230 protein-coding genes, 2 tRNA genes, 2 pseudogenes and 1 riboswitch (2 of these 235 cut by a window edge) are annotated in these 221,474 nt (G+C 70.8%); of the genes and pseudogenes, 156 read left to right on the forward strand and 78 right to left on the reverse strand.

Going from position 1 to position 221,474, the window contains the following annotated elements; translation table 11 throughout:
- The 3 genes in view from mftC to mftA are tightly spaced (at most 13 nt apart) and all read right to left on the reverse strand, a layout consistent with a single transcriptional unit that may run on beyond the window.
- On the reverse strand, positions 1-322 hold the start of the coding sequence (mftC, locus tag IEX47_RS02820; RefSeq protein WP_188782447.1) for a mycofactocin radical SAM maturase. 860 nt of this gene lie to the left of the window's left edge; the window shows 322 of its 1,182 coding nt (coding positions 1-322); the start codon lies at positions 320-322; its stop codon lies beyond the left edge, outside the window.
- Entirely contained in the window at positions 319-606 is a 288-nt protein-coding gene (mftB, locus tag IEX47_RS02825) for a mycofactocin biosynthesis chaperone MftB (RefSeq protein ID WP_188782448.1), read from the reverse strand. Before mftB ends, mftC begins: the two co-directional genes overlap by 4 nt.
- A 13-nt stretch (positions 607-619) precedes the next feature.
- Positions 620-718, reverse strand: coding sequence for a mycofactocin precursor MftA (gene mftA / locus IEX47_RS02830; RefSeq protein ID WP_188782449.1), 99 nt, complete (start codon positions 716-718; stop codon positions 620-622).
- 285 nt (positions 719-1,003) lie between these two features.
- Here mftA and mdo point away from each other — a divergent pair, with 285 nt between their 5' ends.
- The 4 genes from mdo to mftM all read left to right on the forward strand — a co-directional run bounded on the left by mdo (position 1,004) and on the right by mftM (position 6,041).
- The gene (gene mdo, locus IEX47_RS02835; RefSeq protein WP_188782450.1) at positions 1,004-2,296 is read left to right on the forward strand and encodes an NDMA-dependent methanol dehydrogenase; all 1,293 of its coding nucleotides are present in this window, start codon (positions 1,004-1,006) and stop codon (positions 2,294-2,296) included.
- Between the two features lie 83 nt (positions 2,297-2,379).
- The gene (locus tag IEX47_RS02840; RefSeq protein WP_229662564.1) at positions 2,380-3,573 is read left to right on the forward strand and encodes an AAA family ATPase; all 1,194 of its coding nucleotides are present in this window, start codon (positions 2,380-2,382) and stop codon (positions 3,571-3,573) included.
- A gap of 18 nt (positions 3,574-3,591) precedes the next feature.
- The gene (locus IEX47_RS02845) at positions 3,592-5,124 is read left to right on the forward strand and encodes a VWA domain-containing protein (RefSeq protein WP_188782451.1); all 1,533 of its coding nucleotides are present in this window, start codon (positions 3,592-3,594) and stop codon (positions 5,122-5,124) included.
- The gene (mftM, locus tag IEX47_RS02850; RefSeq protein WP_188782452.1) at positions 5,121-6,041 is read left to right on the forward strand and encodes a mycofactocin oligosaccharide methyltransferase MftM; all 921 of its coding nucleotides are present in this window, start codon (positions 5,121-5,123) and stop codon (positions 6,039-6,041) included. Before IEX47_RS02845 ends, mftM begins: the two co-directional genes overlap by 4 nt.
- Before the next feature lie 25 nt (positions 6,042-6,066).
- Here mftM and IEX47_RS02855 read toward each other — a convergent pair whose 3' ends face one another.
- From IEX47_RS02855 to IEX47_RS02865, 3 genes are read right to left on the reverse strand one after another with little or no spacing between them, the layout of a single operon-like run.
- Positions 6,067-6,753: a MadR family response regulator transcription factor gene (locus tag IEX47_RS02855; protein WP_308423239.1), complete on the reverse strand. Its 687-nt coding sequence runs from the start codon at positions 6,751-6,753 to the stop codon at positions 6,067-6,069.
- Positions 6,750-8,135, reverse strand: coding sequence for a sensor histidine kinase (locus IEX47_RS02860; protein WP_229662565.1), 1,386 nt, complete (start codon positions 8,133-8,135; stop codon positions 6,750-6,752). Before IEX47_RS02860 ends, IEX47_RS02855 begins: the two co-directional genes overlap by 4 nt.
- Positions 8,136-8,137: 2 nt before the next feature.
- A complete protein-coding gene (locus IEX47_RS02865; RefSeq protein ID WP_188782453.1) occupies positions 8,138-9,328 on the reverse strand; it encodes an iron-containing alcohol dehydrogenase in 1,191 nt (396 codons plus the stop codon).
- A 231-nt stretch (positions 9,329-9,559) separates the two neighbouring features.
- Between IEX47_RS02865 and exaC the strand changes: the two genes are divergently transcribed.
- The 14 genes from exaC to IEX47_RS02935 all read left to right on the forward strand — a co-directional run bounded on the left by exaC (position 9,560) and on the right by IEX47_RS02935 (position 23,005).
- Positions 9,560-11,083 carry an acetaldehyde dehydrogenase ExaC gene (gene exaC, locus IEX47_RS02870; RefSeq protein ID WP_188782454.1) on the forward strand — a complete coding sequence of 508 codons (1,524 nt, stop codon included), beginning with the start codon at positions 9,560-9,562 and terminating at the stop codon, positions 11,081-11,083.
- A 14-nt stretch (positions 11,084-11,097) separates the two neighbouring features.
- Positions 11,098-11,511, forward strand: coding sequence for a DUF779 domain-containing protein (locus IEX47_RS02875; RefSeq protein WP_229662566.1), 414 nt, complete (start codon positions 11,098-11,100; stop codon positions 11,509-11,511).
- 37 nt (positions 11,512-11,548) lie between these two features.
- Entirely contained in the window at positions 11,549-11,830 is a 282-nt protein-coding gene (locus tag IEX47_RS02880) for a hypothetical protein (protein ID WP_188782455.1), read from the forward strand.
- A 202-nt stretch (positions 11,831-12,032) separates the two neighbouring features.
- A complete protein-coding gene (locus IEX47_RS02885; protein WP_188782456.1) occupies positions 12,033-12,383 on the forward strand; it encodes a type II secretion system protein in 351 nt (116 codons plus the stop codon).
- A gap of 86 nt (positions 12,384-12,469) precedes the next feature.
- Positions 12,470-13,567: a type IV pilus twitching motility protein PilT gene (locus tag IEX47_RS02890; protein WP_188782457.1), complete on the forward strand. Its 1,098-nt coding sequence runs from the start codon at positions 12,470-12,472 to the stop codon at positions 13,565-13,567.
- A gap of 3 nt (positions 13,568-13,570) precedes the next feature.
- A complete protein-coding gene (locus IEX47_RS02895; RefSeq protein ID WP_188782458.1) occupies positions 13,571-15,301 on the forward strand; it encodes a GspE/PulE family protein in 1,731 nt (576 codons plus the stop codon).
- Between the two features lies 1 nt (position 15,302).
- Complete coding sequence (locus IEX47_RS02900; RefSeq protein ID WP_188782459.1) at positions 15,303-16,508, forward strand: type II secretion system F family protein; 1,206 nt, start codon at positions 15,303-15,305, stop codon at positions 16,506-16,508.
- Positions 16,508-17,002, forward strand: a complete 495-nt coding sequence (locus IEX47_RS02905; RefSeq protein ID WP_188782460.1) for a type II secretion system protein — start codon at positions 16,508-16,510, stop codon at positions 17,000-17,002. Before IEX47_RS02900 ends, IEX47_RS02905 begins: the two co-directional genes overlap by 1 nt.
- Positions 16,996-17,673, forward strand: coding sequence for a PulJ/GspJ family protein (locus tag IEX47_RS02910; protein ID WP_188782461.1), 678 nt, complete (start codon positions 16,996-16,998; stop codon positions 17,671-17,673). The genes IEX47_RS02905 and IEX47_RS02910 overlap by 7 nt, the downstream gene beginning before the upstream one ends.
- A 26-nt stretch (positions 17,674-17,699) precedes the next feature.
- Positions 17,700-19,961: a hypothetical protein gene (locus IEX47_RS02915; RefSeq protein WP_188782462.1), complete on the forward strand. Its 2,262-nt coding sequence runs from the start codon at positions 17,700-17,702 to the stop codon at positions 19,959-19,961.
- Between the two features lie 5 nt (positions 19,962-19,966).
- A complete protein-coding gene (locus IEX47_RS02920) occupies positions 19,967-20,740 on the forward strand; it encodes a prepilin peptidase (protein WP_229662567.1) in 774 nt (257 codons plus the stop codon).
- A gap of 278 nt (positions 20,741-21,018) precedes the next feature.
- Positions 21,019-21,468 carry a hypothetical protein gene (locus IEX47_RS02925; RefSeq protein WP_188782464.1) on the forward strand — a complete coding sequence of 150 codons (450 nt, stop codon included), beginning with the start codon at positions 21,019-21,021 and terminating at the stop codon, positions 21,466-21,468.
- Between the two features lie 16 nt (positions 21,469-21,484).
- Positions 21,485-22,297: a DUF3152 domain-containing protein gene (locus tag IEX47_RS02930; RefSeq protein ID WP_188782465.1), complete on the forward strand. Its 813-nt coding sequence runs from the start codon at positions 21,485-21,487 to the stop codon at positions 22,295-22,297.
- Positions 22,298-22,357: 60 nt separating this feature from the next.
- Positions 22,358-23,005: a GTP cyclohydrolase II gene (locus tag IEX47_RS02935; RefSeq protein ID WP_188782466.1), complete on the forward strand. Its 648-nt coding sequence runs from the start codon at positions 22,358-22,360 to the stop codon at positions 23,003-23,005.
- 12 nt (positions 23,006-23,017) lie between these two features.
- Here IEX47_RS02935 and IEX47_RS02940 read toward each other — a convergent pair whose 3' ends face one another.
- The 4 genes from IEX47_RS02940 to IEX47_RS02955 all read right to left on the reverse strand — a co-directional run bounded on the left by IEX47_RS02940 (position 23,018) and on the right by IEX47_RS02955 (position 28,716).
- Positions 23,018-23,947: an alpha/beta fold hydrolase gene (locus IEX47_RS02940; protein WP_188782467.1), complete on the reverse strand. Its 930-nt coding sequence runs from the start codon at positions 23,945-23,947 to the stop codon at positions 23,018-23,020.
- A 76-nt stretch (positions 23,948-24,023) separates the two neighbouring features.
- On the reverse strand, positions 24,024-24,599 hold the full coding sequence (locus tag IEX47_RS02945) for a DinB family protein (protein WP_229662568.1): 576 nt from the start codon (positions 24,597-24,599) through the stop codon (positions 24,024-24,026).
- Between the two features lie 66 nt (positions 24,600-24,665).
- Positions 24,666-27,188 carry a glycoside hydrolase family 16 protein gene (locus tag IEX47_RS02950; RefSeq protein WP_188782469.1) on the reverse strand — a complete coding sequence of 841 codons (2,523 nt, stop codon included), beginning with the start codon at positions 27,186-27,188 and terminating at the stop codon, positions 24,666-24,668.
- Between the two features lie 190 nt (positions 27,189-27,378).
- Positions 27,379-28,716, reverse strand: a complete 1,338-nt coding sequence (locus IEX47_RS02955; protein WP_188782470.1) for an FAD-dependent oxidoreductase — start codon at positions 28,714-28,716, stop codon at positions 27,379-27,381.
- Between the two features lie 76 nt (positions 28,717-28,792).
- On the opposite strand from IEX47_RS02955, the gene IEX47_RS02960 reads away from it, so the two are divergent.
- The 10 genes from IEX47_RS02960 to IEX47_RS03005 all read left to right on the forward strand — a co-directional run bounded on the left by IEX47_RS02960 (position 28,793) and on the right by IEX47_RS03005 (position 37,611).
- A complete protein-coding gene (locus IEX47_RS02960) occupies positions 28,793-29,722 on the forward strand; it encodes a LysR family transcriptional regulator (protein ID WP_188782471.1) in 930 nt (309 codons plus the stop codon).
- 85 nt (positions 29,723-29,807) lie between these two features.
- Positions 29,808-30,410, forward strand: coding sequence for an SRPBCC family protein (locus tag IEX47_RS02965; RefSeq protein ID WP_229662569.1), 603 nt, complete (start codon positions 29,808-29,810; stop codon positions 30,408-30,410).
- 28 nt (positions 30,411-30,438) lie between these two features.
- Complete coding sequence (locus IEX47_RS02970) at positions 30,439-30,891, forward strand: DUF5709 domain-containing protein (RefSeq protein ID WP_188782473.1); 453 nt, start codon at positions 30,439-30,441, stop codon at positions 30,889-30,891.
- A gap of 4 nt (positions 30,892-30,895) precedes the next feature.
- Positions 30,896-31,504 (forward strand): nucleotidyltransferase family protein, encoded by a 609-nt coding sequence (locus tag IEX47_RS02975; protein WP_188782474.1) that lies wholly within the window; start codon positions 30,896-30,898, stop codon positions 31,502-31,504.
- Entirely contained in the window at positions 31,488-32,231 is a 744-nt protein-coding gene (locus IEX47_RS02980) for a metallophosphoesterase family protein (protein WP_188782475.1), read from the forward strand. Before IEX47_RS02975 ends, IEX47_RS02980 begins: the two co-directional genes overlap by 17 nt.
- Entirely contained in the window at positions 32,228-32,491 is a 264-nt protein-coding gene (locus tag IEX47_RS02985; protein ID WP_188782476.1) for a BON domain-containing protein, read from the forward strand. Before IEX47_RS02980 ends, IEX47_RS02985 begins: the two co-directional genes overlap by 4 nt.
- A 218-nt stretch (positions 32,492-32,709) precedes the next feature.
- Entirely contained in the window at positions 32,710-34,239 is a 1,530-nt protein-coding gene (locus IEX47_RS02990) for a Re/Si-specific NAD(P)(+) transhydrogenase subunit alpha (RefSeq protein WP_188782477.1), read from the forward strand.
- A gap of 2 nt (positions 34,240-34,241) precedes the next feature.
- A complete protein-coding gene (pntB, locus tag IEX47_RS02995) occupies positions 34,242-35,657 on the forward strand; it encodes a Re/Si-specific NAD(P)(+) transhydrogenase subunit beta (protein ID WP_188782478.1) in 1,416 nt (471 codons plus the stop codon).
- Between the two features lie 188 nt (positions 35,658-35,845).
- Complete coding sequence (locus IEX47_RS03000) at positions 35,846-37,117, forward strand: choice-of-anchor P family protein (protein ID WP_188782479.1); 1,272 nt, start codon at positions 35,846-35,848, stop codon at positions 37,115-37,117.
- Between the two features lie 110 nt (positions 37,118-37,227).
- Positions 37,228-37,611 (forward strand): hypothetical protein, encoded by a 384-nt coding sequence (locus tag IEX47_RS03005; protein ID WP_188782480.1) that lies wholly within the window; start codon positions 37,228-37,230, stop codon positions 37,609-37,611.
- A gap of 3 nt (positions 37,612-37,614) precedes the next feature.
- On the opposite strand, the gene IEX47_RS03010 is transcribed toward IEX47_RS03005, so the two are convergent.
- The gene (locus IEX47_RS03010; protein ID WP_188782481.1) at positions 37,615-39,204 is read right to left on the reverse strand and encodes an MXAN_6640 family putative metalloprotease; all 1,590 of its coding nucleotides are present in this window, start codon (positions 39,202-39,204) and stop codon (positions 37,615-37,617) included.
- A gap of 47 nt (positions 39,205-39,251) precedes the next feature.
- Positions 39,252-39,650 (reverse strand): FAD synthase family protein, encoded by a 399-nt coding sequence (locus IEX47_RS03015; protein WP_188782482.1) that lies wholly within the window; start codon positions 39,648-39,650, stop codon positions 39,252-39,254.
- Positions 39,651-39,720: 70 nt separating this feature from the next.
- Here IEX47_RS03015 and IEX47_RS03020 point away from each other — a divergent pair, with 70 nt between their 5' ends.
- The 7 genes from IEX47_RS03020 to IEX47_RS03050 are packed head-to-tail and all read left to right on the forward strand — an operon-like array spanning position 39,721 to position 45,961.
- A complete protein-coding gene (locus tag IEX47_RS03020; protein WP_188782483.1) occupies positions 39,721-40,758 on the forward strand; it encodes an extracellular solute-binding protein in 1,038 nt (345 codons plus the stop codon).
- Positions 40,759-40,763: 5 nt separating this feature from the next.
- Entirely contained in the window at positions 40,764-42,446 is a 1,683-nt protein-coding gene (locus tag IEX47_RS03025) for an ABC transporter permease (RefSeq protein WP_188782484.1), read from the forward strand.
- Entirely contained in the window at positions 42,443-43,537 is a 1,095-nt protein-coding gene (locus IEX47_RS03030) for an ABC transporter ATP-binding protein (RefSeq protein ID WP_188782485.1), read from the forward strand. Before IEX47_RS03025 ends, IEX47_RS03030 begins: the two co-directional genes overlap by 4 nt.
- A gap of 13 nt (positions 43,538-43,550) precedes the next feature.
- On the forward strand, positions 43,551-44,846 hold the full coding sequence (locus IEX47_RS03035; RefSeq protein WP_229662570.1) for a DUF445 domain-containing protein: 1,296 nt from the start codon (positions 43,551-43,553) through the stop codon (positions 44,844-44,846).
- 30 nt (positions 44,847-44,876) lie between these two features.
- Complete coding sequence (locus IEX47_RS03040; protein ID WP_188782486.1) at positions 44,877-45,251, forward strand: hypothetical protein; 375 nt, start codon at positions 44,877-44,879, stop codon at positions 45,249-45,251.
- Positions 45,248-45,553 (forward strand): RNA-binding S4 domain-containing protein, encoded by a 306-nt coding sequence (locus IEX47_RS03045; RefSeq protein WP_188782487.1) that lies wholly within the window; start codon positions 45,248-45,250, stop codon positions 45,551-45,553. The genes IEX47_RS03040 and IEX47_RS03045 overlap by 4 nt, the downstream gene beginning before the upstream one ends.
- Positions 45,554-45,589: 36 nt before the next feature.
- Entirely contained in the window at positions 45,590-45,961 is a 372-nt protein-coding gene (locus tag IEX47_RS03050; RefSeq protein ID WP_188782488.1) for an FKBP-type peptidyl-prolyl cis-trans isomerase, read from the forward strand.
- Between the two features lie 65 nt (positions 45,962-46,026).
- On the opposite strand, the gene IEX47_RS03055 is transcribed toward IEX47_RS03050, so the two are convergent.
- From IEX47_RS03055 to hisN, 4 genes are all read right to left on the reverse strand, one after another.
- Positions 46,027-48,531: a DUF4153 domain-containing protein gene (locus tag IEX47_RS03055; protein ID WP_188782489.1), complete on the reverse strand. Its 2,505-nt coding sequence runs from the start codon at positions 48,529-48,531 to the stop codon at positions 46,027-46,029.
- Complete coding sequence (locus IEX47_RS03060; protein WP_188782490.1) at positions 48,528-49,214, reverse strand: response regulator transcription factor; 687 nt, start codon at positions 49,212-49,214, stop codon at positions 48,528-48,530. The genes IEX47_RS03055 and IEX47_RS03060 overlap by 4 nt, the downstream gene beginning before the upstream one ends.
- A 70-nt stretch (positions 49,215-49,284) precedes the next feature.
- Positions 49,285-49,716 (reverse strand): CBS domain-containing protein, encoded by a 432-nt coding sequence (locus IEX47_RS03065; RefSeq protein ID WP_188782491.1) that lies wholly within the window; start codon positions 49,714-49,716, stop codon positions 49,285-49,287.
- A gap of 38 nt (positions 49,717-49,754) precedes the next feature.
- Positions 49,755-50,615, reverse strand: coding sequence for a histidinol-phosphatase (gene hisN, locus IEX47_RS03070; RefSeq protein WP_188782492.1), 861 nt, complete (start codon positions 50,613-50,615; stop codon positions 49,755-49,757).
- 89 nt (positions 50,616-50,704) lie between these two features.
- Here hisN and IEX47_RS03075 point away from each other — a divergent pair, with 89 nt between their 5' ends.
- Positions 50,705-51,169, forward strand: coding sequence for a DUF2231 domain-containing protein (locus IEX47_RS03075; protein WP_188782493.1), 465 nt, complete (start codon positions 50,705-50,707; stop codon positions 51,167-51,169).
- Here IEX47_RS03075 and rsgA read toward each other — a convergent pair.
- The 3 genes from rsgA to IEX47_RS03090 are packed head-to-tail and all read right to left on the reverse strand — an operon-like array spanning position 51,166 to position 55,395.
- Positions 51,166-52,161, reverse strand: a complete 996-nt coding sequence (rsgA, locus tag IEX47_RS03080; RefSeq protein ID WP_188782494.1) for a ribosome small subunit-dependent GTPase A — start codon at positions 52,159-52,161, stop codon at positions 51,166-51,168. The two genes, IEX47_RS03075 and rsgA, sit on opposite strands and share 4 nt — an antisense overlap.
- Before the next feature lie 7 nt (positions 52,162-52,168).
- Positions 52,169-53,443, reverse strand: coding sequence for a 3-phosphoshikimate 1-carboxyvinyltransferase (aroA, locus tag IEX47_RS03085; protein WP_229662571.1), 1,275 nt, complete (start codon positions 53,441-53,443; stop codon positions 52,169-52,171).
- Positions 53,444-53,466: 23 nt separating this feature from the next.
- The gene (locus IEX47_RS03090; RefSeq protein WP_188782495.1) at positions 53,467-55,395 is read right to left on the reverse strand and encodes a sigma-70 family RNA polymerase sigma factor; all 1,929 of its coding nucleotides are present in this window, start codon (positions 55,393-55,395) and stop codon (positions 53,467-53,469) included.
- Between the two features lie 207 nt (positions 55,396-55,602).
- Here IEX47_RS03090 and IEX47_RS03095 point away from each other — a divergent pair, with 207 nt between their 5' ends.
- From IEX47_RS03095 to IEX47_RS18180, 6 genes are all read left to right on the forward strand, one after another.
- Positions 55,603-56,334 (forward strand): hypothetical protein, encoded by a 732-nt coding sequence (locus IEX47_RS03095; RefSeq protein WP_188782496.1) that lies wholly within the window; start codon positions 55,603-55,605, stop codon positions 56,332-56,334.
- A gap of 106 nt (positions 56,335-56,440) precedes the next feature.
- On the forward strand, positions 56,441-57,163 hold the full coding sequence (locus tag IEX47_RS03100; RefSeq protein WP_188782497.1) for an SOS response-associated peptidase: 723 nt from the start codon (positions 56,441-56,443) through the stop codon (positions 57,161-57,163).
- Positions 57,164-57,182: 19 nt separating this feature from the next.
- Positions 57,183-57,818 carry an alpha/beta hydrolase family protein gene (locus IEX47_RS03105; RefSeq protein WP_188782498.1) on the forward strand — a complete coding sequence of 212 codons (636 nt, stop codon included), beginning with the start codon at positions 57,183-57,185 and terminating at the stop codon, positions 57,816-57,818.
- A 107-nt stretch (positions 57,819-57,925) separates the two neighbouring features.
- Complete coding sequence (locus IEX47_RS03110; protein WP_107699102.1) at positions 57,926-58,537, forward strand: sigma-70 family RNA polymerase sigma factor; 612 nt, start codon at positions 57,926-57,928, stop codon at positions 58,535-58,537.
- Entirely contained in the window at positions 58,534-58,824 is a 291-nt protein-coding gene (gene rsrA / locus IEX47_RS03115; protein ID WP_188782499.1) for a mycothiol system anti-sigma-R factor, read from the forward strand. Before IEX47_RS03110 ends, rsrA begins: the two co-directional genes overlap by 4 nt.
- 65 nt (positions 58,825-58,889) lie before the next feature.
- Entirely contained in the window at positions 58,890-58,964 is a 75-nt protein-coding gene (locus tag IEX47_RS18180; protein ID WP_369759046.1) for a 50S ribosomal protein bL37, read from the forward strand.
- Positions 58,965-59,047: 83 nt separating this feature from the next.
- On the opposite strand, the gene IEX47_RS03120 is transcribed toward IEX47_RS18180, so the two are convergent.
- The gene (locus tag IEX47_RS03120; RefSeq protein WP_229662572.1) at positions 59,048-59,860 is read right to left on the reverse strand and encodes a DUF2785 domain-containing protein; all 813 of its coding nucleotides are present in this window, start codon (positions 59,858-59,860) and stop codon (positions 59,048-59,050) included.
- Between the two features lie 62 nt (positions 59,861-59,922).
- Here IEX47_RS03120 and IEX47_RS03125 point away from each other — a divergent pair, with 62 nt between their 5' ends.
- Complete coding sequence (locus IEX47_RS03125) at positions 59,923-61,419, forward strand: sensor histidine kinase (RefSeq protein ID WP_188782501.1); 1,497 nt, start codon at positions 59,923-59,925, stop codon at positions 61,417-61,419.
- A gap of 15 nt (positions 61,420-61,434) precedes the next feature.
- On the opposite strand, the gene IEX47_RS03130 is transcribed toward IEX47_RS03125, so the two are convergent.
- A complete protein-coding gene (locus tag IEX47_RS03130) occupies positions 61,435-61,686 on the reverse strand; it encodes a WhiB family transcriptional regulator (protein ID WP_188782502.1) in 252 nt (83 codons plus the stop codon).
- A 184-nt stretch (positions 61,687-61,870) separates the two neighbouring features.
- Between IEX47_RS03130 and IEX47_RS03135 the strand changes: the two genes are divergently transcribed.
- Positions 61,871-62,272, forward strand: coding sequence for a hypothetical protein (locus IEX47_RS03135; RefSeq protein ID WP_188782503.1), 402 nt, complete (start codon positions 61,871-61,873; stop codon positions 62,270-62,272).
- Here IEX47_RS03135 and IEX47_RS03140 read toward each other — a convergent pair whose 3' ends face one another.
- Positions 62,273-62,839, reverse strand: a complete 567-nt coding sequence (locus IEX47_RS03140) for a sigma-70 family RNA polymerase sigma factor (RefSeq protein ID WP_188782504.1) — start codon at positions 62,837-62,839, stop codon at positions 62,273-62,275.
- Between the two features lie 133 nt (positions 62,840-62,972).
- On the reverse strand, positions 62,973-63,365 hold the full coding sequence (gene sodN, locus IEX47_RS03145) for a superoxide dismutase, Ni (RefSeq protein WP_188782505.1): 393 nt from the start codon (positions 63,363-63,365) through the stop codon (positions 62,973-62,975).
- Between the two features lie 51 nt (positions 63,366-63,416).
- Here sodN and IEX47_RS03150 point away from each other — a divergent pair.
- The 4 genes and pseudogenes from IEX47_RS03150 to IEX47_RS03165 form a co-directional block, all read left to right on the forward strand.
- Positions 63,417-63,776: pseudogene (locus IEX47_RS03150) on the forward strand (S24/S26 family peptidase); the annotation flags it as partial.
- A 107-nt stretch (positions 63,777-63,883) separates the two neighbouring features.
- A complete protein-coding gene (locus tag IEX47_RS03155; RefSeq protein ID WP_188782507.1) occupies positions 63,884-65,083 on the forward strand; it encodes an NAD(P)-dependent malic enzyme in 1,200 nt (399 codons plus the stop codon).
- Positions 65,084-65,106: 23 nt separating this feature from the next.
- Positions 65,107-66,075, forward strand: coding sequence for a zinc-binding dehydrogenase (locus IEX47_RS03160; protein ID WP_188782508.1), 969 nt, complete (start codon positions 65,107-65,109; stop codon positions 66,073-66,075).
- Positions 66,072-66,767, forward strand: coding sequence for an SDR family oxidoreductase (locus IEX47_RS03165; RefSeq protein ID WP_188782509.1), 696 nt, complete (start codon positions 66,072-66,074; stop codon positions 66,765-66,767). The genes IEX47_RS03160 and IEX47_RS03165 overlap by 4 nt, the downstream gene beginning before the upstream one ends.
- Before the next feature lie 15 nt (positions 66,768-66,782).
- Here IEX47_RS03165 and IEX47_RS03170 read toward each other — a convergent pair whose 3' ends face one another.
- Both IEX47_RS03170 and IEX47_RS03175 read right to left on the reverse strand, forming a co-directional pair.
- Positions 66,783-67,310 carry a flavin reductase family protein gene (locus IEX47_RS03170; RefSeq protein ID WP_188782510.1) on the reverse strand — a complete coding sequence of 176 codons (528 nt, stop codon included), beginning with the start codon at positions 67,308-67,310 and terminating at the stop codon, positions 66,783-66,785.
- On the reverse strand, positions 67,300-68,061 hold the full coding sequence (locus IEX47_RS03175; RefSeq protein WP_188782511.1) for a dihydrofolate reductase family protein: 762 nt from the start codon (positions 68,059-68,061) through the stop codon (positions 67,300-67,302). The genes IEX47_RS03170 and IEX47_RS03175 overlap by 11 nt, the downstream gene beginning before the upstream one ends.
- A gap of 177 nt (positions 68,062-68,238) precedes the next feature.
- Here IEX47_RS03175 and IEX47_RS03180 point away from each other — a divergent pair, with 177 nt between their 5' ends.
- Positions 68,239-69,714, forward strand: coding sequence for a DHA2 family efflux MFS transporter permease subunit (locus IEX47_RS03180; RefSeq protein ID WP_188782512.1), 1,476 nt, complete (start codon positions 68,239-68,241; stop codon positions 69,712-69,714).
- A 72-nt stretch (positions 69,715-69,786) separates the two neighbouring features.
- Here the strand turns inward: IEX47_RS03180 and IEX47_RS03185 are convergent, their stop codons facing one another.
- Complete coding sequence (locus IEX47_RS03185; protein WP_229662573.1) at positions 69,787-70,869, reverse strand: polyhydroxyalkanoate synthase family protein; 1,083 nt, start codon at positions 70,867-70,869, stop codon at positions 69,787-69,789.
- Complete coding sequence (locus tag IEX47_RS03190) at positions 70,866-71,516, reverse strand: TetR/AcrR family transcriptional regulator (RefSeq protein WP_188782513.1); 651 nt, start codon at positions 71,514-71,516, stop codon at positions 70,866-70,868. Before IEX47_RS03190 ends, IEX47_RS03185 begins: the two co-directional genes overlap by 4 nt.
- A gap of 155 nt (positions 71,517-71,671) precedes the next feature.
- Here IEX47_RS03190 and IEX47_RS03195 point away from each other — a divergent pair, with 155 nt between their 5' ends.
- From IEX47_RS03195 to IEX47_RS03205, 3 genes are read left to right on the forward strand one after another with little or no spacing between them, the layout of a single operon-like run.
- Complete coding sequence (locus IEX47_RS03195; protein ID WP_229662574.1) at positions 71,672-72,784, forward strand: ferredoxin reductase; 1,113 nt, start codon at positions 71,672-71,674, stop codon at positions 72,782-72,784.
- Positions 72,785-72,815: 31 nt separating this feature from the next.
- Positions 72,816-74,009, forward strand: coding sequence for a fatty acid desaturase family protein (locus IEX47_RS03200; protein ID WP_188782514.1), 1,194 nt, complete (start codon positions 72,816-72,818; stop codon positions 74,007-74,009).
- A gap of 10 nt (positions 74,010-74,019) precedes the next feature.
- Positions 74,020-74,229: a hypothetical protein gene (locus IEX47_RS03205; protein WP_188782515.1), complete on the forward strand. Its 210-nt coding sequence runs from the start codon at positions 74,020-74,022 to the stop codon at positions 74,227-74,229.
- A gap of 69 nt (positions 74,230-74,298) precedes the next feature.
- On the opposite strand, the gene IEX47_RS03210 is transcribed toward IEX47_RS03205, so the two are convergent.
- From IEX47_RS03210 to IEX47_RS03220, 3 genes are all read right to left on the reverse strand, one after another.
- The gene (locus tag IEX47_RS03210; protein ID WP_188782516.1) at positions 74,299-74,475 is read right to left on the reverse strand and encodes a DUF6104 family protein; all 177 of its coding nucleotides are present in this window, start codon (positions 74,473-74,475) and stop codon (positions 74,299-74,301) included.
- Positions 74,476-74,564: 89 nt separating this feature from the next.
- On the reverse strand, positions 74,565-78,269 hold the full coding sequence (locus tag IEX47_RS03215) for a multifunctional oxoglutarate decarboxylase/oxoglutarate dehydrogenase thiamine pyrophosphate-binding subunit/dihydrolipoyllysine-residue succinyltransferase subunit (protein WP_188782517.1): 3,705 nt from the start codon (positions 78,267-78,269) through the stop codon (positions 74,565-74,567).
- A 207-nt stretch (positions 78,270-78,476) separates the two neighbouring features.
- A tRNA-Arg gene (locus IEX47_RS03220) sits at positions 78,477-78,552 on the reverse strand.
- Positions 78,553-78,635: 83 nt separating this feature from the next.
- Here IEX47_RS03220 and argS point away from each other — a divergent pair.
- The 6 genes from argS (at position 78,636) to rho (ending at position 86,995) form a co-directional block, all read left to right on the forward strand.
- Positions 78,636-80,324 (forward strand): arginine--tRNA ligase, encoded by a 1,689-nt coding sequence (gene argS / locus IEX47_RS03225; RefSeq protein WP_188782518.1) that lies wholly within the window; start codon positions 78,636-78,638, stop codon positions 80,322-80,324.
- Complete coding sequence (gene lysA, locus IEX47_RS03230; protein ID WP_188782519.1) at positions 80,324-81,712, forward strand: diaminopimelate decarboxylase; 1,389 nt, start codon at positions 80,324-80,326, stop codon at positions 81,710-81,712. The genes argS and lysA overlap by 1 nt, the downstream gene beginning before the upstream one ends.
- A gap of 73 nt (positions 81,713-81,785) precedes the next feature.
- Positions 81,786-83,069: a homoserine dehydrogenase gene (locus IEX47_RS03235; protein ID WP_188782520.1), complete on the forward strand. Its 1,284-nt coding sequence runs from the start codon at positions 81,786-81,788 to the stop codon at positions 83,067-83,069.
- Positions 83,069-84,130: a threonine synthase gene (thrC, locus tag IEX47_RS03240; RefSeq protein ID WP_188782521.1), complete on the forward strand. Its 1,062-nt coding sequence runs from the start codon at positions 83,069-83,071 to the stop codon at positions 84,128-84,130. The genes IEX47_RS03235 and thrC overlap by 1 nt, the downstream gene beginning before the upstream one ends.
- Before the next feature lie 4 nt (positions 84,131-84,134).
- Positions 84,135-85,055 carry a homoserine kinase gene (thrB, locus tag IEX47_RS03245; RefSeq protein WP_188782522.1) on the forward strand — a complete coding sequence of 307 codons (921 nt, stop codon included), beginning with the start codon at positions 84,135-84,137 and terminating at the stop codon, positions 85,053-85,055.
- Positions 85,056-85,291: 236 nt separating this feature from the next.
- Complete coding sequence (gene rho / locus IEX47_RS03250) at positions 85,292-86,995, forward strand: transcription termination factor Rho (RefSeq protein ID WP_229662575.1); 1,704 nt, start codon at positions 85,292-85,294, stop codon at positions 86,993-86,995.
- Positions 86,996-87,023: 28 nt separating this feature from the next.
- Here rho and IEX47_RS03255 read toward each other — a convergent pair whose 3' ends face one another.
- Positions 87,024-87,734 (reverse strand): FadR/GntR family transcriptional regulator, encoded by a 711-nt coding sequence (locus tag IEX47_RS03255; protein ID WP_188782523.1) that lies wholly within the window; start codon positions 87,732-87,734, stop codon positions 87,024-87,026.
- Positions 87,735-87,852: 118 nt separating this feature from the next.
- Between IEX47_RS03255 and IEX47_RS03260 the strand changes: the two genes are divergently transcribed.
- The 18 genes from IEX47_RS03260 to IEX47_RS03345 all read left to right on the forward strand — a co-directional run bounded on the left by IEX47_RS03260 (position 87,853) and on the right by IEX47_RS03345 (position 102,172).
- On the forward strand, positions 87,853-88,383 hold the full coding sequence (locus IEX47_RS03260) for a gluconokinase (RefSeq protein ID WP_229662576.1): 531 nt from the start codon (positions 87,853-87,855) through the stop codon (positions 88,381-88,383).
- On the forward strand, positions 88,380-89,771 hold the full coding sequence (locus tag IEX47_RS03265; protein WP_188782524.1) for a GntP family permease: 1,392 nt from the start codon (positions 88,380-88,382) through the stop codon (positions 89,769-89,771). Before IEX47_RS03260 ends, IEX47_RS03265 begins: the two co-directional genes overlap by 4 nt.
- Before the next feature lie 121 nt (positions 89,772-89,892).
- On the forward strand, positions 89,893-90,099 hold the full coding sequence (gene rpmE / locus IEX47_RS03270) for a 50S ribosomal protein L31 (RefSeq protein WP_107699132.1): 207 nt from the start codon (positions 89,893-89,895) through the stop codon (positions 90,097-90,099).
- Positions 90,100-90,185: 86 nt separating this feature from the next.
- Positions 90,186-91,268: a peptide chain release factor 1 gene (gene prfA / locus IEX47_RS03275; protein WP_188782525.1), complete on the forward strand. Its 1,083-nt coding sequence runs from the start codon at positions 90,186-90,188 to the stop codon at positions 91,266-91,268.
- Positions 91,265-92,122: a peptide chain release factor N(5)-glutamine methyltransferase gene (prmC, locus tag IEX47_RS03280; RefSeq protein ID WP_188782526.1), complete on the forward strand. Its 858-nt coding sequence runs from the start codon at positions 91,265-91,267 to the stop codon at positions 92,120-92,122. The genes prfA and prmC overlap by 4 nt, the downstream gene beginning before the upstream one ends.
- A 5-nt stretch (positions 92,123-92,127) precedes the next feature.
- The gene (locus IEX47_RS03285) at positions 92,128-92,802 is read left to right on the forward strand and encodes an L-threonylcarbamoyladenylate synthase (RefSeq protein ID WP_229662577.1); all 675 of its coding nucleotides are present in this window, start codon (positions 92,128-92,130) and stop codon (positions 92,800-92,802) included.
- Positions 92,802-93,956: a glycosyltransferase family 4 protein gene (locus IEX47_RS03290; protein WP_188782528.1), complete on the forward strand. Its 1,155-nt coding sequence runs from the start codon at positions 92,802-92,804 to the stop codon at positions 93,954-93,956. Before IEX47_RS03285 ends, IEX47_RS03290 begins: the two co-directional genes overlap by 1 nt.
- Complete coding sequence (locus tag IEX47_RS03295) at positions 93,953-94,420, forward strand: hypothetical protein (RefSeq protein WP_188782529.1); 468 nt, start codon at positions 93,953-93,955, stop codon at positions 94,418-94,420. The genes IEX47_RS03290 and IEX47_RS03295 overlap by 4 nt, the downstream gene beginning before the upstream one ends.
- Positions 94,421-94,503: 83 nt before the next feature.
- Positions 94,504-94,686 (forward strand): hypothetical protein, encoded by a 183-nt coding sequence (locus tag IEX47_RS03300; protein ID WP_229662578.1) that lies wholly within the window; start codon positions 94,504-94,506, stop codon positions 94,684-94,686.
- Positions 94,683-95,483: a F0F1 ATP synthase subunit A gene (gene atpB / locus IEX47_RS03305; protein WP_229662579.1), complete on the forward strand. Its 801-nt coding sequence runs from the start codon at positions 94,683-94,685 to the stop codon at positions 95,481-95,483. The genes IEX47_RS03300 and atpB overlap by 4 nt, the downstream gene beginning before the upstream one ends.
- Before the next feature lie 92 nt (positions 95,484-95,575).
- Positions 95,576-95,782 (forward strand): ATP synthase F0 subunit C, encoded by a 207-nt coding sequence (locus tag IEX47_RS03310; RefSeq protein WP_188782531.1) that lies wholly within the window; start codon positions 95,576-95,578, stop codon positions 95,780-95,782.
- Positions 95,783-95,824: 42 nt separating this feature from the next.
- Complete coding sequence (locus IEX47_RS03315; protein ID WP_188782532.1) at positions 95,825-96,376, forward strand: F0F1 ATP synthase subunit B; 552 nt, start codon at positions 95,825-95,827, stop codon at positions 96,374-96,376.
- On the forward strand, positions 96,373-97,182 hold the full coding sequence (locus IEX47_RS03320; RefSeq protein WP_188782533.1) for a F0F1 ATP synthase subunit delta: 810 nt from the start codon (positions 96,373-96,375) through the stop codon (positions 97,180-97,182). Before IEX47_RS03315 ends, IEX47_RS03320 begins: the two co-directional genes overlap by 4 nt.
- Before the next feature lie 57 nt (positions 97,183-97,239).
- On the forward strand, positions 97,240-98,880 hold the full coding sequence (atpA, locus tag IEX47_RS03325) for a F0F1 ATP synthase subunit alpha (protein ID WP_188782534.1): 1,641 nt from the start codon (positions 97,240-97,242) through the stop codon (positions 98,878-98,880).
- Positions 98,881-98,883: 3 nt separating this feature from the next.
- On the forward strand, positions 98,884-99,789 hold the full coding sequence (locus IEX47_RS03330) for a F0F1 ATP synthase subunit gamma (RefSeq protein ID WP_188782535.1): 906 nt from the start codon (positions 98,884-98,886) through the stop codon (positions 99,787-99,789).
- Between the two features lie 5 nt (positions 99,790-99,794).
- Positions 99,795-101,252, forward strand: a complete 1,458-nt coding sequence (atpD, locus tag IEX47_RS03335; RefSeq protein ID WP_188782536.1) for a F0F1 ATP synthase subunit beta — start codon at positions 99,795-99,797, stop codon at positions 101,250-101,252.
- A complete protein-coding gene (locus IEX47_RS03340) occupies positions 101,252-101,653 on the forward strand; it encodes a F0F1 ATP synthase subunit epsilon (RefSeq protein WP_188782537.1) in 402 nt (133 codons plus the stop codon). The genes atpD and IEX47_RS03340 overlap by 1 nt, the downstream gene beginning before the upstream one ends.
- 81 nt (positions 101,654-101,734) lie before the next feature.
- The gene (locus IEX47_RS03345) at positions 101,735-102,172 is read left to right on the forward strand and encodes a DUF2550 domain-containing protein (protein ID WP_188782538.1); all 438 of its coding nucleotides are present in this window, start codon (positions 101,735-101,737) and stop codon (positions 102,170-102,172) included.
- A 12-nt stretch (positions 102,173-102,184) separates the two neighbouring features.
- Here the strand turns inward: IEX47_RS03345 and IEX47_RS03350 are convergent, their stop codons facing one another.
- On the reverse strand, positions 102,185-102,775 hold the full coding sequence (locus tag IEX47_RS03350; RefSeq protein ID WP_188782539.1) for a cob(I)yrinic acid a,c-diamide adenosyltransferase: 591 nt from the start codon (positions 102,773-102,775) through the stop codon (positions 102,185-102,187).
- 108 nt (positions 102,776-102,883) lie between these two features.
- Here IEX47_RS03350 and IEX47_RS03355 point away from each other — a divergent pair, with 108 nt between their 5' ends.
- Both IEX47_RS03355 and IEX47_RS03360 read left to right on the forward strand, forming a co-directional pair.
- Entirely contained in the window at positions 102,884-103,246 is a 363-nt protein-coding gene (locus IEX47_RS03355; protein ID WP_188782540.1) for an STAS domain-containing protein, read from the forward strand.
- Between the two features lie 34 nt (positions 103,247-103,280).
- Entirely contained in the window at positions 103,281-105,275 is a 1,995-nt protein-coding gene (locus tag IEX47_RS03360; protein WP_188782541.1) for an ethylmalonyl-CoA mutase, read from the forward strand.
- Between the two features lie 60 nt (positions 105,276-105,335).
- On the opposite strand, the gene IEX47_RS03365 is transcribed toward IEX47_RS03360, so the two are convergent.
- The 3 genes from IEX47_RS03365 to IEX47_RS03375 form a co-directional block, all read right to left on the reverse strand.
- Positions 105,336-106,376 (reverse strand): ABC transporter substrate-binding protein, encoded by a 1,041-nt coding sequence (locus tag IEX47_RS03365; protein WP_188782542.1) that lies wholly within the window; start codon positions 106,374-106,376, stop codon positions 105,336-105,338.
- Positions 106,377-106,459: 83 nt separating this feature from the next.
- Positions 106,460-107,347 (reverse strand): ABC transporter permease, encoded by an 888-nt coding sequence (locus IEX47_RS03370; protein ID WP_229662580.1) that lies wholly within the window; start codon positions 107,345-107,347, stop codon positions 106,460-106,462.
- Positions 107,337-108,152, reverse strand: coding sequence for an ABC transporter ATP-binding protein (locus tag IEX47_RS03375; protein ID WP_188782543.1), 816 nt, complete (start codon positions 108,150-108,152; stop codon positions 107,337-107,339). The genes IEX47_RS03370 and IEX47_RS03375 overlap by 11 nt, the downstream gene beginning before the upstream one ends.
- A 98-nt stretch (positions 108,153-108,250) precedes the next feature.
- Here IEX47_RS03375 and IEX47_RS03380 point away from each other — a divergent pair, with 98 nt between their 5' ends.
- From IEX47_RS03380 to IEX47_RS03395, 4 genes are all read left to right on the forward strand, one after another.
- Positions 108,251-109,873: a sensor histidine kinase gene (locus IEX47_RS03380; protein WP_188782544.1), complete on the forward strand. Its 1,623-nt coding sequence runs from the start codon at positions 108,251-108,253 to the stop codon at positions 109,871-109,873.
- On the forward strand, positions 109,870-110,529 hold the full coding sequence (locus IEX47_RS03385; RefSeq protein ID WP_188782545.1) for a response regulator: 660 nt from the start codon (positions 109,870-109,872) through the stop codon (positions 110,527-110,529). Before IEX47_RS03380 ends, IEX47_RS03385 begins: the two co-directional genes overlap by 4 nt.
- A 62-nt stretch (positions 110,530-110,591) precedes the next feature.
- Complete coding sequence (locus IEX47_RS03390; protein WP_188782899.1) at positions 110,592-110,951, forward strand: hypothetical protein; 360 nt, start codon at positions 110,592-110,594, stop codon at positions 110,949-110,951.
- A gap of 45 nt (positions 110,952-110,996) precedes the next feature.
- Positions 110,997-111,518: a ferritin gene (locus IEX47_RS03395; protein WP_188782546.1), complete on the forward strand. Its 522-nt coding sequence runs from the start codon at positions 110,997-110,999 to the stop codon at positions 111,516-111,518.
- Between the two features lie 25 nt (positions 111,519-111,543).
- On the opposite strand, the gene IEX47_RS03400 is transcribed toward IEX47_RS03395, so the two are convergent.
- Both IEX47_RS03400 and nucS read right to left on the reverse strand, forming a co-directional pair.
- A complete protein-coding gene (locus IEX47_RS03400; RefSeq protein ID WP_188782547.1) occupies positions 111,544-112,086 on the reverse strand; it encodes a DUF952 domain-containing protein in 543 nt (180 codons plus the stop codon).
- The gene (gene nucS / locus IEX47_RS03405; RefSeq protein ID WP_188782548.1) at positions 112,086-112,784 is read right to left on the reverse strand and encodes an endonuclease NucS; all 699 of its coding nucleotides are present in this window, start codon (positions 112,782-112,784) and stop codon (positions 112,086-112,088) included. The genes IEX47_RS03400 and nucS overlap by 1 nt, the downstream gene beginning before the upstream one ends.
- 98 nt (positions 112,785-112,882) lie before the next feature.
- Here nucS and IEX47_RS03410 point away from each other — a divergent pair, with 98 nt between their 5' ends.
- Together IEX47_RS03410 and IEX47_RS03415 are read left to right on the forward strand one after the other, a co-directional pair.
- On the forward strand, positions 112,883-113,566 hold the full coding sequence (locus IEX47_RS03410; RefSeq protein WP_229662581.1) for a hypothetical protein: 684 nt from the start codon (positions 112,883-112,885) through the stop codon (positions 113,564-113,566).
- A gap of 58 nt (positions 113,567-113,624) precedes the next feature.
- Positions 113,625-114,707, forward strand: coding sequence for a 3-hydroxyacyl-CoA dehydrogenase family protein (locus IEX47_RS03415; RefSeq protein ID WP_188782549.1), 1,083 nt, complete (start codon positions 113,625-113,627; stop codon positions 114,705-114,707).
- A gap of 60 nt (positions 114,708-114,767) precedes the next feature.
- On the opposite strand, the gene IEX47_RS03420 is transcribed toward IEX47_RS03415, so the two are convergent.
- On the reverse strand, positions 114,768-115,502 hold the full coding sequence (locus tag IEX47_RS03420; protein WP_188782550.1) for an MBL fold metallo-hydrolase: 735 nt from the start codon (positions 115,500-115,502) through the stop codon (positions 114,768-114,770).
- A gap of 39 nt (positions 115,503-115,541) precedes the next feature.
- Between IEX47_RS03420 and IEX47_RS03425 the strand changes: the two genes are divergently transcribed.
- Entirely contained in the window at positions 115,542-116,315 is a 774-nt protein-coding gene (locus tag IEX47_RS03425; RefSeq protein ID WP_229662582.1) for an alpha/beta fold hydrolase, read from the forward strand.
- A 15-nt stretch (positions 116,316-116,330) separates the two neighbouring features.
- Here the strand turns inward: IEX47_RS03425 and IEX47_RS03430 are convergent, their stop codons facing one another.
- Entirely contained in the window at positions 116,331-116,873 is a 543-nt protein-coding gene (locus IEX47_RS03430; RefSeq protein WP_188782551.1) for a CGNR zinc finger domain-containing protein, read from the reverse strand.
- Between the two features lie 38 nt (positions 116,874-116,911).
- Here IEX47_RS03430 and IEX47_RS03435 point away from each other — a divergent pair, with 38 nt between their 5' ends.
- Complete coding sequence (locus IEX47_RS03435) at positions 116,912-117,874, forward strand: EamA family transporter (RefSeq protein WP_188782552.1); 963 nt, start codon at positions 116,912-116,914, stop codon at positions 117,872-117,874.
- A 22-nt stretch (positions 117,875-117,896) separates the two neighbouring features.
- On the opposite strand, the gene IEX47_RS03440 is transcribed toward IEX47_RS03435, so the two are convergent.
- On the reverse strand, positions 117,897-118,964 hold the full coding sequence (locus tag IEX47_RS03440) for an AI-2E family transporter (protein ID WP_229662583.1): 1,068 nt from the start codon (positions 118,962-118,964) through the stop codon (positions 117,897-117,899).
- Between the two features lie 4 nt (positions 118,965-118,968).
- Positions 118,969-120,141, reverse strand: a complete 1,173-nt coding sequence (locus IEX47_RS03445; RefSeq protein WP_188782554.1) for a DivIVA domain-containing protein — start codon at positions 120,139-120,141, stop codon at positions 118,969-118,971.
- A gap of 251 nt (positions 120,142-120,392) precedes the next feature.
- Between IEX47_RS03445 and IEX47_RS03450 the strand changes: the two genes are divergently transcribed.
- The 4 genes from IEX47_RS03450 to IEX47_RS03465 are packed head-to-tail and all read left to right on the forward strand — an operon-like array spanning position 120,393 to position 123,002.
- Positions 120,393-120,770 (forward strand): ArsR/SmtB family transcription factor, encoded by a 378-nt coding sequence (locus IEX47_RS03450; protein ID WP_229662584.1) that lies wholly within the window; start codon positions 120,393-120,395, stop codon positions 120,768-120,770.
- Between the two features lie 5 nt (positions 120,771-120,775).
- Positions 120,776-122,479: a SulP family inorganic anion transporter gene (locus tag IEX47_RS03455; protein ID WP_188782555.1), complete on the forward strand. Its 1,704-nt coding sequence runs from the start codon at positions 120,776-120,778 to the stop codon at positions 122,477-122,479.
- Between the two features lie 48 nt (positions 122,480-122,527).
- On the forward strand, positions 122,528-122,785 hold the full coding sequence (locus IEX47_RS03460; RefSeq protein ID WP_188782556.1) for a hypothetical protein: 258 nt from the start codon (positions 122,528-122,530) through the stop codon (positions 122,783-122,785).
- On the forward strand, positions 122,775-123,002 hold the full coding sequence (locus IEX47_RS03465; RefSeq protein WP_188782557.1) for a hypothetical protein: 228 nt from the start codon (positions 122,775-122,777) through the stop codon (positions 123,000-123,002). The genes IEX47_RS03460 and IEX47_RS03465 overlap by 11 nt, the downstream gene beginning before the upstream one ends.
- 88 nt (positions 123,003-123,090) lie before the next feature.
- Here IEX47_RS03465 and ccrA read toward each other — a convergent pair whose 3' ends face one another.
- Positions 123,091-124,428, reverse strand: a complete 1,338-nt coding sequence (gene ccrA / locus IEX47_RS03470) for a crotonyl-CoA carboxylase/reductase (RefSeq protein ID WP_229662585.1) — start codon at positions 124,426-124,428, stop codon at positions 123,091-123,093.
- A gap of 160 nt (positions 124,429-124,588) precedes the next feature.
- Positions 124,589-125,044, reverse strand: coding sequence for a methylmalonyl-CoA epimerase (gene mce / locus IEX47_RS03475; RefSeq protein WP_373289203.1), 456 nt, complete (start codon positions 125,042-125,044; stop codon positions 124,589-124,591).
- A gap of 143 nt (positions 125,045-125,187) precedes the next feature.
- On the opposite strand from mce, the gene IEX47_RS03480 reads away from it, so the two are divergent.
- The 8 genes from IEX47_RS03480 (at position 125,188) to IEX47_RS03515 (ending at position 132,221) form a co-directional block, all read left to right on the forward strand.
- Positions 125,188-126,378: an acetyl-CoA C-acetyltransferase gene (locus tag IEX47_RS03480; RefSeq protein ID WP_188782559.1), complete on the forward strand. Its 1,191-nt coding sequence runs from the start codon at positions 125,188-125,190 to the stop codon at positions 126,376-126,378.
- Positions 126,378-127,373: a methylmalonyl Co-A mutase-associated GTPase MeaB gene (gene meaB / locus IEX47_RS03485; RefSeq protein ID WP_188782560.1), complete on the forward strand. Its 996-nt coding sequence runs from the start codon at positions 126,378-126,380 to the stop codon at positions 127,371-127,373. The genes IEX47_RS03480 and meaB overlap by 1 nt, the downstream gene beginning before the upstream one ends.
- Positions 127,374-127,429: 56 nt before the next feature.
- Complete coding sequence (locus tag IEX47_RS03490) at positions 127,430-128,425, forward strand: FecCD family ABC transporter permease (RefSeq protein WP_188782561.1); 996 nt, start codon at positions 127,430-127,432, stop codon at positions 128,423-128,425.
- Positions 128,422-129,462 (forward strand): FecCD family ABC transporter permease, encoded by a 1,041-nt coding sequence (locus IEX47_RS03495; protein WP_229662586.1) that lies wholly within the window; start codon positions 128,422-128,424, stop codon positions 129,460-129,462. The genes IEX47_RS03490 and IEX47_RS03495 overlap by 4 nt, the downstream gene beginning before the upstream one ends.
- Positions 129,459-130,268 carry an ABC transporter ATP-binding protein gene (locus tag IEX47_RS03500; protein ID WP_188782562.1) on the forward strand — a complete coding sequence of 270 codons (810 nt, stop codon included), beginning with the start codon at positions 129,459-129,461 and terminating at the stop codon, positions 130,266-130,268. Before IEX47_RS03495 ends, IEX47_RS03500 begins: the two co-directional genes overlap by 4 nt.
- An 87-nt stretch (positions 130,269-130,355) precedes the next feature.
- Complete coding sequence (locus tag IEX47_RS03505) at positions 130,356-131,381, forward strand: ABC transporter substrate-binding protein (RefSeq protein ID WP_188782563.1); 1,026 nt, start codon at positions 130,356-130,358, stop codon at positions 131,379-131,381.
- 131 nt (positions 131,382-131,512) lie between these two features.
- A complete protein-coding gene (locus IEX47_RS03510) occupies positions 131,513-131,695 on the forward strand; it encodes a hypothetical protein (protein ID WP_188782564.1) in 183 nt (60 codons plus the stop codon).
- Between the two features lie 7 nt (positions 131,696-131,702).
- Positions 131,703-132,221, forward strand: a complete 519-nt coding sequence (locus IEX47_RS03515; protein WP_188782565.1) for a PH domain-containing protein — start codon at positions 131,703-131,705, stop codon at positions 132,219-132,221.
- 6 nt (positions 132,222-132,227) lie between these two features.
- Here IEX47_RS03515 and IEX47_RS03520 read toward each other — a convergent pair whose 3' ends face one another.
- The gene (locus IEX47_RS03520) at positions 132,228-133,280 is read right to left on the reverse strand and encodes an ABC transporter permease (RefSeq protein WP_188782566.1); all 1,053 of its coding nucleotides are present in this window, start codon (positions 133,278-133,280) and stop codon (positions 132,228-132,230) included.
- Positions 133,281-133,349: 69 nt separating this feature from the next.
- Here IEX47_RS03520 and IEX47_RS03525 point away from each other — a divergent pair, with 69 nt between their 5' ends.
- Positions 133,350-134,282: a co-chaperone YbbN gene (locus tag IEX47_RS03525; RefSeq protein ID WP_188782567.1), complete on the forward strand. Its 933-nt coding sequence runs from the start codon at positions 133,350-133,352 to the stop codon at positions 134,280-134,282.
- Here the strand turns inward: IEX47_RS03525 and IEX47_RS03530 are convergent.
- Entirely contained in the window at positions 134,268-135,176 is a 909-nt protein-coding gene (locus IEX47_RS03530) for a LysR family transcriptional regulator (RefSeq protein WP_188782568.1), read from the reverse strand. The genes IEX47_RS03525 and IEX47_RS03530 overlap by 15 nt on opposite strands.
- Before the next feature lie 73 nt (positions 135,177-135,249).
- Here IEX47_RS03530 and IEX47_RS03535 point away from each other — a divergent pair, with 73 nt between their 5' ends.
- Positions 135,250-136,140: an EamA family transporter gene (locus IEX47_RS03535; RefSeq protein WP_229662587.1), complete on the forward strand. Its 891-nt coding sequence runs from the start codon at positions 135,250-135,252 to the stop codon at positions 136,138-136,140.
- A 3-nt stretch (positions 136,141-136,143) separates the two neighbouring features.
- On the opposite strand, the gene IEX47_RS03540 is transcribed toward IEX47_RS03535, so the two are convergent.
- From IEX47_RS03540 to treS, 4 genes are read right to left on the reverse strand one after another with little or no spacing between them, the layout of a single operon-like run.
- The gene (locus tag IEX47_RS03540; RefSeq protein ID WP_188782570.1) at positions 136,144-136,911 is read right to left on the reverse strand and encodes an NUDIX domain-containing protein; all 768 of its coding nucleotides are present in this window, start codon (positions 136,909-136,911) and stop codon (positions 136,144-136,146) included.
- Positions 136,908-137,498, reverse strand: a complete 591-nt coding sequence (locus tag IEX47_RS03545; protein ID WP_188782571.1) for a hypothetical protein — start codon at positions 137,496-137,498, stop codon at positions 136,908-136,910. Before IEX47_RS03545 ends, IEX47_RS03540 begins: the two co-directional genes overlap by 4 nt.
- A 5-nt stretch (positions 137,499-137,503) precedes the next feature.
- Complete coding sequence (locus IEX47_RS03550; RefSeq protein ID WP_188782572.1) at positions 137,504-138,919, reverse strand: maltokinase N-terminal cap-like domain-containing protein; 1,416 nt, start codon at positions 138,917-138,919, stop codon at positions 137,504-137,506.
- Complete coding sequence (gene treS / locus IEX47_RS03555; protein WP_229662588.1) at positions 138,916-140,607, reverse strand: maltose alpha-D-glucosyltransferase; 1,692 nt, start codon at positions 140,605-140,607, stop codon at positions 138,916-138,918. The genes IEX47_RS03550 and treS overlap by 4 nt, the downstream gene beginning before the upstream one ends.
- A gap of 156 nt (positions 140,608-140,763) precedes the next feature.
- Between treS and IEX47_RS03560 the strand changes: the two genes are divergently transcribed.
- On the forward strand, positions 140,764-140,955 hold the full coding sequence (locus IEX47_RS03560; protein WP_188782574.1) for a hypothetical protein: 192 nt from the start codon (positions 140,764-140,766) through the stop codon (positions 140,953-140,955).
- Between the two features lie 82 nt (positions 140,956-141,037).
- Here the strand turns inward: IEX47_RS03560 and IEX47_RS03565 are convergent, their stop codons facing one another.
- Complete coding sequence (locus IEX47_RS03565; protein ID WP_188782877.1) at positions 141,038-141,709, reverse strand: potassium channel family protein; 672 nt, start codon at positions 141,707-141,709, stop codon at positions 141,038-141,040.
- Positions 141,710-141,810: 101 nt separating this feature from the next.
- Here IEX47_RS03565 and IEX47_RS03570 point away from each other — a divergent pair, with 101 nt between their 5' ends.
- From IEX47_RS03570 to IEX47_RS03585, 4 genes are all read left to right on the forward strand, one after another.
- Positions 141,811-142,599, forward strand: a complete 789-nt coding sequence (locus tag IEX47_RS03570) for an enoyl-CoA hydratase/isomerase family protein (RefSeq protein ID WP_188782575.1) — start codon at positions 141,811-141,813, stop codon at positions 142,597-142,599.
- 80 nt (positions 142,600-142,679) lie between these two features.
- Complete coding sequence (locus IEX47_RS03575; protein ID WP_229662589.1) at positions 142,680-142,997, forward strand: hypothetical protein; 318 nt, start codon at positions 142,680-142,682, stop codon at positions 142,995-142,997.
- 133 nt (positions 142,998-143,130) lie between these two features.
- Positions 143,131-143,898 carry an electron transfer flavoprotein subunit beta/FixA family protein gene (locus IEX47_RS03580; RefSeq protein ID WP_229662590.1) on the forward strand — a complete coding sequence of 256 codons (768 nt, stop codon included), beginning with the start codon at positions 143,131-143,133 and terminating at the stop codon, positions 143,896-143,898.
- A gap of 11 nt (positions 143,899-143,909) precedes the next feature.
- The gene (locus IEX47_RS03585; protein WP_188782577.1) at positions 143,910-144,854 is read left to right on the forward strand and encodes an electron transfer flavoprotein subunit alpha/FixB family protein; all 945 of its coding nucleotides are present in this window, start codon (positions 143,910-143,912) and stop codon (positions 144,852-144,854) included.
- Between the two features lie 94 nt (positions 144,855-144,948).
- On the opposite strand, the gene IEX47_RS03590 is transcribed toward IEX47_RS03585, so the two are convergent.
- The 4 genes from IEX47_RS03590 to IEX47_RS03605 form a co-directional block, all read right to left on the reverse strand.
- Positions 144,949-146,322 carry a toxic anion resistance protein gene (locus IEX47_RS03590; RefSeq protein ID WP_188782578.1) on the reverse strand — a complete coding sequence of 458 codons (1,374 nt, stop codon included), beginning with the start codon at positions 146,320-146,322 and terminating at the stop codon, positions 144,949-144,951.
- Entirely contained in the window at positions 146,319-147,389 is a 1,071-nt protein-coding gene (locus IEX47_RS03595; protein WP_188782579.1) for a hypothetical protein, read from the reverse strand. The genes IEX47_RS03590 and IEX47_RS03595 overlap by 4 nt, the downstream gene beginning before the upstream one ends.
- 1 nt (position 147,390) lies before the next feature.
- A complete protein-coding gene (locus IEX47_RS03600) occupies positions 147,391-149,199 on the reverse strand; it encodes a substrate-binding and vWA domain-containing protein (protein WP_229662591.1) in 1,809 nt (602 codons plus the stop codon).
- Positions 149,200-149,260: 61 nt separating this feature from the next.
- Positions 149,261-149,767 carry an SGNH/GDSL hydrolase family protein gene (locus IEX47_RS03605; RefSeq protein ID WP_188782580.1) on the reverse strand — a complete coding sequence of 169 codons (507 nt, stop codon included), beginning with the start codon at positions 149,765-149,767 and terminating at the stop codon, positions 149,261-149,263.
- Positions 149,768-149,825: 58 nt separating this feature from the next.
- Between IEX47_RS03605 and IEX47_RS03610 the strand changes: the two genes are divergently transcribed.
- The 8 genes from IEX47_RS03610 (at position 149,826) to IEX47_RS03645 (ending at position 154,889) form a co-directional block, all read left to right on the forward strand.
- On the forward strand, positions 149,826-151,076 hold the full coding sequence (locus IEX47_RS03610) for a glutamate-5-semialdehyde dehydrogenase (RefSeq protein ID WP_229662592.1): 1,251 nt from the start codon (positions 149,826-149,828) through the stop codon (positions 151,074-151,076).
- A 34-nt stretch (positions 151,077-151,110) separates the two neighbouring features.
- Positions 151,111-151,587 carry a hypothetical protein gene (locus tag IEX47_RS03615; RefSeq protein ID WP_188782582.1) on the forward strand — a complete coding sequence of 159 codons (477 nt, stop codon included), beginning with the start codon at positions 151,111-151,113 and terminating at the stop codon, positions 151,585-151,587.
- Between the two features lie 53 nt (positions 151,588-151,640).
- Complete coding sequence (locus tag IEX47_RS03620; protein ID WP_188782583.1) at positions 151,641-151,799, forward strand: hypothetical protein; 159 nt, start codon at positions 151,641-151,643, stop codon at positions 151,797-151,799.
- Between the two features lie 4 nt (positions 151,800-151,803).
- The gene (gene nadD / locus IEX47_RS03625; RefSeq protein ID WP_268238934.1) at positions 151,804-152,433 is read left to right on the forward strand and encodes a nicotinate-nucleotide adenylyltransferase; all 630 of its coding nucleotides are present in this window, start codon (positions 151,804-151,806) and stop codon (positions 152,431-152,433) included.
- A complete protein-coding gene (rsfS, locus tag IEX47_RS03630) occupies positions 152,430-152,813 on the forward strand; it encodes a ribosome silencing factor (protein WP_188782585.1) in 384 nt (127 codons plus the stop codon). Before nadD ends, rsfS begins: the two co-directional genes overlap by 4 nt.
- A gap of 17 nt (positions 152,814-152,830) precedes the next feature.
- On the forward strand, positions 152,831-153,517 hold the full coding sequence (locus tag IEX47_RS03635) for a histidine phosphatase family protein (RefSeq protein ID WP_188782586.1): 687 nt from the start codon (positions 152,831-152,833) through the stop codon (positions 153,515-153,517).
- A gap of 41 nt (positions 153,518-153,558) precedes the next feature.
- Positions 153,559-153,631: transfer RNA gene (locus tag IEX47_RS03640), tRNA-Ala, on the forward strand.
- Positions 153,632-153,848: 217 nt separating this feature from the next.
- Positions 153,849-154,889: a tyrosine-type recombinase/integrase gene (locus tag IEX47_RS03645; protein WP_188782587.1), complete on the forward strand. Its 1,041-nt coding sequence runs from the start codon at positions 153,849-153,851 to the stop codon at positions 154,887-154,889.
- 87 nt (positions 154,890-154,976) lie between these two features.
- Here the strand turns inward: IEX47_RS03645 and IEX47_RS03650 are convergent.
- A pseudogene (locus tag IEX47_RS03650) lies at positions 154,977-155,189 on the reverse strand (IS3 family transposase); the annotation flags it as partial.
- Positions 155,190-155,508: 319 nt separating this feature from the next.
- Here IEX47_RS03650 and IEX47_RS03655 point away from each other — a divergent pair.
- The gene (locus IEX47_RS03655; RefSeq protein WP_188782588.1) at positions 155,509-156,327 is read left to right on the forward strand and encodes a COG4705 family protein; all 819 of its coding nucleotides are present in this window, start codon (positions 155,509-155,511) and stop codon (positions 156,325-156,327) included.
- Here IEX47_RS03655 and IEX47_RS03660 read toward each other — a convergent pair.
- Together IEX47_RS03660 and IEX47_RS03665 are read right to left on the reverse strand one after the other, a co-directional pair.
- A complete protein-coding gene (locus tag IEX47_RS03660; protein ID WP_188782589.1) occupies positions 156,265-156,972 on the reverse strand; it encodes a sensor histidine kinase in 708 nt (235 codons plus the stop codon). The genes IEX47_RS03655 and IEX47_RS03660 overlap by 63 nt on opposite strands.
- A 5-nt stretch (positions 156,973-156,977) precedes the next feature.
- Complete coding sequence (locus IEX47_RS03665; RefSeq protein ID WP_188782590.1) at positions 156,978-157,643, reverse strand: response regulator transcription factor; 666 nt, start codon at positions 157,641-157,643, stop codon at positions 156,978-156,980.
- 325 nt (positions 157,644-157,968) lie between these two features.
- Between IEX47_RS03665 and IEX47_RS18065 the strand changes: the two genes are divergently transcribed.
- The 4 genes from IEX47_RS18065 (at position 157,969) to IEX47_RS03680 (ending at position 162,758) form a co-directional block, all read left to right on the forward strand.
- A complete protein-coding gene (locus tag IEX47_RS18065) occupies positions 157,969-158,103 on the forward strand; it encodes a hypothetical protein (RefSeq protein WP_268238935.1) in 135 nt (44 codons plus the stop codon).
- A gap of 163 nt (positions 158,104-158,266) precedes the next feature.
- The gene (locus tag IEX47_RS03670) at positions 158,267-159,565 is read left to right on the forward strand and encodes a COG4705 family protein (RefSeq protein ID WP_229662594.1); all 1,299 of its coding nucleotides are present in this window, start codon (positions 158,267-158,269) and stop codon (positions 159,563-159,565) included.
- Positions 159,562-161,814: a polyprenol monophosphomannose synthase gene (locus IEX47_RS03675; protein WP_188782591.1), complete on the forward strand. Its 2,253-nt coding sequence runs from the start codon at positions 159,562-159,564 to the stop codon at positions 161,812-161,814. The genes IEX47_RS03670 and IEX47_RS03675 overlap by 4 nt, the downstream gene beginning before the upstream one ends.
- 545 nt (positions 161,815-162,359) lie before the next feature.
- Entirely contained in the window at positions 162,360-162,758 is a 399-nt protein-coding gene (locus IEX47_RS03680; protein WP_188782592.1) for a hypothetical protein, read from the forward strand.
- A 39-nt stretch (positions 162,759-162,797) separates the two neighbouring features.
- On the opposite strand, the gene IEX47_RS03685 is transcribed toward IEX47_RS03680, so the two are convergent.
- Complete coding sequence (locus tag IEX47_RS03685) at positions 162,798-162,959, reverse strand: hypothetical protein (protein WP_188782593.1); 162 nt, start codon at positions 162,957-162,959, stop codon at positions 162,798-162,800.
- Positions 162,960-163,284: 325 nt separating this feature from the next.
- Between IEX47_RS03685 and IEX47_RS03690 the strand changes: the two genes are divergently transcribed.
- On the forward strand, positions 163,285-163,521 hold the full coding sequence (locus IEX47_RS03690) for a hypothetical protein (RefSeq protein WP_188782594.1): 237 nt from the start codon (positions 163,285-163,287) through the stop codon (positions 163,519-163,521).
- Positions 163,522-163,534: 13 nt separating this feature from the next.
- On the opposite strand, the gene rpsN is transcribed toward IEX47_RS03690, so the two are convergent.
- Genes rpsN through IEX47_RS03725 form a run of 7 tightly spaced genes read right to left on the reverse strand, consistent with a single transcriptional unit; the run spans position 163,535 to position 165,985 of the window.
- Positions 163,535-163,837, reverse strand: coding sequence for a 30S ribosomal protein S14 (gene rpsN / locus IEX47_RS03695; protein WP_188782595.1), 303 nt, complete (start codon positions 163,835-163,837; stop codon positions 163,535-163,537).
- The gene (gene rpmG, locus IEX47_RS03700; protein ID WP_188782596.1) at positions 163,837-164,007 is read right to left on the reverse strand and encodes a 50S ribosomal protein L33; all 171 of its coding nucleotides are present in this window, start codon (positions 164,005-164,007) and stop codon (positions 163,837-163,839) included. Before rpmG ends, rpsN begins: the two co-directional genes overlap by 1 nt.
- A complete protein-coding gene (gene rpmB / locus IEX47_RS03705; protein WP_188782597.1) occupies positions 164,007-164,243 on the reverse strand; it encodes a 50S ribosomal protein L28 in 237 nt (78 codons plus the stop codon). The genes rpmG and rpmB overlap by 1 nt, the downstream gene beginning before the upstream one ends.
- A gap of 29 nt (positions 164,244-164,272) precedes the next feature.
- Entirely contained in the window at positions 164,273-164,395 is a 123-nt protein-coding gene (gene ykgO / locus IEX47_RS03710) for a type B 50S ribosomal protein L36 (RefSeq protein WP_188782598.1), read from the reverse strand.
- Between the two features lie 35 nt (positions 164,396-164,430).
- A complete protein-coding gene (gene rpmF, locus IEX47_RS03715; RefSeq protein WP_188782599.1) occupies positions 164,431-164,610 on the reverse strand; it encodes a 50S ribosomal protein L32 in 180 nt (59 codons plus the stop codon).
- A 47-nt stretch (positions 164,611-164,657) separates the two neighbouring features.
- Positions 164,658-165,734, reverse strand: a complete 1,077-nt coding sequence (locus tag IEX47_RS03720) for a GTP-binding protein (protein ID WP_188782600.1) — start codon at positions 165,732-165,734, stop codon at positions 164,658-164,660.
- Positions 165,731-165,985, reverse strand: a complete 255-nt coding sequence (locus IEX47_RS03725; RefSeq protein WP_188782601.1) for a type B 50S ribosomal protein L31 — start codon at positions 165,983-165,985, stop codon at positions 165,731-165,733. Before IEX47_RS03725 ends, IEX47_RS03720 begins: the two co-directional genes overlap by 4 nt.
- Before the next feature lie 40 nt (positions 165,986-166,025).
- On the opposite strand from IEX47_RS03725, the gene IEX47_RS03730 reads away from it, so the two are divergent.
- Positions 166,026-166,358, forward strand: a complete 333-nt coding sequence (locus IEX47_RS03730; protein WP_268238936.1) for an HU family DNA-binding protein — start codon at positions 166,026-166,028, stop codon at positions 166,356-166,358.
- 54 nt (positions 166,359-166,412) lie between these two features.
- Here the strand turns inward: IEX47_RS03730 and IEX47_RS03735 are convergent, their stop codons facing one another.
- Positions 166,413-166,841, reverse strand: a complete 429-nt coding sequence (locus tag IEX47_RS03735) for a Fur family transcriptional regulator (RefSeq protein ID WP_229662595.1) — start codon at positions 166,839-166,841, stop codon at positions 166,413-166,415.
- A gap of 142 nt (positions 166,842-166,983) precedes the next feature.
- Positions 166,984-167,171: riboswitch (cobalamin riboswitch) on the forward strand.
- Between the two features lie 85 nt (positions 167,172-167,256).
- Between IEX47_RS03735 and IEX47_RS03740 the strand changes: the two genes are divergently transcribed.
- The 8 genes from IEX47_RS03740 (at position 167,257) to IEX47_RS03775 (ending at position 177,350) form a co-directional block, all read left to right on the forward strand.
- Positions 167,257-168,279 (forward strand): FecCD family ABC transporter permease, encoded by a 1,023-nt coding sequence (locus IEX47_RS03740; protein WP_188782604.1) that lies wholly within the window; start codon positions 167,257-167,259, stop codon positions 168,277-168,279.
- Positions 168,276-169,103, forward strand: coding sequence for an ABC transporter ATP-binding protein (locus IEX47_RS03745; RefSeq protein ID WP_188782605.1), 828 nt, complete (start codon positions 168,276-168,278; stop codon positions 169,101-169,103). Before IEX47_RS03740 ends, IEX47_RS03745 begins: the two co-directional genes overlap by 4 nt.
- Positions 169,100-170,104: an ABC transporter substrate-binding protein gene (locus IEX47_RS03750; RefSeq protein ID WP_188782606.1), complete on the forward strand. Its 1,005-nt coding sequence runs from the start codon at positions 169,100-169,102 to the stop codon at positions 170,102-170,104. The genes IEX47_RS03745 and IEX47_RS03750 overlap by 4 nt, the downstream gene beginning before the upstream one ends.
- 93 nt (positions 170,105-170,197) lie before the next feature.
- The gene (locus IEX47_RS03755; protein WP_188782607.1) at positions 170,198-170,776 is read left to right on the forward strand and encodes a hypothetical protein; all 579 of its coding nucleotides are present in this window, start codon (positions 170,198-170,200) and stop codon (positions 170,774-170,776) included.
- 468 nt (positions 170,777-171,244) lie between these two features.
- Positions 171,245-173,608, forward strand: a complete 2,364-nt coding sequence (locus IEX47_RS03760; protein ID WP_229662596.1) for an FdhF/YdeP family oxidoreductase — start codon at positions 171,245-171,247, stop codon at positions 173,606-173,608.
- Positions 173,609-173,695: 87 nt separating this feature from the next.
- On the forward strand, positions 173,696-174,907 hold the full coding sequence (locus tag IEX47_RS03765; RefSeq protein ID WP_188782608.1) for a PucR family transcriptional regulator: 1,212 nt from the start codon (positions 173,696-173,698) through the stop codon (positions 174,905-174,907).
- Positions 174,907-175,968, forward strand: coding sequence for an FUSC family protein (locus IEX47_RS03770; RefSeq protein ID WP_188782609.1), 1,062 nt, complete (start codon positions 174,907-174,909; stop codon positions 175,966-175,968). The genes IEX47_RS03765 and IEX47_RS03770 overlap by 1 nt, the downstream gene beginning before the upstream one ends.
- Positions 175,965-177,350 carry an NAD-binding protein gene (locus IEX47_RS03775; protein ID WP_188782610.1) on the forward strand — a complete coding sequence of 462 codons (1,386 nt, stop codon included), beginning with the start codon at positions 175,965-175,967 and terminating at the stop codon, positions 177,348-177,350. Before IEX47_RS03770 ends, IEX47_RS03775 begins: the two co-directional genes overlap by 4 nt.
- A 10-nt stretch (positions 177,351-177,360) precedes the next feature.
- On the opposite strand, the gene IEX47_RS18070 is transcribed toward IEX47_RS03775, so the two are convergent.
- Positions 177,361-177,483 carry an MFS transporter small subunit gene (locus IEX47_RS18070; RefSeq protein ID WP_188782611.1) on the reverse strand — a complete coding sequence of 41 codons (123 nt, stop codon included), beginning with the start codon at positions 177,481-177,483 and terminating at the stop codon, positions 177,361-177,363.
- Between the two features lie 34 nt (positions 177,484-177,517).
- Positions 177,518-179,038: an OFA family MFS transporter gene (locus tag IEX47_RS03785; RefSeq protein ID WP_229662597.1), complete on the reverse strand. Its 1,521-nt coding sequence runs from the start codon at positions 179,036-179,038 to the stop codon at positions 177,518-177,520.
- Positions 179,039-179,268: 230 nt separating this feature from the next.
- On the opposite strand from IEX47_RS03785, the gene IEX47_RS18185 reads away from it, so the two are divergent.
- From IEX47_RS18185 to IEX47_RS03800, 3 genes are read left to right on the forward strand one after another with little or no spacing between them, the layout of a single operon-like run.
- Positions 179,269-180,684: a fatty acid desaturase gene (locus IEX47_RS18185; protein ID WP_188782613.1), complete on the forward strand. Its 1,416-nt coding sequence runs from the start codon at positions 179,269-179,271 to the stop codon at positions 180,682-180,684.
- A gap of 4 nt (positions 180,685-180,688) precedes the next feature.
- Entirely contained in the window at positions 180,689-180,880 is a 192-nt protein-coding gene (locus IEX47_RS03795; protein WP_188782614.1) for a ferredoxin, read from the forward strand.
- Positions 180,881-180,885: 5 nt separating this feature from the next.
- The gene (locus tag IEX47_RS03800) at positions 180,886-182,106 is read left to right on the forward strand and encodes an NAD(P)/FAD-dependent oxidoreductase (protein ID WP_188782615.1); all 1,221 of its coding nucleotides are present in this window, start codon (positions 180,886-180,888) and stop codon (positions 182,104-182,106) included.
- 9 nt (positions 182,107-182,115) lie between these two features.
- Here the strand turns inward: IEX47_RS03800 and IEX47_RS03805 are convergent, their stop codons facing one another.
- Positions 182,116-183,354 (reverse strand): PucR family transcriptional regulator, encoded by a 1,239-nt coding sequence (locus IEX47_RS03805; protein ID WP_188782616.1) that lies wholly within the window; start codon positions 183,352-183,354, stop codon positions 182,116-182,118.
- A gap of 147 nt (positions 183,355-183,501) precedes the next feature.
- Here IEX47_RS03805 and IEX47_RS03810 point away from each other — a divergent pair, with 147 nt between their 5' ends.
- The 11 genes from IEX47_RS03810 to IEX47_RS03860 are packed head-to-tail and all read left to right on the forward strand — an operon-like array spanning position 183,502 to position 194,812.
- Positions 183,502-185,262 carry a GMC family oxidoreductase N-terminal domain-containing protein gene (locus IEX47_RS03810; protein ID WP_188782617.1) on the forward strand — a complete coding sequence of 587 codons (1,761 nt, stop codon included), beginning with the start codon at positions 183,502-183,504 and terminating at the stop codon, positions 185,260-185,262.
- Positions 185,259-186,107 (forward strand): MlaE family ABC transporter permease, encoded by an 849-nt coding sequence (locus tag IEX47_RS03815; RefSeq protein WP_229662598.1) that lies wholly within the window; start codon positions 185,259-185,261, stop codon positions 186,105-186,107. Before IEX47_RS03810 ends, IEX47_RS03815 begins: the two co-directional genes overlap by 4 nt.
- Before the next feature lies 1 nt (position 186,108).
- Positions 186,109-186,915: an MlaE family ABC transporter permease gene (locus IEX47_RS03820; protein WP_188782618.1), complete on the forward strand. Its 807-nt coding sequence runs from the start codon at positions 186,109-186,111 to the stop codon at positions 186,913-186,915.
- A 5-nt stretch (positions 186,916-186,920) separates the two neighbouring features.
- A complete protein-coding gene (locus IEX47_RS03825) occupies positions 186,921-188,090 on the forward strand; it encodes an MCE family protein (RefSeq protein WP_229662632.1) in 1,170 nt (389 codons plus the stop codon).
- A 2-nt stretch (positions 188,091-188,092) separates the two neighbouring features.
- A complete protein-coding gene (locus tag IEX47_RS03830) occupies positions 188,093-189,118 on the forward strand; it encodes an MCE family protein (RefSeq protein ID WP_229662599.1) in 1,026 nt (341 codons plus the stop codon).
- A complete protein-coding gene (locus IEX47_RS03835) occupies positions 189,115-190,086 on the forward strand; it encodes an MCE family protein (RefSeq protein ID WP_188782621.1) in 972 nt (323 codons plus the stop codon). The genes IEX47_RS03830 and IEX47_RS03835 overlap by 4 nt, the downstream gene beginning before the upstream one ends.
- An 8-nt stretch (positions 190,087-190,094) precedes the next feature.
- A complete protein-coding gene (locus tag IEX47_RS03840) occupies positions 190,095-191,267 on the forward strand; it encodes an MCE family protein (protein ID WP_188782622.1) in 1,173 nt (390 codons plus the stop codon).
- A complete protein-coding gene (locus IEX47_RS03845) occupies positions 191,264-192,469 on the forward strand; it encodes an MCE family protein (RefSeq protein ID WP_188782623.1) in 1,206 nt (401 codons plus the stop codon). Before IEX47_RS03840 ends, IEX47_RS03845 begins: the two co-directional genes overlap by 4 nt.
- A complete protein-coding gene (locus IEX47_RS03850) occupies positions 192,469-193,803 on the forward strand; it encodes an MCE family protein (RefSeq protein WP_188782624.1) in 1,335 nt (444 codons plus the stop codon). Before IEX47_RS03845 ends, IEX47_RS03850 begins: the two co-directional genes overlap by 1 nt.
- Complete coding sequence (locus IEX47_RS03855) at positions 193,800-194,276, forward strand: Rv1363c family protein (protein WP_188782625.1); 477 nt, start codon at positions 193,800-193,802, stop codon at positions 194,274-194,276. Before IEX47_RS03850 ends, IEX47_RS03855 begins: the two co-directional genes overlap by 4 nt.
- Positions 194,273-194,812, forward strand: a complete 540-nt coding sequence (locus IEX47_RS03860) for an Rv1363c family protein (protein WP_188782626.1) — start codon at positions 194,273-194,275, stop codon at positions 194,810-194,812. The genes IEX47_RS03855 and IEX47_RS03860 overlap by 4 nt, the downstream gene beginning before the upstream one ends.
- Before the next feature lie 31 nt (positions 194,813-194,843).
- Here IEX47_RS03860 and IEX47_RS03865 read toward each other — a convergent pair whose 3' ends face one another.
- Positions 194,844-194,984 carry a hypothetical protein gene (locus IEX47_RS03865; RefSeq protein WP_188782627.1) on the reverse strand — a complete coding sequence of 47 codons (141 nt, stop codon included), beginning with the start codon at positions 194,982-194,984 and terminating at the stop codon, positions 194,844-194,846.
- Positions 194,985-195,094: 110 nt separating this feature from the next.
- A complete protein-coding gene (locus IEX47_RS03870) occupies positions 195,095-195,286 on the reverse strand; it encodes a hypothetical protein (protein ID WP_188782628.1) in 192 nt (63 codons plus the stop codon).
- 299 nt (positions 195,287-195,585) lie between these two features.
- On the opposite strand from IEX47_RS03870, the gene IEX47_RS03875 reads away from it, so the two are divergent.
- Positions 195,586-196,704 carry an FUSC family protein gene (locus tag IEX47_RS03875; RefSeq protein ID WP_188782629.1) on the forward strand — a complete coding sequence of 373 codons (1,119 nt, stop codon included), beginning with the start codon at positions 195,586-195,588 and terminating at the stop codon, positions 196,702-196,704.
- Here IEX47_RS03875 and IEX47_RS03880 read toward each other — a convergent pair.
- From IEX47_RS03880 to IEX47_RS03895, 4 genes are all read right to left on the reverse strand, one after another.
- Positions 196,698-197,813: a Zn-dependent alcohol dehydrogenase gene (locus tag IEX47_RS03880; RefSeq protein WP_188782630.1), complete on the reverse strand. Its 1,116-nt coding sequence runs from the start codon at positions 197,811-197,813 to the stop codon at positions 196,698-196,700. The two genes, IEX47_RS03875 and IEX47_RS03880, sit on opposite strands and share 7 nt — an antisense overlap.
- 13 nt (positions 197,814-197,826) lie before the next feature.
- Entirely contained in the window at positions 197,827-199,176 is a 1,350-nt protein-coding gene (locus IEX47_RS03885) for an NAD-dependent succinate-semialdehyde dehydrogenase (protein ID WP_308423243.1), read from the reverse strand.
- A gap of 64 nt (positions 199,177-199,240) precedes the next feature.
- Positions 199,241-200,599, reverse strand: coding sequence for an NAD(P)/FAD-dependent oxidoreductase (locus IEX47_RS03890; RefSeq protein WP_188782631.1), 1,359 nt, complete (start codon positions 200,597-200,599; stop codon positions 199,241-199,243).
- Positions 200,596-201,285, reverse strand: coding sequence for a transporter (locus IEX47_RS03895; RefSeq protein ID WP_188782632.1), 690 nt, complete (start codon positions 201,283-201,285; stop codon positions 200,596-200,598). The genes IEX47_RS03890 and IEX47_RS03895 overlap by 4 nt, the downstream gene beginning before the upstream one ends.
- 229 nt (positions 201,286-201,514) lie before the next feature.
- On the opposite strand from IEX47_RS03895, the gene IEX47_RS03900 reads away from it, so the two are divergent.
- From IEX47_RS03900 to IEX47_RS03915, 4 genes are all read left to right on the forward strand, one after another.
- Positions 201,515-203,050, forward strand: a complete 1,536-nt coding sequence (locus IEX47_RS03900; protein ID WP_188782633.1) for a flavin-containing monooxygenase — start codon at positions 201,515-201,517, stop codon at positions 203,048-203,050.
- The gene (locus IEX47_RS03905; RefSeq protein WP_188782634.1) at positions 203,043-203,981 is read left to right on the forward strand and encodes an alpha/beta fold hydrolase; all 939 of its coding nucleotides are present in this window, start codon (positions 203,043-203,045) and stop codon (positions 203,979-203,981) included. The genes IEX47_RS03900 and IEX47_RS03905 overlap by 8 nt, the downstream gene beginning before the upstream one ends.
- Positions 203,965-205,353, forward strand: coding sequence for a flavin monoamine oxidase family protein (locus IEX47_RS03910; RefSeq protein WP_188782635.1), 1,389 nt, complete (start codon positions 203,965-203,967; stop codon positions 205,351-205,353). Before IEX47_RS03905 ends, IEX47_RS03910 begins: the two co-directional genes overlap by 17 nt.
- Positions 205,354-205,433: 80 nt before the next feature.
- A complete protein-coding gene (locus tag IEX47_RS03915) occupies positions 205,434-206,618 on the forward strand; it encodes a PucR family transcriptional regulator (protein WP_229662600.1) in 1,185 nt (394 codons plus the stop codon).
- Here the strand turns inward: IEX47_RS03915 and IEX47_RS03920 are convergent.
- Positions 206,615-208,006: an MFS transporter gene (locus tag IEX47_RS03920; RefSeq protein WP_229662601.1), complete on the reverse strand. Its 1,392-nt coding sequence runs from the start codon at positions 208,004-208,006 to the stop codon at positions 206,615-206,617. The genes IEX47_RS03915 and IEX47_RS03920 overlap by 4 nt on opposite strands.
- A gap of 164 nt (positions 208,007-208,170) precedes the next feature.
- Positions 208,171-209,646, reverse strand: coding sequence for an amino acid permease (locus tag IEX47_RS03925; RefSeq protein ID WP_229662602.1), 1,476 nt, complete (start codon positions 209,644-209,646; stop codon positions 208,171-208,173).
- Positions 209,647-209,733: 87 nt separating this feature from the next.
- On the opposite strand from IEX47_RS03925, the gene IEX47_RS03930 reads away from it, so the two are divergent.
- The 3 genes from IEX47_RS03930 (at position 209,734) to IEX47_RS03940 (ending at position 212,677) form a co-directional block, all read left to right on the forward strand.
- Positions 209,734-210,984, forward strand: coding sequence for an aspartate aminotransferase family protein (locus IEX47_RS03930; protein ID WP_188782638.1), 1,251 nt, complete (start codon positions 209,734-209,736; stop codon positions 210,982-210,984).
- On the forward strand, positions 210,981-212,009 hold the full coding sequence (locus tag IEX47_RS03935) for a dihydrodipicolinate reductase (RefSeq protein ID WP_188782639.1): 1,029 nt from the start codon (positions 210,981-210,983) through the stop codon (positions 212,007-212,009). The genes IEX47_RS03930 and IEX47_RS03935 overlap by 4 nt, the downstream gene beginning before the upstream one ends.
- Positions 212,010-212,098: 89 nt before the next feature.
- A complete protein-coding gene (locus IEX47_RS03940) occupies positions 212,099-212,677 on the forward strand; it encodes a TetR/AcrR family transcriptional regulator (protein ID WP_188782640.1) in 579 nt (192 codons plus the stop codon).
- A gap of 27 nt (positions 212,678-212,704) precedes the next feature.
- Here the strand turns inward: IEX47_RS03940 and IEX47_RS03945 are convergent, their stop codons facing one another.
- The gene (locus tag IEX47_RS03945) at positions 212,705-214,342 is read right to left on the reverse strand and encodes a long-chain fatty acid--CoA ligase (protein WP_188782641.1); all 1,638 of its coding nucleotides are present in this window, start codon (positions 214,340-214,342) and stop codon (positions 212,705-212,707) included.
- Between the two features lie 104 nt (positions 214,343-214,446).
- Between IEX47_RS03945 and IEX47_RS03950 the strand changes: the two genes are divergently transcribed.
- The 6 genes from IEX47_RS03950 to IEX47_RS03975 all read left to right on the forward strand — a co-directional run.
- On the forward strand, positions 214,447-215,586 hold the full coding sequence (locus IEX47_RS03950; protein ID WP_188782642.1) for an acyl-CoA dehydrogenase family protein: 1,140 nt from the start codon (positions 214,447-214,449) through the stop codon (positions 215,584-215,586).
- 125 nt (positions 215,587-215,711) lie between these two features.
- Entirely contained in the window at positions 215,712-216,431 is a 720-nt protein-coding gene (locus tag IEX47_RS03955) for an ABC transporter ATP-binding protein (protein ID WP_229662603.1), read from the forward strand.
- Entirely contained in the window at positions 216,431-219,001 is a 2,571-nt protein-coding gene (locus IEX47_RS03960; protein WP_188782644.1) for an FtsX-like permease family protein, read from the forward strand. The genes IEX47_RS03955 and IEX47_RS03960 overlap by 1 nt, the downstream gene beginning before the upstream one ends.
- 12 nt (positions 219,002-219,013) lie before the next feature.
- On the forward strand, positions 219,014-220,063 hold the full coding sequence (locus IEX47_RS03965) for a hypothetical protein (protein WP_188782645.1): 1,050 nt from the start codon (positions 219,014-219,016) through the stop codon (positions 220,061-220,063).
- Between the two features lie 21 nt (positions 220,064-220,084).
- Positions 220,085-221,167, forward strand: coding sequence for a hypothetical protein (locus tag IEX47_RS03970; RefSeq protein WP_188782646.1), 1,083 nt, complete (start codon positions 220,085-220,087; stop codon positions 221,165-221,167).
- A gap of 48 nt (positions 221,168-221,215) precedes the next feature.
- Positions 221,216-221,474 carry the start of an acyl-CoA dehydrogenase family protein gene (locus IEX47_RS03975; protein WP_188782647.1) on the forward strand. 971 nt of this gene lie beyond the right edge of the window, so 259 of the gene's 1,230 nt are visible here — the first part of the coding sequence; the start codon lies at positions 221,216-221,218; its stop codon lies beyond the right edge, outside the window.

A 221,474-nucleotide genomic window follows, 5' to 3' on the forward strand; every position in this document is an offset into this window, starting at 1 on the left:
CGCCGTTGGTGGAGAACTTCACGCCGACCTGGTGGTCGACGGCGTACTCGACGAGCTCCCAGAAGTCCGGCCGGACGGTGGGCTCGCCGCCGCCGATGTTCACGTAGAAGACCTGCATGCGCTGCAGCTCGTCGATGACTGCCTTGGCCTGCTCGGTGCTCAGCTCGCGCGGGTCGCGGCGGCCCGAGGAGGACAGGCAGTGGACGCAGGCCAGGTTGCAGGCGTAGGTCAGCTCCCAGGTCAGGCAGATCGGGGCGTCGAGACCGAGCTCGAACTGGTCGACGAGGCGGGGGACGGCGGGGCGTGCGGGGGTGAGTGTCATGACGCGATGGCCTCCTGACGCGGAGTGATGGTGCCGGCGCTGGCGAGGGTGCGCAGTGCCGCCAGGTAGCGGGGGTGGTCGGCCTCGGCGATGCCCGCCACCTGCAGGGCGGCGAGGGCCGAGGCCGACCGGTTGAGCGCCTCCACGACCCGGACGAGCGCCAGGTCCTTGAGGAAGGAGAGCCGGCGTGAGCCGAAGTCGTAGACCAGGGCCCCGAAGGGCTCGGGACGCAGGACGACGGACGGGGTACGCCGCCAGGCGGCGTGCGGGTCGAAGGAGGTCATGGCGTCCGCCTGCTCAGTAGACGCCGCACATGCCGTCGATGGAGACCTCCTCGACGAGGAGCTCCTCCTCGACGAGCTCGGCCTCGGCGGCGCGGGTGATGTGGTTCGACATTGCTGTCTCCCTTCGATCGGGTGGATGGGCAAAAACGACGCTAGGGAGCGGCGTCGCCGCTCCGCGCCGTCCGTCAGAGCACATCGACCTGCCCGGTCGGAGAGGTTCGACGGGCCTCGCCAGGGCCCTCGTCCCGGGCCCTCTCCGGACGGGCAGGTGAGGTCCGGACCGTCCGGCCAGCAGCGCCTCCTCGCGCCGGATGGTTTGCGTTTCCCGTCCTCACACCCGGGGTGTGAGCCGCCTTACGTTCGCCGGTGTCACCCCGTCCCAACAGGAGGTTTTCCCATGCAGGTTGACGAACTGCTCAAGCCCTTCCCGATCAAGGAGTTCCACCCGTTCCCGCGGGCACTCATGGGTCCGGGCGCTCACGAGCTCATCGGACCCGAGGCCATCAAGCTGGGCTTCCAGCGCCCGCTGGTCATGACGTCGGGCCTGCGTGGCACGAACGTCGTCCAGAAGATCGTGGACTCGCTGAAGTACCACGGCCTCGAGGCCGTCGTGTACGACAAGGTCGAGTCGAACCCCAAGGACTACAACGTCATGGACGCGGTGGCCCTCTACCAGGAGAACAAGTGCGACTCGTTCATCTCCATCGGCGGCGGCTCCTCGCACGACGCCTGCAAGGGTGCCCGCATCTCTGTCGCCCACGACGGCCGCAACGTCAATGACTTCGAGGGCTTCAACAAGTCCGAGAACCCGAAGAACCCGCCGCACATCGCCGTCTCCACCACGGCCGGCACGGGCTCGGAGACGTCGTGGGCCTACGTCATCACCGACACCACGACGGACCCCGACAACCCGCACAAGTACGTCGCCTTCGACGACGCCTCGGTGGCCACCCTCGCCATCGACGACCCGGTGCTCTACTTCGACTGCCCCGTCGACTACACCGCGCAGTGCGGCTTCGACGTCCTCGCGCACGCGTCCGAGCCGTACGTCTCGCGACTCAACTTCGAGCCGTCGCTCGGCAACGCGATCCGCGCCATCAAGCTGACCGCGGAGAACCTGCGCGAGGCGGTCTGGAACGGCCAGGACCTCAAGGGCCGCGAGGGCATGATGTACGCGCAGTACATCGCCGCCCAGGCGTTCAACTCCGGTGGCCTCGGGATCATCCACTCGATCTCCCACGCGGTGTCGGCGTTCTACGACACCCACCACGGCCTCAACAACGCCATCGCGCTCCCGCGCGTGTGGGCGTTCAACATGCCGGCCCAGTACGGCCGCTTCGCCGACATCGCCGAGGCGATGGGCGTCGACACCCGCGGCATGACCAAGGTCCAGGCGGCCGACGCCGCGCTGGCCGCGGCGATCCGGCTGCTGCGCGACGTCGGCATCCCGGAGAACTTCGTCTCCGTCACCCAGGACTCCTACTCCAAGAACCGCCTGGGCACGGGCCCCACGAAGTACTACGAGAACGCCAAGGTCATCGCCGGCGACGCCGCCGACGTCGACCGCATCACCCACCACGTCCTCGGCGACGCCTGCACCCCGGGCAACGCCAAGGAGTGCACGTTCGAGACGGTCCGCCCCGTCGTCGAGCACTGCATGACCGGCGACCTGGACGACCTCCTGTCCTGACGCCCTCCCCGACTCGGTCCGGCCCGGAGGCCAGCGATGCCCCGGGCCGGGCCGACTCCACCCCTCTTCTGAAGGAGCCAACCGTGACTGCCGAGCCCACCACCCCCACGGGCCACACCGGGTTCGCCGGCGTGGCCGACGTCATCGACCAGTTCGGCGTCCACGGCTACCTCGCGGACGAACGGCTGGCCACCACCGTCTTCCTGCAGGCCGCCCTCGAGAAGCCGGTCCTCCTCGAGGGTCCCGCCGGCGTCGGCAAGACCCAGCTGGCCAAGACCCTGGCCGAGGTCACCGGTCGCCGGCTGCTCCGGCTGCAGTGCTACGAGGGCCAGGACGAGACCACCGCCCTCTACGAGTGGGACTACGGCCGCCAGCTCCTCTACACCCAGCTCATGCGCGAGAAGGTCGGCGCACTCGTCGCGGAGGCCCCGGACCTCGCCAGCGCGGTCGACCTGCTCGCCGACCAGGAGAGCGCCTTCTTCTCCGAGCGCTTCCTCGCGGCGCGCCCGCTCCTGGAGGCGATCCGGTCGCCCGAGCCGGTCGTGCTCCTCATCGACGAGATCGACCGGGCCGACGAGGCACTCGAGGCGGTGCTGCTCGAGCTGCTCGCGGAGTACCAGGTCTCCGTGCCCGAGCTGGGGACGTTCGTCGCCGTGCACACGCCGTACGTGATCCTGACGTCGAACAACACCCGCGACCTGTCGGCGGCGCTCAAGCGACGCTGCCTGCACCTGTCGCTCGACTACCCGGACGCCGAGCGGGAGCTGGCGATCATCCGGTCCAAGCAGACCGGTCTCGCCGACGAGCTCGCCCGGCACCTGGTCGAGGTCGTGCGTGGCCTGCGCCAGCTCGACCTCCGCAAGGCACCGAGCATCTCCGAGACGGTGGACTGGGCCCGCACGCTCGCCGTGCTCGGGACCAAGGAGCTCACCGCGGAGGCGCTGGCCGCCACTGCCCACGTCGTGGTGAAGTACGACCGCGACCTGCGCCGAACCCTCGAGGCGCTGCCGCGCCTGGTCGACCCGAACGCCGAGGTGCCCGACCACCTGCACGGCCACGGGCATGGTCACGGGCACGGCCACGACCATGGGGCCCACGACCACGGTCCCGGCACGCACACCCACGACGCCGGTCCCGACGGGGCCGCGGAGCGGCTGGCCAAGGACAAGCCGGGGCGCCACGACGAGGCCTACTACGGCACCGGCAACCTGGCGCCGGCCCGCGCCGTTCCCTCCGGGCAGGGCGCGCGGTCGTTCGCCGCGCGGCGCCCCTTCTGAGACCGGGCAGGCACCGCCATGGATGACGCGCTGCACCGGTTCGTGCGGCTGCTGCGCCTGCACGGGATCCGCATCGGGATCTCCGAGGTCGTGGATGCCTCGCGGGCCGCGGCCGCGCCCGGTGTGCTCCAGCGGCGCGAGGTGCTGCGGAGCGCGCTCCGGGTCTGCCTGGTCAAGGACCGCCGCGACGAGGCGACGTTCGACCGGGTCTTCGACCGCTTCTTCGGCCTCCGCGCCGTGGTGCCGGCCGACGACGGGCACGGTCACGCGCACGCGCACGACGACCTCGAGGACGGGGGAGAGCTCGAGCGGTTCGTGCTCGGCGAGGAGCCTGCGGACACGCCGAGCCAGGGCCACAGCCACGGCAAGCCGCAGGACATCCGCGACTTCTTCGACGCCGAGGACCTGGCCCAGCAGTACAACCTCCACCAGGAGGCCAACAAGCTCGACATGGCCTCGATGACCGACGAGGTGGTGCTCTCGACGGATGCTCCGGGGGACAGGGAGCAGGCTGCACGCGTCCAGCTGGACGTGTCGCGGCTGCACAACCCGGGGACCCCCGGCCGCCTCATGGACCGCACGAGCACCCGTCTCGACGTGGAGCTCGGCGTCGCCGAGGAGATGGCGCTCCTGGCCTGGCTGGACGACCTGGAGGGGAGCGAGGCAGCCACGCTGACCCGCGACGACGTCCTGGCCCTCCGCTCCGCACTCGCCGGGCTGCTCGACGACCTGCCCGCCGCCTTGCGCTCGCACCTCGAGGCGCTGATGGCCACCGACGCCAACATCGAGTCGCGCGAGGTCGAGGCCCGCGCCCTCGACCAGATCGCGGAGGCCGAGCGGGCCGACCTCGAGGACGCCCTGCGCCGGCTGGTCCGCAGCATGCACGGTGCGCCGCGGGCCCGGCGCAAGGTCGCCGCCCGCGGCAGCGTGGACGGGTCGCGCACGATGCGCCGCAACCTTCGCAACGACGGCGTGCCGTTCCGGCCGGTCACCGTCGCGAAGGTCGCCGACCGCCCTCGCCTCCTCGTCCTCGCCGACGTGTCGCTCTCCGTCCGCGCTGCCGCGCGCTTCACGCTCCAGCTCGTGCACGGCCTGCAGGGGATGGTCGGGCAGGTGAGGACCTTCGCCTTTGTGGCGGAGCTCGCCGAGGTCACCGACCTCTTCAACGAGCACCCGATGGAGGAGGCCCTCTCCCTCACGGTGTCGGGGCTCCCGGCCGGCGGCGTGCTCGACGTGGACGCGGACTCCGACTACGGCGCGGCCTTCGCCGACTTCCTGGAGGAGTACGGCGGCGGCATCAACCGGCGTACGACGGTCGTGGTGCTGGGTGACGGCCGGAGCAACGGCAACGACCCGGGCCTGGCGGCGTTCGAGGAGATCACCCGGCGGGCGCGCGAGACGATCTGGATCACCCCGGAGCCGCAGTGGTCGTGGGGGCTCGGACGCTGCGACCTGCCCGCGTACGCCGCGCACTGCGACCGCGTGCACGTCGTCCGCGACCTGGCCGGGCTCGACCGCGTGACCGAGCACCTGTCGGCGGGGGAGCGATGAGCGCCGTCCTGTCGCCGATCGATCCCTTCGCCGCCGTCCGCCCGGGCCGGTACCGGGACGCGCTCGTGGACGTCGTGCAGGGTCCCGCGGCGCCGACGGGTGCCCTGCGGACGCCGTCGTTCGCCGTCTGGACCGACCGCGAGCACGTCCACCTCTCCCACCGGCTCGCGGCCGGTGAGATCGACAACGACCTCGCCGGCCGGGTGGCGGCGGAGCTCTTCGCGCCGGGCTGGCTGTCGGGCAGCGAGCTCTTCGAGCGCCTCGTCACCGGCATCGTGGTCAGCTCCGCGGACGAGCCGCTGGCGGCGTGGGAGAACTTCTACCGCAACACCCTGACGCGGCTCGAGGAGCTCGCCTGGCCGGGGAACGGGCCGTCGGCAGCGCCCGAGGCCGGTCCTGACGCCGGCCATGTCGAGGGCTCCCTCGCGGAGTACGCACCGGTCTACGCCCACGCGCGCTCGCTGGTCTCGACGCACAGCGTGCTCGAGCTGGGCAGCTGCTTCGGCTTCTTCAGCCTCCTGCTCGCCGGGGGGCACGCGGTGACCGCCTCGGACGTCACGGCCAACACGGTCCGGCTGCTCGCCCGGGTCGCGCCCGGCCTGGGGCTGGCCCTCGACGCGCTGATCTGCGACGCCGCGCGGGTACCGCGGCCCGACCGCACCTACGGGACGGTCGTCGCCCTGCACCTGCTGGAGCACCTCGCCGAGGAGCACGGCCGCGCGGTGGTCGCCGAGGCGCAGCGCCTCGCCGAGCACCGGGTCGTCGTGGCGGTGCCGTTCGAGGACGAGCCGACCGCGGCGTACGGGCACGTCCGGACGTTCGACCTGGACCGGCTGGCCGAGCTGGGCCGGGCCAGCGGCTGGGAGTGGTCCGTGCACGAGCACCACGGTGGCTGGCTGGTGCTCGACCGGCCCTGACCTGCCGGCCGCGCCGGGGCGGGCCTCAGATGAAGCCTTCCTTGCTCGCCACGTAGACGGCCTCGGTCCGGCGGGAGACCTGGAGCTTGCGCATGATGTTGCAGACGTGGAACTTCGCCGTCGTCTCGGAGATGAAGAGCTGCGCGCCGATCGCCCGGTTGGACATGCCGCGGGCCAGCAGCCGCAGGACGTCGTGCTCGCGCTCGGTGAGCTTGCGGTTCTCGGCCGAGGACTCGGCGTTGATGCCCCGCACCATGGCGGCCGCACTACGGGGGTCGAAGGCGCTCTCGCCACGACTGACCGAGCGGATGGCGCGGACCAGCTCCGAGGTGTCGACCTCCTTGACGACGTAGCCGCTGGCGCCCTGGTGGATCGCCTCCAGGACCAGCTGGTCGTCGATGACGGTGGTGAGGACCAGGACCGCCACCTCCGGGTGGTGCTGGTGGAGGCGGGCGCAGACGTCGATGCCCTCGTTCTCCACCGAGGGCGAGAGCCGGAGGTCGAGCAGCACGACCTGCGGACGGGTGGCGGCGACGACGGCGAGGGCCTGGGCGGCGCTGCCCGCCTCGCCGACGACCTGGAGGTCTGCCTCGCGTTCGAGGACGGAGCGCAGGCCCTGCCGCACGATGGCGTGGTCGTCGACCAGCACGATCCCGATCGGCGCGGTGAGGTCGGTGGGGAAAGCGATGTCGCTCGAGGAGGTGATGGTCACGGGAGGCCGCCTGACGGGGAGTGGTGGTCGGGGAGGGAGGAGACGAGCGGGATCCGGGACTCGATGCAGACGCCGCCCGCACGGGCGCGCCGGATCGTGAAGGTGCCGCCGAGGGCTTCGGCGCGCAGCGCCATGCTGACCAGCCCGCGGTGCCGGCCGTCGGCCGTGCCACGGCGGGCGAGCCGGACCGTACGCCGCATCGCAGTGGGGTCCCCGTCGCCGTCGTCGCTGACCCGCAGCACGACGACGTCGGACGTGTAGCGGAGCAGCACCTGGGCACGCGTGGCGCCCGAGTGCATCGCGACGTTGAAGAGCGCCTCGCCCGCCGTGCGCGCGAGTGCGTGCTCGGTCGCCGTCCCGAGGGGGACAGGTGTGCCCTCCACCCGGAGCCGTACGGCGAGGTGGGGCCGGTGCTGCGCGGCGACCTCGCTGACCAGCTCGGGGAGGCTGGCCACGTCGTCGGCGGTGCGCGCGTGGTGGAGCGCGTAGATCACCGACCGGAGCTGCTCGGTGGCCTTCACCATGAGCCCGCGCACGTTGTCGAGCTCGGTGGAGAGGTGGTCCTGCCGCTCGCGGTCGACCTGGTCCCGGAGCACCTCGAGGACCAGCCCGGCGCTCAGCACCGTCTGGGCCACGCTGTCGTGCAGCTCGAGCGCGATGCGGCGGCGTTCGTTCTCCACGAGCTCGCGCTGGTCGGCCACGCGGAGCCGCTGCTCGGCGGTGCGCAGCTCCTCGGTCCGGACCGCGAGCGTGCGCGTCTGCGCCGACACCTCGTCGTACAGGCGCTGCGCGCGGGTCTGCTCCGCGAGGCCGTTGCGGTACAGGTCCGCGGTGTGGAGGGCGACCGCCGCGAGGTTGGCCAGGATGTGCAGCACCGACAGGTCGGCCGGCTCGGTGTCCAGGTCGGGGTCGGGGCACGCCGCGACGAGGCCGACGGGCTCGCCCTCGAGCTCCATCTGGACCCACACCAGGCCGTCGGCGCCGAGGCGTGGCGGACGGAGCCGGTCGTGGGCCGCCTCCAGCCAGGCCGCGCCCGCGCCCTCCGGGAGGTCGGCCACGGAGTCGAGGATCCGGCCCGTCGCGTCGATGGCGAGGAACCGCGGCCGGGTGCCGGGGAGGGCCGAGCCGGCCAGCGCGAGGAGGACCCAGGTCGCCTGCAGGTGGTGCTGCGCGACGCTGATGATCTTCTCGAGGAGCAGGCGCGGACCTTCGACGGGATGGACGAGCGCGCCGGAGATCGAGTCCATCGCTGCGACCGCTCGGGCCAGGCGCTCGTTGGACCGCTGGAACTCCGAGTAGTAGGTGCGCTTGCCCGACCGCACGCCGGTGAGCGCAGCGAGGTCCGGCGCGAGCGCCGGCGGGGGTTCCTGCAGCTGCTCCACGGTCAGAGCGATTCGTGGAAGATCGACGCGATGTCGTCGATGTCGGCCGGGCGCGGATTGGTGGCGAGGCAGGCGTCCTCGATCGCGGTCGCCGACATGCGTACGACGTCCGCCGAGGTCACCCCGAGGCTGCCGAGCCGGCGCGGGGCGCCCACGGAGGCGGCGAGGTCCTGGACGAAGTCGGCCAGCATCTCGGCCGCCACGCCGTCGGGGACGCCGTCGACCGGGAGGCCCATGGCGTGGGCGAGGGCGGCGAACCGCTCCGGGACCACGGTCGCGTTGAACCGGATGACGTGGGGGAGGAGCACGCCGTTGATCACGCCGTGCGGCAGGTCGAGCAGGCCGCCGACCTGGTGGCTCATCGCGTGGGTCGCGCCGAGGATGGAGTTGGAGAACGCGAGCCCCGCCTCGAGGCTGGCCTGCGCCATCCAGAGGCGCGCCTTCTCGTCGCCCGGCGACTCGACGTTGCGACGCAGCGCATTGGCGACGAGTCGCGCGGCGGAGAGCGCGTGGCCGTCCGCGAGCGGGTTGTGGCCGAGGGAGACGAAGGCCTCGACGGCATGCGTGAGGGCGTCGAGCCCGGTCGCTGCTGCGAGGTCGTGGGGCATCGTGGTGAGCAGCCGCGGGTCGGTCAGCGAGATGTCGGGCACGATCGAGCGGCCCATGATCGTCATCTTCACCGACTTGGCGGTGTCGGTGACGATGCAGAACTGCGACACGTCCGATCCCGTGCCCGCGGTCGACGGGATCATCAGCAGCGGCGGGATCGGCTTCTGCACCCGGTCGACGCCGGCGTAGTCGTGGATCGAGCCGCCGTTGCCGCTCAGGATCGCGATGCCCTTGGCGGCGTCGAGGACGGACCCGCCACCGATGCCGATGATGACGTCGGCGCCACTCTCGACGTACCGCTCGTGGCCCGCCGCGATCTCGTGGTCCTTGGTGTTCGGTGTGACGCCGGTCCAGACCTGGGGCGACAGGCCGACCTCGCGCAGGTGGTGCAGCAGCTCGGCGACCCAGCCGGCCTCGATCAGGCCGGCGTCGGTGACCACGAAGGGACGGCGCGCACCGAGCCGTCCGGCGCAGAACCCGGCCTCGGCGAGCGAGTCCAGGCCGAAGACCATCTCGGGGATCTGGAACTTCAGCAACCGATCCGTGGAGCGCGGGGGCGGCAGGGCCGCCGTCAACATCGACATCGACTTCTCCTGCGGAGCGTGTCCGGGTGGGGGTCGGGATCCGGCGAACGTAGGCCCGTCGACGTTGCAACGCGGTTGCAACCCCGGGGGCCGCGGACGGGGTCTTCCTGTCCGTCCGGAGAGGTCGCCAGGACCGTCCTCCGGCGGCAACGTGGCTGCAACGTGGCGGTTCCTAGCGTGTGTGAAGGGCGTCACAGCCGACGTCCCCTTTCACCTTCGCAGGAGCCAGAAATGACCGTCTACGCAGCCCCCGGCACGCCGGACTCGCTCGTCTCCGTCCAGCCCCGCTACGGCCACTTCATCGGTGGCGAGTGGGTCGACCCGATCAAGGGTCAGTACTTCGAGAACATCTCGCCGGTCAACGGCAAGCCCTTCACCGAGGTCGCGCGTGGCACGGCCGAGGACGTCGAGGCGGCGCTCGACGCCGCCCACGCGGCGAAGGCTGCCTGGGGCCGGACCACCGGAGCCGAGCGCGCCGTACTGCTCAACAAGATCGCGGACCGGATCGAGGAGCACCTCACCGAGCTCGCCGTCGCCGAGACCTGGGACAACGGCAAGCCGGTGCGCGAGACGCTCGCCGCCGACCTGCCGCTGGCCGTCGACCACTTCCGCTACTTCGCCGCCACGATCCGCGCGCAGGAGGGCTCCAGCAGCGAGCTCGACGGCACCACCGTGGCCTACCACTTCCACGAGCCCCTCGGCGTGGTCGGGCAGATCATCCCGTGGAACTTCCCGATCCTCATGGCGGTCTGGAAGCTCGCCCCGGCGCTCGCCGCCGGCAACTGCGTCGTGCTCAAGCCGGCCGAGCAGACGCCGTGGTCGATCCTCAAGCTCGTCGAGGTCATCGCCGACCTGCTGCCGGCCGGCGTGCTCAACGTCGTCAACGGCTTCGGCGTCGAGGCGGGTGCTCCGCTCGCCTCCAGCAGCCGGATCGCCAAGGTCGCCTTCACCGGCGAGACCACCACCGGCCGCCTGATCATGCAGTACGCCAGCCAGAACCTGATCCCGGTCACGCTCGAGCTCGGCGGCAAGAGCCCCAACATCTTCTTCGACTCGGTCGCTGCCGAGAAGGACGCCTTCTACGACAAGGCGCAGGAGGGCTTCGCGCTCTTCGCCCTCAACCAGGGCGAGGTCTGCACCTGCCCGTCGCGCGCGCTGATCCAGGACTCCATCTACGACGAGTTCCTCGCCGACGCGGTGGTCCGGGTCGAGAAGATCATCCAGGGCAACCCGCTCGACGACGCCACGATGATCGGCGCCCAGGCGTCGCAGGACCAGCTCGAGAAGATCCTGTCCTACATCGAGATCGGCAAGGCCGAGGGCGCCAAGGTGCTCACCGGCGGCGAGCGCAACATCCTCGAGGGCGACCTCGCCGGCGGCTACTACGTGAAGCCGACGATCTTCGAGGGCCACAACAAGATGCGGATCTTCCAGGAGGAGATCTTCGGTCCCGTCGTCTCGGTCGCCCGCTTCGCCGACGAGACGGAGGCGCTCGAGACCGCCAACGACACTCTCTACGGCCTCGGTGCCGGTGTCTGGTCCCGCGAGGGTGCCCAGGCCTACCGCGCCGGCCGCGAGATCCAGGCCGGTCGCGTCTGGACCAACTGCTACCACCTCTACCCGGCGGGTGCGGCGTTCGGTGGCTACAAGCAGTCCGGCATCGGTCGCGAGAACCACAAGATGATGCTCGACCACTACCAGCAGACGAAGAACCTGCTCGTGTCCTACTCGCCCGACGCGCTCGGCTTCTTCTGACAGGCGGCGACCCGGTGACCACTCACCCTGACGTACGCCGGGTCGACGTGACCGGTGAGGCGGCGGAGCTCCTCCGCCGCCTCACCGTGGACCACGGCCCGCTCATGCTCCACCAGTCCGGCGGCTGCTGCGACGGCTCCGCCCCGATGTGCTACCCGCAGGGCCAGTTCCTCACGGGAGCCTCCGACATCCACCTGGGCGACCTCGACATCGGCCTCGACCGACCGGTCCCCGTGTGGATGGGCAAGGCCCAGTTCGCCTACTGGGAGCACACCCACCTGACCATCGACGTCGTCCCCGGCCGCGGCGCGGGCTTCTCGCTCGAGTCGCCGCACGGCGTCCGGTTCCTGACCCGTTCGCGGGTCTTCACCGACGAGGAGCACGCCGCTCTCGCGGCCGTCACCGACGGCGCGGGCAACCTCGTCTGACCGCGTCCTGCCGTCCTCCCACGACAAGGAGACCCTGATGGGCACCGCGTCCGCCCACCCGAGCAGCCCCCGCCTCACCGGTTGGTTCGTGACCGCCCGGCACCGCCAGACCGGCCCGCACGGCGAGCCGCGACCCTGGGGCGCCGTACACGTCAAGCGGATCGGCGAGCCGATGACCGCCTGCGGCGTCGTGACCCTGGGGTGGCAGGTCTTCTGGAGGGTGCCGGCCGCCAGCGTGCTCGCCGAGCTCTGTGTGGACTGCCGGGAGGGTGCGCTCGCGGACGCGCAGGAGGGCCTCAGCCGCTGCGACGCGTGCTGAGGCACTGTGCCCTCACTGCGGCGGGCCCGGACGGGGTCGGGGGACCTCTGGGGTGGTCGGGCACGGGCCACTGGGGTGGGACCCCAGTTCAAAAGTGACTAGTACCAATAAGGCCCCTTGGCCTCGCGTGCTGCATTGGACTGGGTGTTGTCTCAAGGACATCTCGGGGTCCACGTCCCTCCCCTCCAAAGGACCCACCGTCATGGCACTCTCCCTCGACTCCCGTCGGCGCACCAGCAACGACGACGGCTTCACCCTCATCGAGCTCCTCATCGTCATCGTGATCCTCGGCATCCTCGCCGCGATCGTCGTCTTCTCCGTCAAGGGCATCACCGACAAGGGTGAGAAGGCCGCGTGCAAGTCCGACGTCGAGACGCTCAGCGTTGCCGAGGAGGCTTACTACGCTGGCAACGGAACGTCGATTCCCGGTGGCTCGTACACCGACGCTGCCGGCCTCAAGGCCGCCGGCCTGATCCGCAGCATCCCGTCGTCGTCGAAGTACACGATCACCGTCGACTCGACGACCGGCGCCGTCACCGGCTCGATCTGCTGATCCCTCGCGATCACGAGGAGGGCCGTCGTCGTACGGCGGCCCTCCCGCACCGCTCCTCTCCTCCCACTCCCACCGCGAGGGCACGCATGCACAGCCACCTGACTTCCGTCGGCGCCACCGTCGACCACCTGCTCGACGAGCTCTGGCAGGCCAAGGGCACGGACCTGCACCTGACCGTCGGCCTGCCACCGATGCTCCGCGTCGACGGGCGACTGGCGCCGATCCCGGGTGCCCGCGTGCTCACCGCGGCGGACACCGACGCCCTCCTCGACGAGGTGCTCTCGACTGAGCAGCGCAACGCGTGGGAGGAGAAGCACGAGTACGACTTCTCGTTCTCGTGGCGGGACCAGGCCCGGATCCGCGGCAACGCCTTCACCCAGCGCGGCCTGACCGCGGTGGCGCTGCGCATGATCCCGCGGGAGATCCCGTCGCCGGACGACCTGGGGATCCCGGAGATCGTTCGCGACCTCGCGCTGCGCCACCAGGGCCTGATCCTCGTCACCGGGCCGACGGGCTCGGGCAAGTCGACCACGCTCGCGTCGCTGATCGACCTGATCAACTCGCAGCGCGGCGCGCACATCATCACCATCGAGGACCCGATCGAGTACGTCCACGACCACAAGCTGTCGGCCGTCAACCAGCGCGAGGTCGGCACGGACACCGACGACTTCCACGACGCACTCCGCAGCGTGCTGCGCGAGGACCCCGACGTCCTGCTGGTCGGCGAGATGCGCGACCTCGAGTCGATCCAGTTCGCCCTCACCGCTGCCGAGACCGGCCACCTGGTCTTCGCGACGCTGCACACCAACGACACCGCCCAGTCGCTCGGGCGCATGATCGACGTCTTCCCTGCCGAGCAGCAGGCCCAGATCCGGGTCCAGCTCGCCGCCGCCCTCAGCTGCGTCGTCTACCAGCGGCTCATCCCGCGGGTCAGCGGCGGCATGGTCGCGGCGTACGAGGTGCTGACCGCGACATCGGCCGTGCGCAACCTGATCAAGGAGGGCAAGACGCACCAGCTGCGCAACTCCCTCCTCACGGGCACCCGCGACGGCATGAGCACGCTCGAGCAGTCGCTCTCGCTCCTCGTCCAGGAGGGCGTGGTCTCCGAGGAGGAGGCCCGCGCCCGCAGCATCCACCCGCACGACGTCATCTCGCGACCGCGCGTGTCCGCAGTCGGGTCGTGAGCCATGAGGTTCAAGGGCCGCCCCCAGCCTGTCGCACCTCCGGCACCCTCCACTGACGCGTACGACGAGCGGATCGCGCGCCTGCTCGTCTCCGCGGGCCGGATCGAGCCGTACCAGCTCGACGCGCTGCGTGCCGGAGCGCCCGAGAGCGGGCTCGCTGCGGAGCTGATGCGTGAGGGAGTCGTGACCGACGACGTGCTCACCCGTCTGGTCGCGGAGAACTTCGGCTGCGAGGTCGTGGACTTCCGTGACGACCCGCAGCCGGAGGCGGTCGCCCTGCTGACGCGCGAGCGGGCGCAGGAGCTCGCGGCGGTCCCGATCGCGCTCACCGACGACGAGGTGACGGTCGCGCTGCTCGACCCGTCGCCGGAGCACGTGGCGCTGGTCGCCGAGGCGGTCGGGCGGCCCGTGCGGCCCGTCGTCGCGACGTACCGGTCGTTCTTCCGGGCGCTCGAGACGGAGTACAAGGCGACGCGTGAGGTCGGCACGCACGTGCGCGCCTTCGAGGCCCGCGACAACCTGCGTCGCGAGGCGAGCGTCTTCGAGTCCGCGCAGGCCAATGAGGACGCCCCCGTCGTCCAGGTCGTGCAGAAGGTGATCACGCAGGGCCTGCGCGACCGCGCGTCCGACATCCACATCGAGCCGTCAGGGGAGCGGGTCCGCGTCCGCTTCCGCATCGACGGCGCACTGAACGACATCCTCGACCTGCCCGGCTCCATCGGCCCCGCGCTGGTGAGCCGGATCAAGATCCTCGGTGGCATGAACATCGTCGAGCGCCGCCGTCCCCAGGACGGCCAGATCTCGATGAGCGTCGAGGGCCGCGAGGTCGACATCCGGGTGTCGACGACGTCGGTCATCGGCGGCGAGAAGGTCGTCATGCGACTGCTCGACAAGAGCCGGCCGCTCTTCCAGCTCGCCCAGCTCGGCATGCCGCTCGACACCGCTGACCGCTTCCGCAGCCTCGTGCACCAGCCGTACGGGATGATCGTCTGCGCCGGACCCACCGGCGGCGGCAAGACCACCACGCTCTACGCGTCGCTGGGGGAGCTGGACACCCCCGAGCGCAACATCATGACGATCGAGGACCCCGTCGAGTACACCTTCGACTCGATCAACCAGATCCAGATCAACGAGCAGGCCGGCATCACCTTCTCGGGCGGCCTCAAGTCGATCCTGCGCCAGGACCCGGACGTCATCCTCGTCGGGGAGATCCGTGACGTCGACACCGCGCGCATCGCCGTACAGTCCGCGCTCACGGGCCACATGGTGCTGTCGTCGGTCCACGCCACCGAGGCGGTCTCGGCGCTGTACCGGCTGCTCGACATGGGCATCGAGGCCTTCCTGGTCGCCTCGTCCGTCAGTGCCGTCATGGCACAGCGCCTCGTACGCCGCAGCTGCACGTCGTGCCTCGAGCCCTACGACCCGACCATCGAGGAGCTTGGCTTCCTGCACAGCTTCGGGGGAGAGGAGCCGGTGGGTGGCTTCACCCATGGTGTGGGGTGCCACTTCTGTGCCCACACCGGCTACCTCGAGCGGATCGGCGTCTACGAGCTGCTCACCGTCACCGACGAGGTCCGTGAGCTGATCGTCGACCGGGTGCCGCAGGACGACATGAGAAAGCTCGCCCGGAGCCAGGGGATGCGGACGCTGCAGGAGCAGGGCGCCCGCCTCGTCGCCGAGGGCATCACCACCCCCGCAGAGGTCATGCGGTCCATCTACGTCGCAGGAGTCTGAGATGCCCAAGTTCGCCTATGTGGGGGTCGACCTCGAGGGAGCGCGCGTCAAGGGGACGCAGAAGGCGCCCAGCCGCGGTGACGCGGAGATCGCCCTCTACGAGCGGGAGCTGCGCGACCTGCGGGTGACCGAGAAGCGGAGCTTCCTCCAGTACGAGATCTCCGGCCCGCGCATCAAGCGCGAGGAGGTCATGCACCTCTCGCGCCAGATTGCGGCGTTCCTGCGCGCGGGCCTGCCGATCCTCGAGGCCGTGCACACGATCGGCGCCGAGAGCGAGAACTCCTCGGTCCGCCGGATGATGAACGACATCGAGGACGGCCTGCGCAGCGGCGAGCGCTTCTCCGACTGCCTCGACCACTTCCCGAAGGTCTTCCCGCCGTTCTTCCGCGGCATCGTGCGGTCGGCCGAGCTGACCGGTGAGCTCGACTCGGTGCTCGCGCGACTCTCGCGCTACATCGAGCGCGACCTCGCCGCGCGCCGCAAGATCAAGTCGGCGCTGACCTACCCGCTCGTCGTGGCGGGCATGTCGGTGGTGACCGTGGTCGTCCTGGCCGTCTACGTGCTGCCGAAGTTCAAGGAGTTCTTCTCTGACCTCGACGCGGAGCTGCCGCTGCCGACGCGGATGCTCATGGGCCTCACCGACTTCATGGGCAACTGGTGGTGGGCGGTGCTCGGGGGCATCGCCGCGGTGGTGCTGCTCGTCTTCGTCGTGACGCGCTTCCAGCGCGGCAAGTACCTCCGTGACAGCCTGCTCCTGAAGGTCCCGGTCCTGGGCGAGGCGATCCAGTACGCCTTGGTCGAGCGGTTCTGCCGCGTGCTGGCGTCGATGGTCTCCGCCGGCGTCAACCTCACCGAGGCCCTCGAGGTCACCACCGAGGCGCTGCGCAACCGGGTCTTCATCCGGCGGCTCAACGAGGTCACCGAGCAGATGCTCGAGGGTCAGGGTGTCGCGGGACCACTGGCGCGCACGCGCCTCTTCCCCGGTACGGCGACGTCGATGCTGCGCGTCGGTGAGGACACCGGCTCCCTTGACACCCAGCTCGAGGTGACGGCGGAGTACTACGAGGCTGAGCTCGACTACAAGATCGCGAAGCTGACCGCTCTCTTCGAGCCCGCCGTCATCATCTTCATGGGCCTCATCGTGGGCTTCGTCGCCGTCGCGCTCGTCTCGGCGATGTACGGCATCTTCGGCCAGGTCGACGTCTGATGCGGTCGTCCCCGCCGCGCCGCCGGCGTCCTGGCTGCGATCAGGGAGACACCCTGATCGAGCTGCTCTGCGCCGTCGTCATCCTCGGCATCGCCGGCGTCGCGATCATGGCCGGCTTCTCATTCCTGGTGAAGTCGTCCGACCTCGGGCGCAAGCAGGCGACTGGACAGGCCTACGTCAGGAGCCTGGCGGAGGCGATCCAGCGGTCGATCGACACCACCGGTGGATACAAGCCCTGTGCGGCGGCGGGAGCGTACGTCACGGCCGCGACCAAGGGCGCTGCCGGGATCCCGAGCAAGTACACGATCGTCACGCAGTCAGCCGCCCAGTCATGGAACGGTGCTGCGTGGGGCGCGTGCAGCACGGACCGAGGGGCCCAACGGGTCGAGCTGACCGTCGGGATCGGGGGAGTGGCCGGCCACGCCGCCTCGGAGAAGATGACCGTGATCCTGCGCCAGCCCTGCAGCGGTACGCCGGGGGCGACGGCATGCTGACGTGGATCCGGCGGGTGCGCCGCGTTCGCTCCGATGACGGCTTCACGCTCGTCGAGCTCCTGGTGACCATCTCGATGCTCACCATCGTGATGATCACCCTCACCGCGATGGTCTTCGAGTTCATGCGGCAGACCAACGAGACGACCACCCGGATGAACGAGTCCTCGGACCAGCAGTTCGTGTCGGCGTACTGGCAGCAGGACGTGAGCAGCCTCGGCATCCACGGCTTCGTCTCGGGGGACCTGAACCCCCTCCCTGCAGAGCAGTCCGTCTGGACGAACAGCGGCGCCGGCGGCTGCACGGCGGCCAACCCGGTCGTGACGATCGGCTGGAACGACTACCAGACGGGAAGCCCCACCGACGTGCTCGCTGCTTGGAGCGGGGCCTCGCGCAAGTACGCCGTCTACTACGCGACGACCGCGGGTGGCCAGACGATCCTGCACCGCAAGCGCTGCGGCGGCAGCAGCACGGACATCGTCGTCGCCCGCTTCCTCACCGAGATTCCGACGGTCGCCTGCGCTGACAGTGCCGGCGCGTCGGTGAGCTGCGCGTCGACGAGCCCGCTTCCCGCATCCGTGTCGATCACGCTGAAGGTCCAGGACAAGGGACAGCAGGTCCACAACTCCACCGGCTACACCACCGTCTTGACCGCTGAGAGGAGGCAGGGATGATCCGTCGCCTTCGACTCCTGCGTGCAATGAGGAAATCCGACGACGGGGCGATGCTGATCTTCGCCCTGATCGTGGTCACCACGGTCGCGCTCGTCACCGGCGCGCTGCTGACCACCAGCGGCGCGAAGTTCGCCGCGACTGTGCAGTTGCGGAAGGTCGCCGGCGCCGGGTACGCCGCGGATGCAGCCGCCAAGGTCGCGATCAGCGACTTGCAGTACGGCAGTGGGCTGGGGACCAAGCCTGCCGGCCCCGACGTCTCCCTCCCGACGGACTTCATCAGCGCCTCCCGCCCGTCCTGGGTCTTCGACAACAACGTCGACCAGACCGGGTGCTTCGGCGCGACCGGCACGGCCGACCACCCGATTCCCCGGACCACCGTCACCCTCCCTGGCTTCTACAAGGACAACCAGAGCGGCCTGACGCAGACGGCCACCGTCACCTGCGCACCCGTTGTCGGCACGGGCGTCTTCGACTCCGGCCCGGCGAACCCGATCGCGGGCGGTGCCCCGAACGGCGGTTCGGGTGGCGGCGGCGCGGGACGAGCGGTCACCATCCTCGGCAGCACCACGCCTGCCCTCGACCTGAAGGTGCTCGGCAGCGGCAACAGCAACCAGTTCGCGATCCACGGCGACATCGCCGTGCAGGGCCAGCTCGCCATCAACAACGGAAACCTCTACACCAACGGCGCCGTCGTCGCCGGCTCGTGCAACAGCGTCGCTTCGGTCATCGCGGACAGCGGCAAGAACTGCTCCTCGGCTGCCGCCGTCGGCGACCCCCACGCGAGCCGCACGCCGAACGCGATCCCGACGGACAGCAACGGCAACTGGCGGCTCGGCACCTGGTCCGGGTGCACGTTCCAGCCGGGGTACTACGACGATGCGGTGGCCCTGACGGCGGCGACCGCGGGCTGCGCGCCCGCCGTCTTCACCCCGGGCACCTACTACTTCGACTTCCACAACAACGTGCAGGACCCGACCAGGGGTCAGAGCACGATGTCGACCACTGGTGGCGACGTGTGGAAGGTGAACGGGTCCCTGGTCGGAGGTGTGTCGACCGGAGGTCCGGTCCCGGGATCGTGCGTGAACCCGATTGACTCACCGAGCGCGAACGGTGTCCAGTTCATCTTCGGTGGCGACAGCCAGATGGTGCCGAACGGTGGGTCGATCGAAATCTGCGCCTCGTCGAACGCCACGCAGGCACCGATCGCCGTCTTCGGCCTCGACGGCAGTACGGCGGAGCGGGGCAAGGTCTCCTCGGGGTACGCCACGCCCGCCTCGACCCCGACGATGGTGCCCGGCACGGCGACGACCACGAAGCGGAGCAACGGCGGAAGCCAGGTCGACGACTGGACCGCGACGCCGAGCGGGAGCCTGGTCGCTGCTCTCGGTGCAAGTGGCGGTGCGCAGGCGACGTACAGCGACGGCAATGCGAACTCGGCGAACTCGCCCAACCCGCCGACCCTGACGATGGGCGGATTCACGCTGCCGGCGGGGACGATCCCTCCGGGCTCGAACATCCAGTCCGCGACTCTGAAGGTGAAGCACGACGAGAGGGTGACCGGCAACGGCAGCTCGATCGCTCCGAGTCTCAAGGTCACGCTCGGCTCGAGCAACCAGAGCTTCACGACCACGTCTGGCATCACGGCAGGCACGGCGTCGCACGCTGACTCGCTCGACCTCACGGCGCTGCTGGCCGACGCCGTCCACAGCGGGAGCACGTTCTCGAACCTGTCGGTGGCGTTCAGCGAAGCCGCCAAGGGCAATGCGACCGCGAACGTCGACGCCGTCTCCCTGGTGATCACCTACTTCACCCCGAAGCTGCGCGGCGAGACCTCCCTCGCCATCCCGGGCAACTGCGTCGAGAGCCTGACCTGCAACGTCATCGACGACGGCAACGGCTCGAACTTCAAGGGCGAGTTCGTGGTCCAGGGCGTGACCTACCTTCCGGGTGCGGGCCTCAACCTGGCCCTCGGAAACCAGACCGGGACGGTGTCGCTGCGCTGGGGGCTGGTCGCGATGTACGCCCACATGGACAGCAGGAACTCGTTCCCGTTCGCCTACCCGGTCGTGTCGATCCCCAACCAGGGCCCGGCCTTCGGACGCGCCAACACGGCAGTCGACCTCAAGGTCTTCCTCTGCTCCGGATCAGGGCCCTGCTCGACCACGGGCACACCTGCGCTGACGTCGCGCGTCATGCTGACTGATCCGGTGGACAGCGTGACGGGCTTGCTCGCGCCGAAACCGGGGGAGCGCAAGGTGCAGGTCCTGAGCTGGTCGGAGCAGAAGTGAGCGCAGTGCCTCCAGTCGCATCGGCCACCATCGCCGGAGTCCTCGGGCTCCTCATCGGGTCCTTCCTCAACGTGGTCGTCCACCGCGTGCCGCGGGGTGAGTCGGTGGTCCGTCCGCCGAGCGCCTGCCCGTCGTGCGGCCACGAGATCCGGGCGCGCGACAACGTGCCGGTCCTCGGCTGGCTGCTGCTGCGGGGCCGGTGCCGTGACTGCTCGGCGCCGATCAGCGCGCGCTACCCGCTCGTCGAGCTCGGCACGGGGCTGCTCTTCGCGGTCGTGGCACTGCGGCTGGCCGACCGCCCGGCCCTGCTGCCGGCGTACCTCGCCTTCGCCGCGGGCGGCGTCGCGCTCTCGCTCATCGACCTCGACGTACGCCGCCTGCCGGACGTCATCGTCCTCCCGCTGTACGTCGTGCTGCCGGTGCTGCTGGCGGCCGACGGGGATCCCGCCTCGCTGGTGCGCGCGGTGACCGGGGGAGCGGTGCTGGGCGCGGTCTACCTGGCGATCGCCTTCGCGGCGCCCGGCGCGATGGGCTGGGGTGACGTGAAGCTCGCCGCCCCGGTGGGCGCGATGATGGCGTACCTGTCCTGGGGGACCCTGCTGACCGGAGCGTTCGGTGCCTTCCTGCTCGGGGCCGTGGTCGGCGTGCTGCTCATCGTGGGGCGTGGCGCAGGACGCCGGACCGCGGTGCCGTTCGGGCCGTTCATGCTGCTCGGTGCGGTCTGCGCGATCCTCGGCGCCGGCGGCCTCGGCGACGCCTACCTGAGTGCCCTCTCCTGAGCGCTGCCGCCGCGGCACTACGCTCCGGGCATGCGTTACTTCGGAGCCGGTTTCGGGCTCGTCCTCCTGGTGCTCGGTGCGGTCATCACCGCGATCGGCCTCGGTGCCTTCGGCGACCCGGCGACGGGGCGAGCTGGTACGCCATGGTCGGTCCGGCCACCGCGGGGCTCGGTGTCGCGCTGGCGTGGGTCACGCTGGTCCCGAAGCGTCGCTGACGGCATGGAACGGGGCCTCACGGGCACCGGGGTGCGAACACCCCGTGCTCGAAAGGAGCCCTCATGTCCCTCGGTGACAGCCTCTTCTCCCTCGTCTCGTCGGCCACCCGCCGGGCCGCGCGTGCCGTCGATGCCGTCGCGGTCCCCGGAGTGGTGAAGGGCGCGGTCCGCGGCGTTGCTCGGGCCGTGACCGGAGACGACGACCACGACGCCCGCGACGCCCAGGAGGCCCGCGCCGGCGCCTGGTCCGCCCCCGCCACCGACCCCGTGCCCAGGCCCGAGCCGGCTCCGCTCCGCGAGAGCGTCGCTCACGAGCCGACCGCCTCGTCGCGTGCCGAGGCCCACGGTGGCCCCGCCGGTCGCCATGCCGACGACTGGACCGACGAGCTGGTCGACGACGAGCCCGCGCCGGAGCCCGAGCCGTCCGACGAGCCCCTGATCACGCCCGGTGCCGCGCGGGCGCTGCGCAAGGAGGCAGAGGTCATGCAACGCGGTGCCAAGCCGCGGTCCTGAGTCCTAGACTCGCCGAATGCGACGGCGCGGAGCACACGGCGGACACCGCCGTGCTCCCGTCGTCCGCCGACGGCGCGCGTCGCGACCGGTCCTGCTCGCCGGGCTGGTGGTCGTCCACCTGGGCCTGATCGGGGGGCTGCCCCTCGCCCTGCAGTCCGGCCCGTCGTCGGCGTCGCCCGACCCGCTCGTCGAGTCGGCGGCGGCCGCTGACGTCCGTGGCGGCGAGCTCCCGGCGCCCGGCGTACGCCCGGTCATCGCCGCTGCCGCCCCGGTCGTGCCGCTCCGCGCCTCCGGCACGTACGCCGTCGCAGCGGCGCCCACCGCGGACGTCCCGGCCGGCGCCGTGACCTACCGCGTCGAGGTCGAGCGGGGGCTGCCCTTCGGCGCGGTTGACTTCGCCCGCGCCGTCGACCGCACGCTCGCCGACCCGCGCAGCTGGCCCGCGCGCACGGGGCGGCCGATGGTCCGGGTGGAGGGCGACGCGGACCTCCGCGTGGTGCTCGCCTCCCCGCGCACGACCGACCGGCTCTGCGCGCCGCTGAGCACCAGGGGCAAGGTCTCGTGCCGCAACGGCGACGACGTGGTCATCAACGCCTGGCGCTGGGCCAACGGCGCGGCGAGCTACGACGGTGACCTCGCGGCGTACCGGCTGTACGTGGTCAACCACGAGGTCGGCCACGGCCTGGGTCACGGTCACCTGCCTTGCACGGGCAAGGGCGATCCCGCCCCCGTGATGCTGCAGCAGACGCTCGGGCTGCACGGCTGCGTCGCCAACCCGTGGCCCACCGGTGCCGACCTCCGGGCAGGTCACGGGGCCCACACGGAATAGAAGCGCGCGCCCGACGGGTTGGGGAGTCGTTGTCACATCACTCATCCGACGGGAGCCGTCATGACCGCCGAAGCACCGATCCTCCCCGACTGCCCGTCGCTGGCGGTCCGCACCCGCGTCCGGGTGCCGCTGCGGTTCCCCGACGGCTACGAGACCGTGGCCGACGTCTTCACCTTCACCGGCCTCGCCGACGGCAAGGAGCACCTCGCCCTGGGCCTCGGCGACTGGGAGCACGCCGACGTGCCGCTCGTGCGGCCGCACTCGGAGTGCCTCACCGGTGACGTCTTCGGGTCCCAGCGCTGCGACTGCGGCCCGCAGCTGCGCGAGGCGGTCGAGCGGATCACCGGGGCCGGCGGCTTCCTGCTCTACCTGCGCCAGGAGGGCCGTGGCATCGGCCTCTACGCCAAGCTCGACGCCTACGCGCTCCAGGACCAGGGCCTCGACACCTATGAAGCCAACCGGGCCCTCGGCCGTGGCGAGGACGAGCGCGACTACACCGCGGCCGCGCAGATGCTGCGGGCGCTCGGCCACCGCCGGATCCGGCTGCTGAGCAACAACCCCGACAAGGCGGTCCAGCTCGACGCCTACGGCATCACCGTCGAGGCGCAGGTGCCCACCGGCGTGCACCTGTCGGGGGCCAACGAGCGCTACCTGGTCGCCAAGCGCGACCACACCGCGCACACGCTGGACCTCGGCCTCCTCGGCTGACCCGCGGCGGCGTCAGACGACGGCGCTCCCGGCTGCCGGCTGCGCGAGCGCGGTGATCTCTGCGGCGACCTCGAGCGTCCGCTCGTACGGCAGCATGTGGCCCGCGCCCTTGTAGACCGTGAGGGTCGCGTGGGGGAGCGCGGTCGCGAGCGCGTGCGAGTGGGCGACCGGCGTCAGCAGGTCGTGGGTGCCGCCGAGGATGGCGACGCGCGTGTCGGCGAGCGACGGCAGCGCGTGGCTCAGGTCGCGTCCCGTGAGTGCCAGGGCCAGCGCGGCGACGGTCGGCGGGTGGCTGCGCGCGACCTGTGCCGCCGTACGCCGGCGGTTGCTCGACGTCGCGGCACCGGGGCCGAAGAGCCCGACGTGCAGCGCCGGAGCGAGCACCGCGGGGACGCGGGTCACGCGCCGCAGCGGGACCAGCCCGGCGGGGCCGAGCACCGACGGCAGTGCGCGCATCACGAGGCGGGTGACGGCCAGGGGCAGGCCGAGGATGTCGCTGCCGATGTCGTTGCCGGACGTGGCGACCAGTGCGATGCCGTCGACGCGCTGCATCAGGTCGGGGTGGCGGTGCGCGAACTCGAGCAGGACCGGCCCGCCGAGCGAGTGGCCCGCGAGGACGAGACGTCCCGTGGGGGCGGTCGCCGCGATCACCTCGGCCAGGTCGTCAGCCAGCTGGTCGAGGCTGGCCGAGCCGCGGGGCCCGGAGTCGGAGCGACCGTGGCCGCGCGCGTCGTACCGGACCACCCGGAGGGTGCGTGCGAGCAACGGGGTGACGTCGTCCCACGTGGTGTGGTCCTGCGTCCAGCCGTGGTGGAGGACGACGGTGGCGGGCGCGTCAGCGGGGCCGATGGTCCGTACGGCGACGACGGTGCCGTCCGCGAGGGCGACGGCGGACATGCCGGGGGCGCGGCCGTTGCGTCCGGCCAGGGCGGTCTGGGTCATGCGCGCATGATGACATGGACAGGCTGTCCAAGGATCAGAGTGTGGCGAGCGTGACTCTCCGGCGAGTCCTCCGCCGTCAGGAGCCGTCGGCGAGCGCCTCCAGCTTCGCGACGTACGCCGCCCAGTCGGTGTCCGGGATGTTCGTCGCCTCCGTGCGCAGGCCGACCGCGCCGTCGGCCTGCTCGCGCAGGATGTCGGCGTGCCCGCAGTGGCGGGTGAGGTCGGACAGCACGTGCACGATCACCTGGCCCAGCGTCACGTCGGCACGCTCGGGCGGCCACCAGGGCACGCGCCCGGGAGCATCGAGCGGCAGCTCCTCGATGGTCGCGTCGGCGGCGCTCCAGACGCGGCGGTAGAGGTCGATGACGCCGGCCGGGTCCTCCTCCGCGGTGGCGTAGAAGTCGGCCTGGGGATCGTCGTCGAACGCCGCGTCAGGCACCAGCTCCTCCGGCGCCGGGCAGGCGCGGCCGAACGTGGCGCAGAAGTAGCCGGCCTCGACGTTCGCCATGTGCTTGACGAGGCCGAGGAGGTTGGTGCCGGTCGGGGTCCGGGGGAGTCGCAGGTCGCGTTCGTCGAGCCCCTCGAGCTTCCAGAGGAGTGCCTCGCGGCTCGCCTGAAGGTACCGGTGCAGGACGGCCTTGAGGTCGCTCATGCTGTCCACTGTGCACGCGAGGTGGTGAGCCGGGCCGAAGGGGACCCGGCTCACCACCGACACGCATCAGGACCAGGCGTGCACGTAGTCGACCGTCATGGTCGCGGGGATCGGGGTGTCGTCGACGAGGGTGTTGCCCTCCTGCGATCCCAGTCCCTGGGTCAGCGCCATGATGTACCGCTTCTTGAACGCGTCGTTGCCGGAGGTGTTGACGACGCACGACTTGCCGTTGACGAAGACCTCGACCCGGTCGGGCGTCCACTCCAGGGTGTAGGTGTTGAACTCCCCGCGGTGGCCGGTGCAGCTCCAGCTGGTGTTGGTGTTCGCGCCGGTGAGGATGCCGTTGACCGTGTCCAGGGCGGTGTGCAGGTAGGGCACGACCAGGTCCGCGAACTTCGAGTACGTCTCCGCGATGTCGATCTCGCCGTTCGCGGGCCAGGTGCCCTGGCCCTCCGGGTAGCGGTCGTCGGGCCAGAGCCAGAAGGCCTCGTGCAGGCCGGGGAGCGTCGTGGCCGTCGTCTTGACGCGTGCCTCGAAGCGGCCGTACTGCTGCGACCACGTGTGGGAGGTCGTCACCATTCCCGCGGTGTACGCCATCACGGCACCGCCCTGGCCGGCGCACGGCTGCGGGTCGCCCTTGAGGACGGTCAGGTGCAGGGCGCCGTCGCCGACGTTGATGTTCTGCGGTGAGTCGACGTAGCACGCCTGGTGGGTGTCGTCCCCGGTGGCGAAGTTGGTCTGCACGCTCCACTTCGCGCGGTCGAGGGTGCTGCCGTCGAAGTCGTCGGCGAAGGTGCAGGTCCAGGCTGACCCGTCGGCCTTGGCGACCGTCGCGCCGCACGCCCCACCGTCGGGCTTCGGGGCGGTGTCGACCGACCAGACCGCCGTGGCCGTGCTCGCGAGCTGGGTGGCGCTCGGGCGGTAGCGCACCTTGACCGGGAGGTCGCCCCCGGCGCGGCTGCCCAGGGCGACGGTGACGCGGCCGTCCTTGAGCGTGTAGGTGCTCTGCGGGCGCCCCTCGACCCAGAGGTCGACCGGGTTTCCTGCGGTCTGGCCGTCCTTCACGGAGACGGCGATGGTCGCCGTGCCGTCGGGGCGGACGTCGAGGGTGGTCGTCGTCGGGACCTGGTCGGCGGTGACGACCGACCACGGCAGGCTCGCCTGGCTCGCGCCGCTGGTGGTGCTCGGGCGGTAGCGCACCGTGACCCGGTGGTCTCCGCCCGGCTGGGGACCGAGGTCGAACGTCGCCGTGCCGTTGGTGAGGGTGTAGGCGCGCTGCCAGGTCGAGTCGATCCACAGGTCGACGGGGTTCGCCAGGTTGACCGCGGTCGTGCCGGTCGCCGTCACCTTGATGGTGCCGGTCCCGTCAGCGTTCAGGTTGAGCGTGGTCGTGGTGGGGACCTGGACGGTGCCAGGTGCCGTCCACACCACCGAGGCCTGGCTCGCGGCGGTGAGGGTGCTGGCGCGGTAGCGGACGGTGATCCGGTGGTCGCCGAGCGCCTGGGTGCCGAGGTTCACCGCGGCCTGGCCGTTGGTGAGCGTGTAGGCGCGCTGCCAGGTGCTGTCGATCCACAGGTCGACGGGGTTGACCGGAGTGGCGCCGCTGGCCGTGACCGTGACGGTGCCCGTGCCGTCGGCGTTCAGCTTGAGCGCGGTGGTCGTCGGGACCTGCACGGTGCCGGGCGCCGTCCACACCAGCGAGACCTGGCTGGCCGCAGTGAGGGTGCTGGCGCGGTACCGGGCCGTGATGCGGTGGTCGCCGACGCTCTGGGTGCCGACGTTCACGGCGGCCTGCCCGTTGGTGAGGGTGTAGGCGCGCTGCCAGGTCGAGTCGATCCAGAAGTCGACCGGGTTCGTGGGCGCGGCGCCGAGGGACGTGACGGTGATGGTGCCCGTGCCGTCGGCGTTGAGCTTGAGCGCGGTGGTGGTCGGTGCCTGGACCGTGCCCGGCGCCGTCCAGGTCACGACGGCCTGACTGGCGCCGCTCGTGCTGCTGGCGCGGTAGCGGGCGACGACCTGGTGGTCGCCGAGCGGCTGGGTGCCGAGGGTCACCGCGGCCTGCCCGTTGGTGAGGGTGTAGGCGCGCTGCCAGGTCCCGTCGATCCAGAAGTCGACCGGATTGGTCGGCGTGGCGCCGTCGGCGGAGACGGTGATGGTGCCCGTGCCGTCGGCGTTGAGCTTGAGCGCGGTGGTGGTCGGGACCTGGACGGTGCCGGGCGCCGTCCACATCAGTGAGGCCTGGCTCGCGGCGTACGCCGTGGTGTTGCGGTAGCGCACGGTGATCCGGTGGTCGCCCAGCGGCTGGGTCCCGATGTCGATCTTCGCCGAGCCCCCGGGGACGGTGAAGGTCTGCTGCCAGGTCGAGTCGACCCAGAGGTCCACCGGGTTGACCGGCGACGATCCGTCGGCGACGGTCACGCGGACGGTGCCCGTGCCGTCGGCGTTCATCGTCAGCGTGGTGGTCGTCGCCACCGGGGCGACCGCGTCCGCGGCTGCTGCCCCTCCCGGCGCGAGCGCGGTGAACAGCAGCAGCCCTCCTGCCACCACTGCACCACTGATCGTCCGCATGCGGGCGCGCACATACCCCATCGTCTACTCCCTCCCAGAAGTTCCCCCTGGTCGAGCGTAGGTCGAAGTGGCGTGAATCACATCGTCACTTCCGGTGGCACGGCCTGGTCCAAATGGACTAGACCGATCGCCGTATCCCTGTCGTCGTGTGCCTGACAATGCCGAACGGCGGCCCGGGTGACCCGGACCGCCGTACGACGAAGGAGAAGTGTCAGCCCTGACCGGCGTCGAGCATGCCCTCGCGCGTCGGGACCTTCACGCGGAGGCGCTCCTGGGCCTCGCCCAGCGCGATCTCGTGCTCGTTGAGCTTGAGCCAGTGCTCGTGGGTGAAGACGTTGGCGCCACGCTCGGCGAAGAACGCGTCGACGGCCTCGTCGGAGCGCTGGGGCGCGCTCGCCGTGGTGTTCTCCAGGAGGTGGCCGACCGTCTCGGCGGCGTCGGACTTGGTGTGGCCGATGAGGCCGACCGGGCCGCGCTTGATCCAGCCGGTCGTGTAGAGACCGGGGATGTGGTTGCCGTCCATGTCGAGGACCTTGCCGCCGTCGTTGGGGATGACCGCCTTGCGCTCGTCCCACGGGAGGCCGGGGAGCGGGTCGGACTTGTAGCCGATCGCGCGGTAGACCTGCTGCACCTCCCACTCGGTGATCTCGCCCGTGCCCTCGACGTTGCCGTCGGCGTTGGGGGAGTGCGTGCGCTCGGTCCTGAACGCCGTGACCTTGCCGTTCTCGTCGGCGACGATCTCGGCGGGCGACTCGCAGAAGTGCAGGTGGATCCGGTGCGGCTTGCCGACCGGGTCGCGGCCCACCCAGTTGGCGAGGGTGTCGAGCACCATCTTCTGCGACTTGTGCTTGCCGATGTGCTCCATGCCGTGCTCGTCGACGTCGAAGCCCTCGGGGTGGACGATCACCTCGACGTTGGGCGAGTGGTTGAGCTCGCGCAGCTCGAGCGGCGAGAACTTCGCGTACGCCGGACCGCGGCGGGCGAAGACGTGCACGTCGGTGACCTGCTTGGCCTTGAGGCCCTCGTAGACCTGGGCCGGGATGTCGGTCACGAGCATCTCGTCGGCGGTCTTGGCCAGCACGCGGGCGACGTCGAGCGCCACGTTGCCGACGCCGAGGACGGCGACGGAGGTGGCGCCCTCGAAGTCCCAGGTGGGGGCGTCGTCCGGGTGCGCGTCGTACCAGGAGACGAAGTCGGCGGCGCCGATCGAGTGCTCCTCGCCGGGGATGCCGAGGTCGCGGTCGGACTTCGCACCGGTCGAGAAGATGACCGCGTCGTAGAACTCCTGCAGCTCCTCGAGCTTCACGTCGACACCGAAGGTCACGTTGCCGAGGAAGCGGATCTCGGGCTTGTCGAGGACCCGGTCGAGCGCCTTGATGATCTCCTTGATGCGCGGGTGGTCCGGCGCGACGCCGTAGCGCACGAGGCCGAACGGCGCGGGGAGGCGCTCGATGATGTCGACGGCGACGTCGACGTCGGACTTGGTGAGGATGTCAGCGGCGTAGATGCCGGCCGGGCCGCCACCGACGACTGCAACACGAAGAGTCATGTCCCCAATTGTGGAGGAGAAGCAAGATCCACAGAACGAGGTTGTGGTTGTGTGGTCACAAGGATAGGTTGTGGGAGTGCTGAGCCCCCATGTGCCCGACCTGCGTGCCCTCGAGCTCCTCGTGGTTGTCGCACGCGCCGGTTCGCTGTCGTCCGCCGCCTCTGAACTGGGCATTTCCCAGCAGGCGGCTTCCTCGCGGCTGCGCACGATGGAGGCGATGGTGGGGGCGCCGCTGCTCGCCCGGACGCGACGAGGATCACACCTGACCCAGACCGGTGAGCTCGTCGTGCAGTGGTCGAGCCGGATCCTCGACGCCGCCGAGCAGCTCGACGCAGGCATCGCCGCGCTGCGCTCGGACCGTCGCGGCCACCTCGAGGTGGCCGCCAGCCTCACCATCGCCGAGTACCTCCTGCCCGGCTGGCTGGTCGCCGTCCGCACCCAGCAGGCGCGTGCCGGCATCCCGCCGACGCAGTTCACGATGACCGCCGCCAACAGCGAGCGGGTCGCGACCCTCGTGCGCTCCGGCGAGGTCGCGCTCGGCTTCGTGGAGGGTCCGGAGGCGCCCGAGGGGCTGCAGCGCCGCCTGGTCGCGGTCGATGAGCTGGTCGTGGTGGTCGCCGCGCGCCACCCGTGGGCGCAGCGTCCCGACCGCACGATCAGTGCCGCCATGCTCGCCGGCACCCGACTCGTCTCCCGTGAGGCGGGGTCGGGCACACGCGTCGTGCTCGAGCGCGCTCTCGGCGACCTGCGCACCGTGCCCCCGGCGTTCGAGATGGCCAGCACGGCGGCGGTGCGCTCCGCCGTCGCCGCCGGCGCCGGTCCCGCCGCCCTCAGCCGGTACGCCGTGCGCGACGACCTCGCGTCCGGCCGCCTGGTCGCCATCAAGGTCACTGACGTCGACCTGACCCGCCCGATGCACGCGGTCTGGGTGGGCGACCACGAGCCGCCGCCCGGCCCGGCCCGCGACCTCGTCAACTGGGCGGCTGCCCGGGGCGGCGCCGGCTGAGCCGCGCCCGGTCCGACTGATCTCCGGGTGAGTGGGTACGTCGCAGGTTCACGCCCACAGAGAGGAGAACATCACCATGACGACCATGGAGAAGAGTGTGACGGTCGACGTTCCCGTCCACGAGGTCTATGACCAGTGGACGCAGTTCGAGTCCTTCCCCAAGTTCATGGAGGGAGTCGAGGAGGTCCGTCAGCTCGATGACACCCACCTGCACTGGAAGGCGCAGATCGCCGGCGTCGAGCGCGAGTGGGACGCCGAGATCGTCGACCAGACGCCTGACGAGCGGATCACCTGGCGCGCCACGGGCGGTGCGAAGAACGACGGCACTGTGTCGTTCGCGCCGGTCGAGGGCGGGAAGTGCACGCGGGTGACCCTGCGCATGGACTTCGAGCCCGAGGGCTTCGCGGAGAAGGCCGGCGACATGCTCCACATCGTCCAGAGCCGCGTCGGTGGTGACCTCGACCGCTTCAAGGACTTCATCGAGCACGCCGGCAGCGCGACCGGTGGCTGGCGCGGCGAGGTGAAGCCCGGTGACGTCGACCGCGGTGGCCTCGGCAGCATGGGCACGACCGGCACGACCGGCACCACCGGCATGACCGGCACCACCGGTCCCGGCTCGCCCGGCAACGCCGGCTTCGAGGACATGAGCGGCCGCGGTCTCGACGACGGCACGATGCCGCCCGTGTGACCACCGGCTGGTCGGGTACCGGCCGTCCATGAGTGATTCAGGACAGCTGCAGCCCGACGAGACCCTCGTCGACCGGGGCGTCGACGACGTCCTCGACGAGGGGATCTCACCGCCCGAGAAGCCGCGAGGCGTGGAGGAGTTCGGCACCACGCCGTACGAGGAGGAGACGGGGGAGACCCTCGACCAGCGCGTTGCGCGCGAGGAGGACGACCCCGCCTCCCACGTGGCCTACGGCCTGGCGGAGGACGAGGTCGACGACGAACCCGAAGTCGATCCCGCCCCCGCCGGGTCGGTCGGCGACGAGCGGTCCGGCCGCCTCGTCGCTCCTGACGAGGGCCTCGGCGACGACACCGAGAAGGACGAGGTCGCGCGCGACGTCGGCATCGACGGTGGCGCCGCGAGCGCCGAGGAGGCCGCGATGCACGTCGTCAGCGACACCACGACGGAGGAGGGAAGCCCGGCGTCCGAGCCGCCGGACTGAGCAGATGAGGGACTTCCAGTCGCAGCGCGAGCTGCTCAAGTCGGTGGCGACCACGCTGAAGCGCGCGGGCATCCCCTTCGCCCTCGCCGGTGGGTACGCCGTGTGGTCGCGCGGTGGCCCGGAGAGCACGCACGACGTGGACTTCGTGATCCCGCCGTCGCGGATCGACGACGCCGTCCAGGCGCTCCACGCCGCCGGCCACGACCCGCACCCCAACTCCGAGGACTGGCTGATGAAGGTCTCCCTCGACGACATCGTCGTCGACCTGATCCACCGGCTCCCGATCGGCGACGTCGACGCGGCGCTGCTCGACCGCTGCCACGAGCGGAGCGTCGACTCCGTGCGGATGCCGGTCATGTGCGCGACCGACCTGCTGATGTGCCGGATGCTCGCCTTCACCGAGCACTCCTGCGACTTCGGGCCGGTGCTCGGCTTCGCCCGCGCCCTGCGTGAGCAGGTCGACTGGGAGGTCGTGCGGGAGCGCACGCAGCACAACCCGTTCGCCGCGGCGTTCCTGCAGCTGCTGGAGTCACTCGACGTGACGGACCGCCGCTCGCCGCGGGCCGGGGTCACCGGCAGCATCGACGGAGGAACCCATGAGCGCATCGCCTGACCCGGTCCGGATCGCGGCGGTCGGCGACGTCCACATGGGCCCCGACATCCGCGGCCGCTACCGCCCCGCCCTGGCCGCCCTGCCCGAGGAGGCGGACCTGCTGCTCGTCGCGGGCGACCTGACCCAGCACGGGCTCGTGGAGGAGGCCGAGGTCTTCGCCGAGGAGTTCTCCGACCTCGGTGTCCCCGTGATCACCGTCCTGGGCAACCACGACTACCACGCCGACCTGGAGCTCAAGATCCGCAAGGTCCTCAGCGACGCGGGCATCACGGTGCTCGAGGGGGAGGGCGTCGTCGTGCCCACCCCGGCCGGTGACGTGGGTGTCGCCGGCGCGAAGGGCTTCTGCCTCGGCTTCAGCGGCCGCCGGGCGTCGTACTTCGGCGAGCCGGAGATGAAGGCGTTCACCGGCCACGGCCAGCACAGCGCCGAGCTGCTCCGCAAGGCGTTCCAGGGGCTCGACGCGCCCGTGCGGGTCGGGCTGACCCACTTCTCCCCGGTGGTCGACACCCTCAGTGGCGAGCCGCCCGAGATCTGGGCCTTCCTGGGCAATTATCTGCTCGGCGACGCGATCGACGAGGCCGGCGCCGACCTGGCGATCCACGGACACGCGCACGCTGGCGTCGAGAAGGGTATCACCCCCGGCGGGGTGCCCGTCCGCAACGTCGCCCAGCCCGTCATCCGCACGGCGTACCGGGTGTACGACGTGGTCCCCGGAGGCACGCCATGAACGACGTCCAGCTCGCGCGCCGTCTGGAGCGCGCGCTCATCGACGACGAGCGGACCCATGAGATGGGTGTCCGGATCGTCGTGGCCGGCGGCCGCATCGTCGCCTCCGGGGAGGTCGCCAGCGAGGAACGCCGCCAGGCGGTGCTCGCCGTCATCTGCGAGGCCGACCCCGGCCTGCCCGTCTCCGACCAGCTGACGCTGGCCTCGCCGGACGCGCCGCCGCCGTCCGGTCACGAGCGGATCATCCCGCCCGAGCACTGAGCGGTGGGGTCCCGCGGTGTCACGCCGCTTCCGTGCGCGGCACCGCTCTGACCTGCAGAAGAGCGTCTTTCGACGTGCAAAACCTGTGACAGGCCCCACGCGATCCCAGCACTCGGCAACCCTGCCGGTGAGGCTGTGCGGTCGTTAGGATCAGGCCCGCTACGGGCCCGGAGCAGTGTTGCTCCTCGGGCCCGCATCCACAGCGAAACGGAGATCGCATGATCATCGGAGTTCTCAAGGAGGCCCAGGCGGGTGAGACGCGCGTTGCCGCGACTCCCGCCACCGTGGCACAGCTCCTGAAGCTCGGCTACGACGTCGTGGTCGAGTCCGGCGCGGGGGAGCTGTCGAGCTTCGCCGACGAGGCGTACGTCGAGGCGGGGGCGTCGATCGGCGACCCGCTGACCGGCGACATCGTCTTCGGCGTCAACGCCCCGACCCAGGAGCAGCGTGACGGCCTGAAGGCCGGCGCGACGCTGGTCGCCATTCTCAACGCCCGGCTCGACGCGGACCTCGTGGCGGACCTCGCCGCGCGGCCGATCACGGCGCTGGCGATGGAGACGGTGCCGCGCATCTCGCGTGCCCAGTCCCTCGACGTGCTCTCCTCGATGGCCAACATCGCCGGCTACCGCGCCGTCGTGGAGGCCTCCCACGCCTTCGGCCGCTTCTTCACCGGCCAGGTCACCGCCGCGGGCAAGGTCCCGCCGGCGAAGGTCCTCGTGGTGGGCGCCGGCGTCGCCGGCCTTGCCGCGATCGGTGCTGCCGGCTCGCTCGGCGCGATCGTGCGCGCGACGGACCCGCGCCCCGAGGTCGCCGACCAGGTGAAGTCCCTCGGTGGTGAGTACCTCTCCGTCTCCGACGACACCGAGGTCTCCACCACGGGCTACGCCAAGGAGATGGGTGACGACTACAAGGCCAAGGAGGCTGCCCTCTACGCGCAGCAGGCCGAGGACGTCGACATCATCATCACGACCGCGCTGATCCCGGGCCGCCCCGCGCCCCGCATCATCACCGCCGAGATGGTCGCCTCGATGAAGCCCGGCTCGGTCATCGTCGACATGGCCGCCCAGAACGGCGGCAACGTCGAGGGCACGGTCAAGGGCGAGAAGATCCTCACCGACAACGGCGTGACGATCATCGGCTACACCGACCTCGCGGGCCGCCTGCCCGCCCAGGCCTCGCAGCTCTACGGCCAGAACCTGGTCAACCTGATGAAGCTGATGACGCCGGGCAAGGACGGCCAGCTCGTCCTCGACTTCGAGGACGTCGTCCAGCGCGGCATCACCGTCGTCCGCGAGGGCGAGCTCACCTGGCCGCCGCCGGAGGTCGCCGTCTCGGCTGCCCCCGCCGCGGCTCCGGCTGCTGCCCCGGCCGAGAAGAAGGAGGCGAAGGCCCCGATGGCCGCCGGCCGCAAGGTCGGCCTGGTGCTGGGTGCCATCGCGCTCTTCTGGCTGCTCAACGCGCTCGCCCCGACCGACGAGCTGCGCCGGCACTTCACGGTGCTGATGCTCTCGATCGTCATCGGCTACTACGTCATCGGCAAGGTCGCCCACGCGCTCCACACGCCGCTGATGTCGGTCACCAACGCCATCTCCGGCGTCGTCGTCGTCGGCGCGCTGCTGACGGTGGCCTCGGGCGACACGACCGTGACCGTCCTGTCGGCCATCGCGATCCTGCTCGCGTCGATCAACGTCTTCGGCGGCTTCGCGGTCACGCGTCGCATGCTCCTGATGTTCAGCAAGGGGAACTGACGATGGATATCACCACGATCACCGAGGCGGCGTACGTCGTCGCCGCGCTGCTCTTCATCCTCTCGCTCGCGGGCCTGTCGAAGCACGAGTCCGCCAAGAACGGCCTCACCTACGGCATGGTCGGCATGGCGGTCGCGCTCGTCGCGACCATCGTCGCCGTGATCGACGCGAGCGACTACGTCGACGGCCGCGGACTCTCCATCGGGCTCATGCTCGGTGGCGTGGTCATCGGCGCCCTGATCGGCCTGTGGCGCGCCCGGATCGTCGAGATGACCGGCATGCCCGAGCTCATCGCGCTGCTGCACTCGTTCGTCGGCCTCGCTGCCGTCGCGATCGGCTGGAACGGCCACGTCCTCGGCTCGCACGAGTCGCTCAACAGCCTGGTCAACATCCACGAGGCCGAGGTCGCGATCGGCATCTTCATCGGTGCGGTCACCTTCACCGGCTCGATCGTCGCCAACCTCAAGCTGTCGGCGCGGATGAAGTCCGCCCCGCTGATGCTGCCGGGCAAGAACTTCATCAACCTCGGCTCGCTGGTGCTCTTCGCCGTGCTCACCGCGGTCTACGTCACCGTCGAGGACCACGACACGCAGACGATCATCCTGGGCGCCCTGACCGTCCTCGCGCTGCTGCTCGGCTGGCACCTCGTCGCCTCCATCGGCGGCGGCGACATGCCGGTCGTGGTCTCGATGCTCAACTCGTACTCCGGCTGGGCCGCGGCGGCGTCGGGCTTCCTGCTCAACAACGACCTGCTCATCGTCACCGGTGCCCTCGTCGGCTCCTCCGGTGCGTACCTGTCGTACATCATGTGCAAGGCGATGAACCGCTCGTTCATCTCCGTCATCGCCGGCGGCTTCGGCATCGAGGCCGGGCCGTCCGCCGACGTCGACTACGGCGACCACCGCGAGATCGACGCCGAGGGCGTCGCCGAGCTGCTCAAGAACGCCTCGTCCGTGGTGATCACGCCGGGCTACGGCATGGCCGTCGCCCAGGCGCAGTACCCCGTCGCCTCGCTCACCTCGCAGCTGCGCGAGCGGGGGATCAACGTCCGGTTCGGCATCCACCCGGTCGCCGGCCGTCTCCCGGGCCACATGAACGTGCTCCTGGCCGAGGCCAAGGTGCCGTACGACGTGGTGCTCGAGATGGACGAGATCAACGAGGACTTCCCGGAGACCGACGTCGTGCTCGTCATCGGTGCCAACGACACGGTCAACCCGGCCGCGTCCGAGGACCCCTCGTCCCCGATCGCGGGGATGCCCGTCCTCGAGGTCTGGAACGCCAAGGACGTCATCGTCTTCAAGCGCTCCATGGCCTCGGGCTACGCCGGTGTGCAGAACCCGCTCTTCTTCCGCGACAACTCGGCGATGCTCTTCGGTGACGCCAAGGACCGGGTCGAGGACATCCTCCGCCACCTGTGAGCGAGGCCGCTGCACTGCGCGGCGGCACTTCGGCAGCAACGCCCCGGGCCTTGGCCCGGGGCGTTTGCCATGTGCGTCACAGGGGTGGTGTTCAGGGGTTTGGCAGCCGCTTGCGGGGGTACGATGGGACGACCTTTGCATGTGGCAATAGGTGCTTTCCGTTTTTCTTTCACGCTGGGATGGGGCCCATGGCCAGAACGCTTCGAATTCTCCTGCTGCCGCTCGTGCTGCTGCTCGCCCTGGCCGGGGTCACCGCCCCCGCCTTCGCGACCACCACGACGTGGCTCTACAGCGCCGCCTCCGGCGGCACCTACGTCAAGCTCGCCAGTGGCCTCGTCACGAGCGACATGACGTCCAAGTCGGGCATCACCGGCACCGCCGTGCCGGCGTCGAACAAGAACTCCGTCGCGACCGTCAACGTCAGCGGTGTCGTGAGCACGGGTGCCGTCTCGACCTCCAACGCCGCCAGTGCCGTCACCGGTGGCACGCGCGTCCTGACGACGGCCCAGACCGCGGGCGTCAACGTCCTCAACGGCCTGATCCGCGCCGACGCGATCACCTCGACGATCGACACGCTGCTCAAGCCGGACGGCACCTCGACCGCCACGGGCTCGACGAACTTCGTCAACCTGCGGATCGCTGGCGTCACCCTGCCGCTCAACCTGCCGAAGAACTACGTGGTCTCGGTGCCCGGTGTCGCGCGCGTCTCGCTCAACTACTTCGCCACCGGCGAGTCGAAGGGCCAGCGCACGAACATCGGCTGGGCGATCGCGGTCGAGCTGCTCACCGCGCAGGGCAACCTGCCGGCGGGTGCGACGATCAGCATCAACCCGGAGTTCCAGACCTTCGCCCCGGCTCCGCCGTCCGACGGCGCGCTGCTGACCGGCGAGATGTACGGCACCCGGATCAAGGCGCAGGTCTCCGACACCGCCGAGGTCGAGTCGCCGGCGACGGCGCGCCTCACCACGCCGCTCGACGGCAGTGACGGCGCGACGCTCACCAACACGACCGCGGGCGTCGACCTGCCGGCCGTGCTCACCGTGGGCGCCGTCAAGTCCACGTCGACGTCGACGCGCTTCGGCACGTACAACCAGAACGGCGACATCGTCAACACCAACGAGGTCGCGGGGGTCAACCTCCTCAACGGCCTGGTCAAGCTCGACGCGCTGAAGGTGGCCACCCACAGCCGCCGTGTCGACGGCGTCTGCTCCTCGAGCGTGTCGTTCAGCGTCGTCAACCTGTCCGTCGGCGGCAAGGTCATCCCGGTGACGGTCTCGCCCAACACGGTGATCGACGTTGCGGGCATCGCCACGGTGACCATCAACGGGCAGTACAAGAACGGCTGCCAGGCGGCCGTCCGCGGCATCAAGGTCGTCCTCACGACCGCTCAGGCCGGTCTTCCGGTCGGTGCGGTGGCCGAGGTCGGCTTCGCCACCAGTCACATCCGCAGCATCAGCTGATCCAGCTGCGCAGCTGGTCGACGGCCCCCGGGAGCTCCTCCCGGGGGCCGTCGCCATTTCCGGCGCCCCATTTCCTCCCGGTGGCGTCCGGATCGGTCTAGCCTCGGGCCATGGCTGACCACCCGCTCGACCCGTTCGCGCTCCTCTCGAAGTCGCAGAAGCTGGCGCTCGACGCCACCACCGGGGCGTTCGACGCGCTCGTGACCGTGGGCCGCACGGCCGCGCAGCCCGACGAGGCGGTCCGTCAGGTCGCCGCCCTGGTCAACGCCGTCGGCGACCTCGCCTCGGCGAGCGTCCAGCCGCTGCAGGACTTCGTGACCCGTCAGCGCGAGATCGCCGACACCATGGCGAGCCTCGCCACGGTGCAGGCCGACCTGGCCGTGCTCGTCGAGTCGCTGGCGCACCGCCACGCGGCGGTGGTCCAGTCGCTGGAGAACCTCACGGCGCCGCTCTTCGGCCTCGTCGCCCGCGAGACGCCGGGCGCCGACACGTAGCCGTCAGCGCCAGATGGTCGCGCGGAACGCCGTCGTACGGCCGTCGGTGGCCGAGGCGTTGCCCAGCGCCAGCGCCACGCGCGAGACCTTCGACGCGGAGAACGGCACGCTGTAGGTGCGGTTGCCCGAGCCGTCGAGGCCGAGCGGCAGCTTGCGCGCGCTGCCGTCGCGGAAGAAGACCAGGATGTACGCCGTGCCGCCGCTCGAGGGGCCGTCGATGTGGATCCGGAGCTTCCAGTCGGCGGTGAGGGTCGACTTCGGCTGCATCACCACGTCGACGCTGGCGAGGTGGTCGAGCGTCGTCGCGTGGAGGCCGGTGGAGCGGGATGCCCGGCTGAGCGTCCACGTCCGGGAGATCACCGCGCGCGGCCACGCACCGCCTTCGTGCCAGAAGCGCGCGGGCGCGATCGAGCCACCGGAGAACCTGCGGAACTCCGCGAGCAGCGACGAGCCCTCGCTGCGGAGGGCGGAGCTGAGCGCCGAGCGGGCGTTGTTGCCGGGCACCGCGGCCGCCCTGCCCCACACCCGGCGGATCACGGCGTTGCCGAGGTGCTCGCTCAGCAGCTCGTGGAAGACCCACGTGCCGTACTGCGGGACGTCGCCCGCGACGAACGTGTCGACGGGCTGGCCCGGCCAGTGCAGGGAGCTGGAGGCGATGTACTGGCGGTTGTCGTTGACCGCGGAGTAGGCACGCTCCTCCATCCAGGTCGCGGTCGACTCCATCAGCCAGCTGCTCTCGCCGGTGTCGTAGGCGAACTGGACGAGGTGGAAGAACTCGTGGGCCGCGGTCACGTCGCGCGCAGCATCCGGTGTGGTCGCGGTGCCGAACTGCGCGGAGGAGAAGTCGTTGTCGAGCACGAGGTAGCCGGGCGAGGTCTGGCCCGTGAAGGCCTCCGGCACCGCGTAGCCGTAGACGGCGCCGCCGCGGGACGCCCCACTGTCGGCGAGGTAGACGTCGAGCTTGTCGGCGGTCGGCACCTGCTCGCTGCCGGTGGCGCCGTCGCCGCGGGGCGCTCGGTAGCCCAGCGTGCCGATCTCGGTGGACCACACGTGCGACATCGCGCGGACGGTCTCCGCCACGGCATCGTCCGTCGCGACCTGGCGGCTCGGGCTGGGGAGCAGGCCGCCGGTGGTCGTGCCCTCCGGGACCCAGTGCACGCAGAACGGGTGCACGCCGTACGTCGTCGGGTCGTCGCACGTGGACTTCGCCGCCGCTGTGTCGGTCGTCGTCCAGCGGGTCGAGCTGAGGTCGTAGCGGGTGCCGTTGGTGCCGTCCGGGCGGGCGAAGAGCGCCCGCGCCCGGGTCCGGTCGCGCCGGTCGAGCTGCGGGAGCGCGTGCCGCAGCGCGAGGAGGGCGAGCGTGGCGTCGTGGGCCTCCGTGCGGGCGCCACCGGAGCCGCGCAGGGAGCTGGGGAGCGCCTGCTGCAGCGTGGCCTCGGCCTGGGCGAGCACCCGCAGGGCCCGCGGCGAGGAGTCAGCCGGGGGAGCGGAGGGGTCGCCGGCCGCACGGGCAGGCAGGACGAGCCCGGGTGCGAGGGCGAGCGGCAGGACCGCGCCGACGAGGGCGGGGACGAAGCGGCGGTTCAGCAGCATGGAGGACCCGAGACGTGAAGGCGGCAACGGCGGGTCCAGCCTACGCGTCAGGAGCCGCCGGAGATCTTCTCGATCAGCGCGGTGGTCGAGATCGCCGGCGTGCGCGGGAGGTAGACGACCTCGCAGATGTCCTTGAACTCGTCGAAGCGACCCTCCCAGTCGTCGCCCATGACGAGCACGTCGGCGCCGAACTTCAGGATGTACTCGCGCTTGAGCTCGAGGCTCTCCTCGACGAAGACCTCGTCGACGGGCTTCAGGGCGCCTACGATGGCCAGGCGCTCGCCCTCGGAGAAGACCGGGAGGCGGTCCTTCTTGCGCATGTTGAGCGCGTCGGCCGAGACACCGACCACGAGGCGGTCACCCAGAGCGGCCGCCCGCTCGATGACGCGGAGGTGGCCGACGTGGAAGACGTCGAAGGTGCCGAAGGTGATCACGGTGCGGGCCATGGCGGGATTCTCGCATGTCCGTGACGTAGTCCACGTCGAATATAGGTGAGGCTCACCTTAGGATGGCGCCATGCGTCGTACACACCGCTCCGTCGCCCTGGTCGCGACCGGCCTCGTGCTGGCCTCCGTCACGTCGGGCTGCTCCTTCCTCGGCCTCGGCAAGAAGCCGGCGGACCTGCAGGTCTACTCGGCCCGTCACTACGGCAGCGAGGCGGTCTTCAAGCAGTTCACGAAGGAGACCGGCATCACCGTCTCCTTCCTGGGCGGCGAGAACTCCGAGCTGCTGCAGCGGATCAAGGCGGAGGGCAAGAGCTCCCCGGCCGACCTCTTCGTGACGGTCGACGCGGGCAACCTCTACGAGGCCGCGCGCGAGGGCCTGCTCGCGCCCGTCGACAACGCGAAGCTCGACGCCGAGATCCCCGCGGAGTACCGCGACAAGGAGAACCGTTGGTTCGGCCTCGTCTCCCGCGCCCGCACGGTCCTCTACGACCCCGACAAGGTGAAGCCGTCGGAGTTCGACGCCAAGGACACCTACGCCGGGCTCGCCGACCCGAAGTGGAAGGGCAAGCTCTGCATGCGCGACGAGAGCGAGGCCTACCAGGTCGCGCTCGTCGCCCACCTGATCAACCTGTACGGCGAGGCGAAGGCCACGCAGATCGTCAAGGGCTGGGTCGCCAACAAGCCGCAGATCATGGCCAACGACAAGCTGCTGATCGACGCTGTCGACGCGGGCACCTGTGACGTCGCGCTGGTCAACCACTACTACGTCGCCGGCGAGCTCGAGGACAGCCCGCACCTCGACGTGAAGCTCTACTGGGCCTCGCAGAAGGGCGCCGGCACGATGGTCAACATCTCGGGCGCCGGTGTCGTGAAGACGAGCGACAACAAGGCCGACGCCGAGAAGCTGCTCGAGTGGCTCGCGGCCCGCAGCGGCCAGGCCGCGATGGCCTCGGGCAACCACGAGTTCCCGGTCAACCCGGCCGTCAAGCCCGATGCCGAGGCCGCGCAGTGGGGCACGTTCAAGCCCGCGCCGCTGCAGGCCGACGAGCTGGGCCAGCAGGAGCAGAAGGCCGTCGAGATCCTCGACGCCGTCGGCTACGGTCGCTGACCCCGATGGCGCAGACCCTCGTCCCGACCCCCGTCCTCCGGGTCCGCCGCGTCAACGCACGCGGCCGGCTGCGGTGGTCGGCGCTCGTGGTGATGGTCGCGCTCCTCGTCGCGGCGCCGGTCGTCGCGATCCTCCTCGAGGTAGGCACCCAGCGACCCGACGGACTGCCGGCGCACCTGCCGCAGATGGTGACCACCACCCTCGTGCTCATGACGTCGGTCGGCCTCGGCTCCCTCGTCCTCGGGGTGGGACTGGCGTGGCTGGTGACGGCGTACACCTTCCCGCTGCGCAACGTGCTGGTCTGGCTGCTCGTGCTGCCGCTCGCCATGCCGGCGTACATCCTGGGCTTCGTCTTCCTCTCGACCTTCGACGCGGCGGGGCCGGTGCAGCAGTGGCTGCGCGGCGTCGGCCTCGACGTGCAGTTCTCGATCGCCTCGCTGGCAGGCTGCGCCGTCGTCATGTCGCTGACGCTCTACCCGTACGTCTACCTGATGGCGCGCGCCGCCTTCGCCGAGCAGGGCCGCGCGACGTACGACGCGGCGCGCACGCTCGGCGCGAGCCGCCGCCGGGCCTTCTTCGCGGTGCTGCTGCCGCTGGCGCGACCGTCGCTCGCCGCGGGCCTGGCGCTGGTGATGATGGAGGTGCTGACCGACTTCGCGACGGTGCAGTACTTCAACGTCCAGACCGTCTCCTACGGCGCGTACGTCGTGTGGAAGGGCAAGTGGAACTTCGCCTCGGCCACGCAGCTCGCCTCGATGGTGATGCTCTTCGCCGCTGCGGTGATGGTGGGGGAGCGGCTGCTGCGCGGCCGGGCCCACTTCACCCAGAAGGGTGGCCGCGGCACGGGCCTGCAGCCGGTGCCGCTGGGCCGGGTGACCGGCCTGCTCGCCACCCTGGTCTGCGTCGCGGCCCTCGCCGTCGCGGTCTTCGTGCCGGTCGGGCGCCTGGTCGGCTGGGCGGTCCAGCCGACGCACAAGACCTCCGAGGGCGTTCTCAGCGCCGACTTCGGTGAGGCTCTCACCAACTCCCTCGTCGTGGCCGTGCTCGCGGCGGTCACCTGCGTGGTGCTCGCCCTGCTGATCGGCCACGCGCTGCGCCTGGGCGGCGGCCGGGTCGTGCGGGCCGCGGCCCAGCTGACGACGTTCGGCTACGCCGTGCCGGGGGCGGTGGTGGGCATCGGCACACTGCTGGTCCTGCGCGCGCTCAACGACGGGGTCGAGGGGCTCGGCGTGCCGGGTGGCCTCGGGCTGCTGGCGACGGGCTCGGTGCCCGCGATCCTCTTCGCCTACGCCGTCCGCTTCCTCGGGCCGGCGTACCAGGCCGTCGACGCGTCGTACGCCAAGCTCTCGACGTCCATCACCCAGGGGGCGCTCTCGCTCGGTGCGCGCCCGCTCCGCGTGCTGCGCACCGTGCACGCGCCGCTCGTCCGGCCCGGCATCGCGGTCGCGACGGTGCTGGTCACGATCGACGCGATCAAGGAGCTGCCGCTCGTGCTGATGCTGCGGCCGGTCGACTTCACCACCGTCTCGGTGTGGGTCTACTCTCTCGCGACGGAGAACCTCTGGAACCTCGCGGCCCTGCCGGCGCTGATCATCGTCGCGCTGGCGGTGATCCCGGTGTTCCTGCTGTTCCGCCAGGTGTGGTCGGCCGATCGCGCTGCCCGACGACGTCTCGAGGAGGAGCGATGAGCAGCCCTGCACTCGTCTTCGAGGGAGTCGGCAAGAGCTACGGCTCGATCCCGGCTGCTGTCGACGTCGACCTCGAGGTGCAGCGTGGCGAGCTGGTGACGCTGATCGGCCCGTCGGGTTGCGGCAAGTCGACCGCGCTGCGCCTGATGGCCGGGCTGGAGCGGCCCGACCGCGGCCGGATCCTGGTCGCCGGCGAGGTCGTCGCCGGCCCGGGCACCTTCGTGCAGCCCGAGAAGCGCCGCGTCGGCATGGTCTTCCAGGACCACGCGCTCTTCCCGCACCTCAGCGTCGAGCGCAACGTCGCCTTCGGCCTCATCGACCTGCCCCGCGCCGAGCGCAAGGCGCGCGTCGCCGAGGTCCTCGGCCTGGTCCGCCTGGCCGACAAGGCCAAGCGCTACCCCCACGAGCTCTCCGGCGGTGAGCAGCAGCGCGTGGCACTGGCGCGCGCGCTCGCTCCCAAGCCTGCCGTCGTCCTGCTCGACGAGCCGTTCTCCTCCCTCGACGAGAACCTCCGGGCGCAGGTGCGCGCCGAGCTCGTCGGCGTGCTGCGCGCGACGGGCACCACCGCCGTCTTCGTCACCCACGACCAGACCGAGGCGCTCTCGATCGGCGACCGGGTGGTCGTCATGCAGGCCGGTCACATCGAGCAGGCCGACACGCCGCAGCGGGTCTTCGAGTCGCCCGCGTCGCGCTTCGTCGCCTCCTTCATGGGAGATGCCGACTTCCTGCCGGCCCACGTCCACAGTGCCCTGCTCACCTGCGAGATCGGCGTCGTCTCCACGGTCCCCGGCTGGGGCCGCGCCGACGTCGACGTCGAGGTCGTCCTGCGCCCGCACGAGGTCGCGCTGTCGCCGGCCGTCGGTCGCAAGGGCGAAGGTCCCGAGGTCGTCGCGGTCGAGTACCACGGCGCCTTCGTGCTCCACACGGTCCGCCTCGCGTCGGGGCGCACGCTCCGCTCGTGGCAGCAGCACGCGGTGCGCTACCCGGTCGGCACCCCCGTCGAGGCCTCCGTCGTCGCCGGCGTCACGCCCACGCTCCTGGTCGGCGACCGCGCCGTCGTGGCGCCTCCCGCAGCGCCCCCGCTCTCCTGACACAATCGCCGGCGTGGACACGCTGACGCAGCCCCCGGCCCCGTCGACCGCCCCGTCGACCCTGCCGCCGTCCGACTCCGTGGCCGACGCCGCCCGGCGTACGGCGCTGCGGCGGATGCGGGCGGTCGCCCTCGGCCTGCTCGTCTTCGCCGCCGTCGTGTACGCCGCGACGCTGGGCCGCGAGGGCTTCCTCGGCTTCGTCAACGCCGGTGCCGAGGCGAGCATGGTGGGCGCGATGGCCGACTGGTTCGCGGTGACGGCGCTCTTCCGGCACCCGCTCGGCCTGCCGATCCCGCACACGGCGCTGATCCCGAAGCGCAAGGACGAGCTGGGCCGGGGCCTCGAGGAGTTCGTGGGGGAGAACTTCCTCCAGGAGGCGATCATCCGCGACCGGGTCACCGCGGCCGAGCTGAGCCGCCGGATCGGCTCGTGGGCGGTCGACCGCGCCAACGCGCGCAAGGTGGTCGCGGAGGGCATGGAGGTCGCGTCGATCGCGCTGGCGAAGGTGAAGGACGAGCACATCACCGACCTCGTCGAGATGGCGCTCGTGCCGCGGTTCCGTGAGGAGCCGATCGCCCCGATCCTCGGCACGTTCGTCACCGAGGCGGTCCGCGACGACCTGCACCACGGCCTCGTCGACCTCGCGCTCGAGGAGCTCCACGGCTGGCTGGTCAACAACCCGGAGACCTTCGCCGACGTGCTCCTGGAGCGCGCTCCGTGGTGGGCGCCGGAGCGGCTCAACGAGATGGTCACCGAGCGGCTCCACGTCGAGGCGATCCGCTGGCTCGGCGACATCCGCCAGGATCCGCGCCACCGGGCGCGCAAGGCGCTCGACTCGATGCTGGCCCGGCTCGGCGACGACCTGCTGACGAATGCCGCGACCCAGGAGCGCGCCGAGAGCTTCAAGCTCCGCATGCTCGACCACCCGCAGTTCACCACCACCGCGATCTCGCTGTGGACGGCACTGAAGAACGCGCTCGCCGGCGCGCTCCAGGACCCCGACGGCCCGCTGGCGCAGCGGCTCGAGGAGGAGGTCGTCTCCTTCGCCCGGCGACTCCTCGCGGAGCCGGAGCTGCGGACGCGCCTCGACGGCATGGCCGCCGACGCAGCCGTCTTCGTCGTCACGCGCTACGGCTCCGAGCTCACCGCCGTCATCACCCACACCATTGAGCGGTGGGACGGCAAGGAGGCCTCCGACCGGATCGAGCTCCACGTCGGCCGCGACCTGCAGTTCATCCGGATCAACGGCACCATCGTCGGTGGCCTCGTCGGCGTGATCATCCACGCACTCACCGTCGTCCTGCACTGAGGACCCTCCGGCTGGGGGAGAATGGCCGCCATGAGCAGCAACCTCCCCGAGCGCCCTCCGTCTGGGTCGGCACAGCCGCGCCGCGCCCGGCACCTGATGGACCCCAACGCCCTGCCCCAGCGCCCCGCGACGTACGACGACGCGTCGGTGCGCCGTGTGCAGCGCTGGGTGATGTCCGCGCTCGTCGTCGTCGTGGCCATGCTGCTGGCCGTGGGATGGGTGGCGATCGCCGGCACGATGGTCCACAAGACCCCCGGCAAGTGGGTGCTGCTCGCCAACTCGGCGGCGTTCGGCGTCGCGGGCCTGGTGGGTGCGCGGGTGATCCACCTCAAGGGCTGGCTGTCGCCGTGGCTGCTCCTCGGCCTCGTGCCGGCCGTCGCCGGCGGGTTCTGGGTCCTGCGATGAGGTTCGGGCTGCGACGGGCTGGCAAGGGCGGCGACGGGGCCTCCGAGGGGCCGGCGATCACCGACGTGCCCGTGCGCGAGGAGGTGATCCGGCTCGGCCAGTTCCTCAAGCTGGCGAACCTGATCGACACCGGCGCCGAGGCCAAGGAGGTCTGCCCCGCGGGTCTGGTCACGGTCAACGGTGAGGTTGACACCCGGCGCGGGCGCCAGCTCGTCGACGGCGACGTCGTGGAGCTGCGCGGCCAGGCGGCCCGGGTGCGCACCGGCGTCTCCGACGACGTGCCCGACGACCTGCCCTGGTGACGACGCGCCCTCGGCGGTCGTGACAGACTTCGACGCATGAGCCAGAAGCCTGAAGTCGAGTTCGTCGACCCCACGCAGACCTACACCGATCTCGTCATCACCGACCTCGTCGAGGGTGACGGCGCCGAGGCCGTCGCCGGCAAGAACGTCGCGGTCCACTACGTCGGTGTCGCGCTGTCGACCGGCGAGGAGTTCGACGCGTCGTACAACCGCGGTGCGGCGTTCCAGTTCCCGCTCGGTGGCGGCCGCGTCATCGCCGGCTGGGACCAGGGTGTGCAGGGCATGAAGGTCGGCGGCCGCCGCCAGCTCGTCATCCCGCCGCACCTCGGCTACGGCAACCGCGACCTGGGCGTCATCAAGCCCAACGAGACCCTGATCTTCGTGGTCGACCTGCTCGACGTGAAGTGAGCTGACCCGACGCACAGAGCGCCCGCCCCGGTGATCCGGGGCGGGCGCTCTGCGTTGTCAGGGGGTCACCCCGCGTGCTGGAGGGCTGAGCGTGCGTGCACCCGGCCCCAGTTCCACGCGATCCAGCTGTCGCGGCCGATGACCGGCTCGGAGCCGTCGGGGGACCTCCCGACGAGCACCGGCACGGCGTCGGCCGACAGGCCCTGCAGGTAGGTCCAGTCGACCTTGCCGGTCGTCTCGTAGCGGTCGAGGTTGTGCCGCGCGATCCACGCGTCCGGGTTGAGCAGCGCGAGCGCGAGGACGACGCCGGCGCCGGTGAGCAGCGCCGTACGGGGAAGCCACGCGGCCTTGAGGCTCACGCCCGCAGCGAGCACGGCCAGCACGAGGAAGCCGAGCCAGCCCTCGAACACGTCGACGAGGAGCCGTAGCCGGGTGAAGCCGTAGGCCTCCTGGTAGAGGTGCATCCGGTAGAGCGCCGAGGCGACGACGACGAGCGTGGCCACGCAGAGCAGGCCGAGCGACGCCCGCACCCAGGCCCGGTCGCTGGGGGTGACGCGCGGGGCCTTGCGGGCCGCTGCCCAGACGACGAGGAGGGTCAGCACCGTCGCGACGGTGAGCTGGCCGAAGCCCTGGTGGACGTACTCGGCGTAGGTCAGGCCGGTGGTCCGCTGGAGGTAGTCATGGCCACCGAAGACGACGGTTGCCTGCGCTGCGAGGAAGGCGACGAAGACAGCGTCGACCAGGAGCACCGGCGCGAGCCACTCGAAGCGGTGCGCGACCGGGCGGGTCGCCGTGGTCGCGGCGTCGACGCGGGGCGGGTTGAGGCCGAGGTACGTCGCGGCAAGGACCACGCCGCCGACGAAGAACGCCACGAAGATCCGCGGGATCACCGTGTCGAGCCCGAGGTCGGGTACGAGGGCATCGGTCCACTCGGCGAAGACCGCATCGGCGCTCGCGAAGAGCAGCCCGAAGACGCCGAGCCCGAGCAGCGACCACAGCACGGTGCGCACGATCGCGGCCCCGTTGCCGAAGCTTCCCAGCGCCGCGAGCGTGCGGCCGAGCAGAGGCAGCCCGCGGAGGCCCGCGAGTGGCCAGGCGATCCCCGCCAGCACGAACGCCGGCAGCGTGCGGCCGTGGGTCAGTCCGGCGACGCACACGGCACCGCCCGCGAGCAGGCACGGCACGACGATCCAGTCGGCGTCGCGGACGGTCGGCACCAGTGCGAGGGCCACGCAGAGCGCCGCGCAGCCCCGCGTGAACGGCGTACGCCGGTGGCGGGCGAAGGCGAGCACGGAGCCGCCCGCGGCGAGCAGGAGCAGCGTCGTGCCGAGCCCGAGGTCGTTGTCGGGGATCACGAGCGCGGCGAGGACGCCGACCGCGAGCGCGGCAGCGAGGGCCTTCAGCTGGGGGCCGAGGGTGCGCTCGGGCCAGAAGGAGCCGAAGAGGTCGTCGATGCCGGGCGGGGTGGGGGCTGCTGTCGGCACCTCGGCGGGTGCGGGAGCTTCGGTCACGGTGACCTCCGGATGAGGGGCAACGGGGGGACGGGCGGGGGTGACCGGCAGGTCGACGCGCACGAGTGCGCCGGTGCTGCCGTCAGGAGGGTCGACGAAGGCGATCGAGCCGCCGTGCAGGTCGGTGACCCAGCGGGCGATCGCGAGGCCGAGGCCAGTGCCGCCACCTCCCGTGGCAGCGGGGTCGCCGAGCGTGCCGAACCGCTCGAAGACGCGCTCGCGGTCGGCGGGGGAGATGCCGGGGCCGGCGTCCTGCACCTCGAGGCGCCAACCGCCGGGGGCCGGCGCGGCGCGCAGGTGCACCACAGCGCCTGCGGGGCTGTGGTGGGTCGCGTTGTCGAGCAGGTTGGCGACGAGCTGGCGCAGCCGCGCCGCATCGGCGTCGACGGCAAGCTCCTCCGGCGCGGACACGTCCACGGAGACCCGGCGGCCGGTCTGCTCGGCATCGCCGGTCGCCTCCGCAGCTGCCTGGGCCAGCAGGTCGGCCACGTCGACCGACGCCAGGGCCAGCGGCGCCTTGCCGGCGTCGACACGGGCCAGGTCGAGCAGGTCTCCGACGAGGGCGGAGAGACGCTCCGCCTGGGCGAGCGCGCCCTCGAGCGTCGCCGGGGAGGCGGGCGAGACGCCGTCGGCGAGGTTCTCCAACAGCGCCGTGAGCGCGGTCAGCGGTGTGCGCAGCTCGTGGCTGACGTTGGCGACGAGGTCGCGGCGCTGGCGGTCGACCGCGGCCAGGTCGGCCGCCATCAGGTTGAAGGCCCGGGCCAGCTGGCCGACCTCGTCGCTCGAGGTCGCGGTGACCCGGGTCGAGTAGTCACCGGTCGCCATCCGTCGCGCGGCCTCGGTCATCTCGCGCAGCGGCGACGTCATGCCGACGGCCAGGAGCTGGGTGATGCCGAGCGCCAGCGCGAGCGTCACCGGCACCGAGATCCAGGGCGCGACGCCGGCGTCACGGCCCAGCGAGCCGACGAGGATCGCGACCAGGACGCTGGCCAGGATGAGCAGGCCCAGCTTGACCTTGACCGAGCGGACCGGGTCGAGCAGGCGGGGACCGCTGCTCACGAGGAGACCGCCTCGAGGGCGTAGCCCACGCCGTGCACCGTCCGCACCCGATCGGCGCCGATCTTCGCGCGCAGCGCCTTCACGTGGCTGTCGACCGTGCGCGTGCCGGACGCGCCGGGCCAGCCCCACACCTCGGCGTACAGGCGCTCCTGGGTGAGGACGGCTCCGGGGGCCGCGGCGAGGCAGGCGAGCAGGTCGAACTCGGTCGGCGTCAGGTGCTGCTCCTCGCCGCCGGCCCAGACCCGCCGGGCCGCGCCGTCGATCCGCAGGTCGCCGACCTCCGTGGTGGCCGCGGGGGTGCTGGCGAGCGCCTCGGCCCGCTCCACCCGTCGCAGCAGTACGCCGATGCGCGCGACGAGCTCGCGCATCCGGAACGGCTTGGTCAGGTAGTCGTCCGCGCCCACCCCGAGGCCGACGAGCACGTCCTCCTCGGCGTCGCGGGCGGTGAGCATGAGCACCGGCACGGGGCGCTGCGCCTGGATCCGGCGGCAGACCTCGTGGCCGTCGAAGCCCGGGAGCATCACGTCGAGGACGACGAGGTCGGGGGCGTGCTCCTCGAAGGCGGCGACGGCACCGGGGCCGTCGTACGCCCGAACGACCGTGTAGCCCTCGGCGACGAGGCGGTCCGCGACGGCCTGGTTGATGACCGGCTCGTCCTCGACGACCAGCACGCTTCGCTTCATGTCCCGAGCGTAGGAGCGCGCGGGGTCAGGAGGTGCGGACGACTCGTGGAGGAGTTGTGAAGACCCGCGCTCAGGTCTGGTGCACGTAGTGGTCGAGCTGGTCGCGCTCGAACTGCAGCTGGTCGATCTTGTGCTTGACCAGGTCGCCGATGCTGACGATGCCGACGCAGGCCGGCCCGTCGCAGACGGGGATGTGGCGGAAGCGGCCCTCGGTCATGATGCCGAGGATCGCGTCGAGGTCGTCGTCGGGGGAGCAGGTGCGGACCGTGCTGGTCATGATCGCGGAGACGACGTTGTTGATGACGGTGCCGTCCTTGTGGAGCCGGCGGACGACGTCGCGCTCGGACACGATGCCCGCGATCGCGGAGCCGTCGGAGCTCACCACCACAGCGCCGATGTTGTGGCCGGCGAGCAGCGCGAGCAGGTCACGCACCCCGGCGTCGGGGGCGATGGTGACCACCGCCTGGTCGGCCTTGCTGCGGAGAACGTCGCTGATCTGCATCCGGTGGCTCCTCGCTGAGATGGTCCCCGGATCTCAAGTTAGCCCTGCGGGCGGCGGCTGAACAGGGCCACGCTGCCGGGGCTGCGCTCCCCGTCGGGATCGGTGTCGTCGTCGACCGAGCCGAGGAACGCGAGCGCAGCGTCGTGCAGGTGGCCGTTGGTCGCGACCGCGTTGCCACCCCACGGACCGTCCTGGCCGTCGAGGGACGTGAAGCGGCCGCCGGCCTCGCGCACGATCACGTCGAGCGCCGCCATGTCGTAGAGCTCGAGCTCGGGCTCGGCGGCGATGTCGACCGCACCCTCCGCGACCATCATGTAGCTCCAGAAGTCGCCGTAGGCGCGCGTGCGCCAGACCCGGCGCGAGAGCGACATGAAGTCGTCGAGCTGGCCGCGCTCCTCCCAGCCCGAGAGCGAGCTGTAGGAGAACGACGCGTCCTCGAGCCGGCGTACGTCGGAGGTGTGGATCTGCGTGGCCTTCATCAGGTTGCGGCCGGTGTAGGCGCCCTGGCCCTTCGCCGCCCACCAGCGACGCTGGAGCAGGGGAGCGGAGACGACGCTGAGCACGACCTCGCCGTCGACCTCGAGCGCGATGAGGGTCGCCCAGACGGGGACACCGCGGACGAAGTTCTTGGTGCCGTCGATCGGGTCGATGATCCAGCGGCGCTGGCTGTGGCCGGTCGACCCGCTCTCCTCGCCGAGCACGGCGTCGCGGCTGCGCGCCCGGCCGAGGGTGCGACGGATCGACTCCTCGACCGCCTGGTCGGCGTCGCTGACCGGGGTCAGGTCGGGCTTGCTCATCACGTGCAGGTCGAGCGCCTTGAAGCGGTCCTGCGTGATCGAGTCGGCGTCATCGGCGAGCACGTGCGCGAGGCGCAGGTCGTCGGTGTAGTCAGCAGCCATGGGGACAGGTTATGGGGTCGCCTCTCCGGGGCGACGAGGCGTGCCCGCCAGTCAGGCTTTCGTCAGGAATCGGTGGATACGGTGCATGCGTGACGATCTCCGGAATCCCCCTCCACCCGCTCGTCGTGCACGCCGCCGTCGTGCTCGCGCCGGTCGCCGCCCTCGCCGCGATCGCGTACGCGGTGCTGCCCCGCGGCCGCGCCTGGCTGCGGCACGCTGCTGCTGTCGTCGCGGTGGGTGCAGCGGCGTCCGTGCAGCTCGCCGCCATGACCGGTGACTCGCTCGCGTCGACGCTGGGTGGGGCGAACCCGCTCGTCCAGGACCACGAGGCGTGGGCCGGCCGGCTGCAGGCCGCGACCTGGGTCCTCGCCGGCGTCGCGCTCCTCGCGTGGTGGGCGCTGCCGGTCCGCGGGGTGCGTGGCGGCCAGGGCGGCCAGGCGGTTGCCACGGTGCTCGGGGTGGTGCTGGCCCTCGTTGCGGCCACGGTGCTCGTGCTCGTCGTCCTGACCGGGCACTCGGGCGCCGAAGCGGTCTGGAAGGGCGTCGGCGGCTAGTAGTCCGTCGACTCGCGCGCGGCCAGCAGCCGCCGGAACGACTCGACGCGCTCGACGTCGGCCTCGCCGGCGGCGATCGCGTCGTCGAGCCCGCACTCCGGCTCGCCTGCGCCGTGGGTGCAGCCGCGCGGGCACTCCTCGGTCATCTCGTCGAGGTCCGGGAACGCCTCGATCAGCATCTCCGGCTCGACGTGCGCGAGGCCGAACGACCGGATGCCGGGGGTGTCGATGATCCAGCCGGCCTCGTCGGGCAGCTCGAGCAGGTAGGCGCTCGTCGAGGTGTGGCGCCCGCGGCCGGTCACCGCGTTGACGTGCCCGACCTCGCGGCCGGCCGTCGGCACCAGGGCGTTGACCAGCGTCGACTTGCCGACGCCGGAGTGGCCGACGAGCACGCTCGTGTGGCCCTCGAGCACCTCGCGCACCTCGGCGAGGTCCCCGCCGCGCTGCGTCACGACGTACGGCACGCCGAGGGAGCGGTACGTCGACAGGAGGGTCTCGGGGTCGCGCAGGTCCGCCTTGGTCAGGCAGAGCACCGGCTTCATGCCGCTCGCGTAGGCGGCGACGAGCGCGCGGTCGATCAGGCGCGGGCGCGGCTCGGGGTCGGCCAGGGCGGTGACGACGACGAGCTGGTCCGCGTTGGCCACGATGATCCGCTCGACGGGGTCGTCGTCGTCCGCGGTGCGGCGCAGGGTGGTCTCGCGCGGCTGCACCTCGACGATGCGCGCCATGGTGCCGTCGTCGCCGGAGACATCTCCGACGACGCGGACCCGGTCACCGACGACGACGCCCTTGCGGCCGAGTGGCCGGGCCTTCATCGCGTAGACCAGCCGGCCGTCGTGCAGGAGCGTGAAGCGGCCGCGGTCGACGGTGACGACCAGCGCCTCCACCGCGTCGTCGTACGTCGGGCGGTCCTTCGTGCGGGGGCGGGTACGCCGGCGGGGGCGCTCGTAGTGCTCCTGGTCGTGCTCGGAGTACCGCTGCCGTCCGCTCATGCCCGCCTCAGAGCTCGCCCGGAAGGAGGCCGGACCAGAACGAGGCGAAGTCGGGGAACGTCTTGGACGTGGTGCCGACGTTCTCGACCCGGATGCCGTCGACTGCAGCGCCGATGATGACGCCGGCATGGGCCATGCGGTGGTCGGCGTAGGTGTGGAAGACCCCGCCGTGCAGCGGAGCGGGGGTGATCTCGAGGCCGTCCTGCAGCTCGGTGACCTGGGCACCGAGGGCGGTGAGCTCGGTCGCCAGGGCGGCGAGGCGGTCGGTCTCGTGGCCACGGATGTGCTCGATGCCGACCAGACGCGACGGCGTGGTCGCGAGCGCGCAGAGCGCGGCGATGGCCGGTGCCAGCTCGCCGACGTCGTGGAGGTCGAGCTCGACGCCGTTGAGGGACTCGGGGCCCTCGACGGTCAGGCCGTCGTGGCTCAGTGACACCGTGCAGCCCATGTCGGCGAGGATCTGGCGGAGCGCGTCGCCCGCCTGGGTGGTGTGGCGCGGCCAGTCGCGGACCGTCACTGACCCGCCGGAGACGGCGGCCAGGGCGAGGAACGGAGCCGCGTTGGAGAGGTCGGGCTCGATCGCCAGGTCGACGGGCGCCACCCGGCCCGGGGCGACGGTCCAGCGGTCGGCCTCCGAGGTGTCGACCGCGACGCCCTGCGCGCGGAGCATCTCGACGGTCATCTCGATGTGGGGGAGCGACGGCACTGGCGCGCCGACGTGGCGCACGTCGACGCCCTTCTCGTAGCGTGCGCCCGCCAGCAGGAGCGCGCTGATGAACTGCGACGACTTCGACGCGTCGACCGTCACCTCGCCGCCGGGCACCGAGCCCGTGCCATGGACCGTGAAGGGGAGGCGGTCACCCGCGGAGATCTCGATGCCGAGCGCGCGGAGCGCGGCCAGCACCTCGCCGACCGGGCGGTTGCGCATGTGCTCATCGCCGTCGAACGCGATCGCGCCCGTCGACAGGGCGGCGACCGGCGGCACGAAGCGCATGACGGTGCCGGCCAGCCCGCAGTCGACCGCAGCGTCACGGTCGAACGCACCCGGCGTCACCGTCCAGTCGTCACCGGAGGTGTCGACGGTCGCGCCGATCGCGGTCAGTGCCCCCGCCATCAGCAGGGTGTCGCGCGACCGCAGGGCACGGCGTACGACGGAGGGGCCGTCGGCGATCGCGGCCAGGAGCAGCGCGCGGTTGGTGAGCGACTTCGATCCCGGCAGGGAGACCGTCACGTCGACGGGCGCGAGGACGCGAGGTGCAGGCCAGGGGTCGAGGATCGTCACGGGGAGAAGGGTATCGAGCCCGCTCACAGGAGGATCAGTCCGCCGCCGACCTCGAGCAGCGGGTGCCAGCCTGCGGTGTTGTTGGTGCCGCCGGCCTCGTTGAAGTCGAACCCGCCGAGCGTCAGGTCGAGGCCCGGTACGAGGGCGAGGAGACGGTCGACCCGGACCCGGACGACGAGGTCGGCCGTGCCGTCACCCGTGTCGATCACCGCGCACGTCGTGTCGGTGCAGGTCACCTCGCTGCCCGTCGTCGACACGACGTCGAGGTCCTGCGCGGCGAGAGAGATCGTCGCGCTGCCGAGGGGCTTGAGACCCGTGATGTGGAAGGCGACGTCGTAGTCGCCGAAGCGGCCGTTGTTGTCGTTGGCGGGCGTCACGTCGCCACGCGTGATCGCGGCGTCGAAGCTCGGCGCGGGCTCCAGGTGGATCGTCGTGGAGTTGTCGCTCAGGTCCGGGTCGTGGATACCGGCGGACGGGACCAGGCTGATCGTCAGGTCGTGGGGCCGGTCGTCGGTCACGGTCGCCGTCAGGGTCAGGGTCGGCCGCGCCTTGGTGAGGGTGCAGTTGCCGTCCGAGCAGGAGACCTCGAGGCCCGGGGTGGCGGTCGTGGTGGTCGCGGCGAGGTACCGACGAGCGGCGACCCGCGGACTCGCCGTCGTCGGCTCGCTCCAGGTGACCGCGACGCTCTGGCCGGCGGGGATGCCCGAGACGGAGATGTCGACCGTCGAGGTGCCGCTCGCGTCGGGAGCGGTCACGGCGCCGGCCGTGATCGTCACGTCGGAGGTCGGTGGCGGAGGCGGAGCCTGGGTCGGCGTCTTCGTCGGGGTCGGCGTGGCCGTGGGCGCGGTGGTCGCCGTAGGGGTGGTGGTCGCCGTCGGCACGCTCGACGTGGGGGCGGAGGTCGTCGGGCTCGACGTCGGCGGCGCACTGGTCGGGGTGGTCGTCGGCGCGTCGCTGGTCGCGGGAGGCGTGGCCGAGGCCGTGGCGGGCGGCGGCCCGTCAGCCCGAGGGGGAGTGGTGTGGTCGCCACCGGCCTGCAGCGCGAAGACGGCGCTGGCGGCGATCACGCCGGCGGCGACGACGCCGGTGGCCGCCGCGGCGGGCCCGTTGGAGCCGATGCCGTCCTTGATCCGGTCGACGAGCAGCAGCAGGCCGCCCTTCGTGGCGACACCTGCGCTGGCGAGGTAGCCGAGACCCGCGCTGCCGAGGAGCAGCGGCGCCAGGATCGCGGCGAGGTTGTTGTTGACCTCGGTCAGCTCGAGGTAGATCGCCATGCACTTGCGGCATTCGTCGATGTGCTTCTCGACCTTGCCCGCGTCACGCTTGCTGATGCCGTTGCGGATGTAGCCACCGAGGTGCTGGTGGGTCCAGGCGCAGGCGTCGTCGTCGACGTCCATCGCGTGGGAGTTGAGGAACGCCTGCCGCAGGCCCTCGCGGGCGCGGTAGGCGAGCGCGGAGACGGAGTTGGGGGTCATGCCGAGCAGGGCGGCCACCTCGGCGGGCTTCTGGCCCTCCACCTCGGTGTGCCACAGGACGGCCTGCCAGCGCTCGGGCAGCGACGCGAAGGCCTTGGCGGCCGCCGCGCTCTCGAAGCCCTCGACCGCGGTGTCGCGGAACGGCACGCCGGGGTCGAACGCCTCCATGTCGTCGGTCGAGTGGAGCCGCGACGTGGCGCGGATCTTGTCGACGTGGAGGCGGCGGATCGAGGTCAGGAGGTAGGCGCGGAAGGCGACGTCAGGGCCACCGCCCCCCTGGAGCACGCGGAGCACCTTGGCGAACGCGTCGGAGACGAGGTCGTCGGCGTCGGCGGCGCCGACCAGCTGGCGGGCGAGCCTGCGGGCCGCCTCGACGTGGCGCTCGAAGAGCGGACCGTATGCGGAGACGTCACCACCGCGGACGGCCGAGATCAGCTCGGCGTCGCCCGTCTCCTGCAACGTCAGGGTGTCGGTCACGTCTTCTCAACGATCGATTCGCGGATGTATGACGCCAATCGTACGCAGCAGAGACCTTTTCCCGGGTTCCTCGGGAATTTCTTCGCAGAACCGCGTCATGACCCCGCGCGCGCACCGTTCCATCGGCGTACGAGGCCCGCATGACGGGGGCGGGTCTCGTAAGGACTTCAGTGGAGCAAGACACAGAGGGGAGCAACCGTGGGGCTTTTGACGACACGTCGCCGTGGCGCCACGGACGGTTCCGAGGCAGGTCGGGAGCTGTCCGAGCAGGTGCGCGCCGTTCTGCCGCGCCGGTTCGAGGCTGTCGGGGAGGCCCTCGCCTCGGGATCACGCTCCCTCGACGTCTATGACGTCGTCGGCCGCCGCCTCGCCGAGGACGGCGCCTCCCTCGACGAGGTGCTCGACGCGCTGCGCCAGACCACCCAGGCGGTGCTCGCCGCCGACCCGGCGTACGACGCGGTGCGGGCGATCAGCATCGCCTGGAGCGAGGGCACGCTCGCCTACCTCCACCAGCTCTCCTGCGAGGACCCGCTCACGGGCCTCGCCAGCCTCGCGCACGTCCGTAGCCGGATCGCCGAGCTCTACCGCGCCGCTGCCCGCTCGGGCGCCGACGTGACGCAGTCGCACGCGCTGGTCGTCTTCGACATCCCGGAGACGATCGAGTCGCTCGCCGCCCCGGACGCCGGCTTCTCTCGCACGCTCCGGCTCGCCCGCGTGGGCCAGTCGGCCGGCACGGTCTTCAACGGTGCCGGCACGATCGGCCGCCTCGGCGCCCGCCGCGTCGTGGCTGTCGTCGAGCGCGACCCCAACCTCGGTCGCCGTGTCGCCCTGGTCCGCACCCTGCTCGCGTCGGCGGACTTCCCGACGCGCGCGTGGATCGAGGGCCTGCCCGGCTCCGACGAGGTCGCCGCGCTTCTGCTCGACGAGCTCGCCCGCTAGACCCAGACCTTCTCGGGACGATCCGGGCTGGCCGCGCCTGACGGGGGGATGCGGCCAGCCCGAGTCGTCCTCAGGGCTCAAGCTCCGGGGCCGTATCGTCGGTGCCATGTGCGGCCGCTACGCCTCCTCCCGGCGCCCCGACGAGCTGATCGACGAGTTCGACGCGACGGCGCACCTCGACCACGAGGTCGCCGCCAGCTGGAACGTCGCGCCGACCGACGAGGTCTACGCCGTCATGGAGCACCCCAAGGACGAGGAGCGCCAGCTCCGCGTCGTCCGCTGGGGCCTCGTGCCGTCGTGGGCCAAGGAGCGTTCGATCGGCACGCGGATGATCAACGCGCGGCTCGAGACGCTCGCGGAGAAGCCGGCCTTCCGGAAGGCCCTCGCCGTACGCCGCTGCCTGGTGCCGGCCGACGGCTACTACGAGTGGTACCCGACGGAGCAGCTCGACGCGAAGGGCAAGCCCAGGAAGCAGCCCTTCTTCATCCGGCCCACCGACGGGGGAGTGCTGCCGATGGCGGGGCTCTATGAGCTCTGGCGCGATCCGGCGAAGGCCGACGACGCCCCCGACCGCTGGCTGTGGACGTGCACCGTGATCACCACCGAGGCGACCGACGAGCTCGGCATGATCCACGACCGGATGCCGCTGATGGTCGAGCGGGACCGCTGGGACGAGTGGCTCGACCCGGCGCGCGAGGGGGCAGGCCTCCTCGACCTGCTCGAGCCCGCCGCGCCGGGCCGGCTCACGGCGTACCCGGTCTCGACGGCGGTGGGCAACGTGCGCAACAACGGCCCGGAGCTGGTCGCCCCGCTGCCCCTCGAAGCCTGACTGCGGGCATGATGGGCGGGTGACGGAGAGCCGGACGTTCGAGACGCCCCAGGGCCCGGCCCGGCTGGTCGCCCACCGGTCCAAGCGGCCGATCGCGAGCCTGCTGCTGAGCCACGGGGCCGGGGGCGGCATCGACGCCCCGGACCTCGACGCGCTGGCGCACCGGCTCCCGGGGCAGGGCATCAGCGTCCTTCTCCTCGAGCAGCCCTGGCGCGTGGCCGGGCGCAGGATCGCCGGCTCCCCGGCCTCGCTCGACGTTGCGCTCCGCTCCGTCGCCGACCAGATCCGTCCGCGCACCCCGCTGGTCGTCGGTGGCCGGTCCGCCGGCGCCCGATCGGCGGCACGCTGCGCCCGCGACCTGGGCGCGGCGGGCTGCCTGGCGCTCTCGTTCCCGCTCCACCCGCCCGGCAAGCCGGAGAAGTCGCGGGTCGACGAGCTGCTCGGCTCCCGTGTGCCCACGCTGGTGATCCAGGGCGAGCGTGATCCGTTCGGCCGGCCCGAGGAGTTCCCCGACGGCACGGAGATGGCCGTCGTCCCGGCCGCCGACCACTCCTTCAAGGTGCCGAAGTCGGCGCCGCTGTCGCAGGAGGACGCGCTGTCCGTGGTCGTCGAGGCCACGCTCGAGTGGATCGTGAGGGAGATCGCGCGCACCTGACCGCAGCCCGCGGAAGAAATCGGACGAGGTCACGGTTGAGCATCGACGTGAACGCCGTACTCGACCGCTCGATCCAGCCTGCGAGCGCTGACCTATTCTGGGAGGCGATGACTGACGTGGTGCCTGAGAACGAGACCGACGCCGAGCGCTCGCTGCGCTTCGAGCGCGATGCCCTGCCCTTCCTCGACCAGCTCTACTCGGCGGCGCTGCGCATGACGCGCAACCCCGCTGACGCCGAGGACCTGGTCCAGGAGACCTTCGCGAAGGCGTTCGCCGCCTTCCACCAGTTCAAGCCGGGCACCAACCTCAAGGCGTGGCTGTACCGCATCCTCACCAACACGTTCATCAACAGCTACCGCAAGAAGCAGCGCGAGCCGAAGCAGTCGATGTCCGAGGACGTCGAGGACTGGCAGCTCGCGCGCGCCGAGTCGCACACCTCCTCCGGCCTGAAGTCGGCGGAGCACGAGGCGCTCGAGCACCTTCCCGACTCGCAGGTGAAGGACGCCCTGCAGCGACTGCCCGAGGAGTTCCGCCTCGCGGTCTACCTCGCCGACGTCGAGGGCTTCCCGTACAAGGAGATCGCCGAGATCATGGACACCCCCATCGGCACCGTGATGTCGCGCCTCCACCGTGGTCGCCGCCAGCTGCGCACGCTGCTGGAGGACTACGTCCGCGAGAACGACATGTTCGGCATGACCCGTGAGGAGGTCGTCTCGTGAGCGCACCTGACCCGCAGGAGGGCCACGAGCACAAGCGTGGGGAGGACTGTGCCGACTACCTCGAGCGCATCGTGTTCTTCCTCGACAACGAGCTCGACGAGGCCGACTGCAGCGCGGTCCGCCACCACCTCGACGAGTGTGGTCCCTGTCTGAAGAAGTACGACCTGGAGCGCACGGTGAAGCAGGTCGTCGCCCGCTCGTGCCACGAGTCGGCGCCGGAGGCCCTGCGGGCGAAGGTCCTCGTGCAGCTGCGCGAGGTCCAGGTCCGGATCACCTCGACCGACTGACCCCCGATTCGACCCGGGCGCACTCGTCTGGGAAGATGAGCCGTTCCGCGATCGAGGAGGATCCCATGGGCAAGACTGGCCGCAAGCGCCGCGCTCGCAAGAAGAAGGGCGCAAACCACGGCAAGCGCCCCAACGCCTGAGTCACCGACTCAGCGCCAAGCGCACCGAACCCCCGAGCCATTGGCCCCGGGGGTTCGTCGCTTTTTCGGGTCAGCGCAGGGGGTCAGCGCACGGCGCGGAGGTGCGGACGCAGCTCCGGCGTCGTCTCGCGCAGCGCCTCGACGATGACCAGCAGCAGGTCCGACCGTACGCCGGGGCGCGCCGGCCCGTGGGCGACCTGCAGGTAGAGCGCCCGCAGGAACGCCTGGGTGTTGAAGGCCCGGCACGCGACTGCGCCCTCGGGGTCGACGGCGACGGCACCGTTGGCCAGGCGCGCGATCCACGGCTCGAGGATGCTCAGCGGCACCAGGTCGCGGGCGAGGATCGCGACCGTGGCCTGCGCCAGGCGGTCGGGCTCGCCGGACACCAGGCGGCAGCCGGTCGGGAGCAGCAGGCGGTCGGCGAGGACGTCGAGCAGCACCGTCAGCTCGGCGACGCCGAAGTGGGGGGAGCGGCCGAGCTCGGCCACCGCGTCGGCACCGTGGGCGAGCGCGAGCGCGGGCCCCTTGCCGGGCACGTTGCCCCGGAGGTCGCGCTCGCGGACGAACCACGTGGCGATCCGGTCGCCCCAGACCAGGAGCTGGCGCGGGGAGAGGACGTGGACCTGGTTGTCGCGCGCGATGCAGTCCGCGAGGACCTTCACCGACCAGCTCCGGCGGAAGACCGTGTCGGTGTCGGACTGGCCCAGGCCCACCTCGACACCGGTCACCATGCCGTCGCCGAGACCCACCAGGACGTCGTCGTACGCCCCCTCGCGGATCCATCCGGAGAGGCGCCGGTAGGCCTCCTGCGTGCGCTGGCGCGGGTCGGTGCTGCCCAGCAGCCGCGTCAGGTCGGCGGTCAGGTCGTCCAGCGGGCGATCTGTCGGCAGCGGCATGGGGCACATGGTGCCAGCCCGTACCGACACCATGCGAATTGGCTTCCCGTACTCTCGGGCGCATGCCGACCCTGGACGAGATCGCCCGTGCACACACGGATCTCGACACCGAAGAGCTGGCCTGGCTGCACCTCCTCCTCGCCGACTGGCAGATCGTCGCGGACCTCTCGTTCGCCGACCTCGTGCTCTGGCTCCCGGACCGTGAGGGCCGCGGATTCTGGGCCGGCGCGCAGCAGCGCCCGACCACCGGACCGACGGCGCTTCTCGACGACGTCGCCGGCACGTTCCTGCCGAAGGGGCGGCGCAACCTGCTCGACACGGCGTACGAGACCGGGCGGCTGGCGCGCGAGGGTGACCCGGCGTGGGTCTACGACGTACCCGTGCGCCAGGAGGCGATCCCCGTACGCCGGGGCGGCCGGGTCTTCGCCGTCGTCGCCCGCACGACCAACCTGCTCGGCGTGCGGACGCCGAGCCAGCTGGAGCTCACCTACACGCAGACCGCGAGCGACCTGACCCGGATGATCGCGCGCGGGGCGTTCCCGGTGCCCGGGCCGCGCAGCGACCACGCCGACACCCCGCGCGTGGGCGACGGCTTCATGCGCCTCGACGCCGGTGGACGGGTCAGCTACGCCTCGCCCAACGCGCTGTCGGTCTACCGGCACCTCGGCCACGCCGGTGACCTCGTCGGCCAGGAGCTCGCGGAGCTGACGCGCAGCCTCGTGCCGCCCCGCGACCGGCCTGACGAGGAGACCCTGAGCGCCGTGCTGGGCGGTCGGGTCGCACGCGACACCGAGGTCGCCTCCGACGGCGTCGCGCTGATCCTGCGCTCCCTGCCCCTCGCGCCTGAGGGCGAGCCGGTCGGGGGAGTGATCCTGGTCCGCGACGTCTCCGACCTGCGCCGCCGCGACCGTGAGCTGGTCACCAAGGACGCCACGATCCGCGAGATCCACCACCGGGTGAAGAACAACCTCCAGACCGTGGCTGCCCTGCTGCGCCTCCAGGCCCGGCGGATGAACAACGAGGACGCCCGGCTCGCCCTCGAGGAGGCCGTACGCCGCGTCGGCTCCATCGCGCTCGTCCACGAGACGCTGAGCAACACCGACGAGGAGCACGTCGCGTTCGACGAGATCGCCGACCGGCTCGGCCGGATGGTGGCCGACGTCGGGGGCATCGGCCACGCCGTCGCCGTACGCCGGGAGGGGACGTTCGGCGTGCTCAACTCCGACACCGCCACGCCGATGGCCATGGTGCTGACCGAGGTCCTGCAGAACGCCGTCGAGCACGGCTACCGCCAGCTCGACGTCAGCGACTCCGACCGCGTGGGCCGGATCCTGATCGAGGCGCGCCGGGCCGTCGGCCGGCTGCACGTGGTGATCGAGGACGACGGCGTCGGCCTGCCCGAGGACTTCGACCCGGACCAGTCGACGAGCCTCGGGCTCTCGATCGTCCGCACCCTGGTGGAGTCCGAGCTCGACGGTCAGCTCACGCTGGGCGCCGCGCACATGACAACGACCGGCACTCGCGTCGAGATCGACGTGCCGGTCGTGCAGCGGGGCTGAGCCCCGGGGGAGCGATCAGGCGGTGCGGACCCGGGCCCGCGCGTTGCGGCGCTTGAGTGCGCGACGCTCGTCCTCGCTGAGGCCGCCCCAGACACCGTGGTCCTGGCCGGCCTCGAGGGCCCAGGCGAGGCACTGCTCGCGGACTTCGCAGCGACGGCACACCTGCTTGGCCTCCTCGATCTGGAGGATCGCCGGGCCCGTGTTGCCGATCGGGAAGAACAGCTCCGGGTCCTCGTCGAGGCAGGCTGATTCGTGACGCCAATCCACGGCTGGGTGTACTCCCTTTGGTTGCTGGGGTGAAGCGCGTCGGCCTCGGTGGAGGCGCGGGACGCGGGGAAAGATGAGGTGGCCTCGCGAATCTTTTCACGAACGCACACGCAAGGTTGTCAATCCTACGCAAGAACGACAACCCCTGTGGGCCGTCACTTTGGTCACAAGTAGATTGAGGCACGTGCTGAACCCCACTGAGACCACTGCTCCGCGCCCTCTCGTCGTCGCGTCGGTGGCCACCCTCGTCGAGGCGCTCTGCTTCGGCGTGCTCGCCGTCGTGCAGGCGATCGCCTTCTCCAGCGAGCGCTCCGCGATGAACTGGACCACCATCGCCTTCTTCGTCCTCTGGGGGCTGATGCTCGCCTGGTGCGGCCTGTCGCTGCTCCGCAGCCGGTCGTGGGCGCGCAGCCCGATCGTGATGGCGCAGCTCGTGCAGCTCGGTGTCGCGTGGAGCTTCGTCAAGGGCGACCCGGCGCAGTGGGAGGCGGCCACCGCCTGGACCATCGCGGCCATCGCGGTCGTCGTCCTCATCGGCGTGTTCCACCCGAGGTCGATCGAGCACCTCGCCGCCTCCGACAGCTGATCAGGCGGCTGAGCGCGCGCTCGGTCCCACCTCGGCACGCGGTGGCTCGTCCGGCGATCTGCCCAGCCGTCGGCGAAGCCGGGCGAGTGCGCGCGCCTGCAGCCGCGAGATGTGCGCCTGGCTCACGCCGAGGCGGTCGGCGACCGCATCCTGCGTGAGTCCGTCGAGGAAGCGCAGGAGCAGCACCGTGCGCTCCTGGTCGGGAAGCAGCGCGAGAGCAGGGAGCAGGACCAGCCGAAGCTCGACCTGCTCGTACGCCGCGGGCGGCGCCGGGTCGACCGTCCAGCCCTCCTCGAGCTGCTCGACGGCCGGCCGCGGAGCACCCCGGGGCCGGCGGAGCACGCCGCTGCGGTCGCGCAGGTGGTGGCGGATCTCGCCCAGCACCATCGGCACCGCGTACGCCGCGAAGGGCACGCCGCGCGCCGCGTCGTACCTCCGGGCGGCGTGGAGCAGCCCGAGCCGCCCCGCCTGGACGAGGTCGTCGTGCGGCTCGCCCCAGCCGCGGAACCGGCGGGCGCAGCGGTCGACGAGGTCGAGGTGGGCGAGGACGAGCGAGTCGGTGTCCATGGCTCCATCAGACCCTCGCGGCCCGACGGGTGCCACCAGTCATCCACAGGCCCCGCGGGTGGCGGGATGAGCCGGCGACGAAATGCAACAGGGTCCGGACCGCCGAAGCGGACCGGACCCTGTCGGTGAGGCGTCAGGCCTTCTTGGTCTCCCAGAAGATGCCCGCGATCTCGTCGATCTTGGCGAGCAGCTCGTCGGCCACGCCCGCGTCGAGCGTGCCCTTCGTGCCGCCGGCACCCGCGAGCTTGGTGGCCTCGTTGAAGAGGGTGTGCAGCTGCGGGTACTTCTCGAAGTGCGGGGCCTTGAAGTAGTCGGTCCACAGCACCCACAGGTGGTGCTTGACCAGCTCGGAGCGCTGCTCCTTGATCAGGACGGCGCGGGTGCGGAAGTCGGGGTCGTCGGAGTCGTTGACCTTGGCGATCAGCGCCTTGATCGACTCGGCCTCGATGCGGGCCTGGGCGGGGTCGTAGACACCGCAGGGGAGGTCGCAGTGGGCCTGGGCCTCAACGGTGGGGGCGAACAGCATGCTCGACAGCTCCTTCGTGGGTGACGTCTCTGTGCGACTGCGACACTACTCCCCATGCGAGGACGTCGGTGGGGCTGGGCCGTCGTGCGCGGACGGTCCATGGAGCCGGGCCTGCACGAAGGGGACCGGCTGCTGGTCCGCTGGGGCCGCGAGCCACGCCCGGGCGACGTCGTCCTGGCCCGGTTCGTCGACGGCACCCTCGCGGTGAAGCGCGCGACCGAGCGGCGTACGACGAGGACGGGCGCGCCGGGCTGGTGGCTGCTCAGCGACAACGCGGCCGAGGGCGTCGACTCGCGCCACCGCGGAGTGGTCCCCGCGGAGGACGTCCTGGCCGTCGCCCGACTGGTGAGGCGTGGATGCCGGTTGCATCACATTCCCGCTCCGCCCGTGTCGGAGCGCGCGCCCTTGTGAAAGGATGGCGGGCGAGGGTGAACCCCCTTTCCGGCTGCTCCGCGACACACCATTCGCGTCGAGCGGCGCTCCCGAATCTGCCGAACGCCCCGAAAGTCATGCCGAAGATGTCTGAGCTCGAGCCCGCAGTCCAGTCGGGTGGCCACCCGTTTGCCGGCGACCCGGTGTTCGACCTCCACGTAGGCGGCAAGATGGCGATCGAGTCGTCGGTCGAGCTGGCCGGCGCCGACGAGCTCTCGCTGGCCTACACCCCGGGTGTCGCCCGCGTCTGCACCGCGATCGCCGAGAACCCCGAGCTCACCCAGCACTACACGTGGGTGCCCAACACCGTCGCGGTCGTCACCGACGGCACCGCGGTGCTCGGCCTCGGTGACATCGGCCCCGCCGCCGCGATGCCGGTGATGGAGGGCAAGGCGATCCTCTTCAAGCAGTTCGGCGGCGTCGACGCCATCCCGATCTGCCTGGACACCACCGACACCGAGGAGATCATCGAGACGGTCGTGCGCCTCGCTCCGAGCTTCGGTGGGATCAACCTCGAGGACATCTCGGCGCCGCGCTGCTTCGAGATCGAGGACCGCCTCAAGGAGCGCCTCGACATCCCGATCTTCCACGACGACCAGCACGGCACCGCCGTCGTCGCCCTGGCTGCGCTCAAGAACGCCCTCAAGCTGACCGGCCGCGAGCCCGGCGAGACCCGCGTGGTCATCTCCGGCGCGGGCGCCGCCGGTGTCGCGATCGCCAAGATCCTGATCGGCGCCGGCATCACCGACATCGCGGTCATCGACCGCCGCGGCATCGTCAGCTCCGACCGCTCCGACCTGACCCCGGTCAAGCGCCAGCTCGCCGAGATCACCGCCGACCGCAACAGCCGCACCGGCTCGCTCGCCGACGCGATGAAGGGCGCCGACGTCTACCTCGGCGTCTCCGGCGGCACCGTCCCGGAGGAGGTCGTCGCGACGATGGCCCCCGACGCGATCATCTTCGCGATGGCCAACCCGACCCCCGAGGTCCACCCCGACGTGGCGCACAAGTACGCCCGCGTCGTCGCCACCGGCCGTTCGGACTTCCCCAACCAGATCAACAACGTGCTGGCGTTCCCCGGCATCTTCCGGGGCGCGTTCGACGTCCGTGCCACGGCGATCACCGAGGGCATGAAGCTCGCGGCCGCCGACGCCCTGGCCGAGCTCGTCGGTGACGCGCTCGCCGAGGACATGGTCATCCCGGGGCCGTTCGACCCGCGCGTCGGCCCCGCCGTCTCCGCTGCCGTGGCCGAGGCCGCGCGTCGGGACGGCGTCGCCCGCGCCTGACCTGACTCGGTAGGTTTGGCGGCATGTTCGCCGTCTACGCCGAGTCGTTCAACGCCGAGTCCCCGCTTGACGGGCTGGTGGTGGGGGAGCGCCCCGACCCGATCGCCCCGGATGGGTGGACGACGGTCACCGTCAAGGCCGCGTCCCTCAACCACCACGACCTGTGGTCGCTCAAGGGCGTCGGGCTCAAGGCCGACCGGCTGCCGATGATCCTGGGCTGTGACGCCGCCGGCCTCGACGAGGACGGCAACGAGGTCGTCGTCCACGCGGTGATCAGCTCGCCCGACTGGGTCGGGGACGAGACGCTCGACCCGAAGCGGTCGCTGCTGTCCGAGCTGCACCAGGGCACGTTCGCCGACAAGGTCGTGGTGCCCCGCCGCAACGTCGTCCCGAAGCCGCGCAGCATGAGCTTCGAGGAGGCCGCGTGCCTGCCGACGGCGTGGCTCACGGCGTACCGGATGCTCTTCACGCAGGGCGGCCTGAAGGCCGGCGACTCGGTCCTCGTGCAGGGCGCCGGCGGCGGCGTCGCGACCGCCTGCATCGTGCTTGCGCGGGCCGGTGGCCTGCGCGTCTACGCGACGTCGCGCGACGAGGTGAAGCGGAAGAAGGCGCTCGAGATCGGCGCCCACGAGGTCTTCGACTCCAACGAGCGGCTGCCGGTCAAGGTCGACGCGGTCATGGAGACGATCGGCCGGGCGACCTGGGAGCACTCGATCCGCTCGCTGCGTCCCGGCGGCAAGCTCGTGACCTCGGGCAACACCTCGGGTCCGAACCTCGACAACGCGATGCTGCCGCACATCTTCTTCCTGCAGCTGCAGGTGATCGGCTCGACGATGGGCACGCGTGCGGAGCTCGCCTCGCTCGTGCAGATGCTCGACGCGACCGGTCACAAGCCGCTCATCGACCACACCGTGCCGATGGAGCAGGCGCGCGACGCGTTCGCCGCGCTCCACGCCGGCGACGTCTTCGGCAAGATCATCCTCACCCGATGACGCGCGTCCACCTGGTCACCGGCGCGGGCTCCGGCATCGGCGCGTGCGTCGCCGACGCGCTGCACGCCCGCGGCGACGAGCTCGTGCTCCTCGCCCGCTCCGTCGAGCGTGCGCACGAGCTCCAGCAGCGGTACGACGGGGCCCGCGTCGTCGTCGCCGACCTCGCCGACCCGGCGCACCTCGAGCACGCGCTGGCCGGCGCGAACCTGCCGCCGCACCTCGACTCGGTGCTGCACGTCGCGGGCGTCGTCGACCTCGCAGCGGCGCACGACCTGACCTTCGACGAGGTCCGGTCGCAGGTCGACGTCAACCTCGTCGCGCCGATGGTGCTCACCAGCCTCTGCCTCCCCGCGCTGCGCGCCGCCCGCGGGACGGTCGTCTTCGTCAACAGCGGCGCCGGCCTCAACGCGCACCCCACGTGGGGTGCCTACGCGGCGTCCAAGTTCGGGCTGCGCGGCTTCGCCGACGCGCTGCGCGGCGAGGAGGCGCCCCACGGCGTCCGCGTGACCAGCGTCTTCCCGGGCCGCACGGCGACGCCGATGCAGGAGAAGGTCCACGAGCAGGAGGACGCGGCGTACGACGCGGAGCGGTGGATCCAGCCGGAGACCGTGGCCGCGACGATCCTCCACGTGCTCGACCTGCCGCGCGACGCGGCGATGCCCGAGGTCAGCGTCCGTCCCGGTCCGCGCTGACGCTGCCCGGCACGATCAGTCCGCCGCACGCTCCGTCGGTGGGCTGTGCCGCTCCTCGTTGCCGTGGCCGGGGTCGAGGTCACGGCACGCCGAGAGGCGCAGCGGGGCCGCCGGCGGCCGGCCGTCGACGCGCACCGGCTCGGTGGTGAGGCACACGTGGTCGCCGCCTTCGTCGAGCAGCGCCACCCGGCGTACGACGAGGCGGGCGGGCACGTCGGCGAGCAGCGGTACGCCGTGTGGTCCGGCCTCCGTCGCCAGCCCGGCCAGCTTGTCGGTGTCGTCGCCGCTGAGGGTGCCGAAGCGCTCGGCGAGGTCGTGCTGCTCCGCGCCGAGGAAGTGCACCGCGAGGTGGGTGGAGTGGAGCGCGAGCCGATAGGTGTGGTTGGCCTTGGAGAGCCACACCGAGTAGCGGGGCGGGTCGATGCTCGACTGGCTGTGGAAGCCGACCAGACAGCCTCCGCGCTCGTCGCCGTCGGCGGTCGTGAGGACGATCATCGCCGGGTCGGTCGCGGCGGCGAGGGCGTCGAAGGCGTCACTGCTCATGCGGGGGCACCTCGCCGCGTTCGTAGCGGAGGAAGAGCGTGTTGCCCTCCTGCTGCACGTGGCGGAGCGTGAAGCCGGTCAGCGGGGCGCCCGGGGGAGCGACCGCGACGGGCAGCGGGTCGCCTCCCATGAGGGGCGAGAGGGTCAGCAGCAGCTCGTCGAGGTGGCCGCCGGCGACCAGCTCGCCGAGCAGCGTCGGACCGCCCTCGGTGAGCACCACCGAGGCGCCGCGTGCGGCGAGCTCGTGCAGGGCAAGGCCCGGGTCCACGCGCTCGTCACCGGCGACGATCACCTCCGCGGCGTCGCGGGCCCGCGCGAGGCGCTCCGGGTCGGCCGCCTCACAGGTCACGAGGAAGGGCGGCTGCTCCAGGGCAGGATCGGTGAAGGCGCGCCCCTCCCAGTCGAGGTCGAGGGACCGGCTCACGACCGCCAGCCGAGGGAACGGCGGCTTGCCCTGGTCGCGGCGGGTCTGGGCCCGCGCCTTCGGCAGCAGCAGCGGTCCGTAGCCCTCACGCCGGATCGTCTCCGCCCCGACCAGCACCACGTCGGCCACCGTGCGCATCGCCAGGAAGAGCGCCGCGTCCGGCTCGGTCGAGAGTGCCGCCACGCGGCCGCCGATCGCCGCAGAGCCGTCGAGGCCGCCGACCATGTTGGCCAGCACCCAGCAGGGCCCGCGCGGGTCCGAGCGGTCGACGGCGACGTACGGCGCCAGGGGGTCGTCGAGGTGGGTGGTCGCTCCGAGGACGTCCATGGGCTCCATGCTGGCACCGGCCCCAAGGGAATTGATTGGCGCCTGCAGTGGTTGCTGCCCCAGAATTGACCGACGCGTCACTTGCCGGACGCTGTCGGATCTCCGGGGCCCCGTTCGTGGACAGAGTGAACGGGCGGCTTCAGGCCACCCCGCGCCCTCCCTGAAAGGCCCCCCACCATGTCTGCTTCCCTCGAGGCTGATCCGATCCAGACGACGGTCGCCGCGACACCCGACTCGCCCGACGCACCCTTCAAGACCCCGCTGGTGGTCAAGCTCCTCGTCGCAGCCACCTTCGTCGTGATCCTCAACGAGACCACGATGATCAACGCGCTGCCGAGCCTCATGCGCGACTTCGGCATCGACCAGCGCACCAGCCAGTGGGTCAACACCGTCTTCATGCTCACCATGGCGTCGGTCATCCCGCTGACCGGCTGGTTCCTGCAGCGGGTCACGACGCGCACGGCGTTCACCGTCGCCATGGCGACGTTCTGCACCGGCACGTTCCTCGGCATGGTCGCGCCGACGTACGCCGCCCTGCTCGTGGCCCGGGCGGTCCAGGGCGCCGGCACCGCGGTGATGATGCCGCTGCTGATGACCACGGTCATGACGGTCATCCCGATGGCCCACCGTGGCCGCGTGATGGGCAACATGATGATGGCGATCTCGGTCGCCCCCGCGCTCGGCCCGACCACGTCCGGGCTGCTCCTCGAGCTCGGCTCGTGGCGCCTGATCTTCGCGGTGATCCTCCCGCTCGCGGTCGTCATGGGCCTCGTCGGCCGCCGGCTGGTCGAGAACATCGGCGAGCCGAAGGCCGGTCCGGTCAGCTGGCTCAGCGTGCTGCTCGCGGGCTCGGGCTTCGCGAACCTGGTCTACGGCCTCAGCAACTTCGGTGTGGGCTCCCTCGCCAAGCCGGTCGGCTTCACGGTCCTCGGCGTGCTGCTCGTCGGCGCCTTCGTCGCGTACCAGATCGTCCTCCAGGGTCGCGGCGGTCCGCTGCTCGACCTGCGCACCCTCCGGATCCGCACCTACGCCACCGCGGTCCTGCTGATGTGCGCGGCGTTCATGGCGTTCTTCGGCGCCATGGTCCTGCTGCCGTCGTACCTGCAGGAGTACCGCCACCTCAGCACCCTGAAGACCGGCCTGCTCGTCATGCCGGGTGGCCTCGCGATGGGCCTGCTGGGCCCCCGCGTCGGCAAGGTCTTCGACCGGCTCGGCACCCGACCGCTGGTCATCCCGGGCGCGGCCGGTCTCGTCGCGGCCCTGGTCGCGCTGGCCGAGGTGATCGACCTGGACACGCCGTACTGGCTGATCGTGGTCCTGCACGTCGCCCTGATGAGCTGCCTGGCCTGCGTCTTCACCCCGGTCTTCACGCTCGGCCTGGGCGCCCTTCCGCAGGAGCTCTACTCGCACGGCAGCTCGCTGCTCGCCACGCTCCAGCAGGTAGCGGGCGCGGCCGGCATGGCGCTGCTCATCGCGATCCTGCAGAGCCGTGCGAAGCACCTCGCCGTGTCCGGGCTGGACGCGCCGAACGCCTTCGTCGGCGGTCTCGACTGGGCCCTGATGACCGGCGCGGGGTTCGGCCTGGTCGTCCTGCTGATGGCGCTGCTGCTGCCGGCGCGGGCCGCGAGCACGGCCGGCGGCGCCGCGCACTGATCCAGCTCCACCCGGAGGGGTGGGCTCCCCGTCACTGATGGCGAGGGGCCCACCCCTTTCGTGCGGGGTGGGTCAGGCCTCGTCGAGGAACGCGTCGAGGATCGGCCACGAGACCTCGGCCGCCTTCGGGCCCGCGATCAGGCCGAGGTGGGAGAGGCCGTCGGCGGCGGCGTACCGCGCGCCGGGGACCGACCGCGTGCCGGCCTGGACCGCGGGGCCGGGGCCGATCGCGTCGGTGCGGCTGCCGACGAGGAGCACCCGGGTGCGGATCGCGGCGAGCCGGACGGTGCGGTTGTGCGAGAGGTTCACGACGCCCTTGGCCAGCTCGTCGCGGCACATCAGGCGGGTGTGGATCTGGTGGTAGAGCCGCGCGGGGTAGCCGGGCATCGCCCCGATGAAGTTGTCGATCGCGGTGGTGCGCGCGAGCGTCTCGGTGTCGAGGATGTTCTGCGCGAGGAAGAGCGGCTTCTTCAGCTCGCGCGTCGGGGCCATCGCCCGGAACATGGCGCGCGTGAGGTGCCGCGGGACGCCACCCATCAGGCCGGTCGGGAGCGTCATCACGTCGGAGCCCACCACGCGGTCGAGGTAGCGCAGCGGCTGCACGGCCGGGATCAGCCGGTAGTCGATCGGCGTGCCGAACGCCGTGATCGAGGCGATCGGGAGCGTCGGGTGCGCGGCGGCGGTCAGCAGGCTGCAGGTGCCGCCGAGCGACCACGCCACGATGTCGACGGGAGCGCCGTCGTGCTCCTCCGAGACGCGGCGCACGGCGCCGGGGATGATGTCGTCGATGAAGTCCTCGAACCCCATGCGGCGGTCGGCGAAAGTCATCTCGCCGTAGTCCACGACGTACGTCGCGTGGCCGCGCCCGACGAGGTGTGCGGCGAGGCTCTGGCCCGGGCGCAGGTCGTAGCAGTTGGTGCCGACGGCCTGGGGCGGGACGAGCAGCACCGGGCGCGGCTTGCTGTGCGGCTTCGGGCCCAGGTAGCGACGCAGCTGCCGGTGCGGCTCGTCGGAGAGCACGTGTTGCGGCAGGCCGGCGTACTGCTCGATGCCCTCGCCGAACGGCGAGATCGCCCACGCGTTGCGCGCGGCGCGCGCGATCGTCGCGACGAGCGGGGAGGGGGCCTGGCTCACGGGCACGAGGTCGGTGGTCACTTGCTGGAGTCCCATCGGAGAGTGCCGACCAGCACCATGTGCAGCTGGCGGCGGGCGGTGTCGGCGATGCGGCGTGTCTCGGCGGCGCTGCCGGACCTGCTTAGCTCCTCGGCGCGGATCAGCATCGCGTTGACGAGCAGGTTGGCGAGGATCGCCAGGTCCGCGGAGGACCACGCACGGGTGAGCTCGACGTGGGCGAGGTCGGTGGCCAGCTCGCGCTCGACGAGCTGGAGCTGGTGGCGCACGGCCTCGCGTACGGCGGGCGGCCCGGCGAGCAGCTCCCGCGCGATGAAGCGCAGGTGCCGGTCGCTCTGGCCGGCGTGCGTGACAAGTGCGTCGATGGACTTGTCCGCGATCGAGACGGCGAGGTCCCACTCGGTGGCGGTCGCGTCGTCCGGGATGGTGCGCGCGTCGCGCAGCAGGGCCCGGAGGGCGTCGAAGGACTCCGTCACCAGCGTGAGCCCGAGCTCGTCGATGCTGGCGAAGTGGCGGTAGAAGGCGGTCGGCACGATGCCGATCTCCTTCGCGACCTGGCGCAGGGAGAGGGCCGCGAGCCCGCCCTCCTCCGCGAGGCCGAGGGCCGCGTCGAGGATCGCACGGCGCGTGCGCTCCTTCTGCTCGCTGCGCGAGACCCCTGGCGTCGTCATGGACTCATTCTACCGCCAGTGAACGTCCGTGCACTGAAAGTGGGCGGCATCACCTCGGGCCGGGTTGACCCGGACAGCGTCGGTTGGTCATAGTTTCGGTGAACAGCCGTTCACCGAAGAAACGAGTGTTCACCCAAACTTCGAAAGGAGCCCCCATGTCCCGCATGAAGGTCCTGACCTCGTCCCGGATGGGCCGCCGCTTCCTGGACTCCTCCTTTGCCGCCGCCCTCGCGACTCCGCACGGTGTCGACCGCTACGTCGAGATGCTCGACCCGCTCTGGTCCCGCACGGAGACGCGCGCCGAGGTCACCGACGTCGAGCGCAAGACGGCCGACAGCGTCACGCTCACGCTGCGCCCCAACGCCAGCTGGGCCGGCTTCAAGGCCGGCCAGTTCGTCAAGCTCTCCGTCGAGATCGACGGCATCCGGCGCACGCGCTGCTACTCGCCGGCCAACTCGCAGTTCCGCCGCGACGGCCGGATCGAGCTGACCATCAAGGTCGACCCGAAGGGCCTCGTCTCGCCGTGGCTGCTCGCCAACGCGACCCCGGGCATGCTCGTCCAGATCTCGCCCGCCCAGGGTGACTTCCACATCCCGCTGCCCCACCCGCGCAGCATCCTGCTGATCAGCGGTGGCTCCGGCATCACGCCCGTGATGTCGATGCTGCGCACGCTGACCGACCGCGCCTACATCGGCAAGGTCACGTTCCTGCACTACGCGTTCACCGAGGACGACGTCATCTACCGCGACGAGCTCGCGGAGATCGAGGCGAAGTACGAAGGCGTCCGGATCATCCGCGCCTACACGAACGCCGACAACGGCGACCTGCAGGGCTTCTTCAGCAAGGAGCACCTGGTCGCCGCGGACAAGCACTACGCCGAGGCCGAGACGTTCCTCTGTGGCCCGATGCCGCTGATGGACAGCGTCCGCGCCGTCTTCGAGGCCGAGGGCATCTCCGACCGGCTCCACCTGGAGCAGTTCGCCGCCCCGACCCGCACGGTCCCGACCGACGAGGCCACCGGCGAGCTGGTCTTCGCCGCCTCGGGCGCCAAGGCCGACAACAACGGCCAGACGATCCTCGAGCAGGCCGAGGCTGCGGGCCTCAACCCGGACTACGGCTGCCGCATCGGCATCTGCAACGCCTGTGTGAGCACGAAGCTGACGGGCATCACGCGCAACGTCCTGACCGGCGACATCAACACCGACAACGACGTCAACATCAAGCCGTGCATCTCGGCTCCGTGTGGCGACGTCTCCATCGACCTCTGATCACTCAGACCCGACTTTCTCAGGAGTTCCCATGACTGTCACCGCCACTCCCACCAAGAAGAAGCTGAGCCCCGAGCAGATCGAGGCGTTCGGCCAGGAGCTCGACGCGCTGCGTGCGCGCATCGTCGCCGACCTCGGCGAGAAGGACGCGGCGTACATCCGCGACATCGTCAACAAGCAGAAGAAGCTCGAGGTCGCCGGCCGCGCCCTCCTGTGGGCCGGCTGGTTCCCGCCGGCGATGCTCGCCGGCGTCACCGCCCTCTCCCTGTCGAAGATCATCGACAACATGGAGATCGGCCACAACGTGATGCACGGCCAGTACGACTTCATGAACGACCCGCAGTTCACCGCCAAGAACTTCGACTGGGACAACACGATCCACGCCGACAGCTGGCTCTACACGCACAACTACGTGCACCACACCTTCACGAACATCGTCGGCAAGGACCACGACGCCACCGGCTACGGCGTCATGCGGATGACCGAGGAGCAGCCCTGGCACCCGATCTGGCTGCTCAACCCGGTCTTCTGCGGCCTGCTGCAGACCTTCTTCCAGTGGGGCACCGCCCTGCAGGAGTTCGAGTCGGAGAAGTGGTTCCGTGGCGAGCAGACCTGGGCCGACATGGCGCCGGCGCGCAAGCGGTTCATGGAGAAGGCCGGCAAGCAGGCGCTGAAGGACTACGTCCTCTTCCCGCTGCTCTCGGGCCCGGGTGCGCCGTTCACGTTCGTGGGCAACGCCGCGGCCAACCTGGTCCGCAACCTCTGGGCCTCCTCGGTCATCTGGTGCGGTCACTTCCCCGAGGGTGCGGAGACGTTCTCCATCGAGGAGACCGAGGACGAGAGCCACGCCGAGTGGTACTACCGCCAGATCCTGGGCTCGGCGAACTTCACCGGCAGCCACCTGGTCGACGTCCTCTCGGGCAACCTGAGCTACCAGATCGAGCACCACCTCTTCCCGGACATCCCGGCGTACCGCTACAAGGAGATCGCGGTCGAGGTGAAGGAGATCTGCGAGCGCTACGGCATCCGCTACAACGAGGCGCCGATGTACAAGCAGCTCTGGAGCGTGTGGCAGCAGGTCTTCAAGCTCTCCCTCCCGGACAGCACCTACACCAAGGGACCGCTGGCCGGCCTGCGCGAGGCCCTCTCCTTCCCGTTCCGCAAGAAGCAGGCGGAGCAGGGCCGTGAGCAGGGGCACGTTGTGGAAGCGACCTTCGCCGCCTGAGACTGGGGTCATGACCAACCTCAGCAAGGCCGAGATCCGCAAGGACCAGGTCCAGGACTCGATCGAGGCCGCGACGCACGCGGCCGGCCAGGTCTCCCACATCGTGATCTCCGCGGTGGGTGACGTGGTCAAGGCACTCGGTGGCTTCGCGACGGACCTCTTCGAGATCCGTGAGGCGGCCCGCCGGGCCCGCGTGGAGCACGACCTCGACGAGGACTGACCAGCAAGCACCAGGACGGCCCCGCTTCCCGGGAGGGAGGCGGGGCCTTCTGCTTTGCCCCGAAGGGGGTCAGTCCTCGGGGTCGTCCAGGCGCGCGAGCCAGGTCGCGAAGCGCTCGATGGGGGTCTCGAACTCGGGGAACGTGTCGACGAACGCCTGGAGCTGGTCGCCCAGCCACTCGAGGGTGACCTCCTCGTCACCCCGACGCTTCTGGAGCTCCTCGATGCCACGGTCGGTGAAGTACATGGCGGCCATTCTTCCAGCCCCGTCGCACGAACGACGAAGCCCCCGACCAGATGGTCGGGGGCTTCGTCGTCAGGCTGGTGATCCGGGGATCAGGCGAAGGCCTTGTCGAAGAGGACCTTGGCCTCCTCCTGGTGGCGCTTCACGGTGCCGACCGCGGTCGTGGACGACGCGGGACGCGTCACGGCCTCGATCGGGCGACCCAGCTCGGGGACGATGTTCAGCGCGAACGTCGGCCACGGGCCCTGGTTGAACGGCTCGTCCTGGACCCACTTGACCTTGGCGTTGGGGTACTTCGCGAGCTCGGCCTGGATCTCGGCGGTCGGCCACGGGTAGAGCTGCTCGACGCGCACGATCGCGACGTCGTCGCGCTCGCGCTTCTGGCGCTCGACCACGAGGTCCCAGGTGAGGCGGCCGGAGACGAGCAGGACCGTCTTGACCTTGGCCGGGTCGGCCGCCGTGTCGGCGATGACCGGCTGGAACGCGCCCGAGGTGAACTCGGCCGGCTGCGAGGCGGCCTCCTTGCGCTTCAGCATCGACTTCGGCGTGAAGACGATGAGCGGCTTGTGCTCGCCACCGAGCGAGTGACGGCGCAGGAGGTGGAAGTACGACGCCGGGCTGGACGGCTGGGCGACGACCATCGCCTCGTCGGCACAGAGCGTCAGGAAGCGCTCGATGCGGGCGGAGGAGTGGTCCGCACCCTGGCCCTCGTAGCCGTGGGGGAGCAGCAGCACGACGCCGCTGTCCTGGCCCCACTTGGTCTTGCCGGCGGAGATGTACTCGTCGATGACCGACTGGGCGCCGTTGACGAAGTCACCGAACTGGGCCTCCCAGAGGACCAGCGCGTCGGGCCGGGCCACGGAGTAGCCGTACTCGAAGCCGAGGGCGGCGTACTCCGACAGCAGCGAGTCGTAGACGAAGAACTTCGCCTGGTCCTCGGTGAGGTTCGCCAGCGGCGTCCACTCGTCGGCGTTCGTGCGGTCGATGATCGTCGCGAAGCGCTGCACGAAGGTGCCACGACGCGAGTCCTGGCCGGCCAGGCGGACCGGGCGGCCCTCCATGAGGAGCGAGCCGAACGCGAGGATCTCGCCGGTGCCCCAGTCGATCGGGCCCTCGTTGATCGCGGCGGCGCGACGCTGCAGCTGCGGCATCACCTTCGGGTGGACGGTGAAGCCCTCCGGCGGGGTGACGTACGCGTCGGAGATCCGCTTGAGGACCTCCTGGGAGACGGCCGTCGAGCCACCCTCGAGCTTCTTCTCCGGGTAGTCCGGGACGGTGGTCCACTGGTCCGGCTTGGCGTCGGCCTCGCGGACCTCGGTGAAGACCCGCTCGAGAAGCGCCTGGTAGTTGCGCAGGACCTCCTCGGCCTCCTCGATCGTGATGTCGCCACGGCCGATGAGGGACTCGGTGTAGAGCTTGCGCACCGAGCGCTTCTGCTCGATGAGGTCGTACATCAGCGGCTGGGTGTACGACGGGTCGTCACCCTCGTTGTGACCGCGGCGGCGGTAGCAGACGAGGTCGATGACGACGTCCTTGTTGAACGCCTGGCGGTACTCGAACGCGAGCCGGGCGACGCGGATGCACGCCTCCGGGTCGTCGCCGTTGACGTGGAAGACCGGCGCCTGGACCATGCGGGCCACGTCGGTGCAGTAGAGCGTCGAGCGCGAGGAGCCGGGCGAGGTGGTGAAGCCGACCTGGTTGTTGATGACCAGGTGGACCGAGCCACCGGTGCGGTAGCCGCGCAGCTGCGAGAGGTTGAGCGTCTCCGCGACGACACCCTGGCCCGCGAACGCCGCGTCGCCGTGGACGAGCAGCGGGAGGACGGGGTACTCGTTGCCGCGGTTGAGGACGTCCTGCTTCGCGCGGGCGATGCCGGTGACGACCGGGTCGACGGTCTCGAGGTGCGACGGGTTGGCCGCGACGGAGACCTTGATCTTGTCGCCGGAGCCGGCGACGAACTCGCCCTCGGCGCCGAGGTGGTACTTCACGTCGCCCGAGCCCTGGACCGTGCGCGGGTCGATGTTGCCCTCGAACTCGCGGAAGATCTGGTTGTAGGACTTGCCGACGATGTTGGCCAGCACGTTGAGGCGGCCACGGTGCGCCATGCCGATGCAGACCTCGTCGAGCTTCGCCTGCGCGGCGGCCTCGGCGATCTCGTCGATGACCGCGACGGCGGTCTCGCCACCCTCGAGGGAGAAGCGCTTCTGGCCGACGAACTTCGTCTGCAGGAAGGTCTCGAACGCCTCAGCCTGGTTGAGCTTCTCCAGGATCCGGAGCTGCTCCTCGCGGGACTCCTTGTCGTACGGCTTCTCGACGCGCTCCTGGATCCAGCGGCGCTGCTCGGGATCCATGATGTGCATGTACTCGATGCCGGTGGTGCGGCAGTAGGAGTCGCGCAGGATGCCGAGGATCTGGCGCAGCTTCATGAAGCGGCGACCCTCGCCACCGAACGAGCCGGTCGCGAACTCGCGGTCGAGGTCCCACAGGGTGAGGCCGTGCGACTCGATCTCGAGGTCGGGGTGGCTGCGCTGCTTGTACTCCAGCGGGTCCGTGTCGGCCATCATGTGGCCGCGCACGCGGTACGCGTGGATCAGCTCGAGGATCCGGGCCTGCTTGCTGATTTCGTCGTCGTGCGTGTGCGAGACGTCGTTGGCCCAGCGGATCGGCTGGTAGGGAATCCGCAGCGAGCGGAAGATCTCGTCGTAGAAGCCGTCCTCGCCGAGGAGCAGCTGGTGCACCTTGCGGAGGAACTCGCCCGACTGCGCGCCCTGGATCACGCGGTGGTCGTACGTCGAGGTCATCGTCATGATGCGCGAGACCGCGTTGCGGGTGAGCGTCTCCTCGGAGGCGCCCTGGAACTCCGGCGGGTAGTCCATCGAGCCGACGCCGACGATCGCGGCCTGGCCCTGCATGAGGCGCGGGACGGAGTTGTTGGTGCCGAGGCCGCCGACGTTGGTCAGGGACACCGTGGTGCCCTGGTAGTCGTCCATGCCCAGCTTGTTGTTCTTGGCCTTCTTGACGATCTCCTCGTACGCCGTCCAGAACTGCGCGAAGTCCATCGCCTCGCAGCCCTTGATCGACGGGGCGACCAGCTGGCGCGTGCCGTCGGGCTTCTGCTGGTCGATCGCCAGGCCCAGGTTGATGTGGGCGGGGGAGACCATCGTCGGCTTGCCGTCGATGACCGCGTAGGTGTTGTTGTACTCCGGGTAGGCCTTGATCGCCTTGACGATCGCGTAGCCGATCAGGTGCGTGAAGGAGACCTTGCCGCCGCGGGCGCGCTTGAGGTGGTTGTTGATGACCGTGCGGTTGTCCCACAGCAGCTTGACCGGGATGTTGCGGACCGACGTCGCGGTCGGGACCGCGAGCGAGATGTCCATGTTCTTCGCGGTCGCCAGCGGGATGCCCTTGAGCTGCTGGTACGACGGCTCGTCGTTGGCCTCGGTGGGGGCGGCGGGCTTCGGGTCACGCGGGGCCGGGTTGGACGTGCCCTTCGCGGGCTCGACGGCCTTGGTGTTGTCGGGGCGCGGCTTGGCCACCGGGATCGGTGCCGTGGCCTGCGCGGCGGGGGCCGGGGCAGCCGGGGCGGGAGCCGCCGGGGCCTGTGCGGCCGGGGCGGCAGGAGCCGCAGCCGGGGCAGCAGCGGCGGGGGCCGGCGTACCGGATCCGTTGCGCGCAGCGAAGTAACTGGTCCACTCGGGTCCGACGCTCGACGGGTCCTTCTTGTACTGCTCGAACATCTCGTCGACGAGCCATTCATTGGCTCCGAAGTCGGAGAGTGGGTTGTTCTGTTCGGCCACGGCTAGTTTCGCCTCTTCCGGTGCGGCTCGTTCGGGTTACGACAACGGGAGCAAGGCTAGACCTACGCCGGATGAAATGGGGCAGGTGGGACGCCGTTTCGGACTCCGGATGACGCACCCCACACACCTCACGTCCTCACGTGGTGACAAAGCCCTTGCCGCACAACGGAAAAGGCCCGCATCGCGTCGCGATGCGGGCCGTGCTCGTGGCGCCCTCGGCAGGATTCGAACCTGCGACACCTGGTACCGGAAACCAGTGCTCTATCCCCTGAGCTACGAGGGCGTGCGCTGTGACCAGCGCGATAGCGGACACTACCGGCTGATATCGGTGCGGAGGAAACCGGGGGCCGCCGATAGGCTTCCCCGGTGACTCCTGAGCAGCTCTCCGCCACGATCGTCGACGTCCTGCAGGCCCTCGTGGCCGACGGCACCCTCACGCTGCCCGACGGCGTGCCCGCGACCGTCAACGTCGAGCGGCCGCGCCAGAAGGAGCACGGCGACTACGCCACCAACGTCGCGCTGCAGCTGGGCAAGAAGGCCGGCATGAACCCGCGCGCCTTCGCCGAGCTCGTTGCCGCGAAGCTGGGGGAGTCCGAGGGTGTGAAGCAGGTCGACATCGCCGGCCCCGGCTTCCTCAACATCTTCGTCGAGGCCGGTGCCCAGGGCGAGGTCGCCGCTGCGATCGTCGCAGCGGGTCCGGCGTACGGCCGGCTGGAGACGCTCGCGGGGCAGCGGATCAACGTGGAGTTCATCTCCGCCAACCCGACCGGCCCGCTCCACCTGGGCCACACGCGCTGGGCCGTGCTCGGCGACGCCATCGGCCGCGTGCTCAGTGCCGCCGGCGCCGAGGTGACGCGCGAGTTCTACATCAACGACCGCGGCGTGCAGATGAACAACTTCGCGAAGTCGATCATCGCCAGCGCCCTCGGTGAGGAGACCCCCGAGGACGGCTACGCAGGCGGCTACATCGACGACCTGGCCAAGCTCGTCGAGGAGGCGCAGCCGGGGATCTTCCAGCTCAAGGGTGACGAGCGGGTCGCCGCGGTCCGCGAGGTCGGCTACGCGATCCAGCTCAAGGAGCAGCAGGAGACCCTCGAGCGGTTCAACACCCACTTCGACGTCTGGTTCAGCGAGCTGAGCCTCCACGAGGAGGGCCAGGAGACCGGCGGCGTCCCCCACACCCTCGCCCGCCTGAAGGACCTCGGCCACGTCTACGAGGAGGGCGGCGCGCTCTGGATGCGCACCACCGACTTCGGCGACGACAAGGACCGCGTGCTCATCAAGAGCGACGGCGAGCTGACCTACTTCGCCTCCGACACGGCGTACTACCTCAACAAGCGGGCGCGTGGCTTCGACCACTGCATCTACCTGCTCGGCGCCGACCACCACGGCTACGTCAACCGGCTCAAGGCGATGGCCTCCTGCGTCGGCGACGACCCGGCGCAGACGCTCGACGTCATGATCGGCCAGCTCGTGAAGATCCTGCGCGACGGCCAGGAGCTCAAGCTCTCCAAGCGCGCGGGCACGATCGTCACCCTCAACGAGCTCGCCGAGGAGATCGGCGTCGACGCGCTGCGCTACTCCCTGGCGCGCTACCCGGCCGACAGCCCGCTCGTCCTCGACGTCGCCGAGATCACCAAGGCCTCCAACGACAACCCCGTCTACTACGTGCAGTACGCCCACGCGCGCACGTGCCGGATGATCGCGAACGCCGGCGACCTGGGCATGTCGCTCGGCGCGGCCGTCGACGCCTTCGACCCGAGCCTGCTCGCGCACGAGCGCGACGGCGAGCTGCTGCGCGCCCTCGCCGCCTACCCGGGTGTCGTCGCGTCGGCCGCCGAGCTGCGCGAGCCGCACCGCATCGCGCGCTACCTCGAGGACACCGCCTCCACGTTCAACAAGTGGTACGACACCAAGGAGTGCCGCATGCTCCCGCAGGGTGACGAACCGGCCGGTCCGGCGAACTTCTCGCGCCTCGTGCTGGTCAACGCCATGCAGACGGTGCTGCGCAACGGCCTCGACCTGCTCGGCGTCTCGGCCCCGGAGCGCATGTGATGGCCCGCCAGGTCCCGCCGGGTGACTTCGCCGGCTCGTCGCCCGTGTGGCTGCGCCAGCCCGACGACGCCAACGCGCTGATCCCCGTGCTGTGGTCGAAGACCGCACGCAAGGACGACGACGGCGTCCTCCACGTCGGGGGCGTCGCGGTGCCCGACCTCGTCGCGGATGTCAACACCCCGGCGTACGTGCTGGACGAGGAGGACTTCCGCTCCCGGGCCCGTGCGTTCCGTGAGGGGTTCGCCGGCTACGACGTCTACTACGCCGGCAAGGCGTTCCTCTCGGTCGCCGTGGCGAAGTGGGTGGCGGAGGAGGGGCTCTGCCTCGACGTGTGCTCCGACGGTGAGCTGTCGGTCGCGCTCCGCGCTGGCGTGGACCCGGCCCGCATCGGCTACCACGGCAACAACAAGGCCCCGATGGAGCTGCGGCGCGCCATCGCCGCCGGCGTCGGCCGGATCATCGTCGACTCGTTCCAGGAGATCGACCGCATCGCCGACGTGGCCGCCCAGCTCGGCGTCGTGCAGCCGGTGATGATCCGCGTGACCGCGGGCGTCGAGGCGCACACCCACGAGTTCATCGCGACCGCCCACGAGGACCAGAAGTTCGGCTTCTCGATCTCGGCCGGCGACGCGTTCGAGGCCGCCGCCCGCATCGTGCGCCAGCCCTCGCTCGACCTGCGGGGCCTGCACAGCCACATCGGCTCCCAGATCTTCGACACCTCCGGCTGGGAGGTCGCGGCCCGCCGGGTGCTCGCGCTGCACGCGCGCATCGCGGCGGAGCTGGAGCACGCGATGCCCGAGCTCGACCTCGGCGGCGGCTTCGGCATCGCCTACACGACGCAGGACGACCCGGCCGCGCCCGGCGACCTCGCCGACCGGATCACCAAGATCGTCGACGACGAGTGCACCATCCTCGACCTGCCCCGGCCCCACCTCTCGATCGAGCCCGGGCGCGCCATCGTCGGCCCGGCGATGTGCACGGTCTACACCGTCGGCACGGTGAAGCAGGTCTCCCTCGACGGAGGCGCCTCGCGCACCTACGTGTCGGTCGACGGCGGCATGAGCGACAACATCCGCCCCGCCCTGTACGACGCGGACTACTCCTGCTCGCTCGTCTCGCGCCGCTCGGACGCCGCCCCGGTGCTGGCGCGCGTGGTCGGCAAGCACTGCGAGTCGGGCGACATCGTGGTCAAGCACGAGTTCCTCCCCGGCGACATCGCCCCGGGTGACCTGATCGCGGTGCCCGGCACGGGTGCCTACGGCCGCTCGATGGCCTCCAACTACAACCACGCCCTGCGGCCGCCGGTCGTCGCGGTCCGCGACGGCCAGGCACGCGTGATCGTGCGTCGCGAGACCGAGGACGACCTGCTCGCCACCGACCTCGGCTGAGCCGCCCCCGGACGCACTCCGGGGACTGGGATGTGGGCGGGGGACCCGGCGTACGGCCGATAGGCTGGGGGCCATGCGTCCGCTCAAGGTTGCCGTCCTCGGCTGTGGCTCCGTCGGCTCGCAGGTGGTCCGCCTGCTCCAGGAGCAGTCCGACGACCTCGCGGCGCGCATCGGCGCGCCCGTCGAGCTCGCCGGTGTGGCCGTCCGCCGCCTCGACGCCCCCCGGGAGGTCGAGGTCCCCGAGGAGCTGCTGACCACCGACGCGATCGGCCTGGTCACCCGCGAGGACATCGACCTCGTCGTCGAGGTCATCGGTGGCATCGAGCCGGCGCGCACGCTGATCCTCGCCGCGCTCGACAACGGCGCCTCCGTCGTCACCGCCAACAAGGCTCTGCTCGCCGAGGACGGTCCGACGCTCTTCGAGGCCGCCGAGAAGGCCGGGCGCGACCTCTACTTCGAGGCCGCCGTCGCCGGCGCGATCCCGATCCTCCGGCCGCTGCGCGAGTCGCTCGCCGGTGACAAGGTCACCCGCGTGCTCGGCATCGTCAACGGCACCACCAACTTCATCCTCGACAAGATGGACACGTCGGGTGCGGGCTTCGCCGACGCGCTCTCCGAGGCCCAGGCGCTGGGCTACGCGGAGGCGGACCCGACCGCCGACGTCGAGGGCTTCGACGCGGCCGCCAAGGCCGCGATCCTGGCCTCGCTCGCGTTCCACACGCGCGTGACGGCCGCCGACGTCCACCGCGAGGGCATCTCCGACGTCACCGCCGCCGACGTCGCCTCCGCCCGCGACATGGGCTCGGTGGTCAAGCTCCTCGCGATCTGCGAGCTGCGCGACGGGGCGGTCTCCGCCCGCGTCCACCCGGCGATGATCCCCGCGTCGCACCCGCTGGCCTCGGTCCGCGGTGCGTACAACGCGGTCTTCGTCGAGTCCGAGGCCGCCGGCCAGCTGATGTTCTACGGCCCCGGCGCAGGTGGCTCGCCGACCGCGTCCGCCGTGCTCGGTGACCTCGTCACCGTCGCCCGCAACAGGCTCGCGGGCACCCGCGGCGCCGGTGAGTCGGCGTACGCCGCGCGGGAGCTGCTGCCGATGGGCGAGACCGTCACGAGCTACCACGTGCAGCTCGACGTCGACGACCGTGCGGGCGTGCTCGCCGCCGTCGCCAACGCCTTCGCCGACCAGGGCGTGTCGATCCAGACCGTCCGCCAGGAGGGACGCGGGGCCGACGCCCAGCTCGTCGTCGTCTCCCACCCCGCTCGTGACGCACAGCTGGCCGCGACGGTCGAGCACCTGCGCAACATGGACATCGTGCGCGACGTCACCTCGGTGATGCGCGTGGAAGGAGCCGAGTGATGGCCCACCAGTGGAAGGGCGTGATCGAGGAGTACCGCGAGCTCCTCGACATCCCGCAGGACACCCCCGCCGTCACGCTCCGCGAGGGTGGCACGCCGCTGGTCCACTCGGAGTGGCTCTCCGGCCTCACCGGCGGTGAGGTCTGGCTCAAGGTCGAGGGCAACAACCCGACCGGCTCGTTCAAGGACCGCGGCATGACCGTGGCCCTCTCCGTCGCCGTGCACCAGGGCGCCCAGGCCGTCGTCTGCGCCTCCACCGGCAACACCTCCGCCGCCATGGCCGCGTACGCCGCCAAGGCCGGCGTGACCCCCGTCGTGCTCGTGCCGGAGGGCAAGATCGCCGCGGGCAAGATGGCCCAGGCCGTCCTCCACGGCTCTGTCGTGATCCAGGTGCGCGGCAACTTCGACGACTGCCTGCGCATGGCGCGCGAGATGGCCGAGAAGTACCCCGTCGCGCTGGTCAACTCGGTCAACCCGCACCGCCTCGAGGGGCAGAAGACCGCGGCGTTCGAGATCGTGGACTTCCTCGGCGACGCGCCTGACTACCACCTGCTCCCCGTCGGCAACGCCGGCAACATCTCGGCGTACTGGCTCGGCTACACGCAGTACGAAGCCGCCGGCAAGGCCACGAAGCGCCCGGTCATGCGGGGCTTCCAGGCCGCCGGTGCCGCGCCGCTCGTGCTCGGCCACCCGGTCGACGACCCCGAGACCCTCGCCACCGCCATCCGCATCGGCAACCCGGCCTCGTGGGACCTCGCGACCAACGCGGTCAAGGAGTCCGAGGGCCGCTTCGACTCCCGCACCGACGAGCAGATCCTCGCCGCCCAGCGCGCGCTCGCGGCCCACGACGGCGTCTTCGTCGAGCCGGCGTCCGCCGCCGGTGTCGCGGGCCTGCTCGGCGAGCTCGAGGCGGGGGAGTCCTACGCCGGCAAGACCGTCGTCATCACCGTGACCGGTCACGGCCTCAAGGACACCGTCACCGCGCTCGCCGGCTTCGGCAGCGTCGTCGACACCGTGGTCGACGCGGACGTCGACGCGGCTGCGGCTGCGGCTGGTCTCTGAGCACATGGCGCTCGTCGACTCGGTCGTCCGCGTCAGCGTCCCCGCCACCTCGGCGAACCTCGGTCCCGGCTTCGACGCCCTCGGCCTCGCGCTCTCCATGCGCGACCGGCTGACGGCGTGCGTGCTGCCCGCGGGGCTCGTCGTGGAGGTCTCGGGCGTCGGCGCCGACACCGTCCCGCGCGACTCCTCGCACCTCGTCGTCCGCTGCATCAACCGCGCCCTCGAGGAGCTCGGCGAGGACCCGGTCGGGCTGCCCCAGTCGGAGCGCGGCCTCAAGCTGACCTGCGACAACGTCATTCCGCACGCCCGCGGCCTCGGCTCCTCGTCGGCCGCGATCGTGGCCGGTCTGGCGCTGGGCCGCGGCCTGGTCGTCGGTGGCGACCTGCTGATGTCCGACGACCGGCTCTTCGAGCTCGCCGCCGAGATCGAGGGCCACCCCGACAACGTCGCCCCTGCGGCGTACGGCGGGTTCGTGATCGCCGGCCACGAGGGCGACGCGTTCTACGCGGTCTCCTCGCCGGTCGACCCGTCGATCTCCGCGGTCGTCTTCGTGCCCTCGACCCCGGTCGAGACGAAGGTCGCCCGCGGCCTGCTGCCAGCCACCGTGCCGCACGCGGACGCGGCTGCCAACGCAGGCCGCGCCGCCCTGCTCGTGGCAGCGCTCGCCGGGCAGCCGTCGCACCTGCTCAACGGCACGCGTGACTGGCTCCACCAGGAGTACCGGGAGCCGGCCATGCCGGAGTCGTTGGCGCTGGTCCGGACGCTGCGCGCCGACGGCTACGCCGCGATCGTGTCCGGCGCCGGCCCGACCGTGCTCGCCTTCGCCACCTCCCGTACGGAGCGCCAGGCCCTCGTCTCCCGTACGCCGGAGGGCTGGGTCTCCTACCCGCTCGAGGTCGACCACGACGGCGTCGTCGTCTCCTGACCTCTGGCGCAGCGGCGGCCGGGTGACTGCCCGGCGTACGGATGCCTGCTCGGCACGATAGCGCCGGTGTTACTGTGTCGACGCGTCCCGAATCCGTGGGCGCCCCGCCCGCCGGCCGTTGAGGTCGAGGGCATCGTCTCCTTCGCTCGCCGACACCGACCGGTGCCTGCCTGCGGGGGAATCACCTCACGACGCCGCCTCTGTGCGCGGCGCCCGACGTGTGGGAAGGACCTCACGTGACTGAAGCACCCGAAGCCCAGCCGGCCAAGAAGGCCCAGAAGAAGCCCGCTGGCCTCAACGGCATGCTGCTCGCCGACCTCAAGGCGATGGCCGGCGCCCTCGGCATCCCCGGCTCGAACTCGATGAAGAAGGCCGACCTCGTCGCCGCCATCCAGGGAGCCGGTACGCCGAAGGGCGAGGCGCCGCAGGGCGACAGCCCCCGCCAGCGCACGCCGAAGAAGGACACCCCCGAGAATGACGCCCCGCAGGGTGACGCGAAGGCCGCGGCCGAGCCGCAGTCCGACGCTCCCCAGGGTGAGCAGGCAGAGCAGGGAGAGCCGGGCCAGCCCCGTGCCCGCCGCAACCGGAACCGCAACCGCAACGCCGACGACGCGGGTGCCGAGCAGCCGTCCGGCGACCAGCGCGAGCCGCAGGCGGAGAAGCAGGACGACGCCGAGCAGCAGGGCGGCCAGCAGGGCGCCCAGCAGGGTGGACGGCAGCAGAACACCCGTCAGGGTGGTCAGGGGCAGCAGGGCAACCAGCAGCGCCAGCCGAACCAGGGCGGCCAGCAGGGCAACCAGGGAAACCAGCAGGGTGGCCAGCAAGGCCAGCAGAACCAGGGTGGCCAGCAGGCCGGACAGCCCGCTGACGACGGCGAGGGCGGCAACCGTCGCCGCCGCGGGCGCGACCGTGACCGCAGCGCGCGCGGCCGCAATGAGCCCGACACCACGATCCTCGAGGACGACATCCTGGTGCCGGCCGCCGGCATCCTCGACGTGCTCGACAACTACGCGTTCGTGCGCACGAGCGGCTACCTGCCGGGTGCCGAGGACGTCTACGTGAGCCTCAGCCTGGTCCGCAAGCTCGGCCTGCGCCGCGGCGACGCGATCGTCGGCCAGGTGCGCCAGCCCCGCGAGGGCGAGCGCAAGGAGAAGTTCAACCCGATGGTCCGCATCGACTCCGTCAACGGGGTCGACCCGGAGACCGCGAAGGACCGCGTCGTCTTCGAGAAGCTCACCCCGCTGCACCCCACGGACCAGCTGCGTCTCGCCACCGACCGTGACAACGCGCTCGGCAGGGCGATCGACTCCGCCGCGCCGATCGGCAAGGGCCAGCGCGGCCTCATCGTCAGCCCGCCCAAGGGCGGCAAGACGACCGTGCTGCAGACGCTCGCCGCGTCGATCAGCGCCAACAACCCGGAGTGCCACCTCATGGTCGTGCTCGTCGACGAGCGCCCCGAGGAGGTCACCGACTTCCAGCGCAGCGTGAAGGGCGAGGTCATCCCGAGCACGTTCGACCGCCCGGCGGTCGACCACACCATCGTCGCGGAGCTCGCGATCGAGCGGGCCAAGCGCCTGGTCGAGCTGGGCCACGACGTCGTCGTGCTCGTCGACGGCATCACCCGCCTGAGCCGGGCCTACAACCTGGCTCTCCCGCCGTCGGGCCGCCTGCTCGCCGGTGGTGTCGACGCCGCAGCGCTCTACCCGCCGAAGAAGTTCTTCGGCGCCGCGCGCAACATCGAGAACGGCGGCTCGCTGACGATCCTCGCCACGGCGCTCGTCGACTCGGGCTCCAAGACCGACGAGGTCATCTTCGAGGAGTTCGCCGGCACGGCGAACATGGAGCTCCGGCTCCGCCGCGCGGACGAGGGCGAGGAGTTCCCGGCCGTCGACGCGGCGGCCTCGGGCACCCGCCACCGCGAGCTGCTGCAGACGAGCTGACGCTGACCCGGGGTGGCCCCGGGACTGCTCAGTCCCGGGCCTCCTCGGCCATCGCCTGCACCGACTCGTCGATGATGGCGCGCATCGCGCGCTCGGCGCCGTCGGGATCCCGGGTCCGTACGGCGCGGGCCACCGCGTCGTGGAGCGCGATCGCCTCGGGGTTCGGCTTCGCCGGCATCAGGTGATGGTGCGTACGCCCCTCGAGCACGCCGCCGACCATCTCGCCGAGCGAGGCGAGCATCTCGTTGCCACTGGCCTCGAGCAGGGTCCGGTGGAAGAGCTGGTCGCTGTGGAGGAACTCCGCGAGCGCCCCTTGCCCACTGTAAATCTCCATGTCGCGCACCGCCTCGGCCAGCCGACGGCTCTGCTCGGGCGTCGCCCGCGTCGCGGCCAGGCGCGCGGCCACCGGCTCGACGCCGAGGCGCAGCTCGGACAGTGACAGCAGCTGGGCGACGCGGTCCTCGCCGGCCAGGCGCCAGCGGATCACCTGGGGGTCGAAGACGTTCCAGTGCGCCCTGTCGCGAACCGTGAGTCCGACCCGGCGGCGTGAGGCGATCAGCCCCATCGACTCCAGCACGCGCACGGCCTCGCGCGCGACGCTGCGGGACACGGCGTACTCCTGGCAGATGCCGTCGAGGGTCAGCACGTTCCCCGGCAGCAGCCGGCCCGCGGTGACCGCGGTGCCGAGCGCGTCCAGCACCGAGCCGTGCAGCGCCCGGGCGACGGGGGAGGAGGTCATGGGCACAGCGTGGCATGTCAGGCACCCGAGCGAAAAGGCAGACGAATAATCCTCAAGGTCTTGCAAAAGGCATACCTTTTGCGATCTCATGTGACCACCACCACACGAGGAAGAGATCATGACTGCTCTGCACCACGCTCGGCCGCTGCTCGTGGTCATGGGCGTCTCCGGCTCCGGCAAGACCACCGTCGGCGCGGCCATCGGCCAGCGCCTGCGCGTCCCCTTCGCCGATGCCGACGACTTCCACCCCGCCGCGAACGTCGCCAAGATGGCCGCCGGTGAGGCGCTCGACGACCACGATCGCTGGCCCTGGCTCGAGACGATCGGCGGCTGGCTCGCTGCCCACGACGCCACCGGCGGGGTGATGAGCTGCTCGGCCCTCAAGAGGCGCTACCGCGACCAGTTGCGCCACCACGCGCAGCGCGTCGACTTCCTCCACCTGCACGGGACCCGCGACCTCATCGCGGCCCGCCAGGCGGCGCGCACCGGCCACTTCATGCCGGCCTCCCTGCTCACGTCGCAGTTCGCGACGCTCGAGCCCCTCGCTCCGGACGAGCACGGCCTCGTCCTGGACGTCGACCTCGCGGTCGACGACATCGTCCAGCAGTACGTCGACGCACGCTGCGTCGCAGAGAAGGAGATCCGATGACTGCGCTCGTCCTGCCGATGGCAGGCCCCGCCCCCGTGATCGAGCCGGTGGCGCCCGGCTGGCAGCTGATCACCGCCGCCCTCTGCGCCATCGCGCTGATCGTCGTCCTGATCATGGCCCTCAAGGTGCACCCGTTCCTGGCCCTGATCGCGGGCGGCCTCACTGTCGGTGTGGTCTCCGGCGTGCCGCTCGAGGATGTGCTGACCAGCTTCACCGCCGGCTTCGGCTCGACGGCGGCGGGGGTGGGCATCCTGATCGCGCTCGGTGCCATGTTCGCCAAGCTCCTCGCGGACTCCGGTGGCGCCGACCAGATCGTCGACACGATCGTCGGCCACGCCTCACCGCGCGCGTTGCCCTGGGCGATGGCGCTCGTCGGCGCGATCATCGGCCTGCCGATGTTCTTCGAGATCGGCCTGGTCCTGCTGATGCCGGTCATCTACCTCGTCGCGAGGCGGTCGCAGCTGTCGATCGTGACCATCGGCATCCCCGCCCTTGCCGGCCTGTCGGCGATGCACGGCCTCGTGCCGCCCCACCCTGGCCCGCTCGTCGCGATCGACGCACTCGGCGCCGACCTCGGCACCACGCTGGCGCTCGGCGTCCTCGTCGCCCTGCCGACCGTCATCGTCGCGGGCCCGCTCTTCGGCCGGCTGGCGGGCACCTGGGTCGTCGTCCCGGCCCCGACCCGCTTCGACGCCGACGCCGGCGAGACCACGACGCGTCGCCCGGCGTTCGGCATCACCATGGCGTCGGTGCTGCTGCCGGTCGTGCTGATGATGGGCAAGGCGCTCGCGGACATCTTCATCGACGAGCCGACCGACCTGACCCGCCGCGTGCTCGACATCCTGGGCACCCCGCTGGTCGCGCTGCTGATCGCCGTCATCGTCGGCATGTTCACGCTCGGCCGTGGAGCCGGCTTCGGGCGCGCGGAGGTCGGCAAGATCATCGAGCGCTCGCTGCCCGCGATCGCCGGCATCCTGCTGATCGTCTGCGCCGGCGGCGGTTTCAAGCAGGTCCTGGTCGACACCGGCATCGGCACGATGCTCGCCGACTGGGCCAGGGGCGCCAACGTCTCGGTCCTGCTGCTCGCCTGGGTGCTCGCGGTGCTGATCCGCCTGGCCACCGGCTCGGCAACGGTCGCGACGATCACCGCCAGCTCGCTGATGGTTGGCCTCGTCGACGGCCTGTCGTCGGGGGAGACGTCGCTCGTCGTCCTCGCGATCGGTGCCGGCTCGGTCTTCTTCTCCCACGTCAACGACGCCGGGTTCTGGCTGGTCAAGGAGTACTTCGGGCTCTCGGTCGGCCAGACGCTGCGCTCGTGGTCGGCCATGGAGACCGTCCTCTCGGTCACCGGCCTGCTCATGGTGCTGCTGCTCGGCATCGTCGTCTGAATCGTCGACCAGGCCCCGGTTTGGAGCGGCCGCCGTCAGGTGGCAGAATTGCCCGCTGGTCCCGGTTCACGCACGTCCATCCGGACGGGCGACCCGGAGCCCTCGAATCCCAGGAGAAGTTGTGAAGAAGGACATTCACCCCGAGTACGTCGTCACCGAGGTCACCTGCACCTGCGGCGCGTCGTTCCAGACCCGCAGCACGCTGAGCTCCGGCAAGATCCACTCCGACGTCTGCTCGCAGTGCCACCCGTTCTACACCGGCAAGCAGAAGATCCTCGACACCGGCGGTCGCGTCGCGAAGTTCGAGGCTCGCTACGGCAAGAAGTAGCAGCTTCTGGGCGCCGGCCCCCGCATGCGTGCGGGCGGCCGGCGCTCGTCATTTCGCTTGATGCCGGGAGTGCAAGGGACGTGGAGATGTTTGACGCCGTAGAGGGCCTCGCCGCAGAGCACGCCGATCTCGAGCAGCGGCTCGCCGACCCTGCCACCCACGCCGATCAGGGCCTGGCCAAGCGCCTCAACCAGCGGTACGCCGAGTTGTCGGCCATCGTCCGGACGTGGCGCGAGTGGCAGCAGCTGGGCGAGGACATCGAGGCTGCGCGGGAGCTCGCCTCGGAGGACCCCGAGTTCGCCGCCGAGGCGGAGACCGCGTCCGTCCGCCGCGAGCAGGTGGCCGAGAAGCTCCGTCAGCTGCTGGTGCCCCGCGACCCCAATGACGGCAAGGACGCGATCCTCGAGGTGAAGTCGGGGGAGGGCGGTGAGGAGTCCGCGCTCTTCGCGGGCGACCTCCTGCGGATGTACACCCGCTACGCCGAGCGCCGCGGGTGGACCGTGCAGGTCCTCGACGCCAACGAGTCCGACCTCGGCGGCTACAAGTCCGTCACGGCCGCGGTGAAGGCCAAGGGGACCCCCGAGCCCGGCGAGGCGCCCTACGCGCTGCTCAAGTTCGAGGGCGGGGTGCACCGCGTCCAGCGGGTGCCCGCGACGGAGTCGGCCGGCCGGATCCACACCAGCGCCGCCGGCGTACTCGTGATGCCGGAGGCCGAGCAGGTCGACGTCGAGGTCAACGAGGGCGACCTCCGCATCGACGTCTACCGCTCGAGCGGGCCCGGTGGGCAGAGCGTCAACACCACCGACTCGGCCGTGCGCATCACACACCTGCCGACCGGCATCGTGGTCAGCTGCCAGAACGAGAAGTCGCAGCTGCAGAACAAGGAGTCCGCGATGCGCGTCCTGCGGGCCCGCCTGCTCGCGGCCGCCGAGGAGGCCGCCGCCTCGGAGGCGAGCGCAGCGCGCAAGAGCCAGGTTCGCACCGTCGACCGCTCGGAGCGGATCCGCACCTACAACTTCCCGGAGAACCGCATCTCCGACCACCGCACGGGCTTCAAGGCCTACAACCTCGACACGGTGCTCGACGGTGAGCTCGGCCCGGTCCTGGACAGCTGTGTCCAGGCCGATCTGGCCGAGCGGCTGGGGCGCCTCGAGGGCGGCGAGTCGTGAGCCGGATCCGCGCCACCGTGGCCGAGGCGGCTCGCCGCCTCGCCGAGGCCGGCGTCGAGTCCCCGGACTCCGACGCCCGTCTGTTGATCGCGCACGTGCTCCAGGTCGATCCGGGCGAGCTGGCGCTTCTCGACATCCGGGGTCGCGAGATCTCGGCAGGCGAGTGGGACGCGCTGGAGGACCTCCTGGGACGCCGGCAGAGCAGGGAGCCACTGCAGCACCTCACCGGCGTCGCCCACTTCCGGCACGTCACGCTCCAGGTCGGCCCGGGCGTCTTCACGCCGCGACCGGAGACCGAGCTGCTGGCGGGCTGGGCGATCGAGCAGGCGCGTGCCGCCGGCGAGGCTCCCGTCGTGGTCGACCTCTGCACCGGGTCGGGGGCGATCGCGAAGGCGATCGCCGACGAGGTCCCGGCAGCGCAGGTCCACGCCGTCGAGCTCGACGAGAGCGCTCACGCCTGGGCAGCCCGCAACCTCGCCGGCACCGGCGTCGACCTGCACCACGGCGACGCCTTCACGGCCTTCCCGGACCTCCAGGGCGCCGTCGACGTCGTGGTCTGCAACCCGCCGTACATCCCGCTCGAGGCATGGGAGTCGGTCGCCGTCGAGGCGCGCGACCACGACCCGCACCTGGCGCTCTTCTCCGGCCAGGACGGCCTCGACGCGATGCGGCTGCTCGAGGCCCATGCCGCGTCGTTGCTGAAGCCCGGGGGAGTCGTGGGCGCCGAGCACGCTGACGTCCAGGGCGAGTCCGCCCCGGCTGTCTTCGCGGCCACCGGACGCTGGCGCGAGGTCCGTGACCACCGGGACCTGGCAGGTCGTGCACGCTTCCTGACGGCCCGGCTGGCACGATGAGCCCCGTGAAGCGCTTCCCGGTCACCGATCCCGCCGCACGCGAGGAGGCCCTCGAGGCCGCGACCCTTGCCGTACGCCGGGGCGAGCTCGTCGTCCTGCCCACCGACACCGTCTACGGCATCGGCGCCGATGCCTTCGACCCCGCCGCCGTACGCCGCCTGCTCGCGGCCAAGGGCCGCGGACGGGAGATGCCGCCGCCGGTGCTGATCGGTGCCGCCTCGACGATCGACGCGCTGGCCATCCGGATCCCGGAGTGGGTGCGTGCGCTGACCGCTGAGTTCTGGCCCGGCGCGCTGACCGTCGTCCTGCACCAGCAGCAGTCGCTGCAGTGGGACCTCGGCGACACCCGCGGAACGGTCGCCGTGCGGATGCCCGACGACGAGGTCGCGCTCGCGCTGCTGGAGCGCACCGGCCCGCTGGCGGTCAGCTCCGCCAACCTCACCGGCCACCCCGCCGCCACCGACGCCGACGCCGCCGAGGAGATGCTCGGCAGCGAGATCACCGTGCTGCTCGACGGCGGCCCGTCTGCCGGCTCCGAGCCGTCGACGATCGTCGCGGCGACCGATCCCGACGCGCCGCGCGTGCTCCGGCTCGGGGCGCTCAGCCTGGAGCAGCTCAACGCCGTCACCGTCCCGCTCGGGGTCACGCTCGTGGCCGACGACGCCGGCGACGAGGGCTGATGCGCGAGTACCTCGTCGTCTTCCTGGTCGCCGGCTCGGTGACCTACCTGCTGACCGTCATCGCCCGCGAGATCGCCCTGCGCACCGGGGCGGTCGCGCAGGTCCGTGACCGCGACATGCACGTCATCCCGATCCCGTACTTCGGCGGCATCGCGATGCTCGGCGGGATGGTCGCGGCGTACCTGGTGGCCCGCCACCTGCCGTTCCTGAGCGCGAAGAACCCCGGCAACGTCTTCCGTGACGCGGGGGTGGTGCTGGTCGCCGGCGCGCTGATCTGCGCGATCGGCGTCCTCGACGACCTGCTGGAGCTCGATGCGCTCACCAAGCTCGGCGGGCAGGTCGTGGCGGCAGGCCTGTTGATCCTCTTCGGGGTGACCTACCTGCACTTCCCGCTGCCCGGCATCGGCCAGTTCTCGCTGCCCCCCGACCTCGCCTCGCTGCTGACGGTCGTCACCGTGGTCGCGACGGTCAACGCGGTGAACTTCGTCGACGGACTGGACGGCCTCGCTGCGGGCGTCGTGGGCATCGGCGCCAGCGCGTTCCTGCTCTACTGCTACCAGCTGGCCAACCTCAACGGCCAGGTGCTGGCGATGACAGCCGCGCTGCTGTGTGCCGCGCTCGCCGGCGCGTGTGCCGGCTTCCTGCCGCACAACTTCCACCCCGCGCGGCTCTTCATGGGTGACAGCGGCTCGATGCTGCTCGGCCTCGTGCTGGCCGCCAGCGCCCTGACGCTCACCGGCCAGTTCCCGGCGTCCGCCGTGACGCGGGGCGGTGACGGCGCGGAGGCCAGCCTGCTGCCCACGCTGCTGCCGATCCTGCTGCCCCTGTCGATCCTGATCGTGCCGATGGCCGACCTGGTCCTCGCCGTCATCCGCCGGACGCGACGGGGCCAGATGTTCTACCACCCCGACAAGCAGCACCTGCACCACCGGATGCTCGAGATCGGCCACTCGCACCGCCGTGCCGTGCTGGTCATCTGGCTGTGGGCAGCCCTCGTCGGCTACGGCACCGTCGTGGCGAGCCTCTACTCCGGCCCGGTGGTCTTCGCCGCGCTCGCGGTGTGGTTCGCGGTGACGGTCTTCCTCACGGTCGCGGTGCCGCGCGTCCACCTGCCCCACCGCCCCGAGCACGAACGAGAGGCTTCCCCCACGTGACGAGCAATCCGGAGAGCACGCGCAGCGCCGTCCGCGACGCGCTGGTGCCGATGGTCCTCGGCGCGGCGTTCACGGTCGTCGCCGTGGGCGTCCTGGCCGTCCTCGCCGCTGTCGTGGCGGGTGACCGTGGGCTCGCCGGTGCGCTGACCGGCGGCCTCGCCGTGCTCGGCGTCCTCCTGTTCGGCGTGCTCACGATGGCCCTCGTGGTCCGGTGGGTCCCCGAGGCGAGCCTCCTCGTCGCGATGCTCACCTATGTCGCGCAGGTAGCCGTCCTCTTCGCGCTCTACATCCGCTACACCCGGGACGAGGCGATGCAGGACGCGCTCTCGGCGGGCTGGCTCGCTCTCAGCATCGCGGCGGCCACCGTCGCGTGGGTCGCCGGACAGCTGCTGGGAGCGTGGCGGGCCCGGCACGACGTGACCGGCGTTCACGACCTCACGCCGGTGAGCGACGACGGCTCATGACTGGTATTGTCCGGCCCGCGATGCCTCGCACGGAAGAAACACAGCAGCCACAGGGCGACCCGTGGCTCGCTTTCGGATACCTCGTGTCCGGAGTTCTGCTGTACGGCGCCATGGGGTGGCTCGCTGACTGGTGGCTGGGGACCGAGTTCCTGGTCGTCATCGGGATCCTCTTCGGAGCGACTCTCGGCATCTACATGACTTTCAAGCGGTTCGGTGGCACGCCCACCGCGACCGACGAGCAGAGCCACGGCAAGGAGACAGAGTGAGCCTCACCGCTGCAATTGCGGCCGCCAGCGTCAAGGCGGGGGAGTCGGGCTTCGAGGCCCCCAATGCCGGCATCTTCAACCTGCCGGAGGTTGGCGCGGGCGTCACCAAGTCGATGCTGCTGGTCGGCCTCTCTGCGGTCCTCATCCTCGGCTTCATGATCGCGTCGTCGCGCAAGGCCTCGGTCGTCCCCGGCCGCCTGCAGTTCGCCGGCGAGATGGTCTACGGCTTCGTGCGCAACACGATCGCGCGTGAGTCGATCGGTTCCGAGCACTTCATGAAGTTCGTGCCGTTCCTCTTCTCGCTCTTCCTCTTCATCGTGGTCAACAACTACTACGGCATCGTGCCGCTGCTGCAGCTGCCGTCGTTCGGCCGCATCGGCTACATCGTGCCGCTGGCCGCGATCGCCTGGCTGACCTTCATCGGTGCCGGCATCTGGAAGCACGGCTTCTTCGGCTTCTTCAAGCACGCCACCGTTCCCCACGGCGTGCCGAGCTGGATCCTGGTCCTGCTCGTCCCGCTGGAGTTCCTCTCCAACATCGTCGTGCGGCCGTTCACGCTCACGCTGCGTCTCTTCGGCAACATGTTCGCCGGCCACCTCCTGCTCGCACTCTTCGCGACCGGTGGCGCCTACCTCCTGCAGGACGGCAACCTCGTCCACGGGGGCGTCGGCATCCTGGCCTTCCTGATGGGCATCGCGGTCAGCTTCCTCGAGCTGATCGTCATGTTCCTGCAGGCCTACGTCTTCACGCTGCTCGCTGCGATGTACATCGGCGAGGCCATCGCCGACGAGCACTGAGCCGTCGAAGACCCAGCTCCACCCGCACGACCCCCACAAGTTTCGCCAAAACGGCGACGTGACAGTCACGTCGCAGACGAAAGGAAAAGCCCATGGACGGCAACCTCAACCTCATCGGCCTCGGTCTCTCCGCCATCGGCCCGGGCGTTGCCATCGGCCTCATCTTCGCGGCCCTCATCGGCGGCATCGCCCGTCAGCCCGAGGCTGCCGGCACGCTGTTCGGCCGCGCGATCCTCGGCTTCGTTCTCGCTGAGGCGCTCTTCATCATCACCCTCGCCATCGCGTTCGTCATCAAGTGACCTTCGCAGGATCCGAGCGGTTCTGAGTAGGGAGACACCAGCATGATCAGCAACGTCGTGGTGGCGGCCGCAGCCGCCCACGAGGAGCACAACCCGCTGATGCCGGCCGTGCCCGAGATCATCCTCGGCACGATCGTCTTCGCGATCATCCTCGTCGGCATCTGGAAGTTCGTCGTTCCGAACTTCGAGAAGGCGTACGCCGAGCGCACGCAGGCGATCGAGGGCGGCCTGGCCGCCGCCGAGACGAAGCAGGCCGAGGCCGACGCCAAGCTCGCCGAGCTCGAGAAGCAGCTCGCGGAGGCCCGCCACGAGGCGGCGCGCATCCGTGAGGAGGCTCGCGAGCAGGGTGCGGCGATCGTCGCGGAGATGCGCGAGCAGGCGCAGACCGAGGCGACCCGCATCGTCGAGCACGGCAAGACGCAGATCGAGGCCGAGCGCCAGCAGGCGGTCACCTCGCTCCGCGCCGAGGTCGGCACGCTCGCGACCGGCCTCGCCGGTCGCATCGTCGGCGAGAGCCTGGACGACGAGGCTCGCCAGAGCCGTGTCGTCGAGCGCTTCCTGGCGGACCTCGAAGGCGCGGAGGCGGCGAAGTGACCGTCCCCGCGGGCATCCGGGGCGCCTCCGCCGAGGCACTGGCCACCCTCTCCAGCCAGCTGGAGGGGGCGGCCGACGCCGCGACCGTGGGCTCCGAGCTCTTCTCGGTCGCCGCGATCCTGCGGTCGGAGCCGGCCCTGCGCCGCATCGCCACCGACGTCTCGGTCGCGGCCGAGGCCAAGGCCGGTCTTGCCGCGCAGGTCTTCGGCAGCCACGTGGGCGCCACGACGCTGGACCTGGTCAAGACCGCGTTCAGCCAGCGGTGGACCGCCTCGCGTGACCTCGCCGACGTGCTCGAGCACCTCGGTGCCGTCGCGACGGTGACGTCGACGGGCGACGACGCCGGCCGGTTGGCCGACGAGCTCTTCGCCTTCGCCGGCGCGGTGCAGGGCAGTGCGGAGCTCCGCGAGGCCCTGGCCGACCAGAGCCGATCGCTGGCCGACCGCCAGGGTCTGGTCCGCCGTCTCCTCGAGGGCAAGGCGCTTCCCGCGACCATCCTCCTCGCGGAGCAGTCGGTCACCGGCTCGCACCGCACCGTGGACGTCGCGCTGTCGTCGTACCAGAAGGTCGCTGCCGACGTGCAGGGCAAGGGTGTCGCGGTCGTTCGCGTGGCCCGCCCCCTCGCCGACGCGGACGCCGAGCGCCTCGCCGCTGCCCTCACCCGGCAGTACGGCAAGCAGGTCCACCTCAACGTCGTCGTCGACCCGCAGGTCATCGGTGGCATCAAGGTGGAGATCGGCGACGAGGTCATCGACGGCACCGTCTCCACGCGCCTCGACGACGCCGGTCGTCGTCTCGCCGGCTGATCCACAGCCTGGCAACCCAGAACTTTTCGAGCAGCACCCAAGAGTGAGGAAGACCAAATGACGGAGCTGTCCATCCGTCCGGACGAGATCCGCGACGCACTGCAGCGCTTCGTGTCCGACTACCAGCCGGAGACCGCGTCCCGCGAGGAGGTCGGCACTGTCGCCGAGGCCGGCGACGGCATCGCCCGCGTCAGCGGCCTTCCCTCCGCCATGGCCAACGAGCTGCTCGAGTTCGAAGACGGCACCCTGGGCCTCGCGCTCAACCTCGACACCCGCGAGATCGGTGCCGTCGTCCTCGGTGACTTCGACAAGATCGAGGAGGGCCAGACGGTCCGTCGCACCGGCGACATCCTCTCGGTCCCCGTCGGCGAGGGCTACCTCGGCCGCGTCATCGACCCGCTCGGCAAGCCGATCGACGGTCTCGGCGAGATCACCGGCATCGAGGGTCGTCGTTCGCTCGAGATCCCGGCCGCCGGCGTCATGGACCGCAAGTCGGTCCACGAGCCGCTCTCGACCGGCATCAAGGCCATCGACTCGATGACCCCGATCGGCCGCGGCCAGCGCCAGCTGATCATCGGTGACCGCGCCACCGGCAAGACCACGGTCGCGATCGACACGATCATCAACCAGAAGGCCGCCTGGGCCTCGGGCGACCCGGAGAAGCAGGTCCGCTGCATCTACGTCGCCATCGGCCAGAAGGGCTCGACCATCGCCTCCGTGCGTGGCGCCCTCGAGGAGGCCGGCGCGCTGGAGTACACCACCATCGTGGCCGCTCCCGCGTCCGACTCCGCCGGCTTCAAGTACCTCGCGCCGTACACCGGCTCGGCCATCGGCCAGCACTGGATGTACCAGGGCAAGCACGTCCTCATCGTCTTCGACGACCTGACGAAGCAGGCCGAGGCCTACCGCGCCGTCTCCCTCCTGCTCCGCCGCCCGCCGGGCCGCGAGGCGTACCCCGGTGACGTCTTCTACCTCCACTCCCGCCTGCTGGAGCGTTGCGCGAAGCTCTCCGACGAGCTGGGCCACGGCTCGATGACGGGTCTGCCGATCATCGAGACGAAGGCCAACGACGTCTCGGCGTTCATCCCGACCAACGTCATCTCCATCACCGACGGCCAGATCTTCCTGCAGTCGGACCTCTTCGCCGCCAACCAGCGTCCGGCCATCGACGTCGGTGTCTCCGTCTCCCGTGTCGGTGGCGCCGCGATGACCAAGGCGATGAAGGCCGTCACCGGTTCGCTCAAGGTCGACCTGGCGCAGTTCCGCGCCATGGAGGCGTTCGCCATGTTCGCCTCGGACCTCGACGCCGCGTCGAAGCAGCAGCTGGCCCGTGGCCAGAAGCTGATGGCGCTGCTCAAGCAGCCGGCCTACAACCCGTACTCGGTCGAGGACATGACCGTCTCCCTGTGGCTGGGCACGTCGGGTCGCCTCGACAACGTCCCGACCGACGACGTCATCCGCTTCGAGCAGGAGTTCCTGGACTACCTGCGTCGCTCGCAGGCGGGCATCCTCGCCGGCATCGCGGAGTCGCTGAAGTTCGAGGACTCGACCGAGACGCAGCTCGCTGCGGCGTACGACGAGTTCCTGAAGCAGTTCGAGACGGCGGAGGGTGCCTCGCTGGCGACCAACGCCACGGTCGAGCCGCTCGAGGACGAGGCCGTCGCCCAGGAGCAGATCGTCAAGCAGAAGAAGGCCTGATCCATGGCCGTCTCGCTGCGTGAGTACCGCGCGAAGATCAAGTCGACGCAGTCGATGAAGAAGATCACGCGCGCCATGGAGCTCATCGCTGCGTCCCGCATCATCAAGGCGCAGCAGCGGGCGCAGGCCGCTGAGCCGTACGCCCGGGAGCTGACCCGCGCGGTCAGCGCGGTGGCCACGTTCTCCAACGTGGACCACCCGCTGACCCGCGAGACCACGGACGCGGGCCGCGCTGCGGTCCTCGTCGTGGTCAGCGACCGTGGTCTGGCCGGCGCGTACGCCTCCAACGCCATCAAGGAGGCGGAGCGGCTCACCGAGAAGCTCCGCGCCGAGGGCAAGGAGGTCGTCACGTACGTCTCCGGCCGCAAGGCGGAGGCGTTCTACAAGTTCCGCAACCGCCCGGTGGCCCAGGCGTGGACGGGCTTCTCCGACCAGCCGACGTACGACGCGTGCAAGGAGATCGCCGACACCCTCATCGCGGAGTTCCTCGTGGACACCCACGGTGTCGACGAGGTCCACCTGGTCTTCACCCGCTTCGTGTCGATGCTGACGCAGACGCCCACGGCGCTGCGCCTGCTGCCGCTCGAGGTCGTGGAGGGCTCGGAGGCTCCGGCCGAGGGGGAGATGCTCCCGCTCTACGAGTTCGAGCCGTCGGCCTCCGACGTACTGGACGCGCTTCTGCCGAAGTACGTCACGAGCCGGGTCTACCACGCCCACCTGCAGGCCGCGGCGTCCGAGCTCGCTGCCCGCCAGAAGGCGATGAAGTCCGCCACGGACAACGCCGAAGAGCTCATCAAGAAGTACACCCGAATTGCCAACCAGGCCCGCCAGGCCGGCATTACCCAGGAAATCAGCGAGATCGTCGGTGGCGTCAACGCCCTCGCCGACGCGACCGCCGGGAGTGAGTGAGAGACATGACTGCCACTGTTGAAGAGACCACCGCGTCTGCCGCCGGCGCCGTCGGCCGCGTCGCGCGCGTCATCGGCCCGGTCGTTGACGTCGAGTTCCCGGCTGACCAGATGCCGGCGATCTACAACGCCCTCAAGGTCGACCTGCAGACGCCGGACGGCTCGAAGGCGGAGCTGACCCTCGAGGTCTCGCTGCACATCGGCGACGGCCTGGTCCGCGCGATCTCCATGAAGTCCACCGACGGCCTGGTCCGGGGCGCTCAGGTGCGCGACACCGGCGAGTCGATCTCCGTCCCGGTCGGCGACGCCACGCTGGGTCGCGTCTTCGACGCCACCGGCAACGTCCTCAACCTCAACGAGGGCGAGACGTTCCCGGAGACCGAGCGCTGGGGCATCCACCGCAAGGCGCCGGCGTTCGACCAGCTCGAGTCGAAGACGCAGATGTTCGAGACCGGCATCAAGGTCATCGACCTGCTGACGCCGTACGTCACCGGCGGCAAGATCGGCCTGTTCGGTGGTGCCGGTGTCGGCAAGACCGTCCTCATCCAGGAGATGATCGCTCGTGTGGCCAAGAACCACGCCGGTGTCTCCGTGTTCGCCGGTGTCGGCGAGCGCACCCGTGAGGGCAACGACCTGATCCACGAGATGCAGGACGCGGGCGTCTTCGATAAGGTCGCCCTCGTCTTCGGCCAGATGGACGAGCCGCCGGGCACGCGTCTCCGTGTCGCCCTCTCGGCGCTGACGATGGCGGAGTACTTCCGCGACGTCCAGAAGCAGGACGTGCTCCTCTTCGTCGACAACATCTTCCGCTTCACGCAGGCCGGTTCCGAGGTCTCCACGCTGCTCGGCCGCATGCCGTCCGCCGTGGGTTACCAGCCGAACCTCGCCGACGAGATGGGTCAGCTCCAGGAGCGCATCACCTCGACGCGTGGTCACTCGATTACCTCGATGCAGGCGATCTACGTCCCCGCTGACGACTACACCGACCCCGCTCCGGCCACGACGTTCGCCCACCTGGACGCCACGACCGAGCTCTCGCGTGAGATCGCCTCGCTGGGTATCTACCCGGCCGTGGACCCGCTCACGTCGACGTCACGCATCCTCGACCCGCAGTACATCGGTCAGGCGCACTACGACTGCGCGATCCGCGTGAAGAAGATCCTCCAGCGCAACAAGGAGCTGCAGGACATCATCGCGATCCTCGGTGTGGACGAGCTGTCGGAGGAGGACAAGACGGTCGTGCACCGCGCCCGTCGCATCCAGCGCTTCCTGTCGCAGAACACCTACGTCGCCAAGCAGTTCACCGGCATCGAGGGCTCGACGGTTCCGATCCAGGACACCATCGAGGCGTTCAACAAGATCTGCGACGGCGAGTACGACCACGTGGCCGAGCAGGCGTTCTTCATGTGCGGCGGACTCGACGACGTCGAGGCCAAGTGGGCCGAGATCCAGAAGTCGCTCTGATGGCTGGTTCGGACAAGCAGCTGACCGTCTCGCTGGTCGCCGCTGATCGCGTCGTGTGGGAGGGCCCGGCCACCATGGTCATCGCCCGCACCACCGAAGGCGACGTCGGCATCCTGCCGAACCACGCTCCGCTGCTCTCCCTCATGGTGGACGGTGTCGTCGACATCCGTACGCCGGAGGGCGAGACGTGGGTCGCGGCTGTCGACGCGGGCTTCCTGTCCGTGGCCGACAACCGGGTCTCGATCCTGTCGGAGCACGCCGAGATGTCGCACGAGATCGACCTCGAGAAGGCACGCCACGACCTCGAGCGGGCCCAGGCGGCCGGCGAGGACAACGGCGCGGCCACCGAGGCCGTCCGCCGGGCCGAGGCCCGGATCCGCGCGGTCGAGAAGGCCGGCTGACACCTCTGTTACTGACCCCGGTCCGGTGGCGCTATCGTTTGCGCCACCGGGTCGGGGTCGGCTCATTTCCAGGGAGGTTCCATGGCGTTGTGGCAGTGGGGGCTCGAGTCCGTCCTGGCTGTCCTCGTCCTGCTGGTCGCCCTGGCCATCGCGCTCGTCGTCCGCCGTCGCTGGATCGCGCGTGACGGCGGCACCTTCGAGCTCTCCTACCGCATGCGCTCGGTCTCTCCGGGCCGCGGCTGGGTGCTCGGCATCGGCCGCTACTCCGGCGAGGAGCTCCAGTGGTTCCGGATCTTCTCGGTCTCGCCGAAGCCGCGCTGCAGCTGGCACCGCAAGACCCTCGAGTACGTCGGGTCGCGCGACCCCGAGGGCATCGAGACGATCTCGCTCTACCCCGACCACGTCGTGGTCGCCTGCCGCGCCCCCGAGGGTGCCGTGGAGTTCGCGATGAGCCGGCCGTCGCTCACCGGCTTCCAGTCCTGGGCCGAGTCCGGCCCGCCGGGCGCCGAGATCCGCTGACGCCCGCGGGCGCTACTTCGAGCGTTCGCCGCCGGGGACCCACAGCACGTCGCCGTTCTCGCGGTTCGCGTAGCGCGCGAGGATGAAGAGCAGGTCGCTGAGCCGGTTGAGGTACTTCACCGCGAGTACGTTCATCGTCTCCCCGTGCTCGGCGTACGCCGCCCAGCCGGCCCGCTCCGCCCGGCGTACGACGGTGCGCGCGACGTGGAGGTGGGCCGCGGTGACCGTGCCGCCGTTGAGGATGAAGGAGCGGAGCTTCTCGAGGTCCTCGTTGTAGTGGTCGCACCAGGCCTCGAGGCGGTCGATGTAGTCCTGCTCCACGCGGAGTGCGGGGTACTCGGGGTTCTCGACGACGGGGGTGCCGAGGTCGGCGCCGACGTCGAAGAGGTCGTTCTGCACGTGGGTCAGCACCTTCACGACGTCCTCGGCGAGGCTGCTGTCGACGGCGGCATGGGCCAGGGCGACGCCGATGCACGCGTTGGCCTCGTCGACGTCGGCGTACGCGGCGAGCCGGAGGTCGTTCTTCGAGGTCTCGCTCATGTCGGCGAGCCGGGTCGTGCCGGCGTCGCCGGTGCGCGTGTAGATGCGGGTGAGGTTGACCATGGCGGCGAGCCTAGGCCACCTGCCGAGGCAACCGTTTCGCTCCCCGGCGCGTCCTAACACCTGACGACGGGTACGAGGAGCAGCATGGTGGCGGAGGCGAGGTGCGAGATGGCGGAGACCGAGGACTGTGTGCTCGAGCTGGGGGGCTCGCTCGACGCGCGCTCGACGCCGGAGATCCGCTCGGCGCTCCACGACCTGCTCTCCGCGCCCGGCAAGGTCGTCGTGCTCGACCTGGGTGCGGTCACCTCGGCCGACGTCGTCGCGCTCCGCGTGATCGCCGCTGCGAGCCGGCTGGCGTCCTTGCGCGGGGGGCGGATCGTGCTCCGCGCGACGCCGGGCCCGGTCCGCAGGCTGCTGACGGTTTCGCGCCTGGCCCGCCTGGTCGAGGTGGAGCGGACGCCGGGGGAGATCGACGTACCCCGACCCCGCGACGGGCACGGTGTTGGCAGTGCCACACCCGAGACTGCGTGACCGCTTCCACACATTCCGCATAGGCTCCGCTCTTATGAGCAAGGACAAGCCCTGGGTGATGCGGACGTACGCCGGTCACTCGACCGCCGCCGCGTCGAACGCGCTGTACCGCACGAACCTCGCGAAGGGCCAGACCGGACTCTCGGTTGCCTTCGACCTCCCCACGCAGACGGGCTACGACCCCGACTCGCCGCTCTCGCGCGGTGAGGTCGGCAAGGTCGGCGTCCCGGTCCCGCACCTGGGCGAGATGCGCCGTCTCTTCCAGGACATCCCGCTCACGGAGATGAACACCTCCATGACCATCAACGCGACGGCCATGTGGCTGCTCGCGATGTACCAGGTCACGGCGGAGGAGCAGAACCCCGACCTGTCACCGGAGGAGGTGGCGGCGCAGCTCGCCGGCACCACCCAGAACGACATCATCAAGGAGTACCTGTCGCGCGGCACCTACGTGTTCCCGCCGCAGCATTCCCTGCGCCTGATCAGCGACATGATCGCCTACACGGTCAACAACATCCCCAAGTGGAACCCGATCAACATCTGCAGCTACCACCTGCAGGAGGCGGGCGCCACGCCGGTGCAGGAGATCGCCTACGCGCTCACCACCGCGATCGCCGTCCTCGACGCGGTCAAGGCCGCGGGCCAGGTCTCCGAGGCCGACTTCGAGAAGACCGTCGGTCGCATCTCGTTCTTCGTCAACGCCGGTGTGCGCTTCGTCGAGGAGACCTGCAAGATGCGGGCCTTCAACCAGATGTGGGACGAGATCACCCGCGAGCGCTACGGCGTCCAGGACCCGAAGATGCGCCGCTTCCGCTACGGCGTCCAGGTCAACTCGCTCGGCCTGACCGAGGCCCAGCCGGAGAACAACGTCCAGCGCATCGTGCTCGAGATGCTCGGCGTCTCGCTGTCGAAGAACGCCCGCGCCCGCGCCATCCAGCTCCCCGCGTGGAACGAGGCCCTCGGCCTGCCGCGTCCGTGGGACCAGCAGTGGTCGCTGCGCCTGCAGCAGGTCCTCGCCTTCGAGTCCGACCTCCTGGAGTACGACGACATCTTCGACGGCTCGCACGTCATCGCGGCCAAGGTCGCCGAGCTCGTCGAGGGCGCGAAGGCCGAGATGGACCGCGTCCAGGCGATGGGCGGCGCGATCCCGGCCGTCGAGTCCGGCTACATGAAGTCGGCGCTCGTCTCCTCGCACGCCGCGCGCCGCGCGAAGATCGAGGCCGGCGAGGAGATCATCGTCGGCGTCAACAAGTTCGAGACCACCGAGCCCTCGCCGCTGACCGCCAACCTCGACGAGGCGATCATGACCGCCGACCCGAAGGCGGAGGAGGCGGCGATCGCCTCCGTCAACGCCTGGAAGGCGGAGCGCGACGAGAACGCCGTGGCGGAGGCCCTCGCCAACCTCGCGGCGACCGCCAAGACCGACGAGAACCTCATGCAGGCCACGCTCGCCGCAGCCCGCGCCGGTGCCACCACCGGCGAGTGGGCCGCGACGCTGCGCGAGGTCTTCGGCGAGTTCCGCGCCCCCACCGGCGTCTCCGGTGCGGTCGGTGTGGCCGAGGCCGGCGAGGCGCTGACCAAGGTCCGCGAGCGCGTGCAGGCCACGGGCGACGAGCTCGGCGGGCGCCTGCGCTTCCTGGTCGGCAAGCCGGGCCTCGACGGCCACTCCAACGGCGCCGAGCAGGTCGCCGTGCGTGCGCGCGACGCCGGCTTCGAGGTCATCTACCAGGGCATCCGCCTGACGCCGGAGCAGATCGTCGCTGCCGCCGTCGCCGAGGACGTCCACGTGGTCGGCCTGTCGATCCTGTCCGGCTCGCACATGGAGCTGGTCCCGGTCGTGCTCGAGGGCCTCAAGGCCGCCGGCGCGGGTGACATTCCGGTGATCGTCGGCGGCATCATCCCCGAGTCCGACGGCAAGAAGCTGATCGAGCAGGGCGCCGCGGCGGTCTACACGCCGAAGGACTTCAGCCTCACCGAGATCATGGACGACGTCGTCTCCGTGATCCGCAAGGCCAACGGCCTCGCCTGACGTCCCGCCGTACGACGAAGGGCCCCGGTGCAGTGCACCGGGGCCCTTCTTCGTGCCTGCTTACTTGGCGGCCTCGACGAACTTGGTCGTGAAGGTCTTGCTCAGGTCGATGTCGTCCTTGTGGGCGATGACGTCCGGGTTGGAGGTGCTGAGCACGTTGAAGACGGTCTGCGGGCCGTCGGACGGCATGACGCCGTCGCTGGTGAAGATGCCCTTCGAGCCGTCGATCGCCTTCTCGTACAGGGCGGCGTCGCCACCGTTGTACTCCTTCGGCATCTTGGCCGCGACGTCGGCGGCGGAGTGCGACGTGATCCAGGCCAGCGTCTTGACGAAGGCATTGACGACCTTCTGGACGGTCTTCGGGTTCTTCTCGGCGTACGCGCAGTCCATGTAGAGGCTGGCCGCGGGGTAGTTGCCCCCGAGCGCCTTCTGGGTGCCCTCCTCGGTGCGCATGTCGGCGAGGATCGTGCCCAGGTGCTGCTTCTCCATGACCGCGATGGTCGGGTCCGTGGTCATGCCCGCGTCGATGCCCTTGTGCTGGAGGGCGGCGATGAAGTCCGAGCCGGCACCGGCGGCGACCGTCGTGTACTTGTCGGTCGGCACGCCGGCCTTCTTCGCCAGGTACTGCGTGAGGTAGTCGGTGGAGGAGCCGGGGGAGGTGACGCCCAGCTTCTTGCCCTTGAAGTCGGCCGTGGAGCTGATGCCGGCTCCGTTGCGGACGACCTCGGCCTCACCGGGGACCTTCGCGAACTGGACGACGCTCTCGACGCACTTGCCCTTGGTCTGCAGGGTGACCGCGTGGTCGTAGAAGCCCACCACCGCGTCGACCTGGCCGGCGAGCATCATCGTCTCGGCGTCGGCGCCCGACGGCTCGTCCTTGAGGGAGACGTCGACGCCGGAGTCCTTGAAGTAGCCGAGCTGCTCGGTGAGCTTCGCCGGCAGGTAGATGACCTTGTCGATGCCGCCGACCATGATCGTCATCTTCGGGTGGGCGTCAGCGTCGGCGTTGGCGCCGCTGCTGCGGCCACAGGCGGCGAGGCTGGTGGTCGCGGTCAGGGCGATGACGGCGGTGGCGGCAAGGCGCCGGGTGGTGGTGGACATGATGGTTCCTGTCTCTCGGGATGCTGCGACGGGTGGGTACGACGGGGTACGACGGACGTGCGGGGGAGTGCTGTCGGCGCGGGTCAGATCGCCGCGCTGCCGGAGGCCACGGGCGGGCGCCAGGCGGTGAGCTTGTGCTCGAGCTTGGTGAGCAGCCACTCGGCGACGAGGGCCATGGCGGTCACGACGAGCATTCCGGCGTACACACCGGCGGCGTCGAAGTTGTTCTTCGAGTGGGCGATCAGCAGGCCGACACCGCGGTCGGCGCCGATGAACTCGCCGACGATGGCGCCGATGAGCGCGAAGCCGAAGGCGACGTGCATGCTGGCGAGGATCCACGAGGTCGCGCTGGGCAGGACGATCGTGCGGAGCAGCTGCCAGCGGCCGGCGCCGAGGATGCGGGCGTTGTCGACCAGCACGCGGTCGACCTCACGGGCGCCCTGGAAGGCGTTGAAGAAGACCGCGAAGAAGACCAGCACGAACGCGGTGGCGACCTTCGACGGCAGGCCGAAGCCGAACCAGATGACGAAGAGGGCAGCGAGCACGATGCGCGGGATCGCGTTGGCGCCCTTGATGAACGGGGCGAGCACGTCGGCCAGGAAGGTGCTGCGGCCGAGCAGGACGCCGAGGACGATGCCGCCGATCACGCCGGTGATGAAGCCGAGCACGGCCTCCTCGAGCGTGACGCCCATGTTCTCCCAGATGTTGCCGAGCGAGGTGCCCTTGGTGAACCAGATGACGATCTTGTCCCAGATCGCCGACGGCTGCGAGTAGAAGAACGGGTCGATGATCGTGCGGGCGGAGAGCTCCCACGAGCCGAGCCAGACGACGATGAGGACGGCGCGGGCTGCGATCACCTTCCAGGCGATCGGCTTGCCGCTGCGGATCCGCTTGCGTGCTGCGGGGGTGGTGGGGACGCGCGAGTCGACCTCGATCGCGGCCGCCTCGAGAGTGGTGCTGTCATGCGACACGGGAAGCTCCTCGGGCTCGGGTGATCTCGACCTCTTCGCGCAGGCTGTCCCACACGGTGCGGTACAGCTCGGTGAACTCCGGCGTCAGCCGGATCTCCTCGACCTTGCGGGGACGCTCGAGGTCGACGTCGACGATCGACTTGATGGTGGCGGGGCCGGCGGTCATCACGACGACGCGATCGGCGAGGGCGATCGCCTCGGTCAGGTCGTGGGTCACGAAGACGACGGCGGCACCGGTGCCCGACCACAGGTCGAGCAGCTGGTCCTGCATGAACTCGCGGGTCTGGACGTCGAGGGCACCGAACGGCTCGTCCATGAGGAGGAGCGACGGCTCGCCGATCAGCGTCTGGGCCATGGCGACGCGCTTGCGCATGCCGCCGGAGAGCTGGTGGGGGTAGCGGTCCTCGAAGCCGGTGAGGCCGACGCGCTGGATCCAGTCACGGGCGCGCTCGTTGGCCTCGGCCTTCTTCACGCCGTTGTAGCGCAGGCCGATGGCGACGTTGTCGAGGACGTTCTTCCAGGGGAGGACGGCGTCGGACTGGAACATGTAGCCCACGCCGTCGGGGATGCCGTTGACGGCGGCGCCGTGGACCTGGACCGTGCCGCGCGTCGCCGGCTCGAGGCCGGAGACGAGGGACAGGGTCGTGGACTTGCCACAGCCGGTGGGGCCGACGATGGTGACGAATTCTCCCGCAGCCACGTCGAGCGTGACGTCGGTGATCGCCGTGAAGGGCGTACCGGACTTGGTCGCGAACATCTTGGTCGCGCCGCGCAGCTGGATCGCTGGTGGGGTGCTCTGGGTCATGACGCGGGACGCTACGAGTGCGTGACGACAGTCACAATCCTTGTGCGAATTGCGGCTCCATTGCGCACAAACAACTTTGTGTGCATTCTGCTCACGTGATGTCGAAGCGCCCCTCGGGCTCCCGCGAGCTCACGATCGGCGCGGGCACGGTGCTGGTCGTGGTGGCGCTCCTGGGCATCGTCGTCCTGGCCGGCATCGCCACCGCGACGCTCGTGCTGCGCAACGACCTGACCAGTCAGTACGAGCAGCGGGCGCTCGCCGTGGCCCGCTCCGTGGCGCAGGAGCCGGGCCTCGGCGACCAGGTGCTGCACGGGTCTCCGTCGGCCACCGGCCCGGTGCAGCAGGCCGCCGAGCACGTACGCCGCGCGACCGGCGCGCTGTACGTCGTGGTGACCGACGACCGGGGCATCCGCTACAGCCACCCCGACGTGGCGCGCATCGGCAAGAAGGTCAGCACGAGCCCCGACGAGGCGCTCGCCGGCCATGAGGTCGTCACCGTGGAGCGCGGCACGCTGGGCACCTCGGCGCGCGGCAAGGTGCCGCTGCGTGCCGCCGACGGCACGATCGTCGGCGAGGTCAGCGTCGGCATCAGCACCGACCGGATCGCCGCGGCCACCCGTCACCTCGCGCTCGCCCTCGGAGTGCTCGCGCTCGCGCCGCTCGGGCTCGGCCTCCTCGGTGCGCTCACCCTGGGCCGCCGGCTCACCCGCCGCACGCTCGGTCTCGCGCCGGGGCAGCTGGCCGACCTGGTCCGGGAGCACGAGGCGGTGCTCCGCGGCGTACGCGACGGGGTGATCGGCCTGGACCCGCGCGGTCGCGTGACGGTCACGAATCCCGAGGCGGACCGGCTGCTCGGCTACGCCCTCGAGCGTGGCGATCCGGTGACCGAGCGTGCCGATCCTGCGCTCGCCCGCCTCGTTGCCCAGGAGCCCGCTCCCGACGGCGAGCTCGCGCTGCTGGGTGACCAGGTCGTGCTCGCGACGCGCCTCGCCGTACGCCGCGACGGGCGTGACCTCGGTCAGGTGCTGATCCTCAGGGACCGTTCGGACCTCGACACCCTGGCGCGCGAGCTGGAGGCGACGCGGGCCTTGACCGATGCCCTGCGTGCGCAGGCGCACGAGCACGCCAACCGGCTGCACGGGCTGGCCGGGTTGCTCCACCTGGGTCGGCTCGACGAGGCGCGGGACTACCTCGACGAGCTCTCCGAGGCGCGCACGTGGGTGCCGGGCCTGAAGGACCCCTACCTCGCCGGGCTGGTCGCTGCGAAGTCGGCCATGGCCTCGGAGGCCGGTGTGGCACTGACCGTCGCGGAGGAGACCTGGGTCGACGGCGAGCTGGCCCGGCCGCTCGAGGTCGTGACCGTCGTGGCGAACCTCCTCGACAACGCGATCCGGGCGGCCGCCGCGGGGTCGCGCCGCCCGGCGGGCGTGGTGATCAGCCTGCTCGGCACCGGCACCGACCTGCTCGTCCACGTCGAGGACACCGGCGACGGCGTGGCTGCGGCCGACGCCGCCGTCGTCTTCGACCACGGCTTCACGACGCGCAGCGGCGACCGCTCCGGCCACGGCATCGGGCTCTCGCTCGCCCGCCACACGGCGCGATCGGGCGGGGGAGACCTCGTGCTCCGCGACCGGGGTGGGTCGCACCACGGGGCGGTCTTCGAGGCGACCCTGCGCGGGGCGCTCGCGCCCACCGTCAACGATCCCGGGAGGGACGCATGATCAAGGTCCTGGTCGTCGACGACGACTTCCGTGTGGCGCGGGTCCACGCCGACCTCGCCGCGCGTGTGGAGGGCATCGAGGTGGTCGGCATGGGCCACACCGCAGCGCAGGCGCTCGAGCTGATGGCGGAGCACCGGCCCGACCTCGTGCTCCTCGACGAGCACCTTCCCGATGAGCCCGGCTCGCAGCTCATGCGGCGCCTCGACGCGGCGGTCATCATGGTCACCGCCGACGGAGACGCCGACGCCGTACGCCGTGCGGTCGCCGGGGGCGCGCTGGCCGTCGTGCTGAAGCCGTTCGCCCCGGAGGCACTCGTGAGCAGGCTGGTCGCCTTCGTACGGTTCCGCCGCGCGCTCGAGGGCGCCGGGTCCCTCGACCAGGCGCAGGTCGACCACGTGCTCTCGGTCCTGCACGGGGGCGGGGCGACGTCACTCCCGGCGAAGGGCCGCTCGTCGGTGACGGCGGAGGCGATCCGGTCGGCGCTGGAGGCCTCCGACGACGCGCTCACCGCGGCTGACGTGGCAGGAACCATCGGCGTCTCGCGTGCGACAGCCCAGCGCTACCTGAGCGACCTGGTCCAGGCGGGCCGCGTCGAGCTCAGCCTGCGGTACGGCGTGACCGGACGTCCCGAGCACCGCTACGCCTGGCGCGGCTGACCACCGTGACGCTCGCCACGATTCAGGTGAGGCTTGCCTAAGCCGGTGTTACCGTGGACGGCATGGGCAAGAAGAAGCTGCGCAAGGAGCTGAAGAAGCTCCGTGCCGACCTGCGCAAGGTCGAGCGCCGGCTGGAGCGTGCCCAGGAGCAGATCGCCGCGGTCCAGCAGGCCCAGCAGGCCCAGGTGGCCGCGGGCCGACTCGACATCGGGCAGGGCCCGGTCGAGGTCGAGACCGTCTGCGCGCCGAAGGCGCTGCTGCCCAAGACGGAGTGCTGCGGCAGCCGGAAGCGCTGTGCGCGCTGCCCGATCCTCATGCTCAAGGAGGGCACGCTGCCCGACGGCCTGACCGTCAAGCACCGCAAGCTCGTGGGTGCGGACGGCAAGCGCGTCACGAAGAAGCAGCTGACGAGCGTCGCCTGACGAACCGGTAGGGTCGGCGCACCGCCGTACGACCCGAGGAGAACCATGGCCGCCCGCTTCGCCGAGCAGCTCAACGCCCAGATCGGCAACGAGCTCGCCGCCCACAACCAGTACCTCGCCTGCGCGATCCACTACGACGCGCTGACGATGCCGCAGACCGCGGCACTCTTCTACGGGCAGGCCCTCGAGGAGCGCGAGCACGCGATGATGATGGTGCAGTACCTCCTCGACACCGACGCGGCGGTCGAGATCCCGGCGGTGCCGGCCGCCGTGAGCAGCTTCGAGGGCGTCGTCGCCCCCGTCGAGCTCGCCCTCGAGCAGGAGAAGCGGGTCACCGAGCAGGTCTTCGCCCTGGTCAAGACGGCCCGCGAGGAGAACGACTACGCGGCCGAGCAGTTCATGCAGTGGTTCGTGAAGGAGCAGGTCGAGGAGGTCGCCACGATGGGCGACCTGCTGACGATCGTCCAGCGCAACGAGGACCGCATCAACGACATCGAGAACTACGTCGCGCGCGAGCAGGGTGGCGAGGCGGCCGACCCGACCGCTCCCCGGGCCGCAGGCGCCTGATCGACCACCGAGCCGCCGGCTGCCCTCAGGGGCGGTCGGCGGCTCGTGCGTTGCGGCGCCGGTAGGCGACCGCCGCGAGCACCGTGCCGAGCACGACGGTCGCGGCCAGTCCGGCGAGGGCAGCGCCGGCACTGCCGGTCTGGTGCTCGACGAGCGCCGCGACCGCGACGGCCGCAGCCATGACCACGATCGCGGCGAGCATCCGGAAGAGCGCCTCGCCCAGGAAGAGCCGGAAGAAGGACTCCGACGGCTCCGCGGTCGACGCCAGCGGCCGTACGCCGACGACGGCCGCCGGGTTCAGAGCGCCGTGGATGTGCGGATAGGTGTCGTCCTCGACCGGGTCCTCCGACCACGGCGCGGTCAGCTTGTCGGTGTCGATCTCGAGCAGCACGAGCGGCTCGCGCGCGTCGGCGTACACGAGCTCGCGGATCGCCTGCCACTGGTCCTCGCGCGAGCAGTGGATGAAGCCCTCCTGCTCGAGGGTGCGGCCGCGGGTCGACCAGGCGTAGGCGCCGGCCAGCTTCGCGGCCTCCCAGCGGGAGCGCTCGGCGATGTGGAAGATCCGCATCAGAAGAGCCGGTCGGTCGGGTCGTCGAGGCCGCGCAGCGCGTCGTAGTCGACGACGGCGCACTGGATGCCCCGGTCCTCGGCGAGCACGCGGGCCTGCGGCTTGATCTCCTGCGCAGCGAAGATGCCGCGGACGCCGCCCTTGGCGGTGAGCAGCGGGTCGCGGTTGAGCAGCTCCAGGTAGCGCGTGAGCTGCTCGACGCCGTCGATCTCGCCACGACGCTTGATCTCGACGGCAACGGACTGGCCGCCCGCGTCGCGACACATCAGGTCGACCGGGCCGATCGCGGTGGGGAACTCCCGGCGTACGAGCGTGAGGCCCTCGGCCAGCGTGGCCGGGTGCTCGGCGAGCAGCTCCTGCAGGTGCTTCTCGACGCCGTCCTTCTGCAGGCCGGGGTCGATGCCGAGGTCGTGGGAGGAGTCGTGGTGGATCTCCTCGATGAGGATCCGCAGCGTGTCGGGCTGGGCCGAGCCCTTCGCCTTGGCGGTGACGGTCCACTCGATCTGGCCCTCGTCGGTGCTGCCCTCGACGACGGAGCACGGCGGGCTCATCCAGTTGAGCGGCTTGTAGGAGCCGCCGTCGCTGTGCACGAGCACCGAGCCGTCGGACTTGAGCATCAGCACCCGGGTGGCCATCGGGAGGTGCGCCGACAGGCGTCCGGCGTAGTCGACCTGGCAGCGCGCGACGAGGATCCTCACGCGCGGTGAATCTACCGGAGGACCGGGGCGGGGACGGCAACGGACCAATCTGCTCCGTTCGTCCGTTTTGGTGCCCGCGGGGGAGGACGATGGGGCGCATGAAGCTGCGTGCCACCTATGCGAACGTCGCCGCCACCGCGGCCCTGGTCATCTCCATGAGCGGCACGGCGTACGCCGCCACCGTCATCTACTCCTCGAACATCGCCGACAACACGATCCGGTCCGTCGACGTCCACGACGACAACCTCCAGTCGCGCGACATCCTCAACGGCACGCTCACCGGCGCGGACGTGAAGGACGGCAGTCTCGGTCTGACCGACCTGAGCGCCACGGCGAAGGACGGGCTGAAGGGCGACCCGGGTGAGCCCGGAACCCCTGGCACCCCTGGTACCAACGGCACCAACGGCACCAACGGAGTGGATGGCCAGGACGGCCAGGACGGCGCTCCAGGCACCCCAGGAACGAACGGAACCAACGGAACGAACGGAACCAACGGAACCAACGGGGTGAGCGGCTACGAGGTGCTGCGGCAGATGTACAGCGGGCCGGCAGCGGACGCGAACAAGGAGATCATCGTCTGGTGTCCGAGCGGGAAGAAGCCGCTCGGTGGCGGCTACGACCTCGATGAGGGGTCGCGTGTTGTGACCGTCGACCAGAACCAGTTCTACGACTACAACGGCCAGCAGGGGTGGCGCACAGTGGCCAGGCTGACCAACTTCAATGGCGACGCGACTGCGGACTACGGCTTCGCGGCTTGGGTGACCTGCGCCTCCGTGCAGTGACGGACCACGCACCGGAAGCCGCCCCGCGACGTACGCCGCCCGTGGCAGGATCGCGCGCATGACCGACCTGACCAACGAGCAGATCGCGGACACGCTGATCCTGCCGTACCTCAACCACGCCATCCGCATGTTCGAGGCGGGCTACGCCTCCGCCGTCGACATCGACAACGGCATGATCTACGGCTGCGGCTACCCCAAGGGCCCGATGACCGTCGCCCAGGAGCGCGGCCTCTTCACGCCGGCCGAGGGCTCGTCCGACGCTGGCGCCCCCGAGTTCAAGATCCAGATCAACAAGGTCGGCGTCGTCGGCACCGGCACGATGGCCTCGGGCATGATCCAGGTCTTCGCCCAGGCCGGCTACGACGTCGTCTACGTCGGCCGCGGCCAGGACAAGCTCGACGGCGTCGTCTCCTTCATCGACAAGGGCCTCTCCAAGCTCGTCGAGAAGGGCCGCATGACGGAGGACGTGAAGTCCGACGTGCTCGGTCGCCTCTCCGGCTCCACCGAGCGCGAGGCGCTGGCCGACGTCGACATCGTCGTCGAGGCGATCGCCGAGGACCTCGCCATCAAGACCGAGCTTTACAAGGACCTCGACCGGATCTGCAAGCCGGGCGCGATCCTGGCGACGACCACGTCGTCCATGCCGATCACCAAGCTGGGCGAGGCCACGAGCCGCCCCGAGTCCGTCATCGGCATGCACTTCTTCAACCCGGCCACGATCCTCAAGCTCGTCGAGGTCGTCACGACCGACGCGACCTCCGCCGACGTCGCCGAGACCGTGCTCGCGCTCTGCGCGAACATCAAGAAGGTCGCCGTCTCCTGTGGCGACCGCTCGGGCTTCATCGTCAACTGCCTCCTCTTCCCGTACCTCAACGACGCGGTGAAGCTGCTCGAGTCGGGCCAGGCCTCCATGGAGGAGATCGACGCCGCGATCAAGGAGCAGGCCGGCTTCCCGATGGGTCCGTTCGCGCTCCTCGACCTCGTCGGCAACGACGTCTCGCTCGCCATCGAGAAGGAGCTCTTCGAGACCTTCGGCGCCGAGGCCCCGGAGTTCGAGCCGGCGAAGACCCTCGTCGAGAAGGTCGAGGCGGGCGAGCTCGGCCGCAAGACCAAGAAGGGCTTCTACGACTACTCGGCCTGAGCCGCGTAGCAGGAGCCTCGCGTACGGCGTCGGAGCACTGCTCCGGCGCCGTCCGCCATTTCAGGAGCGGGCGAGCTCCACGGCTTCGCGCATGGTCCCCGTCCACGCGTTGCCGTGACCGGGCAGCACGATGCCGGCGTCGAGCGCGGCGAGGTCGTCGAGCGTCTTCTCCGCCTGCGCCTGGTCGTGCGTGAAGAAGTCCGGCAGCAGGTGCGGCCGGCGTACGCCGGTGACGGGGTGGCCGGTGACCAGAGCGTCGCCGGTGGCCACCGCGCCCGCCCCCTCGAAGTGGTACGCCGTGTGCCCGGTCGTGTGCCCGGGCGTCGGCACCGCGACGGGCCGGCCGGGCAGGTCGAGCGGAGTGCCCGTGGCGCAGGCGGTGATCTCGGGGACCGCGACGTCCTGGGTGGCGCCGACGGCGAGGATGCGCGCCGACCAGAGCAGGACGCGGGGGTTCCAGGCGCGGAGCGCCACGTCGAGCTCGCCCGCCTGCTGGAGGTACTCGCGCTTCGCGTGGGGCACCTCGTCGGCACCGGTGAAGACCGGTGCGGAGAGGCCGCACCACTCGATGCTGCCGATGTGGTCGACGTGTGCGTGGGTGACCAGGACGGCGGCGACGTCGTCGAGCGAGCGGCCGATGCGGTCGAGGGACGCACGCACTCGGGCGGCATCACCGGGGTAGCCCGCGTCGACCATCGTCACCTGCCCGTCCTCCTCGGCGAGGATCCAGTTGACCAGCCCGGTGCTGGCGAGGTGGACGCCGTCGGCGACCTGCGTGACAGTGAGGCGGGGCATGGCCCCGACGCTAGTCGGTCGGATGGAAGACTGCAGCCCGTGACCCTCCACACGACCTCCTACGGCGACTCCGGAAGCCGGGTCGTCTTCTGTCACGGCCTCTTCGGCCAGGGGCGCAACTGGACCCAGCACGCCCGTGCGCTCGCCGACCGCCACCGCGTGCTGCTCGTGGACATGCCCAACCACGGCCGCTCGCCGTGGACGGACTCGATCGACTACGTCTCGATGGCCGACCAGGTGGCCGAGCTGCTCGATCCGGCCGACCCGGTCGCGCTCGTGGGCCACTCGATGGGTGCCAAGGCGGCGATGGTCCTCACGTTGCGCCATCCGGAGCTCGTCGAGCGGCTGATGGTCGTCGACATGGCGCCGGTGGCCTACGCCAACGGCTCGGGCTTCCGTGGCTACATCGACGCGATGCTGGCCATGGACCTCGCCCCCGGTGCGTCGCGCGAGGACGCCGACGCCGCGCTGCGTGACGCGGTGCCCGACGACGGCGTGCGCGCGTTCCTGCTGCAGAACCTCCGCCGCTCGCCCGAGGGCTGGAGCTGGCAACCGAACCTCGAGCTGCTCCGCGACGAGCTCGGCACGATCTCCGGCTGGCCCGCCGAGGCGGTCGCCGGCCTCCCGCCGTACGCCGGTCCGGTGCTGTGGGTGGGCGGTGCCGACTCGGGCTACGTGAAGGACGAGTACGCCCCGGCGATGGAGGCGCTCTTCCCGCGCGTGCGGAAGGTGATGATCAAGGGCGCGGGCCACTGGGTCCACTCCGAGCAGCCCGAGGTCTTCCGCGAGGTCCTGCGCCGCTTCGTCGACTGAGCGGCGGCCGGTCGGTCAGGCCTGACGGGCGCGGTACGCCGCGACCGCGGCGCGGTTGCTGCACGCGGTCGAGCAGTAGCGCCGCGAGCGGTTGCGGGAGAGGTCCAGCACGATCCCGGCGCACGTCTCGTCCTCGCAGAGGGAAAGGCGGCTCATCTCGTCGGCACGGATCACGTCGATCAGCGCCATCGCCGTCTCGACCTTGATCTGGACCGGGACGTGGGCGTCGGTCGGCACAGCGTGGATGTGCCAGTCGAGCGCGTCGTGGCGGACCAGCTGGGGGAGTGCGCCCGCCTCGGCCAGCCACTGGTTGACGATCTGGGCGGCTGCGTCGCGCCCGGCGGTGAGCAGGTGCCGAAGGGGCTCGCGGAGGGCCTGCACCTCGGCGAGGAGCCCGGGCGTCGCCCGCGGCGCGAAGCTGTAGGACTGCTGCTCGAAGAAGGTGTCGAGCGCCTCGGTGGTGGCGAGCCGGTCGCTGTCCTGAGGACTCGAGAACCGGCTGTTGACCAGCGCGACGGCGGCCCGCAGGTTCATCTCCGTGTCATGAGAAAAAAGCATTTTGACAGGTTACATGCCCCGCAGTAGCGTCATGTGTCATGAAGGCAGTGGCTCATGACACCTCGTTCGGACCCGGCCTTGCCTACTCGGTGCTCGCTGCCCTGTCCTTCGGGCTCTCGGGCACGCTCGCCACGCCGTTGATGGCCGCCGGCTGGAGTCCTGCCGCGGTCGTCGTCGTGCGCGTCCTGATCGGTGGCGTGGCCCTCGCGCTCCCGGCGGCCTTCGCGCTCCGCGGCCGCTGGCACCTCCTGCGCGAGGAGGCGGCGCTCGTCGCGTCGTACGGCGTGGTCTGCATCGGCTTCACCCAGTTCGCCTACTTCAGCGCGGTCACCCACATGGAGGTCGGCATCGCGCTCCTCATCGAGTACGCCGCGCCCGTGGTGGTGCTCGGCTGGCTCTGGCTCCGCGACGGCCAGCGCCCCTCGCGCACGACCGCGCTGGGCGCACTGATCGCCGTCGCCGGACTGGTGCTCGTGCTCGACCTCTTCTCCGGCGCGTCGGTGAGCCTGCCCGGGCTCGCCTGGGGCTTCGGCGCGATGCTCGGCTGCGCGGTCTACTTCGTGCTCTCGGCCCGCCCGGCCGCGCTCCCGGGTGTCGTGCTGGCCTCCGGCGGCATGCTCCTCGGCGGTGCCCTCCTCGGCCTGGCCGGGCTGGCCGGGCTGGTCCCGCTGCACGCCGGCGCCGGCTCCGTCGCCTTCCGCGGGGTCGCGGTGGCCGCCTGGCTGGTCCTGCTCGCGATCGGCGTGGTGACCTGCGGGCTGGCCTACCTGTTCGGCATCCTCGGCTCGCGCCGCCTGGGCTCACGCCTCGCCTCGTTCGTCGCGCTGCTCGAGGTCGTCGTCGCCCTGGCGATGGCCCGGCTGCTGCTCGGCCAGGCGGTCGGTCCGGTCCAGCTCGTCGGTGGCCTCGGCATCCTGGCCGGCGTGGTCCTCGTCCGGCTCGGCGAGCCGGCGCGGCGTCCGGAGCCCCTCGCGGACGTCGACCAGCTGGTCCACGTCTGAGCGGGCGCCCGCAGGCGTCGGGCTAGACGGCGTTCTGCCGCCGGATGAACACCTCGCGCACGAGCAGCAGGATCGCGGCCGCCGTCGGGATCGCCAGCAGCGCGCCGACGACACCGAGCAGGGCGGCGCCGATCAGCGCGGCGATCACCGTCACCGAGCCGGGCACGTCGACCGACCGCTTCATGACGCGCGGGTAGATCACGTAGTTCTCGACCTGCTGGTAGATGACGTAGAAGATGATGCAGGCGATGCCGATGTGGACGTCCGTGGCGAAGCCGATCGCCGTGACCACGACGGCGCCGATCGTGGCGCCGATCATCGGGATCACGTCGAGCAGGGCCACCGTGAACGCCAGCGCCACGGCGTACTCGCCCAGGCCGATGACGAAGAGGAAGACCAGCGAGCTCAGGCCTGCGCAGACCGCGACGACGAAGGCGCCGGAGACGTAGCCGCCGACGCTGAGGATGATCCGGTCGCCGAGCATCCGCACGCGGGCCCGTCGCGAGGCGGGCGCCAGCTCGTAGAGGGCGTCCTTGGTCTTGTCGATCGAGGCGAGGAAGTAGAGCGTCAGCACGATGACGACGAAGGCGTTGCCCAGGGCCGACAGCACCGCCAGGCCGAAGCCGAGGACGCCACCGAAGAGCTGCTTGCCGAGCTCGCCGCCCTCGATGTAGGCCTTCGCCTTCTCGATGAGCGCGAACTCGTCGTTCCACTTCTGCACCTGGCGGTTGCGCTGGAGCTCGTCGAGCCAGCCCGGCGCGTGGGCCGTGATCAGGGCGATCTGGTCACCGATGACCGGGACGATCGCGGCCAGGAAGAGCGCGAGGACACCGATGACGACCGAGATGACGAGCAGGAGCGCCCAGTGGCGCTTGATCCGCCGGCCGCGGACCTCGAGGCCGGTGATCCACATGACCGCCGGGTTGAGGCCGGCGGCGAGGAAGAGCGCCACGACGATGAGCACGAGGATGTGCCCGATGGCGAGCACCTGGGTGCCCAGCCAGAACGCCGTCAGTGCGCCGAGGGCGCCGAAGAAGCCGAGGTAGAACGGGCCGTGCCCGAGCGGTGCGCCCGGCTCCTCCGGAGCCACCACGTCACTCCTCGCCGAAGCCCGCGACCACGTCACGGAGCTGGGCGAGCTGGGCGACGATCGCGTCGCGACGCTTGCCGAGGCGCGAGACCTCGTTGCGCAGGTCGGTGAGCTCGCGCTCCGCCTCGGCCTGGCCGTTGGCGGTGAGGTTCTCCGCCTGCGAGCGCGCGGAGGCGACGATCTGCTCGGCCTCGCGGCGCGCACGGACCAGCAGGGCGTCGGCCTCGGCCTGGGCCTGCTGGCGCTGGGCGTTGGACTGGGCGATGGCCTCGCCTGCGCGCTTCTCGGCGGCGGTGGCGCGGTCCTCGGCCTCCTTGACCAGGCGGTTGGTCTCGGCGAGCGCGGTCGAGTGGTGGTCGGAGGCCTCCTTGGCGAGGCGCTCCTTCTCGACGGCGAGCGTGCGCCGGGCCTCCTGGACCTCGCGGTCGGCGGCGGCGCGCGCCTTCTCCGCCTCGCGCTGGGCGGAGGTGCGCAGCTCGGCGGTCTCCTGCTGGGCGGCCAGACGGAGCTGGTCGGCCTCGCGCTGGGCGGACGCGCGCAGGTCGGTGGCCTCGCTGCGGGCGAGGGAGCGCTCCTGCTCGGCGTCGGCGAGGATCCGGGCACGCTGCTCGTCGAGCTCCTTGAGCTGGACGACGCGCATGTCCTCGGCCTCGCGGGTCGCCTCGGCGCGGATCGCCTTGGCGTCCTTGGTCGCCTGCGAGCGGATGTCGCCGGCCTCGGTCAGGGCGGCCGAGCGGATGTCGTCGGCCTCCTCCTCGGCGAGGCGGAGCAGCTCGTTGGCGCGGCCGCCGAGGCTGGCGTACGTCGGGGTCTCGCTCTCGGAGAGCTTCGCCTCGAGGTCCTTGACCCGCTTCTCGAGCTCGATGACGCGCTTCTCGCTCTCGCCCAGGCTGCTGCCCAGACCGGCCTTCTCGCCGAGGAGCTGGCGCAGGAGCGTGTCGACGGCCGGGACGTCGTAGCCACGGCGTACGACGGGGAGGGCCGGGAGCGTCGCGGGCGTCGCCGGGCGCGCTGGCGCCGCGGCTGCGGGCCGCTGGGCGGCCGGCTGCGGGGCCTGCTGGGTCGGGGCGGGAGCGGCCTTCACGGCAGGGATGACCTGCGTGGGCTCCGTGTCTCCCTGCTGCGCGGCCTTGTCGGCCGCCTTCTCACCGAAGATCGAGAGGCTGTCGTCGCTCATGGGGGACAGTCTGGCGGATCGGGCCAAGGCGGCGGGCCGCGACGCACCGCGGTGGGATGGGGAGCACAGCACCCCAGGTCGTGGTTGCGCCATGCACGCCGGCAGGCCAGTAGCCGGCGCACATGGCGGTGGGCAGCCCCGGGACGCGTGACTGATCAGGGGCGCTCGTCGGCAAGTCTACAAGAGATGAAAATGTTTTCACATTGCGATATCTTCGTAGAACGATCCGCGACCCGGGAAGGATATGGTTGATGCCGACTGCCCACCACGGAAACACCACCGCGGCGGCAGTCATGAGCGTGCCGCTCTACCAGGCGAAGTCGGAGTTCTTCCGGACGCTGGGCCACCCCGTGCGGATCCGGATCCTGGAGCTGCTCGCCGAGGGTGACCGTGCCGTACGTGAGCTCGGGGTGCAGATACCGGTCGAGCAGAGCAGCCTGTCCCAGCAGCTCGGGATCCTCCGGCGTACGTCGCTGGTCGCGTCGCACCGCATCGGTGGCGAGGTGATCTACAGCCTCACGGCACCCGAGGTCCGCGACCTGCTGCTGGCTGCCCGGCGGATCCTGGGCGACCGGGCTGCGGGCATGGGTGACTTCGAGAACGACCTCGCCGTCGTGCGCCCGCAATGATGCTGATGGCGTCCTCAGTGGCCGTCCGGCGCCTGCGGGCCCTGTTGCCGACCCGGGCGGACTGGCGTGGCTCGCGATGGGGCCGTGATCTCTCGGCGGGCATCACGGTCGCGCTGGTGGCCCTGCCGCTCGCCCTGGGGTTCGGCGAGACGGCCGGTCTCGGGGCGGGGGCAGGCGTGGTGACGGCTGTCGTTGCTGGAAGCCTGGCCGCGATCTTCGGCGGAAGCCGGGTCCAGGTGAGCGGGCCCACGGGTGCCATGACCGTGGTGCTGGTGCCGATCTTCAGTGCACACGGGCGTGACGGCGTCCTCGTCGTCGGCCTCCTGGCCGGCGTCCTGCTGCTGGTCCTCGCCTTCACCGGCGCGGGCCGGGTGGTCCGCTACGTGCCGACGCCCGTGGTCGAGGGCTTCACGGCAGGAATCGCCGTGATCATCGCCCTCCAGCAGGTCCCGCTCGTGCTCGGCGTGCACGCGTCCGCCGGGAAGGTGCTGGCTGTGGCGGTGCGCGCAGCGGGGACGTGGCAACCGGGAACGCAGTGGGTGGCGCCGACCATCAGCGCAGCAACGGTCGTCACGATCCTGCTGGCGGCGCGTCTCCGTCCGGGCCTGCCCGTCGCGCTTCCCGTCGTCATCGTCCTGGCTCTCGCCAACGACCGTCTCGGATGGGGCCTCTCCGTCCTCGGTGCGGTGCCGTCCGGGATACCCGCACCCCGTCTCCCGGCGATTCCCTGGGGTGGCCTGGAGTCGCTCCTCCTACCGGCGGTCGCGGTTGCCGCGCTGGCCGCGCTGGAGAGCCTGCTGTCGGCGAGCGTCGCCGATGCGATGAACGTCGGGCGACGGCACGACCCCGACCGCGAGCTCTTCGGTCAGGGCCTTGCCAACCTCGCTGCACCGCTGTTCGGCGGCATCCCTGCGACGGCGGCTCTGGCGCGCACCGCGGTCAACGTCCGCGCGGGGGCCACCTCGCGGCTCGCAGCACTCGTGCACGCGGTCGTGATCCTCGGGGTCGTCGTCCTCGCCGCGTCGTGGGTGCGGGAGATCCCGCTGGTCGCGCTCGCCGGCGTCCTGGTGGCGACGGCTGTGCAGATGGTCCGCTTCAGTGCGCTGTCCGCGCTGCTGCGTTCCACGCGCGGCGACGCCGCCACGCTGGTGGTGACCGCCATGGCCACGATCGCCCTCGACCTCGTGCAGGCAGTGCTGATCGGATTGGTGGTCGCGGGCTTCTTCGCCCTGCGCGCGACGGCCCGGACCGCCGTGCTGTCACCGACTCCGCTCGACGAGGCCGAGCACGTCGGCGAGGAGCAGGGCCTGCTCGACGAGCACATCGTCGCCTACCGGCTGGACGGCCCTCTCTTCTTCGGTGCGGCCCATGACTTCCTCCTCGAGCTCGCCGAGGCGTCGCGTGCGCGTGTCGTGATCCTGCGGATGTCGCACGTCACCACCATCGACGCCACGGGTGCGCACGTCCTCGCCGACACGATCCGCCGCCTCGAACGCCGGGGCGTCACAGTGCTCCTCTCCGGTGTGCAGCCGCAGCACCGGCAGGTGCTGGAGCAATTGGGCGCCTATGCCGGTCTCGCCCACGAACGCCACGTCTTCGCCTCGACGCCGGAGGCGATCAGCCACGCACGGGTCCACGCGGCTCGCGTCGGCCAGAGGGCCACCCCGAAGTCCGATCGAACCGACCACGCACGAGGAGAACTCCGATGACCCTGTCCACACCCGCGCCGTCCTGTCTCGTGAAGACGAGCTGAAGGGATGCCCTTGTACTTCCTGCGCGCCATCGAGCGCACCGACGGAGCTGCCTGCCATCACGGCACGGAGCTGATCGACCTGCATGATGACATCGACGCCGCCGTGGCCCACCTGCGTGAGGTCGGCACGACGTTCGGCAAGGTCATCGTCTTCGTCCACCACCTCGACGGTCGCGTCGAGGAGGTCGCGCGCATCGGTCTCGAGCCCAGGGCTGCTCCGGCTGGTGCGCCGACCGTCTCGCGTGGCGACCATGCGGAGTGACGAGGTGAAGCAGGCGCGGACACGATCCGTGCGTGCCCGCGACCTCAGGTCGGGCCAGTGGATCGTGACGGGCGCCGACCGGAAGCCGATGAAGGTGCTGGCCGTCTCCCGGCCCGTGCCGGGCGTGTGCCGCTTCACCCTCTACGCCCCGGTGACGGCCCGGCGGTCCTGCCTGACGGTCCCGCTGACCCAGGCGCTGAAGGTGCTCGAGGACTGACGCCTTGGGCCCCGCCTGAACGAAACGAACGCCCCGCCGGTGACCGGCGGGGCGTTCGCGAGTGTTGCGCGGATCGGATCCGGAGGGATCAGATGCCGCGGAACAGGTTGATCTTGTCGAGGTGCTTGGCGCGGAGCTCCTCGTTCTTGACGCCCAGGCCCTCCTCGTCGGCGAGGCAGAGCACACCGACCTTGCCCTGGTGCTTGTTGTGGTGCACGTCGAGGGCGGCCTGGCCGGTCTCCTCGAGCGTGTAGACGCGGGACAGGGTCGGGTGGATCTTGCCCTGCGCGACGAGGCGGTTGGCCTCCCACGACTCGCGGTAGTTGGCGAAGTGCGAGGAGATGATGCGCTTGAGGTTCATCCACAGGTAGCGGTTGTCGTACTCGTGCATGTAGCCCGACGTGGACGCGCAGGTGGTGATGGTGCCGCCCTTGCGGGTGACGTAGACCGAGGCGCCGAAGGTCTCGCGGCCCGGGTGCTCGAAGACGATGTCGATGTCCTCGCCGCCGGTGAGCTCGCGGATCGCCTTGCCGAAGCGCTGCCACTCCTTCGGGTTCTGCTTGGTGCCCTCCTCGTTCCAGAACTTCGGGTCGAGCTCGGAGCGGTTGATGACCATCTCGGCGCCCATGTTGCGGACGATCTGGGCCTTCTCCTCGTTGGAGACGACACAGACCGGGTTGGCGCCACCGTTGAGGGCGTACTGCGTGGCGAAGCCACCGAGGCCACCGGAGGCGCCCCAGATGAGGACGTTGTCGCCCTGCTTCATGCCGCCACCGTTCTTGGAGACCAGCTGGCGGTAGGCGGTGCAGTTGACCAGGCCCGGGGAGGCGGCCTCCTCCCAGGTGAGGTGCTCCGGCTTCGGCATGAGCTGGTTGGCCTTGACCATCGCGACGTCGGCGAGGCCGCCGAAGTTGGTCTCGAAGCCCCAGATGCGCTGCGACGGGTCCATCATCGTGTCGTTGTGGCCGTCGGGGGCCTCGAGCTCGACCGAGAGGCAGTGCGCGACGACGCGGTCGCCGGCCTTCCACTTGGTGACGCCCGGACCGACGGCGAGGACGACGCCGGCGAGGTCCGAGCCGACGATGTGGTACGGCAGGTCGTGGCGCTTGCCGAGCGCGGACTCACGGCCGTAGCGCTCCAGGAAGCCGAACGTCGAGACCGGCTCGAAGATCGAGGTCCACACGGTGTTGTAGTTGATCGCGGAAGCCATGACGGCGACGATCGCCTCGCCCGGGCCGATCTCCGGCATCGCGACCTCGTCGAGGTGGAGCGACTTGCGCGGGTCCTTGTCGCGGGACGCGATGCCCTCGAACATGTCCACCTCGTCCTTGTGGACGGTCATGGCGCGGTAGGACTCGGGGAGCTCGAGGTTCGCGAACTCCTCAGCCGAAGCCTCGTTCTTGATCGCGTCGAGAATGTTCTGCACGGGGCTGATCTCCTGCGTGGTCAGGTGGGCGGGTGTTGCCGCTTGATTGGGGCGAAGCATAAGCGCGCGCACGGCCTCACGGCAGAGGCTGTGCCGGACGTCTCAAGCCGCTTGAAGAGTCCTTCAAGCGGTCATTTCTGCGGGTGTTGCCGTGGGTCGGTCAGTGGTGTGCGTCGGGGTTCGGCTCGACGAGCTCGACGAGCACGCCGCCGGCGTCCTTCGGGTGGATGAAGTTCACCCGCGAGTTGGAGGTGCCCCGCTTCGGCTCCGGGTAGAGCAGGCGCAGGCCGCGCTCGCGGAGGATCTCGCAGACCGCGTCGATGTCGGTGACGCGGTAGGCGAGCTGCTGCAGGCCCGGACCCGACTTCGCGAGGAACTTGCCGATCGTGGTGTCGGGGGAGAGGGGCGCCAAGAGCTGGATGTGGGAGCCGGTGTCGCCGACGGCCACCATGGCCTCGCGGACACCCTGCTCCTCGTTGGTCTCCTCGTGCGCGACCTTCATGCCGAACTTCTCGGAGTAGAAGGCGATCGCCTCGTCGAGGTCGGGAACGGCGATGCCGACGTGGTCGATGGCGATGAACAGGTGCTCAGGAATCTCGACAGTCATGAGCCACATCCTGCCCCAGCGTGCGCCGGCGCTACGTCGTACGCCGCGTCTCGGGCACCGTGACCGGGTCCACATCCCAATCACCTACTCGCGCGGACGTGGCGACGACTACGCTCGAGAGCATCAACAGTCTTCAGCACCAGGAGGAATCCATGTCCGGATCCGTCATCGTCGCGGGTGCCCGCACCCCGGTCGGCAAGTTCCTGGGCGGGCTCTCGAGCCTGTCCGCCGCCGACCTCGGTGGCATCGCGATCAAGGGCGCCCTGGAGAAGGCCGGCATCTCCGGCGACCAGGTCGAGTACGTGATCATGGGTCACGTCATCCAGGCCGGCGCCGGTCAGATCACCGCGCGTCAGGCTGCCGTCAAGGGCGGCATCCCGATGAGCGTGCCTGCGAACACCATCAACAAGGTCTGCCTCTCCGGCATCAACGCGATCGCGCTGGCCGACCAGCTGATCCGCGCCGGTGAGCACGACATCATCGTCGCCGGTGGCATGGAGTCCATGTCGCAGGCCCCGCACGTGCTGCCCAACTCGCGTGGCGGCACGAAGATGGGCGACTGGAAGCTCATCGACTCGATGATGTACGACGCGCTCCACGACCAGTTCACCAACCAGGGCATGGGCAACCTGACCGAGGGCTGCAACGCCGCCGGCGCCAAGCTCAGCCGCGAGGAGCAGGACGCCTTCTCCGCGCAGTCGCACCAGCGTGCCGCTGCTGCCTGGAAGAACGGCGTCTTCGCCGACGAGGTCGTCCCGGTCACCATCACCACCCGCAAGGGTGAGACGGTCGTCTCCGAGGACGAGGGCATCATCGCCTCCACCACGGTCGAGTCGCTCGGCGGCCTGCGCCCGGCGTTCGCCAAGGACGGCACGATCACCGCCGGCTCCGCGTCGCAGATCTCCGACGGTGCCGCCGCGGTCGTCGTCATGAGCAAGAAGAAGGCCGAGGAGCTCGGCATCGAGTGGCTCGCCGAGATCGGTGCCTCCGGCCAGGTCGCCGGCCCCGACTCGACGCTGCAGCTGCAGCCGGCCAACGCCATCGAGAAGGCCGCCTCCAAGCAGGGCATCGCCGTCTCCGACATCGACCTCTTCGAGCTCAACGAGGCCTTCGCTGCCGTCGGCATCGAGTCGGCCCGCCAGCTCGGCGTCTCCGAGGACAAGGTCAACGTCAACGGTGGCGCCATCGCCATCGGCCACCCGCTCGGCATGTCCGGTGCGCGCATCACGCTGCACCTGGCCCTCGAGCTCGCCCGCCGCGGTGGCGGCACGGGTGCTGCTGCCCTCTGTGGTGGTGGCGGCCAGGGTGACGCGCTGATCATCACGGTCCCCGCCAAGGCCTGATGAGCTCCACGCACAACGCTGTGACGGCCGGCCGACCCTCGGGTCGGTCGGCCGTTGCCGTTCCCCAGCTCATCGCCGACGCCCGTGCGGGATCGCCCCGGGCAGTCGCCCGGCTGATCACGCTGGTCGAGGAGGCCTCGCCGCTGCTGCGCGAGGTGATGGCGGCGCTGATGCCGCACACCGGGCACGCCCGCATCGTCGGCCTGACCGGCTCGCCCGGCGTGGGCAAGTCGACCTCGACCTCCGCCCTGGTGACCGAGCTGCGCAAGCAGGGGCAGCGGGTCGCGGTGCTCGCCGTCGACCCGTCGTCCCCGTTCTCCGGGGGAGCGCTGCTGGGTGACCGCGTGCGCATGTCGCTGCACGCCACGGACCCCGACGTCTACATCCGCTCGATGGCCTCGAGGGGCCACCTGGGCGGTCTCTCGTGGGCGACCCCGCAGGCGCTGCGCGTGCTCGACGCGGCCGGCTTCGACACGATCCTGCTCGAGACCGTCGGCGTCGGCCAGAGCGAGGTCGAGGTCGCCGGCCTCGCCGACACGACCCTGGTCCTGCTCGCACCCGGCATGGGCGACGGCATCCAGGCCGCCAAGGCCGGCATCCTCGAGATCGGCGACGTGTACGTCGTCAACAAGGCCGACCGCGACGGCGCGGCGCAGGTCTCCCGCGACCTCCGCGGGATGCTCTCGCACTCCGAGCGCGCCGCCGACGCGTGGAAGCGACCGATCCTCAAGACGGTCGCGCAGGAGGGGACCGGTGTGGCTGAGGTCGTCGAGGCGATCGACGCGCACCGCGCCTACCTGGAGGCGACCGGGGAGCTCGCGCGCCGGCGTACGAAGCGGGCGCGGGTGGAGGTCGAGGAGATCGCGCTGGGCGAGCTGCGCCGCCGCTGGGGTGCTGTCTCCGGCAGCGCCGAGCTCGACATGCTGGCCGCCCGGGTGGCCACCGCACAGCTCGACCCCTACGCCGCCGCGGACGAGCTGCTGAAGGACCGCTAGAGTTAGGGAAGCCTTACCTGTCTTGCAGGTGCCACACAACGCTTCCCGAGGTCCGCATGCTCCGCCACCTGACCGCCTGGCCGGTCGTCATCGCCGCGCTCGGCGGCGTCGCTGCTGCGGCTCTCGCGGTCGGTGTCCAGCACGTCCCGCTCGCGACGACGTGGCAGGCGCTCACGTCGTACGACGCAGGGGACGGGCTCCAGGCGATCGTGCGGGAGCAGCGCCTCCCGCGGCTGGTGCTCGGGCTGGTGGCGGGTGCGTCGCTCGGCCTCGCCGGCGCCCTGCTGCAGGGGCTGACCCGCAACCCGATCGCCGACCCCGGCCTGCTCGGCATCAACGCCGGCGCCTCACTCGCCGTCGTGGTGGCGATGTGGACGCTCGGTGTGAGCACGCCGGCGCAGGTCGTGTGGTTCGCCGTCGCCGGCGCCCTGGTGGCGGCGGTCGTCGTCTACGGCGCCGCCTCGCTCGGCTTCGAGGGCGCGACGCCGGTGAAGCTCGCGCTCGTGGGCGCCGCGCTCACGGCCACGCTCTCCTCCGTCGTCGCGGCGATCCTGCTCACCGACCTGACCACGTTCACCAACTACCGGTTCTGGATGGTCGGGGCCCTGGTCAACCGGCCGCTCTCGCTCGTGCCGACCGTGGCACCGCTCGCCGTGCCCGGGCTGCTGCTCGCCTTCGCGAGCGCCCGGTTCCTCAATGCGATGGCGCTGGGGGAGGACGTCGCCCGGTCACTCGGCTTCCGCGTGGAGCGGGGCCGCCTCCTCGTCATGCTCGCGGCGGTGCTGCTCTCCGCCGCGGCGACCGCGCTGGCCGGTCCGGTCGTCTTCGTCGGCCTGATCGTCCCGCACGCGGCGCGGGCGCTGGTCGGCATCGACTACCGGCTGGTGCTGCCGCTCACCGCCCTGCTCGGCCCGCTGCTGCTGCTCGGCGCTGACGTCGTCGGGCGCGTGCTGAGCCGCCCGCAGGAGTTCCAGGCCGGCCTCGTCGTCGCCTTCCTCGGTGCGCCCGTGCTGATCTGGCTGGTCCGCCGTGGGCGGCAGGTGGCGATGTGACGGCGTCCGCGGTGGAGGCGGTGACGCCCGTCGTGCGCGCGGTCGCGCGCCGACGGTGGGTGCGCCGTATGTCGGTGGGGGTGGGGCTGCTGGTCGCGGCCCTCGCTGCGGCCGTGCTCCTGCTGAGCTGGGACACGGGTGTCTCGGCGCGCGGCACGCTCGCCGTGCTGCTCGGCGGGGGAGACCCCTTCGACCGGGTGATGGTGGTGCAGTGGCAGCTGCCGAGGGTGCTGGTCGCGGCGCTCGTCGGGCTCGCGCTGGGGCTGTCGGGAGCGCTCTACCAGAGCGCCCTGCGCAACTCGCTGGCCTCACCCGACATCGTCGGCATCTCGCAGGGCGCGAGCCTCGGTGCCGTGACCGCGCTGCTCCTCGCCCCCGGCGGGTACGCCGCCACCGTGGGCGCGCTCGTCGGCGCGCTGGTGGTCGCGGGGCTGAACCTCGCGCTCTCCTGGCGCCACGGGCTCTCCGGCCAGGCGTTCGTGCTGACCGGCGTGGGCCTGTCGTTCATGGCGGTGAGCCTCGTCAACTGGGTGCTCACCCGGCAGGAGAGCCGGCAGGCGCAGCAGGCCCTCGTCTGGTTGATCGGCTCCGTCGGCTCCGCGGGCTTCGACGACGCGGCCCGGCTGGGGGCCGTGCTGGCCGTCCTGCTGCCCGCCGGGGTGCTGCTTGCGCGCCGCCTCGACCTCCTCGAGCTCGGTGACGACACCGCGGCCGGGCTGGGCGTGGCCACCTCGCGGGTCCGCCTGGCCGCCCTGCTGGTCGGCACCGCCGTCGCCGCCGCGGCCGTCGCGGTCGTCGGCCCGGTGTCGTTCGTGGCGCTCACCGCGGCGCCGATCGCGCGGCGCCTCGTCGGTGACGGCCGCACCGCCCTGCTGCAGAGCGCGCTCGTCGGTGCCGTCGTCGTCCTGCTCGCGGACTTCGTCGCGCTGCACTTCCTGCCCAGCTCGCCGCTCCCGGTCGGCATCGTGACCGGGCTCGTCGGCGGGCCGTTCCTGATCTGGCTGCTCGCAGCCCCGCGCCGGGGGAGGACCCGATGACCACCGCCTGCTTCGACGCCCACCTCGCCGCACCGCCGACGCTCGCCGCCGAGGGTCTCTCGCTCGCCTATGACCGCCGCGCCGTCGTCGACGGCCTCTCGCTCGAGCTGCCGACCGGCCGGATCACCTCGATCGTCGGCGCCAACGGCTGCGGCAAGTCGACCCTGCTGCGCGGGCTCGGCCGGCTGCTGAAGCCGGCCGCCGGGCGCGTCCTCCTCGGGGGAGCGGACATCTCCCGGCTCGCGCCCCGCGCGGTCGCCCGCGACCTGGCGCTGCTGCCGCAGTCGCCCGTCGCCCCCGAGGGCATCACGGTGGCCGACCTCGTCGGCCGGGGACGCTCGCCGCACCAGGGCCTGTTCCGCCGCTGGACGGCCGAGGACGAGCGGGTCGTCGCGGAGGCGCTCCATGCCACGGACACCGCCGACCTCGCCGTACGCCGGGTCGACGAGCTCTCCGGCGGCCAGCGGCAGCGGGTGTGGATCGCGATGGTCCTCGCCCAGCAGCCGCGGGTGCTGCTGCTCGACGAGCCGACGACGTACCTCGACCTCGCCCACCAGGTCGAGGTGCTCGAGCTGCTCGCCCGCCTCAACGCGGAGCGCGGCACCACGATCGTGATGGTGCTGCACGAGCTCAACCTCGCGGCGCGCTACAGCGACCACATGGTCGTCATGGGCGGGGGGCGCGTGCTGCGCGCCGGCGTACCGGCCGACGTGCTGACGGAGGCCGCCGTCGAGGAGGCCTTCGGACTGGCGGCGGTCGTCGTGTCCGACCCGGTCACGGGCGGGCCGCTCGTCGTACCGCGGTGATTAGGTAATCCTAAGTCAGCAAACTAAGGTAAGCCTAAGTATTGACGCGACCGTGCGACGGTCGCCCCGAGAAGTCTGGAGTCCACGGTGAAGCTCTCCCGCACCGCAGGCCTTGTCGCCGCGCTCGCCGGCGTCCTGCTGTCGTCCACCGCCTGCTCGTCCGCGAAGGAGGACGGTGCCGCTGCCGACCCCGCCTTCCATGCCGTCACCATCAAGGGCGCGCTCGGCACGGCCGAGATCACCGAGCGGCCAGAGCGGGTCGTCTCGCTGGGCTGGAGCACCACCGACGCGATGCTCGCGCTCGGCGTCGTGCCGGTCGGCATGGAGGCGCAGCCGTACGGCGGCGACGCCCACGGCGTGCTGCCCTGGGTGAAGGCGAAGCTCGCGGACATGGGGGCGAAGACCCCCGAGGTCCTCACGCCCAGCTCCTCGGGCGACCCCGACTACAAGGCGATCCTCGCGCTGAAGCCGGACTTGGTCCTCGCGCCGTACTCGGGGCTGACGCAGGCGCAGTACGACAAGCTCGCGGAGATCCCGGGTGTCGACGTCGTCGCCTACCCGACGACCCCGTGGGCGACCCCGCTCGACCAGGTCGTCGACATCTCCGCCGAGGCGCTCGGGGTGCCGAAGGCCCGGGCGGAAGCCGTGCTCGACGGGCTCGACGACGCGGTGGCTGCCAAGGCCGCCGAGCACCCGGAGTTCACGGGCAGGACGATCGCCACGCTCGCGCCCGACACCGAGCAGTTCTGGACCTACACGCCGGCCGACCCGCGCGAGAAGCTGCTGCGCGACTTGGGCTTCACGACCGCGCCGAGCGTGGAGAGGTTCGCGAAGACCGCCGACGAGGGCGCGTTCGCAGTCCCGTTCGCCTACGAGAAGTCAACCGAGCTCACCTCCGACGTCCTGCTCACGTACTCGGGCAGCGCGGACGAGCTGAAGCAGCTGCAGGGAGGCGCGCCGTACAAGGCGATGGCGCAGGTGAAGACAGGGGCCGTCGCCAACCTCGTGGGCGCCGACAAGGTGGCGGCGGTCGGACCGCCCACCGCCCTCTCGCTGCCGTGGGCGCTCGACGACCTGGTCGACCTGCTCGCGAAGGCCGTGAAGAAGGCCTGACCCCGCTCGCTGCGCGGGTGCGCGGAGGCTGCTGCGGCGAGCCTCCGTGCACACGCGTGGTGCTGGTGTTACCAATGGGCTTGACCTGCGCGCCGATCCGGCGCGCCCTCCGGGATGTTGAAGGACTGTCGATGAACGCCAAGAAGCTCGTGCTGCTGGTGCTGGTGGTCTTCATCGGCTTCTGGCTCTACCAGGACCCGCAGGGCCTGGCGAACGTCGCGGCCGACGGCGGCGGCAAGCTGTGGACCCTCACGACCCAGCTCTTCGACTCGGTCATCTCCTTCGTCTCGAGCTTCCTGGACCAGACGAACTGAGCCCCTGATGGGCTTCCTGCAGCGCTTCGGCGATCCCGCGATCGGCAAGCACCTGCTGCGCGACGAGGGCGAGGTCATCGTCGACGAGGTCGGTCACCACTGGGTCGTCTACACGCTGCCCGCGCTCGAGGTGCTCGGCGCGGTCGCGCTGCTCTGCGCCACGCCGTTCGTCGCCCTCGGCATCGCGTGGGTGCCGATGGTGCTCGCGTTCGGGGTCACGCTGCACGCGCTGTGGCTGGCGCTCGCCGAGCACATGGACCGGTTCGTCGTGACCAACATGCGCGTCTTCCGGGTGCACGGCGTCCTCGGTCAGCAGGTCGCGACCATGCCGCTGAGCCGGATCCTCGACATCACCGTCACCAAGCCCCTGCAGGGGCGTCTGCTCGGCTACGGCCACTTCGTCTTCGAGTCCGCGGCCCAGGAGCAGGGCCTGCGCGACATCAGGTACGTCGCGCGGCCCGACGAGCGTGACCTCGCCATCCAGCGCGTGGTCGCCCGGGCCGGCCTGCGTCCCTCGGTGAACTGAGGCGCGTCAGGCCCGGTGCCGGCCGGCGATCGGCGTGACGATGTCGAAGACGCGCAGCGACGTCCGGTTGGAGCGGTTGCCCAGCGCGTTGGTGACGAGGATGACGGCGACGCCGATGCCGGCGTACAGGCCCAGGCAGAGGTACGCCGCCCCGTCGGTCGCGGCCGGGAAGTAGAGCGCGCTGCGGACCACCGCTGCGCCACCGCCGGTGGGCAGCGAGGCGCCCACGCCTGCCCAGAGCGGCGACAGGAACTGCCACGGCAGTGAGGCGCTCGAGATCGGCGCCCCGATCAGGAAGTAGATCGCTCCGGCGAGCGCACCGGCCGGACCGATCAGCGCGACGAAGCCGGCCGTCGAGGCCGTGAGCGCGAGCGAGAGCAGTGCCATGTCGACGTACAGCCTGCCGCCGCTCGCGGCGGCCGTCACACCGAAGCCGTGCAGCACGGCGAGCATCACGCCGGCGGACGCGAGCGCATAGGCGACGAGCGCGGCGGCATGGCCGACGCCGCGGCGGACCGAGCGCGGGGCCCGCGGGATCAGTCGGCCGAGCCCGAGGGAGGCGACCGATCCGCCGAGTGCGAGCACCTGGAGGACGTAGCCGACCACGGCTCCGTTGGTGTCGTCGGCGGGCAGGGGGACGACGTCGACCGTCGTCGAGGCGGGCGGCTTGCCGGCGCTCGCGTCGAGCTGCGCGGCGACGGCGCGCAGGGTCGCGGCCTGCAGGTTGCCACCCGCGCCCGCCGTGTATGCCGTGGTGCCCGTGGGGCCGACGACCAGCCCGCCCGAGACGTCGCGCTGCTTGATCGCGCGCGCCAGCGCCGCCTTGTCGGCGTACGGCGTGACGGCGAGGGAGCCGCCCTCCTCGAGCTTCGCGGTGATCGCGGCCGTCTGCTGGCCGGCGACCAGGCCGACGGGGAGGTCGTGCGGCTTCGGGGCGTGGCCGATGCTCAGGAAGAAGAGCGCGAGGAGCAGCTGGAGGAGCAGGCCGGTGGCGATCACGCCGAACATCAGGCGGCGGTAGCGCCGGCCGAAGGGGAGCGGTGCGTCGGGGCTGGTCATGCTTCGCATCCTCGCAGAGGGCCTGCCCCCGGGTGTGCCTCGGTGGCCCCGGTCGGCCAAGATGGAGCCATGACGCAGCAGCCGTTCTCCCGTCCTGGTGCCATCGACCTCTCCGCGCTCAAGCGCCCGGCCGCTCCCGCCGCCCCCGCCGGCGAGGGAGCTCCCGCGGGCGGCCCCGCGGGGGCCTACGCCGTGACGGTCGACGAGCAGAGCTTCCAGGGCGTGCTCGAGGCGTCGATGCACGCCCCGGTGGTGCTCGCCTTCTTCGCGCCCGAGCGCTCGCCCGAGACCGCGGCGTACGCCGACGACGTGGCCACGGCGGTCGAGACGCAGGAGGGGCGCTTCCTCTGCGGCCTCGTCGACGTCGACGCCAACCCGCAGCTCGCGCAGGCGATGCAGATCCCGACCGTGCCGCTCATGCTGATCCTGCTCGACGGCCGCCCCGTGACACAGCCGATCACGGGCCTGCTCTCGCGCGAGGAGATCGACACCCTGCTCCAGTCGATGGCCCAGCAGCTCACCGCGCAGGGCATCACGCAGCGCCACAAGCCGCGGGCGACGGCCGCCGTCGAGGGCGACGAGGACGCGGTCGACCCGCGCTACGCCCCCGCGCAGGAGGCCCTCGAGCGCGGCGACATCGACGCCGCCGTCGCGGAGTACCAGAAGCTGGTCGACGGCAACCCGGCCGACACCGAGGCCGCCGCCGGGCTGGCGATGGCGAAGGTGCTGCAGCGGACCCGCGGCGTCGACCTCGCCACCGCCCGCACCGCTGCCGCGGAGAGCCCGGACGACGTCGACGCGCAGACGCTCGTCGCCGACCTCGACCTGCTCGGCGGCCACGTCGAGGACGCCTTCAACCGGCTCGTCGGTCTGGTCGCGCGCACGGCCGGCGATGACCGGGCCCGGGCCCGCGAGCACCTGATCGGCCTCTTCGCGGCTGTCGGCAACGAGGACCCCCGGGTGCTGCGCGGCCGGCAGAACCTCGCCTCAGCGCTCTTCTGACCCCTCGCGGTCCCTGAGCGCGTCGACGACGGCGCGGATCGCGGGCGAGGCGGCACTGCTGCGGCGGTAGAGCACCGTCACGGTCCGCGTCGGCACCGGGTCGTACGCCGGCACGGCGACGACGCCGTCGGGCAGCGGCTGCCGTCCGAGCCGCGGCACGAGCGCGATGCCGAGGCCGGCGTCGACGAGCGCGATGTGGGAGTCGAACTCCATCGCCACGTGGGCGATGCGCGGCACGCGGCCGGTGCCGACGTACATCCGGTCGAGCCAGGCGCGGCAGATCGTGCCCGGCGGCGTCGCGATCCAGCCCTCGTCGACCAGGTCGATGGTCGCCACGCGCGGGCGCCCCGCGAGCGGGTGGTCGCGGGGGAGGAGCACGTCGGCCTCGTCGTGCGCGATCGTCTCGGTCCGGACGTGGTCGGGCACGAGAACCGGCTGGTCGCCCCAGCTGTGCACGACGCCGACGTCGCTGTGGCCGGCGGCGACGAGGTCGACGGTGTCCCACGGCTCGCGCTCCTCGAGGGTGACCCGGAGGTCGTCGTGAGCGTCGAGCAGGCGGCGTACGGCGGGGGCGATGATGCCGCGCATCGCCGTCGAGAATGCCGTCAGCCGGACGTGGCCGGCAACGGTGTCCGTGGTGCGGTGGAGGTCGGCCCGGATCTGCTCGAGGTCGGCGAGGAGGCGGCTGCTGTCCTCGACGAGCTGGCGGCCGGCATCGGTGAGCAGCACCCCGCGGCCGACCCGCTCGAGCAGCGGAAGGCCGGCCTGGCGCTCGAGGCGCTTGACCTGCTGGGAGACGGCGCTGGGGGTGAACCCGAGCGCGCGGGCCGCGCCGATCACGGAACCCTCGTCGGAGACGGCGCGGAGCGCGGACAGGGCAGCGAGATCGATCATGAAGTGATGCTAAATGATCAGGTGCATTTCAATTCGCTGGTGCTGCACGGTCGCGCTCGGGAGACTGGACCGCGTGAGCCCCCGTGACTGCCGTCTTGCCGCCCTCGTCGCCCTGATCTGGGGCGTCAACTTCCTCGCCATCGAGTGGGGGCTCCAGGACGTGCCGCCGTTGCTCTTCGCGGCGATCCGGTTCTGCGCGGTCGTCGTCCCGGCGGTCTTCCTCGTGGCGCGCCCCGCCGTGCGCTGGCGGACACTCGCCGGCATCGGCCTCTTCATGTCGGCCGGCCAGTTCGGCTTCGTGTACGCCGCGATGGAGGCCGGCCTCCCGCCGGGCATCGCCGCGCTCGTGCTCCAGGCCCAGGTGCTCTTCACGATCGTCATCGCGGCCGGCGTGCTGCGCGAGCTGCCGACGCCGGTCCAGGTGCTCGGGGTGGGCGTCGCGGCCGTGGGCCTGGCCGTCGTCGCCACCGGCCGTGGCGGCGCCATCCCGCTCGCCGCCCTCCTGCTGTGCCTCGCCGGCGCCCTCAGCTGGGCGGTCGGCAACGTCATCGCCCGCGCTGCGAAGGCGCCGGGCGGCCTCGGTGTCACCGTCTGGTCGGCGCTCTTCGTGCCCGTGCCGCTCTTCGCGGTCTCCCTGCTGGTCGAGGGGCCGTCGGGCATCGCGGAAGGCCTGGCCGCCTTCGGCTGGAAGGCAGCGGCCTCGACCGCCTTCACCGCCGGCATCAGCTCGCTGCTCGGCTACGGCATCTTCAACTCGCTGCTGGCCCGCAACCCCGCCCACCTGGTCGTCCCGTGGGTGCTGCTGGTGCCGCCGGTGGCCATGGTTGCGGCGTGGGTCGCGTTCGGCGACCGGCCCAACGCGGCAGAGGCGCTGGGCGGTGTGGTCATGCTGCTCGGCGTGCTGGTGGCGCTGCGACCACCCGCGCGGACGCGCGTCGTCGTACCGGTGGAGGCGCCGGCGTGAGGCCTAGCGCCCCGACTCGGTGTACGTCGGCCCCTCGGTCGCCGCAGCCAGCGCGGCGCTGATCCGGCGGGCGGTGAAGTCAGCGGCGCGCTCGGCGACCTCCTCGGGCGTGCACCAGGCGACCGAGCGGATCTCGCGCTCCTCGCGGACGATCCGGTCGAGCACGTCGACGGGCAGGACGCCGCCGTCGAAGACGAGGCAGATCGCGTCGTCCCAGCCACCCCACGGCGGGAGCCAGTCGGTGAGGAGCAGGTCGCCGCGGGGGATCTCGAGGCCGAGCTCCTCCTCGGCCTCGCGGACGGCGGCGAGCTGCGGCGACTCGCCGACCTCGACGACGCCGCCCGGGAGGTCCCAGTCCTTCTTGTAGGTGAGCTGGCACAGCAGCACGCGTCCGGCAGGGTCGCGGACCAGCACCTGCCCGATCGCGCGCTTGCGCGGGAGGAAGGAGTTGAGCAGCGACCGGAAGCCGACGGGCTCGGTCACCGGGGCGTCGGAGCTGAGCCGCGCGTAGAGGATCCGGTCGGTGCCGCCGTGGTACCCGCGCAGCACGCCCTCACGGTGGAGCCCCGACCAGGTCGCGACGCGCTGCGCCACGACGTCCTCGGGGTCGACCAGCACCTCGACCCGGCCGTGGTCGCGCAGGGCGCTCGAGACGGCCAGGGAGACCACGTCGACCGCCTCGCGGAAGTCGCGCTCCTGGACGTGCAGCGCCCACGTGATGCGGGCGATGCCGTCCGCGATGGTCTCGACGCTGGTGCCGGGCTCGGTCACTCGGCCGTGTCGCCTGCCATCTCGGCGAGCTTGCGCGAGAGCTTCCGGGTCTTGCGCTTGTCGTTCCAGCGCATCAGGCCCCAGACGGTCAGCAGCAGGAAGACCGCGACGCCGGCAGCGATGCCGACGTAGCTGCCGACGACCACGCCCGGTGCGTCGACGTCGAAGATCCGCTGGCCGGCGTGGGCGCCCTTGCCACTGCCGAAGTGGATCGCGAGCGTCGCGATGTTGGGCAGGGCCAGCGCCAGGGCAATGGCGAGGATGACCAGGCGCGCCGCGAACGACGGCCGGCGCCGCAGGGCCTGCCGGGCCACGATGAGCGGAAGGACCGAGAAGAAGAAGCCGAGGCTCAGGCCCCACAGCGTGCCTTCGAGCATGCTGCCGTCGATGCGGTCGCCCAGCCAGTTGGCCCACAGTCGGAATCCGACAGTGATGGCGATGATCCAGCCGAGGAACGCGCCGGCAGCGACGAAGGCCAGCAGGCACACGAACATCAGTCCGTTGCCGATGCTCGCTCCCAGGCCCCCCTTCGACTTCTCCGTGCCAGCGGCGTCGGGGGTGCCCGAGAGGGTGGTGTCATCCGTCATGGGGGTCACTCTGCAACAGCGGCCGTCTCGCTGGCTACGAGGCGCGCCACCGCAGCGAGCGGGATGTCTGCCCAGTCGGGCCGGTTGCGCAGCTCGTAGACGCACTCGTAGACGGCCTTGTCGGCCTCGAACGCAGCGCAGAGCAGCTCCTGCTCGGGGGAGAGCTCACCCCCCGCGTACGCCGTGAGGAAGGCGCGGCGGTTGCGCTCGACCCACTCCTCGGCCCGGTAGGCGCGCTGGTCGTCGGACGCGGCACCCTCGCCGCCGAGCTCGCGCTGCACGACCGCAGCGGCGTAGTCGAAGGAGCGGAGCATGCCGGCGACGTCGCGCCAGACCGGCTCCGGGTGGCTCCGCTCGTGGAGCGGCCGCGCCGGCTCGCCCTCGAAGTCGACGAGCTTCCAGCCCTTGACGGTGCGCAGCGTCTGGCCCAGGTGCAGGTCGCCGTGGATCCGCTGCACACGTACGCCGGCCTCCTCGGCCACGTCGGCGACGACGGCCAGCCGCGGCCGCAGGCGGTCGACGTACTGCTCGAGGGCGGGGACCTGCTCGGCCGCCCAGTCGAGCCGGGCCAGCATCGTGTCCGCGAGGGCGCGGGCGCCGGCGGCGTCGAGCTGCTGGGTGGGGAAGTGCTCGGCGAGCGTCGCGTGCGTCTCGGCGAGCGCCTGGCCCAGGCGTGCCGCCTCGGAGGCGAAGTCCCCGCCGACCTCGTGGGCGTGGAGGTCGGCCTCGGCGAAGAGGGCACGCGCGGAGCTCCGGGCGAGCGCCCAGCCGTCACTGCCCGTGCGCAGGAACTGCTGGAGCATCGCGAGCTGGACGACCTCGCCCTCGTCGGTCTCCCAGTCCACCCAGCCGTGCAGGGCGGCGACGTGGTCGGAGCCGGCCCGGGTGAGGACCTCGTGGATCTCGATGTCGGGATTGGGCCCGGGAGTGACCTTGCGGAAGAGCTTCATCAGCAGCTCCTCGCCGTAGGCGACCGACGAGTTGCTCTGCTCCGCGGTCATCAGTCCCGGCCGCTCGCCGGTCGGGAGGTCCGCGTCACCGCAGCGGTGGAACCGCAGCGGGGTGTCGACGCGGGCCAGCTCGTCCGCGGAGAGCGCGAAGGCCTCCAGCCACTGGGTCATCGCAGCCCGGTCGTGCGTCGCGTCGTACGCGTGGCGGCCGTCCCAGCGGCCGATCCAGGCCGGCTCGAGGTGCTCCTTCGGCGCGGCGTGGACGGAGACGGGCAGCTGGTAGAGCTCGGTGCCGCCGGCAGCGTCGAGGTACTCCACCTCGACCAGGACCACCAGCAGCTCGAGGCCGTCGGAGCCCCCGGGCACGGGCGCGCTGCGGAGCCCGGCGACCCGGAAGGGTCGACCCTTGCCGGCGAACCAGCGGGCGGTGGCCAGGTGGCGTTCGATGTCGCTGCGGTACGGAGTGATCATGCGGTCGTCTCCCGAGTGAGGCGGAACCAGTAGAAGCCGTAGGCGCCGAGCGTCAGGGGATACGGGTGATCGCTGATCGCCGGGAAGGGCACGCCGCCGAGGAGCTCGACGGGCGTCCAGCCCTCCCACCGCCGGAGGTCGAGGTCGACCGGCTGCGGGAAGCGCGAGAGGTTGTTGACGCAGAGGATGACGTCGCCGTTGCCGTGCTCGTCGGTCTGCTCGCGGATGAACGAGAAGACCGTCGGGTTCGAGCCGCCGAGGTCGTGGAACGTGCCCAGTCCGAACGCCGCGTGGCCGCGCCGCGCGTGGATCATCCGGCGGGTCCAGTGCAGCAGCGAGGAGGAGTTCTCCAGCTGTGCCTCGACGTTGACGGACTGGTAGCCGAAGACCGGGTCCTGGATCGCCGGAAGAAACAGCTTGCCGGGCGTCGCCGTCGAGAAGCCGGCGTTGCGGTCCGGCGTCCACTGCATCGGGGTGCGGACGCCGTCACGGTCACCGAGCCAGATGTTGTCGCCCATGCCGATCTCGTCGCCGTAGTAGAGGACGGGCGAGCCGGGGAGCGAGAGCAGGAGCGCGGTGAAGAGCTCCATGCGGTTGATGTCGTTGTCGAGCAGCGGAGCCAGGCGACGGCGGATGCCGATGTTCGCCTTCATCCGCGGGTCCTTGGCGTACTCGGCCCACATGTAGTCGCGGTCCTCGTCGGTGACCATCTCGAGCGTCAGCTCGTCGTGGTTGCGCAGGAAGATGCCCCACTGGCAGCCGTCGGGGATCGGCGGAGTGTCCTCGAGGATCTCCGAGATCGGGAAGCGCGACTCGCGTCGTACGGCCATGAAGATGCGGGGCATGACCGGGAAGTGGAACGCCATGTGGCACTCCGTACCCACCCAGTTGCCCTCGGAGTCGTGCTCGCCGCCGAAGTACTCGACGACGTCGGCCGGCCACTGGTTCGCCTCGCAGAGCAGGACCCGGTCGGGGTAGTTCGTGTCGACGAACGTGCGGACGTCGCGGAGGAACTCGTGGGTCTCCTTGAGGTTCTCGCCGTTGGTCTCCGGTCGCTCGTAGAGGTAGGGCACGGCGTCGAGGCGGAAGCCGTCAACGCCCATGTCGAGCCAGAAGGCGAGCGCCTCGAGCATCGCCTCGTGGACCTTGGGGTTGTCGAAGTTGAGGTCGGGCTGGTGGTGGAAGAAGCGGTGCCAGTAGTACTGCCCGCGGACGGGGTCCCAGGTCCAGTTGGACGGCTCGGTGTCGACGAAGATGATCCGGGCGTCCTGGTAGAGCTCGTCGGTGTCGGACCAGACGTAGAAGTCGCCGTAGGGCCCCTCGGGGTCGGCGCGCGAGGCCTGGAACCAGGGGTGCTGGTCGGAGGTGTGGTTCATGACCACGTCGATGATCACGCGGATGCCGCGCTCGTGGGCCTGGTCGAGGAACCACTGGAAGTCCTCGATGGTGCCGATCTCCTCGTGGACACCGGTGTAGTCGGCGACGTCGTAGCCGCCGTCCCGCAACGGACTGGGGAAGAACGGGGGAATCCAGAGGCAGTCGACGCCGAGCCACTCGAGGTAGTCGAGCTTCTCGGCGAGTCCGCGGAAGTCTCCGGTGCCGTTGCCGTCGGCATCCTTGAACGAGCGGACGAGGACCTCGTAGAAGACGGCGGTGCGGAACCACTCCGGCTGGGCGTCGAGTGTCATGGCACGAGTGTAGGCAACCGTTTGAGTAGCGCCCGTCACAGAACATGGACTACCCAACTGGAAGATGTGCCGGATTTGCGTCATGGTTCTGTTGCTGCACCGTTTCGTCAGCACAGGTGCAAGCACGTTCTCGGGAACTGAGTGGAAGGTCTGACCATGGAAGCGCTTCTCGTGCTGCTCGGTCTCTCGGGCATCGTTGCCCTCGGCGTCGGTGTCTCCCTGCGCAACCGCCAGATTCATGCAGAGCACTGGCTCTGGAAGAAGCAGCGCCTGGCGCGCAGTCGCTTCCTGCTCACCGGCGGTAGCGCCCTGACTGCCGTCAGCGCCGTCGCCTTCTTCCTGGTCTGACCCTCGCCGCCCGGCCCTCGCCGCCCGGCCCTCGTCGCCCGGCCCTCGTCGCCCGGCCCTCGCCGCCTGGGCCTGACGCCCGCTACCGGCGGGGGCGCAGCGTCAGCGCCGTGACCCGCGCGACCACCATCGCCAGGTAGAGCATGCCGGCGATCTGCTCGAGCATGACGAACGACCGCGCGTGCGGCGTGACCGGCACGATGTCCGACAGCCCCGTGCTGGTCAGCGTCGTCACCGACAGGAAGAGCAGGTCCATCCAGGTCCGTGCCGAGTCGGAGTCGACCGCTGCGATGAACGAGCCCGGCCAGAAGACCTGCACGGCGACGTACAGGTAGGCGAAGGCCCAGGCCACCACGGTGAAGGTCGCGCCGGTCGCCCACAGCTCGTCGGTCGTGACGACGTCGTCGCCGAACATGTACCTGATCAACGCCCAGGCCGTGTAGGCGTAGAACGCCGCATGCACCAGCCCCGAGGTGGCGACCACGACGTGGTTGCCCGGCTGGAGCGCCTCGAGCACGGTGAGCGCCACGACCGGGATGCCGAGCAGGATCGCCACCCAGGTCAGCGCCGGCGTCAGCCGCACGGCGCGCACTGCCAGAGTCAGCACCACGAGGCCGAAGAGGCCGAAGACCGCGCGACCGATCGGCTGGTCGCCGAGGTAGGGGTAGACCAGCAGGCCGAGGAGTTGGACGGCGAGCAGGACGCCGCACGGGTTTCGCCGCAGGGTGCGGACGTGCTGGTCGAGGTCGGTCATCGTGCTCACGTGGTCACCGTAGGCCAGCGCCGGGAAGGGACGGCAGAATGCCGGCGTACGACGGCGTGTGCCGTCCCGCCAGCGATGAGGAGTGCAGCCTGATGGGCGAGTTCGTGAACCTGACCGTGTCCGACGAGGCGCCGGGCGTCGGTGTGATCCGGCTGGACCGCCCGAAGATGAACGCGATCAGCCTCCAGGTGCAGGCCGAGCTCAAGGTCGCGTGCGCCGAGGCGGCCGAGCGCGACGACGTCCGCGCTGTTGTCGTCTGGGGCGGCGAGCGGCTCTTCGCGGCCGGCAACGACGTCGCCGAGATGGCGGAGATGTCCTACGCCGACATGGTGAAGGCGACCCGCGGCGTGAGCGAGGCCGCGACCGCGATCGCGAGCATCCCCAAGCCCGTGGTCGCCGCCGTCACCGGCTACGCGCTCGGTGGCGGCTGCGAGCTGACGCTGGCCGCCGACATCCGCATCGCCGGCGAGAACGCCACCTTCGGCCAGCCCGAGGTCCTGCTTGGCATCATCCCCGGCGCCGGTGGCACGCAGCGCCTCCCGCGCCTGATCGGCCCGTCGAAGGCCAAGGACCTCATCTTCACGGGCCGGTTCGTCAAGGCCGACGAGGCGCTCGCGATCGGCCTGGTCGACAAGGTCGTCCCCGCCGACCAGGTGTACGCCGAGGCCGTGGCCTGGGCATCGCAGTTCACCAAGGCCGCGGCGCTCGCGATCCGTGCTGCGAAGGAGTGCATCGACCGTGGCCTCGAGGTGGACCTCGGCACGGGCCTCTCGATCGAGCAGCAGCAGTTCGCGTCGGTCTTCGCCACCGAGGACCGCACGACCGGCATGGCGTCGTTCCTCGAGCACGGCCCGGGCAAGGCCGAGTTCGCCGGGCGCTGAATCCCGGCGCCGCGGCCCGCTGCGCGGCGTACTCTCGGCTACCGTTCGACGACGGCTCCATCTACGAAGGAGGAGGGCCTGTGGGCCTCTCGATGACGCTCCCGCAGATCCGCATCCGTGCGGCCCAGCTGCTCTGGTTCCTGTGCGTGGTCTTCGCCCTGTTCCTGGCGCTGGGAGCACTCACGTTCGCGCTGTCGGCCAACGACGCCAACGGCCTCGTGTCGTTCGTGCGTGACGTGGCCGGCTGGGTCGACCTCGGGGTCTTCAGCCGCGACAACGGCATCAAGGAGTTCACCGGTGACAACGCGGACGTCAAGAACGCGCTGTTCAACTGGGGGATCGGTGCCATCTTCTGGCTGCTGCTCGGCCGGATCCTCGACCGCGTGGTCCGGGGCTGACGCTGCCGGCCTGTGAGGCATCGCACGATGGACGCCGGTACCGCGGCGCCATGACTCGCCAGTAACATCACGATCAAATCCGACTGCACAGGAGGGGCCCCCGGGCCACACCACCATGAACATTGTTGTCTGTGTGAAGCACGTGCCGGACGCCACGGCCGACCGGAAGTTCGAGAGCGACAACACCGTCGACCGCGTGGGGGTCGACGGCCTCCTCTCGGAGCTCGACGAGTACGCCGTGGAGCAGGCGCTCCAGCTGGCCGAGAAGAACGAGGGCTCGGAGGTGACCGCGCTCTGCATCGGTCCCGCGGGCGCTGCTGACGCGGTCCGCAAGGCGCTGCAGATGGGTGCCGACAAGGGCGTCCACATCGTCGACGACGCGATCGCCGGCTCGGACGCGCTGGCCACCTCGCTGGTGCTGGCCGAGGCGATCAAGAAGATCGGCTCGCCTGACATCGTCATCACCGGCATGGCGTCGACCGACGCGGGCACCTCGCTCGTCCCGGCCGCGCTGGCCGAGCGCCTGGGCCTGCCGCAGGTCACGTTCGCCTCGGTCGTCGAGACCCAGGGCGACCAGATCCGCGCGAAGCGTGACGGCGACGCCGCCACCGAGGTCATCGGCGCCACCCTGCCGGTCGTCCTCTCGGTCACCGACCAGACCGGCGAGCCGCGCTACCCGTCGTTCAAGGGCATCATGGCCGCCAAGAAGAAGCCGCTCGACACCTGGTCGCTCGGCGACCTCGGCGTCGACGCCGGCCAGGTCGGTCTCTCGGTCGCCTGGACCCAGGTCGAGGACACCGCTGCCCGCCCGCCGCGCACTGCCGGCGAGATCGTCAAGGACGAGGACGGCTCGGGCGCCAAGGCGCTCGCCGACTTCCTCGCTTCCAAGAAGTTCATCTGAGGAGTCTGACCATGGCTGAGATTCTGGTTCTCGTCGACCACGTCGACGGTGCTGTCCGCAAGACCACCAACGAGCTCCTCACGATCGCGCGCCGTCTCGGCGAGCCGTCGGCCGTCTTCATCGGCTCGGGCGCTGCCCCGGTCGAGGCGCTGGCCAAGTTCGGTGCCGAGAAGGTCTACGTCGTCAACGACGCCGAGATCAAGGGCTACCTCGTCGCCCCCAAGGCCGAGGTGCTGCAGCAGGTCGCCGCCCAGGCCAACCCGGGCGCGATCCTGATCTCCTCGTCCGCCGAGGGCAAGGAGATCGCGGCTCGCCTGGCGATCAAGCTCGAGTCGGGTGTCATCACCGACGCCGTCGACGTCGACGCCAACGGCGTGACCACGCAGTCGGTCTTCGCGGGCAACTACACCGTGCAGGCGAAGGTCACCAAGGGCACCCCGATCATCACGGTCAAGCCCAACGCTGCCGCCCCGGAGGAGGTCGCCGGTGCCGGCGCCGTCGTCGACACCGCGGTGACGATCTCCGACGCCGCGAAGTCCGCCACCATCGTCGCGTCGCAGCCGCGTCAGGCGACCGGTCGTCCCGAGCTCACCGAGGCCGCCATCGTGGTCTCCGGTGGTCGTGGCACCGGCGGTGACTTCACCGCGGTCGAGGCCCTGGCCGACGAGCTCGGTGCCGCTGTCGGCGCCTCGCGTGCCGCCGTCGACTCCGGCTGGAAGCCGCACACGTTCCAGGTCGGCCAGACCGGCAAGGTCGTGTCGCCCCAGCTCTACGTCGCCAACGGCATCTCCGGTGCGATCCAGCACCGCGCCGGCATGCAGACGTCGAAGACGATCGTCGCGGTCAACAAGGACGAGGAGGCGCCGATCTTCGAGCTCGTCGACTTCGGTGTCGTGGGTGACCTGCACACCGTCCTCCCGGCGCTGACCAACGAGATCAAGACGCGCAAGGGCTGAACCAGCCCCTGACGTCACGACGCCCCGGCGCCCTCCTCGGAGGGGCCGGGGCGTCCTGCATTTCGCCGAGGCGGCGAAGGGAGTGGGTCCGTCCTCAGGACTCGACGCCGAGGGAGCCGAGGATGTCCTTCTCCGGCAGGGGAGCGGACTCGACGGCGCCGGGGGCGGTGGCGGCGACGGCGTTCGCGACGAGCTGCCGACGCGAGTCGGTGAACGTCGTACGGATCGTGCCCTCGCCCTGCTCGAGCGCCTTGAGGTTGCGCGCCCGCACCTCGCGGCCCCACTTGTCGGCGGCGACCAGTCCGTCGCACTGCACCTTGATCGAGTCGATGATCGACCAGATCGTGTCCTCGTCGATGAGCGGGGTCTGCGACGCCTTCGCGGTCTCGGTGACCGCCTGGCCGGTGGCCTCGAAGGCTCCCTTGACCAGGTCGTTGACACCGGCCTGCACGGCCGAGCCCATCTCGGCACCTTCCTTGGCGAGCGCGGCCTGCTGCCACATCGCCAGCGACGTACGGGCCGAGGGGAGGCCCATCGTGCGGAAGACCTGGCAGCGCCGCTGCATGGTCGCGGAGACGAGGATCAGGTTGCGGATCGACGGCGCCTGCGCGTAGCCGAGGAAGAACTGCTGGCGCCAGTCGAACCAGGTCTTCTCGATCTCGCTGCTGGCGGTGGCGAGCTGGCCGTGGAGCTCACGCAGCTCGTTGACGGTCATCGTCTTGTCCTTGTACGTCACCTTGCCCATGTCGCCGAGCACCTCGGCGCCCTTGAGCGCCGTGTCGGCCTCCGCGAAGTCCGCGCGTACGACGTCGTTGATCTGCTCGAGGGCGGCGAGCACGGCGACGACGTCCTGCAGGGTGCCGGTGATGTTCTTGTGGAGCTGCTGGCCGCGGGTGACGTTGTCGGCGAGCCGCAGCTCCATCTCCTTCAGCTTCGCCTCGGCGATGTCGATCTTGTCGGCGATCGGCTTCGCCTCGCGCACCAGCGTCTTCAGGCTGTACGACGCCCCGCGGAGGAAGTCGACGACCTTCTTGACGGCGTTCTCGACCTTCTCGTTGCGGTACTTCTTCTGGAAGCCGTCCATCTCGCGGAGCAGGTCGTTGACCATGTCCTCGGCCGGCGGCACCGTGATGTCGCGCTGCGCCTCGAGAAGCTGCGAGCTGGAGGCGTTGAGCTTGGTCAGCACCGGCTCGCCGAAGCGGATGATCGCCTGGAAGTCCTGGACCATCTGCGCGGCGACACCGGGCGCGTTGCGCTCGAGGTCGGCGCGCTGCTCGTCGGTCAGCAGCGAGCGGAACTGGAACGTCGCCTCGGCCGGCGCGGACGCAGCGGCGTCCTCGGGCGTGACCTTCTCGAGGGCCGACTCCAGCACCGAGGGCGGCTCGGGGTTGGACTCCGGAGCGCCGAGGAGCTCCTTGAAGCTGACGCCCGGGAGGGCCGGAGGCGTGGGCGAGGCGGGGTTGCTCATGACGGCTGGTCCTTCGGGGGCTCGATCGGCGTGGGGTCGTTCTGGTGGGTGTAGATGTCCTTGACGGTGGCGTCCATCGAGCCGACGAGCGACTCGAGCGCGACCTTGAACTCGAGGTCCTGGCTGGCGTTGACCTGCCGGATGTTCGCGACGAGCTGGTCGTCGGTCGCCCGGACCGCCTCCTCGACCTCGGCGCGGCGCCGGTCGGCGTCCTCCCACAGGCGCGGGTTGCGCAGGATGTCGAGGTAGTAGTCGTCGCCGAGCGCCCGCTCGAGCTTGGTCAGCACGTCGACGTACTCGATCGACGCGATGCGGACCTGCTGCTCGGTGCCGGTGCGGCGGATCCGGCGGAAGAGCTGGCCGATGTTGGCGCGGATCGACTGCAGCCGGGCGGAGACCGCGGGGGAGAGCTCGCTGCCGTGGTTGCGCTGGAGCGCGTCGAGGCGGAGCAGCACGTTGCGCAGCTCCTCCGGAACGTCGCGGGCCGGGGCCTGCGTGCCACCCGCCCGCATCCGGCGTACGACGAGCGCAGCGAACGCCGCCGCCGCGAGCAGGCCGAGCGTGCCACCCGCGACACCGACGACCGTGCCGGCACCGGCACCGGCACCGGCACCGGCACCGGCACCGGCACCGGCGCCGCCGTCGCCCGACGACGAGGCGACCGAGCCGGTGTGCCAGTCACGTGCCTCGAGCGTGGCCAGCACGGCTGACCCGCCGTCGTCGTGGCCATGGCCGTTGAGGTCGGTGGCGAGCGCGGTGGCCTCCGCGGAGTCGTGGGCGGCGACGCCGTAGGAGTCGGACGAGCCGTCGATGACGACGATCACCGCGTCGTAGCCGCTGGACCTCGCGAGCACCTGCGAGGCGAGGCTCGAGGCGCTGAAGGTCTGCGTCGCGAGGTCGGGCAGCACGACCACGCCGACGTGGTCCTCCGCGGCGGCAGACTCCACGTCGCCGGACGACGAGAGGCTCGAGCCGGGGTCGACGTACAGCGCGGAGGTGGTCAGGCCGTTGCTCGCGTCGCCGACGTAGTCGACGGAGCTGGTGAGGGGGAGGGCAGGCAGGCGCATGTCAGAAGTTGTTGATGACGGAGGCGAAGACCGCGTCGATGCGGGCCGCGTCGGAGGCGTCGAAGGACTGGCCCCCCGAGGCCCGGGCGATGCGGGCCAGGACCGACTTGTCGGCGTCGTCGCTGTAGACGATCGTGAAGATCCGGACCGGCGTCGCGGCGGCGCCCTCCTTGGCGGACTGGTTGATCTTCACCAGCAGGGAGTCGAGGCTGCGGGTCGAGTCGGTGTCCTCGCCGTCGGAGAGCACGACGATCGCGTTGATCCGGCCCGGCTCGGCGCGCTTGACCATGTAGTCGTAGGCCTTGTCGATCGCGTCGTAGAGCGGCGTGCCGCCACGACGGGCGTGGGACAGGTCGGAGATCTGGCCGGAGAGCTTCTCGCTCCCGCTGCCCAGCGGCCCGAACGGGTGCACCGGCACGACGTCCTTGCCCAGGGCGCTCTGGACGTCGGTGGTGAACGCCCACACGCCGATCTCGTCGGTCGGGCGGAAGTGCGACAGGGTGCTGGTGGCGCCGTCGATCGCCCCGTCGAGGCGGGTGCGACCGTCGCTGATCTTGGTGTCCATGCTGCCGGAGACGTCGATCAGCTCGAGGACCGCCGACGGCTTGCGGATCTGCAGCCACTGGTCGATCGCCGCCGAGACGACGTTCGGCGACGGCTTGGGCAGGGTGATCTTCGGCTGCGACGGGTCGATGCCGACGCTGCCGTTGAGGTCCTTGCTCACGTCGACGCCGGACATCACCGGACGGAAGCCGTAGTGCGGCAGCGTCTCCTGGGCCTCGCGGGTCTGCAGGAACTTCACGAACGCCGCGCCCGCGGCCTTCTCGTCGGCCGTCACCCACGGCTCGTCGAGAACGACCGCCGGGTTGTCGGACCACATCGATCCGCCCGACGGGTAGACCGCGACGAGCTTCTCGCGCGGCGGCACCAGCTGCTCGCCCGGCTGCACCGTGTGGCTGTCGGGGTTGCCCTTGTTGTAGTTGAAGAGCGAGGTCTCCTCGAGCGCCACCGCCGAGACGTACGCCGACCCGCCGCTGCCCTGGGAGCCGTCGTACAGCGTCTTGAGCACGGCGCCGGTGGTGTCGCCGTAGTGGATCGCGCCGGACTCGAAGGTCCGCGAGAACTCCTTCGCCCTCGCCACGTCACCAGGCGTCAGGTCCTTGGTCTTGCCGCTGGCGGCGTAGGCCTGCATCAGGATCGTGGAGAGGCCGGTCGTCGAGGTGTTGGGGTTGGTCTTGGCGATCTTGAACGTGCCCCACAGCGGCTTGCCGACGCTCGCCCAGCCACGCGGGTCGGCGACGAGCTTCGCGATGTCCTGGAGGCTGACCGGCTTCTTCGGGTAGCCCAGCGCCTGCGCCATCGACGCCGGGACGCCGAGCACGACCGGCGTCCGGGCGAAGGAGGTGGCGCCGCGCACCCCGTCGTTGCCGGCGGCCTCGACCCGGTCGGTCCAGACCGTCGAGGCGGGGGACCAGATCGTCGGCCAGTAGGCCTTGTCGTCGAGCGGCCAGCTGTCCGGGTCGGCGCTGAGGATCTTGGCGCCGTTGCCGGAGGAGACGTTGATCGGCGTGATCGTCGCGCACGTCGACAGGCCGTCGTGGAGCGACGACTTCTTGAACTCGTCGCCGAGCTTCTGGATCAGGTTGACCTTCTCCGACGACGTGGCGACCACGACCTGCGTGCAGCCGTCGTCGGGCAGCGCGCCGCCCGACGAGCGGGAGGAGCTGCCCCCGTCCGAGGTGCAGGCCGCAGCGAGCAGCGCGGTGGTGGCGAGGAGGGCGGCCGCGGCCGACCTGCGCGGGTTCAGCAAGGGGGCCTCCGAGGTGGTGACGACCGACGCTGATGACCCTAGTACGCGCACCACACCCGAGTCAGGGAATGTCGGTGGCCCGCGCCAGGGCGGGCAGCAGCACGTCGTACGCCGCGGGGGTGAGGTGGAAGCCGTCCTCCACGAACGCCGCGGGCCCGAGAGGTGCCAGCAGCGCGGGGGTGTCGAGCACCCGACCACCCGCCGCCTCGACCAGGGAGGCTGCCGCTGCGGCGTACTCCGCCAGGCGGGCGTTGCTCCAGCCCGCAACACGGGCGTCGAGGCAGCCCGGGCTGGTCATCAGCACGACGGGCGTGGCGCCTGCCCATGCGAGCAGCCAGGCGATGCCGCCGGTGAACTCGGCCAGGGGCACCGCACGCCAGCCGGCGTCGTTGGTGCCCACCGACACCACCACCACGTCGTACGCCGCGGGGTCGAGGCCGGCGACCTGGCCGGGCAGGTCGGTCGCGACGGCGCCGCCGACGGCGACCGAGGTGGACCCGGGCGTGATCGACCAGCCATCGCGGGCGGGCCGTGCCAGGTGGCTGTCTCCGGTGATCAGCACGCGCATGCCTGCACCCTACGGACGCGGCGGAAAGGCTGATGACGGCGCCCGTAGGATTTCTCCCGTGAGCATCGAGCAGGACGTCCAGGCAGCAGCACTCCGCGCCCGCGAGGCCAGCCACGAGCTGGCCGTCGCCACCCGCGCCACCAAGGACGCGGCCCTGCTCGCGATGGCCGACGCGCTGGTCGCGGAGGCGCCGCAGGTGCTCAAGGCCAACGCCGACGACGTCGCGCGCGCCGAGGCCGGGGGCACCCCGCCCAACATCATCGACCGCCTCCGCCTGAGCGAGGAGCGCATCGCGGACATGGCCGACGGCCTCCGCATGGTCGCCGGCCTGGCCGACCCGGTCGGGGAGGTCGTCCGGGGGAGCACCCTGGCCAACGGCCTCGAGCTGCGGCAGGTGCGGGTGCCGTTCGGCGTGGTCGGGATGATCTACGAGGCGCGCCCCAACGTCACCGCCGACGCCGCCGGCATCTGCCTGAAGTCGGGCAACGCGGTGCTGCTGCGCGGCTCCGGCTCCGCGGCGTCGTCCAACGCGGCGATCGTGGAGGTGCTGCGCGACGCGGTCGCCGGCGCAGGCCTGCCAGCCGACGCGATCCAGCTCGTCTCCGCGGAGAGCCACGACTCGGTCAAGGCGCTCATGCAGGCGCGCGGCCTCGTCGACGTGCTCATCCCGCGCGGCGGCGCCGGCCTGATCAACGCCGTCGTCACCGAGTCGATCGTCCCCGTCATCGAGACCGGCATCGGCATCTGCCACGTCTACGTCGACGCGGCCGCCGATCTCGACAAGGCCCTGGCGATCGTCCTCAACTCCAAGACCCACCGCACCTCGGTCTGCAACTCCGCCGAGTCGCTCCTCGTCCACGAGGCGATCGCCGACGACTTCCTGCCGACGGTCATCGAGGCGCTGCAGGGCGCCGGCGTCACGATCCACGGGGACGACCGCTTCCAGGAGTACGACGGCGTCACCGCGGCCACCGACGACGACTACGGCACGGAGTACCTCGCGCTCGAGATCTCCGCCCGCGTCGTCGGCGACCTCGAGGACGCCATCGGCCACATCCGCCGCTACTCCAGCGGCCACACCGACGCGATCGTCACGGAGGACCAGCGGGCGGCCCGTCGCTTCGCCGCGGCCGTCGACTCCGCGGCCGTGATGGTCAACGCGTCGACGCGGTTCACCGACGGCGGCGAGTTCGGCTTCGGCGCCGAGATCGGCATCTCCACGCAGAAGCTGCACGCCCGCGGGCCCATGGGGCTGCCCGAGATGACCTCCACCAAGTACGTCGTCACCGGCGACGGCCACATTCGCTGACACGTCACCCTTCGACGAGGTAGCGTCCGCACCCGTGAAGGCGATCCTGGGCACGCTCGGCTACTCGATCCTGGGTTCGGTGATCCCGCTCTTCAACGTCGAGGTCTACCTCGTCGGCATCACCACGCTGATCCCGGACTCGGCGATCATCCCGGTCGCGATCGCGGCCGGCGCGGGCCAGGCCGCCGGCAAGGTGGTCTGGTACCACGGGTCGCTGCGGAGCATGAGCATGCCGTGGCTGCAGAAGCGGCTCGAGACTCCCAAGTTCAAGACCCGCTACGAGCGCTGGGAGAAGGTCGTCAATGGCCACCCGCTGGCAGCAGCCGGGCTGACCTTCGCGTCCGGGCTCATCGGTGTGCCCCCGCTCCTGGTGATGGGCGTGCTCGGCGGAGCGCTGCGGATGAACCAGGTGATCTTCTTCGGCGCGATCTTCGTGGGCCGTGCACTGCAGTCGTGGGCGATCCTCGCCGGCTTCGCCTCGCTCCTCGACCTGACCTCGGTGGGCCACTGACGTCACACGGGCGGTGACACACGCAGCGGCGGCCGACCGGTATCGTGTCCGCCATGCTGAGCACCCTCGTCCTCGTCCTGGCCGCCACCGCTGAGAAGGCGGAGGAGTCGGCCGGCGCCACGCCGTACTACATCGGTGGCACCGCCCTGGGCATCCTGTTCCTCTCGCTGCTCCTCGTCGTCGCCTTCGGCGGCGGCCGCGACCACAGCTGAGCGCGTGACTCCGCGCCGCCGCGTGGGGGTCATGGGGGGCACGTTCGACCCCATCCACCATGGCCACCTCGTGGCGGCCAGTGAGGTCCTCGCGTGGTTCGACCTCGACGAGGTCGTCTTCGTCCCCACGGGAGCGCCGTGGCAGAAGACGCGCGAGCACGGGCGCGAGGTCAGCCCGGCCGAGCACCGCTACCTGATGACGGTGATCGCCACGGCGGCCAACCCGAGGTTCCGGGTGTCGCGGGTCGACATCGACCGCAAGGGTCCGACGTACACGATCGACACGCTGCGCGACCTGGCCGCGGAGATGCCCGAGGCGGACCTCTACTTCATCACCGGCGCTGACGCGCTGGCCAACATCTTCACCTGGCGTGACGTCGCCGAGCTCTTCGAGCTGGCGCGCTTCGTCGGGTGCACCCGGCCCGGTTACGACATGGATCCGGCGATGATCGCCGACATCCCGTCCGACCGGGTCTCCATCGTGGAGATCCCCGCCCTGGCGATCTCCTCGACCGATTGCCGCGAGCGCACCGAGCGCGGCGAGCCGATCTGGTACCTCGTGCCGGACGGCGTCGTGCAGTACGTCGCCAAGCACCGGCTCTACCTCACAACCCCCGAAGGGGACACCGCATGACCGCCCACGAAGAGTCCGTCCGCCTGCTCACCGTCGCCGCGCGCGCCGCTGCCGACAAGAAGGCGTCCGAGATCCGCGCGTACGACGTCAGCGAGGCGGTCGGCATCACCGACGCCTACCTCCTGGCCACCGGCAAGAACGAGCCGCAGGTCAAGGCGATCGTCGAGGAGATCGAGGACAAGCTCCGCGAGGACGGCGGCCACAAGCCGATCCGCCGCGAGGGCGACAAGGAGGGCCGCTGGGTCCTGCTCGACTTCGGCGACATCGTGATCCACGTGCAGCACGAGGAGGAGCGCGAGTACTACGCGCTCGAGCGCCTCTGGCGCGACAGCCCCCTCATCGAGCTGCCGAAGGACCTGCACGGTCCCGCTGACGCCTGATCGCTGATCGACGGCTGATGAGCGCGCAGCACATGCCCGGCGCCGCCTCCGGATCGGTGAGGCGGCTCGTGGTGCTGCGCCACGGCCGCACCGCGTGGAACGCCGAGGGGCGCGCGCAGGGCCACTCCGACGTCGAGCTCGACGCCGCCGGCCACGCGGAGGCGGCTGCGGCCGCCCCCTGGGTCGCGCGCTACCGCCCGGTCGCCCTGTGGTCCTCCGACCTCGCCCGCGCGCGCCAGACCGCGGCGTACGTCGGGAAGGAGAGCGGCCTCGACCCCGTGCACGACGAGCGGCTGCGCGAGTTCGCGCTGGGGGAGCGGACCGGGCTCACCAATGAGGAGTTCGCCGCGCGCTTCCCTGAGCAGGCCGCTGCCCTGCGTGACGGACGCTGGGACCCGCTGCCCGGCATGGAGACGTCCGAGCAGCTCGCCGCGCGCGTCTCGGCCGCCCTGGTCGACCTCGCCGCGAGCATCGAGCCGGGGGAGACCGCGGTCGCCGTCGCGCACGGCGGCGCGATCAAGGTGGGCGTCTCCGCGCTGCTCGGCTGGAGCGCCGAGACCGCCCAGGCGCTGCGCCATCCGGTCAACTGCGGATGGGCCCTGCTGGAGCACGAGACGGTCGATTCAGGTGCCCGTTGGCGGCTCGCTGCCTGGAATCTGTCCGCCCCGGACCCCGATTTCACATCTGCTGGGGGAGTTCGCTAAAGTTCTCGTCGTTGCCCGGGAGACCGGACGACAACCCACCTGGGGGTGTGGCGCAGCTGGTAGCGCACCTGCATGGCATGCAGGGGGTCAGGGGTTCGAGTCCCCTCACCTCCACAGGAAGAACTGCTGGTCAAGTCCTGGATACAGGACCTGACCAGCAGTTTCTGTTTCTGGCCTCGGAGGTGCCGCGGAGCCCGTCCGGAAGGCGCCGCATGCCAACCTTGCAGAAATTCACAGATTTTTGCCCCGACCCGTGGACCAGCCGGGAACCCGAACGACGTGGGGACGGCGGGGGAGCGCGACGCTGGTGGAGCCGCCGCTACCACCGGGGATGACCACCCCTGATCCCGTCCTGCCGCAGGCAGCACGCGCCGCCTCCGCGGCGTCCGCCTTCACCTTCGACCCGCTCGAGCTCGCCCGGATCGCCGCCGCCCTCGAGGCCGACGTCGCGCCGTCCACCCGCAAGGTCTACAACTCGGTGTGGCACCAGTGGACACGATGGTGCGACCAGCGCGGGATCCCGGCGCTGCCCGCCTCCCCGGAGTCCATCGCCGTCTACCTCACCGAGCGCGCAGCCGCCGGCGCCCGGTGGGGCACGCTCCGGCTCGCCTGCTCAGCCATCGCCTACGAGCACCGCTGCGCCGACCTGCCCAACCCGATGAACGACCCCACCCTGCGACGCATCCAACGCGGCCTGTGCCGCACCCTCGGCACCGCCGCCGTCCGCCCGGCCCACCCCCTCACAATGGAGGAGGTACGTCGCATCGTCGCCGGCCTCGACCCGACCCAGCTCGCCCCGGCACGGGACCGGGCCCTGATCCTGTTCGGCTATGCCTCCGCGCTGCGCTCCAGCGAACTCGCCGCACTTCGCTACGAGGACCTCACCCCCGAGACCGACGGCCTCCTCGTCACCATCCGCCGCTCCAAGACCGACCCCTACGGCCACGGCCAGGTCATCGGCGTCGCCTACGGCACACACCCACAGACCGACCCCATCGGCGCACTCGCCACCTGGACCCGGCTGCGCGGCCTCGGCGGCTTCGGCCGCGCAGACCGACGCGGCCGCGGCACCGGCCACGGCTGGGTCTTCCCGCAGCTCACCTCATCCGGCGCTCCACTGAACCGGCCCCTCTCACCCACAGGCATCAGCCGTGCCCTGCAGCGCCGCGCCGCCGACGCCGGCCTCGGCCACCTCCAGATCAGCGGCCACTCGCTGCGGGCCGGCCACGCCACCACCGCCGCCAGCAACGGCGCCTCCCTGGACCGCATCGCCGCCCAGACCCGACACCGCCAGATCACCACCCTGCTCGAGCACTACGTCCGACCCGCCCAGGCACTGAGCCGCAGCACCAGCCGCGACCTCGGCCTGTGACGAGCCAGTCGCTGCCCGCGCGCTCCTGCCGGGGCCTGGTGAACGATCAGGGGACTGATTTCTACGCTGCCTGATCGGCGGTCTTGCTCAGATGAGCTCGAACTCCACGGGGGTCAATTGCCGGAGCCGGGTTTGGCGTCTGCGGCGGTGGTAGGTCCGCTCGGTCCACGCCGCGATCGCGATCCGCGGCTCCTCGCGGGTCTCCCACCGACGGCGGTTGAGGATGTTGTTCTGCAGCAACGCGAAGAACGACTCCATGGCCGCCTTGTCGCCGGCCGAATCGACCTGGCCCATCGACCCGAGCGTCTGATGGCGCCACAACGCCTGCTACAGCGTCACCCGGATCACGTCTTCCTTGAACGCCTTGGGATACCTGCCAGCCACGATGGAACATCCTTGCAGCCAGGACTCCCGTGCTAGCCAAATTCAATGTTCCCTATGCGTTTTGCAGACCCGTTCGAGTCCCTGATGGCGTACAAGACGAGGGCTTGACCAGCAGATATGCGGTCAGGCCCACGTCCATTTCTGCGGCGGTGTCCCGCGTCACGCTAGTGTCTCCAGCGCGCTTCGGTCGCGACAGTCAGGATGAATTCAGGCGCGCGCCCCCACGCTCGTCCCCATGACGACACGACGTTTCCCCCACGCCAAGGTCCCGGAGGTCTTCGCCCTCTTCTGGGTGGTCAAGCTCCTCACCACCGGCATCGGCGAGACCGCCGCCGACTTCATGGGCACCAAGAGCGTCGTGATCGCCGGCCTCGTCGGCGTCGCGGGCTTCTTCCTCGCGTTGTGGTTCCAGCTGCGGGCGGACACCTACCACCCGGTCCGGTACTGGATGACGGTTCTCATGGTCGCGGTCTTCGGCACCATGATCGCGGACGGTCCGCACGTGGCGCTGGGCTCGCCGTACTGGCTCGACTCGCTGCTGTACGCCGGCGCGCTGGTCGCCCTGCTGGCCTGGTGGCGCACCTCCGAGGGCACGTCCTCCGTGCACTCGATCACCACGCCGCGGCGCGAGCGGTTCTACTGGGGAACGGTGCTGCTGACGTTCGGGCTGGGCACGGCGCTCGGCGACACGACCGCCGCCAACCTGCACCTGGGCTTCGCCTGGTCGATCGCGATCTTCGGCGTGCTGATCCTGCTGCCGCTGCTGGCCTGGAAGCGTGGCGCCGACAGCGTCGTCTGCTTCTGGATCGCCTACGCGCTGACTCGGCCGCTCGGCGCCTCGATCGCTGACGGCATGGCGGTGCGCCCGCAGCACGGCGGGCTCGGCTGGGGCACCGGTCCGGTGACCGCGGTCGGACTGGTCCTCTTCGCGCTGCTGGTCAGCTACGTCGCGATCACGAAGTCGGACAGCCCCGTCGACGAGGTCGACCCCTCAGCGGGGCACCCGGAGCACGAAGCGGCTGCGCCCCGCGAGCTCGACCTCGCCACCGACTGACCGCGCGAGCCGGCGGGCGATGGGCACCCCCAGCCCGTGTCCGTCGGCGCGCGCGGTCTCCCCCGCGGCGAAGACGTCCACCCCTGCGTCGACGCCCGGCCCGTCGTCCTCGACCGTCACCGTGACGGTCGAGGACGCGTGCTGCAGTGCGTTGTCCACGAGCGGCGCGAGGGCCTGGAGGACGGTCTCGGCCCGCTCGGCCCCCGGGCGCGGCCGGTCGGCGTCGTCCAGCAGCGTGGCCATGACCGACCCGAGGCGTCGCGCGGCGGCCGCGATCTCGCGCAGGTCCTCGGTGAGGTCCGCGTCGCTGATCCCCCGCAGCAGCGCCAGGTCCGCGGAGCCCTGGAGCGCGGTCAGCGGGGTGCGCAGCTCGTGGGCGAGCTCGGCGGTGAGCCGCTGCTCCGCGAGCAGCGCCGCGCGGACCTCGTGCTCGGCGGTCGTCGCGACCCGCCAGGTGACCGCCCCGACCAACAGGATCGCGGCGATCCCCAGCACGGCACTGACGGACAACACCTCACCCGACGTGCGGCTGCTCGACTGACCCTCAGCGAGCTCCAGCACCGCCTGCGTGACGACGACCAACGCGATCATCACGGCGGTGACCAGGCAGAGCGTGGCCAGGACTACTCGCCTACGGAAGCCCACGGTCCTCATCGGAGCGTGAACCCCACGCCGCGGACGGCCTCGAGCTGCACCGGGGCACCGATCTTCTTCAGCTTCCGCCGGATCCGCGCGGCGTATGCGTCGACGGTGTTGTCGGCGACGATCGCACCGTCGGGCCAGCCGGCAGCGACCACGTCACGGCGGCGTGCGACCTCGCCGGGCCGGGCGGCGATTGCGCCGAGCATGCGGTACTCCGTGGGCGTGAGGCTCACCTCGTGGCCCTCGTAGACGAGCGCGTGACGGGCCGGGTCGAGCCGCAGGCCAGACGGCGTAGCCGGCGCAGCCGGACGGGCGGCACGCCGGCCGAGCGCCTCGATGCGGACGACGAGCTCCTTCACGTCGAATGGCTTGGGCAGGTAGTCGTCACCGCCGGCCGCGAAGCCCGCGATCTTCTCGTGAACCTGGCCGAGCGCAGTCAGGAAGAGCACCGGTGCGTGCACTCCGGCTGCCCGCAGTGCCTGGCAGATGTCGCGGCCGTCGGCGTCGGGCAGCCCGATGTCGAGCACGACCACGTCGGGGTGCGGGTCGCCGACGAAGAGGCGGAGCGCCTCCCCACCGTCGTGGGCCACCTCGCAGTCGTGGCCGGCCAGGCCGAGGGCGGCAGCGACCACGCGGCGGATCGCCGGGTCGTCCTCGCAGAGTCCGATGCGCATGGGCCGAGTCTGCCCCAGACCGCGGAGGCCGGAGTGTTGCGGGCTCGAGCAACCTCCGGGTCGCGGCACTGGGTTCCTGATCGCGGCCCTCAGATGAGTGGACCCACACTGCTGAAGGTTTCAGCCTCCGCGACGGCCCGGCCTGGGGGTGGAGTAGTCACTTCCTACTAATCGGGTTCGAATTGGCTCGCGTCGCAGTCCCCAGCGGGCATCCTTCTTCTGTGAGCAAACCCCGAGCAGGACTCAAAGAGGTGCCGCCGCCGTGACATTCCGGATCCATTACACGGTTCCCGGGCCTCTCGGCAATGGACGTCGTCTGTGGTCAATGCTCGGCAACTTCACGTCCGTCGAGGAAGCCCATGAGCATGCCCTCTGGGCTGCTCGTCAGTACGGATCCGACGTAGAGATTTTCGACATCGAGGGCGACCAGGTTATTGAGGACGTCCCGGCGCCCGACTGATCCTCAGCGGACATCAAGCGTGCCGAGCCGGCCAGGGCAACTCCGGCATCCAGGCGCCGGCCGCCTAGCACGGACCATGCGCTCCGGTTCCGCCCTCAGCGCGTTCACCCTGGCGTCCGGATAGTCAGGATGTTGTCAGGTCCGCTGCCGCAGGCTGACCGGCATGACGACACCGACCACCACCGGAGCCCGGCGTGCCACGGCGGGCCAGATGCTCAACAAGGTCCCCGAGGTCACGATCTGGTTCTGGATCATCAAGATCCTGTGCACCACGGTCGGCGAGAGCTTCGCGGACTACATCAACGAGACCCTCGGCTTCGGCCTGCTCAACACGATGCTGCTCTTCACGGCGATCTTCGTCGCCGTGCTCACCTGGCAGATGAAGACGCGACGCTACGTCCCGACGCCGTACTGGCTGACCGTCGTGGTCGTCAGCGTGGCCGGCACGCTCTACACCGACATGGGCACCGACCAACTCGGCATCCCGCTCTGGATGAGCACGGCGGTCTTCTCGGTGCTGCTCGCGATCGTCTTCGGCGTCTGGTGGATGCGCGAGCGCACGCTCTCCATCCACAGCATCGACACGCGCTCGCGTGAGTCCTGGTACTGGCTGACCGTGCTGGTCACCTTCGCCCTCGGTACGGCGACCGGCGACTGGACGCTGCAGCTGACGAGCTGGGCGCCGGCGCAGTCGGTCTTCCTCCCGCTCGGCCTGATCGCCGGGATCGCGGCGCTGTGGAAGTTCGGCGCCAACCCCGTGCTCTCCTTCTGGCTGGCCTACATCCTCACCCGCCCGCTCGGCGCCAACATCGGCGACTGGCTCGCGTCGCCGAAGCACGCGACGCCGCCGGAGCCGGTCGGCCTGGGCCTCGGCACGCTGGTCACCAGCCTGATCTTCCTCGGCGCCATCACCGCGACCGTGATCTACCTGAGCATCAGCCGCAGCGACGTCATCGAGACGTACGACGCGACGCACGAGCCCGTGGTCACCACCAACCCGCGCAAGGAGCGGATCGCGCTCGGCGGCTTCGCTGCCCTCGCGGTGGCGATGGTCGGGATCATGACCTGGGCGCACAACCAGCCGCACTCGACCTGCGACCCAACGGGTGCCAGCGAGACCATGCCGGCCTGCCCGAAGGCCGCGATGACGCCGGCGCAGACCGTCGCGGCGGTGAAGAAGTACCAGGGCCTGGCCACCAAGGCGATCGCCCAGGACAAGGCCGGCGACACCGCCGGCTCGCACGCCACCGTGCAGACCATGCGCGACGACTGGGACGCCGACGCCCCGGCCCTGACGCCGGTCAACAAGGCGACCTGGACGGCGCTCGACACCCAGATGGATGCAGTCCTGAAGACCTACGCCATCGACCACGGCTCGATCAAGCCGGCGCCGGCTGTCGAGCAGGAGAAGGCGTTGCAGGTTCTCTTGCACGACCTGGCCACCAAGCAGTTCCGGGCATGACCACGACGACGGCGCGCCCTGCCGAACCGGGGCCTGCCCCTGCTGGTGCACAGCGCGCCGTCGTCGTCGTCCCCACCTACAACGAGGCCGACTCGCTGCCGCGGCTCCTCCGCGACCTTGCTGAGGTACGTGGTGAGCTGCCTTCGGGTGTGGTGCTGGACGTGCTGGTTGTCGATGACGGCAGCCCTGACGGCACCGCCGACCTCGTCCGGCTCCACCCGGCGTACGGCGGTTGGCTGGGGCTCCTGGCCCGCGGCGGCAAGGCTGGACTCGGTGACGCCTACCGCGCCGGCTTTTCGTGGGCTCTGGACGCCGGCTACGACCTGGTCCTCCAGATGGACGCCGACGGGTCGCATCCGGTCACTGCACTTCCAGCGATGCTCGCCGGACTCACGGAGAACGACCTGGTGATCGGCTCGCGCTACGTGCGCGGAGGGCGCACCGAGAACTGGCCGCTACGACGGCGACTGCTTTCAGCCGGAGCCAACCACTACGCGCGCTCGATGCTCTGGCTGCGCACCAGAGACGCCACCGCAGGCTTCCGCGGCTGGCGCGCAGACGCCATCCACGCCGCAGGGGTGCTACACGGCGACGCCGACGGGTATGGCTTCCAGGTCGAGAACACCTGGCGAGCCGAGCGGTCCCACCTCAGAGTGGCCGAACAGCCGATCACGTTCGTCGAGCGGGTCGCCGGGGCATCCAAGATGAGCCCAGGCGTCGCCGGCGAAGCCGTAGCCCTGATCGCGCGCTGGCGCGCGGCTGAGATCGCAGCGTGGCTGCGACGCCATCTGCTTGTCGTCGGACTCGTCGTCCTCGCCGGGTTGCTGCGCGTGCCGTTCCTGCACCGCCCGCTGACCTCCGACGAAGCCGGCTTCCTCACCGTTGCAGCACAGTGGCACCACGGGACCTCGCTGTACGGCGACTACTGGGTCGATCGCCCGCCACTGCTGATCCTGCTCTTCCGGATGGCTGCCCTGGCCGGTGGCGAAGTTCCGCTCCGCCTGCTCGGCACAGTGGCCACGATGGTCGCTGTCGCGCTCGCCGGGCTCCTCGGCGGACTGGTGACCTCGCGCCGGATCGGCCCCGTCCTCACGGCGGCAACGGCCCTGCTGCTGCTCGACGCCCCGCTCTTCGGCGGACAAATCGTGAACGGAGAGTTGCTCGCGGTTCCGTTCGTCTTCGCAGGCCTCTGCTGCATCGTTCCCGCCAGTCGGCCCGACACCGCCCTGCGGTGGTGGGCAGCTGCTGGCGCTGCGGGCATGGCCGCCGGCCTGGTGAAACAGAGCCTGCTTGATGTCTTCGCCGTGGCGGCCGCGCTCCTCGTCTGGGAGCTCCTTCGTAGGAGCCGCCGTGACGCCGCCAGCCAGGGTGCCGCGTTCGTGGGCGGCGCCCTCGTAGTGCTGGCCGCAGTTCTTGGTATCGCTTGGCTGTACGGCACGCAGCCCGCAGGGATCTGGGATGCCGTCGTCACCTTCCGCATGCAGGCAGCCGACGTCATCTCGAGCCAGGCCTCACCGCACACCGCACATCGTGCCCGTGTGCTCGCCGTAGCCTGGGTATGGACCGGCGCGCCGCTGCTGCTCCTCGTGTCCCTCCTGCGGCGCACTCCCCGTGCACCCTCCCCGCACATGCCCCTCGGCTGGCTCGCCGCCACGCTGCTCGGGTGGGAGGCGTTCGGCGTCGCCGCGGGCGGCAGCTACTGGCTGCACTACCTCATCGGGACAGTGCCCGGCACCGTCTTCGTCCTGGCCCGCGCGATCGCCGTCGGCATCCCCGTACGGCGCTGCAGCGCAGCCCTCGCAGTCATGGCACTTTCCTTGGCCATCACCACCAACGCCGTGCTGCACCGCGCACCACGGCAACCGGCTGGAGTCAGGCAGGTGTCAACCTGGCTGACGGCACACGACCGGCCCGGACAGACGGGGATCGTGGCCTACGGACAGTCCGAGATCCTCCGGACCGCAGGCCTGCGCAGCCCCTACACCGAGCTGTGGAGCCTTCCCGTCCGGGTCCGGGACCCTCGCCTTCAGGAACTGACGGAGGTGCTCGCAGGCCCCAAGCCGCCCACCTGGATCATCACCGGCGAGCGCGGACTCGCGTCATGGGGAATCAATCCCTCTCTCGCCCAGCCGGTCCTCGCTGCCCGCTACAAGCAAGTCGAAAGGATCGGCACCTGGCGGATCCTGCGCCTGCGACAAGACCCCCAACTGGCTAGATCAAGGACTGAGAGCGCGAGCCCTGCATCATGAGCGGCTCGACCGCCTTGACCAACCAATGAAATGAGCGGGAGTCAGGGCAAGCAGACCGATTTCCCTCCAGACTCGGGTCATGCGCCGATTCCTTGTTTTTGCGCTCGTGATCTCGGCCGCGTGTCTTGTCCTGGGTGGAGTCCGCTCGGCCATGCAGACCGTCAGCGCAGTAGACGCAACGACGGGGCTGGTTGAGTGTGGGCACGCCCTGCCCGTCGCCATCCGCGGGGTGTACGACGGGGGCGGTGGCGAGGCCGGTGACCCTGTTGCACGCAGGTCGGAGTTTGATCGCCTGACCTCAGTCTGCCGGCCGATTGCGCGAGCCCGGGCCTGGCCTGGGTCCCTTGCGGCAGGCCTCGGAGCTGTGGCGGTCAGTATCCTCGGCGTTTCCGTCGTGCGCCGCCGCCAAAGATGAGGTGCGATGACGCGAACCCGCGACGAGCACCGAAGGCGCGCCGAACGCGGCATGAGCGAGCGGTTTGGCTTGAGCCACCAATGATTCGCTTTCTGCGACGCAGCCTGGCCAGGAGCCCTACGTTCCTCGCATGAAGACTTGGCTTGGCCGGCTTCCGGCAGCGGCGGTCGTCGGCGGCGTCGCCCTCGCTGGCGTAGGTGGCTATGCGCTGGGCTCGATGGGGACGGCCACGGCGCACTGGCACGGAGTCACGATCAAGCGAGCTGCGGTCGTGAGCAATGGCGACCACCGGCTCCTGACGGTCAGGGATAAGGACTGGTCGTACGGACTTGTAGACAGCGTCACGCACTGGATCGACCGCGAGGGAAGCCTGCACCAAGGCGGCTGGCCGTCCTGCCTTGAACCCGCTCACCCGATGGGCGGGCCAGAAGCCAATCCCGGAGTCGTCGCGTTTCGATTTGCCTCCGTCAAGACCAAGCTCGACGGCGGCGAATTGCGTCCGGTGGTGCTCGTCGATTGTCGCGCCTGAGCTGCCCGGGGCCGCGAGAGACGCGGCATCAGCGGTCGCTCAGTGCACACCCTCATCGCGCAGGGCGAGTCCCCAGGCAACGCCCTTGGCAACAGCACCCGTGATGAGAAACGCCACGCCTACGGCGACCAGCACCCAACTGAACGGCGCGGGCAGCTCCCCGTCGGAGACAGCCCAAGCGCCGAGGACCACGAGCACCACGCCCGGAACCAGCGCGACTGCCGGAGATGCGGGTGCCCAGCGAGCGGGGAGATCGCCGTGCTGCTGGCCAGATGCTGAGGTCGCACTCATGCGCCAACCATTCCACGCCCTACCGGTCGAGTTGGGCAAACCGATCTACGCGAGGAGGCCGCAGTCTTCAGCATTCTGGGTCGCAGCGGAGTTGGGGTCGGCGCTTCGGTCACCTCGACCTGCAAGGTCCGGTTGAGGCGCTCTGCCTTTCCGTCTTGCCAAGCGCAGTGCGGACGGACGAAGACGCGGTTCGGCCCCGAGCAGCTTCGTCGCGGCGGGGATATCGTTGGAGCCCTTGCAGTTGAAGTGGTTGTCGGTTATCACCCGCTCGATGTGGGCCGCGGTCAACGGAACGCTGAGCTACGTGCCCGCGAGTCGCGTCGCCGGCTTCATCGTCTTCGGCCTGCTCGGCGTCATCGTCCTCACCTTCGTCGTCTCGGCCGCCTTTGCTCGGCTCGGCGATAGCGCTCGACGCCTGCCGACCCGAGCAAAGGGCATTGCTTCCACCGAATCGTCCGGTACAGACTCCTGAGACGATGCCGGTGCTACCACGACGATGTCGTGATGCCGGGCAACTCTCCCCGGTGTGCCAGCGTCCTGAACGTGATCCGCGAGACCCCTACCTTGCGCAGGTAGCCACGGGGACGTCCGTCGAGCTGGTCGCGGTTGCGGACCCGGCCCGGGCTGGCGTCGCGCGGGAGACGGCTGAGGGCACGGACGGCGACCGCCCGTTCTTCGGGGGTTGCAGCGGTCAGGATCGCCTGCTTGAGGGCGGCCCGTCGGTCGGCGTACCGACGGACGGTCTCCTTGCGCCGCTCGTTGGCGACGATCTTGGACTTCTTGGCCATCAGCGCTCCTCGCGGAAGTCGACGTGCGTGCGGATCCGTGGGTCGTACTTGCGGAGCACCAGCCGATCGGGGTGGTTGCGCCGGTTCTTGCGGGTGACGTAGGTGTACCCGGTCCCGGCCGTGGAGCGGAGCTTGACGATCGGACGCAGGTCGTTGCCACGCTTCGCCATCAGAGCTTCCCTCCTCGGCGGACGATGCCGGCGACGACGGCGTCGACGCCGCGCAGGTCGATCGTCTTGATGCCCCGTGCACTCACCGTGAGCGTGACATGCCGGTGGAGACTGGGCACCCAGTAGCGCTTCGACTGGATGTTGACGTTGAAGCGTCGCTTGGTGCGGCGGTGGGAGTGGGAGACGTGGTGACCGAAGCCGGGCTCGGCTCCGGTGACCTGGCAGACGCGTGGCATGGGATTCCTTGGCTGTGATGGTCGGCTGGTCAGCCCTGGCGGGTCTTGAGGCGGGGGTTCAGCTTGTTGATGACGTAGGTGCGTCCGCGGCGCCGTACGACCTGGGAGCCGGGCTGGTTCTTCACGGAGCGGAGGGAGTTGCGTACCTTCATGTCGGTTCCTTCGGTGGTTGTCGGGTGGCGGCTGATCAGGCGCGTGTCGCGGTCAGATCGAGGTAGCCGCGCTGGACGGCGCGCACCAGTGCGCGGGGGACGCGGTGGGTCGTGCCGTCGACGGTGACGGGCACGAGGTCGGCGGGAGCCGCCTTCCACTGCGAGCGTCGGTGGCGGGTGTTGCTGCGCGAGGTACGGCGCTTGGGTACGGCCATGAGTTTCTCCTTGTGAACGGCCGGCGCACCGGCGGGATGGTGACGGCTCAGGCGACGTCGCGGATGTCGCCGAGCCAGGGCTCGAGCCCGTCCTCCGCGACGTCCCAGCGACGCCGGTCGAGGAGCGCCTCGGCGGGGGTGAGCAGGATGTCCTCGAAGGCGTCGCCGAGCTCGCCGGGGAGAGTTCCCAGGCCCGTGAAGATCAGCCGGGTGACCGGCGTACGGCGTCCCCAGGGGCTGTAGCTTCCGATGCTGAGCTGACCGCCCGCGCCCGACCATTCGAGCATGTCACCAGGCCGGGTTGGCACCCAGAAGGAGCCGCGCGAGCGATACGGCCCGGTGCCGAGTCGCTCGATCTGCTCCAGGAGCCGGTCGGGATGGAAGGCGCGCGCAGAGCAGAGCGCGAGGCGCCAGGCCTTGCCTCCGCGAAGTGCGGGGAGCTCGGTGCCGAGTTCGGGCGAGCACCAGGCATTGGTGATGGTGTTCTGGTGCCGCTGGGTGATGATCGTGCCGGCGTCGAGCTGGTCGGCTCCGATGATGACGGGGACCGTCGGGCGAGCCAGGGCGCGCACCAGGTCGGTGGCCTCCGCGCCGGGATCCGCATCGAAGACGACGAGGTCGGCAGACTCGATCTGGGCGCAGGCAACCTCACCGACCCCGCGGTCGTCATCCGGGTTGGTGTGCACATCGCGCTCGCGGAGCAGATCGTCACTGAGCAGGTCCCGTACGACGTCGGTGGTGCCGACGGCGGCCAGCACGCCGCTGAGCTTGAGATGCCGCGCCAGTCGGCTGTGCGTCCCCAGGGCGTGAGCAAGCTGGCCGGCCTCCGTCGACGTGGGCAGGCCCGCGAGGATGGTGCTCCACCGCTTGTCGCGCCCCAGCCGCTCGAGCGTCGGCAGGATGTCCTCGCGCAGCGCGCAGCTCACACAGGCGTGCTCCAGCTGGATCTCCTCCCGCTCGAGAACGCCGCTCATGTCGCTCACCGTCCGGGTGAGCACTTGCGAGTGCGGGTCGATGCGGTGGCGCACCGAGACGGCCCCGGGCAGGTCCCACATGAGGCTCATGAGGGTGGAGTCCATCGCCACGGTGTCCACGCCGGTGACCACGACGAGTGGCGTCCTCATGCGCGGCCTCCGTAGCGGCGCTCGAACTTCTCGACCCGGCCTTCGCTGTCGAGCGTGCGGGCCGTACCGGTCCAGAAGGGGTGGCTGTCGCTGGAGACGTCGACGTCGACGACCGGGTAGACGACGCCGTCGATCTCGGTCACCTTCTCGGGCGCGCGGCCCGCCAGGGTCGAACGGGTCAGGAAGACCCGACCGGTCGCCGGGTCGCGGAAGGCCACCGGGCCGTAGGGGGGATGGATCCCTTGCTTCACAACTCCTCCTTCTAACGAGAATCGTTATCAGTATGGCATAGTGCGACATCAAGGCCGAACCGGCCCGCGACACCGACCACAAGGAGCACGTGAAATGAACCGCAAGGACCTCGTCGAGACCGTCGCACGAGAGGCTGGACTGCCCACCGCCCAGGCAGACGCAGCCCTGGCCGCCATGCTCGACGGCGTCGTCGCCGCCGTTGCGGCGGGGGAGAAGGTCACGCTCCCGGGCTTCGGCACCTTCGAGCAGCGCAGCCGCGCCGCACGCTCCGGCCGCAACCCGCGGACCGGCGCGCTGCTCGAGATCGCGGCGACTCTGGCGCCGGCCTTCAAGCCGGCCGCGGCCTTCAAGCAGGCGGTTGTCGCCGGCTGATCGGTCGTGTGGGGTGGCGGTCGGGCCGGCCGCTACCCCGCGTGTTGGCTGAGGTCAGGCCCGAGCCTGGCAGTCCGAGCAGACGCCGAAGAGCTCGAGGGTGTGGCTGACGTCGTTGAATCCGTGCCGGGTCGCCATGTCGTCCGCCCAGGTCTCGACGGCCGGGCCCTGGACCTCGACCGTCTTGCCACACGAACGGCAGACCAGGTGATGGTGGTGGCTCGTGCCGCACATGCGGTACGCCGCCTCGCCGGCGGCGCTGCGGAGGAGATCCGCAGTGCCAGCCTCGACCAGCGTCTGCAGGGCCCGGTAGACGGTCGCCAGCCCGACCGATGCCCCCGCGGCCCGCAATGAGGCATGGATCTCCTGCGCGGTGCGGAAATCCGGGCTCTGTGACAACTCGTCACGCACGGCCTGGAACTGCCGCGTCGACCGCTCGCGCACCGTGCGCTTCGGCGTGCTGGTGTCGGTATCTGCAGTCACGGGACCTCGCTCTTCTGGGAACGACCCACCGTACCTCGCCCGACTGGTCATGTTCCTGCGTCCACGCGGCTTCCTCAACGGGTCAGGCCGTCGCGCCCCGTGACCTGCACCTCACCTGCTTGTGGCGCAGTTCCCCGGGCCCTAGATTCCGCAACGAGTCAGATCACGCCTCCTCGGGGAGGCGTAGGGAATCCGGTGAGAATCCGGAACTGTCGCGCAGCGGTGAGGGCGACGAACGAAGCACGCAAGCCACTGGACCATCACGGTCTGGGAAGGCGCTTCGTTCGCTTGACCCCGAGTCCGAAGACCTGCTGGCTCGCTGTGTCCACAGCGCTTCGCGGTCTGAGCGCCTGACTCCAGAGGTCTTCCTTTGCATGAAGTTGATGCCGTCACCCGACGGCAGAACGCCCGCCGTTTGAGCGCGCCCGCACTCGTGGCTGTGCTGGTCCCGCTGGCATTCCTGACCGTCGTGCTGGCCACGGGTTTCGGCGCCGAACCGCTGCCGGTGCACGTCGTCCTCGACGCCCTCCGCGGCCGCTTCGGTGGTGCGCCCGTCGACCCGGCGTACGACGCGATCGTCTGGGAGATCCGGCTCCCGCGCACGCTGCTCGGCCTGGTTGTCGGGGCTGGTCTGGCGATCGCCGGCGCCGCGGTCCAGACGCTGGTCCGCAATCCGCTCGCCGATCCCTACCTGCTCGGAGTGTCCTCGGGCGCGAGCGTCGGCGCCACGGCCGTGATCACGTTCGGAGTGCTGTCCAGTGCAGGGCTGTGGGCGTTGTCGCTCGGCGCACTGGCGGGTGCGCTGCTCGCCTCGGTCATGGTCTTCGGGATCGCGATGCTGCAGGGCGGACTCACCCCGTTGCGGCTGGTGCTCACGGGCACGGTGCTGTCGGCCGCCTTCTCCTCCATCGCCAGCTTCCTCGTCTTCAAGAGTGCGGAGCCACAGGCTGCGCAGTCGGTGCTGTTCTGGCTGCTCGGCTCGCTCTCGGGCGCGACGTGGGACCACCTCTGGCTTCCGACGGCAGTCGTCGCCCTCTCCATCACGGTCCTCATGGCGGCGAGCGGCTGGCTTGACGCGCTGGCCGTCGGCCCGGACACCGCCGCTGCACTCGGCGTACCGGTCCAGGCCGTGCGCACCGGGCTCTTCGTGCTCACGTCCGTGCTCGTCGGTGTGCTGGTCGCCGTCGCTGGGGGGATCGGCTTCGTCGGTCTCGTGCTACCGCACCTGGCGAGGCTGCTGGTCGGCCCACGCCACCGCGCGTCGCTGCCGGTTGCGGCGTTGGCTGGTGGCGTCTTCCTGGTCTGGGTGGACGTCGTCACGCGCATTGCGGTGCGCCCGACCGAGATCCCGCTCAGCGTCGTCACGGGGCTGATCGGTGCTCCGGTCTTCCTGCTCCTGCTCGGCCGGCGCACCTATCGCTTCGGGGGCGAGTCATGACCATCACCACGTCGCGCGTCAGCACGACCGCTGCGCTCGCGGCCTCCGGAGTCTCGTGCGAGGCCGGAACACGCACCGTCCTGTCGGGAGTGGACCTCGACGTCCGACCGGGCGAGGTGCTCGGCCTGATCGGCGCAAACGGCACCGGCAAGTCGACCCTGCTGCGTGTCCTCGCCGGGGTCCGTCCGGCCGCTGCGGGCGAGGTCCTCCTTGGTGGCCGACCGCTCCACCAGATCAGCTCGCGCGAGCGTGCTCGGCAGATCGCCTTCGTTGCCCAGGAGGAGACCGCGCCCTCGGACCTGCTCGTCTCCGAGTTGGTCGCCCTCGGACGCATCCCGCACGCCCGTGCCTGGGGCGGCGTCGACTCGGCCTCGCGACGTGCGGTCGCGGAGGCGTTGCGGCTGGTCGACCTCGAGTACGCCGCGGGCCAGTCCATGGACCGTCTCTCGGGTGGCGAGCGCCGGCGCGCCCTGATCGCTCGCGGGCTCGCCCAGGAGGCACCGGTCCTGCTGCTCGACGAGCCGACGAACCACCTCGACATCAAGCGCCAGCTCGCACTGTTGCGGCTGGTCCGACGCCTCTGCCGGGACCGGGCGCGGACCGTCGTCCTCGCGCTCCACGACCTCGACCTCGCCGCCACCTTCTGCGACCGCATCGCGGTGTTGCACGGCGGCGGCCTCTTCGCTCACGGGACACCCGCCGAGGTGCTCACCGCCTCGGTCCTCCACGACGCCTTCGGCGTCCTCGCCACCCGTGTCACCCACCCCCTCACCGGCCGGACACACCTGCTGTTCAGCCACGACGAAAGCGAGCTCCACCCATGATCAAGCCCACGACGTACGGCGTGCTGGCGGCCGCGGCGATGCTCGGACTGTCCGGCTGCGGCGGTGCCACCACGGCAGCGCCCGCATCCGACGGCACCGTGACCGTCACGAACTGTGGCAAGAAGGTCGAGTTCCCGTCGCCGGCCAGGAAGCTCTTCGTCAACGACAGCAACCTGATCTCCATGGTGCTCGCACTCGGCGCCGAGAAGCAGGTCGCCGCAGTCTCCAGCATCGGCCGCGACGAGAAGGTGCTGACCGAGCACTACGGCGACGCCGTCGCCGGCCTGAACCAGGTCTCGGATGATTACCCGGGCCTGGAGACCGTCATCGCCGCCAAGCCGGACGTCATGGTCGCGGGCTGGAACTATGGCTACGACGAGACCAAGCAGCTCACCCCGGACTCGCTCGCACAGCGCGACATCGCGGCGTACATCCTCACCGAGTCGTGCCGCCAGGAGGGCTCGAATGCCCGCGGCATCGTCGACCCCTGGACCGCGCTGCGCGACGACATGACCAACCTCGGTGCGATCACCGGCCACACGGACCACGCCAAGCACGTTGTCGCCGACTTCGACAAGCGTCTTGCTGCCCTCGACGCCGCACCCAAGGCGAGCACGCCGCCGGTGCTCTTCGTCTTCGACAGCGGCGAGAAGGCCGTCTTCACCAGCGGCGCGTTCGGAGCGCCGCAGGCGATCATCGAGGCCGGCGGCGGCCACAACGCAATGGCCGACCTGAAGGACACCTGGACCGAGGTCTCGTGGGAACGCCTCGCCGCCTCCAAGCCCGACGCGTTCGTCTTCGTCGACTACCCCGGCCAGACCTTCGAGCAGAAGGTTGCCGTGCTGAAGGCCAACCCCGCCACGCGCGACCTGGCGGCGGTCAAGGAAGGCCGCTTCCTCAATCTGCCCTACGCGATGTGGACCAGCGGTCCGCTGAACATCGACGCTGCCGAGGACGTCCGGGCGGCGCTGGAGAAGTGGGGCCTGGCTCCGAAGAGCTGACCGGCTGGGCCCTGGCATCTCGGGCGTGCCGGGGCCCCAGCACCGTCCCACCCCCGAGCCTTGCGAGGCTCATGAGAGACAGAACCACACGTCATGACCATGCTCGACACGACCCCAATCCCATCCGAGTCCAGCGAAACGGCCTCGCCGATCCTGGGCGCCACCCGTGCTGGCGTTGGCCGGACCGTGATGCTCGGCGTAGCCCTGGTCGGGGCCTGGGCGGCCAGTATTGCCGGCGCACTCACCCTCGAGACCAGCCACAACCTGCACATGTGCGCGCTCTTCCTGCATCTCGGGTGCCTGATTGCCGGCTTTGGCGCAGTGATGACGCTGGACTGGTTCGGTCTGCTCTGGCTGAGTGGTCGGCGCGCCCTTGCCGACGTACTCGACGTTGCCGACGCGGCCCACCCGCTGATCTGGATGGGTCTGCTCGGCCTCGCCGCGACCGGCATGCTCCTCGAGCCCTCGCTCACCCCGCTCACCTGCGTCAAACTCGGCGCCGTGCTGCTGGTCGCGATCAACGGCCTCAACGCCATGCGGCTCAACCACGCCATGGGCCGACTCGATCGCGATCCGGACCGCCCGATGATGGTGTGGTCTGCGGTCACGGTGTCGCTCTCCCAACTGGGATGGTGGACTGCATGCCTGATCGGCTTCCTTAACGCCCACTAAGTGGCCGCGCTCCACGCCCACGTGGCGAGAGCGTGCGCGCGTCTTGCGAATTTCCTGCTGTTTGGCATCGAAGATCGGCCGATCGGCGCCGAAATCCGTCGAGGTACGGACGTATCATCGGAAGACCACTCGTTGTCGCGATGCGGCATCGTCCGAGGTCAGCGGCAGTTCTGCCGATGGCGTCCGAGAATCTCCGAAGTCGGAGTGAAGCGAGACACCAGAGCAGGGGGTCAGGGGTTCGAGTCCCCTCACCTCCACAGGAATCCGAAACAGCCTCTGATCTGCGGAAACGCGGAACAGAGGCTGTTTTGATGTGCGGCGCGGACCGGACCCCGCGGATCGCCGCCTCGGCCTCCTTTGTCGCGGACGACGGTCGATCTTGTGGTCGCGGACAAAGTTGCGCACCGATGACTGATCCCGGGTCTCCAAACCGTGCCTCCGGCCTCCACGCCGTGCGACGATCCGACGGTGAGCATCGAGTCGCGCGACGACGCGCCCAGCGCAGCCGCCACCACCGACGCCGTCCCGGGCCTCCTCCCGGTCCGGCCCCGTCAGGGCGGGTACGGGCCGCTGACGACGAAGAAGTGGTCTCAGAAGGACTACCACCACGCGGCGGCCTCCTGGGGGGCGTCGTTCTCGGTCATGAACGTGCTGATGCGCGAGCGTGAGGGGATCCGCGGCACCAACGCGATGTTCAAGATGAACCAGGAGGGCCGGGGCTACGACTGCCCGGGCTGCGCCTGGCCCGACGACCAGCACGGCCTCAAGCTCGACATCTGCGAGAACGGCGTCAAGCACACGACGTGGGAGATGACGCCCAAGCGCGTCGACGCCGACTTCTTCGCCCGGCACACCGTCAGCGAGCTGGCGACGTGGACCGACTTCGACCTCGAGGACCAGGGCCGCCTGACCCAGCCCATGTCGTACGACGCCGAGACCGACCGCTACACGCTGATCAGCTGGGACGACGCGTTCGCCCTGATCGGCGACGAGCTGCGCAAGCTCGACAGCCCGGACCAGGCGTCGTTCTACACCTCCGGTCGGCTCAGTAACGAGGCGACCTTCCTCTACCAGCTCTTCGTGCGTGAGCTCGGCACCAACAACCTGCCCGACTGCTCCAACATGTGCCACGAGGCCTCCGGCCGGGCACTGACCGCCTCGATCGGGACGGGCAAGGGCACCGCCGACCTGGAGGACTGGGAGCACGCTGACGCCCTCTTCGTCCTCGGCGTCAACGTCGCCTCGAACGCCCCGCGCATGCTGACCACGCTTGCGGAGGCGCACCGGCGCGGCGCCCAGATCGTCCACATCAATCCGCTGGTCGAGGTCGGTGCGACCAAGACGATCGTGCCCCACGAGTTCGTCGACATGGCGCTCTTCAGGAGCACGGAGACGAGCACCCTCAACGTCCAGGTCCGCCCGGGTGGTGACCTGGCCCTGATGCGTGCCGTCGCGAAGGCGACGCTGGAGGCCGAGGCCGAGCGTGGGGGAGTGCTCGACCACGCCTTCCTCGCCGACCACACGACAGGCTTCGAGGAGTACCGCGCACTCGTCGAGGCCACGCCCTGGCCGGACCTCGCCCGCCAGTCGGGGCTCACCGAGGCCCAGCTCCGCGAGGTGGCCGAGGTCTACATCAAGGCCGACAGCTCGATCATCAGCTGGTGCCTCGGCGTCACCCAGCACGAGCACGGCGTCGACACCCCGCGCGAGTTCGTGAACCTCCTCGCGCTCAAGGGCAACCTGGGCCGCAAGGGCTCCGGCCCCTCCCCGGTCCGTGGCCACAGCAACGTGCAGGGCAACCGCACCTGCGGCATCGACCACCGGCCCTCCGACGCCTTCCTCGACCGGCTCGGCGCCGTCTGCGGGTTCGAGCCGCCGCGCCACCACGGCCTCGACACCGTCGCCACCATCGAGGGCATGCACGCCGGCACGGTCAAGGTCTTCGTCGGCATGGGCGGCAACTTCGTGATGGCCGCACCCGACACGGCGTACACCGCGGCGGGGCTGGCGAAGACCGAGCTCACGGTCCAGGTCAGCACCAAGCTGAACCGGAGTCACCTCGTCCACGGACGCAAGGCGCTGATCCTCCCGTGTCTGGGCCGGACCGAGCGCGATGAGCAGAAGTCCGGCCCGCAGTCGGTCTCCGTCGAGGACGCGATGAGCATGGTCCACCTGTCGAAGGGATCGCGGAAGCCGGCGTCGCGCCACCTGCTCTCCGAGCCTGCGATCATCGCCGGCATGGCGAAGGCCACGCTCGTGGACTCCCCGACGCCGTGGGACGAGTTCGTCGCGGACTACGACCGGATCCGCGACGTCATGGCCGGTGTCTTCCCGGGCTTCGAGAACTTCAACCAGGTGGTGCGGCAGACCAACGGCTTCCGGATCGCCCAGCCGGCCCGTGAGCGGACCTTCCTGACGCCGTCGGGCCGACTGGAGTTCTCGCACGCGCCGCTGCCCGACGTCATCCCGGCAGACGGCGACACGCTCGTGCTGCAGACGATGCGCTCGCACGACCAGTGGAACACCACGATCTACTCCAACAACGACCGCTACCGCGGGGTGAAGAACCTGCGCGAGCTGATCTTCATGAACGTCGACGACATGAAGGCGCGAGGCCTGAGCCAGGGTGACCTGGTCGACATCACCGCGACCTCGCGCGACGGCTCGAAGCGGCACCTGAAGAGCTACCGCGCGCTGGCCTACAACCTCCCGCGCGGCAGCGCGGCCGGCTACATGCCGGAGATGAACGTGCTGATCGGCATCGCCGACTACAGCACGCAGAGCGACCAGCCGCTGATGAAGAACGTCCAGGTGACCGTCACCCGCGCGTGAGACCGAAACGTCAGATACTTCTCGGGTCGATCCGTCGTACCCGGCCCTGATGGGGCGGGTGCGCTCCGCCCCCCCGAGAGGACCCCGTTGCCCCACGACCCGGCGCTCCAGCAGCTCGTGGCCTGGGCGGAGCCGCGCCTGCCCGCGCTCACGGCCGCTGCGTACCAGACGATCCTCGAGCGCGTCCCGGCGTACGGCGCTGCCGAGCCGGTGCCGGCCGCCGAGCTGCGACGCTCGGTCGAGGAGAACCTGCGCTTTCTCATCGGGGCGCTCAGCAGCGACGAGGGCGACGAGGTCGACCTCCGTACGCCGATCGCGACCGGCCAGCGGCGTGCCGCGGCAGCGATGCCGTTGCCCGAGGTGCTTCGCGCGTACCGACTCGTCTTCAGCACCCTGTGGGACGCGCTGCTCGCCCGGGTCCGGGCCGCGGAGGATCCCGCACTCAGTGAGGCGCTCTTCGTCGCCGCGACCCGGCTCTGGCAGCTGGCGGACGAGCACGCGGTCGCGATGACAGAGGCCTACCGTGCGACGACGTCGCGGATGCTGGTGCGCGACCAGCGGCGCCGTTCGGCGCTGGTCGAGGCGCTCTTCCTCGGAACAGGCGGGACCAGCAGCTGCTGGGAGGCGGCAAGCCTGCTCGGGTTGCCACCGGACTGCGGGTTCGTGGTGGTCGCCGCCGAGACGACGGGCCTGGCCGTGGAGAGCCTGGCCGACATCGAGCAGCGCCTGGCCCAGCGTGGTCTCGCGTCGGCGTGGCGGTTGATGCCGGCGCTCCAGGTCGGCATCGTCGCGACCCCGGGGGAGCGGGAGGCGGAGCTCGTCACCCTGCTCGCCGAGGTCGGGACGTCGCGCATCGGCGTCAGCCCGCGCTATGCATCGGTCGCCGAGACGCCGCGGAGCCTCCAGCTGGCGCGTGCCGCCATCTCGGTGCAGCCCCGGGGTTCCACCGGCGTCCACGTCTTCAGCAGCAGCCCGCTGGCCGCGCTGATGGCCTGCGATCCGGCAGCCGCCGATCGGCTCAGTCTCGACGTGCTCGGGGCCGCGCTGGCACTGCCCGCCGAGGATCGCGACGTGCTGTTGCAGACCCTGCATGCCTACCTCGACAACCAGGCATCCGCCGAGCAGGCGGCGCGGGTGCTGCACTGTCACGCCAACACCGTCCGCTACCGGCTGCGCCGCCTCACCGAGGTCACGGGGCGCTCCCTCCAGGACCCGTACCAGCTTGCCGAGCTCGCGGCCGCGTCGTACGCCGTCCGGATCCGGCACGAGCGCGGCAGCCAGCCGGCCGGTGGTCAGTGATGCGCAGCGTGACCGCCCTGGGCGAGGCCCGGAGACGGGCGATGGCGGACTGGGCGCACGCCGCTCGGGTGAGCGCGGGACTGGTGCTGCCGGGGCTGGCGCTGGTCCTGGCCGGCCGCCCCGAGCTCCTCATCTACGCTGTGTTCGGCTCGTTCGCCGGCATGTACGGCCGCGCCGAGACCCGGGCACTGCGCCTCCTCCACCAGACCCAGGGTGCGCTGCTCCTCCTCACCGGGACGGTCGTCGGGATCACCCTGGCGCAGGTCGGTGCGGACCGGCCGACGGTGATCCTCGCGGCCGTGGTCTTCTCGATAGGTGGCTCGCTCGTCGCCGACTTCTTCGGCCTGCGCCCCGAGGGACCGTTCTACGGGGTCTTCGCGCTGGGCGCCCTCGCCGGGATGCCGACGGACCTGGGTTCGGCGACCTCGCTGAGCCTCATCGCCCTCGCCTCGGCTGCCTTGGCGCTCGTGATCGGGCAGCTGACGGCGGGCCCGGGCCGGCCCGAGAAGTCGGTCGTCGCCATCGTCCGGGAGCAGCGGCTCCGCTCACGACAGGGCGCGCTCGCCCATGCCGTGCGGTACGCCGCGGCCGTCGCACTCGCGGGCGAGGCGGCGCTGCTGTGCGGGCTCGAGCACGTCAACTGGGCGATCGCAGGCGCCGCGGTCACGCTTGCGGCCGCGGACTCCCGGGGAAGGCTCCTGCGCGGCATCCACCGCGTCGTCGGCACGATCGCCGGCCTGGTCGTCACCGCACTCGTCCTGGCGCCGGGCTTCACGCCACGCACCCTCGCGGTCGCCGTGATCTGCCTGCTCTTCCCGACCGAGCTCTTCATGGCCGTCAACTACGCACTCGCCCTGAGCTTCTTCACGCCGATGATCATGCTCATGACCGAGCTCGCCGAACCGATCGGCGTGGGCGAGCTGGTGAAGGATCGGGCGCTCGGCACCATGCTCGGGGTGGTCATCGCCCTCGCCGTGAGCCTGGTCGTGCGCGACCTCTCGCCCGGGGCAGAAGCGAGCCGGGCCGGTGCGGCGGACCGCGCGATAGATTCCGGCTCATGACGGTGCAGCCGGGACTGAACTGGCCCGACGTGGACCTGCCTGGTTCGCGCGGCGGGTTCGTGGTGATCGGTGACACGACCACCGCTCGCCGGGTGTGTGCCGCCCTCACCGAACGCGGTCATGTCGTCACGCACCTCGACCAGCCCGGGCCGACCGAGCTCAGGGCGGCGCTCACGGAGACCGTCGACGGGGTCGCCATCCTGTTGCACCAGGACGAGATCTCGCTTCAGTACGCCATGGCTGTCGCACACGCTGCACCGAGCCTCCGCCTGGTCGTCGAGATCTTCGACGCGACCGTCTCGGCGCAGCTCGAGACCCTCCTCCCGAACTGCCTGGTGACCTCTCCCGGTCGGCTCGCCGCCCCCGTGCTGGCCGCCCGATGCCTGGACCCGACGGCGGTCGCCATCACGCACGTCGGCCCGCGCCGCGGCCTGGCGTACGACGTGAAGGACGACGGGCTGACGGTGCGCGAGTGGCGTCGCTCGCACCCGCGCCTGCGCGCGCTCCGTGGCTGGCTGGCCAGCCAGGTCATGCCTCACGACGCGGGTTCGACCCTCCTCACGGTGGGTCTGCTGGGCATGCTGTCGATCCTGGTGCTGGACTGGCTCTGGTTGACCCACGGAGGGGTCGAGGGCACCACGGCCTTCCAGGAGGCGGTGGCCGTCGTCGCGACCGTGGGGCCGATCTCGGAGCACGGCGAGGCCTACGCCGTCTTCGCGGGGGTCGCGATGCTGCTGACCCTGGTCTTCGCGGGCATGTTCACCGCCGGACTGGTCGACCAGCTGCTGGGACCACGGCTCGTGGGCCTCTTCGGTCAACGGGCCCTGCCGCGGAGCGGTCACGTCATCGTGGTGGGCATGGGCCAGGTCGGCCTGCGCCTGTGTCGCCACCTCATCGCGCTCGGGGTGCCGGTTCTCGGTGTGGAGCGCGACGCGCGTGGCCGCTACCTGGGGACGGCGCGCAACCTCGGCATTCCGGTGGTCGTGGGCCACGGTGGCGACCGCCTCCTGCTGGAGCGGCTCCGCCTCGACCACGCTGCCGCCCTGGCCGCGGTGGGTTCGGCGGACCTCGACAACGTCTCGGTCGCCGTCGCAGCGCGAGGGGTCACCCACCAGGCCCCGATCGTCATCCGCATGGGGGAGCAGGAATCGGTCAGCGAGTCGGCCTCGCTGCTTCCGCTCGGGGTGCTGTGCGACGTCGTGGAGCTCAGCGCGGCGTACGTCATCGCGCATCTCTTCGGCCACACCGCAGCGCTCGCACTGCCCCGCGGGCGCGACGTCCTCCTGGAGACAGCCCAGGGCGAGTACCTCTCGTGGCGGGCAGCCCGCCGCGATGCCTGCACGCACGGCGTTCGACCGGGCGTCCACCGGCGCGACGCCTGAGGCGTCGGGGTCAGCCGGTGAAGATGTGCAGGGCGTTCTTCAGCGTCTGCACGAACCCGTAGGCGAGCGGGATGCCGACGATCGCCCAGGAGACGATGACGCGGGGGGTCTGGTTGGCGCTGCTCTGACTCATCGGAGGTGCTCCTTCGGAGGATGGGCTGGTGGCGTCAGTGGGCAGCGTCGACCGCGTCGACGATGGGCCCGCTCTCGTGGAACCTCGCGTCCACCGGCCGGATCAGCAGGTTGGCGATGAAGCCGACGATGAGCACGCCGACCATGATCAGCATCGCGAGGCGGTAGTCGCCTGCGTCGAGGAAGCCGGGCTGGAGCTTGCCGTCCTTGACCGGGCAGACCTTGACCGTCGCGCCGGTCACCGCGTTGACGACCGACTTGCACGGCTTGCCCTCCGCCGCGTGGTCCAGGATCCCGTTGACGATGAGCGGACCGAGCACGCCGGCGACGGACCAGGCGGTCAGCAGCCGGCCGTGGATCGCACCGACCTGGAAGGTGCCGAAGAGGTCGCGCAGGTACGCCGGCACGGTGGAGAAGCCGCCGCCGTAGAACGAGATGATGACGACGCAGACCGCGACGAACATCGCCACGCTGCTGGAACCCACCGTGGCGAGGACGAAGTAGAGGGCGGTGCCGACGCCGAGGTAGATCACGTAGTTGACCTTGCGGCCGAGGAGGTCGGAGACCGTCGACCAGACGAACCGGCCGCCCATGTTGAAGATCGAGAGCAGGCCCACGAACCCGGCAGCCACCAGTCCGACGTTCGCGGCGTTGGAGGTCAGCTCGGAACTGCCGTCGTCGTTGCGGAAGAAGTCCTGGATCATCGGTGCCGCGTTCTCCAGGATGCCGATGCCGGCCGTCACGTTGCAGAGCAGCACCACCCACAGCAGCCAGAACTGCGGGGTCTTGATCGCGTTGCTGGCCGAGACGTGCGCCGCGGTCTGCAGCGCCTTCGGCTTGTGCTGGGCGGGGTCCCAGTGGACGGGGTGCCAGCCCGGAGCCGGCACGCGCACGGTGAAGACACCGAACATCATCACCACGAAGTAGACGATGCCGAGGGTGACGAAGAGCTTGGCGACGGTGTCGGCGTCGAAGACGCTGACGGTCAGGTTGGGGGTGCCGTCGGGCTTCAGCGGGTGTGTCGCCGTCCCGAAATGGCTGAGCAGCGAGGTGCTGAGCGGGGAAGCGATCATCGCCCCGCCGCCGAATCCCATGATCGCCATGCCGGTCGCCAGGCCGGGCCGGTCGGGGAACCACTTCATCAGCGTCGAGACCGGGGAGATGTAGCCGATGCCCAGGCCGATGCCGCCCAGGACGCCGTAGCCGAGGTAGACGAGCCATAGCTGGCCGGAGGAAATGCCGAGGGCGGCGACGAGGAAGCCGAGGCCCCAGCAGCAGGCGGAGGTGAACATCGCGCGTCGGGGTCCGCCGAGGTCGACCCACTTGCCGAAGACGGCCGCCGACAGCCCGAGCATGACGATCGCCAGCGAGAAGATGTAGCCGATCGACTTCTCGCTCGCCCCGAAGTCATTGATCAGCGAGACCTTGTAGACGCTGGTCGCGTAGACCTGCCCGATGCACATGTGCACCGCGAGGGCGGCTGGCGGAATCAGCCAGCGGCTGTAGCCCGCGGGCGCAACGGTGTGTTGGCGATCAAGGAACGAGAGCGCGGCCACGGGCCATACCTCCATCGAGTAGGTGTGGTGAACGTAGGAGGCCCGCTGACGAGCGTCAAGGCACGCGCGACGCCGGCATCGCCGAGGTTCCCGACGGTTCAGTAGGCGGTGATGCATTGGCTGATCGTCTAAAGGAGCACCGGCCTCTTGGCAGTTTGCTGCCTAGTTGATGGCGAATTCCTTGTGCGATCGTCTCAATATCGTCAAACTCCCGACTCTTGGAGGACACCATGTCCGCTGAATCGCACAGCGCCGGAGCAGTCTCCGCTCCGGCGTGGAAGGACAAGAAGCGCTACCTGTGGATGCTCGGACTCGTCATCCCGGTGACGCCACTGATCGGTCTGGCGCTGCAGCACGAGACCGGCTGGTCCGGCTGGCTCTGGCTCACGCCGCTGATGTTCTTCGCGGTCATCCCGCTGCTCGACCTGGTCGCGGGTTACGACGACACCAACCCGCCCGAGGAGATCATCGAGGCACTCGAGAACGACCGCTACTACCGCTGGGTCACCTATCTCTACCTGCCCGTGCAGTACGCCGGCTTCGTGCTGGCGATGTGGTACCTCGCCACCGCTGACCTGAGCGTCGCCGACCGCATCGGTCTGGCGATCTCGATCGGCGTGGTCGCGGGGGTCGCGATCAACACCGCGCACGAGCTGGGGCACAAGAAGGAGAGCCACGAGCGCTGGTTCTCGAAGATCGCGCTCGCCCAGTCGTTCTACGGCCACTTCTACATCGAGCACAACCGGGGTCACCACGTCCGCGTCGCGACCCCGGAGGACCCGGCCTCCAGTCGCATGGGGGAGAGCGTCTACCGGTTCTGGCCGCGCACGGTGCTCGGGTCGCTGAGCAGCTCGTGGCACCTCGAGGCGAAGCGCTACCAGCGCAAGGGCACCCATCCGTTCCACCTCGGCAATGACGTCCTCAACGCCTGGCTGATGACCGTCGTGCTGTGGGGTGCGCTCGTGCTCTGGCTCGGTGTCGGCATCCTCCCGTACCTCATCCTCCAGGGCGTCGTCGGCTTCTCCCTGCTCGAGGTCGTCAACTACATGGAGCACTACGGCATGCTCCGCCAGAAGGTCGGTACGCCGGAGCGCCAGCGCTACGAGCGGGTTGACCCCAGCCACAGCTGGAACTCCAACAACATCGCCACCAACGTCCTCCTCTACCACCTGCAGCGCCACTCGGACCACCACGCCAACCCGACCCGTCGTTACCAGACGCTCCGTGACTTCCGTGAGGCTCCGGTCCTGCCGACCGGCTACACGGGCATGATCGTGGTGGCGCTCGTCCCGCCCCTCTTCCGCACGCTGATGGACAAGCGGGTCGTCGCGCACTACGGCGGCGACCTCCGCCTGGCCAACGTGCACCCGGCCAAGCGCGAGAAGCTGATGCGGCGCTACCCCGTTCCCGTCGCCACGGTCGTCGAGGACCTGCACGAGGACACCTCCGCGCACGCCTTCGCCAACGAGGTGCTCGCGGCACGCTGCCCCGGCTGCGGCTACACCTACGAGGTCGCCGTCGGCAACGAGCTCGAGGGCTTCGCGGCCGGCACCGCCTGGGCCGACATCCCCGACAGCTGGTGCTGCCCCGACTGCGGCGTACGCGAGAAGGTCGACTTCCTTCCCGTCGAGACGGCGGGGGTGTGAGGTCATGCGCATCGACGTCGACCGCAGCCGCTGCGAGGGCCTGGGCATGTGCGAGGCCATGGCACACGAGTTCTTCGAGGTGGGTGACGACGGCTTCGTCGTCGTCCGCGACGACAGCCCCGCGGAGGGCCAGCGGTCCTTCGTCCGAGCGGCCATCGACTCCTGCCCGGTCTCGGCGCTGTCGTTGAGGGACTGAGCGGGATGGGCCTCGTCATCGTCGGCGCCTCCCTGGCTGGGCTGCGTGCGGCCGAGTCGGCCCGGCGCTCCGGCTGGGACGGCGACATCACGCTGATCGGCGCGGAGGAGCACCTCCCGTACGACCGCCCGCCGCTGTCGAAGTCCCAGCTCGATCGCGGTACGCCGGATGCCGTCGTCCCCCTGCGCTCGCGCGCCGAGCTGGACGAGCTGGGGGTGACAACGCTCCTCGGCTCCCCGGCGACGGGGCTCGACACCACGGGCAGGACGGTCCTGGTCGGCGAGACCGCAGTCCCGTACGACGCGCTCATCGTCGCCACCGGGGCGACGCCGTTCCAGCTACCTGGTGCGGCCGGGCTCGCCGGAGTCACCGGGCTCCGGACCCACGCCGAGGCGGTCGCCGTACGCCGCGCGCTCGACGAGGGCGCGCGCACCGTGGTGATCGGTGCCGGCTTCATCGGCTCGGAGATCGCCTCGGCCGCCCGCAAGCGCGGGCTGCCGGCGACGATCGTCGAACGACTCGACGTGCCGCTGAGCCGGTCGCTGGGTCCGGAACCGGGGGAGATCTGCGCCGACCTGCACCGTGCGGCAGGCACCGATCTGCGCCTCGGCGTCGGTGTCTCCGGGCTGGAGAGCGCCGGCGGCAGGGTGACCGGTGTGGTGCTCGACGACGGCACCGCCGTCCCCGCCGACCTCGTGGTCGTCGGCATCGGCGTCCGGCCAGCGACCGGCTGGCTCGAGGAGAGCCCGGTCGCGCTGCACGACGGCGACCGCGGTGTGCTGTGCTCAGCCACGCTGGCCACCTCGGTGTCCGGTGCCTGGGCGGCGGGCGACGTCGCACACTTCCCGAACAGCCGGTTCGAGGGCGACCTGATGCGCCTGGAGCACTGGACGAACGCCGCGGAGCAGGGAGCGCTCGCGGCCCGCAACGCCGTCGCCGCCCCCGGCGTCGCACCGGAGTTCCTCGACACGATTCCCTACTTCTGGTCGGACTGGTACGGCCACCGCCTGCAGTTCGTGGGTACGCCGCGTGCCGACCAGGTCGTCACGCTCGGCCCGCGCGGTCCCGGCGCCATCGTCCTCTACCGCCGCGGCACCCAGCTCGCCGGCGTGCTGACCATCGACCGCCCCCGGGACATCATGAAGTTCCGTCGGCTGGTCATGGAGCCGGGCAGCTGGGAGGAGGCCCTCTTCCAGGCCAAGGAGCGCGTCGAGGCAGCGGTCTGACCTCGCCGCTCAGGCCTTCGGCGCCAGGAACGCCTCGTGGTAGCGGAGGGCCAGCTCCACCTCGGAGCGCCCTGATGCCAGCGGGGTCCCGAGCAGCGCCTCGGCTTGCGTCACGCGGTAGCGGACGGTGTTCTTGTGCACCGTCAGGTGCCGCGCAGCCGCGTCCACGCTGCCGGTGGTGAGCAGGGCGCGCACCGTCTCGCGGAGCCGGGCGTTGGCCTCGGAGTCCTCGGCAAGCTCGCCGAGCGTCCGCTGCACGAAGCGGTCTGCACTCGCTCCCGCCGTGGAGATCAGCGAGAGGATCTCGACGTCGGCGAAGAGGGTGATCGGCCGCGCGTTGGGGGAGCGCAGCGAGATGCGCATCGCTTCCTGTGCCTCGACGTGACTGAGCCGGAAGCCGTCGGTGCCGGGCAGGGCCGTCCCGGCAGCGGCCCGGATGCCGCGTTCACCGAACCAGGCCGCGCTGGCCAGCAGCGCCTCGCGGTGCGGAGTGCCGGTTGTCGCCAGCCAGCACCACAGGTCGCGGCCGCCGGGGCTGACCAGCAACGGGTTCCGGCTGCCGACGCTGCGCGCCACCTGCATCGCGGCCTCGCGGAGGTCGCTCACCCGTTCCGGGGTCTCGGCGCGGAGGAGCAGCGCCGTGTTGCGCGACGAGATCGGGTAGCCCCCGAGCCCCGTCGAGAGCTCGCGCGGGTCCGCGGAGGATCCGGCGGGGGCGTCGAGGATGCTCCGCACCGTCACCAGCGCCTGGGCCGCCGCGCCCTGGCGCAGCCGGTCCTGCTCCGCCTGGAAGATCTCGACCGAGGCGACGATGGAGGCGTTGAGCCAGTCGCTCGCGCGGTCCCACACGAAGATGAGGAAGCCGGCCTCGTCGCGGTCCGCACCGCAGAAGGCGCGGGCAGCCACGGTCAGGTAGTCCCAGACCGCCTTCTGGGCCACCCGGTAGGTCTGGAAGAGCTCGGTGAGCGGGCGGCCGCGCAGCGCCATGTCGGCGGCGAAGACCGCGGCCGCCTCGACCAGTTGGACCTCGCGGGCCGGCTCGCGCAGGCTCGCCAGGAAGGCCAGCCAGTGCGTGCGTACGCAGAGCTGGAGGCTGTCGGCGAGGATGGCGTCCGCGGCAATCGCCGGAAGCTCCCGCAGCGTCGGCCAGGTGATCCGCTCGACCCACCTGTCGAGGGCACCGGGCTCGCTCTCCGCGGCGATGAAGTCCGCGATCAGTGTCTTGAGTGCGTCGTCGTCCTTGCCCATGGCGAGACGGTAGCGCGTGACGGTTGGTTCATCTGTACAAAACCATGGTGACTCCTTGGTGCTGCAGGCCGAGAGGTAGCCCTCCGCATTGTGAAAACGTCCTGTCCTGTTGTGGCAGCGGCCACACGGAGCAGGAAGAAGGTCACCATGGATGCAGCGCCTGTCGACTACGACGTCCTGGTGGTCGGGTCCGGCTTCGGTGGTTCCGTGACCGCCCTCCGGCTGACCGAGAAGGGCTATCGCGTCGGGGTGCTCGAGGCCGGGCGCCGGTTCGCCGACGACGAGTTCGCGACGACCAACTGGGACGTCCGGAAGTTCTACTGGGCACCGCGCCTGGGCTGCTACGGCATCCAGCGGATCCGGGTGCTGAAGAACGTCGTCGTCCTCGCGGGCGCCGGGGTCGGCGGCGGCTCGTTGGTCTACGCCAACACGCTCTACGAACCGCAGACCGACGCCTTCTACAACGACCGACAGTGGGTCGGGATCACCGACTGGAGGCAGGAGCTCGCGCCGTACTACGACCAGGCGAAGCGGATGCTCGGCGTCACTCTCAACCCGACCACGACCGCTGCTGACGAGGTGCTGCAGAAGGTCGCGACGAAGATGGGCGTGGAGGAGAGCTACCACGCCGCCCCGGTCGGGGTCTTCTTCGGCCGCGACGGCCAGAAGGAGCCGGGCGCCCTCGTCGAGGACCCCTTCTTCGGCGGAGCCGGACCGGCCCGCAACGGCTGCCTCGAGTGCGGTGAGTGCATGGTCGGGTGCCGGCACAACGCGAAGAACACCCTGGTCAAGAACTATCTCCACCTCGCCGAGAAAGCGGGCGCCGAGGTGCTCCCGCTGACCACCGTCACCGACGTCGCACCCCGTCCGGAGGGCGGGTACGCCGTGCAGGTCACCGCTACCGGCAAGCGCGGCGCCCGGCACCGGCGTACGGTCACGGCCGACCAGGTCGTCCTCGCCGCCGGCACCTGGGGCACCCAGGAGCTGCTGCACCGGATGAAGCGCTCCGGATCCCTGCCGCACCTCTCCGACCGGCTGGGCCACCTGACCCGCACCAACTCGGAGTCGATCTGCAGCGCCAGCCTCAAGCTGAGCAAGCGGAAGGACGCCGACTTCCACCACGGCGTCGCGATCACCTCCTCGATCCACCCTGACGAGCGGACCCACATCGAGCCGGTCCGCTACGGGCAGGGGTCGAACTCGATGTCGTTCCTGCAGACCGTCATGACCGACGGCGGCGGCCGACTCCCGCGCCCCCTGCGCTGGCTGCTCGCCGTGCTGCGCCACCCCCTCAACTTCCTCGCGCTCTACCTCGGCATCAAGGACTGGTCGAACCGGACGATCATCGCGCTCGTCATGCAGACGCACGACAACTCGATCACCGTGTTCGGCAAGCGCACCTGGCGCGGCCGGTTCAAGCTCTCCTCCCGTCAGGGCCACGGCGAGCCGAACCCGACCTGGATCCCGGCGGCCAACGAGGCCACCCGACTGATGGCCGCGGAGATCGGGGGAGCGGCCTACGGCAGCACCGGCGAGATCTTCGACATCCCGATGACCGCGCACTTCCTCGGCGGTGCGGTGATCGGGCGTACGCCGGAGGACGGCGTGATCGACGCCTACCACCGCGTCTTCGGACACCCCGGTCTCCACGTCGTCGACGGCGCCGCGATCTCCGCGAACATCGGCGTCAACCCGTCGCTGACGATCACCGCCCAAGCCGAGCGCGCGATGGCCCTGTGGCCCAACCGCGGCGAGGCCGACCAGCGACCCGCCCCCGGCTCGGCGTACGAACAGGTCTCCGCCGTGGCTCCGCGCGGGCCCGTCGTGCCGCCCACCGCGCCGGCGGCCCTGCGCCTGCCGATCGTCTCTGTCAGCAGCGGCGGAGCCGACCGGGCGAACCCCGCGTGAGCACCACGACCGAGAACACCGACAAGGCCCTGACCGGCATGACTCCGGAGAGCCGGAAGGTGGCACGCGAGGCGCTGGAGAGCAGCGTGCCTTTCGTGGCGCTCACGGCGATCGGCGGCTTCTACGCCTTCGTCGTCGACACGTTCCGCAAGATGTTCACCACGCGGTTCCGCTTCCGTGAGTTCGTCTCGCAGACCTGGTTCGTGATCACGGTGTCCTTCGGACCCGCACTGCTGGTCGCGATCCCGTTCTGCGTGATCATCATCTTCCAGGTCAACCAGCTGCTCATCCAGATCGGCGCGGTCGACCTCGCCGGCGCCGGTGCCGCGGTCGCTGTCGTCCGTGAGATCGGCCCCATCGTCAGCGTGCTCGTCGTGGCCGGCGCCGGAGCGACAGCAATCTGCGCCGACCTGGGCTCGCGCACGATCCGCGAGGAGATCGATGCCATGAAGACACTCGGCATCGACCCGATCCAGCGGCTCGTGGTGCCCCGCGTCGTCGCCTCGACGCTGGTCGGTGTCGCGCTCAACGGCATGGTGACGGTCGTCGGACTGGTCGGCGGCTACTTCTTCTCCGTGGTGCTGCAGCACGCCACGCCGGGGCTCTACGTCTCCAACCTCACGCTGCTCGTCGGGCTTCCCGACTTCCTCGCCTCCGAGCTCAAGGCCGGCATCTTCGGCATGCTCGCCGGCCTCACCGCCTGCTACCTGGGGCTCCACGCGAAGGGCGGCCCGAAGGGCGTCGGCGACGCCGTGAACCAGACGGTCGTCTTCGCCTTCATGCTCCTCTTCGCGGCCAACAGCGTCATCTCCACGATCTTCCTCAACATCAAGCTGGGGGCCTGACATGGCTGTGCATCCCACCGGATGGGTCCGCGAGCTCGGCAAGCAGCTCGGCTTCCACCTGGAGGCGTTCGGCCACTTCCCGCGAACGCTCCACCGCTACCGCGGCGAGATCGTCCGCCTGCTCGCAGAGGTCAGCCTCGGATCCGGGGCACTCGCGATGATCGGCGGCACCGTCCTGGTCATCGGCTTCCTCACCGCGGCCTCGGGCATCGAGGTGGGCCTGCAGGCCTACACCTCCTTCGACAACATCGGCGTCGGTGCGCTGTCCGGCTTCTTCTCGGCGTACTTCAACACCCGTGAGGTTGCGCCGATCATCGCGGGCATTGCCCTCACCGCGACCGTCGGCGCGGGCTTCACCGCCCAGATCGGGGCCATGCGGGTGAGCGAGGAGATCGACGCGCTCGAGGTGATGGCGGTCCACCCGGTGCCGTTCCTGGTGACCACACGGATCATCGCCGGCCTGATCGCGGTCGTGCCGCTCTTCTGCATCGCGGTGATCATGTGCTGGCTGGCGACACGGATGGTCGTCACGGTCGGCTACGACCAGCCACCGGGCAACTACCAGCACTACTTCGACACCTTCCTGATCCCCGGCGACCTCTTCCTGGCGATGGTGAAGGTCCTCGTGATGGCGCTCGTCGTCGTGTCGGTCTGCTGCTACCACGGCTTCCAGGCCAGCGGCGGCCCCGCCGGCGTGGGCAAGGCCGTCGGTGCCGCCGTGCGGACCGCCCTCATCGCCACCATGTTCGTCGACCTGATCTTCGGCATCGCCATCTGGGGCGGTCCGTCGGTCCACATCTCCGGGTGAGCACCATGAATCCCGTCGCCGACCGTCAGCTCCGCCTCGGCCTGGCCTTCCTCCTCCTGCTGGGGGCGGTGGTCACTGCCGCCGTCCTGCAGTACCGCGGTGCCTTCCGCTCGACGATCCCCGTGACGGTGCAGGCCGACCGCGCCGGCCTGACCATGGACGTGAGTGCCCCGGTCAAGTTCCGTGGCGTGCAGGTCGGGCGGGTCCGGTCGATCAGCGCCCACGATGGGAAGGTCGACATCGGCCTCGCGATCGACAAGGACGCGGTCAAGGACGTGCCGGGCGGCCTCACCGCCCAGCTCGTGCCGCCCACGGCCTTCGGCGCTCGCTACGTCCAGCTGACGGCGAACGGCCACGGCTCGGGTCCGATCGCGCCCGACCAGCAGATCTCCGCCGACCACGTGACGGTCGAGGTGGACGAGGCGTTCACCCACCTGACCGACGTGCTCGACGCCGCGCGACCCAGCGACGTCAACAACGCGCTCGCCGCCGTGGCCGGTGCGGTCGACCAGCGCGGTCGGCGGATCGGCAGCCTGATCGACCGGTCCGACCGCTACCTCCGGCTGCTGCACCCCTCGCTGGAGACCCTCGCCTCCGACGTACGCCGCAGCGACGACGTCGTGACCGGCTACGACCAGGCGATGCCGGACCTCCTGCGCACCTTCGGCAACGTGACGAAGACCAGTGACACCCTCGTTGCCCGTCACGAGCGGCTGCGCGCGACCGCACGTGCGCTCAGCGCCTTCAGCAACGACACGCGCGGCCTCGTCCTCGCCGCCGAGGCCGGGTTGGGCTCGACGCTGGCCATGCTCGCCCCTGTCACGGCGCTGCTCGAGCGCTACGCACCGGAGCTGCCCTGCCTGGTCGGCGGTCTCGCCGGTGCCAACGGACTCGCCGAGAAGGCGGTCGGCGGCACCAACCCGGGGGTCACCACGATCACCCGGATCGCACCCGGAGCGGAGCCCTACCGCTACCCCAGGAACCTGCCGGTCGTTGGCGACCACCGCGGCCCGGGCTGCTACGGCCTGCCGTACGTCGACCCGGCCGAGGCCCGCCAGCCCAGCCCGACGTTCGTCTCGGGGGCCAACCCGCATGCCGGGCCGGGGACGACCCCGCAGCAAGACGTGTCCACCACGCTCTTCGGAGCTCTCGCAGGACTGGTGACCGGACGATGAGCGTGCGGAAGGCAGAGGCCCGCGACCTGACCAAGCTCTCCCTCTTCCTGGCCTTCGCGGTCTTCGTCACCGTCTGGCTGGCGGCGGTCACGGGCGACATGCAGTCGGGGGAGAAGGCCGACTACCACGCCAGGTTCGCCGACGTCTCCGGCCTCCAGGCTGGCGACCAGGTCCGTGTCGCCGGCGTCTCGGTCGGCCGCGTCACCGACATCAAGGTCCAGAAGGACGCCAGCGTGCTGGTCGGGTTCGACGTCGACACCAGCCTGCACCTGAGCCGCGCCACCACCGCGGCCGTCCGCTACCGCAACCTGATCGGCGATCGGATCCTCGAGCTCGACCGCGGCTCCTCCTCGGCTGCGGAGCTGCCCCCGGGCGGCACGATCGCCCTGGCCCGCACCGCGCCAGCGGTCGACCTCGACGCTCTGCTCAACGGCTTCAAGCCGCTCTTCGCAGGTCTTGATCCCACCCAGGTCAACCAGCTCTCGGGCCAGCTCGTCGACGTCCTCCAGGGCCAGCGCAGTGCCGTGGACCATCTGGTCTCCTCGGTCGGCTCCTTCACCTCCACGCTGGGGGATCGCTCGGTGCTGATCACGCAGGTGGTGGGCAACCTCAACGCGGTGCTCGGTGAGGTCGCGGACCGCAAGGACGGCCTCGGTCACCTGACCACCGAGCTCAGCGAGCTCGTGGACGGGCTTGACCGCCAGGACACCCAGGTCCTCGACGCGGCGGGCCAAATCAACCAGATGGCGCGTTCCGGCGCCGACCTCCTGGCCCGCTCGCGCGGCGACCTGACGCCGACCCTGGAGGGCCTGCGCGCCTCCGCCCGCGGCCTCGACCAGCACTCCTCGGCGCTCCAGGCGCTCCTCACCCAATGGCCGAAGCACTACGCGAAGATCCAGGACTCCGCCTCCTACGGCGCGTTCTTCAACTTCTTCCTGTGCGGGATCCGGCTCCAGTTCAGCAACGACAGGGGGGCGCCCGCCTCCACGCCGTACATCCGCAGCGAGGCAGCGAGGTGCCAGCGATGAAGACCGCCTTGCGCGGCGTGCTCGGCACGCTCCTGATCGTCGCGGCCGTGATCTCCACCCTCACCTACCGCTCGTGGCCGCTCCTGCGGAACACCGACACCTTGCGGATCGAGTTCGCCGAGGCGGGCGGGCTGAAGTCCAACGACGAGGTCGTCGTCTCCGGCGCCAGCGTCGGCAAGGTCTCCGGCATCGAGCTCGACGGCGACAAGGTCATGGTCACCGTCAAGCTCTCCGACCACGACCTGAAGCTCGGCGACGACACCCGCGCCGACATCGTCACCGTCACCCTGCTCGGCCGGGCCGCCGTCCGCCTCGAGCCTCGCGGTCGCGGCGACCTCGCTCGGGGCTCCACCATCCCTGTCGCCCGCACCGGCTCGCCGTACGACGTGACGCAGGCGCTCAGCCAGCTCACCGACGAGACCCGGAAGGTCGACAGCCACCAGGTCGCCGAGGCCCTGCGGCAGGTCTCCGCGACGTTCGCGGACACACCGAAGAGCCTGGGCCCGGCACTCGCGGGGATCCGGAAGGTCTCCACGACGATCGCCGCCAACGACACGTCCCTCCAGGACCTGCTCGCCAACGCGAAGGACGTCACCGGCGTGCTCGCCTCCCGTGACCAGCAGATCTCCCGGCTGCTCACCTCCGGCAACGACCTCCTCGCCGAGCTCGATGCCCGGCAGCAGGTGATCACCGACCTCCTCGCCAGCGCCCGCGCCCTCTCGGCGCAGCTGACCGCGGTCGCCCGGGAGAACGGTGCCGTCCTGCCCCCGACCCTCATCGAGGTCAACAAGGTGGTCGACCTGCTCAATCGGAACAAGCGGAACCTCCAGATGACGATCACCGGGCTGCGGAACTACGCGACGGCGTTCGGTGAGGCGATCTCGAGCGGTCCGTTCTTCGACGCCTACATCCAGAACCTCACCTCGCCCGGGACGCTCGCTCCCGTCATCTCAGGACTGACGCCGTGATGCCCGCCATGAACACGTTCCTCCGCCCCCGCCTGCTCGTCGGGCTCGTGCTCGCGCTGCTGGTCGGCACGGTGCTGGTCCTCCGCTCCAGCGGCGGCACCGAGGTGCTCGCGCACTTCGACACCGCTCCCGGCCTGTACGCCGGCGACGACGTCCGCGTCCTCGGCGTCCGGGTCGGCAAGGTCGTCTCGGTGACGGCCGGTGACGGTGGAGTCGACGTGAAGCTGCGCGTCGAGGGGGACCAGAAGATCCCCGCCTCCGCACATGCTGCGATCGTCGCCCCGAGCCTGGTCAGCGGTCGGTTCGTGCAGCTGGCCCCTGCCTGGAGGAGCGGCCCGACCCTGGCGGACGGCGCGGAGATCCCCGCCGACCGCACCGCGGTGCCGATCTCGTTCGACGAGGTGAAGAAGGAGCTCACCGACCTCAGCACAGCCCTTGGTCCCGAGGCAGGACGCCGGGGCTCACTCGACCAGGCGATCTCGACGATCGAAGCCAACCTCGCCGACGGCAACAGCACCCAGCTGCGGGCCTCGGTCACGCAGTTGCACGACGCGGCCGCCGCGCTTGCGTCGGGCCGGTCGGACCTCTTCACCACCGTCCGCAACCTCAACCAGTTCACCCGGAACCTCGCCGTGCACGACGCGGCGGTCAGCGGCTTCACCACGGAGCTGGACCACGTCGCTGCCATGCTCCGTGACAACCGCACGCAGGTGACCGGAGCCGTGCGCGACCTCCACACAGCGCTGCACGCCTCTGCGGCCCTGCTCGGCAGGAACCAGGCCCAGCTGACCCACGCCCTCCGCGGAACCCAGCAGCTGAGTGGCACGGTCGCTTCCCGTGCGGACGAGCTCGCCGGTGTCCTCCACGTCGCGCCCCACTCGCTCATGGGGCTCTACAACATCGTCGATCGCCAGGCGATCACGGGCCGCGCGGTACTGGCCAACCTCGACAGCGTGGCCGCGCTGCTCTGCTCCGCGGTCCTCGGTGCCGGCGGCACCGCCGAGACGTGCAGCGCGGCGGTCCGTCCGCTGATCAACCTCCTCGGCCTGGAGAAGGCCGGCGCGCCGCCGTCCGGTGGTGTGGGCGGAGCCCTCGCCGGAGGGACCGGCGGCGCGCGGCTTCCCGGAGGCACGGACAAGCTCGTCAACAGCCTGCTCGAGCAGCTCGGAGGTGTCCTGTGAAGTGGCGCGCGATCGGCGCGGTCACCGGAGCACTGCTCGTGCTCGGTGCCGGCACCGGCTGCGACCTGCAGCCCAACTCCTACACGTTCCCGGGCCAGAAGGCGGTCGGCGACGACGGCTACACAGTGACGGTCGCCTTCGACAAGGTCGAGAACCTCGTGCCCAACTCCAACGTGCAGCGTGACAACGTCACCATCGGCACAGTGACCCGGATCAAGGTCGACAGGGACTGGCACGCCCAGGTGACCATGCGGATCGCCGACGACCAGCAGCTCCCGAAGCAGAGCCGGTTCGCGATCGGGCAGAAGACCCTGCTCGGCGCGCAGTACGTCGAGGTGTCGACGCCGGCGGACCGCACCGCGCCTGCTTCGTATCTGGCCGACGGGGCGCAGGTGCCGCTCGGACAGACCGGCACCTATCCGTCGACCGAGCACGTGCTCGGCGCCGCGTCGCTGCTGCTCAACAACGGTGGACTTTCGCAACTGAGCACGATCACGGGCGAGCTGAGCACCGCGCTGCACGGGCGCGTTCCGCAGACGCGTGACCTCGTCGACCAGCTGGACGAGCTGCTGACAGTGCTCGACGCCAACAGGGGGGACATCGTGCGCACCCTCGAGGCGCTGGGGTCGCTCTCGAAGGACCTGCGCGCCAACCAGGCGGTCATCGGCCGGGCGATCGACCGGATCACGCCCGGCCTGCGCGCGCTCAACGCCGACCGCGACGAGCTGGTCCGCGCGATCCGTGACACCGGACGCCTCGGGGTGGATGCAGGGCGAGTGATCGAGGTCAACGAACGCGCGATCGTTGCCAACCTCTCCTCGCTGCGACCAGTGCTGAACCGGGTCGGCGCGTCGTCGGGCCAGCTCGTGGACGCCCTCAAGATCGGCTTCACCATCCCGTTCCCGGCGATGACGACGACCGACGCGATCAAGGGCGACTACGCGAACCTCTTCGCCACCCTCGACCTCAGCACCACCTCGCTGGCGGGCATGTGGCTCGGCGGGGGAGCGGCGTTCCAGTCCAGCGACCCGGTCACCTCGCCGCTCGAGCCGTCGAGGGGACCGCGCCCGAGGTCCGGCGCACCGGACAGGTCGACCACCAACCCGGCCCTGACGCCGACTGCGCCATCCGGGGGCAGCTCGCCCGCCCCGGCGCCGTCTAAGTCGTCCTGCTCGCTCGTCCAGATCCTGGTGGGTTGCTGATGATCCTCACAACGCTGGTCCGGCGACAGCTCCGGATCTTCCTCGTCCTCACCGTTGCGTGTGTCGGGCTCACGACGGTCGTCTACGCCCGTGTGCCGCAGATGGTCGGCATCGGCGTCTACGACGTCTCGGCGGACTTCAAGGACGCCAGCGGGCTCTATCCCCGCGCGATGGTCACGTATCGCGGCGTCAAGATCGGCACCGTGTCCGCGCTCCGTCTCGACGGTGACGGCGCCCGCGCGACCCTGCAGCTCGACGGCGGCACAGAGGTGCCCGCGGACGCGATCGCGGAGCTGCACAGCACCTCGGCCATCGGTGAGCAGTACGTCGACCTGGTGCCAGGGAAGTCCAGCGCCCATCTCGAGGACGGCACCGTCATCCCCTGGCAACGAACCCGGGAGATGCCGCAGATCACCCCCGTCCTCGACAAGCTCAACGGGCTGCTGAAGTCGGTGCCGACCGCGAAGACCCGGAAGGTCCTGCAGCAGCTCGACGAGGGCCTGGGCGGTGCCGGCGACGACCTCGGCGGCGTGATCGACAGCACCGGCGAGATCGTGGACTCCGCGACGGCCGAGCTTGATGCGACGAGTTCCCTGATCGCCACGCTGCAGCCCGTTCTCGCCACCCAGCAGGCGGAGATGGGTCACACCAAGGCGTACGCCGCCTCCCTCGCCCGCTTCACCGACGAGCTCGCCGCGCACGACGCCGACCTGCGCGCGCTGCTGAGCGGCAGCCCGGAGGATCTGGACACCCTGCGCGGCGTCGTCGACGGCGTACGACCGACGGTGCCGGGACTGCTGAAGAACACCACCACCGACGCCCGGGTGCTCAACACCTACCTGGCCAACCTCGAGCAGATCCTCGTGGTTTACCCCGCGACGGTCGCCCGCCTGCAGTCGACGGTCAACCCACGGGCCGCGCACGGCGACGTCCAGCTCGACCTGCGAGCCAACCTCGACGCGCCGCCCCACTGCTCGGCGGGATACCTGCCGACGGACGCGCGTCGCTCGCCTGCGGACGACTCGGTCCGACGCGTGGACGGCACGGCCCACTGCCGCACCGCCGCGGCCGATCCCTCGAGCGTGCGAGGTGCCCGCAACCTCCCGTGCCCGAACAACTCGTCGCTGCGCGCGCCACTGCCGGAGGGTTGCGGCCTCCACTTCGGGAGCGGCGACCGGTCAGCATCGCGTCGTCCCGTCCTCGACGACCTCGCTGCCCTGATGCTCCAGGCGCGCGGCCTCGACGGCGCACACGGACTTCCGCCGGCGGGGACTCCGCCGGTGCCCGGAACGGACTGGCGCTCGCTCGTCCTCGGCCCCTTGGGAGTGTCATGACGAACGTCCGCACGATGGTGATCGGCCTGCTCGCCGCAGGCGCCGTCGCCTCAGGGGTGCACAGTGGGCTGGCCCTGCGCAGCGAACACCGCGAGGAGAAAGGTCGTGCTGACGCAGTGGCGGCGGCATCCGCGGAGGTGACCGGCCTGATCTCGGTCAGTCAGAAGACGACGGCGGCGGAGATCAGCCGCCTCAAGGCGGGGGCAACCGCGTCCTTCGCCTCGGAGCTTGAGGAGCAGTCCGTGGCCCTCCGGCGTGCCCTGCAGGCCCAGAAGGTCACCTCGACCGGCTCCGTCGCCTCGGCAGGCGTGGTCGCCTGGCAGCCCGCGAAGGCCCGCGTGCTCGTCGCCGCTGTCGGCAAGGTCGCCAACAAGCAGTCCGACCGGAGCACCCCGCGCGCCTACCGGCTGCGGGTCGACCTGCGCCACGTCGAAGGGCGCTGGCTCGTGAGTGACATGGAGTTCGTGGCATGACGATCCTCGACCAGCCCGGCTCGACGACGCCGGTCGGCTCGCTGGAGCTGCCGTCGCGGCGCTCGCGTGCCGGCGTACCGCCTGCCCTTGTCGTCGTGACGGCCCTTCTGCTGCTTGCGGCGGGCGTCCTCGCCTTCCTGGCCCACGGGAGTCGGCAGGTGGAAGCGGCCCGCCGGGCCGCGGTCAGCAGTGCGGAGCACAGGCTTCCCGCGCTGCTCAGCTACCGCCACGACCGGCTCGACCGTGACCTCGCGCGAGCGGTCGACCAGACGACGGGCTCGTTCCACGACGAGTACCAGGAGCTGGCCACGCGCACCGTGCGCCCGACGGCCGAACGTCGCAAGGTCGACACCACCGCTAACGTCAGTGGCGCCGGTGTGGTCAGTGCGTCCGAGGACCGCGTGGTGGTGCTCGCGCTCCTGACACAGTCAACCGTGACGGCCGGCGGTGCCCCCGTCGTGAGCGGCAGCCGCGTGGAGGTAACCCTGGAGCGGGTCGGCGACGACTGGCTTCTCAGCGCCCTGGAGCCGGTGTGACCTCCGAGCTGCGAGCCGTGCGCCCGCCCGGTCAGCGGGTCTGGCTGCTCACCGCGCCGTACGAGGTCCCGCGTGCGGAGTCGGTCGAGCGCAGGCCGTGGGGCATGCACCACGTTCGCCGCGACGGCAGCTCCACGACGGTCTGTGGTGTCTCGGCCTCAGCGTGGGTCACGTTCTGGACCATGGACTTCCGGCCTCTCGACCGGGCGGCATGTCCGGCATGCGCCAGTGCCTTCGCCCGGCATACGCCGTCGGCGCAGTCCTGAGCGCCCTGGGGGCAGATCAGGCGAGCACGCGTGCGCTGCGCGTCTCCTCTGCACGTCGCCGGGCCTGCTCGACCGCCGCCTGGGCGGGCGACGGGACGGGCGGGCGGAGCCGGTCACGGACGGTGCCGATGGCGGCGGCGCCGAGCGGGATCCACACCGGCACGAGCAGGAGAAGGGCGAGGGGGAGAAGGCTGGCGAGATCGCTCACGAGGGCTCCGGGTTCGGGTTCGAGGGACTCCACCGACGATGGCTGTCGGCCGGGTGCCGCCGCGACGTTCAGGGATCCAGAATTCGCGAGCGGCGATGTGCGAACCGCACAAAGTGGCGGCCGGAGCCCGAAAGCCGCGAACATCGACCAGGCGTAGCCGACCCGGCCGTAGCCGAGGGGTGTGCGTGGCGTCCGGCGGCCGGTTCGCCTTGCGGGCCCCGATGAGGAGGTAGGGCCTCGTTGCAGCCCTCGACCCTACGACCGCGGGTGGGGCGAGGCCGGGACATAGGATCCGGGCGATGCAGAGCCAAGCCGGCGACCGCGGTCGCCCACGCCTCGGCGCCACCTCCGTGAGGGGCGCGCTCCGCCATGCCACGCGCTGGCAGCGGGTCGAGGTGGATGCGTTCGCGATGCTGGCGGCCGGGCTCGCGGTGGCCCTGCCCGTCGCGGTCGGCATGCTGCTCGACCGGCCGGCGGAGGGCCTGGTGGGCGCTCTCGGAGCGCTGATGATCTCCAGCAGCGGCAACGTCGGACGCCTCTCCGACCGCGGCGTGGAGCTCCTGCTGAGCGGCCTCGTCGCCCTCGCCGGGGTCTGCGTCGGCAAGGAGCTCGGCGGGCGATCGGTCGCCTCGAGCACGGCGATCGTCCTCGTCTCCATCGCCGCGATGGCGCTGGGCAGCCTCCGCCCGGCGGGGGCGAAGACGCGCATCCAGTTCGTCGTCACGATGATCGTCGGCTCGACCCTCGCTGCGGCTCCGCTGGCGACGGGGCTGCTCGCCGCCTGCTTCGCGGCGGGCGCGGCGTTCGGCGGCGTCCTCACGCTTGCGGCGTACGGCGCGGGTCGGCTGGTGCTCCGGCTGCCCCGCCCCGATCCCGCACGTACGCCGAGGCCCTGGCGGGTCGACGCGGCGACGTGGCGCGCGAGGATGCGCACCTGGGCCGGCTGGGAGTACCCCGTCCGGATGGGTGCGTGCATGGCGGTCGCGGCGGTCTTCGTCAACGTGCTGCCGGGGTCGCACTCGACGTGGGTGCTGCTGACCGTGGTGATCGTGGTGCAGCCCGACCGGCGCGACGCCCTCATCCGCACGATCTCCCGCGGACTCGGGACCGTCCTCGGTGTCGCCGTGGGCATCGTGCTGCTGCAGTCGGTGCCGTCCTGGGTCGTCGTCGCGGTGGTGGGCGTCATCGCCGCGGTGCGGGGCCACCTCAAGGTCGCCAACTACACGGCGTACTCGGTCGTGATGACGCCGCTGGTGCTGGTGCTCACCTCGCTCGGGCACGGTGCACCGGCCGAGGTCCTGGTGGAGCGCGTGGTGGACACGGGTCTCGGCTGCCTGATCTCGCTGGTGGTGGGCATCGGCCTGTGGCGTGTCGTGGCCGATGCCCACCAGCGGTCCCGGGATGAGCCGGGTCAGTAGGAGATGACCGAGCGGATGCCGATGCCCTGCTTCATCTCGTCGTAGGCGTCGTTGATCTCGTCGAGCTTGATCACGCGGGTCACCAGCGCGTCGAGGTCGATGCGGTCGTTCATGTAGTGGTCGACCAGCTGCGGGAAGTCGATCGCCGGACGGCTCGATCCGTAGTTCGAGCCGATCAGCTTCAGCTCCGAGTCCGACATGACGAACGGGTCGATCGTGATCGTCATGCCGTCAGGCACCTGGCCCGCGACGATGGCGCGGCCACCGCGCGCCAGCGAGGCATAGGCGGCCTCGATGGTGACGGGGAGGCCGATCGCCTCGATGGCGACCTCGACCCCCCGGCCGTCGGTGAGCTCCCCGATCCGCTCGGCGAGGTTCTCCTTCGCCGAGTTGATGACATCGGTGGCGCCGAAGTGACGTCCCTGCGCGAGCCGGTCGTCGGAGAGGTCGACGGCGATGATCCTGCGCGCGCCGACCAGGCGGGCGCCCTGGATCGCGTTGAGGCCGACGCCGCCGCAGCCGAAGACGACCACGGTCTCGTCGGGGCGGACGTTGGCGGTGTTGATCGCCGCACCGACGCCGGTGGTGACCGCGCAGCCGACCAGCGAGGCCTGCGCGAAGGGGGCGTCGGCGCGCACGGGGATGGCGCCCGACTCGGGCACCATCGCGTACTCGCCGAAGGTGCCGGCGCCCGCGAAGCTGTAGACCTCCTCGCCGTCCAGCGTGGTGATGCGGGTCCTGCCGTCGAACGACAGGTGGTTGGCGGAGTGCCTGGCCACCTCGTCGCAGAGCACCGGACGACCGCTCACGCAGTAGCGGCACCGGCGGCACGGGGGAGTCCAGGTGAGGACGACGTGGTCGCCGACGGCAACGCCGGTGACGCCCTCGCCGATGGCCTCGACGACGCCGGCGCCCTCGTGGCCGAGGATCATCGGGGTCGGAACCTCCCACTCGCCGACGATCACGTGGAGGTCGCTGTGGCACAGCCCGCTGGCCTTCATGCGCACGAGCACGTCGCCGGGCGGGGGAGTCGACGGGATCGAGACGGTCTCGATGGTCATCGGCTCGTTGGGCGTCCTGAAGACGGCGGCCTTGAATTCGATGGTCATGTCAGTTGCCCCTTCAGTTGGCGACGCGGATGAGCTTCTTGTTGGCGAACTCCTCGATGCCGTACCGACCGAGCTCGCGACCGAAGCCGGACCGCTTGATGCCGCCGAAGGGGAGCTCGACGCCGTCGAGACCGACGCCGTTGACGAACACCATGCCGGCCTCGATCTGGTTCGCGACGCGCATCGCCTGCTCGGGGTCGGTCGTGAAGACGTACGAGCCCAGCCCGTACGTCGTGTCGTTGGCGAGGGCGATCGCCTCGTCCTCGGACGCCGCGCGGTACACGGTGGCGACCGGGCCGAAGAGCTCCTCGCGAGCGGCGTCCGACGTGGGGGAGAGGCCGGTGAGGACGCCCGGCGGGAACCACGCACCCTCGCGCTTGCCCTCGGTCGCCAGCGTCGCGCCGTCGGCGACGGCGCGCTGGACCTGCTCCTCGAGGCGCTCGGCCGCTGCGACGGACGACAGGGGAGCGAGGCCGTCGGCAGCGGCGAGGACCGCCGTCGTGAGCTTCTCGACGAACGGCTCGTAGAGGGCGTCGGCCACGATGAAGCGCTTGCCGGCATTGCACGCTTGGCCGGCGTTCTCCAGGCGGGCGCCGATCGCGGCCTCGACGGTGGCGTCGAGGTCATCGGTCGAGAGGACGACGAAGGGGTCGGAGCCGCCGAGCTCGAGGACGACCTTCTTGAGGTTGCGGCCGGCGGTCTCCGCGATCGCCGCGCCGGCACGCTCCGAGCCGGTGAAGGAGACGCCTAGGATGCGGGGGTCGGCGATCATGTCGGCGACCTGCTCGTTGGTGGCGTAGACGTTGACGTAGGCCCCTTCGGGGAAGCCCGCGTCGAGGAAGAGCTGCTCCAGCGCGGCAGCCGACTCCGGGCACTGCGGGGCGTGCTTGAGCACGATCGTGTTGCCCAGCGCGAGGTTCGGGGCGGCGAACCGGGCCACCTGGTAGTACGGGTAGTTCCAGGGCATCACGCCGAGCAGCGGCCCGATCGCCTGGCGGCGGACCAGGGCGTGGCCCTCACCGTCCAGCAGGTCGATCGGCTCGTCGGCCAGGAACCTCTCGGCGTTCTCCGCGTAGTAGGCGTAGATCGCCGCGCAGAACTCGACCTCGCCGGCGGCATCGGCGACCGGCTTGCCCATCTCGCGATGGATGATCTCGGCGAGCTCGTCGACCCGCTCGTTGTGCAGGTCGGCGACCCGGTGCAGGAGGGCGACGCGCTCCTCCAGAGTGCTGACCTTCGACCAGGCCCGGAACGCCTGGGTCGCAGACCCGAGCGCCGCATCGATGTCGGTGTCGGTCGCGGTCGGGTGGGTCGCTGCGACCTCGCCCGTGGCGGGGTCGGTGACGGCGTACATGTTCGTCATGAGAGGTGCTTCCTGTTCCGCGCCCACGACCCGTCGCGTGCGCTGGTTGGGGAGTGAAGGGGTGTCAGGCGATCGCTACGGCTGCGCGACGGGCGCGCCGCGCGCTGCCGTTGAACACGTCGCAGAGCCGGTCGAGGGCCCAGACGGTGCGCAGGCCGGCCGGGCTCATCATCAGGAACGGCGGGAACTTCGGCTCGTCGAGCCAGATGCCCTTGAGGTCGTCGTGCATGGTGCCGTCGACGATGTTGTCGGCGATCAGCGATCCGATGTACGGCGCCTGCGCGAGCCCGTGGCCGTTGCAGCAGCACGAGTACCAGATGTTGTCTGCGAGCTTGCCGGCCAGCGAGATCCACGACGACGTGATCGCGATCCAGCCACCCCAGGCCTGGGCCACCTTGACGTCGGCGAGCGACGGGAAGCGGGTGTGGAAGGCGTCCTCGAGCTCCTTGACCAGGCCCAGGTCCGGCGCCTTGTCCTTGGGCAGGGGGTAGCTGGTGCCGCGCTCGATCCGGCGGACGCCGATCACGATCGTGCCGCGCTCGGTGACCCGGAAGTGCTCCATGATCTGGTGCTGGCTGATCGTGCCGGTGCGGCTGGTCCAGCCGAGCGCCTCGATCCGCGCGGGGTCGATCGGCTCGGTCTCGGCCTCGATGAGGTAGGCGGGGACGGAGAGACGGTCGGGCGTGATGGCCCACTCGCCGGCGTAGGCGTTGGTGGAGAGCACGACCTTGTCGGCGATCACCGTGCCGCCCGGTGTCGCGATGACGACCTTGCCGTCGTCACGGCGGCGTACGTCGGTCACCTTGCTCTGCTCGTAGACCCGGGCCGAGGAGGAGATGACGTCGGCGCGCAACCCCCTGCAGAGCTTGCCGGGATTGAGCATGCCGCCGACGCCCTCCTTCATGCCGCCGACGAAGGCGCGGGGAATGCCGAGCTGCTCGGCCGTGCCCACGTGGCCGCGCCCACCGGCCTTCTTCAGGATCGCGGCACAGGTCTTGATGCGGAGCATCTGGAGGGGCGAGATCGCCACCATGGCAAGGCCGTTGGGAACGTAGTCGCACGCGATGTCGAGGTCGCGGATCTTGCCCTGGAGGTACTCCGCGGCGTGGTCGGCCAGGACCACCATGCCCTTCATCTGCCGGGGGTAGAAGAGCTTGAGCATCCGCAGGTCACCGCCGGGGGCGCCGGAGATGTGACCGCCGTTGCGCGAGCTGGATCCGTAGCCCAGGAACTCCGCCTCGATCAGGACCACGTCCTGGCCGCGCTCCGCGAGCCGCATCGTCGTGCCCATGCCGCCCACGCCGCCGCCGATCACCGCGATGTCGCACGTGACCTCGCCGCTGACGGCGGGCTGGAGGTCGGTCGGCGGGTCGATCCAGCCGCTGAAGGTGTGGAGCCTGACCTCCCGCACGTCCTGGCTCATGCCCGGGCCTCGGCAACCGGAGGTTCTGCGGCGTCGACTGCCTTGTTGTGGTCGTCGAGCTTGCGGTAGGCGAAGAAGTATGCGACGCCCTGCGAGCCCCACGTGGTGAGGGCTGCGGTGTAGAACCACGTGCGGTCAGCGTCGTCGAACCACCACGGGAAGAAGTCGTAGGTGACCGCGATGAGGCATGCCGCGAGCGTCACCAGCGTGGCCCAGAAGGCCTCCTTGCGGGCGCCGATCTGGCGCACCCGGTTGGCGAAGTAGAGGACGAACGCCGTGGTGATCAGGTTCATCACGACGTAGAAGGTCGCGACGCCGACGTGCAGGGTGTCGTCGTGCTTCCCGCCGAGCAGGATTCCGCCGATGGCCGCGAGCGAGAAGAGGCAGATGTCGACGACCGTGCCCGGCTTGTAGCGGTGGGTGACCGCCATCAGGCCGACGATGAGGATCAGCGTGGCGCCGAAGGACCGCGAGAACGCGTCGAAGGTGTAGGCCAGGCGGTAGAAGGGGCTCTCCGTGCTGCCGCTGAAGAGCGACCAGAAGAGGAAGTTGGTCCCCGACGTGCCGACGACGGCCAGCTCCAGGCCGAGCAGGTAGTTGCCGTACGTCCGGATGAGTCGCCATCCGAAGGTGAAACAGGCCGCGATCATCCAGAGATCGGACAGCAGGAAAAGCAGAACCTTCATCGGTCTCGCCCCTTCACTCTCATGTTCAAAAGACTTGATCAGATGATCGAGAGTGTGGTGTGCGACACCGGGTGTCAATGGCTTTGCGGGGCTGGACAGGCGTGCTGGACGAAGTGGGTGCACGGTGCACCGTCGTCGTCCCAAGCAGGTGCGCGCTGTCGTTGTGGCTGCGCCGCGTGCTCGTGACAGTGGGTCGCATCAGCAATGGCGCGACGAGGAGTGGGCACCCATGGCAACAGTGATCTCAGAGGCGGTCGAGCAGCTCGACATCGTCATCATCGGAGCAGGAATCTCCGGAATCGGCGCGGCGACCTACTTCACCCGCGAGCTCCCGGGACGGTCGATCGCCGTCCTCGAGGGACGCGACGACATCGGCGGCACGTGGGACCTCTTCCGCTACCCGGGCATCCGGTCGGACTCCGACCTGCACACGTTCGGCTACGAGTTCAAGCCGTGGCGCCACGAGCACGCCATCGCGGACGCGCACCTGATCAAGGACTACCTCCAGGAGACCGCGGACGAGAACGGGGTCACGCAGCTGATCCGCTTCCGCCACAAGGTCGTCCGGGCGGACTGGTCGACGGAGGACGCGCTCTGGACGCTCACGGTCGAGGTGACGGACGGCGGCACCGGTGAGACCACCACCCGGCTGATCCGCACGGAGTGGGTCTTCGCCGCGACCGGCTACTACAAGTACGACGAGGGCTTCTCGCCCGAGTTCCCCGAGCGCGACGCTTTCGGTGGCGTGGTGGTCCATCCGCAGCACTGGCCCGAGGACCTGGACTACACCGGCAAGAAGGTGGTCATCATCGGCAGCGGCGCAACCGCCGTGACGATGGTGCCGGCGATGCTCACCGGCCCGGGTGCGGCCGCGCACGTGACGATGTTGCAGCGCACGCCGACGTACATCATGTCGATGCCGCGGGTCGACAGCATGGCCCTCACCCTCACGAAGCTGCTCGGTGAGGAGCGCGGCTACGCCGCCACCCGCTTCAAGAACATCTGGATGGAGCGCGCCGTGGTCAAGGGCCTCCGTCGGTTCCCGAACGCGGGCCGGAAGCTCATCCGCCACGAGAACGTCAAGCGCCTTCCCCAGGGCTTCGACGTCGACAAGCACTTCAACCCGCCGTACAACCCCTGGGACCAGCGCCTCTGCCTGGCTCCGGACGGCGACTTCTTCGACGCCATCAAGCGCGGCGACGCCTCCGTCGTGACCGACCGGATCCTCCGCTTCAGCGAGCGCGGCATCGTGCTCGAGTCGGGCGAGGAGCTCGAGGCCGACATCATCGTGACCGCCACCGGCCTCAACATGCAGCTCTTCGGCGGCATGCCGATCGTCGTCGACGGTGAGAAGGTCGACCTCGCCCAGTCCGTGGCCTACCGCGGAATGCTCCTGAGCGGCATCCCGAACTGGGCCATGGCCATCGGCTACACGACCTCGTCGTGGACGCTGAAGGTGAGCCTCATGTGCCGCTACTTCATCGACCTGCTCCGCCACATGGAGGAGAACGGCTACCACGAGGCGGTCCCGGTGCCACAGCCCGGCATGGAGCACCGCCCGGTGATGGACCTCGCCTCCGGCTACGCCAGGCGCGGAGCACCCTTCCTGCCGAAGCAGGGCACGACGCCGCCGTGGCGGATGTCGATGTCCTACCAGGAGGACGCGAAGCTGCTCCGCGGCCCGGTCTTCGACGAGCACCTCAGGTTCAGCACCCGCCCGGTCTCGACGGTGGGTTCCGAGGAGCGGAGGACGGTCCATGTCTGAGGTGACGGAGGTGGAGGGGGTGGACCAGTTCGCCCAGCTCGCCTCAGGGATCCGGATCTGCTTCCGTGACCACGGCTCCGGGACCGATCCGGCGATCCTGCTGGTGGCCGGTCTGGGGGAGGACCAGACCTTCTGGGGCGACTCGTTCGTGGCCTCCCTCGTCGCACGGGGCTACCGCGTGATCACGATGGACAACCGTGACGTCGGCCAGTCGACGTTCGTCACGACGCCGCCGCCGGGCATCCTGCGCCAGGCCTTCGCACGGCCGCGTCAGGACGGCTACACCCTCGCCGACATGGCACGGGACTGCGTGGGGGTGCTCGATCATCTCGGCATCGAGCAGGTGCACCTCGTCGGTCGCTCGATGGGCGGCATGATCGCGCAGACCGTCGCGGCCACGTCCCCGCAGCGTGTCCTGTCGCTGACCTCGATCTACTCCACGACGGGCTCGACGAAGGTCGGTCAGCCCGCGAAGTCGACGATCCGCCTGCTCGTGACGGCCCCGGCCCTCAGGACGCGCACCGACGCCGTGCGCGCGCACCTGCGGCTGACGCAGCACATCGCGGGGTCGGCGTACCCGATCGACGACGCCGAGGAGGCGCGGATCGCCGCACGTGGCTGGGACCGCAGCGCCGGGGACCCGGCCGACGGCGTCGCCCGGCAGATCCAGGCGATCCAGCGCTCCGGCGACCGCACGGCCCAGCTGCGCACCATCACGGCACCCACCCTCGTCATCCACGGCGACCGCGACCTCATGGTCGCGCCGAGCGGTGGCGTGGCGAGCGCCGCGGCGATCCCGTCGGCACAGCACGTGGTGATCCCCGGCATGGGCCACCACATCCCCGCATCACTCGTCGAACCCATCACGCGGTACATCGCCGGACAGGCCGACCGCGTCACCGCAGGAGGAAACCATGTCGAAATCTCGTGACGTCGCAGCCATGCCGGCGTACGCCGATGTCGTGATCGTCGGGGCCGGCTTCGCCGGTCTCAGTGCCGCGGACCGGCTCAGCAGCCTGGGCCACTCCGTCCTCGTGCTCGAGGGCCGCGACCGCGTGGGCGGCCGCTCCTTCACCGGCGAGGTCGCCGGCGTGAAGGTCGACCTTGGCGCCACCTGGGTCTCGAAGCGGCACAGCGCCATCCGCAACCTCGCCGAGCGCATGGGGTGCACGACGACGCCGCAGTTCAGCCAGGGGCGCAACGTCCTGTGGCTGGCCAAGCGGCGGCACACCTACAACGGCACCATCCCCAAGCTCTCGCCGGCCACCCTGGTGAACATGGGCCGGATCCAGCTGGCTCTCGACAAGCTGGCGAGCACCATCAACCCCGACGCCCCCTGGGCCTCCCCGCGCGCCGCCGAGTTCGATGCCATCTCGTTCGAGGAGTGGCTGGACCGCAAGCGCGCCCGGGCGACCACCCGCGCGATGATGACCATCGTCTCGAAGGTGGAGTGGGGCTGCCAGCCCAGCGACGTGTCGCTGCTGCACGTGCTGCGCACCATCCGAGCCTTCGGTGGCTTCGACCACATGCTCGACAACGAGGGTGGCATGCAGGACGAGCGGTATCGCGAGACCACGCAGGAGATCGCCGTCCGGCTCGCCGCATCCCTCGGTGACCGCGTGGTCACCGACGCCCCCGTCCGCCGCATCGAGCAGGACGACACCGGTGTCACGGTCTTCACCGACACGGCGCAGGTCGAGGCGACGTACGCGATCGTCACGACGGCCACCGAGCACCGGCTGGGCATCGATTTCGAGCCGGCGTTGCCCGAAGTGGCGCAGGGACTCGCCCGGTCCTGGGGGCTGGGCAAGCTCAGCAAGGCCTTCGTGGCGTACGACCGGCCGTTCTGGCGCACCAACGGCCTCTCGGGTGAGGCCGTGACGGACACCGGGGCGGTCTTCATCACCTACGACGTCTCGCCCGACCCGGCAGGGCCGGGCATCCTCATGGCGTTCTGCGACCCGCGCGTGTTCGACACGCATCCGCCGGAGGTTCGACGCGAGATGGTCGTGCGGCAGCTGACCGACCTCTACGGGCCGCATGCCGCGAATCCGATCGACTACATCGACCACTGCTGGAACCTCGAGCCGTTCGCCCCGGGCGGACCGAACCCTGTCGTCGCTCCCCACGCAGCGCTGCGATACGGCCCGGCCCTGACCGAGCCCCACGGGCGGATCCACTGGGCCGGCACCGAGACGGCGGGCGAGTGGACCGGGAGCATGAACGGCGCTGTGCTCACGGGTCTGCGCGCAGCGGAGCGGATCGCCGCCCGTCTGAGGGTCGACCACGGAGTGCTCGCATAACTGTTCCGGCACCACCGGAGCACGGCAGACTGCCGTTCATGGAACAACTGTGGCCGCTTCCTTCGCCGGAGGCCGCGGACGTGATCAGGGCAGTCTGCCAGGTGCTCGTCGCCGAGGCGGACGAGCTGACCGATGTGCTGACGGGGCCGGCGCGCGTGGCCCAGAACGATCCCGCGCTCGATTCCGATGCGTCGCTGGCGGTCGAGGACCGGCAGCTCAACCGCTCCGATCTGCTGCAGTGGCTGACCTCCAACATCCAGCATCCCGGCCGTCGCGTGGACCCCTACCTGGGCCCGCGGGCCACGGCGTACATCCGTGACCTGGCGGCGCGCGGCCTGGCTCCGGACTTCGCCAACGGCTGGCGCGCAGCCCTCGCGGTCGCGTGGCGGCACTGGCTCACGCAGTGTGTCGCCACCTGCACCGACCCGGACCTCCTGGTCGACGTCCTGGACATCACGGCCCAGTCGATGGGGCAGTACGCCGTCGACTGGTTCGGGGTGCTGCGTGAGGCCAGCCTCGCCGATGCGCTGGGCAATGCCGATGCCGGTGCGATCGCGATGATCCAGACGATCGCCAGCGGCACCTCCATCCCGCAGGAGTACGCCGAGGGGCGGCTCAACTACCGCCTCGCGCGTCCCCACCAGGCGCTCGTGCTCTGGGTCGACGATCCCGAGCACGTGGACGCCCTCGAGGACGTCGTGACGGCGCTGCGCACCTCGCCCGCCGGGCGCAATGCGCTCGTCGCACGCGCGAGCACCACGTCACGCTGGATCTGGCTCTCCGGCAACACCGCGCCCGACCTGCACCACATCGAGAAGCTGATCACCGGCAGTCCGTTCGTGCGGACCGCGGTCGGCCGGCGCGGGCCGGGGCTCGACGGTTTCCGCTCGAGCCACCAGGACGCCCTGGCGGCCCAGGCGATGATCGTCAGGCTCGGCTCGCGCCGACGCTTCACGGCGTACGCCGACGTCGAGCTGATCGACACGCTGACGAAGGACCGCGCGAGTGCGCGCCGGTTCGTCGTGCACACGCTCGGACCGCTCGCGGAGGCGGACGAGGCGTTGCGCCAGACCCTGCTGACCTACGTGCAGTGTGGCTTCAACACCACGCGCGCTGCAGCGACGCTCTACGCCCACCGGAACACCGTCGAGAGGCGGGTCTCGCGGGCCAACGAGCTGTCGACCGTGAAGGTCGAGGAGAACCCGACCCACGTCGCCGCGGCCCTGCTCGTGCTCGATGTCGCGCCCGACATCGCCTCCGACTAGCTCCCGGCGTGGTGGGCCGGCTCGGCGTCCTCGAGGCGCTTGAACCAGCGCAGGGCCGGCATCGCCAGCATCGTGACCCCGGCCAGCGTCACGAACGCGAGGGACGGTCGGGTCACCAGGAGGCCGACGATCGTGGCGATGACGACGCCGCCCAGGTTGCCGGCGAGCCAGATCAGACCGGCCGCGGTGCCCTCGGCGTCCGGCGCGTGCTGCTCGGTCAGCGCGAGGACGATGGGCAGGGCGGGCAGCAGGACGAAGCCGACGCCGATCAGCATGACGTAGGCCATCAGGGTGCTCGGGATCATGGCGAGGTGCAGACAGGCGCCTGCCGTGATCACGATGCCGGCACCCATGAGCGGGAACTCCCGGCGGTGCTTCTCGGCCCACACGGGCACGATGCCGCAGCCGATGACGCCGGCGATCATCGTGAATGCCAGGATCAGGCCGGCGCTCGTCTCGGACACGCCGGCCGGCTCGAGGAGTGCGGGTGCGTACGTCGCAAGCGCGATGAAGGTGCCCATCGGAATGGTGACGACGGCACAGAGCCGGCGCAGGTGACGGTTGCCGAAGGCGGAGCGGAGGGCCCGCAGGCCGTTCTCCGAGGGGATGGAGTCGACGCCCGCCAGCGGACGCACGAAGTGCAGGGCGCCGAGGAAGCAGAAGCCGGCGTCCATGGCGATCATCGCGGTGATCATCGTGAGGGTGCGGATGTGGTCCTCGCCGGGCAGGGCCGCCCCGAGCAGGTAGCCGACGACCATGCCCGCGAAGGTCGCCGACGAGGCGATGGCGATCCCTGCGGTGCGGTCCTTCTCGGCGAGATAGACGACGGCCAGGCCGGTGATGGCGTTGAGGATGAAGGGCTGGCCCGCCGCGGCGACGCACTGGCCGGCGAGTGCCCAGGTGTAGTCGTCGGCGACCAGACGGAGGAACGCGCCGCCGGCGGTCAGCAGTACGCCGAGGACGAGCGCCGGACGGAAGAAGCGGTCCAGGACGAGGCCGGCCGGAATGGCGAGGACCACGTAGACGAGCGGGAAGACCGAGGAGAGCCAGCCGATCGCCGTGATCGAGACGCCGAAGTGGTGCGCGGCATCGCCGGTCACCGGGGCGTAGTTCACCAGGAGCGCCTGGGTCGCGGCGGCGAGGACGCCGTACGCGAGGATCACCGACCAGCGGCTCCTCGCGGGCTGCTCGGGCTTGGCGGAGGGGGAGATCTCCTCGACGAGGCGCACCGGAGCTGTGGGGGCGGGTCGCCTCCGGGGTGCTTCCAGGCCGAACGACTCGTTCCGCCGCTGTGCCGAGCGTCGGATGACGACCGTGGCGACGGCGCCGGCGCCTGCGGCAGCAACGGCCCCGGACGTCCGCGGGGGGATGGTCGGTTCGCGCAGCATCGGGGATGCTCCTCTCGCTCGGTCGTGATGCAGACCACTTTCAGGTGCGGGTCGCGGAGAGGGCTACGACACCGCGCACCCGGATCCAGGCAGCCCGGTGCACCATGCACTCACCGCTTGGACATGCAAGGAGTGCACGGTGCCGCGTGCTCGGGGCCTTCCGGTCAGCGGACGGGCGCGGGCGCCGCCTGCTCGTGACGCGCACGTGAGCGTGGCCCGGCGTCTCCCCGGGCGATCCGGCGACGCAGGACGAGGAGCCACCAGCCGGTGCCCAGGACCATCAGCGCGGCGAGCGGGATGACGTTCGGGCGGAAGTCCGGCAGCAGGGTCAGCGCGGCCATGAAGCCGCTGAACGCGAGCAGGCCGATGATGTGGAGCGGCCTGCGCCAGCGACCGAGGTCGAAGAAGCCGGGCTCGGTCGGAGGGAAGTTGCCGCGCGCATCGGCGACGAGCATGCCCGCGGTCGTCAGGATGTAGACGCCGACGTAGCCGATGGTCGCCATGCCGAGGATGTAGGCGAACGCCCTCTCGTTGAAGAGTGCGGTGACGAGGAAGAACGTCGCGATGATCGCGGAGCCCCCGAGGGCGCCGGTCGGGATCTTGTGCTTCGGCGACACCGTGTCGAAGAGCCGCGAGAACGGCGTCATGTTGTCGCGCGACATGGCGTAGAGCAGGCGCGACGCGACGAGCATGTTCGCCAGCACGCAGACCAGGATGTTGGTCAGGGCGATCGCGACGACGACGTCGGCGAAGGCGGGGGAGACCTGCGCGGAGATGATCGCCTCGATCGGCGTCGCACTGGCCGCGACGGCGTCCTCGTCGCCGATCGCGAGCAGGAACGTCACGTACATGAAGAACTCGATCGCGGCAGCCGTGGCGAGCGCCAGGAACATGGTGCGCGGGATGACCCGTCGCGCGGACCTGGTCTCCTCGGCGATGTCGGCGGGCGCCTCGACCCCGAGGAGGCCGAACATGGCGCCGAGGCTGGCCACCATCCAGGCGAAGACGTACGGCGACGAGGCGGTGTCGCCGTGTGAGGCCAGGTAGCTCACCGGCTGGCCGTCGTGCCGGACCAGCACGACGAGGATCAGGACGAACGCCGTGATCCCGACCGTGAGGATGATCTCGAGCATCACGCCGATGTTGTTGATCGCGGTCGCGAGCCGGATGCCGTAGACGTTGATCAGCAGGCAGACGAAGAGGACGACTGCGGTGATGCCGACCAGGTGCGGTGTCGTCTCCGCGATACCGCACAGTCCGGCGAAGTAGGTCGCGAAGGTGTAGGCGACGCCGGTGAAGCCGGAGATGAAGCCGATCAGGCCGAGGTAGCCCGTGAACCAGCCGAGGCTGGGGTGCACGAGCCGGCTGGTCCACTGGTAGGCGTATCCGGCGAGCGGCAGCTTGACCGCGAGGTCGGCCGCGATCATCGCCCAGACCGCGAAGACCAGGAAGACCAGCGGCAGGGTCCACACGAAGGCCGGGCCGGCCGTGAGAAGGCCGAAGCCGAAGCCGGCGTAGACGGCCGTGGTGGCGCTGATCAGCGCGAAGCCCACGCAGAACGAGGCGAAGGGCGTGACGGCCCGGTCGAGCTCCTGGTCGTAGCCGAACTGCCTCAGGTCGACGTCGTCGTGATCGGTCATGGTCTGCCTGTCTCTCGGGAACTGTGGAAACATGATCAAGTGATACAGTCGAATGAACAAGACCTTTCGGCAAGGAGATCCTGACTGATGGCTCTGGAGAGTTCGCGTGCCGCCTTCGAGCGGGCGGGCCGCAGCATCGGCGGCGGCGTGGGGTCGGGCCTCCGCTCCGCCATGCGTCCCCACCCCCTGTTCGTCCGCGAGGCGCGCGGCGCCCACGTCTGGGACCTCGACGGCGACCGGTACGTCGACTACGTCATGGCCTGGGGGCCGCTCGTCCTGGGCCACGGCCATCCGCACGTGGTCGATGCCGTCCGTGACGTCGCCACCCGGATGCAGGTGGTCGGCACGGGCCACGAGCTGGAGTACCTCGCCGCCGAGGCCGTGCTCGACGCCGTGCCGCATGGAGAGCGCCTGGTCTGGAGCAACACCGGCACGGAGGCGGTCCAGGTGGCGCTCCGGCTCGCCCGCGCGGCCACCGGCCGGCGCCGGGTCCTGAAGTTCGCCCGGAGCTACCACGGCTGGCACGACTCGGTGTACGCCGGCCTGGCCGAGGCCGACAGTGACCAGCCGGCGCTGCCCGCCAGCCGGGGACAGAGCCCGACGGGGCTCGACGACCTCGTGGTCGGACGCTTCAACGACATCGCCATGGCGGAGCGCCTGCTGGCCGAGGCGCGGGAGCGCGACATCGCCGCGGTGCTGGTCGACCCGATCGTCAGCAACGGCGGCGTCGAGGCTCCACTGCCCGACTTCCTCCCCACGCTCCGTGCGCTCTGCGACCAGCACGGTGTCGTGCTCGTCTTCGACGAGGTGATCACCGGCTTCCGCATCGCGCGTGGCGGCGCGGCGGAGAAGTACGGCGTCCGCCCCGACCTGTCGGTCTTCGGCAAGGCGATCGCCGGCGGGTTCACGCAGAGCGCCGTCGTCGGACGGGCCGACCTCGTCGACCAGGTGACGGCCGGTGTCGTCCATGCGGGCACCTTCAACTCGAACCCGATCGCCATGGCTGCGGTCGAGGCGACCATGCAGGTCCTCGCCGACCCGACGGTCTACGACCGCCTCGAGACGGTGGCGGCGTACTTCGACACGACCGTGGGCAAGGTGCTCGCCGACGCTCCCGAGGGCGGCAGCCTCAACCGGGTCGGCTCGCTTCTGCAGTACGTCCCCGACGGGGGCGGCACCGGTCTGCACGGCACGGGCGGCCGCTGGGACGCGATCCTCGAGGGGATGCTGCGGCGCGGGTTCCTGTTCATGCCGTCGGGCAAGGTCTTCCTCTCGACGGCGCACACCGAGTCCGACGTGGACGCGACGGCGGACGCGCTCGCCGAGGTGCTCGCATGACGGGTCAGTTGAGGGTCGCGATCGTCGGGCTCGGAGCGACAGGGCTCGCCATCGCCGAGGTGCTCGCTCGACGCGCCGACTGCGAGCTCGTCGGCGCCGTCGACCTCCGCCCCGAGCTCGCCGGCGTCTCCCTGTCATCGGTCGTCGACGGCGCTCCAACGGTCGCGGTCGTCGCGACAACGGCCGACCTTCCCGAGGTCGATGTGGCCGTCGTGGCGACCTCCTCCTGGCTCGAGGGGATCGAGGCGACTCTCACCGCGCTGCTGGTCCGCGGGACCAACGTGGTCTCGATCTGCGAGGAGCTGCGCGACCCGGAGTACGCCCATCCCGAGGTCGTCGCCCGCCTCGACACGCTGGCGCGTGCCAACGGAGTCTCGGTGCTGGGCACGGGCTGCAACCCCGGCATGCTCATGGACACGCTTCCCCTGGTGCTGAGTGGCCTCACGACGGGCGTCGAGCGGATCTCGGTGCGGCGTACGGCCGACATGCGGCGGTACGGCGCGATCCTCCACAAGTTCGGCCTCGGCCTGACCCCGGAGGAGTTCGACGTACGCCGGGCTGCCGGGCAGGTCATGGGCCACGTGGGGTTCGACCAGAGCATCGCGGCTCTCGCCCGAGGTCTCGAGTGGGACCTCGACGCGATCGTGGTCGAGCCGGTCGAACGGGACGTGCTCGCTGCGGGGGACCGGGTGGGGGAGCACCTCACGGTGCCCGCCGGTACGGTCGCGGGCGTCGTGCACCGCGCGCGAGGCCTCGTCGGCGGAACGGCGGTCGTGGAGCTCGCGACCCGGTTCGGGATCTTCGAGGAGACCGATGAGCTCGAGCGCGGCGACTCACTGACCATCGTCGGGCGGGAGCAGACGATCCGGGTCGACGCTCCGGGCGGCTACGAGAGCTTCCTGTCGACCGTGGCGATGGCGGCGAACGCGGTCTCGGCCGTTGCAGCGGCAGAGCCCGGGTTCCGCACCATCCTCGACCTGCCGGTCAGGACCCTCGCCAGCAAGGGAGCCCGTACGGCGCGCTGATCTCCCTCTCGCCCTCTCCCCGCACCAGGGCCTGCTAGTCTCGACTTGTTCAAACGACTTAGTCGAGATCGACGGGCCCTGGAGGCGAAGTGGCACACGTTCCCACCGAAGTACGGCGACAGCAGTTCATCGAGGCTGCGATCGAGGTCATCGCCCGGGAGGGAGCGGACGGCGCGACGACCCGCAAGATCGCCGAGGCTGCCGGTGCTCCACTGGCCACGCTGCACTACTGCTTCCAGACCAAGGAGAACCTGCTCTGGGCGATCTTCGAGCACCTCCACCAGATCGTCCAGGCCGACCTCGAGGCAGCCGTGCCTGACGCGCGCCCGGCGGCCGACATCGCCGCCGACCTGCTCAACGGGACGATGCGGCGTGCCGCATCCGAGCCCGCCGCGAACCGGGCCCAGGTCGAGATCTGGCTCTGGGCCGAGCGCAACGACCCGGCGATGGCGGTGAAGCAGTACGACACCTACCTCCAGGCGTGGATGGGCTTCCTGCGGGCGGCCACGCCGCCTCTCCCCGAGGAGCGCCTGGAGACGGTGGTCCGCGTGATCTTCGGACTGATCGACGGCCTCAACATGCAGCTGATCACGCATGGTGACGAGGAGATGATCCTCCGGGAGACCGCGACCGCGACGGCGATGCTCACGGCGTACCTCGGCGACTGAGGCGCCGCCGCGCGGCGGTCCCGCGCCTCATGGCGCGTAGGTGATCGCCAGCTCGCCGGCGGCGTACAGCCGTCGCAGTGTCTTCTTGTCGAACTTGCCGACGCTGGTCTTCGGCACCGCGTCGACGAAGGCCCAGCGCTCGGGGAGCTGCCACCGCGCCCAGCTGTCGGCCAGGTGGGCGCGCAGGGTGATGACGTCGGCATCGGCGCCGTCGGCGAGCGCGACGGCGACGCACGGCCGCTCGTCCCACCTGTCGTCGGGTACGCCGAAGACGGCCGCCTCCGCGACGGCCGGGTGCGCCATGACGTCGTTCTCCATCTCCACCGACGAGATCCACTCACCGCCGGACTTGATGACGTCCTTGGCGCGGTCGACCAGCGTGAGGTAGCCGTCGGGCGTGATCCTGCCGATGTCGCCCGTCCGCAGCCAGCCGTCGTCGAAGTGGTCGCCCGCGTCGGCGGTCGGGGAGGGTGCGTAGTACGCGCCGGTGACCCACGGACCGCGGACCTGCAGCTCGCCGAGGGAGCTGCCGTCGTGCGGCACGACGGCGCCCTCGTCGTCGACGATCCGGTGTTCGACCAGTGCCGGGAACTGCCCCTGGGTCAGCCGGTACTGCCAGGCCTCGTCGTCAGGACGGTCGGCGGGCGGGTGGGCCACCGTGCTGACCGCGGACGTCTCCGTCATTCCCCAGGCGTGGACGATCCGCACGCCGTGCCGCTCCTCGAAGGCCTGCATCAGCGCGGGAGGCACCGCGGACCCGCCGACGAAGGCCTCACTCAGGTGGCTGATGTCCTGCGGGTGCGACGCGAGGCGGGCGAGGATCCCGGACCAGATCGTCGGGACGGCCGCCGCGCGGGTGGGCCGGCCCGCGGCCATGAGTGCCAGCAGTGGCTCGGGCTGCAGGTGCTGGTCAGGCATCAGCAGCGAGGCACCGGACATCAGTGCTGCGAACGGGAGGCTCCAGGCGTTGACGTGGAACATCGGGACGATCGCCAGGCAGCGCTCGCGCGGAGACAGGCCCATCGCGCCGGGAGTCGTCAGGTGCATCGCGTGCAGGTAGAGCGAGCGGTGGGAGTAGACCACGCCCTTGGGGTCGCCCGTGGTGCCGGAGGTGTAGCACATGGTCGCCGCGGCGTCCTCGTCGACGACGGGGAAGTCGTAGGTGGCGGGCTCCTGCGCGAGCAGCTGCTCGTACGCGTGGACGGTGACGTGGGCCGGCGCCTCGAGGGCGCCGGCATCGCCGTTGACGACGATCACGTGGCGGACCGTCGCCAGCTGCGGCAAGAGCGGGGTGAACGTGTCGAGCAGCGACCCGTCGACGAAGACCACCCGGTCCTCGGCGTGGTTGGCGATGTAGACGAGCTGCTCGGGGAAGAGGCGGATGTTCAGGGCGTGCAGCACCGCGCCCATCGCCGGGACCGCGGCGTAGACCTCGAGGTGCTCGCCGTTGTTCCACATGAACGTCGCAACGCGGTCGGAGCGATGGACGCCCAGGCGGGTCAGGGCATGCGCGACCTGGGCGGCTCGAGCGCCCAGCTCGCCGTACGTCCTGGTGCGGGTGGTCTCACCGGTCCAGGTGGTGACGGTCGACCTGGCGTGCACGGTGGTGGCGTAGCGCAGGAGTCGGCTCAGTGAGAGTGGTTGGTCCTGCATGGTGCTCCGCATCGCGGCCTCCGTCTGATCAAACGACCTAGTCAATTGACTATACACAGCGTAGGGTCTGGACACCCGGGGGTCGGTGGTGTCGTGGAGCTCGGAAGGAGTCTCGGGTGGACAGTGCTCGGCAGCTCGGTGCCGTGGACGAGGAGGCGCACTGCCCAGGCCTCCGCGAGCTGCTGGCGACAGCGTGCGCCCCCTCGAGCGTCGCCCGTCTTGGGGCCGGCGACCGGTCAGCGGTGTCGTCGCTCTGGGCGGGACTGGCGGGCCTCGGACTCCCGAGCCTGCTCGTGCCGGAGAGGCTGGGCGGCGCCGGGGCGTCGGCGCGGGAGGCCGCCGCCGTGCTGGAGGAGCTGGGTCGACATCTGGCTCCGGTCCCCTTCCTGGCCAGTGCCGTCGTCGCGACGCGCATCCTGCTCGACGCAGGCCATGGCCTCGTCGGCGACCTTGCGACGGGCGCCCGCCGGGCCGCGCTCGTGGTCCCGTGGGCGACCGCCGCCGAGGATGCCGCGGCTGCTTGCCTGGTCTCCGTCGGCGCCGACGGTCGCCTGCGTGGCCGTGTTCCCGGCGTGGCGGGGTCATGGGATGCCGACATCCTGATCGTGCCGGTCGCCGGTGCGGAGGGAGTCGCGCTCCACCTGGTCGCGGCGACGGACGCGGCCCTCGTGCCGCGGGTGACCCCCGATCCGTCGCGCCTGCTCGCCGACGTCCACTTCGCCGGCGTTCCCGCCGAGCCTGTGATGGCTGATGCCGGCGCGACGTTGCGCCGGGCGCTCCACATGGACGCGGCGCTCCGCGCGGCCGAGCAGGTCGGCATGGCCACGCGCTGCCTGGACCTGGCTGTCGAGCACCTCGACTCGACGCTGCGGGACGGCAGCGCGGGGGAGGAGTTCGGGTCGGTGCTGCGCCGGCTGGACGACCTGCACGTCGAGATCGAGAGCGGACGGGTGCTCGCCGCGTTCGCGGCCGCGGTCGTCGAGGCGGGGGAGCGGGCCGACCTCTCGGTCGCCGTCGCCGGGGCGCACTGCGGTGCGCTGGTGCGACGCGCGGCGGAGGAGGTGCAGCGATCGTGTCGCGGTGCGGACCGAGGTGTGGACGAGCTCGCCCGGCTGCTCCTGGGGCGCGCGGAGGCGGACGTCGGCGCGGCCGGAGCGCGTGTGCTGGACGGCGCGGCGCGGGTCCGCGTCGCGGCCCGTGCCCTCACGGCCATCGGACCGCCTCGGGCTGTCCATGGACTGGGCATACCGGGCTGAATTCTGGAGATTCCTTGACACCAAGTGACTGAGTTAACAGACTCGATCACATGATTAGGTCAGTTGATCAGTTCGTTGTACCCTGCACAACCGACGCAGGGCGTCCGGAGTCCGGCGCGATCGTCGTGGCGCGCGGCCTGAGGCGCACCTACCGCGCACCGGACGGGTCCGAGATCCGTGCGCTCGACGACGTCGACCTCGACGTGCAGCGCGGCGAGCTGACCGTGATCGCCGGGCCTTCCGGCTCCGGCAAGTCGACGCTCCTCCAGGTCCTCGCCGGCCTCGACCGGCCCGACAGCGGCTCGGTCCACATCGGCGGCCAGGACATCACGCGCGGGGGTGACCGCACGCTGTCCCGCATGCGACGCCGCCGGCTCGGCTTCGTCTTCCAGTCGTTCAACCTGATCGACTCGCTGACGGCGCGCGAGAACATCGCCCTTCCGATGCAGCTCGACGGCCGGAAGGTCGACGAGGCCCGCATGCAGTCACTCGCTGACTCCCTCGGGCTGGGGGAGCGCCTCGACCACTACCCGACGCAGCTGTCCGGCGGTCAGCAGCAGCGCATCGCCGTCGTGCGTGCACTGGTCTCCGACCCCGAGGTCGTCTTCGCCGACGAGCCCACGGCGTCGCTGGACACGCAGTCGGGCGAGCAGATGATCGCCACCCTGCTCGAGGTCGCGCACCATCACGGCCACGCCGTCGTCGCCATCAGCCACGACCCGAAGGTCGAGCAGGCCGGCGACAAGGTCTACCGCATGGCCGCCGGCCAGCTGACGCTGGTCCGCTCCAACGAGGCTGCGCGCACCGACTTCAGCCCCGCCGCTCCCTGGGCGGGGCAGCACTGATGACCGTCCGCCAGCGGGCGAGGTCGCGCTTCGACGTCCTCGTCCGGGCCCTCGCCTTCGTGGCCCTCGCCGACGTACGCCGGAGGCCGGCGCGTGCCGTCGTCGCGATCGGGACGATCGCGCTCGGTGCGGCGGCGCTGGCGACGGCGTTCGTCCTCGGAGCGAGCATGCACACCGCGATCGACACCGGCCTCACCGTGCAGTACGCCGGCGTCGACGTCGTCGACAAGGCGGGCGTGGCCACCGGCCAGGATGCTGTCAGCACTGGCTCCTCGGGCGTCGAGGGGTTCTCGGCGCGCGACCAGCACCGGATCGGCGCCCTGCGTGACGTCGACGCCTACGGCACGTCGTACAGCGCCGTCGCCGTGGCCCAGGTCGGCGCGGTGACGCGTGCCGTCACCCTCGACTCCCTGAACACCCATCGTCCCTTCCAGTGGCAGCGATGGGCGGACGGGCGGGCGCCGGCGGCCGCAGGTGAGATCGCGCTGTCGGGCTACACGCTCGACCAGCTGCACATCGGTCTCGGCGACCTCGTCGCCATCAGCCAGCCGGGCATCGGCCGGTTCAGCTTCCGCGTCGTCGGCGTCGTCGACACCCGCGGCGTGCTCCAGTACCAGCGGACCATGTACGGCGTCGCCAGTACGGCCTCGGTGCGGCAGCTCTCGGGGCTCTCCGCACCCAACTCGCTGCTCGTCAAGGCCGTCTCCGGCGCCGATCCCGGTGCCGTCGTCAACGCGATCAACTCCGTCGCACCGCGCGGGCTGCCGCAGTCGACCGATGACATCCTCAATGCTGACAAGAGCCTTGCTCTCACCCAGATCAACGCACTCAACGCCGTCATCGCCGGGCTCGCCGGTGTCGCCTCTCTGGTCGCAGCGGTCACGGCCATGACGACCGCCGGTGCGAGCCTCGCCGCACGCCGGAGGAGCTGGGCGCTCCTGCGCTGCGTGGGTGCCGATCGCCGCTACGTCGCCGGCATGGTCGCCGGCGAGGCGCTGCTGGTGGGCCTCGTCGGCGGTGTCATCGGCGTCCTCGTCGGTGTGGGCCTCGCCCGGCTGGCGGCACCGCTGGTCGGCCTCGTGCCCGGTCTGCCCGCGTTGCAGTCCGACTCCTTCACCGTGCCCGGCTACGCCATCTGGGTGCCGCTGCTCGTGGCGCTCCTGCTCGCGGCTGCGGGCTCCCTCGTCCCGGCCTGGCTCGCTGCCCGGATCCCGCCCTCGGCAGCCCTGCAGTCCTCCCCGCCGTCGGCGCGGCCACCGTCACGACTGCGAACCGTCGTCGCGCTCGTGCTGACCGCGGGCGGAGCCGTCGCTGCGATCGTCGGCATGCAGGCCGCGTCCGGCATGGCGAGTGGAGCCGGCGTCCTGGCCATGCTGGTCGGCTTCGGCCTCCTCCTCGCCGTGACCCTGCGCGCCGTGGCCGGAGCCGTCGGGGCGGGGGTCTCCTCGGCGGACCGCAAGCTCGGCCTGCTCGACGTCGTACGCCGTCCGCGTGCCGCCACGGTGGAGGCCGTCGCCATCACGCTGGCGGTCGGGATGATCGCCATGTCGATGGTCTGCCTCGCGTCGGTCCAGGGGGCCACGTCGGCTCGCCTGGACACGTCACCGTCGCCGGACCTGATGGTCGGTCTCGTCACCGGAGCGCCGATCGCGAAGGAGACGGTGAGCAGCCTCGCCGCCGTTCCCGGCGTCGCCGAGGCGGTGCCCGTGACCTTCGGCAGCGGCATCTCGGTGCGCGGCCGCGGCCACGACGGCAAGGTCGTGCTCACGACCGGGACGGCGGGTGGTGATGCCACGGCGCTCGGTGTGGGGCTGCCGTTCGGGTTCCCGGTGCACGAGGTCCGTGACGACACCGTCTACATCCGGTCGAGCGGCTTCCCGCCCTTCTTCCGGGGCAAGCCGGTGACGGTGCGCGGGCCGCACGGGCGCATCCCCGGCATGCACGTCCAGTACGTCGACGACCTTCCGGTGCCGTCCCTGGTCAGTCGCGCCGCCCTGAAGAAGGTCTCCGGGCCCACGACGGTCAACGAGGTCTGGCTCAAGCTGGCTGCCGGAGCGGACCGGGCGAAGGTGGTCGACCAGGTCACCGGCATCGCGATCCTCGGCGGTCAGCTGCAGGTGAGTGGTGCAGCGATCCTCGACCTCCGGGTGGCGAGCGCCTTCGCGACGGCGCGTGCGGCGGCGGTGGGCATCCTGTCGATCGCGGTCCTCGTTGCGGTGATCGGTGCCGCTGCGACCGCCGCACTCTCCGTCAACGAGCGCGCGCGCACGCACGCCATGCTCCGCGCGATCGGACTCGAGCGCACCAGCCTGCACGGCCTGCTGTCGCTCAGGCTCACCGTGGTGGCGGGCATCGCGGCGTGCTTCGGGGTGGTGGCCGGCTCCTTGCTGGGGGTAGTCGCCGGCGGCTCGGTGGCGCAGCTGCTCGACCTGGATCCACACGTCGTGCTTCCCGTGCTCCCCATCGCCGTGGTCGTCGTGCTGACCGTCTTCGCGGTGCGCCTGACTGCCCTGGTGCCCGTCGAACGCGCGTCGTACGTCCCGCCGTCCCGCGCCCTGTCCCAAGCCTGAGGAGAAGAATCCGTGAAGGACCACCAGCCCGCCGCGACGCTCGTCGCGGCCCTCATCGCCGTGAGCGCTGTCGCGTTCGCCGTTCCGGGCGCAGCGCTCGGAGCGGAGTCTGTGCCGGAGGGCGGCTCGGCCACGTACCAGTGCCAGGGCGACTACGGCACCAAGCCGGCGAGCACGCCGGTGACGTTCGCCCTGGTCAGCCCGCCTGACTCCGCCCGGCCGGGGGACACCCTGTCGCTCAGCGGCAACCTCGGCGTGGCGCTCTCCGACGCGGACGTCAAGGCGTCCAGGGCCCTCTTCGGCCAGGACGCGAAGATCGATGCGACCGACTTCAACCTCGTCGTCCACGTGGGCGACGAGACGCGGAACCTGAAGCCGAGCTCGGTGGTCAGCACCGCCGTCCCGCTCAAGTCCCCTCTCGTCCTCAGTGCCAACGTCTCCTATCCGGACCTGACCGTTCCGTCGGATGCCCGTGGGGCCGTGGTCATCGACATGCCGGCGGCGAAGGACACCTCCACCAGGATCGTCGGCGCTCCGGCGAAGGTCACGTTCACGGCCCACGTCGCGCAGACCGGCCTGCTGCCCTCCCAGCGCAACTTCGCCTGCTGGACGGACGACGACCCCGGCCCGGAGGCGCGGATCGCCCGGATCCCGTTGGCGACTGAAGGTCCGCATGCGGCACAGGCAGCGGGTGGGGCGACGTCCGGAGCCGCCTCCCCGGGGGCTGCTTCCGCCGGCGGTGCCTCGGCGCCGCCGGCCGACTCCCAGCCGGGGGAGGCGGCGCCGCTCTCGCAGGCGGTTCCCGCGGTTGCTGAGGCGGTGCAGGGCGGGCCGTCGGCTGATGCAGCGCCAGTGACGCGACCGGCCACCGTCGGCACGTCGACGAAGACGTCGATGGCCAGCGCCTCGATACCGGCCGCAACGCGCAGCGGCGCCACCTTCGTGGCGGGGTGGGTCCTCGGGCTCTTCCTCGCCGTCTTCCCGGGAGCCGCGGTCGCGGGTGCCCTCCTCCAGCGGCGCCGGCTGCGGCGCCTGAGCGCCGTTGCCGCGGCCTCTTCCTGACCCCCGTCCCAGAAATCGGAGTTGACCACCATGAAGTCCTCGTTCCGGCAGCGCGCTGCCCTTGCCGCAGCGGTCTCCCTTGTCGGGCTGGCCTCCACCGGCTGGACCGTGCCCTCCGTCGGCGCCACCCAGGGCGGTGCAACGGGTCAGGGCGCCTACATCTGTCAGTCCAGGCCCAAGGGGCTGCCGGTGGAGTCGTACGACGTCACGCTCAGGATGTCGCTCAATGCGCCGACCTCGGTGCGGCCCGGTCAGACGGTGTCGCTGTCCGGCACGGCGAGCATGCAGTTCCCCGAGAAGGCCTATCAGGACGGCAAGGCCGTCGGCGAGACCGAGGCGGACGGCTACTCGAGCACCCTGTCGGTCGCCACCACGGCGAACGGCAGGACGACCGATGTCGCGGCGAACCGCTGGCAGACGGCGCCGTTCCCGTGGACCGACCCGGTCGTGATCACGGCGCCGATCACGTTCCAGCCGTTCACGGTGCCGGCCAATGCCAGCGGGAGCGTCACGATCACCCTCCCGCGCAACGAGCGCCGGGCTCCCAACACCGCCACCTCCAGCCCCGCGACGGTTGCCTTCAACGGTGTCGCGAACAACAAGACCGCGCTCGGCAACGTCTCCGAGAACCTCGGCTGCTACCTGCAGGGAACCGCGCCGATCGTGATCGCGCGGATCCCCGTGACAGCGACCGCGACGGCGCCGGCAGCCGGCACGGGAGCCTCGGGTGGCCAGCGCGCGGTGACCTCGTCCGCAGCCGCCTCGTCGGCCACGGGCAGCGCGGGAGGCACGGGCAGCGCCACGCCCCAGGCCGCCGCTGCCGACCCTTCCCTCCCGGATCCGGGAGCCGGTGGGGTCGCGGCACCCGCAGGCGGGGTGGCAGCGGAAGGCGCGTCCGTGGCGGCGCCGTACGCCGGGGACGCGGCGCTGCAGAGCCAGGGCGGGGCCGCCTACCCGACGGCCACGGCCCCGCGCTCGGGCGTCTTCGTGAACACGAACGTGCTCCTGCTCTCCGGTGGCCTGGTCTGCCTGGTCGCCCTCGGCTATGCGCTCCTGTCGCAGTACCGCCTCCGCAACCTGAAGCGGACGATGGAGCTCGAATAGATTTGATCACCTGATACAGTCAGATGATCAACTCGAAGGGGACGCCGGATGGACTTTCACTACGACCTCAAGACCCGGGAGCTGCAGGAGGACCTGCTCGACTTCATGGACGGCCACGTCCACCCGGCGGAGGCCACCTTCCACGAGCAGCTCGCCGCGCTGGAGGACCGCTGGGCCTGGGACTCCGTCCCGGTCCTCGCGGAGCTCCGGGTGGAGGCACGACGCCGTGGCCTGTGGAACGTCTTCCTGCCCGACGAGCACGGCGGCCGCCTGACCAACCTCCAGTACGCCCCGCTCGCCGAGATCA

The organism is Nocardioides phosphati, from assembly GCF_014646375.1.
GTDB lineage: Bacteria > Actinomycetota > Actinomycetes > Propionibacteriales > Nocardioidaceae > Nocardioides > Nocardioides phosphati.

What these genes read in the sequence shown, in the direction of transcription:
- mftB (WP_188782448.1), bottom strand. Translation starts at nt 606, where the DNA reads ATGACCTCCTTCGACCCGCACGCCGCCTGGCGGCGTACCCCGTCCGTC.
- mftA (WP_188782449.1), bottom strand. Translation starts at nt 718, where the DNA reads ATGTCGAACCACATCACCCGCGCCGCCGAGGCCGAGCTCGTCGAGGAG.
- mdo (WP_188782450.1), top strand. Translation starts at nt 1,004, where the DNA reads ATGCAGGTTGACGAACTGCTCAAGCCCTTCCCGATCAAGGAGTTCCAC.
- IEX47_RS02845 (WP_188782451.1), top strand. Translation starts at nt 3,592, where the DNA reads ATGGATGACGCGCTGCACCGGTTCGTGCGGCTGCTGCGCCTGCACGGG.
- mftM (WP_188782452.1), top strand. Translation starts at nt 5,121, where the DNA reads ATGAGCGCCGTCCTGTCGCCGATCGATCCCTTCGCCGCCGTCCGCCCG.
- IEX47_RS02865 (WP_188782453.1), bottom strand. Translation starts at nt 9,328, where the DNA reads ATGTCGATGTTGACGGCGGCCCTGCCGCCCCCGCGCTCCACGGATCGG.
- exaC (WP_188782454.1), top strand. Translation starts at nt 9,560, where the DNA reads ATGACCGTCTACGCAGCCCCCGGCACGCCGGACTCGCTCGTCTCCGTC.
- IEX47_RS02880 (WP_188782455.1), top strand. Translation starts at nt 11,549, where the DNA reads ATGGGCACCGCGTCCGCCCACCCGAGCAGCCCCCGCCTCACCGGTTGG.
- IEX47_RS02885 (WP_188782456.1), top strand. Translation starts at nt 12,033, where the DNA reads ATGGCACTCTCCCTCGACTCCCGTCGGCGCACCAGCAACGACGACGGC.
- IEX47_RS02890 (WP_188782457.1), top strand. Translation starts at nt 12,470, where the DNA reads ATGCACAGCCACCTGACTTCCGTCGGCGCCACCGTCGACCACCTGCTC.
- IEX47_RS02895 (WP_188782458.1), top strand. Translation starts at nt 13,571, where the DNA reads ATGAGGTTCAAGGGCCGCCCCCAGCCTGTCGCACCTCCGGCACCCTCC.
- IEX47_RS02900 (WP_188782459.1), top strand. Translation starts at nt 15,303, where the DNA reads ATGCCCAAGTTCGCCTATGTGGGGGTCGACCTCGAGGGAGCGCGCGTC.
- IEX47_RS02905 (WP_188782460.1), top strand. Translation starts at nt 16,508, where the DNA reads ATGCGGTCGTCCCCGCCGCGCCGCCGGCGTCCTGGCTGCGATCAGGGA.
- IEX47_RS02910 (WP_188782461.1), top strand. Translation starts at nt 16,996, where the DNA reads ATGCTGACGTGGATCCGGCGGGTGCGCCGCGTTCGCTCCGATGACGGC.
- IEX47_RS02915 (WP_188782462.1), top strand. Translation starts at nt 17,700, where the DNA reads ATGAGGAAATCCGACGACGGGGCGATGCTGATCTTCGCCCTGATCGTG.
- IEX47_RS02925 (WP_188782464.1), top strand. Translation starts at nt 21,019, where the DNA reads ATGTCCCTCGGTGACAGCCTCTTCTCCCTCGTCTCGTCGGCCACCCGC.
- IEX47_RS02930 (WP_188782465.1), top strand. Translation starts at nt 21,485, where the DNA reads ATGCGACGGCGCGGAGCACACGGCGGACACCGCCGTGCTCCCGTCGTC.
- IEX47_RS02935 (WP_188782466.1), top strand. Translation starts at nt 22,358, where the DNA reads ATGACCGCCGAAGCACCGATCCTCCCCGACTGCCCGTCGCTGGCGGTC.
- IEX47_RS02940 (WP_188782467.1), bottom strand. Translation starts at nt 23,947, where the DNA reads ATGACCCAGACCGCCCTGGCCGGACGCAACGGCCGCGCCCCCGGCATG.
- IEX47_RS02945 (WP_229662568.1), bottom strand. Translation starts at nt 24,599, where the DNA reads ATGAGCGACCTCAAGGCCGTCCTGCACCGGTACCTTCAGGCGAGCCGC.
- IEX47_RS02950 (WP_188782469.1), bottom strand. Translation starts at nt 27,188, where the DNA reads ATGGGGTATGTGCGCGCCCGCATGCGGACGATCAGTGGTGCAGTGGTG.
- IEX47_RS02955 (WP_188782470.1), bottom strand. Translation starts at nt 28,716, where the DNA reads ATGACTCTTCGTGTTGCAGTCGTCGGTGGCGGCCCGGCCGGCATCTAC.
- IEX47_RS02965 (WP_229662569.1), top strand. Translation starts at nt 29,808, where the DNA reads ATGGAGAAGAGTGTGACGGTCGACGTTCCCGTCCACGAGGTCTATGAC.
- IEX47_RS02970 (WP_188782473.1), top strand. Translation starts at nt 30,439, where the DNA reads ATGAGTGATTCAGGACAGCTGCAGCCCGACGAGACCCTCGTCGACCGG.
- IEX47_RS02975 (WP_188782474.1), top strand. Translation starts at nt 30,896, where the DNA reads ATGAGGGACTTCCAGTCGCAGCGCGAGCTGCTCAAGTCGGTGGCGACC.
- IEX47_RS02980 (WP_188782475.1), top strand. Translation starts at nt 31,488, where the DNA reads ATGAGCGCATCGCCTGACCCGGTCCGGATCGCGGCGGTCGGCGACGTC.
- IEX47_RS02985 (WP_188782476.1), top strand. Translation starts at nt 32,228, where the DNA reads ATGAACGACGTCCAGCTCGCGCGCCGTCTGGAGCGCGCGCTCATCGAC.
- IEX47_RS02990 (WP_188782477.1), top strand. Translation starts at nt 32,710, where the DNA reads ATGATCATCGGAGTTCTCAAGGAGGCCCAGGCGGGTGAGACGCGCGTT.
- pntB (WP_188782478.1), top strand. Translation starts at nt 34,242, where the DNA reads ATGGATATCACCACGATCACCGAGGCGGCGTACGTCGTCGCCGCGCTG.
- IEX47_RS03000 (WP_188782479.1), top strand. Translation starts at nt 35,846, where the DNA reads ATGGCCAGAACGCTTCGAATTCTCCTGCTGCCGCTCGTGCTGCTGCTC.
- IEX47_RS03005 (WP_188782480.1), top strand. Translation starts at nt 37,228, where the DNA reads ATGGCTGACCACCCGCTCGACCCGTTCGCGCTCCTCTCGAAGTCGCAG.
- IEX47_RS03010 (WP_188782481.1), bottom strand. Translation starts at nt 39,204, where the DNA reads ATGCTGCTGAACCGCCGCTTCGTCCCCGCCCTCGTCGGCGCGGTCCTG.
- IEX47_RS03015 (WP_188782482.1), bottom strand. Translation starts at nt 39,650, where the DNA reads ATGGCCCGCACCGTGATCACCTTCGGCACCTTCGACGTCTTCCACGTC.
- IEX47_RS03020 (WP_188782483.1), top strand. Translation starts at nt 39,721, where the DNA reads ATGCGTCGTACACACCGCTCCGTCGCCCTGGTCGCGACCGGCCTCGTG.
- IEX47_RS03025 (WP_188782484.1), top strand. Translation starts at nt 40,764, where the DNA reads ATGGCGCAGACCCTCGTCCCGACCCCCGTCCTCCGGGTCCGCCGCGTC.
- IEX47_RS03030 (WP_188782485.1), top strand. Translation starts at nt 42,443, where the DNA reads ATGAGCAGCCCTGCACTCGTCTTCGAGGGAGTCGGCAAGAGCTACGGC.
- IEX47_RS03040 (WP_188782486.1), top strand. Translation starts at nt 44,877, where the DNA reads ATGAGCAGCAACCTCCCCGAGCGCCCTCCGTCTGGGTCGGCACAGCCG.
- IEX47_RS03045 (WP_188782487.1), top strand. Translation starts at nt 45,248, where the DNA reads ATGAGGTTCGGGCTGCGACGGGCTGGCAAGGGCGGCGACGGGGCCTCC.
- IEX47_RS03050 (WP_188782488.1), top strand. Translation starts at nt 45,590, where the DNA reads ATGAGCCAGAAGCCTGAAGTCGAGTTCGTCGACCCCACGCAGACCTAC.
- IEX47_RS03060 (WP_188782490.1), bottom strand. Translation starts at nt 49,214, where the DNA reads ATGAAGCGAAGCGTGCTGGTCGTCGAGGACGAGCCGGTCATCAACCAG.
- IEX47_RS03065 (WP_188782491.1), bottom strand. Translation starts at nt 49,716, where the DNA reads ATGCAGATCAGCGACGTTCTCCGCAGCAAGGCCGACCAGGCGGTGGTC.
- hisN (WP_188782492.1), bottom strand. Translation starts at nt 50,615, where the DNA reads ATGGCTGCTGACTACACCGACGACCTGCGCCTCGCGCACGTGCTCGCC.
- rsgA (WP_188782494.1), bottom strand. Translation starts at nt 52,161, where the DNA reads ATGAGCGGACGGCAGCGGTACTCCGAGCACGACCAGGAGCACTACGAG.
- IEX47_RS03100 (WP_188782497.1), top strand. Translation starts at nt 56,441, where the DNA reads ATGTGCGGCCGCTACGCCTCCTCCCGGCGCCCCGACGAGCTGATCGAC.
- IEX47_RS03110 (WP_107699102.1), top strand. Translation starts at nt 57,926, where the DNA reads ATGACTGACGTGGTGCCTGAGAACGAGACCGACGCCGAGCGCTCGCTG.
- IEX47_RS03120 (WP_229662572.1), bottom strand. Translation starts at nt 59,860, where the DNA reads ATGCCGCTGCCGACAGATCGCCCGCTGGACGACCTGACCGCCGACCTG.
- IEX47_RS03125 (WP_188782501.1), top strand. Translation starts at nt 59,923, where the DNA reads ATGCCGACCCTGGACGAGATCGCCCGTGCACACACGGATCTCGACACC.
- IEX47_RS03140 (WP_188782504.1), bottom strand. Translation starts at nt 62,839, where the DNA reads ATGGACACCGACTCGCTCGTCCTCGCCCACCTCGACCTCGTCGACCGC.
- sodN (WP_188782505.1), bottom strand. Translation starts at nt 63,365, where the DNA reads ATGCTGTTCGCCCCCACCGTTGAGGCCCAGGCCCACTGCGACCTCCCC.
- IEX47_RS03155 (WP_188782507.1), top strand. Translation starts at nt 63,884, where the DNA reads ATGTCTGAGCTCGAGCCCGCAGTCCAGTCGGGTGGCCACCCGTTTGCC.
- IEX47_RS03160 (WP_188782508.1), top strand. Translation starts at nt 65,107, where the DNA reads ATGTTCGCCGTCTACGCCGAGTCGTTCAACGCCGAGTCCCCGCTTGAC.
- IEX47_RS03165 (WP_188782509.1), top strand. Translation starts at nt 66,072, where the DNA reads ATGACGCGCGTCCACCTGGTCACCGGCGCGGGCTCCGGCATCGGCGCG.
- IEX47_RS03170 (WP_188782510.1), bottom strand. Translation starts at nt 67,310, where the DNA reads ATGAGCAGTGACGCCTTCGACGCCCTCGCCGCCGCGACCGACCCGGCG.
- IEX47_RS03175 (WP_188782511.1), bottom strand. Translation starts at nt 68,061, where the DNA reads ATGGACGTCCTCGGAGCGACCACCCACCTCGACGACCCCCTGGCGCCG.
- IEX47_RS03180 (WP_188782512.1), top strand. Translation starts at nt 68,239, where the DNA reads ATGTCTGCTTCCCTCGAGGCTGATCCGATCCAGACGACGGTCGCCGCG.
- IEX47_RS03190 (WP_188782513.1), bottom strand. Translation starts at nt 71,516, where the DNA reads ATGACGACGCCAGGGGTCTCGCGCAGCGAGCAGAAGGAGCGCACGCGC.
- IEX47_RS03195 (WP_229662574.1), top strand. Translation starts at nt 71,672, where the DNA reads ATGTCCCGCATGAAGGTCCTGACCTCGTCCCGGATGGGCCGCCGCTTC.
- IEX47_RS03200 (WP_188782514.1), top strand. Translation starts at nt 72,816, where the DNA reads ATGACTGTCACCGCCACTCCCACCAAGAAGAAGCTGAGCCCCGAGCAG.
- IEX47_RS03205 (WP_188782515.1), top strand. Translation starts at nt 74,020, where the DNA reads ATGACCAACCTCAGCAAGGCCGAGATCCGCAAGGACCAGGTCCAGGAC.
- IEX47_RS03210 (WP_188782516.1), bottom strand. Translation starts at nt 74,475, where the DNA reads ATGTACTTCACCGACCGTGGCATCGAGGAGCTCCAGAAGCGTCGGGGT.
- lysA (WP_188782519.1), top strand. Translation starts at nt 80,324, where the DNA reads ATGGCCCGCCAGGTCCCGCCGGGTGACTTCGCCGGCTCGTCGCCCGTG.
- IEX47_RS03235 (WP_188782520.1), top strand. Translation starts at nt 81,786, where the DNA reads ATGCGTCCGCTCAAGGTTGCCGTCCTCGGCTGTGGCTCCGTCGGCTCG.
- thrC (WP_188782521.1), top strand. Translation starts at nt 83,069, where the DNA reads ATGGCCCACCAGTGGAAGGGCGTGATCGAGGAGTACCGCGAGCTCCTC.
- thrB (WP_188782522.1), top strand. Translation starts at nt 84,135, where the DNA reads ATGGCGCTCGTCGACTCGGTCGTCCGCGTCAGCGTCCCCGCCACCTCG.
- IEX47_RS03255 (WP_188782523.1), bottom strand. Translation starts at nt 87,734, where the DNA reads ATGACCTCCTCCCCCGTCGCCCGGGCGCTGCACGGCTCGGTGCTGGAC.
- IEX47_RS03260 (WP_229662576.1), top strand. Translation starts at nt 87,853, where the DNA reads ATGACTGCTCTGCACCACGCTCGGCCGCTGCTCGTGGTCATGGGCGTC.
- IEX47_RS03265 (WP_188782524.1), top strand. Translation starts at nt 88,380, where the DNA reads ATGACTGCGCTCGTCCTGCCGATGGCAGGCCCCGCCCCCGTGATCGAG.
- prfA (WP_188782525.1), top strand. Translation starts at nt 90,186, where the DNA reads ATGTTTGACGCCGTAGAGGGCCTCGCCGCAGAGCACGCCGATCTCGAG.
- IEX47_RS03290 (WP_188782528.1), top strand. Translation starts at nt 92,802, where the DNA reads ATGCGCGAGTACCTCGTCGTCTTCCTGGTCGCCGGCTCGGTGACCTAC.
- IEX47_RS03310 (WP_188782531.1), top strand. Translation starts at nt 95,576, where the DNA reads ATGGACGGCAACCTCAACCTCATCGGCCTCGGTCTCTCCGCCATCGGC.
- IEX47_RS03315 (WP_188782532.1), top strand. Translation starts at nt 95,825, where the DNA reads ATGATCAGCAACGTCGTGGTGGCGGCCGCAGCCGCCCACGAGGAGCAC.
- atpA (WP_188782534.1), top strand. Translation starts at nt 97,240, where the DNA reads ATGACGGAGCTGTCCATCCGTCCGGACGAGATCCGCGACGCACTGCAG.
- IEX47_RS03330 (WP_188782535.1), top strand. Translation starts at nt 98,884, where the DNA reads ATGGCCGTCTCGCTGCGTGAGTACCGCGCGAAGATCAAGTCGACGCAG.
- atpD (WP_188782536.1), top strand. Translation starts at nt 99,795, where the DNA reads ATGACTGCCACTGTTGAAGAGACCACCGCGTCTGCCGCCGGCGCCGTC.
- IEX47_RS03340 (WP_188782537.1), top strand. Translation starts at nt 101,252, where the DNA reads ATGGCTGGTTCGGACAAGCAGCTGACCGTCTCGCTGGTCGCCGCTGAT.
- IEX47_RS03345 (WP_188782538.1), top strand. Translation starts at nt 101,735, where the DNA reads ATGGCGTTGTGGCAGTGGGGGCTCGAGTCCGTCCTGGCTGTCCTCGTC.
- IEX47_RS03350 (WP_188782539.1), bottom strand. Translation starts at nt 102,775, where the DNA reads ATGGTCAACCTCACCCGCATCTACACGCGCACCGGCGACGCCGGCACG.
- IEX47_RS03355 (WP_188782540.1), top strand. Translation starts at nt 102,884, where the DNA reads ATGGCGGAGACCGAGGACTGTGTGCTCGAGCTGGGGGGCTCGCTCGAC.
- IEX47_RS03360 (WP_188782541.1), top strand. Translation starts at nt 103,281, where the DNA reads ATGAGCAAGGACAAGCCCTGGGTGATGCGGACGTACGCCGGTCACTCG.
- IEX47_RS03365 (WP_188782542.1), bottom strand. Translation starts at nt 106,376, where the DNA reads ATGTCCACCACCACCCGGCGCCTTGCCGCCACCGCCGTCATCGCCCTG.
- IEX47_RS03375 (WP_188782543.1), bottom strand. Translation starts at nt 108,152, where the DNA reads ATGACCCAGAGCACCCCACCAGCGATCCAGCTGCGCGGCGCGACCAAG.
- IEX47_RS03380 (WP_188782544.1), top strand. Translation starts at nt 108,251, where the DNA reads ATGTCGAAGCGCCCCTCGGGCTCCCGCGAGCTCACGATCGGCGCGGGC.
- IEX47_RS03385 (WP_188782545.1), top strand. Translation starts at nt 109,870, where the DNA reads ATGATCAAGGTCCTGGTCGTCGACGACGACTTCCGTGTGGCGCGGGTC.
- IEX47_RS03390 (WP_188782899.1), top strand. Translation starts at nt 110,592, where the DNA reads ATGGGCAAGAAGAAGCTGCGCAAGGAGCTGAAGAAGCTCCGTGCCGAC.
- IEX47_RS03395 (WP_188782546.1), top strand. Translation starts at nt 110,997, where the DNA reads ATGGCCGCCCGCTTCGCCGAGCAGCTCAACGCCCAGATCGGCAACGAG.
- IEX47_RS03400 (WP_188782547.1), bottom strand. Translation starts at nt 112,086, where the DNA reads ATGCGGATCTTCCACATCGCCGAGCGCTCCCGCTGGGAGGCCGCGAAG.
- IEX47_RS03410 (WP_229662581.1), top strand. Translation starts at nt 112,883, where the DNA reads ATGAAGCTGCGTGCCACCTATGCGAACGTCGCCGCCACCGCGGCCCTG.
- IEX47_RS03415 (WP_188782549.1), top strand. Translation starts at nt 113,625, where the DNA reads ATGACCGACCTGACCAACGAGCAGATCGCGGACACGCTGATCCTGCCG.
- IEX47_RS03420 (WP_188782550.1), bottom strand. Translation starts at nt 115,502, where the DNA reads ATGCCCCGCCTCACTGTCACGCAGGTCGCCGACGGCGTCCACCTCGCC.
- IEX47_RS03430 (WP_188782551.1), bottom strand. Translation starts at nt 116,873, where the DNA reads ATGCTTTTTTCTCATGACACGGAGATGAACCTGCGGGCCGCCGTCGCG.
- IEX47_RS03435 (WP_188782552.1), top strand. Translation starts at nt 116,912, where the DNA reads ATGAAGGCAGTGGCTCATGACACCTCGTTCGGACCCGGCCTTGCCTAC.
- IEX47_RS03445 (WP_188782554.1), bottom strand. Translation starts at nt 120,141, where the DNA reads ATGAGCGACGACAGCCTCTCGATCTTCGGTGAGAAGGCGGCCGACAAG.
- IEX47_RS03450 (WP_229662584.1), top strand. Translation starts at nt 120,393, where the DNA reads ATGCCGACTGCCCACCACGGAAACACCACCGCGGCGGCAGTCATGAGC.
- IEX47_RS03455 (WP_188782555.1), top strand. Translation starts at nt 120,776, where the DNA reads ATGGCGTCCTCAGTGGCCGTCCGGCGCCTGCGGGCCCTGTTGCCGACC.
- IEX47_RS03460 (WP_188782556.1), top strand. Translation starts at nt 122,528, where the DNA reads ATGCCCTTGTACTTCCTGCGCGCCATCGAGCGCACCGACGGAGCTGCC.
- IEX47_RS03465 (WP_188782557.1), top strand. Translation starts at nt 122,775, where the DNA reads ATGCGGAGTGACGAGGTGAAGCAGGCGCGGACACGATCCGTGCGTGCC.
- mce (WP_373289203.1), bottom strand. Translation starts at nt 125,044, where the DNA reads ATGTGGCTCATGACTGTCGAGATTCCTGAGCACCTGTTCATCGCCATC.
- IEX47_RS03480 (WP_188782559.1), top strand. Translation starts at nt 125,188, where the DNA reads ATGTCCGGATCCGTCATCGTCGCGGGTGCCCGCACCCCGGTCGGCAAG.
- meaB (WP_188782560.1), top strand. Translation starts at nt 126,378, where the DNA reads ATGAGCTCCACGCACAACGCTGTGACGGCCGGCCGACCCTCGGGTCGG.
- IEX47_RS03490 (WP_188782561.1), top strand. Translation starts at nt 127,430, where the DNA reads ATGCTCCGCCACCTGACCGCCTGGCCGGTCGTCATCGCCGCGCTCGGC.
- IEX47_RS03500 (WP_188782562.1), top strand. Translation starts at nt 129,459, where the DNA reads ATGACCACCGCCTGCTTCGACGCCCACCTCGCCGCACCGCCGACGCTC.
- IEX47_RS03510 (WP_188782564.1), top strand. Translation starts at nt 131,513, where the DNA reads ATGAACGCCAAGAAGCTCGTGCTGCTGGTGCTGGTGGTCTTCATCGGC.
- IEX47_RS03515 (WP_188782565.1), top strand. Translation starts at nt 131,703, where the DNA reads ATGGGCTTCCTGCAGCGCTTCGGCGATCCCGCGATCGGCAAGCACCTG.
- IEX47_RS03520 (WP_188782566.1), bottom strand. Translation starts at nt 133,280, where the DNA reads ATGACCAGCCCCGACGCACCGCTCCCCTTCGGCCGGCGCTACCGCCGC.
- IEX47_RS03525 (WP_188782567.1), top strand. Translation starts at nt 133,350, where the DNA reads ATGACGCAGCAGCCGTTCTCCCGTCCTGGTGCCATCGACCTCTCCGCG.
- IEX47_RS03530 (WP_188782568.1), bottom strand. Translation starts at nt 135,176, where the DNA reads ATGATCGATCTCGCTGCCCTGTCCGCGCTCCGCGCCGTCTCCGACGAG.
- IEX47_RS03545 (WP_188782571.1), bottom strand. Translation starts at nt 137,498, where the DNA reads ATGACGGATGACACCACCCTCTCGGGCACCCCCGACGCCGCTGGCACG.
- IEX47_RS03550 (WP_188782572.1), bottom strand. Translation starts at nt 138,919, where the DNA reads ATGATCACTCCGTACCGCAGCGACATCGAACGCCACCTGGCCACCGCC.
- treS (WP_229662588.1), bottom strand. Translation starts at nt 140,607, where the DNA reads ATGACACTCGACGCCCAGCCGGAGTGGTTCCGCACCGCCGTCTTCTAC.
- IEX47_RS03560 (WP_188782574.1), top strand. Translation starts at nt 140,764, where the DNA reads ATGGAAGCGCTTCTCGTGCTGCTCGGTCTCTCGGGCATCGTTGCCCTC.
- IEX47_RS03565 (WP_188782877.1), bottom strand. Translation starts at nt 141,709, where the DNA reads ATGACCGACCTCGACCAGCACGTCCGCACCCTGCGGCGAAACCCGTGC.
- IEX47_RS03570 (WP_188782575.1), top strand. Translation starts at nt 141,811, where the DNA reads ATGGGCGAGTTCGTGAACCTGACCGTGTCCGACGAGGCGCCGGGCGTC.
- IEX47_RS03585 (WP_188782577.1), top strand. Translation starts at nt 143,910, where the DNA reads ATGGCTGAGATTCTGGTTCTCGTCGACCACGTCGACGGTGCTGTCCGC.
- IEX47_RS03590 (WP_188782578.1), bottom strand. Translation starts at nt 146,322, where the DNA reads ATGAGCAACCCCGCCTCGCCCACGCCTCCGGCCCTCCCGGGCGTCAGC.
- IEX47_RS03595 (WP_188782579.1), bottom strand. Translation starts at nt 147,389, where the DNA reads ATGCGCCTGCCTGCCCTCCCCCTCACCAGCTCCGTCGACTACGTCGGC.
- IEX47_RS03605 (WP_188782580.1), bottom strand. Translation starts at nt 149,767, where the DNA reads ATGCGCGTGCTGATCACCGGAGACAGCCACCTGGCACGGCCCGCCCGC.
- IEX47_RS03620 (WP_188782583.1), top strand. Translation starts at nt 151,641, where the DNA reads ATGCTGAGCACCCTCGTCCTCGTCCTGGCCGCCACCGCTGAGAAGGCG.
- rsfS (WP_188782585.1), top strand. Translation starts at nt 152,430, where the DNA reads ATGACCGCCCACGAAGAGTCCGTCCGCCTGCTCACCGTCGCCGCGCGC.
- IEX47_RS03635 (WP_188782586.1), top strand. Translation starts at nt 152,831, where the DNA reads ATGAGCGCGCAGCACATGCCCGGCGCCGCCTCCGGATCGGTGAGGCGG.
- IEX47_RS03645 (WP_188782587.1), top strand. Translation starts at nt 153,849, where the DNA reads ATGACCACCCCTGATCCCGTCCTGCCGCAGGCAGCACGCGCCGCCTCC.
- IEX47_RS03655 (WP_188782588.1), top strand. Translation starts at nt 155,509, where the DNA reads ATGACGACACGACGTTTCCCCCACGCCAAGGTCCCGGAGGTCTTCGCC.
- IEX47_RS03665 (WP_188782590.1), bottom strand. Translation starts at nt 157,643, where the DNA reads ATGCGCATCGGACTCTGCGAGGACGACCCGGCGATCCGCCGCGTGGTC.
- IEX47_RS18065 (WP_268238935.1), top strand. Translation starts at nt 157,969, where the DNA reads ATGCTCGGCAACTTCACGTCCGTCGAGGAAGCCCATGAGCATGCCCTC.
- IEX47_RS03670 (WP_229662594.1), top strand. Translation starts at nt 158,267, where the DNA reads ATGACGACACCGACCACCACCGGAGCCCGGCGTGCCACGGCGGGCCAG.
- IEX47_RS03675 (WP_188782591.1), top strand. Translation starts at nt 159,562, where the DNA reads ATGACCACGACGACGGCGCGCCCTGCCGAACCGGGGCCTGCCCCTGCT.
- IEX47_RS03680 (WP_188782592.1), top strand. Translation starts at nt 162,360, where the DNA reads ATGAAGACTTGGCTTGGCCGGCTTCCGGCAGCGGCGGTCGTCGGCGGC.
- rpsN (WP_188782595.1), bottom strand. Translation starts at nt 163,837, where the DNA reads ATGGCCAAGAAGTCCAAGATCGTCGCCAACGAGCGGCGCAAGGAGACC.
- rpmG (WP_188782596.1), bottom strand. Translation starts at nt 164,007, where the DNA reads ATGGCGAAGCGTGGCAACGACCTGCGTCCGATCGTCAAGCTCCGCTCC.
- rpmB (WP_188782597.1), bottom strand. Translation starts at nt 164,243, where the DNA reads ATGCCACGCGTCTGCCAGGTCACCGGAGCCGAGCCCGGCTTCGGTCAC.
- ykgO (WP_188782598.1), bottom strand. Translation starts at nt 164,395, where the DNA reads ATGAAGGTACGCAACTCCCTCCGCTCCGTGAAGAACCAGCCCGGCTCC.
- rpmF (WP_188782599.1), bottom strand. Translation starts at nt 164,610, where the DNA reads ATGGCCGTACCCAAGCGCCGTACCTCGCGCAGCAACACCCGCCACCGA.
- IEX47_RS03720 (WP_188782600.1), bottom strand. Translation starts at nt 165,734, where the DNA reads ATGAGGACGCCACTCGTCGTGGTCACCGGCGTGGACACCGTGGCGATG.
- IEX47_RS03745 (WP_188782605.1), top strand. Translation starts at nt 168,276, where the DNA reads ATGACCATCACCACGTCGCGCGTCAGCACGACCGCTGCGCTCGCGGCC.
- IEX47_RS03750 (WP_188782606.1), top strand. Translation starts at nt 169,100, where the DNA reads ATGATCAAGCCCACGACGTACGGCGTGCTGGCGGCCGCGGCGATGCTC.
- IEX47_RS03755 (WP_188782607.1), top strand. Translation starts at nt 170,198, where the DNA reads ATGACCATGCTCGACACGACCCCAATCCCATCCGAGTCCAGCGAAACG.
- IEX47_RS03770 (WP_188782609.1), top strand. Translation starts at nt 174,907, where the DNA reads ATGCGCAGCGTGACCGCCCTGGGCGAGGCCCGGAGACGGGCGATGGCG.
- IEX47_RS03775 (WP_188782610.1), top strand. Translation starts at nt 175,965, where the DNA reads ATGACGGTGCAGCCGGGACTGAACTGGCCCGACGTGGACCTGCCTGGT.
- IEX47_RS18070 (WP_188782611.1), bottom strand. Translation starts at nt 177,483, where the DNA reads ATGAGTCAGAGCAGCGCCAACCAGACCCCCCGCGTCATCGTCTCCTGG.
- IEX47_RS18185 (WP_188782613.1), top strand. Translation starts at nt 179,269, where the DNA reads ATGTCCGCTGAATCGCACAGCGCCGGAGCAGTCTCCGCTCCGGCGTGG.
- IEX47_RS03795 (WP_188782614.1), top strand. Translation starts at nt 180,689, where the DNA reads ATGCGCATCGACGTCGACCGCAGCCGCTGCGAGGGCCTGGGCATGTGC.
- IEX47_RS03800 (WP_188782615.1), top strand. Translation starts at nt 180,886, where the DNA reads ATGGGCCTCGTCATCGTCGGCGCCTCCCTGGCTGGGCTGCGTGCGGCC.
- IEX47_RS03805 (WP_188782616.1), bottom strand. Translation starts at nt 183,354, where the DNA reads ATGGGCAAGGACGACGACGCACTCAAGACACTGATCGCGGACTTCATC.
- IEX47_RS03810 (WP_188782617.1), top strand. Translation starts at nt 183,502, where the DNA reads ATGGATGCAGCGCCTGTCGACTACGACGTCCTGGTGGTCGGGTCCGGC.
- IEX47_RS03820 (WP_188782618.1), top strand. Translation starts at nt 186,109, where the DNA reads ATGGCTGTGCATCCCACCGGATGGGTCCGCGAGCTCGGCAAGCAGCTC.
- IEX47_RS03825 (WP_229662632.1), top strand. Translation starts at nt 186,921, where the DNA reads ATGAATCCCGTCGCCGACCGTCAGCTCCGCCTCGGCCTGGCCTTCCTC.
- IEX47_RS03835 (WP_188782621.1), top strand. Translation starts at nt 189,115, where the DNA reads ATGAAGACCGCCTTGCGCGGCGTGCTCGGCACGCTCCTGATCGTCGCG.
- IEX47_RS03840 (WP_188782622.1), top strand. Translation starts at nt 190,095, where the DNA reads ATGAACACGTTCCTCCGCCCCCGCCTGCTCGTCGGGCTCGTGCTCGCG.
- IEX47_RS03850 (WP_188782624.1), top strand. Translation starts at nt 192,469, where the DNA reads ATGATCCTCACAACGCTGGTCCGGCGACAGCTCCGGATCTTCCTCGTC.
- IEX47_RS03855 (WP_188782625.1), top strand. Translation starts at nt 193,800, where the DNA reads ATGACGAACGTCCGCACGATGGTGATCGGCCTGCTCGCCGCAGGCGCC.
- IEX47_RS03860 (WP_188782626.1), top strand. Translation starts at nt 194,273, where the DNA reads ATGACGATCCTCGACCAGCCCGGCTCGACGACGCCGGTCGGCTCGCTG.
- IEX47_RS03875 (WP_188782629.1), top strand. Translation starts at nt 195,586, where the DNA reads ATGCAGAGCCAAGCCGGCGACCGCGGTCGCCCACGCCTCGGCGCCACC.
- IEX47_RS03880 (WP_188782630.1), bottom strand. Translation starts at nt 197,813, where the DNA reads ATGACCATCGAATTCAAGGCCGCCGTCTTCAGGACGCCCAACGAGCCG.
- IEX47_RS03885 (WP_308423243.1), bottom strand. Translation starts at nt 199,176, where the DNA reads ATGACGAACATGTACGCCGTCACCGACCCCGCCACGGGCGAGGTCGCA.
- IEX47_RS03890 (WP_188782631.1), bottom strand. Translation starts at nt 200,599, where the DNA reads ATGAGCCAGGACGTGCGGGAGGTCAGGCTCCACACCTTCAGCGGCTGG.
- IEX47_RS03895 (WP_188782632.1), bottom strand. Translation starts at nt 201,285, where the DNA reads ATGAAGGTTCTGCTTTTCCTGCTGTCCGATCTCTGGATGATCGCGGCC.
- IEX47_RS03900 (WP_188782633.1), top strand. Translation starts at nt 201,515, where the DNA reads ATGGCAACAGTGATCTCAGAGGCGGTCGAGCAGCTCGACATCGTCATC.
- IEX47_RS03905 (WP_188782634.1), top strand. Translation starts at nt 203,043, where the DNA reads ATGTCTGAGGTGACGGAGGTGGAGGGGGTGGACCAGTTCGCCCAGCTC.
- IEX47_RS03910 (WP_188782635.1), top strand. Translation starts at nt 203,965, where the DNA reads ATGTCGAAATCTCGTGACGTCGCAGCCATGCCGGCGTACGCCGATGTC.
- IEX47_RS03920 (WP_229662601.1), bottom strand. Translation starts at nt 208,006, where the DNA reads ATGCTGCGCGAACCGACCATCCCCCCGCGGACGTCCGGGGCCGTTGCT.
- IEX47_RS03925 (WP_229662602.1), bottom strand. Translation starts at nt 209,646, where the DNA reads ATGACCGATCACGACGACGTCGACCTGAGGCAGTTCGGCTACGACCAG.
- IEX47_RS03930 (WP_188782638.1), top strand. Translation starts at nt 209,734, where the DNA reads ATGGCTCTGGAGAGTTCGCGTGCCGCCTTCGAGCGGGCGGGCCGCAGC.
- IEX47_RS03935 (WP_188782639.1), top strand. Translation starts at nt 210,981, where the DNA reads ATGACGGGTCAGTTGAGGGTCGCGATCGTCGGGCTCGGAGCGACAGGG.
- IEX47_RS03945 (WP_188782641.1), bottom strand. Translation starts at nt 214,342, where the DNA reads ATGCGGAGCACCATGCAGGACCAACCACTCTCACTGAGCCGACTCCTG.
- IEX47_RS03960 (WP_188782644.1), top strand. Translation starts at nt 216,431, where the DNA reads ATGACCGTCCGCCAGCGGGCGAGGTCGCGCTTCGACGTCCTCGTCCGG.